Source organism: Sporosarcina newyorkensis (assembly GCF_900167515.1).
GTDB lineage: Bacteria > Bacillota > Bacilli > Bacillales_A > Planococcaceae > Sporosarcina > Sporosarcina newyorkensis.
On record NZ_FUYJ01000005.1, the window covers coordinates 56676 to 255521 of the forward strand.

Here is a 198846-nt window from a genome sequence, read left to right on the forward strand (position 1 = left end):
CCACTTGCGTCTACAATCGGTGTGGTGGCGATGCTTCATATCGCGAATGACTATGGAGCTCAATATTATAAATACGTGGAGCCTCTTACTGTGGTGGCGCTGTTCTTCTTATTATTGAGTTATCCTTCGGCGTTGTTGATAAATAAATTAGAGAAAAAATACAATCGCCGGTTCGACAAGAAGACGCTGGCATAATGCATCCTGAATAAAAACGCAACTGAATGAAGGAGAGGGGAAGAGAATGGAACCGATAGTGCAATATAAAGACGTTCATAAATCATTTGGACAAACCGAAGTATTAAAGGGGATTGACCTGGATATCAAACCATCTGAAAAAGTGGCGCTGATCGGTCCGAGTGGTTCTGGTAAAACGACGATCATCCGGATGTTGATGACACTGGAAGAACCGACAGCTGGCATCATTGAAGTGAACGGCGAGAACTTATGGCAGATGGAGAAGAAAGGCGAGTGGGTGACAGCAGATGAAAACCATCTGCGTTCCATTCGTGGAGATATCGGTATGGTATTCCAACATTTTAACCTTTTCCCGCATATGACGATTTTGGAGAACTGCATGTTGGCACCAGTTCTCGTGAAAAATGAAAGCAAGTCGGAAGTGAAAGCGACGGCCGTTGAGATGCTTGAAAAGGTGGGGCTGGGTGACAAAATCGAACTTTATCCTGCACAATTGTCAGGCGGACAAAAACAACGTGTCGCCATGGCTCGCGCCTTGATGATGCGTCCGAAAGTCATGCTGTTCGATGAAGTGACGTCCGCCCTTGACCCAGAGTTAGTCGGAGAAGTGCTGGAAGTCATCCGTGATTTGGCGAAAGAAGGGGAGATGGCAATGATCCTCGTTACACATGAAATGGATTTCGCCCTCGACATCGCTGATCGTGTCGTCTTCCTGAATGAAGGCGTCATCGAAGAACAGGGTGCGCCTTCAGAAATTCTGATGAATCCGGAAAGTGAGCGTCTGCAAGATTTCTTAGGACGTTTTACAAGCAGTAGATGAAAAAGGAGCTGACCGGGAAATTTCGGCCGGCTCCTTTTTAACGCGGGAAGAAGTTGTCGGGAAGGGTAGACGAAAATGTTCGTTTCGTTGGCTGTTTGGCTCGCTTGTTAAGTGATTTGGTTCGGGATGCCCCGACTTTGGTGCGGTCCGGAAAATTTTTCGCTTGGTTCGTTGGCATTTTGGCTCGGTGCAATGACACTTTCGTGCGTTTCGCCTCTACGCTTGCTGGAACACGGAAAAAAAGACTGTCACTGAAAACTTCCAGGACAGCCTTTTATCTTCATACGATGGTCAGCCACCACCATAATCCGGTTAACGTAATAAATAAAGTAGGAACAGTTAATACGATACCTACTTTGAAATAATACCCCCAAGAAATTCGGACGCCTTTTAATGAAAGAACATGCAACCAAAGCAAAGTAGCCAATGATCCGATCGGTGTCATTTTCGGTCCAAGATCAGACCCAATGACATTAGCGTATATAAGAGCTTCGCGAATTTCAGGTGATACAGCTGCATCTTGGATGGCCAATGCATCGATCATGACGGTAGGCAAATTATTCATGAAAGAGGAAAGAATAGCAGCAATGAAGCCCATACTGATCGTGGCGGCATACAATCCGTGGCTGGACGTCCATTCGATCAAACTAGTCAGCGTAGCGGTCATGCCTGCGTTTCGTAAGCCGTATACAACAACATACATGCCGATTGAAAAGAAGACGATTGCCCAAGGCGCACCTTTTATCACTTTATTTATTTCTACAGCGGGACTGCGTTTGGCTGTCAGCAAGAAGAGAAGTGCTACCGCCCCTGCAACAAATGAAACAGGCAGAGTGAGGGATTCGCTGGCAAAGTAGCCGATCAACAAAATGCCGAGTACAATCCATGAAATCCGAAACATTCTCTGATCCTGAATGGCAGCGGCAGGTTGACGCAGCCGCGATTCATCGAAATGCTTCGGAATGGATTTAGCAAAATAAAGATAGAGTACCAGGATGCTCGCGATCAAACTGAAGAAGTTCGGGATGATCATTCGGCTCGCATATTCCGCGAAACCTATGCCGAAGAAATCAGCGGATACAATATTCACCAGATTGCTTACGACGAAGGGAAGAGATGTCGTATCCGCGATGAAGCCGGATGCCATAACGAAAGGCAAAATCATCTTTTCTTTAAAATCGAGAGCTCTCACCATTGCCAAAACAATCGGAGTCAAAATCAGAGCAGCCCCATCATTCGCGAAAAGAGCCGACACGGCAGCACCGAGAAGAATGATGAGCAAAAACATCCGCAAGCCGCTGCCTCTGGCAAACCTCGCCATATGCAATGCCGCCCATTCGAAAAATCCGATTTCATCCAAAATCAATGAAATGATGATCAGTGCTACGAAGGTCAGCGTAGCATTCCAAACGATGGATGTTACATCCAGAACATCTGAGAAGCTGACAACTCCAACGAGCAATGCCAGAATTGCACCTGCCACCGCAGACCAACCAATGGATAACCCTTTCGGCTGCCAGATAACAAATACAAGTGTCAGTAAAAAGATTAGGAAAGCCAGAATTATTTGCATCGATTATTCTCCTCTCTGCAGGTGGTCGTCTGTCTTGGTAATAATTTGAGTAGATCAAGTAATAAAGAGTATTGAGGATGATGAGCGTTAATCGACCAATAAATCCATCTGCCGCGTCTTTCATCCAGCACGATTCCTTCTTTCTTCAATCTGTGCATATGTTGGCTGACGGCAGGCTGCGATACGTCCAGCAAAACAGTCAGGTCGCAAATACACAAAGGTCCTTCTTCTAACGCTTTCAGCAACCGTAATCTTGATTTATCGCCTAGCGTTTTCATATAGCGTTCCAATGTTTCAATATCCATAAAAGGCTCCTTTAATGTTTGTTAAAACTATTATATAAGTAGTTGCTTATATGTACAATGCTATTATCGAAAAAGATTATCAAAATAAAAAGAAGCCACTCAATAAAGTGACTTCTTTCCATTCTATAGTTGGTTGACCTACATTTAACGTTCTTTGCTTAACTCATCATGTATGAGATTCATATTGTATTCCAAGTATTTGATGTACGTATCCACTTCATCACCAGGGTTTCCGATTTCATCAGAGTAGATTGGCTTTTCCGCGATTGGAACGTCGGTTTCTTTAGATACGGTTTCCATTGGACGTGTATCGACATTAGATTCTACAAAAAGAACAGGTACTTTATGTTCTTCTATATAGTGGATCAAGTCTTTAATTTGCTTAGGGGAACCGTTTTCCTCTGTATCGATTTCCCATATGAAGGCTTCTTTCAAACCATAGTGATCATTCAAGTATTGGAAAGCACGTTCACTCGTTACCAGCACGCGATTTTCTTCAGGTATGGTTTCAATACGCTCTTGGAATTCTGCATCCAAGTCTTTCAGACGTTGTACATATTCGTCACCTTGCTCTTTAATCTTATCGCTGTCTGACGGATGCTGTTCAATCAATGCATCACGCAAATCTTCAGCCATCTTCACTCCTACAGCTGGATCGATGAACGCATGCGGGTTGATTTCTTCATCGCGGCCATCTTCTCCACCCAAATACTTAGGTTCCACACGCTCCGTTAAACTATAGATGTTCTCTTCTTTTTGATTCACAGAATCCATCATTTTAAAGAACCAGCCGTTTTTCCCGCCTTCAAGGTTTAAGCCATTATAAAATAGAACATCGGCGTCTGTTGCGGCTTTAATATCATCGGGTAACGGCTCGTATTCGTGAGGGTCCGTTCCAGTTGGCACTAAGTTATACACTTCTACCAAGTCCCCGCCGATTTCACGTGCCATATCCGCGATGATTGTAAAAGACGTCACAACTTTCAATTTTTCATTGGACTCAGTTGGTTTTTTACCTTCATCCGAGTTTCCTTCCTTAGGGCCGTTGTCGTCTTTACCGCATGCTGCTAACATGATCACAGCAAGTAAAGACAAACCTAACCATTTTACAAAACTTTTCATTTGATTCATTCTACTCCTTTGTGAATAATTATATTTATTTTTCCGCATCGGCGGTTGATCCTTTAATTTACCATCGGCTTGCGTTTAGACTTGGAGCGAAACTTACTGACTACAATCCCTTGCTTAGGTGAGAATAAAAGTGCCACTACGAATAGGGCAGTCGCTGCCAAAGCGATGACGGGACCGGACGGCATGTTGTATAAAAAGCTGAAATAGAGACCGATAATGGAAGACATCGCACCGAAGAATGAAGCGAGCACGACCATGATCGATAGGCGGTTCGTTAAGAGATAGGCTGTGGAAGCAGGTGTAATCAATAAAGATACTACCAAAATCACTCCAACCGTCTGTAACGAAGCAACTGTCACCAAAGTCAGTAAGAACATGATGCCGTAGTGAATCAGCCGAGTTTTTAAACCATAGGCTGCAGCCATCGTTTCATCAAAACTGGAAACGAGCAATTCTTTGAAGAACAGAATAACAACTAGAATCACGATGGCTCCGATTACCAATGTCAGCCACATATCAGAAGTTCGGACAGATAACACATTACCGAATAAAATTTGTGTCAGGTCCGTCGCACTTTTTGCTTGTGTGATCAAAATGATACCAAGGGCAAAAAACGCTGAAAATACGATCCCGATAGATGAATCATTTTTAATTCGGCTGTTTTGAGAGATTGCCCCGATTCCAAAAGCGGTTAATACTCCCGTTGCGACAGCTCCATAGAAATAGTTGATGCCAAGCATATACGAAATAGCAACGCCTGGCAGAATGGCGTGAGAGATCGCATCCCCCATTAATGCCATGCCGCGAAGTACGATAAAGCTTCCGATCACACCGCAGATAACCCCGACCATAATGGAAGTGATAAACGCTTTCTGCAAAAATCCATATGTCATTAAATCTTGAATAAACTCCATTACATCGAAACCTCCAAGCCATCGAACATGAATTGTCGGTTGTATGCTTTCGTCATATTTTCCGCCTGGAACACTTTGTTCACAGGCCCGGCATCGATTAATTCCTTATTGATTAATACCAGGTCATCAAAATAATTTTTTACTTTTGAAAGGTCGTGGTGAACAACGAAGACAATTTTGCCGGCTTCCTTCAATTTTCGTAATATATCAATGATGACTTCTTCGCTAGACACATCAATACCGACAAACGGCTCATCTAAGAAGAAATAATCCGCTTTTTGAGCCAATGCCCGTGCTAAAAACACGCGTTGTTGTTGCCCGCCAGAAAGTTCGCTGATCTGTCGGTTCGCAAATTCCTCCATGCCAACTTGCTTCAGACATTCCATCGCCCATTCTTTATCAGCTTTTTTCGGACGCCGCAATAAGCCGACTTTAGGGTAAGTTCCGAGAAGAACTGTATCTTTTACAACAATTGGAAAGCTCCAGTCGATATTCGAACGTTGTGGAACATACGCAATTTGTTTGCGCATTTCATCTATAGACTTGCTGCCAAGTTTGACGGAACCGCAATCTTTATGGATTAATCCCAGCATGGCTTTCATTAATGTTGATTTCCCGGCACCGTTTGGACCGAGGACCCCAATTAAACTTGAGGCTTTAAATGAAAAGGATATATCCTTTACAACTTCATTTCCGTCATACGATACACTGATGTGTTCGACTGTTATCGGATCAACCATCTTGTTTCCTCCTTCAATTATCTTTCCCTCGGGCAACTTTTAGTTAAATAAAAAACTAATGAAAATTTTATTCAGGCAATCGTTCAATTTTGAAAGTTATAAAATACTATAAAACATTAGTTTCCCTCATGCAACTCTAGTGCATGATTTGTACTAGATTCTTTCCCTCGTACAACTTTTTACAGTATAGCTTACTCAAAATAATCTGTAAAGGTATAAATGAAAAATGTTCTCAAAAAGGTTTAGTATTTTACACAATATCTCCGTCATATAGTAGTTAATATATTCACGGATTGAAATGGGATATTGGACGAATACCCAAGGAAAGTTGTGTAATTTCCAAAAGGTGAAATCAACTGGACGTTTGGCGGGATAAAGAATAAGGGTAAGTAAATACTAACCAGACAAGAAAGGAGCAATTGTGAATGAAGAAAATTACAGGACCACTTATAGTCGTCATCATTTTAGTTGTCATAGCAGCTGTTATGATTGTCCCGAGCTATAATAAATTAGTGAATTTAGAAGAAGATGTCGATCAGTCGTATGCACAAATTGAAACTCAATTACAGCGCAGAGTGGACTTAATTCCAAACTTAGTCAGTACAGTAAAAGGTTACGCGTCTCATGAGAAAGAGGTTTTGGAGAACATCGCGAACGCCCGCAGTAAAATGGCGGGAGCGCAAGGACCGGAAGAGCAGGCAGCAGCGGATTCAGAGCTCTCAAGTGCACTGAGCCGGCTACTGGTAGTCGTGGAAAATTATCCGGATTTAAAAGCCAATCAAAACTTTCAACAACTAATGGATGAATTGGCGGGTACAGAGAACCGAATTGCGGTCGCACGAAAAGATTACAATGATGTAGTGTCTGTCTTTAATCGAAAAGTAAAACGTTTCCCTGGTAAAGTCATTGCATCCACTTTTGGCTTTGACGAAAAAGAATATTTCAAAGCGGTTGAAGGGGCGCAACAACCGCCAGCAGTCGATTTTGGGGATGATACGAAGTGAGAAACCGTTTTTGCATGTTTGTTGCCGTGCTGCTACTCGCCCTGATTGGCACTGCAGCACCTGCTCATGCGATTACGGAAGTGATAGTGGATGACGCGGATGTTTTGTCACCTCAACAAGAAGCGGAATTACGGGAGTATGGCATTCGTTTACAGGGTGCTACGAAAGCAGAATTTGCGGTGCGTACAGTTTATTCGCTTGATGGGGTACCGGTGGAAGAGTATGCCGTAAAAAAGCTCAGAGAATTGCAACTTGGCGATAAAAGTATGGACAACGGAGCATTGCTGATCGTTTCCACCGAAAAGGATGAAGCGGCAGGTATTAAAAGAGAGTTTTATCTAACGACGGGCTATGGGTTGGAAGGTGCGCTACCGGACGGTAAAGTGGGACGCATCATCGATGAAGTGGCGATGCCTTATTTAAAAGCAAACCCACCACAACCTGATTTGGCAATAATGGAAGCGTATAAAGCATTCTACAATGAAATCGCTGCGGAATATGGATTGGATGGAGAAGAGCTTCCGGTTGATTACCCTGAATCTTCGGAGGAACCTGGTCTTCCACCTATCATTGTCATCTTCATTATTTTATATATTCTCTATCGTATGTTTAGAGGCGGTGGAGGAAAAGGCGGTGGCGGTCCGCGCGGCCGATCTCGCGGAGGTCCGATATTCTTCCCAGGCCCAATGGGAGGCGGGGGTTCCGGTGGTGGATTTGGAGGCGGCGGCTTTGGCGGCTTCGGCGGAGGTGGTTCCGGCGGAGGTGGCGGTGCAGGAAGAAGTTGGTGAGCGAAAAACAATAGGGCTGTCGGGAAAATGATTTTTCCGACAGCCCTCTTTCATTATATGTAGATGAAATATTTGCTGGTCGATCATAAACCATCCTCCAGCGCTCATAAACATCAGTTGCCGCTCATATTGCATCTCTAGCCGCTCATACGCAACCTTCAAGCGCTCATAACATCACTGAACACTATCATAAAGACACTCCCAGCGCTCATAAGACAATTTTATTTACGTAAACAATGCCCTTGCGTAGACACGATCCATTCTATACGATAAAAGGAGAAAAACTTACGGGGTGAAGCACATGAAATTCTCATTTTACACAAGACCGAACTGCGGGTTATGCGAAGATGCTGAACGGATGCTTCGGCTGGTAGCGGAAGATCATCCGATTGAATGGCAGACGATCAATATTGAAGAAGACGAACAAGCCCATGAAAAATACATGCTCATGATTCCGGTCCTCGAACAAAATGGAAGCGTCTTAAAATACGGAAATATCGGCTATATCGATATTTTAGAAATAATTGACTAATGAAAACGCTTTCTTTGTTGAATTGATTATTAAAAGATGTTATACTCTATGTATAATATTTTTTTAATCCAGGTGGGACAATATATTTTAGTTGGGATCAATAAAAACCCACCACTGAAAAGAGTGATGTGATTGAGCTTATCATTTATCGATGCGCAACTAGCACTTGTACCTGAACTTCCATCGTTAATTGAACAAAGGTATCACTTGCTGAAACTCATCAAGCTTGCAGGACCGATTGGCAGACGACCATTGAGTTCGATGTCCGGCTATTCCGAACGTGAAACTAGAACGATGCTTGAATTATTGAAAGAACAAGGTGTAGTGGATGTGGCTAAAGAAGGTGTAACCATTACCCCAAAAGGTGTAGAAGTACTTTTCCTCTTGCATGAAACGATAGAAGAACGATCGGGCAGGCGACAACTTGCAAATGAACTTTCGCAGCGACTTTCCATTAAAGAAGTCCATATAGTGGAAGGTGACTCGGATCGCTCCGAGTTGACAAAAAAACTACTCGGTATGCATGCAGCCAAGCAATTTCGTACTCAAATCAATGACTTTAAAGTAGTAGCCGTGACAGGTGGCAGTTCAGTGGCGGCGATACCTCCTTTCATGCAAAACGATGAGTTGTCTGATTTACAATTCATTGCGGCACGGGGCGGAGTCGGAGAAGAAATTGGTTTGCAAGCGAATATGATTGCAGCATCTTTTGCAGAAGCTTGCGATGCTTCATACAAAGCGTTTTATTATCCAGACACACTTAGCGAAGAGGCACATGCAGTATTCCAACATGAGCCTGCCGCAAAAGAAATGTTGGATTTATATAGCAAGACGGAGTGTGTTATACACGGCGTCGGTAATGCTTCCAAGATGGCGTTGCTGCGCAATTCCTCAGAGAATGAACAGCAAATACTTATGGATAAACAGGCTGTCGGAGAAGCTTTTGGCTTTTACTTCAATCGGGACGGTGAAATTGTTCATCGGATCCGTACGGTCGGTATTCAAGTGGAACATTTACAAAATGTACCACTAATATTTGCGGTAGCTGGGGGAGAGAGTAAGGCAGATGCGTTATTGTCTTACCTAGCAAGCGCTCCGCCGCAAACGATTTTAGTAACAGATGAAGGGGCAGCACAAAAAATGCTGTCGCTTATGTAAACTATGGCTATTTAATGCCTGTAAAAGGGCAACTATAAAACAACTACTTAAATGGAGGGATTTAGTATGACAGTGAAATTAGCGATTAATGGGTTTGGACGAATTGGACGAGTGGTATTGCGCGAGACGTTGAAAACAGAAGACGTAGAAGTAGTGGCAATCAACGACCTTACGGATGCAGCGATGCTTGCACATTTATTGAAATATGATTCCGTCCATGGCGTATTAGATTCAGACGTACAATCCGATGAATCATCATTAGTGATCGATGGCAAAAAGGTTAAAGTATTTGCAGAAAAAGATCCAGCTAATTTACCATGGGGAGACCTTGGCGTAGATATTGTCATAGACTCAACTGGGGTGTTCCGCGATAAAGAAAAATTGCAAAAACACATCGATGCTGGTGCTAAAAAAGTCATCCTCTCCGCACCGGCAAAAGGTGAAATGACAACACTTGTAATGGGTGTAAACGAAGAAACATACAATCCGGCAACGGACCATATCGTCTCGAATGCCTCTTGTACAACAAACTGTCTGGCTCCTGTCGTGAAAGTGTTGAATGATACATTTGGTATCAAACGCGGAATGATGACAACGGTCCACTCTTATACAAATGATCAGCGCATCTTGGACTTGCCGCATGAGGACTACCGTCGCGCACGTGCAGCAGCAGAATCCATGATTCCGACATCAACTGGCGCAGCTTCAGCTGTAACAAAAGTAATTCCAGAACTAAAGGGTAAACTAGATGGAATGGCAGTACGTGTACCAACACCGAACGTTTCCCTTGTGGACTTTGTTGCGGAAGTCGGTCAAGACGTCACGACTGAGCAAGTGAACGCTGCGTTGAAGCAAGCTTCAGAAAATGAATTAAAAGGGCTTCTATACTTCAATGAACTGCCACTTGTTTCTATTGATTACAATGGCAACACAGCTTCTTCTACAGTGGATGCATTGTCCACTATGGTGCTTGACCGAAATATGGTAAAAGTTATTTCTTGGTACGATAATGAATCCGGCTACTCTGCGCGCTGTATTGATTTGGCTCGCTATATGGAAAAACAAGGACTTTAAGCCAAGAAATCGAGTGATTCTTTTATAAATCATAGCCAATTTATTGTTGATTGATTATAATGAATGAATATGGGTGGGAGGAACGGATAAACCCGTTCTTCCCTTTTTTATTATGGCAAGGAGGACAAGATCTATGAAGTTAAAGAAAACGGTTAGAGATGTCGAGTTGAATGGAAAACGCGTCTTTTGCCGCGTAGATTTCAATGTACCGATGGAAGAAGGAAAAGTGACCGATGACACACGGATTCGGGCCGCACTACCAACAATTGAGTATATGACAGGCAAAGGTGCGAAAGTCATTTTAGCGAGTCACTTGGGACGTCCAAAAGGCGAAGTTAAGGAAGATATGCGCTTGACGGCTGCTGGAGAGCAATTGTCTGAACTTCTTGGCAAACCTGTACGGAAATTGGATGCTTCTGTAGGTGAAGAAGTTGAACAAGCGATCGCTTCAATGAAAGATGGCGATATCCTTCTGCTCGAAAACGTCCGTTTTAATCCGGGTGAAGAGAAGAATGATGCAGAACTAGCAAAACAGTTTGCTGAACTTGCAGATGTGTTTGTTAACGATGCATTTGGAACCGCGCACCGTGCACACGCTTCCACTGCCGGGATTGCTCAATACATACCCGGAGTTCTTGGCTTCTTGCTGGAAAAAGAACTAGATGTCCTCGGCAAAGCGTTGTCTGATCCTGAACGGCCTTTCACTGCTATAATTGGAGGGGCGAAGGTAAAAGATAAAATCGGTGTCATCGATAATTTATTGGACAAAGTGGATAATTTACTTATTGGCGGCGGTCTTTCGTATACGTTTACACGTGCGCAAGGTCACCAAACAGGAGATTCGTTAGTGGAAGAGGATAAAGTAGAGCTGGCGAAGTCGTTCATCCAAAAAGCAAAGGAGAAAGATGTCAACTTATATTTGCCTACGGATGCAGTTGTGGCGAATGCCTTTTCAGTGGTTGCAGAGACAAAAATCGTCTCAGTCGGAGAGATTTCAGAAGGCTGGATGGGACTGGATATCGGACCGGAAACTGCAGAGCGGTATAAGCAAGTAATTTTAGACTCCAAGTTCGTCATTTGGAACGGACCGATGGGCGTATTTGAAATGGAGCCGTTTGCGAACGGTACGAAAACCGTTGCAGATGCAATGGCAGAAACGGCTGCGTATACGGTGATCGGCGGTGGAGATTCGGCGGCTGCTGTTGAAAAGTTCGAAGTAGCGGATAAAATGGATCACGTCTCCACAGGCGGCGGTGCTTCATTGGAATTCATGGAAGGTAAGGAATTGCCGGGAGTGGCAGTTTTGGAAGATCGAGAATAGGAGGAATTCTTTTGAGAAAACGTATTATTGCAGGAAATTGGAAGATGTATAAATTATCCAATCAAGCTGCAGATTTTGCTGAACAAATCAAAGAACGAATCACTACATCTGATAAAGTGGAAGCGGTCATTTGCCCACCTGCACTTTATGTAACAGACTTGCTGCAGCGTTTTGAAACGAGCGCTGTCAAAGTAGGCGCGCAAACGATGCACGATACGGATGAAGGAGCATTTACCGGGGAAATCAGCCCGGCCATGCTTGCAGATCTCGGTGTGCAGTATGTCATACTTGGACACTCAGAACGTCGTCAGTATTTCAATGAAACAGATGAAACGGTCAACAAAAAAGTAGTGGCTGCACACAAACATCACCTTGTGCCGATCGTATGTGTCGGAGAAACGTTGGAACAACGAGAAGCGAAGGAAACGGTCTCGATTGTTTCCGCTCAAGTGGAAAAAGCATTTGCCGATGTCACGGCAGAACAAGCAAAAAAATCCGTCATAGCCTACGAACCGATCTGGGCTATCGGAACAGGAAAGACCGCTACTGCTGAAGATGCCAATGAAGTGTGCGGCGCGATCCGCCATAAAATAGAGACCATCTACTCAAAAGAGGTGGCGGACGCTATCCGCATCCAATACGGCGGCAGTGTCAAACCGGAAAACATTGCTGAGTTACTCAGCAAAGACCATATTGACGGCGCACTAGTTGGGGGAGCGAGCCTAGATCCGGAAGCATTTGTTCAATTAGTGGAGGCTGGAACTCATGTCGAATAATCCAGTCGCGCTCATTATTTTGGACGGCTTTGGATTGCGTGACGAGAAATACGGAAATGCTGTTGCGCATGCCAACATTCCAAACTTCGATTTGCTGTGGAAGAATTTCCCTCATGCTACGTTGACAGCGTGTGGGGAAGCGGTTGGTCTGCCGGAAGGACAAATGGGAAACTCTGAAGTGGGTCATTTGAATATCGGGGCAGGACGCATCGTTTACCAAAGTTTGACGCGTATCGATAAGTCCATTCGCGAAGGCGAGTTTTTCGAAAATGCGGCATTGCTTGAAACAATGGAACACGTCAAGACCAATAATTCCGCGCTTCACGTGATGGGATTGCTGTCCGACGGGGGCGTACACAGCCACTATGAGCATTTATTCGCGTTATTGAAACTAGCTAAACAACAAGGTGTCGAACGAGTTTACTTGCATGCGTTCCTCGATGGACGAGACGTTGGGCCGACGACAGCCATCCCTTATATCAAACGGACAGAAACAGAGATGAAAGAAATCGGTGTCGGACAAATCGCGACAGTTTCCGGCAGATACTATGCAATGGACCGTGATAAGAGATGGGATCGTGTTCAAAAAACGTATGATGCGATCGTTTACGGCATCGGAAAACATGTAGATTCTGCTGAAGAAGGAATTAGCGCGTCGTATACCGAAGAAATACATGATGAATTTATTGAGCCGTTTGTGGTACAACAAGATGGTAAGCCAATAGCTACTGTCGAGAATGGCGATGCAATGATTTTCTTCAATTTCCGTCCAGACCGTGCGATTCAACTGTCGCGTGCTTTCACACAGCCAGGTTTCGACGGTTTTGATACGGGTGTCAAGAAGTTCACCGACTTACATTTCACCGGCTTCACTCATTATAGTGAGGATGTGGTGGCGGATGTCGTTTTCCATAGCGTCAATCTAACGAAAACGGTCGGTGAAGTATTAGCGGAACGCGGTAAACGGCAATTGCGAATTGCGGAAACGGAAAAATATCCACATGTGACATTTTTCATGAGTGGCGGCCGTGAGGAAGAGTTTGAAGGGGAGACCCGGATCCTCATTAATTCACCTAAAGTAGCGACTTACGATTTGAAGCCGGAAATGAGCGCGTATGATGTAACATCCGCGTTGATTAAAGAAATCGAAGCAGAGCGGCAAGATGCGATCATTCTAAACTTTGCCAATCCGGATATGGTCGGGCATAGCGGAATGCTTGAGCCGACTGTCAAAGCGATTGAGACGGTGGATGAATGTCTAGGACGAATCATCGATGCACTATTTGCAAAAGGCGGGTCAGCAATCATCACAGCGGATCACGGAAATGCGGATGAAGTCACTACGATCGGCGGACAACCTATGACGGCACATACGAAAAATCCTGTGCCTGTCATCGTGACACAGCCGGACGTGACATTGCGGACAGACGGTATTCTCGCAGACTTAGCGCCTACCTTACTCAAAATGCTAGGAATTCCTCAACCGGTTGAAATGACCGGCAAACCATTATTCTAAGGAGAGATCATCATGCCAATCATTACACATATTCAAGCTAGAGAAGTATTAGACTCACGAGGTAATCCAACTGTAGAAGTAGAAGTGTTCACAGAAAGCGGTGCATTCGGACGTGCAATCGTTCCGTCCGGAGCTTCCACAGGTGAATACGAAGCAGTTGAATTACGCGATGGCGACGAGAATCGCTACAATGGAAAAGGTGTTTTGAAAGCTGTTGATCATGTGAATGAAGTGATCTCTTCAGAACTTGAAGATAACTATTCTGTTTTGGATCAAGTAGTGATCGATAAAGCATTGATCGAATTGGACGGTACATCAAATAAAGGCAAGCTCGGTGCAAATGCAATCCTGGGTGTATCCATGGCAGTCGCGCATGCAGCTGCAGACTATTTAGATCTTCCCCTTTATCAGTATTTAGGTGGTTTCAACTCGAAACAATTGCCGGTACCGATGATGAATATTTTGAACGGTGGAGAGCACGCAGACAATAACGTCGATATCCAAGAGTTCATGATCATGCCTGTCGGCGCGGAATCTTTCCGTCATGCATTGCGCATGGGAACTGAAATTTTCCACAGCCTGAAAAGTGTATTGCATGAAAAAGGCTTGAACACAGCGGTTGGTGACGAAGGCGGATTTGCCCCGAACCTAGCTTCAAATGAAGAAGCTTTGACGACGATCATCGAAGCGATTGAAAAAGCGGGCTACAAAGCAGGCGAGGAAATCTTGTTGGCAATGGACGTAGCGTCATCTGAATTCTACGATAAAGACCAAAACAACTACTACTTGGCAGGAGAAGATGTTCGTAAAACATCTGAAGAAATGGTTGCTTGGTATGAAGAACTTTGCGAAAAATATCCGATCGTTTCGATTGAAGACGGTTTGGATGAAAACGACTGGGCTGGCCATAAACTATTGACGGAGCGTATCGGTCAAAAAGTACAGTTGGTCGGGGATGATTTATTCGTAACAAATACGGATAAACTATCACGCGGAATCGAAGAAGGAATCGGTAACTCAATCCTCATCAAAGTGAACCAGATCGGTACATTGACTGAAACATTCGACGCGATTGAAATGGCGAAGCGCGCAGGCTATACAGCTGTAATTTCTCACCGCTCCGGTGAATCCGAAGATGTGACGATCGCAGACATCGCAGTCGCTACGAACGCGGGACAAATTAAAACAGGTGCTCCTTCACGTACAGACCGTGTAGCGAAGTACAATCAATTGCTGCGTATTGAAGATCAATTATTTGAAACAGCTCAATATTTAGGCAAAAAAACATTTTATAACCTCAACAAATAATCGAACTAGCAAGCGTCATCTGGCACAATTTGCATCTGGATTATGATAAAAGGTTGTGCCGATGACATAGCTTTGTTAAAATAGAAATGTTGTGACTTGCTATTTTGGGGGTGGAAAAACATGCATGCCGTTTTAACAGCATCGCTTGTAGTCGTAGCTATAGCATTAATTGTTGTCGTATTATTGCAATCCGGTAAAAGTGCGGGACTGTCAGGAGCCATCTCCGGAGGGGCAGAACAACTTTTCGGTAAACAAAAAGCACGCGGATTGGACTTAGTTCTTCAACGAACTACGATTGTCCTATCTGTATTATTTTTTGTCTTAACAATAGCGATAATGAAAATATAAAAAGCAAGCGCCTGACCAAGTTTGAACGGTCAGGCGCTTTTCGTAGAAAGGATCGAATGACATGCGAATCGCACAACCAAAACCGTTTTTCTTTGAACATGGGAAACGTGCTGTATTACTTTTGCACGGCTTTACGGGGACATCCGCAGATGTTCGGATGCTCGGCCGATTCCTTGAAAAGCATAATTATACTTCATTGGCACCACATTACCGAGGACATGGCGTACCGCCGGAAGAATTGATCAAGACCAATCCTGATCAATGGTGGGAAGACGTCCTTGCAGCTTACAATCAGCTAAAGGACGCAGGCTACAAAGAAATCGCAGTGGCCGGACTATCTCTTGGCGGTGTGTTTTCATTGAAGCTCGCGGCCGAATATCCGCTAAAAGGCATCGTCACGATGTGTGCGCCGATGACAATGAAAACGACAGATCTCCTGTATCAAGGCGTTCTGAAATATGCACGGGACTATAAAAAGTTCGCGGGCCAAAGCGATGAACAGATAGAGCAAGAGGTAGCGGATTTGAAAACAAAGTCGATGCCGGGACTGAACGATATGCGCCCGCTGGTGGAAGGTGTTCGTAAAGAAGTCAATCAAATTTACACACCGCTTCTTGTTGTTCAAGCAACTCAGGACGAAGTGATCGATCCGAATTCGGCTCAAATTATTTATGATGAAGCAGAATCCACCGACAAAGAACTACAATGGTATGAAGAATCGGGACATGTCATCACGCTCGGTCCAGAAAAAGAACAGCTTCACGAAAAAGTGCTGCAATTTCTGGAATCACTTGATTGGCAGGAGTAAAAACAGGGGAAGATACAAATAGTAGGTAAAGAAGGAGGAGATGTTTGTTTGGACGCATTTGAAAAAGAGTTACAAGACCGGATTTTGTCTTTAGTGAAAGCAGAATCCTACAAACCGCTCACAGTTCATGAAATTCAGGAAGTGCTCGGAATAGAGCAAGCAGCAGAATTTAAGGAACTTGTGAAAATGCTCGTACAGCTTGAACAAAACGGAATTATCGTTCGCTCACGCACGAATCGCTACGGCTTGCCGGAACAGATGAATTTACTTCGCGGTAAATTTATTGGTCATGCGAAAGGATTCGGATTCGTCGTACCGGAGGAAGTGGTAGGGGACGATGTCTTCATCCCGCCTCATGAAGTGAATGGTGCCATGAATGGCGATACGGTACTTGTCCGGGTTGCTGGAGATTCACATGGAGACCGCCGGGAAGGCGTCATTACGAGAATCGTTGAAAGAAAAACGACGACTGTGGTTGGTACGTATGTAGAAAGAGATGGATATGGCTTCGTATTGCTTGATGATAAAAAACTTCCAATGGACGTTTTTGTCGAAAAAGGAAATACGCTTGAAGCCGTCGATGGTCATAAAGTAATCGTCGAAATCACGCACTGGCCGGACAACACCCAGTCCGCAACGGGCATGATTGTGAAAATCCTCGGTCATAAGAATGATCCCGGAGTCGATATTTTATCCATCATTCATAAACATGGAATCGCCGTCGAATTTCCTCAAGAAGTAATAGACCATGCAATGAGTGTACCGACGACTGTACAAGAAGAGGATTTCTTCAAACGTAAAGATTTACGCAACGATATGACGATCACAATTGACGGAGCAGACGCAAAAGACTTGGATGATGCCATCGCTTTAGTGAGAGACGACGACGGTTCGTATCGTTTATTCGTCCACATATCAGACGTAAGTTACTATGTAACCGAAAATTCCCCGATGGACGCTGAAGCGGCAGACCGCGGAACGAGCGTCTATTTGACGGACCGTGTGATCCCGATGCTTCCACACCGTTTATCGAATGGAATTTGCTCATTGAATCCAGGTGAAGACCGTCTGACGTTGACGTGTGAAATGAAAGTGGACCAGAACGGTAAAGTGGTTGAACATGAAATTTATCCGAGTGTCATTAATTCGAATCATCGAATGACGTACACGGATGTATATGAAATTATCGATAACCAAGATGAAGAGTTGTCGAAGAAGTATGAAGAAATCGTGCCGATGCTCAATGATATGGCAAAGCTTGCAGCAATCCTCCGTCAGAAACGACAAGATCGCGGCGCTATTGACTTTGATTTCAAAGAATCTAAAATCCTCGTGGATGAAGAAGGTTGGCCGACAGATGTCGTCATCGTCGAGCGTACCGTTTCGGAACGATTGATCGAAGAATTCATGCTGATTGCCAATGAAACGGTAGCAGAGCATTTCCACTGGCTGCAAGTGCCATTCCTCTATCGGATACACGAAGATCCGAAAGAAGAGAAATTACAACGCTTCTTCGAGTTTTTGACCAACTTCGGAATCGTGGTCAAAGGGACAGGCAACCAAGTCCATCCGCGCGCATTGCAGGAAATCGTCGAATCGATTGAAGGCCTTCCGGAAGAATCGGTGATTTCGACGATGTTGTTGCGCTCCATGCAGCAAGCGAAATACTTTGAGGAAAGTCTCGGACATTTCGGTTTATCGACGGATTACTACACGCATTTCACCGCACCGATCCGAAGATATCCAGACTTAATCGTGCACCGCTTGATCCGGACATATTTATTCGAGAAGGACTTGTCACAAACGACGATCAGCCACTGGTCCGCACGCTTGCCTGAAATCGCACAGCACACGTCTGAACGTGAACGCCGTGCCGTTGACGCAGAACGTGATACGAATGCGTTGAAGAAAGCACAGTACATGATGGATAAGATCGGAGAAGAATTTGAAGGTGTCGTGTCATCTGTCACGAATTTTGGAATTTTCGTCGAGCTCGAGAATACGGTAGAAGGACTGGTCCATGTACAAAACATGAACGACGACTATTATCGTTTTGACGACCGCCAAATGATCATGATCGGCGAACGGTCAGGCAAACAGTTCCGCATCGGGGACGAAGTGGAAGTGCGTGTAATTTCGGTAAAGCCGGAAGAACAGGCGGTCGACTTTGAAATCGTCGGCATGAAGCAAAATTTCCGCGGTTCACGTAAAGAAACGCCAAAAGTGATTCATTCTGGCGGCAGCAAAGGTAAGGGCCAAGGGCAGAAACAAGCTGCTGGCGGCAGTCGCGGCAAGAAAGACGGCGACAAACGCAACAAGAAGTACGAGAAGCCGAAGAAGAAATTTTACGAAGGCATTCCGAAGAAATCTAAGAAGAAACCAAAGAGAAAATAAGGCTGGAGGAAGTTGCTCCGGCCTTCCGTCGGGGGAGGAGTAAAACATGGCTAAAGGATCCGGTAAAGTACTCGCTATCAACAAAAAAGCGAACCATGATTATGCAATTGAAGAGACGATTGAAGCAGGAATTGTGTTAAAAGGAACGGAAATCAAATCAATCCGCAAAGGGAAAGTGCAGTTGCGGGATGCATTTGTTTTAATCCGGAATAATGAAGCATGGATTTCCAATATGCACATCAGCCCGTACGAACAAGGGAATATTCACAATCACGATCCATTGCGTGCAAGGAAACTCTTGCTGCACAAAAAACAGATCAGTACATTGGTAGGGCAGATGAAACAAGATGGGTATTCAATCGTACCGCTGAAAATGTATGTGAAAGACGGTTTTGCCAAAGTATTGATCGGCGTCGGTAAAGGGAAGAAGCTCTACGACAAACGACAGGACTTGAAAGAGAAAGAACATAAGCGTGATATGGCGCGGGCATTCAAATCAAAGCAACAAGATTGATTGAGAGCGCGAATTATTGTATACTATAAATAGTTTCAAGTACGACCCGCCATTTGAAAGTGACAAATGGATGTGGGTTCCGGACTTTCCTTCGGGGACGTTACGGATTCGACAGGGGTGGTCTGGGCTTGAGCTGCGCGTCGGAGGGATCGTCTCCGTCAGAAACGACAGTTAATAATAACTGGCAAAACAAACAACAACTTAGCATTCGCAGCGTAAGCTGACTGAATCTACCTTTCGTTTCCATCGCTCATGTGGAGGCGTCAGGTTCACTTATTAGTGAGCTACGCTGACATCTGCCTCCTGAGGCTGTCAGAAGAGATTCCCAGGATAGCACACAAGACGCCTTGATTGACGGCATAATGCTGTGCGAACCGAAAGTAGTCAATCTACACGCGTAGACGCTGAAGTAGCAGAGCCTTTGGACGTGGGTTCGACTCCCACCGTCTCCATTTTGTAAACCACTGTGAATGCAGTGGTATCAACGGTTTTAGAGCTTAGGGGTATTGAACGGGAGTTGAACTCTTGTTGAATATCCCTATTTTCATCCCTACATATTTTAAATAGAATTTTTGTTCATAGACCTTCTAATTCAACTAATGAATTGGGAGGTTTTTTTATGTCTAGAAGTAGAAAGCATGGAGTGTTTGCAGTGAGTGGTGATGTGGTGGTATTACCGTCTAAAAACAATGAGAAGAAGCGAGAAAGCTTAACAATCAGTTCCGCATTAGAAACTGTATTTCAGCAAATGAGGATTTCGGGAAATCGTCAAAGAACGATTGAAAGCTATCAATACATATTTGAACAGTTCGTGACTGTGAACAATTTGCAGTACGTTGAGGATATTACAGTAGAGTCTATATATCACTATTTAGATATTCTAGAAGTAAAGCCGTCAACGAAGTTAATCCGTTTAAAGTCAACGAAAGCTGTTCTTAGCAAGTTTTTTAACAACGGTTGGATTAAAGAGAAGTTTTGGAATAACATTCATATCAAAATTGATAAAGAAGTTAAGAAAGGTGCAAATGAATCGGATATAGATAAGTTATTGGAATTGATTGACCAAAGCTCATTTATTGGTTTTAGGGATGCGGCGGCGATTAAGTTAATGTACAAGACAGGCATTCGTATTCGCACGTTAGGAGAGTTAAGGGAACGTCATATTGACTTTGAAAATATGTGCTTAAGTTTAGCCGGTTCTACTCTTAAAAATCACAAATTCTTAAAGTTACCAATTGATGATGAACTAGCAATTATATTGAAAATGTTAATCAAATTCAATGAGGGCATTAGCCGCCACTTTGAAACAGATAATAGAAATGTATTTATCACTCAAAATGGTTTAGCAATGAATACAAGCAAATCATCTAACTGTGCCATTTCTAAACAGTTAAATAAATACGCAAAACGATTCGGATTAGAAAATATCAATGCACATGCTATTAGAAGGGCTTATGCAAAGAACCTACTGAATAAGGGGGCGAGTATCGCACTTATCAGTAAAGCATTAGGTCACTCCGATTTAGCGGTTACAACACAGTATTTAGATATTGATATAGAAGAAGTAGCAACCAACTTGAGAGACTTTTTATAATTGTATGTCCTAAAATGTATGGGAATTGCAAGTGGTTATGTGGATAGGATATTTCCTATTCACTTTTTTCTTTGGAAAAAAACAAAAATGAATGTCCTAAAATCACTTTGAATTGCAAGTGACTTCTTGAGGTGGAAAGAGAGGTGAATAAAATGATTACACCAAAACAATCATTATCTACACAAGGTGTCACCAAACGGTTTGAAAAAGTCTCTACTAATATTTTCTATTATGTTCAGCTAGGTTTAATCAAGCCATTTGATATTGCTGTATATGTGAAATATCTGGAATTGTTTAATGAGGAATATGGCTATGCTTTCCCAACGATTTATCAATTAGAGGATTATATGAATTGTAGCCGTCAGAGTATTGTATCTGCAAATAAGCGATTAGTAGCGGCTGGACTACTAATAATAAGAAAGCATAAAAATAACAACAACATATATTTTCCGTTACAACCACATACCAACGAAGATTTAGCTAAACAAGTACCACATCTTTTAATTAAATTAGAAAAGCGGCGAGAAAAGATTTATTCATTAGCGACAAAGGACAAATTTAGATTAGAAGATTTATTTGAGAACCAAAGTCACTAACACTTGTGATTAACAAAAACTGTGACGAATAAATTTAGATTCTTAAGCATGTAAATTAGTCTGTTCAATAGTCCAAAATACAACCGTTATACAGACTTAATACACAGACTTAGATATACAGACTTAAATATATCTGATAAATAAAATACTAATATTAGCTATTCTATTAGCTATCAATAAAGGGAGATTAAATAATGATATACTCAAAAGAAGAACAAGAAACTACAATCAATATTATGGAATGTACTGGGGAGATTATGATGTATTCATGTACCCCGAGAATCATTAGCCAAATGATGAAAGTGGCAGCAAAGCATAGATTACCGATAAATGTAATTGATGTGGTGGATAGCAAACCACAAGCAGCAGAATTGATAGTAGATGAATTCAGTTTTGTAACGACTATAATGGGAAATGTATAAAAGTAGTTGTGTGAAATTGTGCAATTTAAAATACACGAATACCCCCTATACCATGGGGGACGGGGGGATGTGGGCGATGTCTGGTAAGTGCACAATATACGAGGTAAGTGGAAAACTTTTTATGCACAATAAAAAATCAATAACTGTTGTATAATAAAGTTAGAAATTTACAATAGTTATTGGGGGATTAAAATGAAAATTGCATTTGTATGGATAAACAACTACAAAAAATTAAAAAACTTTCAGACTAACTTTACATCTAAATATAATATTAAATTTAAAAGTAATAATTTGGATATTGATAAAAACAATCAATATATAGAAAATTTTTTCAAGGTAAATGGCAGTGAGATAAAATTAGAAATATCGGCTATTGTAGGTGAGAATGGAACAGGAAAGTCATCTATATTAGATTTTATTCAAAACTATATGGAAAAAGTTGAATTTAATACAGATTTTATTATAGTTTTTGAAGTGAATAATGAATTAGTGATTGACACAAATCTAGAGATAAAAGTTACTAATAAAGAAAACTACAATATAAGGATTTCCAACAATAATGCAAATTTTAATTTTTATGATAATTATTTATTAGACCATATAACATTGTTTTTTTCCAATGTGTTTGATGTCAGGTATCTTGAAAACGAAAAAAAATCATTTATTGCAGATGAGACAGTAACTCTAAATGCAAGAAATATTTCTACAAATGCGTTATTAAATAATTTTGATGGACCGGATGCATTTTTAAATAGCGAATTTAAAAAACAAATTTTCTTTATGAACGCATTTAAAGAAAAGTTACAAATTACAGACATAATTGATATTCCAGAAGATATTTATTTGGAGACAAATAATTTCTCTGATGAATTAGATACTTTGTCTTATGAACTATCTGATTTTATAGAGGAATTTAATTATGAGAAAGTTAGCAACTTGTATTTTGATATTGGTTTAAGAAATAATTTTGGAGAAAAGTTTACTGTTAGAATCTTACAAAGGTATTGTATTGATGTTGCATATCTATTAAAAGGGAATGGATTGAAAGATACCTTAATAATATCTGCCTTTAATAAAGGGAAAAAAAGTAATGATGTAATTACGATGATAACCTCTACATTGATAAAACACTTTGAGAAAAAGTCGAAGTTATCTGTAAAAGGTAAAATTATGAAAAAGTTGAATGACATTCAAGAAAATTATTTAAAGTTAATTGTCGCATTTAATGAACTTGAATTATTTGAAAATGAAAAGGGGATATATATTTTAACTACTCATAAAAAGACCGAAGCATTCTTGAATGTATATAAATCTGGTTTTTATAACAGTAATCTATTTTACTTCTATTGGTCTAAATTAAGTAGTGGTCAATATAGTTTGCTAAATTTATTCGGGAGATTTTATGACTCCCTTTTACAAATTGAACGTGATTTTGAAGATTCATTATATGATGAAGAGGCAGAAGAATTGAATTATGAAGTGAAGTCTTACTTACTTTTAATTGATGAAGGAGACTTATATTTTCATCCACAATGGCAAAAAGATTGGTTATTCTATTTTATTAAATTGCTAGAGTTGATATTTAAAGGAGAAGTTCAAGTCATATTAACAACACATTCACCACTAATACTAACTGATTTTCCAAATTGTAATGTAACATTCATTTCAGAGAGTAAAGCTATTACTATAAATAATGAATTAGAGGGAAGTGTTAGGACGTTTGGTGCAAATATAAACGAGTTATTTACAAATTCATTTTTTATTAGTGATGGACTAATAGGTAAATTTGCTAAATATAAAATAAATGATTTTGCCAAAAAGCTTTTAAATTCTGAACCTGATGAAGTTTATAGAGAGAGAGAATTTTATAAGAATTTTATTGATATAATTGGAGAACCTTTTGTAAAAAATAAACTTTTACACATATATAATGAAAAAATGAATTTGTCATCTACTTTTAATATAGAAGATAGAATTAGGTTTTTAGAGGTAGAAATACTAAAGCTAAAGAGTGAGAATAAATGATAAGCTTAAATATAGATGTAAGGGTATTAAGTTTACATAAAGATTTTGTTTTTGGCGATAATAAAAATAAGAAGTCTAGATTATATAAAAAACTTGAAGGCCTTTATCATGAGGAAAACAATAGATTTTGCAGAAATGTATTGAAACTCATTAGAGAGAGATTGGAAATTATTTTAATTGGAGATATTTATGAACTAGATAAAATTAAAGATGTTTATTTATATCTCCTTAACAGTATTCCTGATACACAGTTACGTGATGATTTATACGAAAAAATAAAAAATGTTTTCCATCTAGAATATAAACACTTTTATTATGCAAGAAAATGGAATGCGTATTTATATCAAAAACAATTAGAATTAACAATCTGTCCTTATTGTGGTACTCAATTTATTTTTTTATATGAGTCTGATAATGGACGAACTAGAGGTACTTTAGACCACTTTTTTGATAAGGCTACATATCCAATACTAGCAATTTCGATTTATAATCTAATACCAAGTTGTAAAGTATGTAATTCAGATTTTAAAGGGATAGAAAAAGTTGATTTGAAAACGCATTATACTCCTTATGAGAAAGATATTATTCAATTTATAAACTTTAAAAGAGAAATCATTAAAGAAAAAAGTGATGAAATTTCTTCTGCAATTGAAAAGAAAATAAAGGAATTGAGTTATTCTGATGATATTGATTACGTTGCAGTATTGTTAGGTGAGGATGAGGAATTTAATATAAGGATTGACTACTCTAATGCACCAGAGGATAAAGCAAAAAAGATTAAAGGAAATCTAAAACTATTTCAGATTGAAGAAGTTTATAATACGTTTCATAAACCATACGTTCAAAAAATCATTAGAGATGCAACTATTTATAATTATATTTATAAGCAACAATTATTAAATTCTTTTCCCGTAATATTTAATAGTTTGGATGAGTTGAAAGATTCTATTATTCCAAGTATAAATGAAGATAAAAATCAAATCTTGGGGAAGTTGACAAGGGATATTGTTGAAACAGAAATTAAACATCTAACTTTTTAAAAATAGCTTTAAAATATGTTATAATAATTTAAAGTAAGGTCTTTGAACCAAGTTCGTAAATATGTAATACTCCCTAGCGAGTAAAACCTTGATATATCAGTATTTTCAAGCATAGATACTAAAATATGCGAGCCTTTGGACGTGGGTTCGACTCCCACCGTCTCCATATATAGAAATCAACGGATTTCATATGGTATCAAAACCCTTGTATATCAAGGGTTTTTTATTTTGCCCTATGTCATCTGATTTCATTGAATATCAATCGAACGTAGTCAAAAACGTAGTCATCCATCTACATCTCAATATAGTTGGAAAACTTCAGTATTGCTTCTTCCTTCGCCTTCTTCGTAACGTGTGCGTAGATGTTCATAGTCGTTTGTACATCACTATGTTCTAAACGATCTTGCACTTCCTTCAAACTAGCACCCGCCTCAAATAACAATGAACAATGTGTGTGACGTAAACCATGTGTTGTGATTGTGCCTAGCTTGTATTTATCCTGTACATGCAAAATCCACTTACGAGTTTTTGTGGGCTGCATGTATTCGTTGTGCTCATTGCTAAATACAAGTCGCTTTGGTTGCAACGAATTAAAGCCCAGCACTAAACAATCTTGCTTCTGCTTTTTCTTCCACACTTTTAGAACAGCCATTGTTTTGTCGTCCATTTTGATTGTACGAGCAACACCTGTTTTTGTAGATTTCACATATAGCTTGTTATCTTTACCTCGTGAAAGGGCTTTGCTAATACGTAGTTCGTTTGTTGTGAAGTTAAGGTCATTCCACGTAAGAGCTAGTGCTTCACCCTTACGCATCCCGCTAAACGCTAGTAATCGGAATAGGGCATATGCTTTGTAGTTACTTTCTTGTTCTAAGCATGATAGGAACTCAATAAGCTGCTCACGTGTGTAGAAGTTCTCCGCCTCATCGTCATCATCATTTACAATAGCCTTCTTAGAGGCGGTGGCGGGCATATCTACGTGTGCAAATGGATTTGTTTGTATATAGCCACGTTTAATCGAAAAGTCTAGCACCTTCGCAGCATACGCTTTTGTCATGCGGAACTTCTTTAACTTCGCCGCCCACTCATCCACATGCTTCTGACATACATCAACATGTATCTTTTCTATTTTATAAGCACCCATTGAAGGTAGAATATGATTTTTGAAGATGCCTGTTGTTTTTACAAATGTGCTTTCCTCAACAGTCTTTTCATATTGCTTTACCCATAGGTCGTAAATTTCTTGATACGTTTCAGCACGTTCTTGTTGGTACGTACCGTTTGCAACATCTAGCTTAATACGAGCTAATGCTAATTCCGCTTCCTTACGTGTTTTAAAGCCACGTTTCATTGTGCGCTTCTGTTTACCAGTAAGCGGATCAACACCTAAATAAGCTGGGAACTCGTATCGTAAATCACCGTTTTTAAGCTTGTAACTTTTGATTGGTGATACTTTTTTCTTTACCATGATAATTCCTCCTGAATCAGTTGCGGGGGCAAATGATTAAAGAGAGGATGTACCTCTATCGATATTATAACCGAATCTAGTGGTAAATCCTCTTGTTTAACAACTAAAAGCTATGATCTTGTAGGAAACGATCAATCTCCTTATGTGAGACACGCTTTATCCCTTCTATTTCGCACACTTGCAATCCCATTTCACGAAATTTAATAAATGTGTTGTAAGAGACTCCAGCGTATTTAGCGCCGTCTTTTAATGACAGCCAGCCGCTCTCAATGAATTGATGCTGTGCGGCTAGTAATGCCTTATGAACGGCCTTAGTTACAATGTCCTCTATATCTGTGTTCATTAATTCTACATTCATTTGTAATTGCTCCTCTTCATTTAATCCCCGCAATGTTTTAATTGCTTCTGTTGATTTATACGAGGATCGAAATGGAGAGTTAAATAGAAAAAGAATAATAATATGTTCGATAGAAACGGTTCCAAATTAACAACATGTAATAGTGGTAAATTTAATATAGATAAATTGAGTGTCATTTCCAAAAAAATGATTTAATTATTGCAAAATAGCAAGACCCCAGTCTAAACGGAAATGCGCTTAAATTTATAACATCTATAAATAAAAATAGTAGTTTTATTAATGCCTTTATAATTACCCCCCTATACCTAGATAATAGGGTACTTTAGTTATGTTTCGTGGGGAGCATTTAATACCGTTAGGAAATTTATTGTGAAGTGTGGTGTGGAGTTATTATGTAATTTCAAGATGAACCAATTTTTAATTAATTAACGATTAAGTAATCCTCTCGTATAAGGATATCGTAGGCATCGAAAGTTGTAATGCCAAAAAGGGAAGCTTTTTATAAGCTATAAACCCAGAAAAAATTATTCGGAGGTCTTATTTATGAAATTAGTAGATTACTTGAAAAAGATAAATGTAGGTGGAGATATTAAAACTGCGGCTAATTTGGGGTATGTATATACTCCAAATAGTATTCGACGCTGCCTAAGACTTGGTCAGGAGGAAAAACTTCTATTCTTCGAAATATTTAGTCTATATAATGAGGAAAGGAAGTGTGCTTTTCCTACACAACAAACCTTAGCTATGTATTTGGGGGTTAGTTCTTCTTCAGTTAGTAAAACACTAAAAAGGCTTGAAGAAAAAGGGTTTATTCAATCTTTTGGGAGGAAGGGGAAAAAGAAAAGGTACGTTCCCCTAATTAGCCTTCATAGCAATCCCTATCTAATTTTAAGTGAAACTTTCCATTTTGCTACAAAAGTAATTAACAAGGTAATTCCTGAAGAAATTAGTGGTGATTGGGGTAATAAATTACTCCAGTTTGTGAATGTGAATAAAAAGGATGAGTTTACCGAAAGAGACCCATACGGCCTTTTAGTAATTAACTTCAATGAAAATACTTCCACGGAACAGTTTCTCAATTTAATAACTGAACATGTTAACCAATCGTTTTCAATTATACTTGAAGTTAATTGGAAGGAAGAAATAGCCGAAAATAAAAAACGTCATGCGGATAGAAAAGAAGGGAAAAAGAAATCATTATCTTCTTACCAAGGTATGAAGAATAGTAGTTCTTCATCATCAAGTCTAGATGAAAATGCTCAGCTCCAGCAATGGATGTTGGATATGGGAATTGAAGATTGAGTTATTGAGAAGTTGTTTATAATGACAACTTCTTTTTCTTTCTTTTATAACATACATAAGTTCATATTCGATATATGGTCGTGCATTTTTGAAAGTGGTATTGAATATTTGAAGACCTAACTTTCCAAAATTCAAACATACTAATATCACCTATAAATATCATTTATATAAATAAGATAACCAATTTTTAATACTACAACTTTTACACATAATAAAGGAATAGATAAGAAAAACTAAACAACGAAATATGCTCAACTTAAGATTTAACCTAATCTCTAGTGAAGGTACCTTACTGGGGGAGCCGAGGCAATAAGACTGGCAGTGGATTTCCGCTAGGTTTATCCGGAGAGGTATCCTTAAGCGCCAAACATTGCTAGGAATTTCTTAGTTCAATACATATAGTAATTAAATCTGTATTTAATTCACCTCGTATATATTCAAGAGCACGAAGTATAGTTAGTGAGTAATGAATTTACCCTGCACTTTTTCGATATCTATTCAAATTACTTAGCGTCGCTACCATTGCTGCTCAAAAATTATGGTGCATGGTGCAGATTTAGCATGGAGATGCAACATACCACAACAAGTACCCCCCCTGGTGCGTTATTGTCTAATACAAAAGAATAAAAGCTCTGTTTACTTTAAATGTGATTCACACAGCTTTTATAGAATAGATCAATGATGATTAATCAATCACTGCTCTTCCCTATTAATATCTTAGTGGGGGGGGATATAATATTTAGTAAGTATATTATTATTGGTTTATCTATATGATATTTTAATAGGGGGGTATTATATGCCTTGGTGTTTAGATACTTTAAAAGTAATAGGAAAAGAACAGCAGAAATGTCGAGCTTATGTAGTTTTGAATTTGACATGGCTTCCGAAGAAGATGTGTTTTTGGTTGTAAATAAGGAGCGAGATGAAGTGATAAATACTTTGACCTTTAAGCAATCGACTCTTGATAAAGAGTTATACGGTAAAGAAGATACCGTACAATTTATTAAAGTGAAAGATGATGGTGTTTTGGATCATCTAAGGCCTGAAGATATCAAACTTATTTTAGATAAATACTTTGAAAAAACAAAACAAAAGTTAGCAATTTTACAGAACTATAAATATTGATTATTAGCATGAAGAGTAACCATTAATGGAAGCTCTTTTTTTATTGGTTCAAATGAGTTTGGGAATATTTCAGTTACAAGTCATGGTTTGAATGGAGTGGGACCCCGCCTCTGTTCAAAAGAATGTATTGATGAATAACAATGAGATGAATTGCTAGCACAGCATAAACAGATTAAGGAGGTTAGGATCGTTTATGGCGAAGAAGATAACAAATGATAGGAAAAAGGGTATAATAGAAGAAATAAGCCATTACAGGAGGACTGTCCATGCCTAAGAAGGATGATGAAGATAATAAAGCAGCATTAGCATTTAAAAAAGCTGATAGAAAAGACAAAATTCAAGCAATCTACAAAAAGGCAGTAAAAGTTAACGGGAAGTCCTTAGAGAAGCTTAGCAAGAACTAATGAATCAAGAACCCATCGAAGAGGTGATATATCTGAAATGAGGGGGGAGTTTAGCATGAACATAGAAGATTTATACAGATTGGTTGATACTGTTCCTGCAAGCGAATGGGCTAATGTTGCAAGGTATCTTAAGGTGAAAGCAATAACTAGCGAAGTACCAACTGATGACGAAATTGAAGCTATTAGACAAAGGTATGCGAATGGTGAATTTTACAGATATGCAACCATTGATGAGCTGAGAGCAGGATTCCAAAAAGTGAACGAAATGATTATGAATAGAAATGAATTCAATGAAGTATTTGAAGTAACAGTATCGGAAAAAAGATGGGTAGCCTTAAAAACGTACTTGAGAGACTTGAATCAACCAGAAAATATGCCGACTGCAGATGAAATTGAGATTTTTAGGTTATACGATATAGAGAAGAACAGTCCGGATTATGTGACGTATTCACTTGAAGAGGTAATGAGATGTTATATTGACGGTTGTGAAGAAGCTAGTGTGGAAAAAGTGAACAGAGAAGACATGCTTCAATCCATAGACAGTATGTCTGATGAACATTTAAAACTTGTAAGCGACTATATTATGAAACTTAGTGAAGATGAAGGACTAGACATAGACGCAAAATGACCAAAAGATAAAGTGGCTATTCCTAAAGTTAAGGGGAGTACCTACTTTATTTTTATATATTTTACTTGCATGGCTAGAGGTAGTAACTTCAGTGATTCGGATTGAGCTAATACATCACCGCCCATAACACCGATTATGGGCGATGATGTACTTTCTGTAATAAAACTATTAATTGTTGAAAAAAGCAATGTAAATGTAGATCTCAAAGCTGGGACAGGCACAAATGGATTTAGAGCGTAAGATTAAAATGCCTATTGTAGATTATTGGAGGGGGATCACCAATCGGAATTAGATAGTACATTTTTATTACTGGATTTGATGAATATTCTTATAGAGTTGATAAAGATAAATTAGTTGGATGGTTATTAACAATAACTAGAATAATTTTTTCTTCTTCACCCATTATTTTGTTGTTTAGTATATGTTTAGTGATTCAAATTAAACCGATAACTATAAAAAATATTGAAATACCAAATGCGTATTGCGTATAGAAGAAGGGGAATTTGGGAGCAATGTAGAATATAAGGATTAATACAGTTGTTAAAATTTTAAATAATATAGATTTTTTAAAACTAATTTTAATAATACTTTGAGGTGCTAAACATGCATTTACGCTTTTTACATATATCTGATATTCATTTTCAAGTTGAAAATTATCAATCTAAAAGAATGAGGATGACTCTGTTAAAAAAACTAAGTGATTTAAATAAAGTAAATCCATTTAATTTTGTACTCTTAACAGGAGATTTATCTCATCAAGGGCAGGGTTTTAACAAAACTCAAATGGATTTTTTGGAAGGAATTTTACAAACACTTGATTTATCAAAAGAGCAAATATATATTATTCCTGGTAATCATGACATCAGCAGAAATGATGATAGAACTAGTATTTTAAAAGAAATCTCGGAATCAAAAAATCCTTCTAACACATTAGATGAATATCTTCAAGATGAGGATAAAAAGTCTGGAATTTTGAGTAGTTTTGATGCTTTTTCAGCCTTTCATTTTGATTTTTTTGAAAAAAAATATCCTTTAAATCAAATTCACTATTTACTTCAAACAGAAAATTATAATATCGTGCATATAAATACATGTCTTATTGCAAATAGAGCTGGAGAAGAAGGGACATTACTTATTGGGAAGAATAATTTATATGATTGTTTATCTAAGCTGGGTTTAGATAATAATAAATTATCTATTGCGATTGGTCACCATACATTGGAATGTATGATTGATAGTGATAGAAATGCAATTTTAAATTTATTTGATGATTTTAATATTGACATGTACCTTTCTGGTCATGTCCATAGAGCAGCATACAATATAGAAGCAAATCATTATAGTAATCTTTTAAATATTGTAAGTGCTGGAGTGCACTCCGATGAATATTCTTTAGGAGGTTTCGGCGATTTTTTAATCCAGAATGAGATTGCTATAATTACTCAATACATTTGGAATGAAGAACATGAATATTGGACTTTAAATAATACGTTAGGTAGAAAAATGGAAAGTGGTGTTTTGGAGTATCGTATCCCAAAATTCTCAGTTGATGTCAATGGACTAGAAGCTGAAATAGACAATAAAAAAGATGCAATAAAAAGAGAATTAAGTGAACTGTTTTTAGAAAATGAACGGATTTTTAAGCAATATGGACCATTTAGCATTACAGCTTTGAATATCTCAGGTTCAGAAATTGCATATATGTGGAAAGAAATGTGTATTACTGATATTATTCCTAATAATGATAAAACTCTTGAAATACTAGAAAATAATAAAGAATTAATATCAGATGACAAATTATTTATTCTTGATTTATATAAGAATCATATAGAAGGGTTTAAAATAAATCATTTATCTAAACATAAAAGTCCCGATGTTCCTACTTTTCCCAAAGAAATACTAACAATACTTGACTAAATTTGGAGGTGCTTTTTTATGGGTGAAGAAGGTAGATACGAAAAAAAACCCAGACCAGATAGTATTAAATATTTTTTAAATGCTATTGGTCGGCATGATAAAGTGCAGAAAATTGAACAAATCGAAGAACAGCTGTTTAAAATTTCTAAAACGAATGGAAGAAATATTTCGGTTCACTTAACAAATATTTATATTGTTAGTGAAGCGGAAGTTATAGATATAATGTCAGGTCATGATCATATTGACGCTATTGTTACAATCAGCAATTGGAATAGTTACTCAGAAAGTGGAAAAGAAATTGCGAAAGCTAACAAAATTGGTTTATTTCTTATGAATGAGTTTATGGGGGCTTTAAATTTTGAAGGAAACTTTTTCATTGATTACCTTACTCCGTGGCAGCGTGAACAACTTAAAAAAGGAAAACGTTCTTTATTCTAATTTAGATTTTTACCTTTTTGGTTCATTACTTTATACTAATTCACCCAATGATATTGATTTAATAATAGTTTATAATAAAGACAAAATATCTATTCAAGATATACTTCTTTTGAGAAAGCATTTGTATTGTTCTTTTTTTAATGAATTTAAAATAACTTTAGATATTACCTTATTGACTAAACAAGAAGAAAAAAGTTTAAACTTTATCCAAACAGAGAAAGCAATATCATTACTTTAAACTAGAAAAAAAGGGTTTTAATTAAAAGTTAACCAAAAGAATGAAAAAGGAGATGGAATGTTCTATTTTTTTATTTTTTTGAATACATCATACTATTGAAGGTGAAGAAAACAACCGCAGGCTATTTGCATTATTTTATAATTGAAATGAATGATAAGACAAAGAAAAACGAAAATAGAATGAATACATGAGCCTTCTGTTGTAAGATGTATGACTTGAACGAGATAAGACAAAAGTGAAAGCAGTGCAACTATTTGCGAAGCAGGAGCAAATTCTAAAAGAGTAAAAAATGGGTGAAAAAACTTTGTCTCCGTAAGATTTTTTTCATTCCACGGTCGAAACCACGGTCAAAGATTTTTGTTAATTGTAAGAACCCTTATAAACACTATTGTTTAAGCACCTTGTAGGGATAGATGATCGACTTCCGCAGTTTCCATATTGAAAACTGCTATAAACGCAGTCGTATCAACGGTTTTGAAGGTTGGCGATGTATTGGGAGTTGAACTCTTGTTGAATATCCCTTTTCTTCTCCCTACGGTAAGTTATCATATTTCATGGTTCATAGTCCTTCTAATCGCACATGGATTGGGAGGTTTTTTGTTGTCTAGAAATTTGTGGTCATGCGAACGAAGGCGAAGGTAATAGAACGAGGGGGGCTTTACAGTTAATGACGAGTTGTAATTCGATGTAAGTTGAAAAACAGTTCAGTGAACAAATGACCATCCAACACGTGGTTTCAGGATAATACTATATTGTATGTGCTGTCAAACGGTGGGAGAATGCAGGTGACGGTGTTTCCGAAGGTATCTTCAAGTGTAATATGGAACGATTTGCCCTAGAACATAACGGAACAATTGTTCCGGTTATGTTGCGAAACGATTCCACTCCCGAGACAATTTAACAGTATCAATAATCGGTTAAGCGTGTAATATATAGCCAAATGCCGCCCACTCATTTATATCATAGCAAAGCCAAAGAACTAATATAACAATTGGAATAATAAGTATATAATGGTGTGACTCGATGCAAGCCGAGACCAAAGTGTGATACAATTGTCTGTCTTATAAAAAGGAATAATGTTACAGTTGATAGGTAATATGACTAAGGAGGAATAATACGAAAAAAGGTCTAGCGTTATTATTGTCGCTAGTTCTAATGTTTCCGCATTGTTAGGTACACAAGCAAAAGATGCCGAAGTGGATTCTAAGGACATCTCAAAAAATGATGAGAATTATCAAGAAATCATGTCTTTATTAGAGGAAGAGAAGATTGAACTAAAAGTAAAGCAGGGTGTTAATTAAAGAGAAATTCAAGGAAATGGTTTACTAATATTAAAAGAGGTGTAATTATGATTAAACCTGATTGGAATATTTTTAAAGCAAAATTTAGTGAGAATCCCCAAAGCAATTTTGAATGGCTTTGCTACCTTTTATTTTGTTTAGAGTTTGGAAAAGATTTTGGTGTTTTTAGATATAAAAATCAATCTGGAATTGAAACTAACCCTATCTCTATTGATGAAGAAGTAATTGGCTGGCAAGCAAAGTTTTATGAAACAACATTATCGAATAATAAAAGTGAATTAATTTCAACTTTAACTAAAAGTAAAAGAGATTATCCAGATATAAACAAAATCATATTTTATACTAACCAAGAATGGGGGCAAAGCCATACTTCCGAAAAACCTGAACAAAATGATCCTCAAGCAAAAATCGATATTGAAACTAAAGCTATCCAACTTGAAATTCAAGTTGTATGGAGAACAGCGAGCTTTTTTGAATCACCATTTGTTACATTGGAAAATGAGCTTATTGCTAAACATTTCTTTAGTTTTGAAAAGAGCATCATCCAACTATTAAGGGAAAAGAAATTTCATACTGAGGCTATTTTAGAAAATATTCAAACGTTTATTAATTATAAAGATGAAACTTTGGAGATAAATAGAAGTAATCTACTCCAAGATATTCTAGGTCAAATTGAACAAGAACAAGTTCTAATTGTGACAGGTATGGGTGGTGTTGGGAAAACGGCTGTCATTAAAAAGCTGTATGAAAATGTGAAGGAAAATACTCCTTTCTATGTTTTTAAAGCAAGTGAGTTTGAAATTAGTAACATTAATAGTTTATTTGATGGATATAGTTTTAATGATTTTATTGATGTTCACAAAGAAGATGAAAGAAAATTAATAGTGGTTGATTCTGCTGAAAAGATATTAGATCTGGAAAAAACTGATCCATTTAACGAATTTATATCTACTTTAATTAAACATAAGTGGAAAATTATCTTTACTGCTAGAAGTAATTATTTGTCTGATTTAGACATGCAGTTTATAGATCACTATAAAGTGAAGCCTTTTAAATTTTATGTTGACGCTTTATCAATGAAAGAGTTAGTGGAATATGCTCAAGAATATGATTTTAATCTACCGAGTGATGAGAAACTACTAGAGGTACTTAGAAATCCGTTTTATTTAAATGAGTATTTAAGATTTTATGATAATGAAGAAGTAGTTGATTATCTAATTTTCAAAGAAAAATTATGGAGTAAGTTAATAAAAAAATCAAAACCAAATAGAGAACAATGTTTTATGAAAATTGCTTTTCAGAGAGCTAATGAAGGTCAATTCTTTATTTCACCTAACTATGATGAAACGACAGTATCTTTGTTAGTACACGATGGTATTTTAGGTTATGAAGTTGCAGGTTATTTTATAACGCATGACATATACGAAGAGTGGGCTTTGGAAAAAGTAATAGAATCTGAATACATTAAAAGAGTAAGTTTGCATGATTTTTTTAATAAAATTGGAGAATCTTTACCTATTCGTCGAAGTTTTAGGAAGTGGGTATCTGATAAACTTTTAATAGAGGACAGTTCGGTTGAAAGCCTTATAGAAGAAGTTTTTGAAATTGAAGATATCCCATATTTTTGGAAAGATGAAGTGTTAGTGTCAGTTTTACTTTCACCATACTCTGATTATTTTATTGATTTATTTGAAAAGGAACTATTAGAGAATGATCACAAATGGTTAAAAAGAGTGACTTTTTTATTAAGAGTAGCATGTAAGGAAGTTGATGAGGATTATCTTAAATTAATAGGGATAGATAAATATTCAATATCAGCTATGAAGTATATAATTACTAAACCAAAGGGACATGGTTGGGAAAGTGTAATTAAGCTAATATATAAATATAAAGATCCTTTTGAAATAGAAACAGTAAACTATATACTACCTGTAATATATGAATGGAATAATAAATTTAAAAATGGAGAAACAACGAGGCTAGCAGCTTTGATAGCTTTGAAATATTACGAAGTAATTATAGAAAAAGATAATCATGCTTATAGAGGGAATGATACTGAGGAGAAAATCATTCAAACCATTTTATATGGTGCAAGTGAAATTAATAATGAGCTTTCAGCTGTTTTTTCTGAAGTAATAAAAAATAATTGGAGAAAATATAGAGACCCATATTATACTTTGATAAATGCTATTTTATCTAGATTAGGTGATAATCAAGAAGTCTTAAAAATTTCCCCTAACTATGTATTACAGTTAGCTGAATTGTATTGGGTTAAACCAACTGAAGTGCCTCACCCTTTTTATAATAGTGGATTAGATATAGCAGATGATTTCTCTATAGATGAAAGTAAAAGTAATTATTATCCTTCTAGTGCATACCAAACGCCTATTTATTGGCTTCTAAAGTACTCCTTCAAAGAAACTGTAGATTTTGTTCTTAGATTTGTAAATGAAACTGTAGAAAGCTATGTGGATTCTGACTTAGCTAAAGGAGAAGTAGAAGAAATAGAAGTTAATATTAATGACAAGGTAATTAAACAATATATAAGCAACAGGCTGTGGAATGCCTTTAGAGGAACACAAGGTTCACCAGAAATATTTGAATCCATACATATGGCACTAGAGAAATTTCTTCTTGAAAGAGCGGTGCATACGGATTCAGAAATATTGGAGAATATTCTACTATATTTAATAGAAAACTCGAGATCTGCGTCTATAACGGCGATTGTTTCAAGCGTAGTTTTAGCTAATCCTGAAAAGACCTTCAATATAGCAAAGGTTTTATTTAAAACTAAAGAATTCTTTTTCTATGATAGTAGTAGAAAAGTATTAGACCAAACTGCGAAAAGTTTATTTTCCATAGGATATGGGTTGAACTATAAATATGAAATTCATAAAAAAGAAAGAATTGATAGTTGTGATGATAAGCATAGAGAAAAAACGCTTGAAATGATGGTACTGATGTACCAGTTTTTTAGAAATGAAGATACACCAGATGATGAAGCAACTAAAAGAATGGAAGAGTTATGGGCTATTTTTGATAAGTACTATGAGGATATTGAAAATCCTTACTTTTTAGAAGATAAAACTTGGAGACTTTTTTTAGCACGTATGGATAGAAGGAAGATGAACCCTACTGTTGAAAAAGTGGATCAAGGTGTACAGATTGATTTTAATCCTGAAATTGATCCTGACTTAATGGAATACAGTGAATCGGCCCTTCAAAAAAGTTCTGAGGCAACTAAGTACCTTCCGTTGAGAGTTTGGGCGGATTATAAATGGAACAACGATGTTAAGTCTAATGAATATACTAAGTATGAAGAAAACCCTCTACTTGCTCTAAAAGAAATTAGAGAGATGTTTGAAGAATTAGGTAATGGTTATAATGAAGATTATATATTTGCTAAAGGTATCCCGGCTTATGTATGTGCAGTTTTACTTCGTGATTATTTCAGCCTACTTTCACAAACTGATAAGGACTTCTGTAAAGAAGTTACTTTAACTTTTGCTTCATCCTCATTAATGCCTAATTATGCTTATCAAATTGGGGATGGCGTAGAAGCCGCTATTTCAAGTTTACCAGTTCTACTGAAGTATTTTCCAGAAGAAAAGGAAACTATTAAATGCATTTTATTATTTACCTTGTTCGATAACCATCCTATGGGAATATCTGTTGAGTTTGCGAATTATTCAACCAAAACAATCTTGAATGAATTATGGGCTTTAAATTTTGAAGATGCACAGTCCTTATTATTGGGATATTTATATTTAAAACCCAAGTATGAAGATATGAAAGAGCAATTACGCATAGAGGGGTTCAAAAATTACCAACGTGTAAATGTTGAAGAATATTTTCTGGAAAAATTTTCAGAAAAATATGAAGTATACGTAGAGAAAGTTATAGATAACACAATTACTTTAGAAGAAATTGGAGATATAAATAATATTCATCCGCGTATTTTAAAAACAGCATTTCAACTAATACCGTTAGAAACTAATGATGATGTTCATAAGTATTTAATCCAAAATATAATAACTATATTTGCTGAAAAGTTATTATTGAATGATAGAAGCAATAGGATGGATTATGAAGTTAGTCATGATTTCATGATAAAATTAGTAGAAATTATTTTATCTTCTTCAAGTGAAGACATACCAGAATATTTAAGACAATTTATTTTAAAGTTTAATAATAGTGAATCTATAGCTGACTTATTTAAAGAATTTATTTATGTACAAGATAAACTAAAAAAATATGATAATTTTTGGTTAGTCTGGGAGTTGTTTTATGAAAAGGTTGTTGAATTAAATAATAAAGGGAAAAATAGTTACTACAATTCTAGCATTATCAAAAGCTATCTTTTTGCTGATGTATTATGGAATGAAAATGCATCAGAGTGGCATACCTTAAACAATCAAAATAAAAGATTTTTAATGAAAGTTACAAGGGAAATAGGAGATTCACCAGCAGTTCTATATTCGATTATAAAATTATTAAATGGAATTGGGCAAAGATTTATTAATAGCGGAATTACTTGGATTTCACATATGTTATTAGAACATCAAAGCTTATGGAATATTGAACTAGAGGACCATACCGTATATTATTTAGAAAATGTTATTAAAAGTTATATTCATATTAATAAAGAAAAAATCCGAAGAGAAGTTGGATTAAAGCGAGAGGTTTTAATCATACTAGACTTTTTAGTTGAAAAAGGATCAGTTGCTGGATACATGCTAAGAGAAAGTATCTTATAAAAGCTATATAAATTAGAAAAAGAACTATTGATTGATATGATTTACAGTAAAGAAATGAGATATCGAGATAATGGTGCAACAGTCATTCATTCAATCAAGAAAGTTCAAACAAATGTGTTTGTTTTAGTGACTGTCATCTTTTCAAGCTTCTGAACAAGGGGCAATCAGTTTTTTAATGTATCCGTAATTTGGGGTGAATACAAGCACATCTCATTATTTGTCTACCATCAGCACTCCTCACATGTGGAGTGTTTGATTGGAGCTGGAAATGTAGACTTAGAATAAAGTCTTTTGAATAAATCGAGATGCTCAAACTCTAAGTTATTAAAGAAAACAACTTGCCCCCGCAACGTAATTTTTATCGAACGTAGTCAAAAACGTAGTCAAACAATTTTAATGCTAGCTTAAAACCCTAGTAAACACTGCTATTATATTGTTTTGAAGAGAGGGTGGTTCGACTCCCACCGTCTCCATATTGATTTATACGGGTAAACCCTCCAGTAATTTTTTATTTGCTGGAGGGTTTTTTAGTTTGTTTTCAGGAGATAATCAGCTACTTGGCAGGGAACCGCGCCAAAAACATCGCGAACCGAGCGAAAGTGACTTGTGACCGCGCCAGAGTTATTGAGGAATGAGCGAATGTTTGGTTGGACCGCGCCAAACGTTGCTGGATCCGTACGAAAGAATATTTGGACCGCACCAAACATAGTCAGGTGCCTTTAACACCAGTCTTGATTTGTTAGAATTATAGAAGAATATTTGACGTGACGGTATGATAAAAGGAAGAGACTGAAACGAGTATGGAAAGAGAAAAGGAGGGGGAAACACCGAGTGGAGATTCAAAATCCACATGATAAGTTTTTTAAGGAGAGTATGGGAAATGCAGAAGTCGCTAAAGACTTTCTTGCGAATTACTTGCCTAAGTCAGTATTGCAGATTATAGATCTTAATTTCTCACACAGGTACCCTATACCATGCAACTTTCATACAGACACATCGTCAACTACATACTGCAATTTTCCTGCTGTTAGTAAGTAGGTTACTTCTTTTCAAAATGCTAAACTTTGAAAAGTCGAAAGGCAATGATGAAGGTGGCATTTGTATGGGACGAACAGAACATAAGCTGCAACAGAAAAAGGCTAATGCCGATAAAAAATGGTCAAACTTCAAAAAGCCAATTCGCTTCGTATTCTTCGGAATGCTAATTGCGGCTATTTGTGGTTTGGTCATTATTAATTTATTCATTTCATTGAGTGATGTAAGTAAACTAGAAGAGCCTGTTCCGAGACCGACGTTTGTTTACGATCGAAACGGTGAAGTCGTTAGTGAAATATCAAATTCGAAAATTGAAGGTGTTTCCCTGGACCGTATCCCAAATGAGTTAATTGAAGCAGTCATCTCAATTGAGGACCAACAATTTTACAAACATCATGGGGTAAATTATTTCGGGGTTGCGCGCGCATTGATCCAAAACCTGTTCAAAGGTGAGGTTATTGCAGGTGGGAGTACAATTACTCAACAGATTACAAAGAATGTGTTTTTATCGCAAGAACGTACGTATTCCCGTAAATTTAAAGAATGGATTCTTGCGAAGAAGATGGAGAGGACGTATTCGAAAGATGATATTTTGGAGGCCTATCTCAACCAAATCTATTTGGGCGAAGGTGTATGGGGTGTTCAACGTGCTGCACAGATCTATTTTGGTAAAGATGTAAGCGAGTTATCGTTAAGCGAATGTGCGACAGTAGCAGGATTAATTAAAGCACCCTCCCACTTATCTCCTACTAAAAATATGAAAAAGTCGATGGGACGACGCAACCTTGTTTTATCATTAATGAAAAGTGAAAAGTATATTAGTCAAGCAGAGTTCGATGAAGCGATCGGACAAGAAGTTGTATTAGCTGATTCAACCATGCCAAATTATAAAGGGAAATATCCTTACTATATTGACCGTGTGATTGACGAGGCGGTCAACACGTACCATCTTACGAAAAATGAAGTGCTGTCTGGCGGATTACATATTTACACAGAAATAAATCCTGTCATCCAAGATGCTTTGGAAGAAGTGTATGAGGATGATCGTTATTTTCCTGAAAGTAAGCCCGATCAACTCATTCAAAGTGCTTCCGTTTTTTTGAATCCTAAAACAGGTGGAATTTCGGCATTGGTCGGGGGCAGGGGGGACTATACGTGTGGACGCTTTAATAATGCGACTGAACTCATCCGACAACCGGGTTCGACATTGAAACCGCTAGCCGTCTACACTCCGGCGCTCGAGCAAGGTTATCAAATGTCGGATTTGCTTCTCGACGAACCAATAAACATTGACGGCTATTCTCCGAAAAATTTTGATCAGAAAAATAGAGGGGAAGTGACAATGTACGATGCACTTGCGCACTCGTATAACGTCCCCCCCGTCTGGCTCTTGCATCAGATCGGAATAGAAAATGGGGTGCGTGCTGTTGAACGATTCGGAATACCATTGGAAGAAAACGATCATACGCTTGGCTTAGCCTTAGGAGGGCTGAACAAAGGTACTTCACCTTTGCGAATGGCCCAAGCTTTTTCTGCGTTTGCGAATAATGGAGTGATGGTGGAAGCACATGCGATTGTAGAAATAAAAGATTCAGAAGGCAAAGTCCTTGGAAAGTGGCGTGAACAGTCTGTAGATGTGACAGATGCGGAAGTTGCTCAGCAAGTGACCTATATGCTGCAAGGTGCTGTAGAAGAAGGTACGGCGAAGAAAGCCGAAATTTCAGGTATTGAAGTGGCTGGTAAAACGGGTACCACGCAACTGCCATTCACAGGCGTGGATGGCTCAAAGGATCATTGGTTCGTCGGCTATACTCCAGACATTGTAGGAGCGGTTTGGCTAGGTTATGATCAAACAGATTCAGAACATTATTTAACATCAACTAGTAGTTTCACGGCACCACCCATTTTTGCGCAAGTCGTTTCAAAATCAATCAGTGAATTGCCTGCAAAGAAATTTGATTTGCCATTAATCAGGAAAAATATAGAAGCGCTAGAGAAACAGGAGAAAAAGTTGAGTAAAAAAGAACGGGCAAAAGAAAAAAAGAAAAGAAAACAGGAGAAAAAAGAAGAGAAAGAACGGAAAAAGAGAGCAAAGAAAGAAAAGATGAAGAAAGAGATCAAGCATGAAATTGAAAACTGGAAACAGAAATGGAAAGAATATATAGGGAACTAGAGAAGTGAAAGTGTACAAAAAGAGTTGAGTGACATTAAGGAAGAGGGTTCCTGCACTTAGGATGCCCTCTTCCCTTTTTTATGTCAGACTTGATCAGTTGATTGATTTAGGAACGCAAAGGATTTGCATCCAGTGGAGAGAGCAGCAATTTTAAGAGGGTAACTTTGTGAAACATGCACATTTGTTTTAATAAACATGAATGTTTGAACTTTCACGATAGTTTCTTACACAGGTACCCTATATCAAATTTGAACACTTTGCGTTAAAAATTATCTGTTGGAAGTGTGACTCTATGACTGTCCCCATCCAAGTGAAGAACTTCTAAGCGATGGAGAAGGAAGGGATCTAAAATCACACTGTGGTGATTCCTTGGTTTTCCAGTAATCCTTCCCCCCCTCCTCAGGTTCTTTATTGGACGTTAGTATAATTGGACTTCGTTCATATAGATGAATGACTAGCTGAAGAAATGGATTGGCATCTTTTATCTTTTTTATCCTTAGTTTCGATTTATTAAGGTGTTTTTTCGATTTTCAGTAGGGAGATCATTTATCTCATTGAAATGAATAGGGAACAATAACCTTTCTTTCATTACAAGCAATCTATCCTTCAGCCACTTGGAAAAAGTGTTTTTTATCCCGCTCTGACATCCGCAATAGCGTTTGACGTATCGTTTAAACGTAATCAATATGGTTGGTGACTTCATTCGAATGTTAGAAACGCAAGAAACGATTTAAATAGGGCGATTACGAGTGGCACAATTTTTTGTGAAATGGATCAGTTTCCGCTTGTGAAATACAGCAAATCAGTTAGGTATCATAAACGATTGTTTTGCTGTCGAGAATATAAGTAGATAAATATTATCCTAAGCAATTCCGAATTGGAGAGAGGTTTTGGTATGCAATGGCACCCTTTAATTCGGCAATCATATTTATGTTTTTGTTCGTTATAAGTGCACTCTGTGCAAACAGACAAGAGTATAGTATTATTGATACATAGATATGTTCAAACAGACTTGTTCAATACATAGAGGTGAGACATTTGATTTTTGGGTATGCAAGGGTTAGCTCCAAAAACCAAAATTTATCTAGGCAGTTACAAGAGTTACAAGAGTATGGTTGTGATCGTATATATCAGGAGAAACAATCTGGAAAGGATTTTGAACGACCAGTATACAAAGAAATGCGTTCAAAAATGCGATTTGGTGATGTACTGGTCATACATGATTTGAGTAGATTTGGTCGAAATAAACAGGAAATAAAAGATGAATGGGAAGCACTTATTGAAGAGGAAATTGATATTGTTGTGCTAAATATGCCCATATTGGATACACGAAAGTATAAAGAGCTTGAAGGTGTGGGACAGTTAGTATCTGATCTGGTGCTTACCCTATTGTCATGGATGGTGGAAGAGGAAAGAACACGTATAAGAACTGCTCAAAAAGAGGGTATAGAAATTGCTAAAAAGTTAGGCAGATTTAAAGGCGGAAAAAAGAGGTATCATAAGGACGCTAAAGGTAAGGATAGAGTTATTTACGATGAAGTGGTTAGATGTTTAAATGGAAATATGAGTGTAATGGATATTCATCGTAAAACCGGTTTATCAAGAAATACTATTTACTCTATCAAACGGGAAATAGAGATTACTGAAACTACATAAACCAATCAAAAAGCGGAGGAATAACAATGATAAAAGAGACGCTTGATAATAATGAGCAAGGAAAACTTAACGATAAGAAAATTTCTATACTGAGGGAGAACTTTCCCAATTGTTTCTCGGGGGATACCCTTGATATTGAGAAGTTCCAAAGGGAGATAAATCAAGATATAGATTTATCTTCTGAAGGCTATGAAATGAACTTCCTAGGGAAAAATTATGCTAAATACATTGCTGATTCTATTGATACAGAAACAGTGTTGGTATCAAATGGAGAGCATAATACCAAGCCCCAAAATAGCAAATCGGAAAACGTCTATATAACGGGTGATAACTTGGAAGTGTTAAAGCATCTGAGGAGATCTTATACAAACCAAGTATCGTGTTGTTATATTGATCCACCTTATAATACGGGTGGTGACGATTTTGCCTATAATGATAACTTCAAGTTCACTAAGCAGGAACTTCAAGATGCTTTAGGTATTGAAGAACAAGAAGCTGATCGTATTTTAAACATGACTTCTTCAAAATCATCTTCTCACAGTGCTTGGCTTACTTTTATGTATCCACGATTATATTTGGCAAGGGAATTATTAAAAGAAAATGGAGTAATTTTCATATCCATTGATGAGAATGAACATTCACAATTGAAATTGCTTTGTGATGATATTTATGGGGAAGAAAACTTTGCAGGTGAAATAATTTGGAAAAATAGTAGTAAAAATGATCAAGACTACATTTCAATGCAACACGAATATATCATGTTTTACGTAAAGGATAAGAAAAAGAACCCAGGTAATTGGAAAGAGAAAAAAGAAGGAATTGAGGAAATCTATAAGGCATTTGAAGGGTTTAGGGAAATTCATGGTGATGATTGGCAGGTAATTCATAACGAAGCTTTAGAGTGGTATAAACAGTTCCCAGAATCAAACCCAATCCATTCAAGTAAACATTATTCTTGGATGGATGAAAGAGGGGTTTACTTCCCATCCGATATTTCTGGACCAAATTACGGGCAATATAGATATGATGTAGTACACCCTGTAACAGGAGAGATTTGTAAAGAACCAGCAAGTGGTTGGCGATTCCCAGAAACTACAATGAAGCAAAGAATAGAGGATAATCTAGTACACTTTGGTAAAACCCATGAAACTATTCCTAATAATAAAACTTATTTAAAGGATACAGAATATCAAAGTTTGACCAGTATCAAATATAGAGATGGAAGGGTTGCATCAAAACAATTAACTACACTTTTAGGGGCAAAGGACATTTTTACTAACCCAAAGGATGTTGATTTAACTGCATTACTTATTAAAGCAGTTACAGTCAACAACAGCGAGGGGAATATAGTTTTAGATTTCTTCTCGGGTTCAGGAACAACAGCACATTCAGTGATGCACTTAAATGCTAACAACGAAGGTAACTACAAATATATCTTGGTGCAAATTGATGAACCTGTAAAAGAAGGATCTGTAGCTGAAAAACATGGTTATAAAACAATAGATGAAATAGGTAGAGAAAGGATCCATCGTGCTGCACAAGCGTTAAAAGAGAATACAAATGCGGATATTGATTATGGTTTCAAACATTACTTTGCAAAAGCATTGACCGAAAGCATTATTGATCAAATTAGGGAATTCGATCCTAACCTATTAGCATCCCAATTGGAAGTTGAATTCGATAAAGAGACAATCTTGACGACCTGGATGAATCAAGATGGCCTTGGTCTAACACCTTCAGTCGAGGAAGTCAATCTAGGTGGGTATATTGGTTATTATGTGGACGATTATCTCTACTTATTGGATAAAGGAATATCACAACAGCATGTTGATATCCTTCTATCTAAAATAGTTGAAGATAAGAACTTCAATCCCACAAGTGTTATAGTTTATGGTTATAACTTCCCGAATTTTAACATCTTGACACAATTAGAAACAAATTTAAAACAGTTGAGAAATGAAGAGAAAAGTATTGAAGTATCATTAATTAAGCGATATTGAGGTGAACAAAGTTGGATTTGATTTTAAAACGAAATTTAGAACATCAAACGATTCCGATTGAGAGGCTTTGTTCAATTTTCTCAAACGTCGGTATACAAAAACCAATGAAAAGTATTGAAAATCCTATAATTGATATAAAGAGTCCTTATCTATATCAAAACATAAAGCGACTGCAAGAAGATCTCCCTTCTAATATGCAGGGAACCAGTCAAAATGAAGCAGATTATTTGAATATTGATATAAAAATGGAGACAGGTACAGGTAAAACTTATGTTTATACAAAGGCTATTTATGAACTAAATAAGTTGTATGGCTTCAAAAAGTTCATTGTTGCAGTTCCTTCATTGGCTATTAAGGCTGGAACTGCAAACTTTATGAAAATCCAAAGCAATATCAATCACTTCAAAAATGTGTGTGGTTACAAGACAGAAATAAAACTAAGAACAGTTGAGAGTATTAAAACAAAAAAGGGTTCAAAGAGATATGTGCCAAACAGCATACGTGATTTCGTAACCTCATCAAATCTTCAAAGGAACACGATAGAAGTATTGTTAGTAAATATGCAACATCTAAAGGAAAGCAAAAACGGTGTATTGGTACGTGATGATTACGATTCCCATATTGAAGGTTACTATAGACCTATTGACGCGATTTCTGCAACTAGACCAATTTTTTTAATAGATGAACCACACCGTTTTAGTCGTGAGAATGCCACATTCAAATTCATTGAGGAACAGGTAAAACCACAACTGATTATACGCTTTGGTGCTACTTTTCCTAGTAAATTCATTGGTAGGGGTAGAAATAGGGTTGAAGTAAAGGATTACCAAAACTTAATATACGACCTAAATATTCATAAAGCATTTGAACAAAATCTTATTAAAGGTATAGCAAAAGAGCATGTTGAAAGTCCCGATAATGAAGAAGAAGTATTTAAAATCTTAACAATGAAAAAGGGCGAATTTGTTCGGTTCCAAAAAACAGAACTAAATGAGCAAGGTCAAGCAATCAAAACAACAAAAGAATTGAAAACACATGATTCGTTGACTCTACTCTCTCCAAAACTTTCAGGTATTACGATAGATGGCATATTGGCTACCAAGGTCAATTTAAGTAATGGAGAGGAAAAGTTCACTGGGGATGTATTTTTTGCAGATGTGTTTGCAACTTCTTATGTCAGGGAATCTATACGGTTAGCAATAAAGAGGCATTTTGAAACGGAGCGGGAAAATTTCAAACGGAAGTTCAAGATCAAAACTTTAGCTCTTTTCTTTATTGATGATATTCATTCGTATCGAGATAATGACATGAAAGAGCCTTATTTAAAGAATATCTTTGAGGAAGAATTAAGGGGAAAACTGGATGAAGAAATTAATAAATGTAATATCTTTGAATTAGAATATAGAGAGTACCTTGAAGAATCCCTTGCGAATATTACAGAAACACATGCGGGATATTTCTCACAAGACAACGTATCAACTGAAGAAGAAATTGAAAAAGAAGTGAACACAATTCTTTTCGATAAGGAAAGGCTTCTGAGCTTAGTAGATAAGAACGGTAAAACAAATACAACACGTTTTATCTTCTCGAAATGGACGTTAAAAGAGGGATGGGACAACCCGAATATCTTTACAATTGCAAAGTTACGTTCAAGTGGAAGTGATAACAGTAAGTTGCAAGAAATAGGTCGTGGGCTACGTTTACCGGTAGATGAAACTGGAAATCGAATCGAAAATGAAACCTTTACGCTTAATTATATCGTAGACTTTACCGAAAAGGACTTTGTGAAAAAGCTAGAAGAAGAAATATATGGTGAAACATCCTTTGAGCAAAGGGTTCTTACATCCGAGCAAATTGAAAAGATTGCTACAAATAAAGGATTAAGTAAGGAAGAAGTGCTAATAGACCTTATGGGTAAAGGCTTTATCTCATTTGATAGAGAGATAAAAACGGACAAGCTACAAGAATTCATCAATGAGTACCCTGAAATATTTAATAAACTTGATAAAAATAGGGTCCGTGACCGAAATGTTGATAAAAATAAAAAGGTTGCCATTCGTAAGGAAAACTATTTGAAATTAAAGGACCTGTGGGAACAGTTAAATGAAAAATACTATTTACACTTTGACACTATTGCTGATGAAGTACTTATTAGTATTGTCTCCGATGTAATCACGGAGGACTTGATAACCACAACGGTTAGACGAACCAAAAGAGAAACATCAGAAATGGTGCAAGGAGAGCTTATATTTAATGTGACCTTAGATTCCATTGATATTTCAGATGATGATACTTTAAATTATGGAACATTTTTAAAAGTTGTAGCTGAGAACACAAATATTTCTATTCCTTTAATTCATACAGGGATTGTAAGAGCATCTAAATTGAAAAAGATAGAAAATGCCTTCTTTACAAAGGATACGGTAAGAAGTTTCTCCGTTTATTTCAAACAGCGGATTTATGATGAATTGCTGAAAATTTATTCATATAAGAAATTACCAAACACAACGGTGCATCCTACAGAATTAACTGAAGAAAATGGTAATCCAAGGGATTTTGTAAAGACTTCCGCTTATCTAGGTGTGAACGAGAGAAAAGGGACACCATTGGAAAATTACTTGTATGATACTATTTTATTTGATTCTGAAATCGAGGAGAATAACATAAACGAGAATATCAGTAGTGTCGAGGTATATGGAAAAATACCAAAACGCACCATGCAGATACCTTTCATTGATGGAAGCACGTATAGCCCGGACTTCATGTATGTAATAAAGGATAAAGAAGGAAAGCCTACAATTAACCTAGTTGTTGAGAGTAAAGGGGTAAATAAAAAGCAAGATCTAAGAGGTATAGAGGATCATAAAATAGAAGCTGCCAATAAACTCTTTGATATGGTTAAAGAAGTAGGAATCAATGATGAATATGGAGGACAAACAAAATTAGAAGATATAGGTGATGTATTGCGAAGAAAAGGAATCAGCGTTACCTATACAAGGCAAACAAACAATGAGAAGCTGCTTGAAATTATAAACGACCTTATTGAAAGTGAATGATAATATACTAAATATTGGATAAAAAGGTATTGTGCATTTTTAAGATAGTGTAGAAAGCTCGGGGTTTTTGGATAATTTATTATTATGCTTGAAACCAAATAGTAAAGAGGGTTCCTTTGAATAAAATAACCATTCTTTACTATTTTTTCTTAAATCCTGAATTGCAATAATTGTGAGGGGGGAGAAATATGAAAGATATTTTAAAATTAGCATATTTTGATGAGCAGGCAGCAGTCGATTTTCTTGAAATAAAGGAATCGGGAAGCTCCTCAGAGATAATGAAAGTAGTAACCGAGAAAAACAAGGATCTGGGTTTTAGTGCGGAAGCAGGAAAGGTTTTTTTTAGTTTTTTAAAATTTGGTCTATCAGGAAATATGAATAAAAAAAACAATAGCATAATTGAAACGCAAGTAACAAGAACTATTTATAATAAATTTATTGAACTTAGTAAAGAAGCAAAAGAGATAAAAAAGTATAAACATATAAACCTTAAAATCGTAAAGAATTCAGCAACCTATTTCAGAAATCTTATGCCGTTTATAAAGATGATTGACGACACAGGAGAATTTGAAAATGCAAAAGAATTAAAAGGACTCAATCACCAAGAGTTGGACACTATCTTTGACGATGCTAGAGGGTATTATGAATATTTAGGGGAAATTGTATCAGATGAAGAAGAATATGAAACGGTAATAATACGTTTCAATATCAATGGGATGAGGAATAATTATAGTTTGTATGATTTAACTAAAATGAATTTAAGTATATACGGCATAGAAGTAGGCAAGGCTGAAAATATAGATTTGAATTTTATGAATGAGATGAATGAGATGTTACAAGAGGAAAAAACAAAGCCAAAACAATTAAGCTATGAAGAGATGAAAAGCGTAACCCTTGATGATAATCAGCCAACAGAACAGAATCCTAAGAGTGAAAAGTATAAAATTATTGACGTCATAGTGGCGGGAATTTAAATGAAAATTACTGTGTTTTACGAACCTGAAAAGGTTTTTAATGAGAGACTTAATGACTCTACAAGGGTTCTTTATTTTGGGGATTACATTAGGGGAAGTGATAATGAGCGGAAAGATACTCAAGAGACGGTTTATTGGGAGAAAAGCTATGACGTACTTGTGATTAGTTCTAGTGAATTGTCAGGTGTTAATAACCATGTAATGGAAAACGTTGGTAGGTTTATTAATCGCATTACGGAAGTTTTTGGCTGTGGGCATGTTTATATTAATAATCCGACAAAAACAACAATGAAAGCGTTGGAAAACACCTTTGAATTAGAGTTAAAAGATCCTTACTTATTTCAAAACGTTTCGGAAGAAAAGGTAATTAGGATTAAAAAGGAATTCGATGATTTCATAATCGGCCAATTTTCTGCTAAAAAAGTAATTATAAGAAACCTTTTAAAATTATTAATAAGAACAAATGAGAAGCCACTTGTTCTTATGTTATATGGAAATCCTGGTATTGGAAAAACTGAGACAGCTAAATTTTTAGCCAAACAATTGGACGAAGGTGAAATAGTCAGGGAACAAATGTCTATGGTGCATGGGGAAGCAAGTTTGAGGTATTTTAAATCCACACACCATTCAGAGGATTCGTTCTCCAAGGTTTTAATAAATAGAACGTCGAATATAATTTTGTTAGATGAGTTTGCTCGTTCACCAGAATATATACAAGATAGTTTTTTTCAGATGTTCGATGAAGGCATTTATGAAGATAATAACTATATAGTAGATGTAAGAAAATCAATAATCATTTGCACTTCTAATTTTATTACCGAAGAAGAAATGAAAAAAAATATAGATAATGCCTTATTAAGCCGTTTCGATGCATTAATAAAGTATGAAGACTTTAATAATAAAGAGAAGGAGCTTATTATAAAAAGGTCCATTGACCAAATCAAAAGAACAATCTTAAAGAAATATGCTTCAATGGTTGATTGGAAACAATTACAAGGCTTTCTAACCAACCATGTAGATGGAATGACAAATATGAGACATATAAAAGGGATTATAGAAGAAGCCATTGCAGAAGAAGTGTTAGAAAAGCTCCAAGAATTAAGGTGAATTTCTTATAAATGATATAACTAAGAATGCTTGTCCCCGTAAGCTCTATTTTATTCAAACATAGTCAAAACCATAGTCAATGATTTATAAAAGGGAAAAAAAGCCCTGCAAAACCTTGATACGAATGCATTCTTATGAGACGCGGGTTCGACTCCCGCCGTCTCCATATAGAATTATATGGATATCTCCCAGTATTAATTGCCGGGGGATTTTTTGTGCGCGCGTTACCAGGTCCTAAAATAAACCCGCAATCATATGCTATTACATGAGAATAAATTGTGTGTATTACTTACACGGGGAGAGGAGCTATTGGATCATGGCTACAAAACCGCAGCAATTACAAAGGGGCGATACGGTAGGGATTGTGACGCTTGGAAGTCCGTTGGCGGCTAATCGCATTACGGAAGGGATTCGGATGTTGCAAAGTATGGGGTTTAAGGTGGTTGTGGGGGATTATGTGTATTCTGCGAATGGCTTTCTTGCGGCAACTCCCCGGCAAATGGCTTCGGATCTAATGAAGATGTTTAGAAATCCGGAAGTGAAGTGGATTTTACCTGCCCGGGGTGGAGTCGGGGTGGAAAGTATTTTACCATTCCTTGATTTTACCGTCATTAAACAAAATCCTAAAATTGTTTCGGGGTACAGCGACATCACTATTTTATTAAATGTGTTGTTTGAATATGCTGACCTCATCGGTTTTCAAAGTTTGTTATTGTTAGACTTTAATCCACAAACCCCTTCGTATAATTTCAATCAATTCTTTACGGCAACATCGACTGTCACTGCACCTTGGCAAATTACCAACCCGCCTGGAGTTCCACTTATCGGAGCAGTTCCGGGAAATGTCACCGGGCCGATTGTAGGTGGAAATCTTACGTCATTCGTGGGTACCTTAGGCACGTCCTATGAAATCAATACGGAAGGTAGGATTCTTCTTTTGGAAGAAACACATGAACCGATCAATACGGTGTATCGATATTTGAACCACTTAGCGATGGCACGGAAATTTGAAGATTGTGCAGGAATCATTATGGGACAATGTACGAACTGTGAACCAGCCTACGGGAAAAGCTATGCGGATGTGATCAATGAATTTCTGGTTCCACTTGGAAAACCTTTAATGACCAACTTGGCAACCGCACACGGCCATTATAAAGCCACCGTACCTATTGGAGCCAGTGTGAAAATGGATACGGTGAATCGAACGTTGACGGTGATGGAGCCGGTGGTTAAGCTGTAGTCGAAAATGAGGCCAGTGGAGATGGGAATCGGCATGGTATACAATTAATTATCCGGTTTTACTGATGTATGCAAGGATTGGGAATATACTAGTAAAGTAAGGATGTCTACTTCAATAAAATAGAATTCAGAAATTTGTAAATGGTCTATAAGGACCATAAGAATAGTAGGTGAAAAAATGGGGAAGTATCAATTGGATAGCAAAGGTTAGGCGGCTGTAGCAAAGTATCATGAAAAAAACAAGCTTGCCCAATTTGATAAAAAGCAGCAGGTTGAAAAAATACGTGCGGAGTATTTGAAAAAAAAGCAGAAACAAACAGGTAAATAATATGACGCTGAGGCAGCAATATCTTTTGACGCTGTTTCGGTTGCCACTGTCTCTATATGAGAATAAAGGTGTTATTACAAGAGAATCTGGGATATTGTATGAGAGGAATCTCTTGTGCAATATTCCTTTTTTATGGTCGAATTATTTTGAATGATGAAATAAATAGATTGACGTACTCAAAGAAAATGTGATCAGCATCGGCCACAGTCTAAAGAAGCCTTCAAAGAACACAAGATTTGTTTCCCGCACCGGAACGTTTTTCATGGGAATTATAAAAGTAAACGAAAGCAGCCCGATACTTTTTCGGGCTGTTTCATTTCAGCCGTCAAAGCGTCCAAATTTCTAACCGATCAAAGAATGCAAAACAAACAAATCTCTACTTATTTATCAACAAATATGTACAATAAAAAAGGCTCATTATCGCCAAATTGCTCGAGTATTTATCAGTGTTAAATAGGTGGAAATAAGACCGGTTAGGCATACCAGACAATAAACCGCGAAAATACGATAGCAAAAGCTCTCGCATCACTTTTATCTCCTGAAAATGAAGTATAATGTTGAATTTTATCGATATAGGACTTTGGATAGACTTTGTGGGGAAGTCTCCAACCTACCACCAGATTATGTTAATATAGAAATAAGAGTGAGGGAAAACGCTGCTGAAAGAGAGCGGAGAAATTCACTGCTTTTTTATTTTGTCTCTGGTCAACCAACTGCATGTAAAAGTCTACCTAGCCTGCAATCGCTTTTCCCCAACTTATTTTGCAGCCCCCTCCTAAATACTTAAGCACCGCGACAAAGAATAATTACAATCGAATATGGAAAGGATTTGGTACAATGCGATCTGATATTACTGCAGATCACAAGTTACAAGAAAGAGATCTTCGGAAGAAAGAACCACGTCAGGATAAATCTGTGCATGAAAAAGACCTACAACAGGATACAAATCCACGTCAAGAAGAAACTACAGGTGATTACTCATTTGAACGGGTTCCGCGCGAGGAACGGCAAATGGGCTGGTTAAGTATCACCAACATCACATTCGGCATCGCAACTGCGATCTTCTATTTCCAGATGGGAAGCGTTATGGCACTACAGTTTGGAGCGGTGAATGCCCTTATCTCAGCAGGGTACGCAATTGTAGTCGCAGGCATCCTAGGAAGCTTCATTGTTTATTTGTCTGCTAAATCCGGTATGAACGTTAACTTATTATCCCGCGGAGGATTTGGTTACGTTGGAGCCGGATTAACCTCACTTATTTACGCGTCTAATTTTATTATGTATTGTGCCTTTGAGGGCATGATTCTAGTTGCAGCTGTTCATGCTTATTTTCCTGCTATGCCTGTTTGGCTGTTAATCATAGTCTTCGGATCGGTGATTATCCCATTGAACTGGTTCGGCATTAAGCAACTGGACAAATTGCAAAAATGGTCCTTGCCGATCTTCTTTATCTTTTTAATTACAGCGATCGTTATGACATTCACCCATTCGTCCCCATTTGACGGGGCTTTATGGACATTCTTGCCTGAAGGCGTCAAAGTCGGCGGCACCGCACTATTGTTATGTATCGGAATGCAGCACGGAATTATGGGGCTAACGGCATTGATTGCATCAGACTATGCGCGCTTTTTAAAACCAAAAGATTTGAAAATTGGTTCCATTGCAATCGGTTTCATCCCGCAGATTTTCTGCTATGGTGTAATGGGCGGTCTTGGCATTTGGTTCGGAGTTACATTTGGCGAATCAAATCCGGGCGTATACATCGTTACTCTATTGGGGCTTGGCGGTGTGCTGTTTACACTGCTTACACAAGTTCGAATTAATGTTACCAATATTTACAGCAGTTCGTTATCCCTATCGAACTTCTTTGAAAACACATTTGGCTTTACGCCGGGACGTCGTTTCTGGGTCGTCGTTGGGGGTGTTACTGCGTTGATTCTCATGCTGGGCGGGATCATTGACCATCTTGACACGGCAATGACTTTCCAAGGCGTTGCGCTCATGAGCTGGGCTGCCGTACTGGTGACAGATGCACTTGTGCTAAGAAAATGGCTGAAAGTCGCTCCACGTTTTTATGAATCCAGACAAGAAAATCTTTTTAAGTGGAACCCAGTCGGTGTTGTATCGCTAGTTGTTCCGACGATTATTGGTACCATTGCAGCGCTCGGTTTTATGGGCACATTCCTTCAAAGTACTGCGGCATTTTTCGCAGCCCTTTTGGCAGCGGCTATGACGATTATTCTTGGAATGACGACAAAAGGACGCTATTATGCGAAGAGAGAAGTAAACGATGTTCCGAAAGAGGATTGGATTTAATCAGCTGTATGTCTAGATCTTTTACAAAGAATAGCATCTTATCTCCGATAGTTGTCAGTAAACATAGCCAAGATTAGTTAGGTATAAGAAAACTACTCTTAAACTTTGACATCAAAGCATTGTTAGGAGAAGGTGGTTGGACTCACGCTTAGTCCAAAAAATATTTTCATAGAACGTCATAAACTTTGTTATATCAAGGTATATGGCGTTTTTTAATGTCATGAAATTTTACTGGATTTTAACGGAATATCGTCAGCAAACAAATTTAGTTCAATAGGAAGACATTGAATTTTCAATTGATACTTTAACCAGTTCAACTAAACTTTTATTAATGACACCTTGCTTGATAACAGACATCCTAACATCACTGCACTGGATTTTATCGTGTTATAATTAATCATCACCTCATAACAAAAGTGAGTAAGCTAAGAAAGTAGGAGATTATTCTGTTTACAATCAGAAATTTTGAAGATAATGCGAATGTTAACGTCAGGGAAGAGTTAGGCCCTTTTAAAGTAGTAGAGTTTCAAAGAGAATTAAGTATCGATCATTTAACAGCGCAATCGGCATATTATGCGTCTGAAATGAATCTGAGAAGAAGACAGTTGGTTTGCGATGTCAACCAAGCAAATATTACGATTCAGGCAGGTTCTATGCAATGGATGGCTGGAGATGTGAAAGCGACAACAGGGATTAAAGGTGTTGGAGATTTTATTGGGAAAACATTCAGAGGAAAGGTCACAAAAGAATCTGCGATCAAACCTGAATATACGGGAACTGGCAAACTTGTATTAGAACCAACGTACAAGCATATTTTGCTCCTTGATGTTGGCGAGTGGGATCAGTCACTCATCATTGAAGACGGACTGTTTTTAGCTTGTGATTCGGGATTAAAACATAAAGCCGTGATGCGCGCGAGCCTGTCTTCTGCTGCATTAGGAGGGGAAGGTTTGTTCAATCTTGGACTTGCTGGTCAAGGAGTGGTCGCACTTGAATCTTCTAACCCGAGAGAAGAACTGATAGAAGTAGAGCTAGATAATGATGAGTTGAAAATTGATGGGAATATGGCGATTGCTTGGTCAGGCAGTTTAGAATTTACTGTTGAGAGGTCTGGAAAAACACTTATGGGTTCGGCGGCTTCAGGAGAAGGATTGGTAAATGTCTATCGCGGAACAGGCAAAGTGTTAATGGCTCCATTTCTTCAATAAGGTGTCGGAATATATGTAAACAGTCGGGAAAGTCTAACTGTAAGTGGCAGGCACTAAAACATTCCAAATTACATGTAGAGTGTTTAGTATTTCGTTTGAAACAGTTATTTTACCTACTTAATGGCACGTTGTCCTTCTAGAAATGGTTGTTTACGTTATCCGTTTAATATTCCTTACAAATTGGATATGTATTTATGCTCACAGAAAATAATAATAAAAACACGTGAATGGAATAGAGGAGAGACAAACCCATGGCTTATATTTTATTAATTGTAGGATTTGCACTGTTAATAAAAGGAGCTGACTTATTTGTTGACGGTTCCACCAATTAAATATGGAAAATGGGAGAGATAGGGATGCCTATCTCTTTTAATTATTGGTTCGATTAAACGAGCTTGTTGTATTAGGATTCAATCGCATTTTTAACGTCTTTTTTGTTAATTTAGAGCCTGGATGCTACAAGGGCAGCCTAAGTTGCGATCAGTTATTTCTGCTTATTCGAATGTCTGGGATGAGGGACATCCTTTTCCCCGCCTAAATTTTCGTCGTTAGAGATGTCTGTTTTACTTGTCAAAGCTCCCAATGTTTCGCTGAAATTACCAATCATATAATTGAATGCGTCCATTCTATCCCTTTCTGTTTCGGAACCGTTCCTACAAAAAAAGCAGGAGTCATATGATGACCCTGCTCATTTTAGTTTTTTATATAATCGCTCGCGGTTATAACTTCGACTGTTCCAATAGCGCTGTTAAAGGATAGAGATTCTGCGGATATTTCCTTAATAAGATCTGCGTAGTGAGTGGCTATCCAGTCGCTTACGAAAGAGTTAGGAGCTATAATCTTTATGTTTAAATCATCTTGTTTTTATAAAAACTGCACTCATTCTTAGCTGTTTTTTTTCGTATCCGTTATCATGAGTTCCTCATTTCATTTTAACATCATTTGTCGATGAGTTAGTATATATATTATGTAATTATTATCGAACATAAATGACAGGGAATAGTGCCACAGAGACGACAATTTTTAGTACCGTAAGAATGTAAATAAGTCCTTAAGAGAGAATAAATGGCTCTCACGCAAGCGAGGGAACTATTAAATGGATTGAGGTGCTTTGTTTTTGTGTTCCAAAAAAATATAGGCTCTATCGGTTAAGTAAAGAATTATTTATTAGAATGGGGGGTTACATTGATGAAATACGAAATTCCTAAACTTTTGAAAGAGCATGAAAACCTAATTAAAGGCACTCTTAGGTATAGTAACGAGATAATTTTTAAGCGTGAAGAAACAAAACCCTGGGATAGCAAATTAGGTGGGTGTCCCTATTTGAAAAACAGTAAAGATTATCCAATCGATCAATTTGGAAAACCTATGTTGTTTTTAGCACAAATCAATCTGGCGGATATTGGAGATCTGGATGAATTACCGAAAAAGGGATTACTGCAATTTTTCGTTGCAAACGATGATATGTTTGGTTTGGAAGACCCGATTCTACTAAAATACATTGAAGATTTTGAAGAAAACGAAGGAGATTTAGTAAAGGAACATCCTTATGAAAATGAAGAATATAACAGTAATCTCCCTTTTTCACACAGCGGCAAAATGTATTTTACATCAAGGGAGATGCCTATGTCTTCCTCATTGGATCTATTTCGGGAAATTTTTATGAAGAAGCTATCAGAAGAAGAATATGAGAAACTGAGTGATGATTGCTATAGTAGCGATAGCAGAATTGGTGGTTATCCATATTTTGTTCAGAATGACTATATCGGTTTTGATGATGACGATTTTCTTTTATTGCAACTGGATATCGATGAGGAATGCGGCATTATGTTTGGGGATTCTGGGAACTGTGTTTTCTCTATTACAAAGGACGCTTTGAAAAATAGGGATTTTTCAAAAGTAGTGTATGATTGGCAGTGTTGCTAGTGAGATTCCAGTACGATGATCCGTTCTTGAACTTATAGAAAAGTCCTAAGAAGTGTATGAGTATTTTGGTAAGCGAAATTTTCACAACCATGACGTCAACATATCACTTATCGAATTGAGGTTTCCCTATGATACCAAATCAAAATAAAATGAGAGTAATGGAGACCATTGCTGAAAGAAATTTAATTTCTCTCATGAATGATACAAAGTGGCGAAAACTCCAAGATGCAGTTATCAATACGTTGCGATTTCCGCCACCATACCAAGGCAAGTATTTGTTAGATGATCTAGTATATCCTGAAGAATTTGAAAAGGATGTTTGGTATTGGGGAGATTGGATAGAGGGTATTGTACCATTTTACAATGTGGAGTGGATTCGAGTCCGGCCAAGATATTTGAAACATCGTGGTCGTCTAGTTTCACCAGAAATCATTGATATTACAGATGACTTTGTAAATATTTTAAAAGAATTATCAATTCCCTATCGACTGGATCATGATACATATTATATTTACGGTTACATATCAGATACAAGCATACTAACATGATGGAGCCTCTCGGAATGGTTAAGGCAAAAAGTGAAACGGAATCAGTGCTGTAGTCCAATATGGAACCTGATTAATTTGGATGACTATCTATAATGGTTTATTCTGACGAGCGATAGAGGAGAGGTACATATGGATAAACAGTCTTATGCAAGGTATTTGCTTCAATTGATGGATGAAGAGGTGGATTCCGATGAATCAGATATTGAGGAAGCCCGTTTCTATGGGTATTTCCAAATGTATATGCCGGATGGAAAAGGCATAGAGGCTACTTTTGAACCTCTTGAAGATGGGCATGCGTATTTGCAGAAGGTATTACAGATCTATGAAATGCTAGATCCGAATGATTTTAGTGGGCCTGCAGTGCCAGGATATTTCACTAGTAAAGCTGGTAATGTACCCAATGAGGTGTTAGTAGATTATGGCAGGCAGTTTATTCAAGGTTTAAAGAATTTATTGTTGGAATGTTCCGGGAAAATGGATGTGGAAGGTTCAGTGGATTACCTGCTTGGAATCGAAGAGGTTAGAATTGTACCTCCTGGATCGATAGATGGAATTCGTCAGCAATACGATCCTGAAATATATGAGACGATTTTTGATATCATCAGCGAACAGACGGAGTATGATGAACCGATTGAAGTTTTGGACGAGGCGTATTACTCGATTGCCTGTGATTACTGGATTTCATATTATCTTCAGTGGCACCGTTATAGATTGAATGGTGATCCGTTCGCAGCATATTTTGAGCTGTACAGACGTGGGTATTCAGCGATCTTCTCAGAAAATAGACTGTATATTGGTTCATAATTACGGAGGTTAATTGATATGACGAAACGAATACCATGCAAGACGGAAGGCTGCAACGCAACAATTCTGCCGAGCACCGCGGCCAAAACAGGTGGTATCTGCATGCCTTGCCGTCAGGATCAGGAACGAAAAAAACAGCAAGCTTATATTGAACAGCATCGCAAAACGGTGAATCTTTATGATGGATTAACAGATCAAGTAGACATTCTCAAAGTGATGCATGCACCGAGAAAGTATGACCCGCTTATCCAATACAATCCTTTTCCGTTAAGCATGGAGCAACTATACATATCTTTGTCAAACCAAGAAGCCGAACTGATGCTAAAATACACAATGGAATTATTAGCTGTTAACAATGAAAGTGAAGCGGAAGAAATTCTATTATCTTTGGTGTGCTACCGGGATGATACTATATCAGATGCTTTGCCGGAGCTTATACAGCGCGGCTTGTTTCATAATCCGATTCTTTTTAAAGATGCACCGCAAGACATTCGAGATCAGCTTCTGGAGCGGGTGATATGGGATGAGGACAATCGGAATCATCTCCTTCTTGTACTCGGTTGGATCGGTGATGTTAAGGTAATAGACCAGTTTCGAGAATGGCAATTGCGGCAACCAACATGGACGGAGCAGTTGTATGTAACGCCTGAAACTTATGTTCTTGACGGGGGTTGGGAGCTTACTCCGAATGGGGAAAGGCGCGACTTAGTGAATCCATTATGTTATGCGATCAGGCAATCAGATCAACAGTATGCTGGTGTAACTGCAGAAATTCATGCCCGTTTTCTTGAAACGAGCCATTCAACATGCCCATGGTGCAATAGGAAGTTAAAGAGATTGATGGTCGCAGCTAACTCTCATCCGGCCTTGCAATATCTCGATCTACAGATGGAGAACTTACAGGTGATAACCTGTGACTTATGTGGGGGGGTTAGCACGATATACATGGAGCTGGATAATGATGGCGTGCCTATCTGGAGCCGCTATAATCAGGAACCTGATTACCTCCCGGATATAGATGACGTAAATAGCAGTAATGAACACCCGCCAAGTTTAGTCCTTTCACATGAGCCGCAATCACCGTATTATGCTGCAGTTTGGGCCATGTCACAATTGAATTCTCAGATTGGCGGTCATCCAAGCTGGGTTCAGGATCCCGAGTATCCGGTTTGTCCTTGTTGTGAACGAAGAATGCGGTTTATAGGGCAGATAGATTATGCTGATTTCGACGAATATGCTGAAGGCATATATTATATGTTTATTTGTCCAAAAGATAGGATTACAGCAACGGTATATCAGCAAAGCTGAATACCGTACTGGAGATGATTGGGGGATATAGGGAAAACGGGTGATCCACTGAATACAGAAGAAGGGCACGCTTTAAAAGCGTGCCCTTTCCATTAGTAGGTATGAACTTGATCAGCGATTAGGCTTCTTTTACCGTATTAATTACTTCCTCTGCATATGAATCGGTAAACCGAATCATCCCATGATCCTGTACAATCCGCCCTTCTTTGGTGCGGTAGTCAAGCCAATCTGTAATGAAGGAAGGGGCATATCCTCCTTGGCCGAATTCATCTCCAAATACGATGATGTTCGGATAAACATCTACATATTGATCGCGATTGGTTTCTGGGTACGACTTCGTATATAACCAAAACTGCACATCATACATGACATATGATAATTCATCTGCGTGAAAAGAAAAATGTCCTTTCTCTTCGACAATCCGTGTACATATGCTGCGGATTTTCTGTTCCACCTGTTCCACTTCGGTTACCCGAGAGCACAGTTCCTTAAGCAGAGGAGAAAATTTGCCGTGCGCTACTTTCTCCAAGGCTTCTTCTTTGTCTTCTTCAGACGTATCGTATAGTTCATCGTTCACCAAGCCTTTGATAAACTCTTCAAAATTATCGGCAAGGAAGGTAATCTTATAATCATCTTCTTGATCGACATGAACAACTTCAGGTTCACCATCTGTACCGCACGCTCGATAGTCTAACATGACGACATCATGGCCGGCTGAAGGACAATCACAGATCACCACGCCGATGTCAGGATACTCCCATTCCTCAATCATAAAGGGACTACCGAGACTCCCGCACAGTGAATAGCTTTTCTCGCGGCCAATTCCCATAATCCCTGTAATGGCTATATGATCCTCTGCCCAGGAGGTTGGTTCCTCTGTTGGAAAGTTGGTGTTCTTTGGCACTCCGCCATTCTGATACTTCATCAAATGAATATATGAGGATGGAAGTTTGTAACCAAGCTCTTTCTCGATTGAATCAATTAGTTCATCCGTAGGTGGCTCAGATTGATAAGATTCTTTTGCATACTCGCTGTCCTCCCAAAAATCGGCTAAAAACATATCTGAAAAAAGATGTTCGTCTGCTTCCTGCCCCTCATTCAATTGATCTATACGCTTTTTATCCATTTCTACCTCCCAATGAAATATATAATAACTTCATATGTATATGGTAACCCCTATATTTTTAATAGTAGCATTTTGATATGAAGGATACCAGAATTATCCGGCTAATGTTATATACAAAGCCGATGATTTAGGACCCATAGCCTTTTATATTTTCTTCATTTAATATAATAATTAATAGATTGCGAGAGTGAAAGATACTATACGAGTTGGAGGGAAACTAATGACTGAAGAAATAAACACAACAGGATGGGATGCAATTGAAGAAGCGGTAACGAAGCTATACGGGGAACAGGAACCGAAGCATTACGGTACCGCAATTTCTTATATGTTTGGTGGACAAGATCCATTAGATGGCCTTAGTGCTTATAAAGCGGAAACACCTTCCCCGCACTGGCATATTGTAACTTTTGGTTTTTCAGAACTTTATGAGAAGGAGTCGGAGAATACCGAATGTAGCGGCTACGGGTTTGAACTTTCTTTTCGGGTGGCCCGTAGTAAGGATGAGGAGGAGCCTCCAGCATGGGCATTGAACCTCCTTCAAAACATGGGAAGATATGTTTTTAACAGTAACAATATTTTCGTTGCAGGCGATTATTTAGATGCGAATGGTCCAATCTGCTTGGGAGCCGATACACAGCTAACCGCTCTTGCTTTTATACGAGATCCAGAACTTGATACACTGCATACGCCGAATGGACGTGTTGAGTTTCTTCAAATGGTTGGGATCACTGAGGATGAGTTGGAGGCTATGAAAATATGGAATACACGAGGTTTACTTGAAGCTGGAAAAGCAGAAATTCCAGGTTATATTACAGATTTATCCCGAAATTCTATGCTGCGAGTCCCTGCTGTTCAGGAAAGTGTTCAAATAGGAATAGATCGTGACGGTTCGAGCACCGGGTTTTTATATGTAGATCAACTAGCTTGGGTACCCGGTAAGAATGGTTTGTTCAAAAAGAAACCGGCTGTGCTCACACTAGGAGCGAAACAAGCTGATACGGTTGGAAAGCTGCTGCGCGGTCGGCTGCTTAAGGGGAAAGATTTGAGTTTAGTGAGCAAAGAAATAAGCGTAACATTGGAGCCTGCTTTAACGACTGAAATCAAAACAGGTGAGGGTACGGTTCATTTACAACTTGACGAAGCGGTTGTCAACGAGCTCATGAACAAGCTTCTCCCAAAAGAAGGAGAAATTCGTTTGTCTTCTTATAAAGACTTAATCATACAAGTCGTTAAAACGAACATTATGGATCAAGATGGAAATGTGGTTTCAACCATTGGCTAAACATCGCCATTATCTACATCTACCATTGAAATTGTGAAGTGGTAATTTTATTTTTGAAGACAAATAGAATGGAGGAGATTTTATGGGGTTATTTGATTCGCTAGTAGGAAATGCATCGACTTTGGATGTTGATAAAGTAGAGAAAGAGCTGGGATCCATTTTAATTGAGGAGGAGAAGGTGAAGGCAGCGTTTAAAGTGGTCCGGGACCTCATGGTGTTTACTGAGAAGCGGTTGATCCTTGTTGATAAACAGGGGTTGACGGGAAAAAAGATTGAATATCATTCAATTCCATATAAAAGCATTTCCCATTTTTCCGTTGAAACGGCTGGGAAGTTTGATTTGGATGCGGAGCTTAAAATTTGGATTTCCAGTGCGACGGAACCGCTGGTGAATAAGCAGTTCAAGAATGACTCCAGCATTTACGACATTCAAAAGATTTTAGCGGCTGTTTGTTTATAAGTATCGGTTTTTAAGTAGATATTCGGATATTATTGGCTAATAAACGCTTTAAAATTAGGCTATTCACGAAATAAATAGGGATACTTAAATAATCGTAATGTTAATTGTGCATGGAGCTGGTACTACATTTAAAAATGGATCAAGTCTCATGCCTGATCCATTCTCTGTATAAAAAACGTTTAAAAGCTATGTGAATTATTGTTGCATTTTACCTGCAGTATAACCGCCATCCACTGCAAGTGTTACACCGCTAATTGATTTTGCAAGGTCTGAGCATAGAAATACAACAGCATTTGCTTGATCTTCTGCGGTGGACATTCTTCCTGCTGGAAGTGATGCAAGTACGCCTTGGTATTGTTCTGGCGAAGTTTTAGACCAACTTTCAATTGCAGGTGTGATGGTGGCGCCAGGTGCGATAGAATTAATGGTAATCCCTTTTTGACCGTATTCCAAAGCAACTGATTTAGTTAAACCGGCAATAGCATGTTTAGATGCAGTGTAAGGAGCCATGTTTGGTGAACCTTCAATACCAGCACCTGATGCCGTATTGACAATCGCACCGCCACCCGTTTTCAGCATAGCATTTACTTCGTGCTTGATGCAGTAAAATGTTCCATACAGATTTACTTTTAGTGTAATATCCCAATATTTGGAATCCATTTCTCCAATTGGCTTTAATCCCTTGTTAATACCTGCATTGTTATGTGCAAAATCTAGCTTGCCAAATGTCTCAACCGTTTTATTCACGAGTGCGATTACCTGCTCCTCATCACTTACGTCACATTTGAGAAATGCTGCTTCACCGCCGTTATCTTTGATAATTTGTACGGTTTCTTGTCCTGCTTCTTCACTTACGTCAGATATCATGACCTTTGCGCCCGCTTTTGCTAAGGCAATTGCAGTTGCTCTGCCAATTCCTGAGCCTGATCCTGTGACTAATCCTGCTTTTCCCTTCATAATTCCTACCATGAAAGACACTCCTTTTTTATAAATACATCTATTTGTTTACTAATGAACAATATACGCCCAAATTCTAGCCAAATCAAAAATTTAGTTTAACATCTAATTATATTTGTAGCATGTACGTGCTAAATACATTCATGATTGCTTTAAGTACAGGGTGCCTGTGCATCAGACAACTTGGACACTATTCTGAAATGTGTACATTCCTGTTGGGAATTGAAGAACCGTTTTTCTCACAACCTTAAAAACCAGTGACGAAATCAGTTGATTTTCGTCACTTATTTTAATGTAATGACTTTTCGGACGGCACTTCTTCCACCATTATTGCACTTACTGGGAATTGATACGAAAAATAATATTCAAGTTGGTTCAAATGTATTATCAGATGAGCATGATGAAATTGTTCTCTTTAGGAATGGCGGTTTCGTCAGTCCAGCGATTTATTCAATCAATGACAAGTTATATGATAGTAAAACAGATTTACTGTTAGATGACAGTCAATTGGAGTCTGCAAAAGCTATTACAGGAGCTTTTTTCAAATAGACATAATTACAGTTTGATAGATAGACACAGGGGGTATTATTAAATAACAGGCAGCAAATAGCATCTGAATAACCACTTTTATTCCCCAGCCAGTTCTAGCAACAGTAACTGTCTCATAAACTTCCAAGTAGACAACCATCATGAAAGGGTGATTCCAATGAAAAAAACATTATTCGCAATCATTATCTTAGTTCTTGGCTTTTCCTACACTGCGCCTGCCGGTATGGCTTCAACGGCAGAGAACAGCGGCCTTTCTCCAATCGACGGCCTAATCCTGACCTATTCACCTTCATTCAATGAGCCTTCGAAAGAAACGTTTCACGTGAAGAAAGAAGAGACATTTACGTATTTATACAATAAAAAGAGTCAAAACTATCCGGAGTTGGCCAATTTAGTATATATTGAAGACGATTTCGGACTGTCGGCAAGTTTAGGATATTCGGATTTTGTTTTTGTAAGTGCACCTTACCCGCTAAAGCAAGGCTCCACTTTTCTACAAAGCGATCACTTTGATGACTATAAAGTTCTCGTTGAAAATACGGCAAAGACTGTAAAAGTAAAAGCCGGTACTTTTAAAAACACGGTGATTCTGAAATATCCGGACGGTTCCCGGGTGTATCTCGCAAAAGGAGTCGGCATTATTAAAATCACTGATGCAGCAGGAAAAGTGACGACTGAACTCGCTGCTGTAAAAGCAGGTAAGTGATTTTTCATTCGCAGGATTTTCTCTTGCTCATTACTGGAATAGTTAATTCTTATAAAAAATCCCGTCGGTCATACTGGACTGACGGGATTTTCTCTGGTTTAAGAGTACCTGTTCAAGTATTTAAAGTTTCCTGTACGAAAAACTATCTTGTTTGTATAGTAATTAACAGTATTTCACACACAGTTTCTTTTCACCGTCAAACTTCTATTCCTGCAATTCCAAATCCTCCAGGACCAGAATGTGTAGAGATCATAGCGCCTGCTTCAATCCAAATCCTATTTTCGAATCCTTTTTCAAGTGCAATTTCGTTGATCCGTTGTTTGATAGTTTCACTTAATCCGATGGAGTATATAAAATAAATTTTTTGTCTATCAATCTCGTATTGCTGTAAATAATCCAGAAATAACTTTTCAGCAACTTTACTCATCTTGCCATGATATTTTTTAGTTGAGACAAGCTTGCCATCTACTAATTCAATACATGGTTTTATTTTCAGCAAAGCACCTCCTAAATAAGCCATATTACTGACTCGACCGCCGGCTCTTAAAAAGTCTAAGCTGCCGGGTAGGAAGGCGAGTCTTGTTTTAGGCACCTTTACTTCGATTTTTTCCAGCAAGTGAACAGGATTCATCTCCGGATCTTTCTCCAGCAAAGTAACCGCATACATGACAACTGCAGTTAATCCGCCTGTTACGTTTAACGCATCAATTAAAAAAATATCATCTACATCTTCCGCAGCCAGTAGCGCGTTTTGAAAGGAAGCAGATGCCTTTGACGTATACCCGATATGAATGATGATACTATCAGGAAATTCCGTTTTGATTTTTTTGAAAAACTCTTGATACTCATGGACATTAGTGGCAGATGTAGAAGGTATCTTTTTTGTACGATCATAAAATTCATAAATCTCTTTAACGGGTAGATGACCATCTAAATAGTCCTGTCCATCCATAATTACGTGCATGGGTATTACTTGTATATTATGTCTCTTTGCTAACGATTCCGGTAAATCGGCCCCGCTCTCAGTCGATAAAATGAATTTTCTCACTAGATATCGCCTCCAACTTTTATTCTATTAATGCAGGTTATGAATTGAGATACCTTTGTAAGAAACAAACGTGAAAATTTAAACATTTGTGTTTGTTCGAATGGTCGTGATTGTTTAAAAAACACAATTGCTTGGTACATAGGCATCGATCACTAATTATTCATTGAAGAAATGTATGTATGAATGACCGAAGAGAAAAGATATTCAACAATCTGCAAGTATGATAGATTAAAAACATCAATTATACAACAAAAGCAGATGGAAGGCACTCTCTTAAAAAAGGGAGTGTTTATATATGGTGACATACGAATCAATGAATATGCTATTTCAATTCGGTATATTTTTAGCTACGGCACTAACAAAAAGAAGTAACCGCCCATTGCCTTTGACCGAGGTTCTCAATGGGGGGTTACTCTTTTTAGTAAAAACATCTTCAATTGTTAAGTAGGTCAACCGCTCTTCATGCGGGGACAACTGTGATTGGCTGGACTTTTCGTAGACGTTCAGTTTTTTTATTATATGCTGATTGTACCACAGCTATACAAAAATAAAACCCAAATGTATAGTGACCAATACAAGTATGAGGTGTCTGTGTAAAAAACAAACACGACAATTTAAATATTCAAGTTAGTTCGAACAACCATGAATGTTTAAACTAACACGATTGTTTGGTGCACAGGCATGCAAATTAATTTCACATTACACTTTGTTTCCTCATCCACTGCGTCGCGACCCACTTCTCACCTTCCACAACGGGTGCTCCGCCGTGTAAAGTTAAATCATTCAGCATCTGGTCGCTATAGAAATACTCGAAGTAGACAGCCATCCCTTTTCGAGGCGACACAGAAAATTTCAGTTGAGGAAAGAATGTTTCTCCACCTTGTTCTACGTCAGTTAAGTACATCACAAGCGTGCTAATTCGATTGTTTGTAACCTTACTTTCAGCTGAAAAGAAATCATGATGCGCTCTGTACTGTTGACCAGGCGTATACCGAAGGATCTGAAGTCCTTCTCCGTGTTCAATCGGGATATTCATAACTGCTGAAACTCGTTTTTTAACTCTTGCGACAATTAGGTTTTCACTGTCATCTATAAACATACTGCTGCTTGTTCGCAGCTCATTTTCTTCACGTGTTGTTCCGATTTTTGAACGTTTTACTTTGTCTGCAGCCAATCGGATCAGTTCATCGCACTCTTCATCACTTAACACATTCCCTAAAACCACGATCAATGGCTCTTCTATTCTAGCGACTATGTCAATCTCTCTATCCGTCATAATTTTTTTGCCAACATGATGAAATATCGTTTGTTCTTTATTCTCCGCTATCATCTTCGAACACCTCTTAAACTGTTTGATTTTCAAAACAAGTGCGTTTTTGGGCAATGGGTTTACAGCTCATAACGGATACTTTGTAAGACTCACACTTCCTTTTGGAATTAAATTCAATTTATTGTAGCACGCTAGATCAGATATCGTAAAATTTGAAAGTATCGAGAGTAGTAGATAGTACTCTCCATACTTTGTTCGGTAGTTTTGGTTCCGCTAAATCATGGCGTAAATCCGAACCTATCAAGTTAATTGAATTAAGCTAATTTATTTCACCTTTGATTTCATTGGTAAATACATATAAAATGAACTTCTGTACTTCTATACTTCTATGATTTACAGAAGAAGTACATACGAACGGACAAAAGAATAAATGTTTTAGTGGAGGGTCTTTATGAATTATAAAATTAGTAACAAGCAAGTATTCGAACAAGCACAGGTGCGTTCGGTTTCAGATGTGCTGTTTACGGAAGACGAACTTCAAAACGGTATGTTGTTAGCGATAGCTAAGGAAGACGCTACGCTGGCGCTGTATTTGATAGAGGTAGACGGTCAGAAGAAATTTGAGGTTCGGTGGGATGATTCGCACGAGACTTTCACCGGCTGGTATTCCGCCTGGGAAAACTTCACATGGTGTCTAAATATCGCAGGCAACTGATTTTACGGGTACTTGTGTCAAAACTACTCATCCATATTCTGCAAATAAAAGACTTCGCTAGTTTTTGCAAACTGGCGGAGTTTTTGTGTTTTTAATTGGAGAATTCTTCATATGTAGGTACTTTGTTCATGGACTTTTCGCACCGCGCCATTAGAATGATTTTGTAAATACGTTCTTTTCTCACCTGAAGTTTTCGCTATAATCAAATTAAAATGGGAATGACAAAGGAGATTAAGCAATGAAAAAGCTGTTATATGGGCTGTTTTGTTCACTGGTAATGCTAGCAGGCTGCTCGGCTAAAGAAGAGCCGAAAGTACAGGCGGATATACAGGAGCAAACACAGGAAGAGGAACAATCGCAAACGGTTGAGACAGAGGCAGACGCTTTTGAACCGACAGAGCCCGAGTACTATGAAGTGGACGGTGTAGATCGCGAGTTATTGGATGTAGAGAAGGATTTGCTTCGGAAACCGGGTATTTATGGTGGAGAGAACTATGACGAAGAAAAAGTGAATGAAGCGATTGATCAGTGGCCGGAAGGGTTGACAGTGGAGCAGTATTTAAATGAAATGCTGAACTTGGTGGGGGAAGACTATTATGACGGAATGAAGACCTTACTGACGTTTGATACATCAGTGGAAGTCGATCATACGAAACCTGATGAACAAGTGAACCAGCCGACATTGAAGACAGCTCACTATGCAATCTTGATTGACGCGAGCGGCAGCATGAGAGCGATGGCGGGCGGTAAGACCCGAATGGATTCTGCAAAGGATGCGGTCCTAGATTTTGCGAAACAGATCCCGGAAGATGCGACCATGTCGATGCGAGTGTACGGTCATAAAGGTTCGGGTAATCAGGCAGATAAGCAACTTTCATGCACAAGTACAGAGAATTTCTATAGCGGAAAGTTTGAAGAGCCGGCATTTCGAGAGGCTCTCGGAAAAGTACAACCTGCTGGCTGGACACCAATCGGGCTTGCACTAGAAACGGTGAAAGAAGATATTCCTGCAGATGCAGAAGAAGTAGTCGTTTACGTGGTAAGTGACGGTATCGAAACATGCGGAGGAGATCCTGTGAAGGCTGCTGGAGATCTTGTGGCTGGGAATATACAAACGGTCGTTAATATTATCGGCTATGATGTGGATAATGAAGGGCAGACATTACTGAAGAAGGTGGCAGATGCAGGGAACGGAGAATTTATTTATGTCAATTCAGAAAAAGAATTGAGGAAGTATATGAGAGCACAATACGAAGAGATTCAGAAGCAATGGTGGGAGTGGAAAGAGACCAGCCAGAAAGATGCATGGGATCAAAAAGAGAATCTCAAGGAACTTTCTTTTGATACAAAAGAAACACTTCAGAAACAATCAGTGCAGGAAAAGGAACGATTAAAGAAAGCGCGTGCTTATTTAAAAACGAAGTATAAAGACTCGGATGCTGTAATCAAGTTGTCGAATTATTTAATTGAAGATCAGCACAGAAAATATAATTATATTACGCAGAAGGGCCATGAACTTTATAATGAAAGTATTAAAAACGGCCATGAAACGTACAATCAAGTGATAAAAGAAGGTCATGAGAAACATAATGAGGCGGCTAGGAAGAAGCATCAGCAATAGGTAATTGTTGTACACTCCGGAAATCAGAGGACATTTGATTTCTGGAGTGTTTTTTCGCTTGAAGGCAGAAAAGGTATAGACGTAACGTCCTGAATTTGTTTATATGACGCTAATGATTAAATTTATCTGAGTTCAGCAAAAAACTTTATTTCAATAAATCAGTTTGAAGTGCCTATGCAAGAAACAAACATGATCGTTTAAACAAATGTGGATATTTAAACTAACACAATTGTTTAGTGCAGAGGGACCTATTTAAATATAAAAAATGAAATACATGTACAGTAAGGGTAATGAGGGTTAGTAGTCAGTTATGCACATAGGCGCTGAAGTAGAAAAGTTTTTGTACGTAGATTTGGGTTCTACTGGACCTTGTCATTCAGTCGGTCAAACAAAAATACCAGACATCAACACGATATAAAAGTGCTAATTGTTCTGGTTTTTTCTGTTTGATTAAATTTACTGTGCGAGGGCGCAGTTAAAGGCATCTGTGTTTGAAGTGTTTTTGATCGTTCAAAAGCAGCGGATTTTAAACAAAATGAAGTACCTTTCTTGCAGAAGTCTGTTTCATTAGCATTTTATCACCGAAGCCCTGCTATAATCTGCCCAATAAGCGGTCTCCCCAACTCCTCCAATTCAGTATTGTCCAACTGCAGCCCCCAAAAATAAATAGCTCCCATAAAGCTTTGTACAATAGATTGGAAAAAGTCGTGTGTGGAGCTGATGTTTTGAATTGATTCATCTTGTTTTCCATCCGTAATAATTTGTCGGAGGATAGTGTATAATTTCCGGTCTTCGTTTGTGAAAAAGGTGTGTTCGTTGCTGATAACTGCTGCGGAGTAGATCACGCGCATTAAGTCTTTTCCTAGTTCTTTTTCGATACAGCGCAGTACAGCAAGAAAAAAAGCTTCCAGACGTTCGATGGCGGAAGAATACTTTTGCTCAATATCTTCATAGATATGTATATAGTGTTCGTCCATCTCCATAAAGCGCATCATAAAAATGCTTGATTTGGAAGGGAAGTGCTGATAAAAGGAGCCTTTAGATGTGTTGCTTTCTTTTACGATTCGATCTACTGATATTTTGTCGTAGCCGTATTTTTTAAATAGATCGAGCGCAATATTCATAATATGAAGCTGTGTTTGAATACCTTTAGCTGTTTTGTTTTCGGTTACATCCACAATGCATCCCTCTTTTTGATTTTTTAAGAATAGTTTGACTTTTCCATTAATACTATTATATCATTAGACTACAGTCTAGTCTATGGGGGTGCGGAAATTGGAGAAATTAAAAACGGTTGATGAGCTCGAGCCATTGTTCAAGGATAGGATGCGCCTGCTTGTCGGGGGGTTTGGTATTTCGGGAACGCCGCTGACAGTCCTGCATGCGCTGCCGGGTTTTAAGGCCGGTGACTATGAAGTTGTCAGCAATAACCTTGGAGATTACGGTAAAGGACTGCACAAAGTGTTTGAAGCAGGAAAAATTGCGAAGGCAATCGGCTCGTTTTTTACGATCAATAAAGAAGCAGTAACGGCTTGGTCTAAAGGGGAGCTTGCGATTGATCTGCTGCCGCAAGGAACGCTGGCGGAGGCGATTCGCTGCGGGGGTGCCGGGATTGGCGGTTTTTACACACCTACTGCGGTCGGGACGAAACTCGCTGAAGGAAAAGAAGTCCGCGAAATTGACGGCGTCCGTTATTTATTTGAAAAGGCGATAAAAGGTGATCTTGCGCTTATTAAAGCAGCAAAGGCAGATAAGGCCGGCAATTTGATTTACCACACAACGGCGAGAAATTTTAATCCTGTCATGGCTACCGCTGCCGCAACAGTCATTGCTGAAGTCGATGAAATTGTCGAAATCGGCGAATTACGCCCAGAAGAAATAATCACTCCTCATATTTATGTAGATTACGTAGTGAAAAGCAAATATGTCAAAAAGGGAGATGATTACGTTGAAGTTAACTAAAAGGGATGTCATTGCGAAGCGTATTGCGCAAGAGCTGAAAGACGGGGATTCCGTGAATCTTGGTGTTGGCATTCCAACACTTGTTGCGAAATATATAGGAGACAAAAAAGTATATTTGCAGAGTGAGAACGGCTTACTTGGAATAGGACCTCCGCCGAATGAAGATGAATTGGATATCGATTTAATCGATGCGGGGAAAAATCCTGTATCGATTATGCCTGACGCGTCGTATTTTGATAGCGCTTTCTCATTTGGAATGATCAGAGGACATCATATTGACGTGGCGGTTTTAGGGACGTTAGAAGTGGATCGTTACGGTGAGATTGCCAACTGGTCTGTGCCGAATCAGCCGATTTTGGGAGTAGGCGGTGCAATGGATTTAGTTGCGGGTGCAAAGAAAGTAATTGTGGCCAGTACACTTTTCACGAAAGACGGATCGCCTAAATTAGTGGAATCGCTGACTCTTGATTCTAGCGGCGAGCGACTAGTCAATCAATTCGTAACGGAGTATGCAAGCTTCACTTTCGAAGATGGAAAGATCTTTGCGGATGATATATACGGTGATATGACATTTGAAGAGCTGCAAGACAAAATTGGTTTACCGTTAACACAAAAATAAACGAATAGTAGGGGGAAAGCGGATGTGGAGTTTACTTACGATTGCCATTTCGTTAATTCTTTTAATCGTTTTAGCATTAAGGGGATATAGTATCATTATCATCGCTCCCGTTGTCAGTTTATTTGTAATGGTAACAAACGGATTTTCTATTTTAGATGCCTTCCAAGATACATACATGACCGGGTTTATCGGCTATGTACAAAAGTATTTCTTGATATTCTTATTTGCATCCATGTTTGGAAAGCTTATGGATGACAGCGGCGCGGCTCGTCGAATCGCTCATCTACTATTGAAAGTGGTCGGAAAAGAAAGTAAGTTCAATGTGTTGGTCGCAATTATGGCCATATGTGCATTTTTAACATATGGCGGCGTCAGTTTATTCGTAGTCATTTTTGCAGTTCTGCCAATTGCCAAGCCATTATTCAAAGAACTGGATATTCCATGGCATCTATTTATGGCACCATTCTTTGCGGGGATTGCAACGTTTACGATGACGATGCTGCCGGGAACGCCTTCTGTACAAAACATCATTCCGACAAAGTATTTAGGAACAACTGTTACAGCAGCGCCTTTGCTCGGGATCATCGCAGCGGTGACCGTCATTGCAGTTAACTTATGGTATATAAAGTTTGCGTTAAAACGTTCAGAACAGCGCAACGAAACGTATGAGGGGATGACGAATCCAGATAAAGGCAGATCTAAAGGAATTGAAGATATTTACGAAGGTCGCGCATTGCCGAATATTGTAGTGAGTTTAATTCCTCCCATTGCTTTACTAGTTACATTGAATATATTTAAAGTGGACATTATTTACACGCTGATGGGCGCGGTAGTACTGGCGGCTTTATTATTCTGGAAGTATATTGACATTAAGAGAGACACCTTTAATGAAGGTGCGGTATCCGCCGTACTGCCGATTGTCAATACGAGTGCAGACGTCGGATACGGCTCTGTTATTGCGATTACGACAGGCTTTGGAATTTTTAATGAAGCGATGACAGAAATTCCGGGCAGTCCGTTACTATCACTTTTCATAGCAACGACAGCACTTGCGGGAATTACAGGATCTTCAAGTGGGGGGTTGGCGATTGCGATGGAAGCGCTGTCATCGTCGTATTTAAATTTAGGATTGAAACCGGAAGTAATGCACAGAATCATGGCAGTCGCCTCGGGCGGGCTGGATTCGTTGCCGCATAACGGGGCAGTTATTACCGTGTTAGTTGCTTCAAAATTAACACATAAAGACGCCTATAAACATATTTTCGCCGTTTCAGTTATAGCACCTTTACTTGCAAGTATCCCAATGTTGATCGCAGCTATTTTATTATATTGATGTCTGAGGAGGCAGTGAAATGATTCAAAAGGTCGGCATTATCGGATCAGGAACGATGGGGTTTGGCATAGCGTTTCAATTCATCATAAATGGTATGCCAGTTGTTTTACAAGATGTGAAAGAGGAATCTTTGGAACTGGCAAAAGAAAAACTACAGACATATTTAACTATTTTCCGAGAAGAAGGCATGCCTTTTAACGATTCAGATGAAATCATTAAAAACCGCTTAACATGCACTGTAGAAATAGAAGACATTGCGGATTGTGACTTAGTTATTGAATCAGCAACTGAAAATTTGAAGTTAAAACAAAAAATCTTCAAGCAACTGGATGAAATTTGCGCAGTGCATACGATTTTAACTTCCAATACTTCGAGCTTAAGCATGTCGGACATCATACGCGATGTAGAAAAACATAAAGAACGCGTGATGTTAACACATTTTTTCAATCCGGCGCATATTGTTCCGTTAGTCGAACTTCTAAAAGGTCCGGATACGAAGCAAAAGACGTACGATGAAGTAAATTCGTTTATGAAAAAAATGGGGAAAGTGACGATTGAAGTCCGCCGGGAAGTACCGGGCCTTGTTGCGAACCGCATTCAAACTGCGTTAGCGCGTGAAGCGTTGTCTTTGCTCGAAGACGGTGTAGTTTCGGAGGAGGATTTAGAAAGTGCGATTTTTGCAGGGCCGGGATTCCGTTTTGCATCAAGCGGTGTGTTGAAGATTATGGATTTTGGTGGATTGGATGTATGGGACATTGTAATGGGGCAATTACAACCGAAAATAGAATCGGATGTGCGGACGTTCCCTACTATTAAGGACAAAATCGATCAGGGAAATCTGGGCGTCAAATCATCGAAAGGATTCTTTGAATATCCAGGAATGGGGCTGGACGAATACGTCATAGAGCGTGATCGTTCGTTAATCCAGCAGCTCCAAACGTTTAATAAAAGAGAGAAGGCGATCGATCATGCGTAATATTTTAGTGACAGGTGCCGGTGGCGGTTTAGGAGCTGCGATGGTGAAGAAGTTTGTTGAAGAAGGGGATTATGTGTATGCGGCAGATTTGAAATTGGAAGCCGCGCAGGCAGTGGCTGATTTATATCCCGAAAAAACTGAAGCGGTTGAGCTCAATGTTGCGATCTCAACTTCAGTTCAGCGAGTCATCGATAAAATTTGTAAAGACAAAGAGCTGCATGTTCTCGTCAATAATGCGGGCTTGCAATACCGTGCGAAAATAGAGGATTTCCCAGAAGAACAATGGGACTTGCTGCAGAATGTGATGCTGAAAGGACCATTCTTGCTGACTAAATATGTGTTCCCATATATGAAAAAACAACAGCACGGACGCATTGTTAATATTTCATCGATCCACGGTGAAATGGCATCACCTGAAAAAGCGGCCTATGTCGCAGCGAAGCACGGCGTCATCGGTTTGACTCGCGTTGCGGCTTTGGAAGGGGCCATGCACGGAATTACTGTTAATGCAGTGTTGCCGGGTGCTGTGAAAACACCATTAATTGTAAAACAATTACAAGAGCTTGAAGAAAGTAAAGGCATGTCAGAATTGGACGCACTGAACGAAATCGTCTATCCGAAACAAGCGATGCAGCGTTTTATCACAGCCGAAGAAATTGCGGACAGTGTGTATTTTATATCATCTAAACACGCAACAGCGATAACAGGTGAAACATTAAGCGTTTCAGGCGGCATGTAAATAGAAGGAGGAATTGTTTATGTCAGTTTATATCGTCAACGGCAGCAGAACCGCATTCGGAAGTTTCGGCGGTGCGTTTGTCAATACAACAGATATTGATCTTGGCGTTGCAGTCGTGAAGGAAGCATTGAAGCGTTCAGGAGTAGAAGCAGAACAAATAGATGAAATCGTCCTCGGCAATATTATTCAAACGACGAAATCTTCGGCGTATTTAGCCCGCCATATCGGCTTGAAAAGCGGGATGTCCGAAGAAAGTACTGCACTTATGGTGAATCGGCTGTGCGGCTCAGGATTGCAGTCAATTATTACAGCAGCTCAAGAAATCGAACTTGGAAACGCGGAGGCGACAGTGGCCGGTGGCACAGAAAATATGAGCCAAGCCCCTCAAGTACTGCGTGGCACACGTTTCGGTTCTCCTGCTAAAGCGCCGGTTGTGGAAGATATGCTGTGGGCGACGTTGTACGATGAAGTGGCAGGCTGCGGAATGGGCATGACGGCGGAAAATATTGCAGAAAAATACAAGATTTCACGTGAAAGACAAGATGAATTTGCCCGCATTTCACATGAACGTGCAGCAGAAGCGCGCCGTTCAGGTCGTTTTGCAGAAGAAATTGTGCCAGTAGCGGTGAAAACACGCAAAGGTACGGTGGAAGTTTCGCAGGACGAACATATCCGCGAAGAGACTTCGCTGGAAACTTTGGCGAAGTTAGGACCGGCGTTTAAGGAAGATGGATCTGTCACAGCAGGAAATGCAAGTGGTATTAACGACGGTGCCGCGGCTGTTGTGCTCGTGTCAGAAGACTTTTTAAAAGAGCACCAGTTACGGCCGCTAGCCAAAATTGCTGCCTACGCAACAGCTGGCGTAGACCCGGCATTGATGGGAATGGGTCCGGCTCCGGCAATTCGCAAAGTATTAAAAAAAGCCAATTTGACATTAGATGATATCGATTTGTTTGAACTAAACGAAGCTTTCGCCGCACAGTCATTAGGTGTCATAGAAGAACTCGGACTTGTTCAGGAAAAAGTCAATGTGAACGGAGGCGCGATAGCACTTGGACATCCAGTTGGTGCGAGCGGTACGCGCGTTACGTATTCACTTGCGCTAGAAATGCAGAAACACGGTGTGAAATACGGGATTGCGAGCCTATGCATTGGCGGCGGACAAGGGATTGCTGTGTTATTGGAGAATGCAGCGATTCAATAAATGGATTGCAGGAAAAGACCTGCAGAGGAGGAGAATGAATGACCCCTACTATGAAAGAGATCGAGAAGAAGACAGTCAGGAAAACGATGATGCGCATTCTTCCTTTTATCTTGCTGTTGTATATAATTGCTTATTTAGACAGAGTGAATTTAGGTTATGCCGCCTTACAAATGAATGCTGAACTAGCATTGACTGCAGAAGTTTTCGGTCTGCTTTCAGGCATTTTCTTTATTGGATACTTCTTTTTTGAAGTGCCGAGCAATATGATTATGAATAAAGTAGGGGCGCAGATGTGGATTGCCCGGATTATGATCACATGGGGAATTGTTGTCATTCTGACGGGGTTTGTTCAAGGGACGACTCACTTGTATATGGCGCGTTTTCTATTGGGCGTCGCAGAAGCAGGATTTTTCCCCGGCATTATTTTATATTTGACGTATTGGTTCAGAGCGCGGGAACGGGGAAAAGCAACCGCTGTCCTTTTATTGGCATTGCCGATTGGTGGACTGATCGGCGCTCCAGTGTCGACATGGATTCTCGATAATATCAGTTGGTATGGTATGTTGGGTTGGAGATGGATGTTTATTTTAGAAGGTTTGCCTGCTATTATTCTAGGAATTGTTGTTGTGTTTTATCTAACAAATAAGCCCTCAAATGCCAAATGGCTGACAGATGAAGAAAAAGAGTGGCTGGAAGGAGAACTGAACGCAGAACGTTTGCAAAGCGCTCAAGTGAACAAAGTTTCTAAGATAGATATGCTGAAAGATTCAAAGGTCTGGAAACTGTCACTCCTCTATTTTACTGGTTATACCGCAGTTTACGGGCTATCATTCTGGCTGCCGACTATCATTAAATCTTTATCAGCCGCTGGCACGACCAATATGGAAATCGGCTGGCTAGCGATGATTCCGGCGTTCGTCGGAATACCTGTGATTCTATTTGTCGGCTGGAATGCGGATAGAACCAATTCGTATAAAACACACTTACTAGTATGTTTCATCATTGGGATTTTTGGGTTCATCGGCTGCGGTTTATCTGAAAGCGTTTCAACGGTCGTCCTCATGCTGGCGATTACTTCCGCTGGACTATATGGATTTACAGGGTGTTTCTTTGCATATATGACATTCTTTTTCAGCGAATCCACTGCACCGGTAGGCATTGCAATTGTAAATTCGTTCGCTGCATTAGGCGGATTTGTAGGACCTATGATTCTCGGCATGTTAGATCTTACGTCAGGAATGTTTGTGCTCTCTGCACTTTTGGCAATCGGTATTATTACGTTGATGACATTGAAATTAGTGTCAAAGAAAGAGGGAATAACGATTTCGGGAGTTCAGGCAACAAGAGGGGTTCCGGAAGCTTGAATAAGAATTTTGCTTTCTTTCTATTAAATGTGGGCAAGAAATGAGCACTGGAATATTAAGACATATAGGAAGAACAAAACTTTCAGATCATCAAGAGGAGACGAATAAAAGCAGGTGGCTGAATCCTTTCGACAAAGGTTTCAGCTTTTTTAGTGTGCCGAGCAGTTGTCAAAAGTACCTGGTCTTCTTTCAATTATTTTTACTCGTCTTTCTGATTTAAAGTAATAAAATAGTAGACACAACTACATATTACGGATGGACGGTTGGCACTCCCTGAAGAAAAGGGGCAGGCACATTGCTCTCGATAACTGAAAAAAGAAGACAGGGGCCTATCCCCCGTCTCCTCATGTTAAAGCAACAACCTTTTTTTCCTTCTTTGCCTCATCAATCTTTTCATCCGCTATATTAAGCTCATGTACGCGCCGAATTTTGAAGTTTTTAAACATCAGCGATCCTATATAACCCCAGAGGGCACCAACACCTGCGCATAGAAGCGCGATGAGAGTTACTTTTACCGGGTCGTTAAATCCATACATAACCGCAAATCCTGCAATTGGCGTTGCTGTGCCTGTTGCGTTATTAATCAGTCCTGATAATGCGATGATGATACCAGCTGACGCGCCGCCTAGGAAGTTTGTCACATAGACCGGAATCGGATTGGCAGAAATAATGTCTACTTGTGATAACGGTTCAATCGCAACAGAGATGGTCGTTTTTCGATCACCGAATTTCATGCGATGGAAAAAGACATAGTTCATAAAGGAAGAGCCGAACACCGCTAGTGCACCGATTGCCATTGGAACACCTGTCAATCCGAGCATCGCGGTTAAAGCCATAGAACTTAGCGGTGCTGTAGCGACAACCGTAATGACGCCACCTAAAATAATTCCCATTATAATCGGGTTTGCATCTGTCGATTGTGTAATAATGCCGCCAATATTAAGCAAGGTGGCATCGACTATCGGATCAGCCCATACCCCAAGTAGCCGAACGAGCGGCGCGGCAAGGATGATGGTCACAATCAAATCGAGGCCATCAGGTACTTTAGTTTCAATTTTTTTCACTACAAAAGACATGAGATATCCCGCGATAAATCCTGGCAAGAGCCCAAGACCTGCACTTGAAGCTCCCATCATTAAAGCATATACAGGAGAAACGCCCATGGCCAGTGCTACAAGGGAAGCAGCTGCGACACCGCCCATACTACCCGCCGCGTCACCAACTTCGCCTAGAAATGCAAAATTTAATAAGTCACCGCCGACATAGCGCTGAAATGCCTCAACCAAAAATGTAGCAATCGCCGCACTTGCCAATGCCCCCATCGCTTTCATCCCTCTAGGAGCTTTATAACTGAAAAGTGTAAAACAAGCTAAAACAATTAGTAAAAGCACGGTGCCTTTAATAATCTCCATGATGTAATCGCCTCTTTAACTAATTTGTATACATTCTTATTTTACAGAAAGATTAGATTATTTCTTTCTGGGATTTTATATTTATTTAAGTTACGAATAAATCATAACGCCAATTACGTATGTTTTCAATAGGTTTTTAGTGGACGTGAGGTCTTTCGTCTTAGTACTGAGTATCAGGTGCCTTCCACATTCAGTCCGAATAAGGCTATTACAAGAGGGCAGGCGACGAAAATGATCAAAGGTACTGAAGATGTAAAGCCGAATAATATCGTGATGAGAGGACGGGCAAATGTTGGACATGTATTTTGACAGGTATCGATATCGCTGTGAAGCAGATCGGTTTAATAATAAATGTATGGGTGAGGGTATCTGTGATGCCGGATCATTAAGAACTATTTGCTGACCATCCAAGATGGTTTTGCGATTGAGACCTATAATTAACACCTTGTGCTGAAAGTGTCCACTTCCTTGACAAGCTACGTCTATAAAAACGATTTGGGATCAGAAGTTTTTTTTATGTTTCATAGATAATAGAGAGGATTTGCTATGACGTAATAAAGAGACTCTTTTGCAACATTAAATTCTGAATGTTGTCTTGCACAGATGCCTAAAGTGCGACATCGTCCATAGTTTTCCGAGAAAATATTGAGTCATTTTTAAACGATTCGCTTACTTTGTCGATTCAAATTAGACTCAAGTATAATGTTGTTTTTTATACATAATGGTAAACAGGTTTATTTTATCAGTCTTTTCGTAATGGCACGAATATTGCATTAATAATTAATGGAGGAGCTTTCAAATTATTAGATATACCCGACAAAAAAACACATGATCAGGAGATGAGAATATGACATCAAAGTATGTCGACCGAGGAAATATTATAAAAGTCCGTAGTTCAAGAAAGCCTAAAGTCTTTACACCTATTTTTATCATCTCAGCATCGATTACTGCATTTTTTTCGATTTTTTCATTAGTAAACCCTGTTGCACTTGCAAAAGTTATGACGTTTATACAGACGATATTTGCTACGCAGTATGGATGGATGGCTATGTTAATACCCATTCTTTGTATGGGATTTTTAGTTGCAATAGGAGTTTCCAAATATGGGAAAATTGTAATTGGTGGTCAGGACGCAAAGCCGGATTATAATATTTTTTCGTGGCTTGCAATGTTATTCACTTCATCTATCGGAATAGGAATCATTTACTTTGGAGTGAATGAGCCACTCTATGCGTACTATTTATCACCCAGCAGTACAGAGGCTCCAAATCAAATGGTAGCAGCACGGGAAGCGATGGGTACCGCTCTCTATCATTGGGGTATTTCGGTTTGGGCAATATTTAGTGTGGCGGGGCTAATTATGGCTTACTTTGTATCAAAACATAAAATACGATATTTACCTGGAGATGTTATTGAGAAGAGTTTTGGAAATCGTAAGTGGGTGCCATTAACCAAAAACATTATGAATGTTTTGGCTGTTGTATGTTCAGCAATGACAATTGCTGCCACGATCGGACTGGGAAGTGTGCAAATATCTACGGGGATTAATCAAGTGGGCAATCTTAATGCATCACTGACTGGAATCCTGCCTTATATCGTATTATTTATTCTATTATCTGTATGTATTTTTGCTGCAACTACCAAGAAAGCCGGTAAGGGAATGCAGGTGTTGGGCGATTGGAATGTCTATTTAGCGATAGCTATTTTAATCTTTGGTATGTTATTTGGACCAACACGCTATATTATAAATCAGGCTGTCCAATTAACCGGAACATATATCGCACAGCTTATACCAAGAAACTTTGACATGTTTTTATTTAGTAACGACCTGACGTATTCGACGACATGGGATGTCGCAAATAATATGTGGTGGATTTCATGGACCCCATTTATGGGTGTCTTCATAGCATCCATTTCAAAAGGACGGACAGTTCGACAATTCGCTTTTGCCACAATGACCATCCCTGTACTATTTATGCTATTATGGCATTCTACTTTCGGCGGGATTGCTTTACTGGATGCAGTTTTAGGTACTGGTGATATCGCGAAAAATGCAATGGAGAGTCCAGAAGTTACGTTTTTCGCCATTTTAGCGACTATGCCTTGGAGTAAGTTAACGTTTATTGCCACAATTATCCTGCTGATCATGTTCATTTCAACAACTGTAACGAGTGCAGCCTTGTCATTAGCAAGAATGACTGATTATGAAGGGAAAGAAGCGTCTCGCGTTCGAAGCTCTGTATGGGTCATTCTTATGGGGATTATCGCCTTAACGGGTATATTCGCTACTACGCTTGGCGGCAATGATGCGTTAAATGCAGTAAAGTCTTTAGCTACAACCTTATCTTATCCGTATATATTTTTCTTTATATTAATGATGACTGGATTTATTAAACAACTAATGAAAGATAAGCCTCAAGTATAAATTTCAAGTAAGGGAGATGTACGTTAATGGAGATCTATTATTTACAGGGTTGGGCTCTTTTCGCAGAAAAAATATTGCAAGTCGGAATGTTGCTTTTTATTATCTGGAATGTAAAACTATTAATCCTCGAAAAGAATACTAGTACAAAGGGAGAAGGCGTAAATGGAAACGAATAAATTAAATGCTGTAGCTAGGATGTCTCCTCCAATGCTTGAGACATTCTACAAACAAAATGAACTCGCGAAAGAGGCATTTTCAACAGATGTCACCTATACTGAAATGCGTGAAAATTATATAAATGAAAGAAAATATTGGAATGAGGGTGGACCTGAGCCAGAAAGAGTTCTTAATAAAGAAATAGATGGACCACACGGTTTACTGGACATTCGCTTCCATTATCCGAGGAAAAGAACTGGAAAAGGGGCCATTGTGTATATTCATGGCGGTGGATTCGTAGTAGGTAATCTGGATACCCATAGCAAGATAATGCGCTTACTGATGGAAGAAACAGAATCAGTTGTAATAGGAATTGATTATCATCTGGCCCCAGAACATAAATATCCGGTACAAATCGAGGAATGTGCTTTTTTATTAGAATGGTTAAGAAAATATGCAGATGAATATGATATTGATCAAGATAATATTGCGATCGCCGGAGATTCCGGCGGTGCCAATTTAGCATTGGCAACATCTCTATATTTAAGAGATCAACAGAAAGATATTTCATTTTTACGGTGTTTACTTTTATATTACGGTAGTTATGGGCTGACTGATTCGAAATCCAGAAGGCTGTACGGAGGAAATTATGACGGATTAAGTCAAAAAGATTTAACAACGTATTCAAATCTGTATATTGGGAATCGCCATCCAGATCTTCGTTATTTTGATTGTTTCTCAAACGATTTGACGAAGGACGTCCCTCCTTGTTACATCGCTTGCGGGCAGTTAGATCCACTCCTGGATGATAGTTTATTATTATATGACCTATTGGTAAATAACAACATTAAGGCTGAGTATGATGAATTTAGTGGAGTGATACATGCGTTCCTACACTTTTCACGAAGCCTTCCGGTAGCTATAAAAGCTATACAAAATGGTGCGAATTTCTATAAGTCTTCAGTTAAAGTGACATAATATTGGCTAATTTAAGAACTCACTAAAAAGCATATTGGCTTCTTAGTGGGATGCTTTTTTAAAACAGGAGTCTGTCCAGAGTGAAAGATATCTGTGTGACAAACATTCAAGCGCTGAGTAGCTTTTTGGATATTATTGGTTAGTATATGTTGATTTCGGGAGCCAGGCATCCTAAAGTCTGTCTGAAGGTTGTGTGGAGATCGAAAGTTGCTTGTGAAGTTGCCTAAGTGTTGTAGATTTCTTTAAATAATATATTTTTTTGGAATATATAAGGGGGGCATTTTTGTGAAATAACAAAAATGCCCCCCTTTGTATGTTTTAGCTTTGTTAACGTTTTCCCACTGTGATATTTCCGTTTTTCGAAGAAAGTACAATGGGAATTTCGCCTGTTCCAAATATAGCATGTGATTTTTTTTCATCAAAAATCTTACTGTTTCCGTTAGTAGCTTCCGCGATGATTGTCGCGTTTGTCGGCGTATTAGCCATTTGAATATCGATGCGTCCATTGTCTGTAATCAGTTCGGTAGGGTCATCGAGTGAATCTGTCTTTACCTCAATTCGCCCGTTATTCGCTTGTACAGTAAGTTTCCCTTTTACGTCTTCCAGCTTCGTCTTTCCGTTATCCGAGCGAACTGAAATCGAATCGGCTGACGTGTCTTTAAGCGCAATCAGACCATTATTTGATTGTACCTTGAGTGTAGTATTTGTTAAACTTGTCGCTTTTACTTTTCCGTTATCTGATTCCAACGTCATATAATCTGCGTTTACGTCTCTCACGTCAACGGTTCCATTATCGCTTTGAATTCGTAGCGAGTCATAATCCTTGTGAGGTATGTGTACTTTCAGGATAGTTGGCTTTAACCCGAAATTGACTGAGATCAGCTTCTGTTTCTTCTTTTTAAGTACAATGACCAAACTAGAATCCTTTACCATAGCGGATACATCGTTCTTTATATCGTGTCCCGAAGCTTCGATAAAAGCCTTTGATCCGTCTGTTGGAACTAGTTCAACTTGACCGTCATCGGCGTTGATATCGATGCTTGTAAAGTTATCATCTTGAATAGTGAATTCCTGGGTAACCGCCTTTGGCTTTTGGATAAGCTGATAGGTGATGAGACTCCCTACGATACCAACTAGCAGAAGAAGAGAAGCAATTATCGATAGTCCTTTAATGTTCAACATGCGTTAAGCCCCCTTTGACGAGTTTCCCATTAAATTTCATATAGCGTATAAACCCATTCATAAAGTACTTCGTGGCGTATAACATTCCGATTGAGATAAAGAGACCGAGTCCGCACAAGGCGAGTGAGTTAAATAAGTCGAACAACTCAAATGTACCAGGAGCTAGAATGGGGTTTAGCAAAATAAGAAGAGGTGCCGCAGTGAATCCAATGCCTGTGACCCAACCAGACACAATCAAGGCGACCAATGCGATAAATGGTCCAAGTACAATAATCAGGTTAAAGAAACCTAAACCAATAACTGCCCATATAGCTCGCAATAGATTTCCCGTGCTGCCGGTTGTTTCTGCTTTTTCAAGGTGGTACGCAGCAGATAACTCTTTTCCTATTGTTTTTGGAGAACCAAGGGAGGTTGCAATTTGCTCTTCAGTTTTTCCGTCTAACTGCCCAATTGCAAAGTATTCTTCATAGTCCTGCAAAATTTCTTGTCGTTCTTCGTGTGGGAGTTTTGTTAAATTATTCTTTAGATGTGTTAAAAAAATTTCCTTATTCATTTTACTACTCCTTTCTTTTCGTTTGCTAACCGACTATATTCATGTGACTGAAATCCGTTCATTCTCCAGTTTTCAGTCATTCCTGTACACCCTCCTTGATTAATGCATTCACTCCATCCGTGAAAGTCCGCCACTCGGCCAATTGTTCATGAAGATACGCACGACCTGCATCTGTCAATTTGTAATATTTGCGAGGAGGGCCTTCTGACGATTCTTGCAAATACGTCGTAAAATAGCCTTCCTTCGTTAAACGACGGAGCAGGGGGTAAACCGATCCTTCCGAAATGGAAATTTGATCCGAAATCTTCTGCACAAGCTCATAACCATAGCGATCCTGCTTATCAAGTAAGACAAGCACACATAAATTTAGGACACCTTTTTTGAATTGTACATTCATTCCAATTAATCTCCTTCCGCTAGTGATCAATGAATAGTACTGTCTTTTGCTAAGTACTTGGTAACAGTAATATATCATGTGGTATTGTTCATAGCAAGGTACCGATTAAGAAAGTATATGAATGTCTGTTAACATAAATTCTGAACTAATCAAAAAGGGAGTTATCTTTCTCTGTAAGTATCATTTATCCATAAAAAAATGTTTGGTTTTCGCAGATCTTTTGTTGTGTCAAAAAAGTTTTCACAACATGAAACTATTACTGAAAAACTCCGTCTATACGATACTTACATAGTAAAAGTAGGAGGGATCCCAATGAATAAAAACAAGCTATTCCATCTTATATTAGCCGCAACAGTTGCTGTTCCTACCATCTTGGTACCGATACAGGCAGAAGCAGAAGTGGTTAGTCCGTTTAAGGATGTATCCAAAAACAGTCCGTATCTTGAGATCATTCATGAAATGCGCGATCAGCAAATTATCAGTGGTTATGCTAATGGGGAATTCAGGCCGAGTGAGGTTATCTCCCGAAAACATGCGGCTGCGCTCGTTAACCGTACAGTGAAATTGCCTGTAGTCGAAAAGTTTGTTCCATTTAAGGATGTATCTGCAAAGAATACTTTTTTTTATGATATAAAAAAATTGCAGCAAGCAGGGATTTTTGAACCGGACGCAAAAGGCAATTTTTATCCGAATCAACCAATCACCCGTGCAGAGATGGCGAAGGTGTTGACCGCTGCGTTTGATCTAAAAGTGAAAGTGGATTTGGATTTCGTGGATGTGCCGAGAACCCATCCTGCGAGCAAGTATATTAAGGCGCTTTATTCGAATGGCATCACAACAGGTGATTTCGGAACGTTCAGTCCTGACCGACCGGTTACCAGAGTACATTATGCCGTATTTCTGCATCGTCTGCTGCATATGAACGATCCTGTTGATCCGAATGAACCGGCGCAGAAAATCCGCGGACAGTTTGCGAGGATTACTGCAGAGGAGTTGGTTGAACCTGATTTAATGGCTATGGCAATGCTCGGCATGCTTGCGCAGAAAATGACGCACGATCCATCCGATTATCTGATTACAGAACCGGCGAAAGATGGGGGCATTATAGTGAAGGGGTATATGGCAGGCCATACACACGGGCAAATGGCGAAAGAAAATATTCTTTATCTCAAGCGTTTTGTAAAGAGTGGTTCTGAGCTGGAAGCGATTTTGGACGTATGGCTGGAAGGGGATTTTTCAAAAATCAAAGAGGAGTTTTTTACCTTGAAAGCGATAGGAGATCCGGATTTCTTTAATTGCGCTGTATGTGAGCAAAAATTTGCCATGAATATCCGGACAAAACGTGCAGAAGAAGACTTTGTGCGTGCCCTCTATGGTGAGGAAGGATTACAGAGGCACCGGACGCAATGGGAATAAAATAAGAATGAGCAGGGAACCGCATGCAGCCGGTTCTCTTTTTGGCTGGAGTTATCTGCGCATAAAACTCCCTGCAACGCTCCTTCAGGTAAGGATGAAGTGCAAAAACACTCATGTTCGTTTGAATAAACTTTACAACTGTTGGGGTGAAGCAAGGATTGCTCAAACGACAGATTGCTTTTTCTGCAAACCTGCTAAAAATAAAGTCTGTACGTCATGCACTTCAACTTCAACATCAACTCGGATCTGATATTGAATTATGTCTCACACATTAACATGGTTTATTCAGATTTCAAGCTGATTAGAATGAGAACAATTCCGGAAAACAGGCAAACCATCCGGGTCAATGAAATTTTCTCCGTCAGGCCGAATAAGGCGATTCCCGTTGTGATGATCAGTACGGTAGGACCGACGAGCGCCAGTAACGTGTTGATGTAAAAGGCTTTCTCTAAATCATTGAACTTGTACATAAAAAAGGCAGCCGTAATATCTATGCTTCCTGAGAAAATTCGCAGCAAAATAATCATAAGGAGAGATGTTTCGATCACATTCTAAACCCCTTCTGTATTAGATAAAACTTACCTAAGTGTATGTGGGCACATTGCTCTTTATCATCATAATCTCACAGTGACATTGGGTTTGAATTTAAAATTTGGACATCTTCATGAGCATGTTCAAAAGCTGGTACGGTCAATGATTTTGAAGCGGAAGTTCAGGCTGGAAATTTGTCTAATACAGTGGAAATGAAACAGGTTCGTTTACATCAAGGGATAGACTTTGAATTGGAGATGGGGGACGAGTTACTTTATCCAAGTTACAAGGAAGGTGTAATAGGTACATTAGAAAAAAAACATACTATTTGCTATTTTATCACACACATGTTATTCTTAAGAAGAATTATTTTTGTTCTTCTTTCAACCGAGAATATATTTTGTTTTTCGTCTAAGACATTTGAGCAAGGATAGTAACATATTGTGTGGATATCCGCACTAGGAGGCAACAACAATGGAACAAGGTAACGTTAAGTGGTTTAATGCAGAAAAAGGTTTTGGATTTATCGAGCGTGAAGCAGGAGAGGACGTATTCGTACATTTCTCAGCTATCCAAAGCGAAGGTTTCAAATCTTTAGACGAAGGTCAAAGTGTAACATTTGAAATTGAACAAGGACAACGTGGCCTACAAGCTACAAACGTTCAAAAAGCTTAATAATAGCTTGAAAAAGACCCTACACATGTAGGGTCTTTTTTTATGTCCTTAAATTTGTTTATATAAATAGTTAACTATGTCAACTTGGCCGTTAACCTGCGCGAAAAGCCTTCATGATTGTTTGGATAAAAATGAATTTATAAACAAACAGAATCGTTTCATGCCCAGGCACGCATTTCAAATGTTACCCGTCCTGTTGTCATACTAAAACCTTACTTAAAAATGCTTTCGTCCGTTCGTTTTGCGGATTGTTAAATAATTGTAAGGGTTCATTTTCTTCTACAATTAACCCCTCGTCAATATAGATTACACGATCTGCAACTTCCTTGGCGAACCCCATTTCGTGAGTAACGACGACCATCGTCATTCCTTCTTTCGCTAATTGCTTCATGACTTGCAATACTTCTCCAACCATTTCTGGGTCGAGTGCTGAAGTTGGTTCGTCAAATAGCATAATCTTTGGATTCATTGCTAGCGACCGGGCGATGGCGACTCGTTGTTTTTGTCCGCCCGAAAGGGAAGCGGGATAGGCCTTTTCTTTCTCACTCAATCCGACTTTTCCAAGTAGTTCACGTGCCTGTTGCTCTGCTTCAATTTTGGGAACTCCTCTTGCTTTCATTGGACCGAGAATGATGTTTTCAATTACTGACTTATGGGGAAATAGGTTGAAATGCTGGAACACCATTCCGACTTCTTGCCGCACTTTATTAATATTTGTTTTTTTACTAGTAATATCTACATTTTCAATGAGCACATGGCCAGATGTAATATCCTCTAAACGATTTAAACATCTTAGAAAGGTACTCTTTCCTGAACCCGAAGCCCCAATGATACACACTACCTCTTTTTCAGCGATGTCGATCGAAATATCTTTAAGCACATGATTCTCTCCAAAACTCTTCATTAAATTTCTAACTTGAATCATCGTCATGAAAGTTTAAATCTCCTTTCCAAAAAGCTCGAAAGTAAGGACAATAAATAAATAATGATAAAGTATAGAACGCCGACAACAATCCAGATTTCAAACGCCTTGAAGGTAGCCGCAATTTGCACTTGTCCGCGTTGAGTTAAATCGGCAATCCCTATAACGGACAATAAAGATGTATCTTTCAAACTAATGATGGCCTGATTGGTGAAAGTAGGTAACATTCTTCTGAAAGCTTGTGGTAAAATGACGAATTTCATGCTTTGTACGTTGGTTAATCCAAGGGATCGTGCCGCTTCGTCTTGCCCGCGATCAATGGACTGGATGCCGGCTCTCATGATTTCGGCATAATAAGCACCCGCATTGATGGCAATTGTTAATATACCTGCATTCATTCGATCTAAGGAAATGAATTCTAACGTGTTTAATCCAAAATAAATAAAAAATAGTTGCACTAAGATTGGCGTTCCTCTTATAGCATCTACAAAGAATTTAGCAATCCAACGTAGTATGAAAAACGGGGATAATCTCAGCAATGCAACAATTAAACCGAGAAAAAATCCAATTATAATCGCAATGACAAATACCTTGAGTGTCACTTGAAGCCCATCAAATAAATACGGAAGTGATTTCATTATAACTTCCACTCACATCTGCCTCCTTTGAAAAAAATTAAGTGCGAAACATATCGCACTTAATTTTCATGAGAATTAATCTAAATATTCATTTAAAATTTCATCATACTTACCGTTCTCTTTTAAGTTTGTTAATCCCTTATCAATCATTTCCAATAACTCATCGTTTTTGCCTTTTAAGACGGAGATGCCATAGTTGTCTCCAGTTAAGCGGTCACCTACAATTTTAAATTTCAGATCACTCACTGCAATCGCATAACTAATTACAGGATAATCCTCCATTAAAGCATCAACTGTTCCATTCGTCACTTCCTGGAACATTGACGTGCTATCATTCACTTGGACAATTTCATAGTTATATTTGTCTTTATTCTCTTCAGCAAACTTTGCGCTGACTGTGCCATTTTTTATAACTACTCTTTTTCCGGCTAAATCTTCGAGACTATTGATTTCTGTATTATTATCAGCGATTACAAGAGAAATTCCGGCCTCGAAATAAGGATCGGAAAAATCGACTGTTTCTTTACGTTCATCCGTGATACTCATCCCGCCCATACCAATGTCCAATTCACCGGCTTGCATCGATGGTATTATTCCTGAAAAGTCCATTTGCTCGATTTTGATTTTGAAACCCTGATCTTCTGCAATGGCATTAATCAAGTCAATGTCAATACCGACTAATTCTCCATCTGCTTCAAATTCAAAGGGAGGGTATGTGTTATCAACACCTACAACATACGTTTTGTCTTCTGCATTTTCTTTTTCCGAAGAAGTTTTATCGTCACTTCCTCCACATGCTACTAATAAAATTGAGATGATCGATAAAACCATTATTAAAATGAACTTCTTCATTCTCTCAGCTCCCCTAAACATATATTTTGCAAATTAAGTGAAAACGTATATCGATAGTAGTATATTTTTAGACTGCGCGTAATATTACAAATGTAGTGTGGTAAATTACTTTTGGCACCTTTTTGAGATGCGGGTCACAGAAATGAAATCAGTACAGTGAGGGTCTGGAACTCAATAGCGGTCCTGTCTGTTGTAACCATTCACCAGCTTATCCGTCTACTGGAATAGATTGGAGGGAGTGGTATGAAAAAGAGAATCTTTTCTGTCCTTATAGGTGCCGCTTTTTTGATAGGCGGATGCGGGACGGCAGGATTGGATAGTACTGAGCAAAACAGCTCTGCTAATCAAGAAGGATGGCAGACGGTGAAGAAAGTAGATGGGCGTGAAATCATCGCAGAATTAGAGCAGAGCGTAAAGGATTTTCCGCTCCGGGAGAAGGCGGTGGCCGAACAAATTGATAATCCGGACTATAAAGCTGGATTTTTTGGCGAACCATCGAAGGAATTGGAAGAAGATATGGCCGTGCAGGCGATTGAAGTGCCGATTGCAATCGAAGTTGTGGAAGAAGTGTATGGGGGCAATGAAGGTTTTGAAAAAGAGGGCGTTCTCTTTATTGAAAATCAAGCAGACGGTGCTGCTCAATCAGGCATTTGGATCGGCGTGAAGGATCCCGATGAGCGTGTACAGCAAGTCATTGATCTCTTGCAGCCGATAGTGGACGAGGGCAAAATTTTGGCTAAACCGATTTATATTTTCAGGAGCTCGCATACCCAGCATGAACTGTATACGATGCAGGATGAAGTGGCAGAAGTGCTGAAAGAGATGAAGCAAGAGCGCGGATCATTCGCATTATCGGTCAATACGATAACAGGAGTTGTTGAAATAGGACATGATTTCCTAAAGCCCGAGCAACAAAAAGAGCTAGAGGAGCAGTTTTTGGATTATACGTTCCACTTCAAGCAAGAGGGGAACATGGTCGCGGAACCCGGAGAATCAGCTATTATTAAGCCGAATCAGATAATGACTGAAACTCCTGTCAAAGATGGCGGATTCATCATGGGCGTGTCGGAAGGCAGTATTTTCGTCTCAGGCGGTACGGAAGGTGCCACCAACTATTCATTTCCTGAAGCTGATCTGCTGACGGTCGGCCAACGTGTGAAAGTGGAGGCAACAGGCGGAATTGCGGAGTCGTATCCGGCACAGGGAACAGCGAAGTTTGTAGAAATCCTGCCTGATTATAAACCTGCCGACGCAACACTTTCCGAATCGCAAGCCGTGGCGAAAGCAATTAAAGAGAAAAAGAAGGAATTTTTTAATTTTAATGTAATTACCGAAGTGCAGTATGATGGGAATCGCAAGGTATGGATACTGGAAATAAGCGATGACAGTAGGGTGGAGGTGGAAGGTTGATAATTGAAGATGTCTGTGTATGGATTGAAGTACCTGAGTAAAAAAACATGATTGCTTGATTGAACGTGAATGTACAAACAAGCGGAATAGTTGCCTGCACAGATAGTCCGAAACTCATCACAAATTAGTTAGTAAAAAGCCGATCCGCAGTAGATAGCCTTTTTACGTATGTCTTTTTGCCTTTTCCAATTGCGGTCAGATGAAGTAGGAGAGTGAAACGGTGACAATACGGAATATCGCGGAAGTGGCGGGGCTCTCGCTTGGAGCGCTCCGCCATTATTATTCGCCAAGACGACTTGCTTGTCTATGCAGTGACACCCGTGCAGGAAAGGGCTACAGGCCGGATTGAAGCAGTTACAAGAAAGATGTTGTCGCCATTTTATGAGATTGTCCCGTTGAATGAAAAAACCCGAGCCCAGATGGAAGTCTAGTTCGCGTTCATTGTACATGTGGACTACCGGAAAGATGAGCTGCCTATCCTCGACGTTGGAGTTCGGGAGGGGGTTCACACTCCACGCCTTGCTTGAGCCAGATCGATTGGATTCAGAAAGAGCACGGAACACAATTCGCTATCATATCGACTCGATATGTTGTTAAGCGCGGAAGTAGATGATAGCTCGTGCAGTAGGAATAAAGGTATTCCGAAAACGAGATGTGGATTCCTCGAAGCTTAAATCATAGGAGCAAGCATGATTTATAATAATGAATATTGTGTTTGAGCGCATAATTTAAAGGTTCACGATGAAGACACAATTATGTATAATCGTGATAGGAGATGATACGATGTCAATCAGCAGAAAAGATTATCTACAACAAATCATTAAATTACACGAACGGTTAATTATAGCGTCCGAGGAATATGAAGGGATATCTGAAGAATTCATTCTCAAGCAAAATCCAGACATTTCATCCATGAAAGAACAATGGCTGGTGAAAGTGAAAGACTTCAAGCGGATTTTGGCTGACATGGACAATCTGGAAATCCCAAATGCGTTTGAAAAAGAAGGTAACGAACTCAAATATGTCTATGAGAACTATGTCAGCTGTGTAGAGGAAAAGACCCGAAAGTTCAGTATAGAAACGATGGCAAATGGGGAACTGGAAGCCATTCAAGCGTCGGAGGTACAAGCTGCAGAGTATATTGAAGACCTGATTGAAGCGTTATTTGATAAGTAAATCCTTTTCATCCTAAGTACCTGATCTTCATACAAATTTAAAATAATTCAAAGTTACTTCTATAGATGCCGGATCCTGTCACAATCCGCAAGATGCATGCGGATGGGGGCGGGAGTCAGGCACCCTAGCGGGGAAAGCGCTCCAAAAACAGTGCGGACCGAGCGAAAGTCTGGTCGGTCCGCACTAAAATTGCAAAGGAGCGAACGAATGCCGTTTCGGAACGCACCAAACGGGCACCATTTGGTTGAGTCTAGGGTTGCTATGAAGTTGTGCGCGGGCACGGCAGCTTCCAAACTATCAATACCATCACTTCATATGATTCCCAATCAAATAAAAAGTCCGATCTTCCGTCAGATTGGCAAGATAATCCATTCCGGCAGCTCTGGTGGAAGCTGTTTCATCTGGCAATTCGGCAAAGCCTTTTTCTTTATTGTTCACCCACCATATTTGATCTGCCTTAATCTCTTTAAACTCCTCTTTTGATACAGTGTTTTTCAACACGCCCCACACTTCGTTCAGCAAATCATCCCATTCATTATAATATTGACCAAAGAAACCGGGCGGTGGATTATTTGCGTATAGGTGGCTCGCTTCTTTTGCTATTCTGTGCTCAAGCTCCTGCGCCTTTTGCATATATTTATTCTTTAAATTTTTCTTTTCCGCTGTTCGTTGCTTTGCTTTCTTTTCCAACCGTTCTTTCTCGGCGATACGTTTTTCCGCTGCGCCTAATTCAATATATAAATTATCTATTTCACTATTCAACGCATCGGACTTTATATCGCTTTTTAATTCACTCAACTTAGAGGCAGCTTCTTCAACCTCATCGCTACTGATCAGCTTTTCGATAACTTTCAGATCGTTTGCGTTCTGCTTTTCCTTTTCCTCTTCAATCGTTACAAGTAGTGTCTTCACTTCGTTTTGCAACGACGGTACAATGTCTTCATTTTTCAGCAAAGTGTTCGCTAAATCAGCCGCTTCTGTCCAATTAAAGAGCTCAATTTTTTCCTTCACTTCTTCATATTCATGTAATAAAACAACCCGGTCTTTTGCTTCGGAACTATCCGGCTTTTCTTCTAGAGCAGTGTTATATAATTTAAGTGCGTTTTCATATTCTCCGCTTTCCAATGCAGCCTCTGCTTCTTCAAAAGACTGTTTATATGCAGAACTGCAGCCGGTCAATACTGAAATAATTGCAAGTAATAAAAAGATTCGTTTCATCTGCTTGCTCCTCACTTTCACATATTGGTGCCCAAATCGTTAAATAGGCTAGGTGTTAAAGGCCTTTCATTAATCAAAGAAATACTTAGCCGGTTTAAGGTACATAACTAACGAATCACTCATTTTCCATTTCAAAACACTGGCCTCTGGACATAGTGCCTTTTTAATATACTTTTAATACATGTGTAGCATTTCCACCCACTCACCAATCTGGCACACCAACATGATCTTCCACCCACTCATCGGTATACCTAATCACATGGTTGGCATTTCGCAGCGGCACCACTTTAAAACGATTCTGTTCATCCTTGATGACTGCAGTGGGGAATAAACGGGGATCATCAATCGAAACTGTTGTTGTATCGCCTGTCTTCTCCTTTTTTACCGTAAGCCGGGCAATGCCTCCAAAGTTTGTGTATTCAAAAGGCTGTGCGGAATAGAAGTTGCCGAGCGAGAAAAAGACTTTCGCATTTCCGACTTCTCCGTATCGTTGTAAAACATGCGGGTGATGACCGAAAATAATATCAGCTCCGTTTTTCGCTACAAACTCCGCAAGTTCTTCTTGTGTGTCCGAGGTGTTCAACACATATTCCGGTCCCCAGTGCAGAGAGACTACAGTGACATCCACAGAAGGTTTAAGCCTTTGTATATCTTCTGCAATCTTCACACGCTCCACCATGTTGACCAAATACTCTTTTCCATAGGGAGCCAATCCGACGTTCGTTCCGTATGTATACGCCAACACGCCGATTCGGATCCCATTCACTTCAACAATCCTTTGATTCTCTTGGTCCTCGATAGACTGATAGGCACCGACATATGGCATCGCATACTCTTTCGCATGTTGAATGGATTTCAGGACGCCGATTTCTCCTTTGTCCAATGTATGATTATTGGCTAATGAAATCATATCAACGCCTGCGCTTTGAAGATTTTGAATGATATGTTTTGGGCTGTTGAACTTCGGATAGGTGGACAGACCCAGCTCAACACCCCCCGGCATGGATTCTTGATTGGCGATTAAGAAATCAATACCCATCATCTTCTCTTTCACTTCTTGAAATGCAAAATCGTAACTTGGATACGTGTTGATTGGGTAATGCAACAGCACATCTCCAATCATGCCGATCGTTGCAATGTTTACTGCTATTTGTTCTAGTTTTTCTTCAGTTTCTTCTTCATGCACTGTAACAGGGAGCGCCTGATCTCTTTCCTTCCAATCTTCCCATAAAATATAGCCGCATATTATCCAGACTGAAACCATGATAGCGAACATCCATTTTGTCTTCACGTTAACCTCTCCATATCAAAGTACCAGGTCTGCACACAAGTTGGAAATGAACACACCACAAAACAATCCTTCCGACGAGATACGTAATCGGAAGGATTAATTGTATATTTGGGGCCAAACCGCCACCTGTTTTGTGATTATTCACTCAATTGGGTAGAGACCTAGTACTCACTTCTTCATTTTCAGGAATTTTCATTCTGTAAAGCAGAAAACAAATCTACTACTAATAACTAACTTTACCTTGCTAAAATCATCTAATTATACCATATAAATTTTATAGAAAAGCAACTTTCTATTGTTTGTGACTGAAACTTATTAGGTTACATAAGAACTACATCTTCACGAGAAGAATTGAAGAAGTGAGGATAACCTGGAAATCGGTTGGAGGGCGTCATTGTTACTTCCGCTATCACTTAACAATCAACACATCCTTCTCCGGTGTCAGCAGCCCATTCTGTTCATAATAACTAACCCCTGTTCTTGAAAGCACTGCTGTTTTAACCGCATGATCCCCTTTAGCAAATACAAGCAGAAACATATCCTCCCTAATATCTAGACCATTGATGTTGCCCTTAAACTTAACATTCAAAGAATCCTCTATGACATCTACGGTCGTATAGGGCCCATAGACCAATGCCCGATCCCAGTCGAAATCAGTTAAAGTGGACAGGGGGATTTCTGTTGTACCACTTTTTGCTTGTTCTACAATCTTCATAGCAAGCACCGGATCTTCACTCGCTCTATTAACAAAGAACAAGCTTACCATTGCAATAATTAGCACACCCCCGCCAATCCAAAAACTCCATTTTTTTAACATAAATCACACCTCTAGTAATCTGTAGCTTTCACATTAATTGCTTGCAGGTCAAATAACGATTTAGCATTCATTTCGACCGGTATTTATAAGATTAAACCATCAAAAATCCACCACTGACGCTAATGCATTCACCGGTAACAAAACTCGAATCATCCGATGACAAGAAGGAGACAACCGATGCCACTTCAGATGGATCTCCCATCCGGCCCACCGGTGTTAATAACGTAGCCATCCTCTTAACATCTTCCGGTAGATTTTTTGTCATGTCGGTATTTATCTGTCCGGGTGCGACCGCATTTACAGTAATTCTCTTGCTGCCGTTTTCTTTAGCCAATGTCCGCGTCAAGCCAATCACTCCAGCTTTAGACGCGCTGTAATTCGCCTGTCCCAAATTGCCCCAGCTGGAGGTGGAAGAAACATTGACGATTTTTCCGTACTGCTGTGCCCGCATGCTTGGAATGACGGCTTGGCATGTATAAAACATGCTATTTAGGTTGATATCCATGACGGACTGCCATTGCTCTGGCGTCATTTTATGAAAGAATGCGTCTCTTGTGATACCTGCATTGTTGATCAGAATATCAATCTTGCCAAGCTTCTCGTAAATGGTTGTGAATGTATCTTTTACATCTGTTTGATCCGCTACATTGCATTTCAGCGTAAGAACACGTTCTCCTGAAGCATCCAGCTTGTTGGCTGTCTGTTCGAGAGTATTGAAGTTGGTATCCAACATCGCTACAGTAGCCCCCTCTTCCAATAGTCTTTCTGCGATTTTAGCACCAATCCCTTGAGCTCCTCCAGTTACGACCGCCACTTTATTTAATAATTTCCCCATCCTATTCACTCCTTAGTTTTTAATAGAATATTAGGATAACTTTAACATAACTGAGTAGTGAATCATACAAGCAAAGTGACAGGGGACTGCCCGTTACTGAGCCCCTTTCCTAAACAGCTCCGCCAATTGCCGCTAGAACAATTTGAAAAATAGTTTCATGTATGTGTATCTCTTTTGGCCTCTCCTTTCTATATAGAAAGAAAAAGGGGTTTTTCTCATGACACATTATCTTTCTCAGTACGCGAAATTCCAGAACAAAATCGAAATGGACGTTGCGGCACGCCAGCATATAGACCTTCATTGGAATGCGATAAACAAGACCGACCGCGCTGTCCTTGAAATGATTCGATGTTATTCAGTGATTTACTTGGCTGCCCACTTGAAACACCAGACGATTGAAACGAAACTCAGCTTGTCGAATTCCACGGTCAGACGGACTCTCCGCAAACTGGAGAAACTGCAGATTATCGAGCGGATTCATTATGTCAGGCCTGTTATGAGCGGCTTGGGAGCAAATATTTATGTTATTTTGCCCATCAATGACCAGGGGAATTTGGACAGGGGCGTTGAGGTGACCGAGCCTAATCAGGACGTGGTTTCTGAGGCGGTTTTGGAAAAAGAACCTTCTTTCTATAAATCTCAAAACACTAAAGACTTTATAAAGACGTCTCACCCTGCTGGTGAAAAGTTATCCACAACTCTTTTTACGAAGATGAAAGATATATTGTCGTTGACTGGAGATAGTGCCAAAACACGTGAGTTCTTTGGGATTTATAGGGCGCTCTCGGGACGCATGTTGAAGTTCGGAATTTATAAAGGCAAGGAGGAAGTATTCGAGGATTTGGCTTATCGTGCAATGCGGATCAGTGTAATGGCGACAAAAACAAAGCGTATCCGCAATTTACCGGGCTATTTCAGCGGTGTTTTGCGTGAGTTGATTGATGAGACGTTTTTTAGTGATATTTATCAGGAGTATACAGTTTCGGTTGAGGAGTTTGAATGGAACGGGAGAGCGCAATCAAACACCTTTTTATGAAATCCAACCATTCTCCAAAATATTTTTAAAAACATTTGAAACTTTTTCTGAAAATCTCCGTCTGTAGGTTGCTTAGATGACAGTGGAGGTATAGGTATGAAGAAAATGGTTTTTATTGGGCTGTTACTTATTGGCTTGATTTTATTTATAATGGGGGGTGGCGCAAAATGGAATATGGCTGTGGCTTCATTTGTTGATGAGCAGTCTGGAAGAGTGTTTGCGCAACTTATTCAAAAAGAAGAGACAGTTGAAGAGATAGAATTTGAGCGGGTACTGACACTTGTAGAGCGCCAGCCGATATATATGAAGGGAGCGACTTTCATTCGAATTGGCGAGTTGGAGGCGAATCAGCCGGTTGCCATTACAGGTGAAGATGAGGAGTATTATGAGCTTCGGTTAGGAAAAATGCCGGTATTTGTTCGTAAGGGTCAGGGGACGATTGAAAAAAAGAAGCTGCCGGTAATTGTACAAACGGAGCGGTTGGCTGCGGTAAAAACGCTTCGAAAGACGGCGGTTTATAATGATAAGGACTTACAGAGTACCGTCTTGGCCCAGTTGGAAGAAGGTTATCGCTATCCAATCGTACAGGAGGAAGAAGATTGGTATATCGTGAAAATCGGTGAACGGCCGGGATATATTGACAAGCGCTCCGTTGTGTTGGACGAAGGGTTGCCGGTTCTTGTCTACCATCATATCGTGCCCCGTGATTGGATGAAAACAATGGCAAGTACCGTTTCTTTAGAAAATTTTGAGCAGCAGATGGGGTATTTGGCGGAGCGTCAATTTGAGACGCTGACGGCACAGCAGCTTTATGATTATTTGGAAGGACGTCTCGTTGTCCCTGGCAAGGCGGTGCTCATTACTTTCGATGATGGCTTATTATCATCAAAAGAATATGCGTATCCGATTTTGAAGCAATATGGGTTTACCGCGCTTCAGCACATTATCTCTTCTCGTACATACAGAGCGCAAGGCATACAACGTTATGACGCGGAAGGTCCGATACAGTTTTTGACAGCTGAAGAAATGAAAGAGATAACAGATGTTTTCCAACTCGAAGCGCATACATATGGACTGCATAATCTTAATAAAGAATTGGGTACTGGAATTGCGCTAGAACATGTAAAAGAAGAGATTTTTGCGGACTTGCAGCGGAATATGGAACAAGTGCCGGCGGCCGTATCATTAGCCTATCCATATGGACATTATAATGAAGAATTTATCGCGGCGGCTAAAGAGGCAGGGCTATTAATTGGCTTTACAACCACCGAAGGCTATGCAACTATAGACGTTTCGAATTATGAAGTAAGTCGATTTGGAATGACAGAAAAAAGGTCATTTGAGCAGTTTGCTGCGTATGTGGATGGGGACATGACGTGGCAATAGAAAAGGGTGAGGTTTGGTAAATGAATGAAATTGATCAATTAATCAATGAGCACTCGCGTTATTTAATACGCATCGCTTATTTATACGTGAAAAATTGGTCGACAGCTGAGGATATTGTACAAGATGTATTTGTAACGTATTTCCAAAAGAGTGACCAGTTTCGCAATGAAGCTTCACTGAAAACATATTTGACTAAAATGACAGCCAATCGTGCGAAAGATTATTTGCGTTCTTGGAAGCATAAAAAAGATGTGCTGTTCGAAACGATTAGTACTTCGGTAAAAGGTACAGAAGAGATAGTGCTTGAGCAAGAGCGACTGGCCTCACTTGAAAAAAATCTTTTCCAACTTCCATTAAAATACCGCGAACCTTTAATATTATTTTATTATGATGAGCAATCCATAACGGAAATCGCAACTTATTTGCAACTGAATGAAAATACGGTGAAAACACGACTGCGAAGGGCAAAGCAGCAACTAAAGGAATTTTTTGATGAAGAGGACGGGGAGGTAGTGAAGAATTGAGCGATTTCAAAGAGAAGCTAGATCAAATGATGGGCGATACGTCGGAGCATGAAAGGCGGGTAAAACAGCGTGTACATGAGAAACTACGGCCGTCGGCTAAGAGGTTTTCATGGCAAGTGCTGTTTGTCACAGCAGCGCTTCCTATAGTTGCAATACTCCTTATGGTCACTTTGAACCCTTCTGATTTGCTTTCTTCTGATGAGGGGCCCGGTATTCCGTATGATCCGTTAAATGACTTGGCACAAATTTCTGCATTGCAGAAAAAACAGCAACTGTCAGTGATTGATTATGAAGAATTTGCCGAACTGCCGCATTTTGATCATGTCGACGATCTGCATTATATAAATAAAGAGCCATTTTTATTGGACGGGAGTACAGATACTTTTCATACAGTGATGGAGCGTAAAGCAAATCTGTTTGATGATATTGTGTATCAGGCCGGTGATATTGTGCGCACGATGACAAATACGACAAGCCATTTACCAACCTATGATGATGTCTATTACGAGGTCATTGCGGTCCCGGGCGATCGTGTCGTACTTGAAAAAGGACAGCTGAAAGTAAATGGGAAACCGCTGCGATCTGAAATTATGGAGCGTTATAAAGACCAAGAGATCACGATTGCAGGGGGTTACGATCAGCTGTTGAATGCGCGGGAGTATTTTTTATTGAACCATTTTCCGGCAAGGGAAACGGTTCAAGGTGGGACGATTACGCCGGTGCACAAAATTTACGGGCAAGTGGTAGGCATTGCGACAGAGGAGCGCACAAATTCGATGTATTTGGATTATTTGGCCGGAGAGCTTAGCGAGGAATATACACCGGAACAATATTTCGATTTGTATTTATACGACTCGCTTTTAGGCTTGGATAATTTGTCGAAAACACCGGCATTTACTCAAATCAACCGATTAGGTGAGCTATTTTTGGAAGCCTCCTATCGGAAAGTGTACCCTGTTTCCGAAAATGAAGTAGAAATTCGCTATCAATATGGACGCGAAGGCGTCGCAGAGCATGTGTTTACGATGAAGCGTGATGCGGATTCGGGACGCTGGCTGATAGCAGATTAACTAAAACGATGTTTGCTGAGGAAAATCAGGTTGGCAATTGTTCAAAAATAGAAGCCGTCAACCAACCGCTCGCCATTTTGGCACGCCAACTTGGTTTTCCACACATTCACCGTGATTAAATGGAGATATCCGTGCGAAATTCAATCTTGATACGTTCTAGTGCAAATAACTTTAAAAGGAGACTATCAAATGAAAAGTAAATTTATTGCTGCATTGATGACTTTGTTACTCGTTACCTCAGCTGCTCCAATCCAAGCGCGTGCAGCTGCTCAATTTTCAGATGTAGATACGCATTGGGCAAAGAAAGAAATCCTATATTTATCCGACCGCAATATTATTGGCGGCTATCCGGACGGCACGTTCAAACCAAATCAGCCGATCACGCGGGTACAGGCAGCCTCCATGCTTGCCAAAGCACTGAAGCTTTCGCTGTCGGAGGATACGTCTACTGAATTTAAGGATGTGGCGAAAACATCTCCTCACTATCAGGTCTTAGCGACAATGAATGAGCTAGGAATTTTACGCGGCGATAACGGCTATATACGTCCCGGAGAGAAAACTTCACGTGCACAGATGGCCGCGATTCTGCGCCGGTCATTTAATATGCCACTCGATAAACAGGCAACATTTATTGACGTAACTCCGGCTCACTGGGCTTATCAGGATATTAATGGAATCGCGAAACAGCGGGTTGCTGGTGGTTCGAAAGGTAAATATATGCCGGCAGATTACGTTACACGCGCCCAATTCTCAGCATTTCTCGTACGAGCGCTCGATGATTCGCAGAAACTCAGCGCCTATCATTCATATGTCGGCGTAAAAGGCAAGACGGTTGAACAGAATGGATTCTCGTACACTATTGCTAAAGAAGGGTATAATTCCAAGTTGTTTAAGGAGAATTTAAAGACAGGCAAACGCGAAGCCATTGTAATTCCAGAAAATATCCCAAGCGATGATACATTCCAAGTGCACTTGCTGAAAGGTTTCCAACTCATCGTATACAATGACGAAATCTTCATTCCTTATTGGTCAGCGGTCGGAGAGATGAGCGAACTACCTATCGCGTACGGGTTGATGAAAGTGAAAACAGACGGTCAGAATCTAGTGTTGATGAATCAGCCGAATGGTTACACATTCCGCAATATGTTCATTTGGAATGACCGAATTTATTATACAAATGAGAAGAATAAAGAGCGCTATTTCGATTATACATTTAACCCCGATAAACCTGTTATAGATGACCCGCTCGTCCTTTATTCGACAGCGATGGACGGCAGCGACAAGAAGAAAGAATATGGCTTTGATGCGCGTGTAATCTTTGATAATGTGGCATTTACACCCAATCATGTACAGGTAAACCAAAACAATAAATCTGTACTGTTTGATCATTCCACAATGTATTACTTCAATAAAAAAGGGGTCTATAAGTACAGTCTGCTTGATAAAAAGACTAGCAAACTTTCGAATGTCATTGGGGAAGACATGCGGGTTACGGAAACGCAGCTGATCGTGACAGACACGAAAGGAAAGACACATACGCTGAAGAAATAACTTCGAATGCCAGGTCTCGCTATAATTCGAGGAAAGCATGCGGACTGTAGCGGGAGCCAGGCACCAACGAAAGGAAGAGTTCGAATGAGAAAGAAACTACTTATGATAATCGGTGCGTTATTGCTCCTATGCAGCTTGCCTTTATCGGGCACATTCGCAACAAGTACAAAACATTTTTCAGATGTACCGCCGTCAAAACACTTTGCGGAAGCAGTTTATGACCTGGCAGAACGTAATATAATTGGAGGTTATCCGGATGGTACATTCAAACCCGGAAACTCTATCACGCGAGGACAGGCAGCTGCCATTATTGCAAAGCTTATTAAATTAGATACTTCGAAATTGAAGGATCCAGGATTTAAAGACGTTCCGAAAGCGAATGGCTACTACAAAGCAATTGCAGCCATGGCAGAAAAAAGCATCATCAGCGGCTATGGAGATGGACGTTTTGGTCCGAACGATCCCATCACACGGGCGCAGATGGCTTCGATTCTTGTCAAAGCGTTCGATTTGCCGCGCTATAACTTCAATTCATATAAAAGTCCATTCGAAGATGTACACCGAGGAGTAGGCCACGACCCGAACATTCTGACAATCTATAGACTTGGTATCACTACAGGAACATCTCCTGACAGATTCAGCCCGAACACATCTATCACAAGAGGACAAGCGGCCAAAATGATGAAAGCAACGGAAGAAGCGAAGTCACAGATTGTTACGGTGAAGGCTAGCGACTTCGGTTGGGATCAATTTAAAATGTATGATTCCAATCATAAGGATACCGGTATCTACCAAGCTGTGGAAGGAAAAAACAAACCAACCGGTGGTGTAACAGATAGAATCCATTTAGTCCCACTTAAAGAAGGGGACGGTACATTCAAGGCCGCATTGGTGTATTCAGGAAATCCGGATAAGAAATTTTATCGGAAATATTATGTACATGTCAAAGAAGTAAACGGAAAACTGAAGCTGAAGTTAGAGCGAACAGAAGATTTTCTTCCTTCGCCGGTTGCGATCGGTGTGGAGAATAAAGGACCTGTCCAAAACATTTCCCTTTCCACGATGGACGGAAAGAAGATTACCGATAATATGAAGTTCACGAAATGTCTTTCGTTCAGTCCCTCAGATTGCGTCGACAACGATGAGACCGATAGTGAAGGGAAGTATCGCAACGTCCATATTGTGATTGATCAGCCGGGTCGATACATCGCTACTATCCGTTTTGAAGACGGAAAGGAAGTACGGTACGGATTAGAAGCGGTAAGTTCAGCTCCAAGTTTTAAATTCAGTTTTAAAGTATTGGAGGAAAGACCGAACGCGTCATTGGATTTGGGAGCAAACTACGATATAGGAAAGCATATACTGCCGAAAGGCTCCGAGCAGATCGCTGAAATCACTAGAGACGAGGGCACTAATATGTTCCATGTTGTAGGGAAGAAAGCAGGAGCGGTTGAAATTAAGCTGCCCGATCATAAAAAACTTGATCTGATGGGACTCCATGTTCGCGTTCAAGAAATGGGTCCCATTATTCAAGTCGAGATCTATGAATTGATGGACACACATATGTAATAGAAGGGGAAACAAAATAGTATCTAGTCTGCACAATTGCGTAAAATCTATGTTGGTCTATGAAATGCCAAGCGTCACATTCTTTTTTCAAGCAAATGAAACAGGTTCATTTAAGAGTGTATGCATTTTAGAATAGTGTTTGACTAGCGCAGGGGCTAGGTATCAGAGTTAATAGGATGGAGAAAGCGTATGACAGATTTAAAATTGACCAAAAAAAGATTTCGACCAGAGATTGAAGGCGTACGGACCATCGCAACTCTGCTCATCGCTGTTTATCATATATGACTAGGCAGAGTATCCGGTGGAGTCGATATATTTATCATCATTTCGGGTTATCTCATCACTTTATCCCTTTTGACCAGGATCGAGAAAACCGGATCCGTAAAATTTTTCGATTTCATACTAGGCATTGCGAGAAGGTTGTTCCCTCAAGCATTGTTCGTCTCGATCGTCATCGGATTTATGTGTCTCGTATTTTTGCCGAAAATTGAATGGAGCGAAATCATCGCGCATATGGCGGCCTCAACATTTTATTATGAAAATTGGCGGCTGGCATTTGATTCGGTGGATTATCTGGCGCGAGAGAATTCCGCAAGTCCATTTCAACATTATTGGTCACTTGGTATTCAGGGGCAAATTTATATTATTTGGCCGCTCTTTATCTGTCTCGTCTTTTTTATCGCGAAAAAAGTCTTGAAAACACCTGTGCGTAAAACGTTTCTTACAGCGCAGCTTGTCGTTTTCGCTGGTTCACTGGCTTATTCTGTTTACCAAACACATATCAATCAACCATGGGCATACTTCGATACGTTCGCAAGGATGTGGGAATTTAGCATAGGTGGGATCTTCGCCTTAATTTCACCTTATCTGATTTTCAATAAAAGGTTCAACACCGTCCTCGGATGGGGCGGGCTGGCGGTTATTTGTCTAACAGGCATCTTATTACCTGTGTCGACTGTGTTTCCTGGCTATTTGGCTTTGGTTCCAATAAGCGGTGTATTGTTCATTTTGATTTCAACAGAGAACAATACCAAGCTGGGAGTAGATCGTCTACTAGGCTCAAAACCTCTTACCTATTTGGGTGGTCTTACATATGGTATTTACTTATGGCATTGGCCGTTGCTGATTTTCTACCATGCTTTTATGAAAACGACAACGGTTCCGATCCTAGATGGGATTATCATCCTGTTGTTCACGTTATTATTGTCCATCATTTCCACTAAGCAGCTAGAAACCCCCTTTTTGATGATGAAATGGGATAAGAAGAAAGGGAATTTCGTGACAGTGCTAGGCATCTTGCTAGTCTTCGCGGCTAGCTCGATATTTTCCATTTCCATGTATATACAGAAAACACAGGCGAGCATGCTCAATTTGACCCAGAACGATAAAGATTATCCAGGAGCCAAATCGATTCTGTATAATGTTAAACCACCGGAAGGACTTGATTTGATTCCTTCTCCGTTGGCAATTAAGACGGATCTTCCGAGTTTCTATGAGGATACGGAATGTCTCGGTCAAGATCGTACTGAGGTGAGAAAGTGTTCGTATGGTGTTTTAGACAAACCTGACTATGTTCTTGCCTTAGTAGGCGGCTCTCATTCAGGACACTGGTTTCCAGCGCTTGAAATAGTGGCGGAAGAGCTGAATTTTCGGATCGATCTGTACAATCATGACGGTTGCCGATTTACCGACGAAGATCCTGAAAATCATTTAACTAAAACGTGTCTAGAGTGGAATGAAAATTTGATCAAGGAATTAAAAGAGGAACCACCTGATTTGATATTCACTACAGCGACTTTAAATAAACGCGACAAGGTGCCGCTTGGTTATATCAATCAATGGAAAGAACTCGAAGGGATTACGAAGATTTTTGCGGTGCGCGACAATCCCCGCATGAAAAAGAAAATACCAGCCTGTTTAGAAAGTGCGAGAAGTCCATTGGATTGTGCAATCGACAGGTCAGACGGCGTATCACAGGTCGTGCCATGGGAAAACACAGAAGGTATACCTTCCAATGTCATTTTTGCCGACCTGACGGATTACTTCTGTGATGATAAGACATGCTATCCAGTCATTGGGAATATTATTGTATATCGAGATAATAACCATATTACAGCGGAGTATTCAAAGTCGTTGGCCCCCGCTTTGAGGGATCCTTTGGAGCAGGCATTTAAAAAGGTACATTTATCAATGTAGAGATAACTGATACTTTAGTTAACAGAATAAGGATAAATCAAAAAGCAGGCATGCCTGCTTTTTGATTTGCATGGAATTCGTCGCGGAGAAATTCAACAAAATTGTTTAAATGTATCTCATTCTACAGAAAAATCTTGTTTCCGGTTCCTTGCGATTAAAATACTACTTAACACAACAAAAAACAAAACCGATGCGGAAAGTACGCCATATTGAAATCGGATGCTTCCCTGGTTTGCCATTTTACCGATGCCGTCCAGGATAACCGGCGATAAAAACTGACCTAAAAATGTCATGCTGGACGTCCAGGCGATTACGCGGTCTGCCAGGTACGGCTTTACCTGGTTGAGTGCTTGTAAGATAATAGTTGGAAATATAGCACCCTGGCCGAATCCAATCAAACAAACGCTTACTACGATAAGCGGGATGCTGTGCGTGAAAGATAGAAATAAAAAAGCGGCAGCCATCCCAAAGAGCATAACAGGGATGACAAATTTATTGAAAATAACTTCAATTTGAACGAGAAGTAAACTCGTAATCATTCCGCCGACAGTTGTGAATGATACAATCGTTCCCGCTAAAGCGGCATCACCCAAATCACTCTGCTCTAAATAGAGCGCAATATTGGTGGCGATTGAATAGTAAGCAAGCATCACACCGCCCATTGCGAGCGCATAGCCGTATACCGCAAGAGGAAGTTTTGCCTTCTTTTCGAGTGATTGCGGTTTTTGAATTTCCCCTTTCGGTAAAAAGAAGAATATTAAAATGATAATGAAAAGCCCTAGCCAATAGACATTAAATGGAACACGCCAACTGAAAGTAGCGAGCCATCCTGCCAGCAACATCGTGATAATCCCACCGAAATTACTGAAGGCGGAATTAAACCCCATCATCTTCGTTCGTTCTCTGCCGATGAAATAATCATTAATCAATGTCATCGACAACGGCATGACGAGTCCGACACCTGCCCCTAAAATTAACCGCAGCATTAATATGGATTCGATAGTTGAGACAAATTGCGGGCCGATCCCGCCGATTAAATAAATCAACAGACCAATCAAAATAATCATCCGTTTTGTTATTTTGGATGTTAAATAACTCGATAGAAATGAAAAAGGGATGATCATGATTGACGGAGCCGTTAAGATGAGCTTAATCATCGTTGGACTTGCTTCAGGGAAGGCTTGAGCAATCAGGCCGAGCGCAGGGGAGATGGCTGCGCCCGCCATGACAGTAGCCATGGAGATCGATAAAATGGTCGGTTTCAACATTTTGGTTCTTGTCATATACATCACTTCCTTTGAAACTGGGGATCCTGCATAGAGTCTATGTTGGCGGAGGCTTGTTTGAAAGCGGCAAGCATATTTTTTAGCTCTTCATCTGACAGGTCTTTGAATACAAGTTTCATCATCTCTTTTCCTGTCTCCCGCAGTTCATTTAATTTCCTTCTCCCATTTTCCGTTAAATCTAAATGGACGACACGCCGATCCTCTTCATTTCGAATCCGCATAATATACTCATTTTTAATAAGGATATTGGAAGCGGTCGTGACAGCACCTGCAGTAATATGTAATTCGTTTGCCAGGTCGGACATTCGCAATGGCCCGTTTTGTTCAAGTAAGTACATTATGCGAGATTGTGAGCCAGGAAAGGTTTTTGTATAAATGTCTTTCCATACGTTCTCCATTTTCCTGGATAATTGCCAAAACCATTTTTCAAAGTCTTGAAAATGAATATGCCGTTCCATATATATGCTCCTTCTATTTACTTTAATTATTATATTGTTTAATCATTAAAGTAAATGTGTTGTAAACAGTTAATATACTACGGGGTTGTTTGAGGGAAGTCAATTAAAAAAGGTACTTGCCCCGTACAATTCAAGATTGTTTACGGGGCAAGTACCTTCGCTGCTTAATTCATTCTTCCTCTATTTCTAAAAACGGTCTCACTAAACGGCGTACCTCATCCGTCGTTCTGGTTTCCATCAATTGGTTTCTTAATTCGCCTGCTCCTTTGAATCCGCGTATATAGATTTTGAAGAAGCGTAGAAGCGGTTTAAATGGTCGCGGTCCGATTTCATTTGAATATTTGTCATGAAGCTCCAATTGCAGGAGCAATAAGTCCAGATGTTCTTTCACGCTGTGTTCTCTCGGTTCTTTTTCAAAAGCAAATGGATTTGTGAACACACCGCGGCCGATCATGACACCGTCGACTCCGTATTGTTCTACTAATTTTAATCCTGTTGCGCGGTCTGGAATATCTCCATTAATCGTCAACAATGTATTTGGTGCAATCTCATCTCGCATTTTTTTGATTTCAGGAATCAATTCCCAATGTGCATCGACCTTACTCATTTCTTTTCTCGTACGAAGGTGAATGGAAAGGTTCGCGATATCCTGTTTTAACACATGTCCCAACCAATCGCGCCACTCGTCCACTTCGATATAACCTAATCTTGTTTTTACACTGACCGGTAACCCGCCGGCTTTTGCAGCTTGAATGATTTCTGCCGCTAGTTCAGGACGCCGTATTAAACCGGCTCCTCTTCCGTTTGCCGCAACGTTCTGTACCGGGCATCCCATATTTAAATCAATGCCACGGAAACCGAGTTTTTTCATATCGATGCTCATTTGCTTAAAATACTCTGGCTTGTCTCCCCAGATATGCGCTACAATCGGCTGTTCGTCTTCCGTGAAGGTCAACCGGCCCCGCACACTGTCTCTTCCGTCAGGGTGGCAATAACTTTCCGTATTCGTAAATTCCGTGAAAAATACATCAGGTTTTCCTGCTTCACTGACGACGTGGCGGAACACCACGTCCGTGACGTCTTCCATTGGTGCCAATATAAAAAACGGCTTCGGCAAATCAAGCCAGAAATTATCCTCGTTACTCATTTGTTATCCTCCTAAATTCATTCATTTCATTGACCAATCCGGATTCCGGAAGGTTCTAATCGTGTAGGATCAGCGTGACTACTCGATTGGCGACCCTGAATGAACTATTATACTACGTTCAAGCATGTTTAAGCGATATAGCAACAGGCAGTATTTCATGTTTTTTATGTGACGACAGTAAGAAGTTGGGAAAACCATTGATGCGTATAGTCTTTGGACAGAAGATGATCAACCTTATATTATGTGAAGGCCATTAAAAAATCATCTACTAGGAGAAACGACTCGGCGCATGAATTAGGACATTTGCTATTGCACTATAAAGTGAAATTCAATATGCAAGATAGAAAATCGTATAGAGCTTTAGAGGACGATGCTTGTTAGATAATTTCTTCTGTGACAGGCAAGTTGTAGAAACCTGTAAAGACCGTCTGATGTGAAGACATCGACGGTCTTTTTATCTTGTTTAGATTAGTTTGCTCAAGAAAACAAACATTACAATTTAAACATTCGTGTTTGATGTTGCGCAGGCGTTTAAATCATATTTATCGGCTTGCTAACCTGTTTGACCATTGTGTAATTGAAATAAGTTTAAAGGGGTCGTCAGGGTTGTTGCATCATTTTTCGTGCGCCGATAAAAATCGATGTGCTTAGAGCGAATGGCATGGTCAAAGCCGGCAATCCGAACGGTAAAAGAGCGGTATCGATACTTGCAATGAATAGCACTGTCAAAATGGAACCAATGATAGCAGTGTAAGGCGCCAGCCGGTTTGTCCCTTCACGGAATACGACGCCGACCGCGAGTGCTGTCAAAATAGCATTGTAGCCGTACAGCCCGGCATCGATGAGCAAATGTTCTGCTCCAAGGAGGTATGCAGCGCATATGCCGATTATATTACCAGCGACTGCGTATAGCCCTAACTTCCATCCCGTAATAAAAATTCCAATAAAGATCAGTAATCCGGCAGCCATACCTTGCAAGAAGAAAATCTGACCGGCTCCATCAAGGAAAGCGCTCGGCCAATGGATTTTCCCGGCGATTTCCAGCTTCCAATGCGATAAATCCTGTGGCACTGTTTCATCGGTCAATTTGAACGTATCCAGCCTATACGAAGATAATAATAATAGCCAGGTCGTCACGATATAAGGAAAGGTTAATGTCGGCATGCCGGTGGGCTGCAAAAGTGTCATCATTGAAGCGGTAAACGCGGCTGCAATAACGGCCCCGAATAAAGCAATCCCCCAGCTTGCGGGACCTTCCAGGAATAGAAGGAGCGCCATTCCTGTCAACATGGGATTATATCCATACAGGCCTTTTTCTACGCTCTCCCGATTTCCTCCCCCGAGCCGTCCGGTAAGTGTGCCGATTGCTGCTGAAAGAAATGCAATCACGCCGAGCTCCAGTGAGGTGATCGTGATTGCAGTCAATATGAGCAAACCTGTCAACCAATTTTCGATGAGGATTACTTGTGAGATACCTTTCATCGTCGCCAAGAGAAAAGGAAATCTCTTTCCGCTTCCTATCGTTCCTTCATTTTTCATGTTGAATAATTCCCCTTTTCCCCACATTTACCCTACAACGAGCTATGATAATCATCTTATCAGTATTTCCAATGTCAGTTAACGTTTATGTTTTTCTGCAATGGGATTTGTAAGTGATATTATAAACAACTTTTAGTCATGTTATTTGCAGTTCGGGTTGTTTAAAATGGAGAGGAAGAGATTTAGTTGCCTATGCACTGACAATCGTGATCGTTCAAACAAACGTGAATGTTGGGGGATTCCTGTTTGTTTCATGAATCAGGCGTAGGAATTCATATTTCAGGAGCCAAATAAATCGAAACAGCGTGCGCTCGATTCTTCGCACCCAATTTAACGAAAGCTGATTTAATATATTGTTTAATCGTCGCTTCACTCAACGATAATAGATCTGTTAGTTCCTTTGTTGAGAAGCCATTGGCAAGGGCTCGTAAAATTTCGTTTTCACGCGGGCTTAGTTTGGGATGAGAAATCTTTTGAGGTTGGATCAATACTCTGCCAGCTAGACTGCCGAAATGTGTCAGTAACTCTAGGGTTTGTCCATCCGTTGGGGGAACGCGATTCATATATTCGCTGACGATATAAGCAATGGTCAGATTGTTTACGTGAATGGGGACGACAGTCAATGCGTGCAAGGGTACGTCACGATTATAGCGGCTTGAAATGAGTGTAATGATATCTTGTCCAGAATAGTAGTGAGCCTTTCGCTCTGTCACTGCTTTTTTCACGACGGGCAATGAACGAATATCATCTCGTATATAGGAGATCGATTGAAGATCTCCATTTTCGAGCTGTGCTACGCCTTCTCCCACATAACCAATCGGGCTAAATCGATAGAATGAGATTCTTTCAGCGACAAAGATCTCTCCAAAACTCATGAGAATATGGCATATTTGCTCTTCTTGCGATGGTAGTACCAAAGCTTTTTGTAATTTTTCTTCAACAGTCCAAGTAGTGAATTGCATCGTATCATCCCCCTTATCCAAAGATATGTTTCATCATAGAAAAGTAGTAGCGCAGCCCAAAAAGTAACCGATAGTATGAAGTAGTATAATTAAAAGGCAGAATATTCTCAATAGTGTAATTTGGTTATACTAGGATTGCATACAAACCGATGCAAATAAATATAGGGAAGGAAGTTGGCGAAATGGGATTATCAAACAATGCAAAACAATATTTGGAGGCATTTTATAGTGGTCCAACTCTTCAAAGCTTAACTGCTCAACAAGTTCGCGATGCAATGGGCGCAGTCCCTGCTCCGCAAGGAATCGAGGTACCCCCTGTAGCAAAGGTTGAAAATCGAAAAATACCAGTACACGATGGAGAAATCGGTGTACGTATTTATACACCGGTCGGACAAGGTCCTTTCCCGCTACTCATGTATTACCATGGTGGCGGCTGGGTGATTGGTGACTTGGAGACATCTGATGCAGGTTGTCGTTTGTTGGCGGAACAAACAGGTCGTGTTGTCGTTTCGGTTGATTATCGATTAGCGCCGGAATACCGCTTTCCTGTGCCGGTTGAAGATAGTTATGCAGCGCTATGCTGGGCAAATGATCATGCTTCTGAATTAAATGCAATCGCGGATGATATCGTTGTTAGTGGGGATTCTGCGGGCGGGAACCTTGCAGCGGTTATGGCGATCCTCAGTCAAGAAAATAATGGTCCTGCCATTACAGCGCAAGCTTTGATTTACCCTGTAACCAACTTAGATTTTACAACTCCATCATATGAAAAATTTGCAGAAGGGTTTGGTCTGGATAAAGACTTAATGATTTGGTTTGGTGAGTACTATATAAACAATGAAGAAGAGTTTAAACATCCGAAAATTTCCCCATTGCTACATGAAAATTTAAGCAATTTACCACCAACGATTATTATAGCGGCTGAGAATGATGTGTTAGTAGATGAAGGGGTTCAATATCGTGACAAATTACAAGAGGCGGGTGTCACAGTAGAATATCTTCAATTAGATGGCAGTATTCATGGCTACTTCAGTAACATGGCGGTTTTCGCAGAAGAAACAAAAACAACAGTAGATACAATTGCTAAATTTTTAAGCTTAGTACCTTCGAAATAAATTATTCGGGATGGAGGTTTAAGAATGGAAGCTAAACAATATGATGCAATAGTTGTAGGAGCCGGTTTTGCTGGGCTGTATATGCTGCACAAGCTGAGAGAACGTGGACTATCTGTCCGTGTAATAGAGGCTGCAGATGGAGTCGGCGGAGTGTGGTATTGGAGCCGTTACCCTGGAGCAAAATGCGATTCTGATTCTATTTTTTATAATTTTACATTTTCCGAAGAGTTGTATAAGAAATGGAGCTGGAAGGATCGGTATGCCTCTCAACCAGAAATCTTGGAGTATTTGAATTTTGTCACAGACGAGCTTGATTTACGACCTGATATTCAATTTAAAACGCGCGTGATGGAAGCATCCTTTAATGACGAGACGAAAAGTTGGGAAGTTAAGACTGACACAGATGAAAAATTTGAAGCTAAGTATTTCATCAGCGGGGTTGGATGTTTATCCACGACAAATATACCGCCGTTTAAAGGTGTCGATACATTTCGCGGTGAAAAGTATCATACAGGGCGTTGGCCGCATTCAAAAGTCGACTTCACCGGTAAACGAGTTGTAGTCATTGGTAATGGCTCAAGCGGAGTTCAGACCATGCAAGAAATAGCAAAGGAAGCAAAAGAGCTCACGCTATTGATGCGCACTCCTCATTATGTGGCTGAGGCGCGTAATCATCCATTAAGTAAAGAACAACAAGAAGATGCATTTAACAATTATCCTAAGATTCGAGATGCTTTCTTTACAACCCCTGGTGGCATACACTTGTCCACGACAGGAAAATCAGCAATAGAATTTTCAGCAGAAAAACAAAAAGAAACATTAGATCATGTGTGGAAAACAGGAGGACTTGCGTTAGGGGCTGTATATCCGGACGTTGGCGTCAATAAGGAAACAAATTTTGTAGTCTCGCAGTTTGTCCGAAATAAAATTGATGAAATTATAAAAGATGAACATACAGCAAAGCAGTTACATCCGGATTATTATATTACAACAAAGCGTTTAATTATTGGAACAAATTTTTATGAGATGTTTAACGAAGAGCATGTTCATCTAGTTCCTTTAAAAGACAATCCGATAGAATGTGTTGTAGAAAATGGCGTAAAACTTCGCAATGAAACGATTGAATGTGATGTCATAGTTTTTGCGACTGGATATGAAGCGATGACGGGCTCTCTTTTAAAATTAAATATACAGGGTCGTAATGGACAAACGATACAAGAAAAATGGGGAGAAGGACGAGAAGTTAAAACATATCTTGGATTGACGATGGAAAATTTCCCGAACTTCTTTATGATAACAGGGCCGCAAAGTCCATCGGTTCTTACGAACATGCCATCTGCAATTGAACAGCATGTAGATTGGATAGATCAGTGTATAGGCTATATTGAGTCCAATGGTTTACAAACGATTGAAGCGCAAAGACAAGCAGAAATAACATGGGGGAAGCAATGTGATGATATAGCAAACAGCACATTATTCCCACATACGAATTCATGGTATACAGGAGCCAATATCGATGGAACTCAAAGAGGATTTGTGATCTATGTTGGGGGGCTTGATAATTACCGTAAAATTTGTGATGAAGTGGCCGCCAATCAATATGATGGGTTTGAATTTGAAAAGGTCTATGACACAGTATAATATCGTGAAAATATTTAAATCCATCATAAAGATAAGAGTCCGCAATTAGTCCAGAATGACTTCTACAATCTCCATAAATCACACAAAGAAACCTTCCAGAATAATAGATGACTGGAGGGTTTTTGGTTTGTTGTCCGAAAATCAAAAACAGAGCATAAAAAAGGGAACTCCTGGAACCAGGAAATTCCCTTTTCATTTATGAGAATGTAGTATATAAAACAAAGGAATAGTAAAGGTTTGTTGTTTGTTTCAACTGATCCTCGTTTAAATCAATTAACCAATATAAACGCTCTCACATGTTCCCGGTGCTGGCTCATAAAAACAATGGCTTTTAAATTGGCCAGTAAACGGTTGACCATACCATGTTGGAGGACAGGGAGCGTATGGATTAAAGTACCAAAGGGCGAAGTGCGCTGGATGTTCTCTCCAATAGTCCAGATTCTGCTTCGCTAATTTTTTTTCAGAAGATCTTGCTCGTTGATAAAACAAGTTTCCTTTTTGAACTGCTTCAAATGAATAATTTCCTCCTTGTATTTGAAAAATGACATCGTTTATTGATCGGACGTCGTTAAAGTCTAAACAATCTGCTATAGCCCGATTCACAATTACATTTCCAACGTACAACATGCCTTGTTTACCTTCACCTTCAGCCTCTGCCCTCATCATCCTGGCCATTAAATCAATGTCTGAATCTCGGTATTTTACTCTTGGCATTTTTTCACCCCAAATATAGTGTATGAAAAAAAGCTTTCCGTTATGTCATATCACATCATTTTATTAAAATGAAATAGGGTAAGCTGCCGAATTAAAAACCTGATAATATATTTTATCTAATTATCGTTATTTGTATAGTTCAATCGAAAGGTGGAACTCTATTTCAATAGGAGAGTGAAACAAATGAATTCATTCTGTCCCGAAATATGGCCTGAAGAACCAACGCCAAAGAGTCAGATTGATTGCCAAGAATGCGGTCTTTATTGCCAAGGATCAAGAATGGTTTGGGGTGAAGGGAATTCGAATGCACCCATCATGATCGTTCTCGATAATCCGGGTGCTCGCGAAGGTCGGGAAGGGAGCCCGATGGTTTGCGGAACACGGCAAACTTTACAGAAAGCGGTTTATGAAGCTGGCCTACATCAAGATCAGCTGTATGTAACCTATATTCTAAAAAGAAGACCGCTACGAAAGTATGATAAAGAGCGAACTCGAACTATCTGTATGCAACATTTAGAAGAACAATTAATCAAACAAAAGCCAGCACTTATATTATGTTTGGGAAATGTTGCCGTACAATCTTTTTTCGGAAATCCAGAAGTTGAAGTAAAAGGATTACGTGGTACTTGGCATGAAGTAAGAGGATATCAAACAGCCGTGGCCTACCATCCGCTCGCTGTGAGACGCCGGCCGAATCTATATCCGTTGCTTGCGGAAGATGTAGCGTTGGTTGCGAACAAGCTTCATGAAATACAGTAGGAAGAACGATGCAGCAAATAATCGTATTTGCTGCATAGTCTACATAACAATTTGTCTTTTTTTGACGGATAATAATATTATATAAGTTGAATAAATGATTTTATACTTTGTAATTCTCAGTCGCTTGGAGTGTAAAGCGTCGGCCTGGAACGAAAAGCAACGCGCAGTTGATATTGACCCATTCTTTAGCTTATCTTGTATAGTTGGTACATATCGAAGAACGTTATCAAATTTTGGTACTTACAAATAATGAAATCAAAGTATAGGAGAGTTCCAATGCAAAATACGATCCGAAAACAAATACATGAGTGCATCGACACGGATTACCAAAAGTTTGCCTCAGCACTTATCCCGAATATCGACAATGTATTAGGTGTGCGAATGCCGGAACTTCGCAAACTCGCAAAACGGATAGTGAAAGATGACTGGCGTACATATCTTGAAACGGCAGAAGACGAATATTTCGAAGAAGTCATGCTGCAGGGACTGGTCATTGGTTATGTGAATGCTGATATTGAAGAAGTACTTTCATATGTAGCGGCTTTTATTCCTAAAATCGATAATTGGTCAGTATGCGATAGTTTTTGTACAACACTTAAAGTTACAAAGAACCATAAAGAACGTGTTTGGACATTTTTGCAATCTTATCTGACTTCGGATAAAGACTATGAGCTTCGGTTTGGAGTTGTTATGCTTCTAAACTATTATATTGAACCGCTTTATATAGGGAAGGTGCTCGCTTTACTGGATCATATAGAACATGACGGCTATTACGTCAAAATGGCAGTTGCTTGGGCGCTTTCTATGTGTTACGTGAAGCTTCCTGAACCGACAATGGAATATCTGGGGAGTAACAATTCATTAGATAAGTTCACTTATAACAAAGCCTTGCAAAAAATCATCGAATCGTATCGCGTAGACAAGGAATCAAAAAGTATAATCCGCAGCATGAAACGGCGGTAGAACGATTAAATGGATCAATGACAATTAAACATTTCATTTTTGTTTAGTCGCATGAAATTAAAGCATAATCTTGGCTGCCTTCCCATATAAACATAAAGACAAACGACAAAAGGATGGTTTATTGGTACCTATCTGGTTGATTGGTTTTCTATCAACAGTTGCTGGTGTTAATGTAGGCGGTGTTATTGTAGCGTTAATTAATAGATTTCAGAGAAGTGTGGGTGCAATTTATGCTGTGTGTGTGGGATTATTGCTATCCTTACTTAGTGTGGAAATCACGCCGGAAGCCATAGAGCTAGGAAATTTTCTCGTTTTTGTATTTGGTTTCTTAGTAGGTGTACTTCTGTTTGAGATCATTCATCTAGTGTTTTATCGGAATAGGGTACATTCAAAGGAGAATGATCACCGTCAAAGTCTTCGTATGGGTGTATTTTTGGTGTTGATCCTTTCAATGCATAATTTGCCGATGGGTATGGTTTTGGCAACTAGTGAGCATTTTCCCTTTGGTCTAGCGTTGTTGCAGGCATTAATTTTGCATAATATTCCTGAAGGTATGATATTATTTACACCTTTGTTTGTTGCAGGGGTGCGACTTTATAAGTTGTTTCTTCTATCTGTTTTCATTGCAGCCCCTGTTGCGTTAGGGGCATTCATCGGCAATTGGATGGGCATGCAAAGCAATTTACTGGCAGCTTTTTTATTAAGTGTAACGGTCGGCTCGATCTATATGGTGACGATGAAGGAAATTCTGCCTGCTTCTATTAAGCATTCCTCCAATATGTATAGTGCGGTCATTGTCTGTATTGCGTTTGGCTTACTCACTGCCTATCTTCTATTTTTACACTAGATGTGCTCACATCTAATCAAAAAAACCTGGCGAAGTTCCGCCAGGTTTTCTTCAAGTACAACGAAAAGTATCTACATGTTTCAAATCCATACCATAATATTCCCATCGATAATGACGCGGGTCCCAGCGATAACCGGCGATCGAGGTTCTGCCGACAAAGGTTGGATAATACCAGAATCCTTTGATTCTAGAAGTCCAAATGTACGTGTAGCGGTATAGACATCCTGCTATGCCGCCCGGGTCGACTGCACGTAATTGTGCGTCGGGATAGTTCGGTGTCTGGCTCGGCGGTGGTGATGTTGGTGGACCTTGTTGATTTTGACCACCGTGTTGCCCGTGCTGTCCAGGAAAACCTGGATAATTAGGTTGGGAAGGATATCCAGGAAAAGCGGGTTGATTTGGAAATCCATGTTGTTGACCGGGATAACCAGGTTGCCAAGGTGGATACGACTGTCCGGGAGGTGGATAACCTGGTACACCTCCACCGGGATAACCGCCACCTGGCCATCCTTGTTGATGAGGTGGAAATTGTGAGGGACGATTCGTATGATGATATGCTTCATATTGCTGACCTGGATACCCTTCAGGCAATTGCGGATACCACATATGTCCATCTGACTGATTCAAAACATCACTCCTTCTTTTTTAAAACACTGCCAAACATTTCGTTGTATCTTCTTCACGTACATCGGAATGAATCGATGCGTTGTAAATCGATCCCGAAGAATTCCCAGCGCCTTCTGCGTGAGTCCCAACGGAAGCCTGCGACAGATGTTCTGCCGACGAAGGTTGGATAGAACCAGAACCCTCTAAATCTCGAAGTCCAAACATAGGTGAATCGGAACAGACAGCCTGAGATGGCTCCTGGATCTACTGCAAATAATTGAACGTCTGGATAACTGGGTATTTGGTTTGGCGGTGGTGTGGTGGGTGCCGTTGCCTGGCCTCCTTGTCCGGGCGGTCCAGGTTGATTTGGAAAACTTGGCTGTCCCGGAAATCCCGGTTGAGATGGAAACCCTGGAAAGCTCGGGAAATTTGGCTGTCCTGGGAATCCAGGTTGCCAAGGCGGAAATGACGGACCAAAAGGCGGAGAATTCCATCCCGGGAACCCGGTAAAGCTATTGCCAGACCAATTTTGCTGCGGATACCACATATATTCATCTTGTGGATTCAAAACATCACTCCTTTTCTGCTCGCTCTATCATATGCAACAATCGGGGCTTTTGACTTTCTCTTTATTAACAAACGTGCTGTGATAGACTAGAGGAAAGGAAGTGGACAAGAATGAATGAAACAAAACCTCATATTTTACTGATCGACGGAATGGCTTTGTTGTTTCGTTCGTTTTTTGCGACGGCACATAGCGGCCAATTTTTTCGCAATGCGAATGATATTCCAACAAACGGAGTACAAGGATTTGCACGCCATACAATGAGCGCGATTTCGATATTTCAGCCGACACATATGGCGGTTTGCTGGGATATGGGAGCAAAAACTTTTCGTAATGAACTATTTGCGGATTATAAAGCGCATCGACCAGCACCGGCGCCTGAGTTGGTTCCCCAATTTGATATGGCAAGGGAAGTATCGGAAACGTTAGGATGGAAAAATTACGGCATTCCGAATATGGAAGCGGATGATTTAATCGGGTCGATGATTAAAACGTGGAAAAATGAGGCGAAACTGACAATCGTTTCGGGAGATAAGGATTTATTGCAGCTACTCGGACCTGATGTGTCCATCGCGTTCACGAAAAAGGGATATACGCAGTATGATGAATACAATGAAGCGCGTTTTATAGAAGAGTATGGGATTACTCCAGCTCAGTTTATTGATATGAAAGCATTTACTGGGGATTCGAGTGATGGTTATCCAGGAGTGAAGGGGATTGGCCCGAAGACTGCATTGAAGTTAATTCAGCAATATGGGTCTGTAGACGGGGTGCTCGCCGCGCGGGAAGAATTGACTGCAGGGGTGCGAAAGAAGATCGATGCGGATGGAGAGATGCTCATGCTTTCAAGAGAGCTGGCAACGATCCATTGTGAATTGACGCTGGACGATCCACTCGAGCAATTGATCATACCGGAATTTACGGAAGACCGAGCGAGACTGATGAATCAGCAAGGTTATTCATTGATTGCACGGCAAGGGCTTTCCGTTTCACCGTTTTGACGGTTCGATTTTGACAAAAGTCAGGATTTTTTTATTCGGCTCATAAGGGATGGTTTGAACGATGCTCGGTCGATTTCTGCCTCCGTTGTCATGGACGAGCAGATGCAAGATACCTTCTATATAGTCATAGCCGACTAGTACAACCCAATGATAGTCATATGAAAAACGACCTCGCCATTTTAATCGGAACCATTTATCGAACTTCAATGCGACAGGACGGCCTTCTTCAAGTTGATGCATCGCTTCTTTCACATCACACACTTTTACGTGCCAGTCTGGACCAAGCATTCGATCAAGGTTTCGGATGAAACGCCATGTGGGCAACCCGATTTTTGTTCCGCCGAGTTGACGATACAATTCGTTGATGTCAGGAAGTTGACGGGAAGGAAAAAGATGCCGCAATAACACGAAGGCTGTGACAGGACCGCAAGCGGAAGCGCGATAGGGCGGTTTAATATCTATGTCGTGTTGGGATTTACCTTGTACTTCAATAAATTTAGACAAAATGATCGCCTCCTATAGGCAGAAACAGCGCTGACAGAAGTCAGCGCTGTTTATCATTAAATTTTCACTTCATCAAGAAATTCAGTTACTTGTTGAGGTGATTTTGCATTTGCACTGTGTAAATGTGCGTGCTTTTCTCCGTCTTTGAAAATCAATAAACTGGGGATGCCCATCACTTCATATTTTTCTGCGATTTCTGGTAACACATCACGGTCTGCTTCATACCATGTGTATGTATCATATTTTTCTACGATTGGATCAATGAACATATCCATCCGTTTACAGTCCGGGCACCAATCTGCTTCAAATTTTACAAGGACCGGATTGTCACTAGCTATAATGTTATTGAATTCTTCTGTCGATTTTATTTCTTTCATGTATGCTCGCCTCCATTCATATGATAGTGTACAATGTTTTGAAGTAGTTGGGTATTTTATTGCTTCTTTCAATACATTTTAAAAAGTCTGATTAAATACGATTTAAATATTGCGAAATAGTTTCAAATGATTTACACTAGTATTTATAAGCAACGCGTATTTTTTTTACGCTATAAATGAATGAGTGTTCATTCAAAGATAAAGGGAGGATTGCACGTGACTTATCAAATTAGAAAAGCGGCAGTTTTGGGATCTGGTGTTATGGGTTCTGGTATTGCAGCACATTTAGCCAATATTGGGATTCCTGTTCTTTTGCTGGATATCGTACCACCGAAATTGGGTGCCGATGACGAAGCGAAAGGTTTAACGTACGAAGATCCGAAATTCCGTAATAAGTTTGCAGCTACGGCATTGGACAAATTGTTGAAACAAAAACCAGCTCCTCTGACAACAAAGAGAAATCTATCATTAATTACTCCAGGGAACTTTGAGGACGACTTGGAACGACTGCAAGAAGTAGATTGGGTTATTGAAGTAGTCGTTGAAAACTTGGATATTAAAAAGAGTTTATATGAAAAGATCGAAAAAGTAAGAAAGCCAGGCACGATCATTTCTTCTAATACATCGGGGATTAGCATTGAAGCAATGGCAGAAGGACGTTCGGAAGATTTCCAAAAGCACTTCCTTGGTACACATTTCTTTAATCCACCAAGATACTTAAAATTACTAGAGATTATTCCAACGCAAACTACAGCGCCTGAAGTTGTAGATTTCATGACGACATTCGGTGAAAATCGTCTCGGTAAAGGCGTAGTTATTGCAAAAGACACTCCGAACTTCATTGGGAACCGCATTGGGACCTACGGTTTGCAAGTGACATTGCATGAAATGCTGGAACGCGGTTATTCGATCGGTGAGATTGATTCTGTTACGGGGACATTGATTGGACGCCCGAAATCGGCAACATTCCGTACATTGGACGTAGTTGGACTAGACACATACGCGCATGTTGCGAAAAATGTCTATGATCAAACGACAGGTGAAGAACAACGAATTTTTGAACTGCCCGACGTTGTTACGAAAATGGTCGAAAATGGTTGGATCGGTGCAAAAGCGAAACAAGGTTTCTATGTAAAAGAGGGTCGCGAAATTTTAGAACTGGATCTCAAAACCTTCGAATATGTACCTACGCAGAAAATGAAAGCGTCTTCAATTGAAATGGCGAAACAGCAAAAAGGGCTTGCCAATAAAGTGAAGACATTGATCTACGCAAAAGACCGTGCAGGTGAAATTTTGTGGCACACATTGACACCTGCGATGCTGTATGCCGCTGAACTTCATGGTGAAATCGCAGACGACATTGTAGCGATTGATAATGCGATGAAGTGGGGCTTCGGCTGGTCACAAGGTCCATTTGAAATTTGGGATGCAATCGGTGTCCGTAAATCCGTAGAACTGTTGAAAGAACAGGGGAAAGAGATTCCTACTTTTGTTCAGTCATTACTAGACAAAGGCTATGAAACTTTCTATAAGGAAGAAGACGGAGATCTCTACTATTTCGATGGCGCAGAGTACACACCAGTTCAAATGAATGAAAAGGCGATTGACTTGAAGCGCTATAAAAAGAAACATGGTGTCATCAAGAAGAACTCAGGCGCTAGCTTGATAGACTTGGGGGACGGGGTGGCATTGTTAGAGTTTCACTCCCAATCCAATGCAATCGGACTGGATATCATTCAGATGATCAACTTCGCGGTGGATGAAGTGGAGAAGAGCTACAAGGGACTTGTTATCGGAAATCAGGGGAAAAACTTCTGTGTCGGTGCAAACCTCGGGATGATTTTGATGGAAGCACAAGATGACAATATCTTTGAACTCGATTTCGTTATTCGTTCATTCCAGAACGCAATGATGAAAATTAAATACAGCGGTAAGCCGGTCGTGGCAGCGCCTTTCCAAATGACGCTAGGCGGCGGTGCAGAAGTTTGTTTACCAGCAGCTCATATCCAAGCTTCTATGGAAACATATATGGGGCTTGTGGAAGTCGGAGTCGGTTTGATTCCTGGCGGCGGCGGAAACGTCAACCTATATCAGAAGCATCTGAAAGGGTTGCCGAATGGTGTGCCAATTGATTACCAAAATATTGCCAATAAAGTATTTGAATCCATTGCGATGGCGAAAGTTTCAACGTCTGCTGATGAAGCGCGTGAAAACAACTTCTTGGACTTTGCGGACGGAGTGAGCGTCAATGCGGATCATCAGATTTACGATGCCAAGCAAGCGGCACTTTCATTGTATGAGGCAGGCTATGTGCCACCGAAAAAGACGCAAGTTCCCGTCACGGGCGACTCAGGCTACGCGACATTGCTGTTAGCTGCGGAAGGAATGTATCTATCGGGTTTCATTAGCGACCATGACTTGAAGATTGCCAAGAAGCTGGCATATGTTATTTCGGGCGGCAAGGTTCCATTCGGTACGCGTGTGGATGAGCAGTATTTATTGGATCTCGAGCGCGAAGCATTTTTGAGTTTGGTGGCAGAGCCGAAATCACAGCAGCGTATGCAGCATATGCTTGTGAAGGGCAAACCGTTACGTAACTGATGAGGAAGAGGATAAAGGAGGAAACAGAATGCGCGAAGCAGTAATTGTAGCCGGTGCTCGAACACCGATTGGTAAAGCTGGAAGAGGTTCTTTGGCAACTGTCCGTCCGGATGATCTCGGGGCGTTGACGATAAAGGAAACATTGAAGCGTGCAGGAGGATACGACGGGCCGATTGATGACTTGATCATGGGCTGTGCGATGCCTGAAGCAGAACAAGGAATGAACATAGCGCGTAATATCGGCGCACTTGCAGGGTTGCCAGATACGACACCTGCTGTGACGGTTAACCGTTTCTGTTCATCAGGCCTGCAGTCGATCGCTTATGCAGCGGAACGAATTATGCTTGGTCATTCGGAAGCGATTCTCGCAGGCGGCGTAGAGTCGATGAGTATGGTACCGATGATGGGCAATACGATTCGCCCGAACTTCAAATTAGCAGAAGAAGTGCCGGAGTATTATATGGGAATGGGCCACACAGCGGAACAAGTGGCGCAGAAATACGGTATTTCACGTGAAGATCAAGATGCTTTCGCAGTGGAATCACATAAGCGTGCAGAAGCAGCGATTAAAGAGGGCAAGTTTGTCGATGAAATTGTACCAGTCGAAGTGGTCAAACGTTTTGTTGATGCTGAAGGGAATTATCAGGAAAAGCACGTATTGTTCGAAATGGACGAAGGGGTACGTCCAGGAACGACAACGGAAGTACTAGGCAAGTTGCGTCCAGCATTTAATGCGAAAGGTTCTGTTACAGCGGGGAATGCTTCTCAGACATCTGACGGAGCAGCGACTGTCCTGTTAATGGATTCCGAAGTTGCGGAGCAGCGCGGATTGAAACCGCTAGCAAAATTCCGTTCATTTGCGGTAGGCGGTGTCCCACCTGAAATCATGGGAATCGGGCCGATTGAAGCGGTTCCGAAAGCATTGAAGATTGCGGGTCTGTCTGTTGAAGATATCGATCTTTGGGAATTGAATGAAGCATTCGCATCCCAATCACTCGCGGTCATTCGCCATCTTGGGCTCGATACGAACAAAGTGAATGTCAATGGGGGAGCTATCGCTACGGGTCACCCGCTAGGTGCAACGGGCACGGTGTTGACTTTGAAATTAATCAATGAATTGAAGCGTCAAGGCAAACAGTACGGTGTCGTCACGATGTGTATCGGTGGCGGAATGGGTGCTGCAGGGGTATTTGAAGTTTTATAAACAAAAAAATGGGAGAAACAGGGGGAATATATATGACAAAAGCTATGGAGGGAATTAATATGACAGAATTCGTTAAAGGTGGAGCGTTTTTAACAGAGGACCTGAGTGCAGAACGCGTATTTACACCGGAAGATTTTACAGATGAGCAAAAGATGATTGCAAAGACAACGGAAGAGTACGTTAAAAATGATGTAGCTCCTTTAATTGATAATCTGGAAAATCACGAGTTCGAACATTCTGTGAAACTATTGAAAAAAGCCGGAGACCTTGGACTGCTTGCAGCGGACATCCCAGAAGAGTACGAAGGGTTAGGTTTGGATAAGATTTCATCTGCATTGATCGCTGAAAAAATGTCATTAGCAGGCGGTTTCTCTATCACACACGGCGCTCACGTAGGAATCGGTACATTGCCGATCGTTTTATTCGGTAATGAAGAGCAAAAAAAGAAGTACTTACCAAACTCTGCAACTGGTGCTAAGATTTCCGCATACGCCTTAACAGAGCCAAGCTCAGGATCGGATGCCCTTGGAGCGAAAACAACTGCAAAATTAAACGCAGCGGGTACGCACTACGTCTTAAACGGTGAGAAACAATGGATCACGAACTCTGCATTTGCTGACGTATTCGTTGTATACGCTAAAGTGGATGGCGACAAATTCACAGCATTCATCGTAGAGAAGGAATTCCCAGGCGTTTCAGTAGGTCCGGAAGAGAAAAAAATGGGTATCAAATCATCTTCAACTCGTACGCTAATTTTGGAAGATGCAGAAGTGCCTGTAGAGAACTTGCTGGGTGAAATTGGCAGAGGTCATATTATTGCATTCAACATCTTGAACATTGGTCGTTATAAATTGGGAGTAGGAACAATCGGAGGTTCGAAACGTTCCCTTCAGTTGGCTATTGAGTATGCGAACCAACGTAAACAGTTCAACACACCAATTTCTTCATTTAACTTGACGAAAGAGAAGTTTGGTACGATGGCTTCTATGCTTTATGCAACAGAAAGCTTGATCTACCGTACAGTAGGTTACTTTGAAGAGCGCAATGCTGCAATGAGCCTGGAAGAGCAAAAGGACGGTAAAGCAGTGGCGGCTTCGATTGCAGAGTATGCGATTGAATGTTCCATCAACAAAGTCGTTGGTTCTGAAGTACTTGATTATATCGTGGATGAGGCAGTTCAGCTGCACGGCGGCTACGGCTTCATGCAGGAATATGAAGTAGAACGTATTTACCGCGACTCCCGTATTAACCGTATTTTTGAAGGAACAAATGAAATCAACCGGATGATCGTACCGGGTACGTTCATTAAGAAAGCAATGAAAGGCGAATTGCCATTATTGCAACAAGCACAAGGACTGCAAGAAGAGCTGCTCATGATGATGCCTGAAGAAGTGGGCGACGAAGCGTTGGCTCAAGAGAAAATGCTTGTGAAAAATGCGAAGAAAATCGGTATTTTAGTGGCAGGACTTGCAGCGCAGCGCTTTGGCACAAAGCTTGAGCAAGAGCAGGAAATCCTTGTGAACATCGCGGACATTGCGAATGATCTCTTCGGGATGGAATCTGCCCTGTTACGGACGGAGAAAGCGATTAATAAAAACGGTGAAGAAAAAGAAAACCAAAAATTACTTTACACACAAATCTTCTGTCAGGAAGCGTTCGCACGCATCGAAGCAGCAGCGAAGGAGACACTACTTGCAGCTGTGGAAGGCGACAACCAACGTATGATGCTGTCTGCATTACGTAAGCTGACACGTAATAATCCGTATAACTTGATTGCGAAGAAACGTGAAGCTGCTGAGAGATTAATCGAGGCAGAGAAGTATATCGTTTGATAGTTGAACGATGAAAGAGCCCTGTCCGGAAATGATCTTCCGGGCAGCTTTTTCAATTTATCGCCGAAATAGTTTTCCGACGATCATAAACGAATCGCAGGCGCTCATAAATTCTGGCTGTCTATCATACAAAGTGTTCGGCCGCTCATACACAGCCTTCATGCGCTCATAACATCACTGAACTTGATCATAAAGCTAATCAAAGCGCTCATAGAGTGATTAAATCCAGGGTAGATCAAACTCTGTTCTCTGCTCAACGCCTCCTGTCAGTTCATGATTTATCGGAAAACCTTTTTGCAATGGGCGAGGACCAAGCAATTCAAACATCTTTTTGCTATACTGACCAAAAAGGGGGCACAAAAATGACAGTTACATATTATGGCTATCCGAAATGCGGAACGTGCCGCAAAGCAAAGAAATGGTTGGAGAATGAAGAGATTTCATTTGAAGAAGTAAATATTGCTGAACAACCGCCAAGTGAAGAGGAACTGCGAATGATGATCGCAAACTCCGGATTGGAATTGAAAAAGTTCTTCAATACGAGTGGCATGAAGTACCGAGAGCTTCAATTGAAGGATAAACTGCCTAACATGACAGACGATGAAAAGGTTGTTTTACTCGCTTCAGATGGCATGTTGCTCAAGCGTCCGATTGTTACAGATGGCCAGCGAGTGACGGTAGGTTTTAATGAAGCAATATTCGCAGAAACATGGCAAGGATGAACATAGAATCTTGTCTTTCATACGGATCTATGGCAAACTAAATAGAGATAAACTATTACAAATGTTGGGGGTTAAGACATGAGCACACCAAAAGATTTGCGTTATTCAGAAGAGCACGAATGGGTAAAAGAAGAAGACGGTAAATACCGTATCGGGATCACACATTTCGCACAGTCTGAACTAGGGGATATCGTATTCGTTGAGCTTCCGCAAGTTGGCGATGAAGTGAAATCAGACGAGCCTTTCGGTAGTGTTGAATCAGTGAAAACTGTTTCTGAATTGTATGCTCCATTGACTGGTAAAGTCGTAGCAGTAAACGAAGAGCTGGAAGATAGCCCCGAGCTTGTAAACGAGTCTCCGTATGAAGGCGCTTGGATGATCGTTGTTGAAGTTGCTGACAAAGCTGAGCTTGATGAATTAATGACAGCTGAACAGTATGAAAAAATGACAGCTGGGGAATAAAAAGTAAAAGCGCTGGGAACATTCCAGCGCTTTTTTACACTATGAGGAGGAACGTGGATGAATCCGAAAGTACTTATTGTGGAAGGCAGTACCGACCGCAACCGGCTAAGACCAATGCTTGCGGAGCCGGTAGATATCATTTGTACAAACGGCACGATCAGTTCCTATCATATTGAAGAACTTCTGGCGCCATACGAAGAGCAGGAACTTTTCATCTTTGTGGATGCGGATGTTTCAGGTGATACGATCCGCAAGTTGTTCAAGCAGCTCTATCCAGAAGCAAAACACTTATATACAGATCGACTGTACCGGGAAGTGGCGACAACGCCGATCAAAGTGTTAGCGGGCATTTTAGTCGCAGCTAATTTCAAGATACATTCCAACTATTTGGCAGGTGGGGCATATGGATAATTGGACGATTGAAGATTGGGAACGCGAACAGGCGGCGGAGCAATTGGCCGCTTTTTATTTATTTACTCCGATGTGCGGGACGTGTGCAGTTGCATCTAAAATGCTGACGGTGATTGAAACACTGCGTCCGGAGCTGACAATTGGTAAAGCAGATTTAAACTACGTCGTGCAATTAGCGGAAGACTATAAGATAGAAAGTGTACCTTGCTTGCTTATTCATCGCTCCGGGCAACCGATGGAAAAGATTTATGCATTTCATTCCGTTCCTTATTTACTGGAAAAGCTGAGTTGACAATGGAAACGGAAGTATGGTATAAGTAGTACAATCAATTGAATATCAAGACTCTTATAAAGAGTGGTGGAGGGAAGTGCCCTATGAAGCCCGGCAACCGTCACATATGTGAAATGGTGCCAAGTCACTCAAAGCGAATTGCTTTGACAGATGAGAGAATGGAAACGTACATAACGATTCATACGTTCTGCCTTTCTGCTTATCTGCAGAAGGGTTTTTTTATGATCAAAAGCGGAAAGCGCCGTTAAGCCTCGACAGGCACTGGAGGGCTTTACGACAAGGTGAGTTCTTTGCACCTTTTCGTAAAGACTGAAGTGACCCGAGAGGCTGGCGATTGCAGCTGGATGTGATCAAAAGCGGAAAGCGCCGTTAAGCCTCGGCAGGCGTTGACGGACGGAAACGAGTATAATGGATTTATTGAAGGTGGTGCAGGAAATGATTCAACTAACAAACGTTCAAAAGACATTCCAATTGAGCGGTTCAGAAATTGTAGCAGTGGATGATGTAACATTCACGATTAAAGAAGGAGAAATTTTCGGCATCATTGGTTATAGTGGTGCCGGGAAAAGTACATTGATCCGGTTGTTGAATGGTTTGGAACAACCTACTTCAGGAAGCATTGTGATCAATGGGCAAGAAATGACGACGCTGAAGGGCGCGAAAATGCGAAATGCGCGTCAGAAGATCAGTATGATATTCCAGCATTTCAACTTGCTGTGGTCAAGAACTGTTGAAGAAAATATTGCGTTCCCTTTGGAAATTGCAGGCGTGAAGAAACCAGAACGTCAGCGCAAAGTGAAGGAACTGATTGATCTGGTCGGTTTGACAGGACGGGAGAAGGCGTATCCCGCGCAATTATCCGGTGGACAGAAGCAGCGTGTCGGTATTGCACGAGCGCTTGCTAATGACCCTGAAGTGTTGCTTTGTGACGAAGCGACTTCTGCACTGGATCCTGAAACGACCAACGCGATTTTGGATCTGTTGACGAATATCAATGAACGTCTCGGTTTGACGATCGTCTTGATTACACATGAAATGCACGTTATTCGTAAGATTTGCCATCGTGTAGCGGTCATGGAAGCAGGGAAAGTCGTAGAAATCGGCAGTGTCCTGGATGTCTTCCAATCCCCGCAAGCGGATATTACGAAGCGTTTTATATCTCAGGTGACGGATACAGGAGACACGGACGCAGCGGTGGCACATCTTCAACAAGAGACACCTCTTGGAAAACTCGTGAAATTGGCGTTTATCGGGGAACGTACGGAACAGCCGGTGCTTGCAGAGTTGATTCGAAAGTTTCCGGTCGATGTCAATATTGTTCAAGGAAATATCTCGACAACGCGTGACGGCGCATACGGTACACTCGTCTTGCAGCTTGTAGGTGACGTGGCGGTCATTGATGAAGCCATCGCCTACTTACATGCCAATGAAGTAAAGACGGAGGTGCTGGCAAATGATTGAACAGTGGTTTCCAAATGTTAATTGGGAGAAAATGTGGACGGCTACTGGAGAAACGCTGTACATGTCAGCGTACTCTACCTTATTTACATTTGTGCTCGGCATCGGTCTTGGTCTGCTGTTGTTCCTGACAAGTCCGGGACAGTTGTGGGCGAATAAAATTACGAATGTCATCACAGGTGCTTTCGTTAATATCTTCCGTTCCGTGCCATTTATCATTTTAATTATTCTATTGCTTCCATTAACCAATTTATTGATCGGAACGATGCGCGGTCCTGATGCTGCGCTGCCGGCTTTGATTATTGGAGCTGCACCGTTTTACGGACGGATGGTACTTATCGCGTTACAGGAAATCGATAAGGGAGTCATTGAAGCCGCACGTTCGATGGGTGCGCGTACTTCTACGATCATCTTCAAAGTTCTGTTGCCTGAATCGATGCCCGCGCTCGTGTCAGGAATTACGGTTACTTCCATTGCACTTGTTGGCTATACTGCGATGGCAGGAGTAATCGGTGCGGGTGGACTCGGGACACTTGCCTATTTGGAAGGTTTCCAGCGTAACCGAGGAGACGTGACGTTGATGGCAACAATCTTAGTGCTCGTCATAGTATTTGTCATCCAATTTATCGGTGACTTCATCGTGAATCGTTTGGACAAGAGGTAAAGGGATTGCCGGAGGCTTCCTTTTTGGGAGCCCCTGTTAACCATATAAAATTTATAATGGAAAGGGAGAAATGTGAATATGAAGAAGTTTTTATTCGGTCTATTCGCGGCAGCTTTAGTTTTAGCACTTGCAGCATGCGGAACAAAAGACGATAACAAGACAGGCGGCAATGCAGCAGATGGGGATGCTGATAAAGAAAAAGAAGAGAAAACGACGTTAGTAGTCGGTGCATCCAATACGCCACATGCTGTTATTCTGGAAAAAGCACAGCCTCTATTAGAAGAAAAAGGCTATGAGTTAAAGATTGAAAGTTATACAGATTATGTACTTCCGAATAAAGATTTGGAGGAAGAAGTACTGGATGCAAACTACTTCCAGCACATTCCTTACTTAGAGGGCCAAATTGCTGATTTTAATTATGATTTCGTCAATGCAGGTGCAATTCATATTGAGCCGATTGGAGTCTACTCTAAAAAGTACAAGACTCTGGAAGAACTTCCTGACGGTGCAACCATTCTGATCAGTAACTCTGTAGCGGATCATGGTCGTGTACTTGCAATGCTTGAAGAAAAAGGTTTGATCAAGCTGGCTGAAGACGTAGAAAAAGTTAAGGCTGAAGTGGAAGATATCGTTGAAAATCCTAAAAATCTAAACTTCGATGCAAACTATGAAGCAGCTTTAATGCCTCAGCTTTATAATAATGATGAAGGCGATGCTTTGTTGATCAACTCAAACTTTGCGATCGACGCTGGCTTGAATCCTTTAGAAGATGCGATTGCTTTGGAAGATAAAGAATCTCCATACGTCAATATTGTTGCAACGAGAAATGGCGATGAAAACAGCGATGCGATTAAAGCGCTGATCGAAGTACTGACATCCCAAGAAATTCAAGACTTTATTTTGGAAGAATGGAAAGGCTCAGTTGTTCCTGTGAAGTAAGGTTGTGAAAGCCGATAGCGAGTGTAGCTATCGGCTTTTTTTGTACAAAAAAAACAAACAAACTCTTCTTTATTGATTCGAATTGTGGTAAAGTTATTTTGTTTCAGTAATACAGATGTGTATTTGAGGAGGACGTATTGTGAAGTTTAAATTAGGGCTCATATGGCGAATTTTGATTGCCATAGTGCTGGCGATCGGGCTCGGCTTGTTGCTGCCTGCGATTCATGAAGGGTTTGCGCATTGGTTCGTTCGTCTGGCGGCCACGTTTAATATGTTATTTGGTGGGTTTTTGAACTTTATCGTACCATTAATTATTATTGCGTTCATTGCACCAAGTATCGCGAAGCTCGGGAAAGGTTCTGGGAAATTATTGGGCTTATCCGCAGCGTTTGCATATGGATCTACGATTATCGCAGGTCTGCTAGCTTATTTTACAGCTACGGCACTCTTGCCGAATTTCATTCATCAGTCTACAGATACGTCCGTTGCAGAAGGCGCACGAGCTGCAGGAGTAGCTTTTTTTGAAATGGAAATGGACCCGATTATGGGAGTCATGTCTGCTCTTCTCATCGCGTTCGTATTGGGGATTGGTATGGCGTCCATCAATGGGAAGACGATGCTGTCTTTCTTCGATGAATTAAATCTCATTGTCGAAAAAGTCATTTCAGTCATTATCATTCCATTATTGCCGTTTCATATTTTCGGAATCTTTCTCAATATGACATATACCGGAGAAGTCGCCAATGTTTTGTCTGTGTTTGTCTTGGTCTTCGTGATGATTATTTTGCTTCACTTGGTCATGTTGACATTACAGTATACGACTGCCGGTACATTAACTGGGCGTAATCCGTTCGTCTTGATGAAAACGATGGCACCCGCTTATATGACAGCGATCGGCACACAGTCTTCTGCAGCAACCATTCCGGTTACACTGCGGCAGTCAAAAGAAACAGGTACATCTGAACGTGTGGCGAACTTCACTGTTCCGTTATTTGCGACAATCCATTTATCCGGCAGTACGATCACAATTGTTTCTTGCTCGATCGGCGTTATGCTGATGAACGGAATGGATATCAGTTTCGGTAGTTATTTACAATTCATTTTCATGTTAGGTGTTACGATGATCGCGGCTCCGGGTGTTCCAGGAGGCGCAGTAGTGGCGGCAACTGGACTGCTCAGTACGATGCTCGGTTTTTCCGATGCGATGGTGGCACTCATGATTGCTTTGTATATGGCGCAGGACAGTTTCGGAACGGCTACCAACGTAACAGGCGATGGTGCACTGGCTATGATTGTTGACCGTTTTACGAAAAAAGTATAAAAAACAAGAAAAGTCGGCGATATTTGCTGACTTTTTTCTGTCTAATTCTTAGAGACTATTCTCTCGTTGATTCTCATTCAATACTAGTCAATTGAAAAATAGGTGAATTCCAAATAGTCTTCATCCGCATTAAACCGCTGAATTGCTCTTTAAATTATAATGATTCTTAATGATTTGCAACCCACCCGAATATGGGGTAAGATTAGAATGATACTAAATAGAGAATGGCTAACCATTCAACGCGATCATACTGGAGGTATTGGAATGGCAACTTTGGAAATTAAAGATCTTCATGTCGAAATTGATGGCAAGGAAATCTTAAAAGGTGTTACCTTAACAATTAATACAAATGAGATCCATGCAATAATGGGACCGAATGGTACAGGGAAATCTACACTTGCTTCTGCGATCATGGGTCACCCAAAATATGAAGTTACATCAGGAAGCGTCACAATTGACGGTGAAGACGTTCTTGAAATGGAAGTGGACGAGCGTGCAAAAGCTGGTCTATTCCTAGCAATGCAATACCCAAGTGAAATCACAGGCGTAACAAATGCAGATTTCCTTCGTTCAGGAATCAACGCTCGCCGTGAAGAAGGCGATGAAATCTCCCTGATGAAATTCATCCGTGAACTTGACAGTAAAATGGAGTTCCTAGAAATGGATGAAGATATGGCAACTCGTTATTTGAACGAGGGCTTCTCAGGCGGAGAGAAAAAGCGTAATGAAATTCTTCAACTGATGATGTTAAAACCAAAATTCGCAATTCTTGATGAGATTGACTCTGGCCTGGATATCGACGCATTGAAAGTTGTTTCAAATGGAATCAACGAAATGCGCGGTGAAGGCTTCGGCTGCTTGATCATCACACACTACCAGCGTCTACTGAATTACATCGAGCCGGATCATGTACACGTCATGATGCAAGGTAAGGTTGTAAAATCGGGTGGTCCTGAATTGGCAGCTAAACTTGAAAGCCAAGGATATGACTGGATCAAAGAAGAACTAGGTATTGATGACGAGACGGTTGGACAAGAAGCATAAGAAAGGGGACGACTTTAAAATGACGGTTGAAACAACTTTGGCATTGACCGAACAGGACGTCCGCTCTTATTCCGCAAACGTGGAGGAAGCTGCTTGGATGGCAGATTTTCGTGCGAACGCTCTAGCGAAAGCGGAAGTGCTCGCAATGCCGAAACCAGATAAAACTAAAATCACTAATTGGAATTTCACACAATTCCCTTCACATACAGTTGAAAGCTCGATCTTTGCAACATTGGAAGAATTGCCTTCTGAAGCGAAAGCATTGATCGATGGAGAGCAGCAACAAAATATTTACGTGCAACACAATAACACTCCGGCATTCACTTCATTGTCAGAAGATCTGAAGTCACAAGGCGTGATCTTGACAGATATCTTCACAGCTACTCGCGAACACAGTGATTTGATGCAAAAGTATTTAATGACGGATGGTGTCAAAGTAGATGAGCACAAGCTTACAGCTCTTCACGCGGCACTGATCAACGGCGGCGCATTTGTCTATGTACCGAAAAACGTTGTCATCGAAGATCCGCTTCAAGTACTCTTCATTCATGACAATGAAAAGGCATCTTTGTTCAACCACGTATTGGTTGTGGCGGAAGCGAATAGTTCGGTCACATATGTGGAAAACTACCTCTCTACTATGGAGCATGCAGAAGGACAGGCAAACATCGTTTCTGAAGTATTTGCGATGGATAATGCCAAAGTCGTCTATGGTGCAGTAGATGTATTAGCGGAAGGATTGACGACGTATGTCAATCGCCGTGGAATTACAGGTCGGGATGCAAGAATTGAATGGGCACTTGGCTTAATGAACGACAGCAATACAATTTCCGAAAACATTACGCACCTAGTCGGAAACGGCTCATCAAGTGATATGAAATCCGTTGTCGTTGGACGCGGTAGCCAGAAGCAGAACTTCACTTCTGAAATTGTTCACTGGGGACTTGATACGGATGCTTTCATCTTGAAACACGGTGTCATGAAAGAATCCTCTACTGCGATTTTCAATGGAATCGGTCGGATCGCAAAAGGCGCAACACGTGCGAACGCTGTCCAAGAGTCACGTATGCTAATGTTGAGCGAAAGAGGGCGCGGTGACGCGAACCCAATTTTGCTGATCGATGAAGACGATGTAACAGCAGGCCACGCAGCTTCTGTAGGACGTGTAGATCCATTGCAAATGTTCTACTTAATGAGTCGTGGTATTTCTAAGGAAGAAGCAGAACGCCTCATCATTCATGGATTTTTAGCTCCAGTGGTCAGCAAATTGCCGATCGAAGGAGTTAGAAAGCAATTGACGGAGGTTATTGAAAGGAAAGTGCGCTAATGCTCAATAAAGAGATCCGCAATCATTTCCCTATATTAAATCAAGAAATCAACGGACATCCGCTCGTTTATTTGGACAGTGCTGCGACATCGCAAAAGCCTGTCCAAGTCATCGAAGCGCTGGAACACTATTACCGCTTTGACAATGCCAATGTTCACCGCGGAGTGCATACACTTGGTAATCGTGCAACAGATGGTTATGAAGGTGCGCGTGAGAAGGTCCGTAAGTTCATCAATGCAAAATCCACGGAAGAAATCATTTTCATGCGTGGTACTACGACTGCCTTAAATACAGTCGCTCAAAGCTACGGCCGTGCAAATGTCTCGGAAGGTGATGAAATTATCATCACGCATATGGAGCACCACTCCAATATCATTCCATGGCAGCAATTGGCTAAAGAAAAAGGCGCTGTATTGAAATATATTGATCTGGAAGAAGACGGCACGTTATCAATAGATAAAGTACGCGAAACTATAACAGATCGTACGAAAATTGTGTCGATCATGTATGTTTCCAACGTCCTCGGAACGATGAATCCTATAGAAGAAATTACGAAAATCGCCCACCAACATGGCGCGGTCATGTGTGTAGATGCTGCGCAGGCAGCTCCGCACTTGAAAATTGATATACAGAAACTAGATTGTGATTTCCTTGCATTTTCCGGACATAAAATGTGCGGACCTACTGGAATCGGAGTCCTCTACGGTAAGAAAGATCTGCTTAATGCTATGGAGCCTGTAGAATTCGGCGGCGAGATGATTGATTTTGTCGGCCTGTATGAATCTACTTGGAAAGAGCTGCCTTGGAAGTTTGAAGGCGGTACTCCGATTATCGCAGGTGCAATAGGGCTGGGAGCAGCTATCGATTTTCTTGAGGAAATCGGAATGGATGCAATTGAACAGCATGAGCATGAATTAGCTGGCTATGCGATGGAGAAGATGTCCGAGGTTGACGGATTGGCTATTTATGGGCCAACTGATCCTGGAAAGCGTGCAGGTTTGGTGACATTTAATTTGAATGATGTTCATCCACACGATCTTGCGACGGTGCTCGACATGAATGGAATTGCTGTCCGTGCAGGTCATCACTGTGCACAGCCTTTAATGAAATGGCTTGAATGCTCAGCGACCGCGCGTGCTAGTTTTTATTTATACAACACGACGGAAGATGTAGACCGCCTCGTGGAAGGACTTCGCACAGCAAAGGAGTATTTTACTGATGTCTACTAATAAACTTGATCAGCTTTACCGATCTGTCATCATGGATCATTATAAAAATCCTAAGAATAAAGGCGTTTTGGAAGATGGGAATGTCACGATTGACATGAACAATCCAACATGCGGCGATGTAATTCATTTAACGATGAATGTTGAAGGTGATGTCGTCAAAGACGTAAAATTCGAAGGAGAAGGCTGCTCTATCTCGATGGCGTCAGCCTCCATGATGACCCAGTTGATTAAAGGGAAATCTACAGAAGATGCAACGAAGTTGGCGCATACCTTTTCTGATATGATGTTAGGCAAAGATTTGGACGATTCCATTGAACTCGATGATTTAGAAGCACTGTCGGGTGTCGCACAATTCCCTGCCCGCATTAAATGTGCAACATTGAGCTGGAAAGCGATGGAAAAGGGAGTCTCCGGTGAGTCGCAGTGACCTTGGCCAAAGTACGAGCAATTATGGAACGGAGGAATAAATAATGGCGAAACAAATGCCAGAAATCGGCGATTATAAATATGGTTTCCATGACAAAGACGTTTCTGTATTCCGTTCAGAACGTGGATTGACACGTGAAATAGTGGAAGAGATCTCCAACATGAAGGAAGAACCTCAGTGGATGCTGGATTACCGCCTGAAGTCTTTGGAGATTTTCTACAGCAAACCGATGCCACAATGGGGCGGAGACTTGAATTCATTGAACTTTGATGAGATCACGTACTACGTTAAACCATCTGAAGCAACGGAACGTTCGTGGGATGAAGTACCTGAAGAAATCAAGCGTACGTTTGATAAATTAGGTATTCCTGAAGCGGAGCAAAAATACTTGGCAGGTGTATCTGCACAGTATGAATCCGAAGTGGTCTACCACAATATGAAAGAAGATCTTGAAGATCTGGGAATCGTCTTTAAAGACACAGATTCCGCACTTCGTGAAAACGAAGAACTATTTAAGCAGTATTGGGGAACAATCATTCCGAACACGGATAATAAATTCTCAGCGTTGAACTCTGCGGTATGGTCTGGTGGTTCGTTCATCTATGTACCACCTGGCGTAAAAGTGGATACACCGCTGCAAGCCTATTTCCGAATCAACTCGGAAAACATGGGACAGTTCGAGCGTACATTGATCATCGTAGATGAAGGCGCAAGCGTTCACTACGTAGAAGGTTGTACAGCACCTGTCTACACAACAAACTCACTTCACAGTGCAGTTGTTGAGATCATCATCAAAAAAGATGCGTATTGCCGTTATACGACAATCCAAAACTGGGCGAACAACGTCTACAACTTGGTAACGAAGCGTGCAGTATGTGAAGAAAATGCAACAATGGAATGGATTGATGGCAACATCGGCTCTAAATTGACGATGAAGTATCCAGCAGTCATCCTAAAAGGCGAAGGCGCACGCGGTATGACATTATCGATTGCACTTGCCGGTAAAGGACAGCACCAAGATGCAGGCGCAAAAATGATGCACTTGGCTCCAAACACATCGTCTACCATCGTATCCAAGTCAATTTCTCAACACGGCGGAAAAGTAACGTATCGCGGAATTGTCCACTTCGGACGCAAAGCGGACGGCGCTCGCGCGAACATTGAGTGTGATACATTGATCATGGATAAGAAATCCACTTCCGATACGATTCCATACAATGAAATCTTGAATGACAATATTTCATTGGAACACGAAGCAAAAGTATCGAAAGTATCTGAAGAGCAGCTCTTCTACTTGATGAGCCGCGGTATTCCTGAATTGGAAGCAACGGAAATGATCGTTATGGGCTTCATCGAGCCATTCACGAAAGAACTGCCGATGGAATATGCGGTAGAGATGAATCGCTTGATCAAATTCGAGATGGAAGGTTCTATCGGTTAATACATTTTAACCCCTATCACAACTAGGTTGTGATAGGGGTTTTTTCGTACGTTCAAACACATTCAGATAGATACGTTCTTTCACGACATTAATAATTCTTTACATGCCCTTTAAACGCCATTAACAATCAAGAGTTATACTCATAAGTGAATAGGAAATAAACAATCGTCGAAACTACTACTAGTTTGTGAGGTGAGTAGAAAAGTATATAAGATAGTTCTGTGATGATGAAAGTTCCGAATTTTAAGATCAGCTATGGATGTACATACGGTGAATAACCTTCCAAGATGAAACACACAAACTGTGAACAGTAAAGGAGAACAATCATGAAACGATGGTTACTAGCGGCATTATGTATCGGATTTACAATATTTCTTGCAGCATGTAATAACGAAGCTTCGAGTGAGAGTAGCGGAAATGATGGAAAGACAGTCATCGAGTACTGGCATGTGAATGCAGAAACTCAAGGGGGACAAACGGTTACTCAATTGGTAGACGATTTTAATAAACAAAGTGATACCGTTGAAGTGGTAGCCAAATACAATCCCGATATGTACAAAGGGCTGATGCAGAATATGCAAGCCGAGGCTGCGGCTGGTAATTCACCTGCAGTAGTTCAGATCGGTTGGGCATTTTTAAACTACTTTTCCGAGAACTTTGAGTACGTGTCACCACAAACGGTAATTGATAAACATTTCCCTGAAGATAAGACATTTCTTAAAGATCATTTTCTACCCAATGTAATGGATTTGGCAAAGAACGCGAAAGGCGATCAGGTGGGTATTCCGTATTCTTTAAGTTCGCCAGTTTTGTATATTAACAGAGACATGTTAAAAGAAGCGGGTCTTGATGAAAATGGACCGCAGACATGGGAAGACGTAAAAAGCTTTTCGAAAGAGATTAAAGAGCGTACAGGGAAATATGGGTTCTATTTCCAAGAGCCTGCAGATAACTGGGCTACGCAAGCTTTGCTTGAAAGTAATGGCGCATCGTTCCTGACGGATGGCAAAGCAACATTTGCATCGGATGAAGGAATTGAAGCCTATCAATTATTGACGGATATGATCGTACAAGATAAAACGGCATTGCATATAGGTTGGGATCAGGGCGTGCAAAGTTTTATTGATGGAAGTGTAGCGATGGCTTATACGACGATTGCACAGCGCTCCAATATTCAAGACAACGCGCAATTTGATGTAGCAGCGGTGAAGTCACCTGTATGGGAAGGGAAAGATGCGAAACTTCCGGCAGGGGGAGCAATGCTTGCAATCACCGCACAAGAGGAAGAAGAACAGAAGGCTGCATGGGAATTTATGAGCTATTTGTATAGCGTGGAAGCGTTGGCGGAATGGACAAAGGGGACGGGCTATGTACCGCCGCGTCATGATGTTGCAGATGCGGAAAATGGCTTGAAAGAGTATTTGAAGGAAAATGAGATGATGACGGCTGCAATTGAGCAGATGGATGGAGTTGTTCCATGGGCTTCTTTCCCAGGAGATGCAGGATTGCAGGCTGAACAGTTGTTACTTGATCTTCGTGATCAGCTGCTGAAGGGAAGTGTTTCTCCGAAAGAGGGTCTGAAAGCTACAGAAGAAGAGGTGAATGAGTTACTGCAATAAAGAGTCGCAAAATCTGTTCGGGAGGCCGTTCCGCCTCCCGTCCATCTTGAAAAATGAACTAAGTGGAGGTATCGAGACATGAGTTCGTTAACAGCCGCAAGAAGAAAATTGCATATTAACAAAGAGAATGCGATTGGTTATGCTTTGCTCATCCCTTCGATCATCATTTTTGCGGTATTTACGTTTTGGCCCATTCTCTATACAGTGTATTTAAGCTTTTTTGACTGGAATATGATCAGCCCGACAAAAGAGTTTGTTGGTTTGAACAATTACATAGAAGTACTTTCTGATCCGAAAACCTATAGAATACTCGGCAATACGTTTCTTTATATCGCGTTATTACTAGTTATTAATTGTGCAATCCCATATATTTTTGCTTTTGTTATTGATATTGTGTTAAAAAAGTACAAAAACTTTTATAAAAGTGCCCTGTTTTTACCAGCATTTATTTCTCTGGTTGTCGGTTCGATCTTATTTACTTGGATGTTAAATCCGGTTTCGGGTCCTTTGGCTATTGTGTTTGGATGGATAGGGTTGGAGATACCCAATTGGTCAAAAGCAGAAGGATGGATTATCGTCGTGTTAAGTTTGATTACATCCTGGAAGATTTTTGGCTATAATTTCATTCTTCTTTATGCTTCGATTAACGGAATCTCTAGGGAAATCATTGAAGCGGCGAAGTTAGACAATATTCCACTTTGGCGTATTTTCTTCCAAATCATTTTGCCGATGAGTAGTGCAACGGGGATTTATGTATTTATCATCACAATTGTTCAGAGTTTACAATATGTATTTACACCCGTAAAAGTAGTTTCGCAAGGCGGACCCGATTATGCCAGTTCCAATCTGATTTATCATGCGTATCATGAAGCATTTGTTGTATACCGTACAGGACACTCAGCAACCTTATCGATTATCACGATGGCGTTGTTTTTATTGCTGCTATTTCTTGAATTCAAGTTTGTAGAGCGTGGGGTTTATTATGAGAATTAGTAGACATGCGGAGACGATCTGGCATTTTATTTTCATGGTTACTGTCCTAGTCATGGTATTTCCCATTATCTATGCTTTCGGAATGTCTTTTAAGCCATTAGAGGATGCATATAATAATGTACTGAACATCCTTCCGATTAACGCTAGTTTGGAAAATTATCGAACATTATTTGCTTCATTGCCTGTTTTGAAAATTACTATGAACACATTTGTTGTAGCTTCTGTTGCCACAGTATTTAAGTTGGTGACCTCCTTTTTAGCGGCCTATGCGTTTGTCTATTTTAAATTTAAAGGGAAAGAAGTAATCTATTTTCTTTTAATCGGTACAATTTTCATTCCTTTTACCGTCACGATGATCCCCAACTATCTGATTATCTCGGAAATTGGAATGCTTGATAGTGTGTGGGGAGTGATTCTGCCGCAATTGGCGGACGCTGTAGGTATATTCCTGATTCATCAGGCAATGAAAAACATTCCGGGCTCTTTGATTGAAGTAGCTCGTTTGGATAATATGGGGCATGGCCGAATCATGAAGGATATTGTGCTTCCGCTTGTACGACCCGCGGTAACTTCTGTAGGAATATGGTTTTTTATTGGTACTTGGAATGAGTTTGTATGGCCGGTGCTTGTGTTGAAAACAACTGAAAATTATACATTGCCCTTGGCGCTTCAGATGTATATCAGCTCGGAAGGCGGCACGAATTTTACTGTTGCGATGGCTGTATCGGTCATTACGATGATCATCCCACTCATTTTATACCTATCATTCCAAAAGTATATTATAGGGACATTCACTTCATCAGGTATTAAATAATGGAGGGTGCATAATGAAAGAAATCAAATTTGAGCATGTCAAGAAATCTTATGGCGACACTGAAGTTGTAAAGGACCTTAACTTTACGATAAAAGAAGGAGAACGTTTGATATTGCTAGGTCCGTCCGGATGTGGTAAGTCGACGATCTTGCGGATGATTGCCGGGCTTGAAGATATTACGGCAGGAAACTTATTCATGAATGGTCAAAAGGTGAATGATATTCCGAGTGGAAAACGGAATGTTTCGATGGTTTTCCAAAATTATGCGTTATACCCGCATATGACAGTGAAACAAAATATCATATACGGTTTGAAGGTTAAAAAGGTAGACAAAGAAGAAATTGAAAAGCGGCTTGAGTTTGTTTTGGAGATGCTGCAGTTAAAAGGATACGAGGATCGTCTTCCAAAACAGCTATCTGGTGGGCAACGTCAGCGCGTGGCACTGGCTCGGGCAACGGTCAAACGAAGTGACTTCTTTCTGCTAGATGAACCTTTATCCAATCTGGATGCCCAGCTGCGGGTTTCTGCCCGAAAGGAATTGAAGAAAATTCACGAAATGTTAGGTCAGACGATCGTCTATGTAACCCATGATCAAATTGAAGCGATGACGTTTGCCGATCGAATTGTCTTGATGTATAACGGAGAGTTACAAATGATTGATACACCGGAGAATGTGTATCATCGACCTGCAAATGTATTTACGGCAAAGTTTATCGGTTCTCCTCCGACAAATATATTGGAGATGGAGTTGGGTGACGGCTCAGTGAAAATAGGGAAACAGAGCTTTTTATTGAATGATCTATGGAAACAGCAGATTTCACAGATAGGAGCGGAAGAGCTATTGTTCGGTATCCGACCGGAACATACAGAGTTGTCTGCCATTCCTTTGCCAAATGGATTACGTGGTCAAGTAAAATATGTTGAAAATCAAGGGGATAATTATGGAGTCTATTTAGACGTGGATGGACAAGAGCTGATTGCAATGAGTGAAAATGGAAACTGGCACGATGGGCAGGATGCTTATGTTCGACCATTCATGGAGAAATTTCATTTTTTCTTTAAAAATACAGAAAAGAATATAGGCTATCCACAACAGATGAAAGTGGTAGAAGAGCTGCATTATCTTGAAGAAGGAAAGGTGACTGTATAATGAATAAATCAGTAACTTATTCGGATTTGCTACTATTGAACAATGATGTCCTTACAAATATTCATCAGCTAATAGAGTACGGAGCGGATAAAATTGAAATTATGATGGATGGCGGACCATGGAATGAGATGGAGGAGTTGTTTGAGACACTCTCCATTGAGCTGAAGAAATTTCCAGTTTCTTTTAGTATTCATCCTCCCGCATGGGATATAAATTTGACAAGCGAAAATAAAGCAATTCGTGAAGTTTCATTTACTGAATACAAAAAAGCGATTGAATTTGCAGGGATGATTCATGCCGACCATGTGGTGATTCATCCAGGGTTCTGCTTTTCTCCAAGTTTTAATAAAAAGCAAGCACAACTTCGAGCCGCTGAATATATTAAGCGATTATGTGAAGTTGCGCGACCTTTAGGGGTCCGGCTCGCTATTGAAAATGTTGGATACAAGGGGAATGCTCTTTTTAATGAAAGAGAATTTGCAAGTTTTTTAGACGAGATCGATGAGACAGCCGGTTATTTACTTGATGTTGGACATGCCCAGCTGGATGGTTGGGACATACCTGAAGTAATACGAATGGTGAAAGACAGGTTAATCGCGCTTCATATCCATGATAATTTAGGAGAAGCGGATGAACATCTACCAATTGGAACAGGAAAAATGGATTGGAGTAAAATTATCAATACGCTAAATGAAAATGGGATTGATTGTGAATTGATTCTAGAATATGCGCCTGGTACTTCTTTGGATGAGCTGCGTATAGGAAAAGAATTTTTAAATCAAAGAGTCTTTGTGTGCTAGTTTGAGGGGGAGCAGAGTGATCTTACCTAATGATTTTGATGCGTATTGTTTCGATTTGGATGGCACGATTTATCTAGGTGATAAATTGCTTCCTGGAGTTAAGGAAACGATACATATCATTCGCAAGACAGGGAAAAAAGTGCTCTTTATTACAAACTCTCCTACATTAACACGTGAGGAAGGGAAAATCCGGCTAGAGAAAATGGGCATTGCTACGGAACTAGAAGAAATTCTTACTGCCCCGTATCTGGCAGGATCTTATTTTTCCATGTTTGAGCCTGATGCAACTGTTTTTATTATTGGAGAAGAGGCAATCAGAACGGAACTTAGAAACTTTTCCATTCAAACAACAGAGGACCCGATGAAAGCAACCCATGTCCTTACGGGGATGGACAGATCATTTACTTATGATGATTTACAGTTTGCGATGGACGCGGTCAGAAACTGCAGAAACTTCATTATCACCAATCCGGATCCCTCTTGTCCAGTACCGAGCGGTTTCATCCCAGATACGTTATCCCTTGCGAAAGCGATAGAGGTGGCTTCGGGACAGAAAATTAATAAAGTGCTTGGTAAACCTGATAAGTTTTATAGTGATCAGATGGTTGAGCTGCTAGGTGTTGAGCGACAAAAAATATTGGTGATTGGTGACCGTTTAGATACGGACATTCAGTTGGGAATAGCACAGGGATTTGCTACATGCTTAGTCCTGACAGGGATTTCAAGGGAGGCAGATATGGAAAACACCGGGATACGACCTGATTATGTAATAGAAAATATGAAACATCTTTTTCGGGGCATAGATGAAGAGGCTATGGTTAAAGTATAAGATGGCGGTTTGATTGAATATTTGATTACGACGGCTAGACCTTCTAGATGAAGCGTTACTAGGTTTGTATGAAAATAGATATGAAAGAAATTCGTTTGGTGTACCTCCTAGTAGGCATTTACAAGCTGCATAGAAACTAGAAAAAACTGAGTGTGCCGGTTTTGTGTCAACTCAGTTTTTTTATTTGAAAGTGAACTATCGACTCAATACTTCGGGTGATAGTGTATAACATCAACTCCTATCTGCTTTTGTAAATTCTCCTCATAAATGATTGATTCACATATTTGAAGGGAAAAGGATAGTAGAGCATTAGAGATAGGAGAGGATCGTATGGAATATATCAATTTGGGAAAATCGGGTCTGAGAGTGCCTAAATATATTTTAGGTACCATTCCTTTCAGTGGAACAAACGGATTTGAAGCTGCGGGAAACGTTCAGGGCGAGCAAGCCAGAAAAATGGTGGATATTTGCTTGGAAGCTGGAATCAATATGTTTGATACCGCAAACCTGTATTCAAAAGGAGATGCAGAAAAAGTTCTTGGCGAAGCTATAGCAGGCCGCAGGGATCAAGTGCTTTTAACATCAAAAACCGGTTTCCCATTAGGGGATAATCCGAATTCCGTTGGTGCGTCTCGCATTAATATCGAGCAATCCATTGACCAGACGCTCAAGCGCTTAGGAACCGATTATCTGGATCTATACTTTGTCCATCTGTGGGACGGGCGTACGCCGGTAGAGGAAACGGTTGCAGCGATGACGGATTTGGTTAAATCAGGAAAGATCCGTTATTGGGGCGTTTCCAATTACAGCGGATGGGCGCTTGCCAGAACCTTTACGATTGCAGAGCAACCCGGCTACATACCGCCGATTTGCCAACAGATCTATTATACACCGGAGGCCCGGGAAGCAGAATATGAACTGCTGCCTGCCGGGAGTGAATTAGGGATTGGTTCGATGATCTGGAGTCCGCTCGGTGAGGGCTTGTTTAACGGAAAAATCAGCCGCGATAAACGCGCGCCAAAAAATACTCGTCAGGGCGGAGGTTGGTCAGAGCCTTGGGTGAAGAATGAAGAAAGGCTTTATAGAGTCATTGATGCACTTCAGGAAGTAGCGGATAACCGTGGCTTGACGGTTCCGCAGATTGCGCTTGCCTGGGTGAAAGATCGTCCAAATGTCGGCCCGGTCGTTATTGCTGCCCGAAATGAGGAGCAGCTTCGCGAAAATATTGATTCGTACGAAATTGAACTATCAAAGGATGAGCATGATAAAATTGAATCGGTTGCACGTCCGGAACCGTACTATCCGTTATGGCACCGTGCAATGAATTCAATTGCTAACAGTTCACCGTCTGAAATAACGTACCTTCAGGGATATAGAAAATCCCTGGAGCTGGATTAAGGAAATGTTTCAAAAAAGAGACTGGGACAAAAGGATTCAAAACGATAAAAAGCCGAACGTTTACAAAACATTCAAACATAGTTTTGTAAAATAGTTCGGTTTTTTCTATGCAAAGAAACTGCAAACTTGGAGCTGCTTAAGGGATTTCCACTACGGGCAGGGACGCTTTCCGCGAGGCGCAGGTGAGCCTCCTCGTCCGCTTCGCTTCCTACGGGGTCTCACCATTTGCGCTACATCCCGCAGGAAAAGCCGTGACGAAGAAAGGCTTTTGCGAGCATAAGCGAAGCGTTGGGAGCATATCTTTGCCTTTCGCCCTGCCCTCCGCTCCAATCCCAATTTATTGTTTACAAGGCAGTTTGATGGCAATCTTACATAATTGAAAACCCCAAAATACGGAGTAAGCACCGAGTTTCTATGCTTCAAAATTGAACATAGGTAAACTTTCTGTATTCAGGGCCAAGACAACTGTCCTACCGAACAAAATGTAGGATTTGCCCGGAAGGCAGGGCGACTCCGGGAGGATTAGCGTGTGTCTTGAGACCCTGGACTGAGCGAAAGCCGTAGTGAAGGACGGCTTTTGCGAGTAAAAGCGAATCGTTAGGAGCACGTGCTGTATAATTTCTGCAAAGAAGCGCAGAAATTATACAAATCGAACCCTTCGCTGTTCGATTGGCTCAAGCCACGCCCTGTCCCGGCCTGGAGGGCAAATCCCTAACCGCACACTAAGTAACCCGAACCTTTTTGGGTTTTTTATGATCGTTCGTCTTTCATTATGAACAAATTAGATTTGTCCCAGCCTCTTTTGATATGTTTATAAAACGTCTAGCAAGGTGGTAGTGGATAGACAAATCAATATCAATAAAGCGTCGAAGTTTTTATCCGGCTGTTAAAGGAGCAAAGTAAACTAAAAATAAGCGCTGAATAGGAAGTATGTCGTAATAATAAGAGATAACAGTAATTGTAATCAAAAAGAAAAGTGGTAAGTAATATGTTTGATTTATAGAATGATGATACAATTAAGGCATCATAAGATCGGCGGTATCTGAGCTTCATTATAAGGAGGAAATATGTCTGAACTGTATGACACACGTGTAATGCTCTTAAACCGATTATATAGATAAATTGATTTGTAAGGAAGGAGTACACCTCATGAAACATAACCTCGATCAAACTAAAGCAGATCATATCATCCAAATTTGTGCCTGTGCGAACCTTCGAATGGTTTCGGGATCTCTTACGCAGCTGTACAATAAGCTTTTGAAGCCTACGGGATTAAAAATCACTCAATACTACATGCTTGGAAATATTTATCGTTATCCATACATTTCAATAAGTAAGTTGGGGGAAATCATGTTGCTGGATCAAACTACAGTGACTCGCAACTTGAATATTTTAAAGGAGTCTGCTTATGTGGACATCAAGAGGGCTGAGCATGATTCCAGAACAAAAGTTGTTGCGATAACAGAATTAGGTTATGAAAAATTAAATAATGCTACTCCCATATGGTCACAAGTACAAGGTGAAATTGAAGACTCTATCGGTAAAGATGAGTATAGGGATTTATTAAGCAAACTAGAGGAATTGCAGCAAGTAATAGATCAGTATGAAAGTTGAAACAGCGAGAATAGAAGGGAACATCGTAAGAGTTATTTTATAAATTGATTGACAATTCGTGATAAACAGTTACAATACATGTATATACATGCATTGTAAGATTGCTTATACAACGTAGTTGTTTTCAAGGAAATGTACATACGCTGATAAGAGTCAGAGTAAATTGTGAAGAACTCCTGTCATCTTGAAAACAGCTACTATAAAGTTGTTTGAAAGCGCTTACGTGAAAAGGAGAGTTAATATGATGAATTTACAAGAATTGAAGAAAAGTATGAGAATCCCCGTAATTGGATCGCCTATGTTTATTATTAGTAATCCGAAGCTTGTGATTGAGCAATGTAAAGCTGGAATTATCGGCTCTATGCCGGCTCTAAATGCAAGGCCATCCTCTCAATTTGATGAGTGGCTTGCAGAAATCACGGAAGAATTAGCAGAATATAATACGAAAAATCCTGATCGTCCGGCAGCACCTTTTGCAATCAACCAAATTGTTCATCGGTCCAATGAGAGACTGGAAGAGGATATGGAAACTTGTAAAAAGTATAAAGTGCCGATCATTATTACATCGCTCGGTGCAAGAGAAGATGTATACCAGGCAGCACATAGTTACGGTGGTGTCGTGTTACATGATGTGATCAATAATATGTTTGCGAAAAAAGCGATTGAAAAAGGGGCAGATGGTTTAATTGCAGTAGCGGCAGGCGCAGGAGGGCATGCGGGACCAAAAAGTCCATTTGCACTTATTCAAGAAATTCGTGATTGGTTCGATGGTCCGCTGGCACTTGCAGGTTCAATTGCAACCGGAGGCAGCATTTTAGCGGCAGAAGCGATAGGTGCTGATTTTGCATACATCGGCTCACCATTTATTGCTACTGAAGAAGCGAGAGCTGTTGAAGAATATAAGCAAGCGATTGTAAAGGCGAATTCCGATGACATTGTTTACAGCAACTATTTCACAGGAGTGCACGGGAATTATTTAGCACCGTCCATTCGAGCTTCAGGATTGGATCCAGATAACTTGCCTGAAAGTGACCCGACCAAGATGAATTTTGGAGGAGACGCTGGACAAAAAGCATGGAAAGATATTTGGGGCTGCGGACAAGGAATCGGTGTGATTGACCAAGTGCAGTCGACAAAGGATTATGTTGCACAATTAGAAGAACAATATAACGAAGCCAAAGAAAGGCTAGTAAGACAATAGATTAAAAAGAAAGTACTAAAATCATAGAGGAGTGAAACAATGCAACCTATGTTATTTAGTGATCCAATTAAATTAAATGCAGCGCGGTACCAAGACAGAGAAGCTATAACATTTAAAGGACTGCAATTTACTTACCGGGAATTCAACGAGAGAATTAATCAACTGGCTCATGCACTGCAAGATATCGGAGTTGATAAAGGAGATAAAGTGGCATTCATGCTGATGAATTGCCACCAATTATTTGAAGTGATATTTGCTTGCGGGAAAATAGGCGCCGTTTATGTACCAATCAACTCTCGATTTGTCGGTCCAGAAATTCAACATGTCCTGGATGACTCTGAATCTGTCATCCTAGTATTAGACTCACGCTTTATTAATGAAGTAGTTCCTTTCATTGAAAAGTATAGAACAGCAAAACAATTTATCACGGTAGGAATAGATGAACAAGCTGAGTTTTTCAACTATGAAAATTGGATCTCTGCATTCTCGAAGGAGGAACCTGTACCTTCGTCACCCCTTAATGAATTAGATACTCTCTCCATCATGTATACGGGCGGGACAACCGGTTATCCGAAGGGAGCAGTGCGTTCTCATCGCAGCATGTACTTAGTCAGTTTATTGTTCAGTATTGAATTTAACATAGGCAGACTTGGAAAAGGGTTAGCAACTGGCCCTTTATATGGCGCGGCCGCTTTAAGTATTTCGCTACCTAATCTATTCGTAGGAAACAGCGTTCACATTTTGGAGAAATTCCATCCGGTGGAAGTATTGAAGGCTATTGAGCAAGAGAAGACGACTACTACATTTTTAGCACCACCTATGTTAGAAGCAATCTTTTCATTGCCTGAAGAGATCTTGCATCAATTTGACGTCACTTCATTAAAATCATTAATTTCAGTTGGCGCACCTTTACATACGAGCACGAAGGAAAAGGTGTTTGAGTATTTTCGTACAGTTGAATTGAATGAATTTTATGGAGCCACCGAGTTAGGCGGTGCCGCTAATTTATTCCCGGAAATGCAGATGGAAAAGGATCGATCGGTTGGAGTGCCGATGTTAGGAATGGAAATTGAATTACTTAATGACGAGGGGGAACAGGTGCAAGTGAATGAAGCAGGGGAATTCTTTGTCAAAGGAATTACTTTATGCGATGAATACTATCAAAGACCAGAAGCGAACAAAGAGTCGTTTAAGGGTGAGTGGCTCAGTTTAGGCGATGTAGGGCTTCAAGACGAAGATGGATATTACTATATCGTGGACCGAAAACAAGATATGATCTTATCCGGTGCAATCAATGTCTATCCCGCGGAGATTGAAGGTGTACTGCATGAACATCCTAAAGTGGAAGACGCTGCAGTGATCGGGATTCCGGATGAAAAATGGGGAGAAGTACCATTGGCAGCAATTGTGCTGCGCAAGGGTGAACAAGCCGAGAAAGAAGAAATTATTGAATTTTGTAATGGCAGATTAGCGAAGTTTAAAATACCGTATCACATTGATTTTGTAGAGGAATTACCGCGGAGTTTGCAAGGGAAATTATTAAAGTTCCAAATACGGAAAAAGTATGAGTGAAACAGAGCCACTCATACAGAAATATGCAAACAAAAAGAAGTGCTATTTCGTACTCTGGTTTTCATACGTCTTAACTAGTTTTTTAAAGGTCTAAATAAAGTGAAAAAACTGAGTTTGCCGATAATGTGCAAACTCAGTTTTTTATTAGAGAAGCCATTCTTCGAGATATAATAGATGGTATTTATATGCCTGTGCTCATGAAGGGAGAATTTTGGGGATTTTTTATAAAGAAAAAGATAGAATCGTATTACTGAATAATGAAATAATGATATGATGTTAATAGAACAGGACGGTAAATGATAGTGGTCGGTGATTAGAATATTATCCTCGGCTCAATTCGTTAATTCAAAGTGTTTTCATCTTGTATTGAATTAAAGATGGGTCCATTTCGGGATTAATTGGCACTATCTTATCATAGAAGGAGAGGAATCAGATGTCTGTAGTTATCAATGAATGTACAATTGAGGATATACATACTCTTCAAGAAATCAGTTATAACACCTTTTATGAGACTTTTTCTCATATGAACTCGGAAAAAAACATGAAAACCTATTTGGAAAAAGCCTTTAATACAAAGAGGTTAGAAAAAGAAGTTTTAACTCCCTTTTCAAAATTTTATTTTCTATATTGGGATGAGAAGCTCGCAGGTTATTTGAAAATAAATGTCAATGAAGCTCAAACAGAAGAAATGGGTAAAGAAGCGTTGGAAATTGAACGGATTTATATTAATAAAGAATTTCAAAAAAAGGGACTTGGAAAATTTCTTTTAAATAAGGGAATTGAACTTGCGAAGGACCAAGGTAAAAAGAATGTATGGTTAGGTGTGTGGGAAAACAATCTAGGGGCAATTCAGTTTTATCAAAAGATGGGGTTTGTTAAAACAGGCGCTCACTCTTTCTATATGGGAGATGAACAACAAACAGACTTTATTATGATGAAAACAATTGAGTGACCAACGCGAATGATGCGGTCTGGCTAGTATGTTTTTCTTGAAAATTAATAAACGATTGCTGTGCGAAAATAATGCTTAGTGTAAAATTTGGTAAAAGAGTAAGTATGGAACAAAGCTTATTTTCTTACCGGAATTATTTCAATCTAAATACGAGCGACATACAAATGATTACAGTTGAAATGGTAAAGCGAATCAAACAAGTTACCATGGAACTGAATAACCTTCGCATGTATTCCTTCCAGTGACTCCACAAGAGAATACGATAAAAGAGCAAACCAATATGAATTGGTTTGCTCTTTTAAAGTTACATCTGAACTTAACAGCGTATTTGGAACAAGTCTTGTAAAACAAACGCCTTTTCTTTGGCTGAAAACGTCGAGGTTCTTCGGTTTCCATCTGCCATAACAATAGGTCGCGCCCACATCAGATTGCTATGTGTCCCGCATTAGTCCTTCACGTTTTTCACATAACTCCACTTTTCATTGTCGGTTAATATGTTCATTTTCACTTCAAGATTGCCACCTAAATAAACATTCTGCCCTTTTATGGAAACAACCATTGCTTGCATGACAGGATCACTATCATTTCTTTGATATACATCGCCGATTTTAGGTATATATGTTTCCGGTAAATCGGTTTCTGCCTGTTGTGATTCCTGGTTCTCAATCATTTCGCTATCTGGATTTTGAAAGTCGATAATCGTCGCGCCCTCCTCAAGTCCAGGCACCATTACCCAGTATTCATCATGTCTGATTCCATTTGACTGATTACTAATCACGCCATTTCTTTCAACTGACGATACGATTTCGATGGCGTTGAGATAGTGATGATCCATCGAATCAGGTTTTGGATTGATCACTAAAATGTAATCACCCACTTTCGCTTTGACATTTTTATCTAGTGTATAACGTTTATGAGTGTAAACGAAACTATCTAAGTGTTTAGGTTTATAAAAATCAATATCTTTCGCTGTAGAAAGTTGTTGTTCAAAATCTTGCAGGCGAATGAGGTGAATGGACCGTTTGAAAAATGTCTTTACAGAATACACTTTATGCAATTGATTTTGATAATAAACAAATTGGCCTTTACGAACGTTTACTAACTTCATTTATAATCCCGCCTTACTAAAAGTATTGTTAAGCCGTTCCCAATCACTCGGTACGTTTGATTGTTTTGTAAAACGATATGACCATTAGAATGAGAATAATGGAAAAAGGGAGTGCTGCAATAATGAGCATGTTTTGAAAACCGTCAAGTCCGCCAGAGTACATGACAATTGCAGCCATCGCTGAAAGTATCAGTCCCCAAATAATTTTCACAAAATTTGATGGGTTAAGTTGTCCACCTGTACTAAACATACCGAGTACAAATGTAGCTGAATCGGCAGATGTAATAAAAAATATCGCAATTACAATTATCGTCAAAAAAGATAGTATCATGCCTATTGGATAATATTCAAACATTCCGAATGTCACGGTTTCCGTAGCCAATTTGGAGAGTTTAGCAATGCCGTGTTGTTCTAAATTCAATGCGGACCCACCAAAAACAGCGAAAAAAATAAATGTCACGAGTGTAGGGGCGATTAATACACCAATAATAAATTGTTTGATTGTACGCCCTTTTGATACACGAGCAATAAACATCCCGACAAATGGTGCCCATGATATCCACCATGCCCAATAGAAGATAGTCCAGTCGTTAATCCATTCCCTCTGACCTTCGTTTATCGGTTTTAATTCGAAACTCATTTGAATAAAGTTATTTATATAATTTCCAATTGTCGTTACAAACATGTTTATAATATACATTGTTGGTCCTACGATAAATAATGCGCACAATAGTATGATCGCGAGCCACATATTAATCGAACTTAAGTATTTGATGCCGTTGCCAATACCTGACCATGCAGATATGATGAAAATGACAGTGGCTACAACTAATATAATGAGTTGAAACCAAAAAGCTTTTGGCGCGTTGAATAAAAATGTTAACCCACTGTTGATTTGAGCCGAGCCAAAACCAAGCGTGGATGCAACACCCACAACTGTTGCAAAAATAGCAAGTGTATCGACTAATTGTCCGGTTGAACCACGCATCACTTTCTTTCCGAATAACGGTTCTAGTGTTGCGCTAATTAACCCCGGAGCACCGACACGAAATTTAAAATAAGCGAAGACAAGTGCGACTACAGCATATAATCCCCAACCGTGGAATCCCCAATGTAGGGAAGTATATTGAAGAGATTCTAAAATTGCTTGCTCTGAACCTGGCACCACATTTGGTGATTTAATGAAAGCATGCGAGATAGTTTCTGCTGTCGAAAAGAACATAAGCCCAATTCCCATGCCAGCACTAAATAACATCGCAAACCAAGCAGGCAAACTGAAATCGGGTTCATCATCATCTTTCCCCAGCTTAATATTACCAAAACGTGAGAACATCATATAAATACAAAAACTAATCATTGCAATGATGACAACCATATAAAACCAACCAAATTGATTGTAAATAAAACCAGTAACAGACGCGGTTAATTCATTTAAATGGTCAGGGGCAAGAGATCCCCAAAGTACAATTGCAATACATATGACAACGGCATACCAGAATACGTTTGTAATATGCAATAAGATCCCCCCATTCTTTCCTATGAATAGGATGGGCATTTTTATCGGTGGCCATTCATTTAGATTTAAATGAACTTGTCCACGTATTCTTAAGTGTTGCGACTGCCACATTTATATAAATCGACAAACTCAAAAAAAATCGGCTTACCTGTCAAACTGTTTAAAGTGAATTTCTCGGTTACAATTGCAGAGTGATCCTCTGTATGAAGTATGTCCTAATCATATAAAAAGTCTGTGAAAATTGAGTTAATTAAATAGGTTAGGAAGACAAAATCGATCAAAAAGAAAATAAGGTCCACGAATTTAGTTAAGTAGTTTTTCAATCAATTTTACATCTCCATCTGAAGGAACATATTAAGAACACAAAAAATCCGAAGCGCTTGATAAAAGCACTTCGGATTTTCTTCCTTACATTATCTTTCAGTTTCATCAGTCGCCGCAATTTCACTCGTTTTCGATTCAATAGGGTCTGGCTTTGTACGAATCACTTCATTCGTCAGCTCCTCAATACTTGAACGAATATTTCCTTTGCCTGAATAATTTTCCAGCATCTCTTTCACGTCGATACCAGAAGAAGCTTTAAGTGTCTCTTGCAACGTAGACATTAGATCTGTCGCATAGGAAGTGACTTTATTGGCACCGCCGCCTTCACCGCCACCTGTATCCACAACAGTGATTTTGTCGATATTGCCTAGTGGACTTGCGACTTCTCTTGCGTATTCAGGCAGCATTCTGACAATCATATCAAGCACAGCAGCTTGCCCGTACTGTTCAAAGGCTTCTGCAATTTTGCGTTTTGCTTCGGCCTCTGCAAGACCTTTCAGTCGGATGATGTCGGCTTCTGATTCACCTTGCGCACGTTGGGAATCTGCTTTAGCCATACCATCGAGTCGAACTTTTTCGGCATCGGCTTTGGCACGTGCTTCAATACGGTACTTTTCTGCATCTGCCTCCGCTAATTGTCTTGATTTTTCAGCTTCGGCATTTTGCTCGATTGCGTAGCGGTCCGCGTCCGCTTTTTTCTTCACTTCGGAGTCATATTGCTTCTCACGACGTAAAATTTCTTTTTCTTCCAATTCGATTTGTTTCTGACGTTCAATAATTTGAATTTGCATTTCTTGCTCCGTTACTTCTTGTTTGGAGCGAGCGGTTTGCAATTCATACGCTTGGTCAGCACGTGCTTTTGCGACGTCTTGCTCACGGCGGTATTCTGCAACTTTTAATTGGTTTTCTTTTTCAGCTTCGGCAATTTCCGTCGCACGTTCAATTTCCGCTTTTTGTGCTTCTTTAGATGCTTCAGCGTTTTTAATGCGTGTTTCCTTTTCTGCTTCAACCGTTGCAATGTCTGCATCACGTCTGACTTGCGCAATACGCGGCTTACCGAGTGAATCAAGATAGCCGTTTTTATCACGCACGTCTTTAATGGTGAAGGAAACAATAACAAGGCCCATCTTGGCAAGGTCTTGAGAAGCGACACGTTGAACTTCTTGTGAGAACTTATCGCGATTCTTGTAAATTTCCTCTACTGTCATAGAACCTAAGATGGAACGAAGATGACCTTCCAATACTTCCTTTGCTTCATTCTCACGATCGGCTTTTGATTTTCCTAAAAATTGCTCTGCAGCCGTCGCAATTTCAGATATGGAACCACCGATTTTAATGATTGCCGTTCCGTCCGCCATAACCGGAACGCCTTGTTCGGTATAGACTTCAGGTGTGGTGACTTCCAGCTTGCTTGATAATAAACTAAGCGGTTCGGCTTGTTGGAAAACCGGGAAGACAAATGTACCTCCACCCCGAATAATCTTAATTCGATTTCCTGATTCATCTGTATGCACATTTTTCGAACCTAAATAACTTCCTGTCACAATCAATGCTTCGTCTGGTCCAACTGTACGGTATTTCAGAACATATACACCAATAACAGCTAGTAACACAAACGCTACGATTCCTATTGCAATTAATCCAAAACCCATTCTGATTTCCCCCTTTACTTATTTGAAGCGGAATGGCTCATACTCTTTTACGAAAAATGTTCCATTTTCCTCTTCGATTAATAATACTTCTTTTCCATACTCAATGGCTTCATTCTCATAACCGGCAGCACGTTTCGCTAAATTGCCATTCACCGTTTCGATAATGATCTCGCCATATCCGTCTACTGGGATCGGAACAATGACTTTGCCAACAAGACCTGTAAGTGATTGATCTGTGTAGGCAAGCGAAACTTCGGCAGATCTGAGCGGAACTAAAACGAAGAAATAGAGTAAGAAGTCTAAAACAATAGCAACGACTGCCGCAATGAGTAAGATGCTCCCACTATTTAATGATGTCATAAGTTCTAATAGATATGCGGTAGCCGAAGTAAATGTTATGAACGCAAGAATGACAGCTGGATCGAGAAATGGGCTTAGTTCACCAACTCCATCAGCTAAATCACTGATCAATACATACACAAGGCTTATGATACCTGCGATGATTAAGATATATAAATATAGCTGTTGAACTTCGATTCCGAACAGCTCCATATCCATCCCTCCATTTCTATATTCTTTCGTATCTTATTCTACGGATAGGTAAATGAAAGGTTTCAATTTTATCAAATTGGTGACTGATAAATTCTATGGCAGGACCTGAAGGGAAGTGGGAGAGGTGAAACGTGCATAAACAAAAACAGACTTTCTCTTACAGCGCAGTTTTTTGATACGTACATTCTACACCGGCAGTCCTAAAAATATGAAAACCGATTAGTTGACCGTATACGGATAGGGGTATATACTATAGATATTAACAAATGAAAAGGGGTTTTTAATTATGACTGTAAAAGCAACGGTTTATGTTTCGTCGACTTGTCCTTACTGTACGATGATGACAAATTATTTAGATGAAATTCATGTGCCTTATGAAACGATCAATGTGACGATAGATCCGGCAGCTGGTCAGCGCCTGGTGGAAATGACAGGGCAAATGGGTGTGCCGCAAACGCAGTTAAACGGTAAATGGATATTAGGGTATGATCCGGCAAGTGTTCATGCTGCATTAGACGCATGAAACGAATGAAGCAACTCTTCACATGCAAAACATGTACGGTTCAAACAGCGGAAGAAATGGAAAAGAAATTTTTTCCTCGATTTTGCATTGGTCATGTAGCGTTCGTCGTGATGGGTGTAATTCTAGTCATTGTGGAATTGACCAACTAAGCAGTGGGGGGAGGAAATTATATTGGGATGGATCATCGCCGTCGCAATTGTCGTATTTTTCATTTGGCGAATGAAGCCCGCTAAAGATATCAGCACCATTTCGACAGATGAATTGAAAGTAATCTTGGGAGATAAAAAAATTCAGTTCATTGACGTGCGCACACCGGCAGAATATAAAGGTAAACATATTAAGGAATTTCAAAATATTCCACTGCACGTATTAAATAGTAAGGTCGCCAGTTTGAAAAAAGAACAGGAAGTTGTAGTCATTTGTCAAAGCGGAATGCGCAGCTCAAAAGCAGCCAGTCAATTGAAAAAGGCAGGATTCACTGTCACCAACGTACGTGGCGGAATGAGCGCATGGCGTGGCTAACTATAACAAACGTTTCGGGCATAAAACCCGGAACGTTTTTTTATGGTTAGAAAATTGCATATGAGCGCTTGCTGCATGTGAAGACCGATAGATTCAAAGTAACGTTTTTTCCGAAAATACATAAGGTATGATACACTATTCTAAAGATTGAAGGAGGGGACTTTCCATGATACACATCGGCTTGACGGGATGGGGAGATCACCCGAGCCTATATAATGAAAAGACGGCAGCAAATAAAAAGCTCCTTGATTATAGTCAACATTTTCCGATTGTGGAGTTGGATTCGACGTTTTATGCAATCCAGTCTGAAAAGATGATGCGAAAGTGGACGGATGAAACGCCCGCTGATTTTCAGTTTATCGTCAAAGCCTATCAAGGGATCACAGGTCATCAGCGTGGTAAGATTCCTTATGATTCAGAAGAAGAGATGTTCTCGTTATTCAAACTATCGATGAGTGCGTTTGTGGAAGCAGGGAAGCTCGCAATGGTGCTCGTACAATTTCCACCTTGGTTTGATTGTCAAAAAGAAAATGTAGAGCGGATTCGCTTCGTGCATGAGCAGTTGCAACCTTTACCGATAGCGGTGGAGTTTCGCCATCAATCTTGGTATTCACCAGCCTATCGCGAGAAGACTCTAGAATTTCTGCGTGGTCTGAATATTATCCATGGCGTCTGCGATGAGCCGCAAGTAGGTGATGGCAGTGTGCCGCTCGTTCCGGTTGCGACGGACTCCAAGGTATTATTGCGTCTTCACGGACGTAACTACAATGGATGGGTCAATACAACGGGAGACAGCAAGGCGTGGAGGAAGGTTCGTTATTTATACGACTATAATGAAGCAGAGCTAGAGGGGTTGCGAAAAGTTGTCCAGACATTGGAGCAGCAAGCGCAAGATGTATATATCATTTTTAATAACAACTCGGGTCAGCATGCAGCAAAGAACGCGAAACAGTTCGCAAACCTTTTCAACATAGAGTATGGTCAGCCGCTCACCAAGCAGTTGGATTTGTTTGAGGAGGATCACTAATGGAATATGCAATCCTGGCATTAATCGGCTTGGCTTCAGGTGTCATCGGCTCCATAGCGGGTCTAGGCGGCGGTACGATTCTTGTGCCTATCACATTGTTCGTCGGTCTGAATCTCGGAATGATTCCAGACATCACTCCGCAAAGCGTAGTTGGTTTGTCCGTCATTATGATGATCGCGAACGGGCTTGGTTCGACGCTTTCTTATATGAAAGTGAAAACGATTGACTATCGCAGTGCCTTTTTATTTTTCATAGCGAGTATACCCGGCATCGTAGTAGGGGCTTGGATCAACAAGAGCTTAAGCATTCAATCATTTAATTTATATTTCGGTATTTTACTGATCGTATTGTCCACCCTGCTACTGACTAGGAAGTACTTGAAGCCAATTCGTTGGTTTGTCGATAACGGCAAAAAGATTTCATTTACCGATCCGCAAGGTGAGACACATCTGTATGGCTATCCAATTTGGTTTGCTGTCTTATTGTCGCTGTTCATCGGTCTGACATCTGGTTTATTCGGAATCGGCGGCGGTACGATGATCGTACCTGCAATGATATTATTGTTCTTATTCCCGCCGCATGTAGCGGTAGCAACGTCGATGCTGATGGTGTTCTTGTCGGCAGTCGTCAATTCGATTTCGCATATTTCACTTGGAAATGTGCCGTGGCTTTACACCATACCAGTTGTCCCGGGAGCATATCTCGGTGGAATGCTAGGCGCTTATTTAAATGGCAAAATGAAATCAGATACATTGGTTTTAGTCATACGTATCATTTTACTCGTCTTTGGATTGCATTCAATCTATGAGGGGATTTGGGGATGACCTATATGAAAGAAACGGTAGCTACGATTCACATTTATCATACCAACGACATACATAGCCATTTCGAAAATTGGCCGCAGATCAGACGTTTTCTGAAGCAACGTAAAGAGCAGGCGGAAGAGGCAGGCGAGGCTTGTTTCATTTTTGATATTGGTGATCATGTTGACCGATCCCATCCTTTTACAGAAGGAACGGACGGCAAGGGCAACGTGAAGTTATTGAATGAAGTAGGATATGATGCCGTGACAATCGGCAATAATGAAGGGATCACCATGTCTAAACAGACGCTTGAAACGTTATATGAAGATGCTCTGTTTGATGTATTGATCTGTAATTTGAAAGAGCTAAATGGAGAGCAGCCAGTTTGGGCAAAGTCTTCTGAAATATTTGAAACAACAGATGGCGTGAGGGTTGGAGTGATCGGAGCCACTGCACCGTACTATGCTTTTTATCGACAGCTTGGCTGGAAAGTGACAGAGCCGCGTAAAGAAATCCGGGAACAGTTAGTTCGTATTCGACAACAAGCAGATCTCGTGGTTTGCTTATCACATTTAGGCATCAATGAAGATCGCCTTCTGGCGGCGGAATATCCGGCATTAGATATTATTTTAGGAGGACATACCCACCATTTATTGAAGGACGGAGAATGGATTGAGGATACATTGCTTGGTGCGGCAGAGAAGTTTGGTCATTACATCGGCCATATCCGAGTCGAGATCGATCGTATGACGAATCAGGTTGTCCATATGGAGGCCGGTGTGTTTCCTACCAATACGATGGAGCAAACAGCAGAAGATGTTGAACAGGTGAATGCCTATCTTTCTGAAGGAGAGGAAGCTTTGCAAGTGCCTGTCTTTTATAACCCTTCCCCGCTGGCTCAGAAGCTGACAGCAGATAGCCCGCTTTCATCCTTTTTCGGACGTGCGCTTTTAGCTTATACACATGCGGAATGTGCACTTTTTAACGCCGGGATTTTCCTTGGAAGTCTAGACGAGGGTTGGGTGACAAGAGGTGATTTACATTCGTTGTTGCCGCATCCGATCAATCCTTGCATCGTACACTTGGACGGTTCGGAATTACTTCAGGTTTATGAACAATCACTTGATCCGAAGTGGACGGAATTGGAAATCAAAGGTTTGGGATTCCGGGGAACATTCATGGGAAGCATGGTTCATGAAAGATTATTCCGCAATCAGGACGGACAATTATTTGCAGGCAACCGGGCAGTGGAGCCTGGCGAAACGTATAGGCTCGCTACATTGGATATGTTTACATTCGGATTTTTCTTTCCTCTATTAAAGGACGTTCCTAAAGAATATATCATGCCTGAGATGATTCGCGATGTCCTAGGCTGGTATGGAAAAAAATATTTTAATGAGAGCTAGTATGTCCGCCTCCTGATTCGCATAATGTGAAGCAGGAGGCGTCGTTTTGCGGTTTTATACGAATCAAAAAAGACCGAGAAAAAGAAGTTATGCGAGAAATTGGCTGAGGTTGATCATTCCGACGATTTTCATAGCAGTCGCCTTATTTTTTTACTCAGTCAATAAACAGCTGACCCCAATCTATACGCAATATGCTGAAAAACAAACGCAGAAAATAGCCAGCCATGTAATCAGCCAAGCGATCAATGCACGATCTACGAGCGTGTATGATATCAATGAAATAATTGAAAATGTGCCGGATGAGACACGAGATACCGTCACGACGAAATTTAATACGGAAATCATCAGTCAGGTTATGGCGGAAGTTCATCAATTGGTTGAAGATCACCTTGAACGTGCAGAAGGTGGCGATCTAGACATGCTGCCGCCGTTAGGTGATTTGGAGTATAATCCTGAAATGATGGCGAAAGAGCAAGGCGTCGTTTTCTTTGTCCCGCTCGGGCAAGCGACCAATATTCCGTTGCTCGGCAACTTGGGTCCGAAAATTCCGATCCGTTTTCATGTCATGGGAAACGTCCACACCGATGTGGAAACGGATATACAGGAATTCGGGATAAATAATGCCTATGTAGAAGTGACCTTGCTGGTGAACGTGAATGTTCAGATTATCGTTCCGCTTGCAACGAGTAAGAGCGTAGTAACGCAGAGAATGCCTGTCGCGATGGGCTTGATCAGAGGAAAAGTTCCGCAAATTTATTCGAAAGGAGAGCAGACGCCGGCACAAATAGAGGTCCCGTTGCAAGAACCGGAATAAAAGGCTATTGTGAACAATGTCGATTATTGCTACACTGTTAAAAGAAGAATATCGAGACTTACGTAGAGGTTGCATTGTTTATAAGTATTTTGCGAGAGAGTGACGTCGATGACCGCAATTGAAAGGAGACAATGCCGAAGTTTGAGAAGGGTCAACTTCTCAGGTTGGGGTCATTTCGAAGAGGAATGATCTTGTCATACAGCGGTAATGTATGGAGCGCTACAACAGCCGGATGATCCGTATCCATTTATCTTGTACATGATGATTGATTCGCAGATGAACTGTTAAGCCGACTCCTACACGTTTGTAACATGTTGGAGTCGGCTTTTTCTCTGTAATAGGCTTTCCCTTCTTCGACTGACCATCTACTTTTCGATACAATCTACCGACTAGAAAGAGGAGGAATTAATATGATTGGAACATGGGTATCCATTTTGCCTCCTGTTATCGCTATCGTGATGGTATTGGTGACGAGGAGAGTATTACTATCGTTAGGAGCTGGGATTGTCACAGCCGCTTTACTCATCGCGGAATTTTCCCCAATGGAAACATTGAAAAATGTTTGGACAGCTATGACGATTTCATTTTGGGATGACGGATTGAATACGTATAATATATTTATTATGTTGTTTTTATTATTGCTTGGTGTCATTACGGCATTTGTCAGCCTGTCCGGCGGCAGTGCGGCCTTTGCGAGATGGGCGGTCACACGAATTCGTACGCAGCGTGGAGCGAAACTGTTGACGATGATTTTGGGAATCGCAATTTTTGTAGATGACTACTTTAACTCTTTAGCGGTTGGACAAATTGCAAGACCGATTACGGATCAGCATAAAATATCTCGTGCAAAACTAGCTTATTTCATTGATTCTACGTCTGCACCGATTTGCGTAGTATCTCCAATTTCAAGTTGGGGGGCATTCTTGATCGGGCAGCTTGCTCTTATACTTGGGACGACAGCCGCTGTTAGCTATTCGCCGTTAACTGCCTTTATTCTGATGGCGCCGATGAATTTCTATGTAATCGCCACATTGTCCATGGTCTTTTTCTTCGCTTGGACGAATAATGATTTCTTTGAAATGAAGAAACATGAAGATCGGGCAGTAAATGAAGGTTTGCTGTATGATCCGGAAAAAGAGATACCAGGTGAGCTGAAAGAAGAGTTTCCTGAACACTCTTATGGGAAAGTTCGCGATCTGGTTGCACCTATCGTGACGTTAATTGTCGTGACGCTTGGAATGATGGTCTATACTGGCTATCAAGAAGCGGGTGTCTTCGATATTTGGGCTATATTCGAAAATACAGATGTGCCGAAATCATTAGTAGTTGGTGGCGTTACAGCTACACTGTTGGCTATGTTCTTATATGTTCTGCAAATGAAAGTGAATAAAACAGCAAGTGTTTCTTGGATGGGCCGTGCATTCATCAGCGGTTTGAAAGCGATGATGCCAGCGATTCTGATTTTGATTTTCGCTTGGGGCTTAACTGAGTTAATTGCTACACTTGATACAGGTCTTTTCCTGTCAACAATGGTAGATCAATTGAATATTCCAGTAGCTTTCTTGCCGGTATTGATATTCATTCTGGCGGGACTGATGGCATTTTCAACGGGAACTTCATGGGGATCGTTTGGAATTCTATTGCCGATCGCCGGCACAATTATGGTCAACGCAGAACCCGAATTATTATTGCCAGCGTTATCTGCAGTTCTTGCTGGGGCGGTTTTCGGAGATCACTGTTCGCCGATTTCCGATACGACAATCCTTTCTTCAACGGGTGCAGGCTGTAATCATATGGATCACGTAGCAACACAATTGCCGTACGCATTGGTGGCTGCTGGCGTGTCAGCACTTGGTTATTTTGTTCTAGGCATGACTGGTTCCGTTTGGATTGGTTTAGTAGCTGTTATTATAGCATTGATAGTATTATTCACGTACTGGACGGCTAAGGGTAAAAAGCGTCAAGCGCAAGTGGCTTAAAAACTTTAGACTAAGAGTGTCAGCAAGATTCACACTCTTAGTCTAAAATTGTTTTGACATCTTTTACTGTCCTGTTTATACTAAATATACAAAACTTAAATTATCGGAAAATAGTGAATGGTGGTAAGTTTTGAACAACAATACACTAAAAGGAGGAAGTAGTATGGAAAATCGTTCGCAGTGGGGAACGAGAGCTGGTTTTATATTAGCGGCAGTGGGTTCGGCAGTCGGGCTTGGTAATATTTGGCGCTTTCCTTATGTCGCATATGAAAATGGCGGCGGGGCATTTTTTATCCCCTATTTGTTCGCGCTATTGACCGCTGGTATTCCGATTTTAATCTTGGAATTCACGATCGGTCATAAATATCGTGGATCGGCACCATTATCTTTTTTCCGTTTGAATGGAAAAAAGACAGAATTTCTAGGTTGGTGGGGGATATTTGTATCCTTTGTCATATCCACTTATTACGCCGTGATTATTGCATGGGCCATGAAGTACACGATTTATTCGTTTAGTTTATCTTGGGGAAAAGACCCTGAGGCTTTCTTCTTTGGGGACGTCTTAAAAATAGCGGATAACCCGGGAGAAGTTGGAGGTTTGGTTGGAGGAGTAGCATTGCCGCTGTTGCTCGTCTGGGCGATTTGTTTTATCATCTTGCTGGGCGGAGTCAAGAAAGGGATCGAGTTGGCGAATCGGATATTTATTCCTGTCCTATTTATACTCTTTTTATTCGTCGTCATTCGTGCGATTACTCTTGACGGAGCGATGGTAGGTTTGGATGCTTTCTTCAAACCGGATATTGATAAGTTATTAAGTCCGCGTGTGTGGGTCGCGGCATATGGACATATTTTCTTTAGTTTATCGATTGCGTTCGCCATCATGATAACGTACTCCAGTTATTTGCCGAAGAAATCGGATATTACAAATAACGCATTCATCACGGGGTTTGCAAACTCTTCAGTTGAATTGCTTGCAGGAATCGGGGTCTTCGCAGTGCTGGGATTCATGGCGACTTCACAGGGTGTGGATGTGGGAGACGTTGCTTCGGCTGGAGTAGGTCTCGCCTTCGTCGTGTTCCCGGAAATCATCAATCAAATGCCAGGAATGAACGGGATATTCGGTGCATTCTTCTTCCTGTCACTTGTGCTCGCCGGTCTGACCTCTCTCATTTCGATATGTGAAACATATATCGCAGGAATGGCGGATAAATTCAATATTTCGAGAAGACGTTCTGTGTTCATTGGTGTCGGACTTTCGGGATTAATCTCTATGCTATATGCGACGAAAGGCGGTTTATACTTCCTCGATGTAGCAGACTACTTTATCAACCAATTCGGAATTGCAGTCATCGGACTTGTAGAAGTCATCTTGCTGGCTTGGGTTTTCAGAAAACTCGGTGTTTTCGAACAACATGCCAATGCGGTGTCTGATATTCGTTTGGGCTGGTGGTGGAAAGTTTCATTGACATTCATTACACCGGTTGTACTTGGAACGATGCTGTTCTTCCTTATTAAAGACAATATCGCTGAAAACTATGAAGGCTATCCTACTTCATTCTTATGGACAATGGGTTGGCCGGTTGCTATCGGTGCATTCGTGATGTCGATTGTTTTCACTTCACTGAAATGGAAAAACAACACGCGTGTTGCTACTGATTACGAAGAAGACAAAGGAGGGCTTTAAATGGATACAGGAATGAGCGACTCTGCTATTCTTATGATGTTAGTCGGTGTGATCATCATCTGGGGTGGTCTGTTTTTAAGCATCTTCTATGCCTCTGTTCTGACTAAATTCAAGAAAAAGTTTAAGGTTGAATAAAAAATACGAAACGTCTGCAGCCAAAATTGCTGCAGACGTTTTTTGGTCTGGCGCGCTTCTTGCCAAACTGTCAGGAGGGCAATCCCAATTGAAGATTTTCAGAATTTATGTTACATTGGCATGAGTAGAATCTATGATCAGAATGGAGTCGGTAGCATTGTCCTGTAGACCTGAAACCGGAAGAAAATCAGAGCATATTAAGAAGCCCGATTGGCTGAAGATTAAGCTGAACACCAATGAGAACTATACAGGTTTAAAGAAGTTAATGCGCGAGAAAAATCTACATACAGTTTGCGAAGAAGCTCGTTGTCCGAATATTCATGAGTGTTGGGGCGAGCGTCGAACTGCTACATTTATGATTTTGGGCGCTGTATGTACAAGGGCTTGTCGTTTCTGTGCAGTTAAAACAGGCTTGCCAAATGAATTGGACACTGCCGAGCCAGAGCGCGTGGCAGATTCAGTTGAGTTGATGAATTTGAAACATGTTGTCGTGACTGCAGTTGCACGTGATGATTTGAAAGATGGCGGTTCTGCTATTTTTGCAGAGACGATCCGTGCCATTCGCCGTAAAAATCCATTCACAACAATCGAAGTCCTGCCATCTGATATGGGAGGAGATCGTGATAATTTACAGCGTCTGATGGATGCGAAGCCAGATATATTAAATCACAATATTGAAACCGTGCGCCGGTTAACGCCTAGAATCCGAGCGCGTGCCACGTATGATCGCTCATTGGAACTATTGGCTCGTGCTAAAGAGATGTACCCAGTAATTCCAACTAAGTCGTCATTAATGGTGGGACTTGGTGAGACTGTTGAAGAAATTATTGAAACAATGGATGATCTCCGCGCACATGATGTGGATATCATGACAATCGGTCAATATTTGCAGCCGACCAAAAAGCATGCGAAAGTGGTAAAATACTATTCACCAGACGAGTTTGGTGAATTACGCAAAATTGCAATGGAAAAAGGGTTTTCCCATTGTGAGGCAGGACCACTTGTACGCTCAAGCTATCATGCGGATGAGCAGGTCAATGCTGCTGCTAAAGAAAAGCAACGTCAAGGTGACAAGCAGCTTGAGTTAGAACAGCAAGCGAGCAGTTAATATGGAAGTGAAGAATCGAATGGTTATTTTAGAGAATGTACAATATGAGCTAGCAGAAGAGTTTCGGGACGGCTTTGATGAAGAGGCACTGAACGAACGATTCAGTGAAGTATTGTTGAAGTATGATTACATCCTTGGCGATTGGGGATACGGTCAATTGCGATTGAAAGGTTTTTTTGAAGACCGCAATGCAAAATCGACTTATGAAACAAAGATCAGCACCGTTCAGGATTATATTTATGAATACTGCAATTTTGGCTGTGCGTATTTCATTTTGAAGAAGATTGGTAAAGTAAAAACCGAACCACAAGAAACTGAGTAAAATAAAGTGAGAGCTGCGAGCAATTGCCCGCAGCTTTTATTTGTTTGGATGAAAATATGATAAGATAGAAAGAGAAAAATGATGAGGAGGAATACAGATCATGTATTTTGTCGATCAAAAACAAATCAGAAAGACACTTGCTTATATGGAACAATTAATTCAACTTTTCGAAAAGGAAAACAGCTGGCAACAAAGCGAAATAAATAAACTTGCACTTGAGCGTATTGCGCACGGTTTAATAGAAGGAATTATCGATGTAGGGAACTCGATGATTGATGGATTCATTATGAGAGATCCGGGAAGTTACGATGACATCATCGATATTTTAGAGGATGAAAAAGTGATTAAGCCGGAACAAGCGGATCCTTTGAAAGCATTAATTTCCTTACGACCTATGATTGTACGTCAATTTGTTGAAGTAGAAACAGCAGAAGTAGAAACGGCTATCCGAGAAACGTCAAACGAACTAAAACAATTTCCGAAGCAAGTACGGGATTATTTGACGAATGAACTAGGACCAGTTTCTGCGTTTCTGCCGACGGAGTAATGGGTATGGGAGAGTATAAGGCATATTGTCTCGATTTGGATGGCACAATGTATCGTGGTAAAGAACCTATTGTTGAGGCGGTCAATTTCGTAACTGACTGTCAGGCAGAAGGTGCAGAAACATATTTCATTACGAATAATGCGGCTTTGACACGGGCCGCACAGCAAAAGAAATTAGCTGAATTTGGTGTACTGACAGATATTGATCATATTATGAATTCAGCCATAGCACTTGCTAGATATTGTAAACAATATTATGCAGGGGCAAGTGTCATGATGATAGGCGAGGAAGGGCTGGAAGAGGCATTAGAGGCGGAACAAATTACGCTTACAACGAAAAACCCAGACGTTGTAATGATGGGTCTTGACCGTCAAATTACGTACAGCAAATTAGCGGAAGCTTGTCTTGCGATTCGAAATGGCGCTCGCTTTTTAGGGACCAATCAAGACGTGAAATTTCCGACTGAAAAAGGTCTCGTACCAGGAAATGGTTCGTTTCTTCATTTGATGGAGGTCGCTAGCGGCGAAAAACCTATCGTTGTAGGAAAACCAGAGCCGCATATGCTGCAGTTTATTCAGCAGCAAGGTGCATATGAAAAGGAAGAAATGGTAATGATCGGGGATAATTACGATACGGACATTTTAGCAGGGATACGGTATGGAATAGACACGGCGTATGTAGCGACAGGTGTGACTCCGCTGGATGAGGTGCTGATAAAAGAGTTGCTGCCGACCTATGTACTGTCTTCACTAGGGGATTGGCCAAAAAAATAAGCATAGTGCCCGTAGAGAACTATGCTATTTGCTATATGATTAAAAAAGCGGATTTTCTTCAATGAATTGATAAATGCGTGCTGTCAATTCGTCAGCAGTATCCGCTTCGACAAGTTCGCCGTTGACGATTGCGTATAAAGTATCTGTACATTTTGTACAGTAGCTCAAGCATCCGTATTCTAGTACATCAATGTTCGGGTCTCTTTCTAATGTCTCAAATACCGGATAAGAACCACTCGCCAAATTACTGATGCAAAACTCTACGATAGGGTTCATCATTCTCACCTCGCTACTAGAAATGGTACTCTTTTTTTAGAGAGGCGTCAATGAACATGGCATATTGTGAAAAGTATCACAAACTGCTATAATAACAAATGAGCTTTGAGCGGAAAATAGACATAGAAGGAGAACATTATGAGGAAATTATTGTTACTAGGTGCCGGTTATGGAAATATGCGAATTCTACTTCGTCTCCTAAATAAGGATTTGCCGAAAGATATAGAAATCACACTTGTCGACAGGACACCATTTCATAGTTTGAAAACGGAATTTTATGCGTTGGCTGCAGGAACAGTGCCTGATTCTGAAATTCGGGTAGCTATTCCTAACCATGAACAATTGAAAGTAGTAGAGGGCGAGATTAAAGAAATTAAGCCTGGTGAAAAAGAAGTGTTGCTAGTTGACGGCCAAACACTTACGTATGACGATTTAGTGATCGGCTTAGGTTGCGTAGATAACTTCCACAACGTCCCTGGCGCGGAAGAAAATACGCTGAGCATTCAGACAATCGGCAAGTCAAGAACAACGTATCAAACGCTTCTAGGTTTAAGTGGTGGAGCAACTGTAGGTATTGTAGGGGCAGGTTTAAGCGGAATCGAGCTGGCGAGCGAATTGCGTGAGAGTCGTCCTGATCTGAAGATTAAACTATTTGACCGCAGCCCTCGGATTCTGCGCGATTTTCCAGAACGTTTGAGTAAATATGTAAAGGATTGGTTTGACAAGCACGAAGTAGAAGTGGTCGCCAATTCGAATATCACGAAGGTAGATCAAACCGTCCTTTATAATCATGAAGAGACGATTGACGTGGATGCGGTCGTTTGGACTGCAGGTATTAAACCGAGTCAAATAATTGAAGCAATGGACGTTCAAAAGGATCGTTCAGGACGAGTTGTACTCAACCAATATCACCAGATACCAAACCACACGAACGTTTATGTCGTTGGTGATGTTGCTGCTCTTCCTCATGCACCAAGTGCACAGTTGGCCGAGGTTCAAGCAGAGCAGATAGTACAAGTGTTGCGTCTACTCTGGAAAAATGAGCCGCTCATGGAGGAAATGCCGGAGTTGAAATTAAAAGGGTTCATGGGTTCATTAGGAAAGAAACAAGGATTTGCATACTTGGCCGATCGTACAGTCACGGGTCGAATTGCTCGTCTTATGAAATCAGGTTTACTGTGGATGTATAAGTGGCACAATGGATAATACTAAAAAGGTCACTCATGGAGCGTAAAACTCTGTCGGTGGCTTTTTTATTATCTTGAATCGCGGAGGAAATAGCGTTGTTTTTTTGCTTGAAGAAAAAGAGTGGAGAAGTAATGACAGGGCCGCCTTTGGTAGATAATTATCTATATCGTTTGTGGGGAAGAACGTTTCATAACAGAGGAAGCTACAGGACAAGCTGCCGAAATGTTGCGAGAGAAATATGGCTGGACTATCTATGTCAGAGTGGCATGAAGTATGAAGGAGCTGCTCAGACAGCTCCCTTTTGCTATTTGATTTGGCGCGTTTTTAAAGTCAGTCTACATTGTATAGATCGTGTAGCAGATCGAAACATTCTCGTAATGGTTCTCAATTATTCAGTCCTATTATCAATTTATCCTGCATGATAACCGTGCGTTTCCATTGCTTTAAAAACTGGTTTTAACTGGATATATCCTTCGCCGATCACCTCGTCTTCAATTAGGACGAGTGGATAAAAATACTCGTCATCTCGGACTTTTTCTGCAATTTCTCTCTGCCGGTCATCAGATAGTTCATTGTCGATATCAATGTACGTGATGGTGAAAGGTTGGTCAGGATACTTCCTTGCAATTGCGGCTTCAAGCCATTCGTATGTGTCTTTTGAAGAAGGAGCGTTCACACAGCTGGCACAGATTATATCTGCACCAAACACTTCAATTGTAACGGGTGTTTGTGACATATTCATCAATCCTCCGAATCATTATTGGATTTTTTCTGCTCGGCAGTTTATAATAAGTATTATAAGGAAAGGAGAGAGTGATTACAATGACAACAGATACTCAACTATACGAACCGGTTAAAGAAGTTTTAGATAAATTACGCCCATTCCTCTTGAGAGATGGAGGAGACTGTGAACTTGTAGATATCGATGAAGGAATCGTCAAGCTGCGCTTACTAGGTGCATGTGGTACGTGCCCAAGTTCTACAATCACACTTAAAGCAGGCATCGAGCGCGCTTTGCTTGAAGAAGTGCCAGGCGTCGTGGAAGTCGAACAGGTCTTTTAAATTAATTATGAAAGCCGTGCAGGGAAGTCAATACTTCTCTGCACGGCTTTTTTTAGCTAATCAATCATTGCTTTCAGATTCTTCCCCGCGAATTTCCTGCCACCGATCCTTCGCGAGCTCGATAAGATGGGGCTCGGTCGATCTTTTCTGACTCTCGATTACACGTGAGAAATTGCGAATTGCTTCTTCCCGATCGCGTATACGCCAAGATAATTCGGCTATCATATACTGTACGCGTGTCTCCGACATTTGTGTGCCAACATGATCGCCTTCTGAAAATGCTTGTATATAGAGGTCACGTGAAATTCTTAAATAGCGTTTTTCGTTGGCATCATCTTCTGCTTCTCGATAGATCCAGGCAATTCTCAACATCATACCAGCCATTGTCAAATACTTTTCTTTCTTAAAGTTCGCACTTAAATACGCAAGTTTATACGACTCGATGGCTTCTTCTTTAGTACGGATACTGCCGAATGAACGACTATGCCATTTTGACGTAATGTTTTTTTCAATCATCTCTTTTGTGCCTGGAGCAAAATAAGGGGAAAAGTCTTCAGTAGATGCAAAGCCGCAGTGAGGACAAACGGCAACATTATATAAAAGAGGATTAATTTCCTCATTGACGTATATAGGTCTAAAATCACTATCATGCTCTGCTACCCTAACTTGACGCGAACGGATTCTAGTAGTTGGAAAATGCTCTTTGCACAATAAACACTGCATTTTCTTTTCGTAAAAAGGGCTAACCTCCAATATACTCATTCCTTTCATTCATAAGTCTTAGTATACAGCAAAATAGACCTATAGCGGGGACTATTTGTTTGCATTCTAATGAAAAAGATTGATATGATAGAACAAAACGTGGAAAGTGAGTGTGAATAATGAATAATCCAGTTGAAATTACAGAAGCAGCAGCATTTCACGTGAAGAAGATGATGACTCATAATGAAGAAGGCTCTTATCTGCGCGTTTCCGTCAATGGCGGAGGGTGCAGCGGATTAACATACGGTCTAGGCTTTGCGCAGGAAAAGGAAGAAGATGACGTGTCGTATACACAGCACGAAATCCCAGTTCTTGTAAAAGGTGAAGATGCAGCGATTTTAGAAGGAACTAAAGTGGACTACAAAGAATCCCTAATGGGCGGCGGTTTCACCATCGATAACCCGAACGCCATTGCAAACTGTGGATGTGGTACGTCTTTCCGAACAGCTAAGAAAGCAGGAACTCCTGCTGAATGTGATTGATGAACCGTTTTGTAAATGTTGGGTGCGGATTGTAATTGACGGTTAGAATTGATGTGTACACAATCCCGGAAAAGTGTAAACACAACTCTAAAGTAATGTGTTTAGGGTTGTGAATATCGAGCCTTTTTGATTTGTATGTTGCTAAAACAATACAAATTGAGGAGGCTTTTTTATGTCGTTGAATAAAGGTATCCAAGTATTAACTTTGAGCAAGCGATTAACCTTGTCATATCTGCTAAGAGTGCAGTGGGTCTTAGACCATGGACAGTGAAGGACTATAAAATGTATATAAATTCAATTTGGTCTTTTTGACTACAAAACCCTCTTTACTATATAAACTTATTTTTTTAAGCCTAAATACCGAAAGTACATTTTTTGATTTAAAATAAGGGGTGAAAAACTATATTCCAAGATGCAGAAAACGAGTTATGGAAAGTTATTCGAAATGTAAATGATGAGATGAAATATTAATGTTATAAAAATGTGGTAATTTTCCTTTATGAGAAATCTTAGAATGAATAGAGAAAAATTTATATAATTCTTGCTTTGAAACGAAAAAATAAAAAACGGGGTTGTGAAGTTTAATGGATGTGGATAATAGTCAATACATTGATCAATGTATTATAAAATATGAATCAATTATAAATAATGCAAAAGAAGGAACGGCACAAGATAATGAAGTATTAACAGCAATTACTAAATCGATGTCATTTGGTCTGTTAAAAACCAACTACGATATATGGTTAGATGAGTGCTTTTTACATCAAGACTGGCAAAAGTGGAATAATTTAATTTTCCAGCAAATGCGTTATCAATTACTTCCGGGATGTAGCGGAGGGTATGACCATTGTCAAAATACCTTACATATTTTAGAGGCATTCGCTTGCGGGGATAACAAAATAATGGAGCGCATTCTTCCATCCGAACTGGGGTTAACTAAAAATGGTTACCCGTTTTATGTTGTGATGAGCAATCTCTTGAGGGCAATTTGGTATAGGGATGAAATACTTTTGCTAAAAGCGCTCTATGCTGCCGAAAAATTTGTTGGCACAAAGAAACCACAATGGGAGCGTTCAGTAGTTGCATTTCTGCTTTCATTACATAAAGAAAATGTTGAGGCAATGGGGAATCATTTACAAAATTTGTGTTCAGGATACATGCGTGCAGATTTCAGTAAAGCTATGAAACAACTATGTGTGCCTGCACATGGTCTTTATTGTTTGGCACAAAACTTATTGCCCGCAGAAATATTTCAACAGATAAAAATGCCTGAACACAAGAACTTTTCTCAAGGATTTGCAAAATGGAGAAATGAAAATCCGTACCCTGTATTAAATTTATACTTTGAATATCCAGCGCCTCTGGAAATCCTCAATCAAATTTATGTGGCCCCAGTTGCTAAAAGCATTATTTCACAACCATATCTTCATAGCGATAATCCTTATCATTCTCTACAATTAAAGAAAAAATGGTTTCTTGATGAGGAGGCAATGCTAATAGCCTTTGTTGAAAATGTGTAAACTTTCTTTTTTAACTCATGTTGTAGAATTATGTGAAATTGTCTGTTTTAGGTATATTAAATAAAATAACTGCAGAAAAATGGAAATGACCTGTTGTACTCACATGAATTGAAAATTTCAACGAAGCGTCTAAACATCCTCAAGAATGGCTTTTCCACATTAGTTAGGCTACAATAGAATCAAATCATACAGGCAAGGAATACACAATCCGGACTGTGATTGAAACCTATAAATTGTTTATAATAGCCTGAAAATGCATGTGGCTCACTAGTCGAAATTGATTATTTGCACAATAAGAATCCTATTGAAAAGCATGCGCAAAAAGGCTACTATAAATAGGGAAAGCAAAATCATATCAAATCTAAATGCCAGCACTTCGTAAAACTATGTATTGCCTATTTTACACGTACTCGGCATTTAATAAATTTAAAGGTGGTTTCGATTTACGTGAAAAGACCGACAATCTTAGTTTTGGGTGCAGGATACGGTGGTTTGATGACCGTTGTCAATTTACAAAAATCATTAGGTGCAGATGAAGCTGATGTCATCCTCATCAATAAAAACGACTATCACTACGAGTCTACTTGGTTGCATGAAGCGGCTGCAGGAACGTTGGCTCCTGAGCAAGTGCGTTACGATATTGCAAGCGTCATTAATAGCAACAAAGTGCAATTCGTCAAAGCTGAAGTGACGGGAATTGACGTAAAGAACAAGAATGTGACGACAAACATCGGTTCACATACATATGATTATCTTGTGATTGCACTTGGTTTCGAGGGTGAAACGTTTGGTATTCCAGGGCTTGATAAATATGCTCTATCGATTGCAAACGTAAAAGCAGCTCGCCAAATCCGTGATCATATGGAATACCAATTTGCGACTTGGTCTCTTGAAGAAGAGAAAGACGACAGCCGTCTAACGATTGTTGTGGGCGGGGCTGGCTTCACAGGTATTGAATATCTTGGTGAATTAGGTAACCGTGTCCCTGAATTATGTAAAGAATACGATGTGCCTGCTGAGAAGGTACGCATTCTATGTGTAGAGGCTGCGCCAATGGTCTTACCGGGCTTTGATCCGGAACTTGTTGAATATGCAGTACGTCAATTAGAATCTAAAGGGATAGAATTCTCTATCGGAACTCCGGTTGTGGAAGCGACTCCTGAAGGCGTTAAGATAAAAAAAGGCGAAGATGAATTTGAGTTCATCAAAGCTGGTACAGTTGTATGGGCTGCAGGTGTTCGCGGAAACCGTATGATTGAAGAATCGGGTATTGAAAACATGCGTGCTCGAGTAAAAGTAGACAAAGATTTGCGGGCACCTGGCTTCGAAGACGTCTTCGTAATCGGCGACTGTTCTCTAATGATCAATGAAGCGATCAATCGTCCATATCCACCGACTGCTCAAATTGCGATGCAGCAAGGTGATATGTGTGCGAATAATATCATTGCTCTGATTCAAGGCAAGCAAACCGCTGAATTTGTACCGGATCTAAAGGGAAGTGTATGTTCACTTGGCGATTCCGATGCAATCGGTGTTGTGTTCGATAAGAAAATCACAGGCACAAAAGCATCATTCATGAAGAAAATGATTGATAACCGAGCGCTCTTTATGGTCGGCGGAGTCGGCTTGACGATAAAAAAAGGGAAGTTCAACTTCCTGAAATAAAAAAATGGAAAAGCACTCGCAGCTGCGGGTGCTTTTGACTTGTAGATGAAAATACTATCAAGCGGTAAAGATACCGTTGACCTACCTTCCAGGCGGACGCGTTGCGATGAGCCTCCTCGTCGCTATCGCTCCTCTCACCTGTCGAGCTAATCCCGCTGGAAAAGCGAAGCGTTACGAGTATTTCTAAGCTCTAAATTCCGGAACCCTAAACCCTGTATATCATTCCTGCATTATAAAACACACGCTTTTAAAAGTGCTTTTTATAATTACGATATAAAGTCAACTCTGATGAGTGATTTGGCAATCAAAACATTTTGTTGTTTTTTAAGATTTAATGACAACTGAAAAAATTGTCTCCATACTCTGTCTCATTCTATTGAAAGCATTCATCCTATCCTGTAAAATGTGGAGTGATGAACTGGAGGTAAACGACAATGCAAACGATATCTATAGCACAAGTGATGCTATCGATCTTGATATTTATTGTTATGTTTTTCGGCATCGGCTTTTTGTTGAATATGCTGTTGCGCATGACATGGCTTATGGCAATCATTTATCCGATCGTGGTCATTTTCATTATTGATGATGTACCGATGTATCAATACATCACGAAACCTGGCTTTGCGTTTGGTGAGCTGGGAAGTAATATTATGTCCCTTCATGTGGTAGATATCGTGATTCTATCAAGCGGACTGGTAGGGGCGATCATTGCGGGATTCGTCATTAAAATATTACGCAAGCAAGGGTATCAGATGTTTTGATGGATGAATCGTTACATATCTAAAACCCCCAAACCTATAATGGTTTGGGGGTTTTTATGATGATTGACACTCATAAAATCACGGTATACGTGAAAATTGAAATCGCGATACCTGTTAAGGCGCCAAAGAACACTTCGCTCGGTTTATGGCCGAGTAAGGTCTTCAACTCTTTCATTTTTGTCTCATTGTCCTTCTTAGGCCAGTCTTTTATATCCTCTACAAATATTTGAAAATCAGCCCGCATTTGATTGATAATAATGGCCTGCTGCCCCGCTTGATAGCGGATTCCCGTCGCATCAAACATGACAATGACTGCGAAAATTGCGGACACAGCAAACAATGGAGATTCGAGACCAGCTTCAAACGCAATGGCAGTGGTCAAGGCAGTGACCGCGGCGGAGTGAGAGCTGGGCATCCCTCCTGTAGACGTCATTAAGCCGATATCGAGTTTACGTGTTAATAAAAAATGAATGGGGATTTTTACAAATTGAGCAAAAAGAATGGCGAATAACGCTGCGAGGAGCGGTATGTTTTCAAAAATGGCCAAATGATTCCACTCCCTTTCGGTCGGTATATTGAGAACAAGTATACCATAATCTTTCTGAATCGATACAAAAAACAATAAACCTTGTCATTGGTACAGTGAATCTGACTAGTCTATACTAATAAAGTGTAGCTGTATAAAGAGAGGGGATATCATCATATGATTACAGTTGAAACCGCATTAACAATTGACCAGCAAGGGGTTGATGTACTGATTATTGGAGTGCCCGACCACCCGGAAAATATAGAAGGCTGGGATGCATTCGTGAAAGCGTTTCATCCATCTGTACCGGATTGGATAAAATCACATGATATTCAACAAGATTTTAAGCAACTAACGAAAATGCCTGCACTTTCTGAGAAGAAATACAAGCGTGTATATTTTATGGGAGTCGGCAAGCAGAAAGAATTGGCGGAACAACCGCTTCGTGAATTATTCGCTGCCGTAGGAAAGCAGTTGCGCAAGGACCGAGTAAAAACAGCAGCAGTGTGGACGGCTCCTTTTTGTAATGACGACATCACCTGTGAAGATGTTGCCTACTTGGCATCTGAAGGTATTAGCCTAGGTGCATATGAATATGAAGGTTTTCAAACGACATCCAACGAAATCGATGTGGTACTCTCTGCCTTAACATTCATCACGACAGCGGATGAACAAAGTGTTAAAGCAGCGGGCGAAGTGGGCATGATTTATGCGCATGCTGTGAATGAAGCGCGAACACTTGTCAATGTCCCGCCTAATTTATTGACACCGACTAAAATGGCCGACTATGCCCGCGAATTGGCAGATAGCTATGACCTGGAGATTGATGTCCTTGGCAAAGCGGAGATGGAGGAGCTTGGTATGGGTGCAATTCTGGCCGTTAACCAGGGATCCGTAGAAGAACCCCAGCTTATCGTCTTAAAATATCAGGCGACCGAACAATGGGAGGATGTCATTGGATTGGTCGGTAAAGGCATCACATACGACACGGGCGGATATTCGTTGAAGCCCCGTGAAGGCATGGTAGGTATGAAAGGGGATATGGGCGGCGCTGCAGCTGTTCTTGGTGCAATGTGCATCATTGGGGAGTCGCGACCGAAGAAAAACGTCATCGCGGTCATCGCATCGACTGATAATATGATTTCTGGTGCTGCATTTAAACCGGATGACGTTATTACTTCATTGAGCGGTAAAACGATTGAAGTATTGAATACAGATGCAGAAGGCCGTCTCGTGCTTGCGGATGCAGTGACCTATGCCAAGCAAGCCGGTGCTAAATACTTGATTGATGTAGCGACGCTGACAGGCGGTGTTATTGTGGCGCTAGGTAACGACAAGACAGGCACATTGACGAATAACGAAGCCTTTTATACTCAATTTGCCGAAGCGGCAGAAGAGACAGACGAATTCATTTGGCGTCTTCCACTTACGGAAAATGATAAGAAACGTATTCGCAAAAGTGATGTTGCAGATTTGAATAACTCACCTGGTCGCGACGGCCATATGATTTTCGGAGGCGGGTTCGTAGGCGAATTTGCAGAAGAAACGCCGTGGATTCACTTGGATATCGCTGGTACGTCTGACGCAGCAAGTCCTCATGCGTTAGGACCTAAAGGAGCAACAGGTGTCATGGTGCGCACGCTTGCGACCTTTATAGAACGTCTTGCGGCAGAACAAGAGGAATAACTTTAATTAGGCGTTTGACCCAAACCCTTTTTTATCTTGGGCATAGGATACAGGGAAAGGGGGAGCATGTTATGTCAAGAGGTCATTACAGAGGCGGTTATGGATCAGGTGGAGGTGGATTTGGCGGAGGCTATGGATTCGGTGGTCCATTTCTCGGCGGCTTGGTCGGCGGATTTTTAGGAAATGTCATTTCTCCAGGCTATGGATATGGGGGCTATGGCGGTGGCTACGGCGGTTATGGTGGCGGCTATTATCCACAGCCTTATCCTTTTTATCCTCCTTATTATCAGCCATTCTATCCATACTTTTAAAGAAAAAACACGCATGGAGGATCAATCCTCCTGCGTGTTTTTTGCTATTTCCGCTCTTTTCTTTTCAACCTCGTCCTTCAAATCATCTCCAACTGTCAACTCGGTAGGTTTCACGCCTGACATATAGGCAGCGCGTGCCATCAAATGACCGCCGATCGGAGAGGTGATGAACAAAAACGCAATTCCTAATAATAACGAGATACTGAAATGTCCTTCATTCCACCAAAAATGAAAGAAGACACCGAGCAACAGACTCATGACACCGAGCGTGGCGCTTTTCGAAGCAGCATGCGCACGAGTATAAGCATCAGGAAGCCGCAAGACGCCAATGACCGTGACAATCGTAAAGATGATTCCCACAACGACGAGTGACACAATAATAATATCAGCTATCAGATCCACGTTCGATAATCTCTCCTCTCTCAATAAATTTAGAGAAGGACACAGTACCAATAAACGACATGATGGCAATTAATAATATCACGTCGATAAAGAATGGCGTGTCGAATAGGATAGACAATAGCGCGATTGAAGAGATCAGCATGACACCAATCGCATCGAGCGCGATGAGCCGGTCAGGAACAGAAGGGCCCCGCCATACACGGTATAACAACCCGACCATCGATAAGATGACCAATACTAAACAGACTGTATAAAAAATAATCATCCCCGACTCACCTCCATAATCGCTTTCTCAAATGTGTTTTTAATGGAATCAATCGCTTCATCGACATCGTCCACATCAATTGCATGAATATATAGCGTCCGCTGATCATCCGAAACATGAATGACAATCGTTCCAGGTGTTAACGTAATCAGACTGGACAAAAGTGTGATTTCCCAATCTTGCTCCAGTTCAGTAGGCAAGGCAAAAATCATAGGCTGAATCGATGACAAGTCCGGTTTAATGACCAACAGTAAAACCGAGATATTAGACAACACCAATTCCCTTAGGAAGATAGCAGTCAATTTAAGCGCTGACCACAGACGCCAAATATACAGGCGACCTGGGAAAAAGCGTCGAGTCATAATGATGAGAAGCAGACCAATGATATATCCAATAACGAATGTAGAAGGTGTCAATGAACTTGTCATGAACATCCAAACGACTGCAATGAAGAAATTTAAAAGTATCTGAAAAGCCATTGACCTCTACTCCTTTAACACCGCATTTATATAAATGGAAGGATCACGTAATACATCAGACGCATCCGATATATAGGGCATGAGCCATTCCGTACCGACACCATACGCTACCGTAACCAGCACGAGCAATACTGCTGGCGCCATCAATTGGCGGTATGTTCGCTTACTCGTAACAGGCAGCGGATAATCGGGATTTTGAGGACCCCAGAAAGCATATATGAAAATCCGGATGACAGACAGCAAGACAACTAAACTGGAAACCAAGAGAACGATGCTACCAAATGCATTGTCTGCTTCAAAGCCCCCCTTGACGATCAATAACTTCCCAATGAACCCGCTCAGAGGGGGAATACCCGCTAACCCAAACGCTGCAATCAAATAAAACCATCCTAATGCAGCGTGCGACTTAATCAGCCCGCCCATTTCTCGCAAATTCGAAGTACCGGTCACGTAAATGATGATCCCGATTAAGACAAACAAAGCGGCTTTAATCAACATATCGTGAATCAAATAATAGACAGCGCCTTCTAAACCGGATGTATTCATTTGTGCTACACCGAATAAAATGACACCGACTGCTATAATGATGTTGTAAATAATAATTTGTTTTAAATCAAAATAGGCAAGAGCCCCGATACAACCCGCCACAATCGTCAGCAATGACAGGACGAGCAAAAATTGATGCGTAAATCCGATATCATGGACGAAAAACAACGTATATGTACGCGTGATGGCATACACACCGACTTTTGTCAGAAGTGCGCCGAACAATGTCAAAACAGGAATCGGCGGAGCGGCATACGATCCAGGTAACCAGAAATAAAGGGGAAAGATCGCACCTTTGATTCCGAATACAATTAAAAACAAAATTGCGAGGACGGAGATGATCCCCGGCTGGTTTATCTCTGCTATTTTCACCGAAATATCCGCCATGTTCAACGTACCGACAATAGAATATAAATAAGCAACGGCGATGACAAATAGCGCTGAAGATATGACATTAACCAAAATGTATTTAATGGACTCCCGAAGCTGTCTCTTTTCGCCGCCTAATACGATGAGTAAGTAAGAAGCGATGAGCAAGACTTCAAAGAATACAAACATATTGAAAATATCACCTGTCGTAAAAGCACCGTTAATCCCTGTGATCATGAACAATATCGCAGGGTAATAGAAAAAACGTTCTCTCTCGATTCCGATGGATTGGAAACTATACAACACTACAAAGAATGTTATCAAAATCGTAGTGGTAACGAGCAACGCGGAAAACATATCCGAGACCATCGTAATTCCGAACGGTGCAGGCCAGCTTCCAAGTGTCACAGTTTGGATTCCTTCTGCTTTTACTGTTACAAGCAGCCAAATCGAAGCAACGAGACTAAGAGCCAATCCGATCACTGTCAAAACTCTCTGGATGACTACCTGCTCTTTGAAAAACAATAAAATCATCGCGAAAAAGAAAGGAATAATGATCGGAAATAAAAGAAGATTAATCATGTTCATCATTCCCTCTCAATTCATTCATATTATCTGTTTTATGGACCGAATACATCCGGTACGCCATGACGAGGATGACGGCGGTCACACCGAAGCTGATAACAATCGCTGTTAAGATCAGCGCTTGCGGCAAGGGATCTGCAAAATCAGTCACCCCATCAATCAATACAGGAGGCGCTGAGCCGCCGAGTCCTCCCATCGTCAAGATGAGCAAGTGCGCACCATGACTGAGAAGGCTGGTACCTAAAATAACTTTCAATAAACTTCTTGAAAGTATTAAATAGACGGCTGCCGTAAACAAGATACCAATGAGGATTGCAAGCAATAGTTCCATCAGTCGTCGCCTCCAATCGATTGGATAATCGTAATGGCAGACCCGACTACTACTAAATAGACACCGCTATCAAACAACATCGCTGTATGAAGTGACGTTTCACCAAAAAGCGGTAAGGTGAAGTCGTCGAATGCATGTGTGAAAAACGGAACATTGAAGAAAATTGATCCGGCAGCAGTACCTAATGCCAGCAATAAACCGATCCCCGTAACTATAGTGAAGTTGAAAGGCAAAATTTGCTGAATTGTCTTCAAGTCAAATGCCAGAAGCAACAGCACGATAGCACCCGTTGTCAATAGGCCGCCTACGAATCCTCCGCCGGGCGTATAATGTCCCGCGAAGAAAATATGAATAGAGAACAGGAAGATGATGAAAAACACTACTTTGGTTGTGGTCTGCAAAATGACGTCATTTGTTTTCATCTGTTGTCTCCTTTCTCGATACACGCAGGCGAATCATGCCAAGAACCGCAATCCCTGCAATCGCAAGTACTGCGATTTCAAACAATGTATCAAAACCACGGTAATCCACGAGAATGACGTTGACGATATTACCGCCGCCCGCCTCAGTCGCTACTGTATCCTTATAATACTGAGAAATTGAAGGTATCAATTTTTGAGAGTGGCTGGAAAGGGCAACCAACGTCACCATTACACCGACACTTAAAGAAATAATCAAATTGACAACTTTGGTTTTCTTCGTTTCACCATGCTCATTTAAAGCAGGCAAATGTTTGAATGCCAACAAGAATAACGCGACCGAAACGGTTTCGATCACCAGTTGCGTCAACGCCAAGTCTGGTGCTTTGAAAATGACGAAGAATAGCGCAACAGAATAGCCGACACCGCCAAGTGCGATGATCGCAGCCAAGCGTGACTTCGCGAACACAACAAACCCGATAGATAACAAGAGAATGACCGCATTCAACGCACCATATAGCGTGATCGCCGCAAAGCTATTCATATCGACGACAAATGCATCTTTAATGAACAGTACAGCAATGACCGTGACAGATAAAAACGCAAACATATAGAGTAAATACGTGCGTATAAGACCTGTCATAAAGGCACGGGACAAGCGGTTCATCCCTTTTTCGCTGCCGCGCATCAAGGCGTCATAGCCTTCATTCAGAGACAGCTTGGCAGGCTGAATCTTATAGAGCGGCTGCCATTTTGGAATGGTCAAATAAAGTAATGAGCCGACAATGACAATGGCAACTGTCAACCATAGCCCAACCGATCCGAAACCATGCCATGCCAAAACGTGGATATCAATATCAGCAGGACTGCCGTACAAAGTAGGCTGTACTGCCATTACAGCAGGTTTAATGACCCATTTTCCAAGTACATTTGGAATGAAGAAAATAATGATCACCAAGCTTGCTAAAATCATCGGTGCAACGAGCATGCCAATCGGCGCTTCGTGCGGACGTTTCGGCAGCTGATCCACTTTACCTTGACCCAAGAACGTCTTCAAGACGAAGTATAGGCTATATGTAAAGGTGAATACGCTTGCAACCCAAGCGACAATCGGGAACAAAATACCCCACGTATCAAACTGGAACAATTCAAAATGTCGAAGAGCTACCATTGATTCTAAAAACATTTCTTTACTTAGAAACCCATTAAACGGTGGCAATCCAGCCATCGATAATGAACCGATCAAGGCAACGGTAAAACTTAACGGCATAATACTCATCAATCCACCGAGCTTCCGAATATCCCGCGTGCCGGTTTCATGATCGATAATCCCTGCAATCATGAAGAGACCGCCTTTAAACGTCGCATGGTTAATCAAATGGAAAATTGCTGCGTATGTAGCAAAAGCGAACATGGCTTCCGTCGTATGATAGGAGATGGCTCCTGCACCGAGCAACGACATGATCAAACCGAGCTGACTGACCGTCGAAAAGGCTAGAATCGCTTTCAAATCGGTCTGCTTTACAGCGAAAAACGAGCCCCAGAACAACGTCAGTAAACCAATTCCGGTTACGAGCCAAATCCAAGTGGAGGAAGTCCCGAAAATCGGTGTGAAACGCGCCACCAAGTAAATTCCTGCTTTAACCATTGTGGCGGAGTGTAAGTACGCACTGACAGGGGTAGGTGCTTCCATTGCATCGGGTAACCAAATGTAAAAAGGAAATTGTGCTGACTTCGTAAAAGCGCCAAGTAAAATCAGTATCAGAGCCAACGTGAAATACGGATGACTCACTAAGTCAGGTGCTTGTGCTATTAACTCTCGAATAGAGAATGTTTCCCCCATTATACTAAGTAGGATAAAGCCCCCAAGCATCATCAATCCACCAAAAACTGTAATCATCATGGATTTCAATGCACCAAACCGAGATTTATCACGCGTATACCAATAACCGATTAATAAAAATGAGGAAATGGACGTTAATTCCCAAAATAAATAAAGCGTCATCGTGTTGTCTGACTGTACAACCCCCAGCATGGCTGTCATGAAAAGGAGCAAGTAAACATAAAAGCTGCCCAGGTTTTCTTTTTTCTTATCCATATAAAAAATGGAGTACAATACAACTAACGAACCGATGCCAGTAATTAATAATGTGAATAATAAGCTGAGACCATCTATGTATGAAGTAAACGCGATTCCAAGCGTGGGAATCCATTTTATTTCAGAAATAGCATGACCGCCATCCATCGTCAAAGGGATGAAGCTCAGGTAGTATCCGAACAACACTAGAGGAACGAGTAAAACGAACCAACCGGTATGTATACCTTTAATGTATTTGTAAGCAAAAGGAACAAGTATTGCGAATACAAAAGGTAAAAAAATCAATAACACGAATTCCAAGAGAATCCTCCTTCCATCCATATTTTTTAAAGTATAAAAGTCCAGTAACCTATACGTGGACGTAATTGTAAGTATAGCGCAAAACATTTCAAATTGCATAGACAACATCTGACCAATTATTGCTTTATTCGACTTCCTTCTTATATTATTAAGAGGGCAAAAAAATTTTTGAGGTGTCTAATGAAAAATCCGTATTTGTTTGGTTACTTACCATTTGTAACCGTTGTTCTGTTCAGTTTAACTTTCGGTGTATACAGTGTGGGCGAATCAATTATCTTTTTTAAGGAAATCGGTCTCTACCAAGGAATGCGAGAGTTCTTGTCTGATTTTCAACTCCGTATTTTCTTATTGACGATGTATACATTAGTATTCTTTATGGTATTTGCAGCGCTGAAGTTGATCGCGACGACGATTCACGAGACAGCGTTACTGTTTTTCTTAAAAGAAGAGTCGGAAGGTTCTTACAGTGCGTCGAAATCCGGAGCTGTTATTTATTTTGTTGGGGCTCTTGTTTCCGCGTTTGGCATTCAGTCTTGGAAAGCCTTAGTGTTGATTTTTATCGTGACATCCTTCGTTTATTTCATATATGTCGTCTATAAATTAAGTCCATTCATGTCGCTGACTCATACTGTCGGCTTAATTTTCTTCCAGATTGTGATTTGGAGTGTCTTATTGGCAGTCCTCATCTACATCGTCATCCGTCTGTACAATGGGTTGCTGGCAAGTATTCCATTATCAAATCCGGTTAAATGAAAAAACAAGGCTGTTAGAAAATCAATGTACTATGATTTTCTAACAGCCTATATTTCATTGTCAGCTACTAATACATCATCTCTAAATGATCATATCCTGCCCTCTAATCTTGCATAGTAGAGGAGAACGCACGCAGATGAAGTTTTTGATCGCGCAGGCGAGGAATAGGGGTTGGTGTGTCATAACCAATCCAAACTGCGGATGTATACCGATCATTCATGCCGATTACCCATAAGTCTTTAAATGAATCGGTCGTTCCTGTTTTTGCCCCCGTGTAACCGGTCGTGTAGGAAATACCTCTCGCTGTACCGTTCAACACTGCTTCCTGCATAAGAGAACGGATGCTCTTGACAGTAGAAGGGGACCATACGACTTTCGAAGATTCCTTCCACTTGTACAGTACATTGCCTTTAATATCCTTTACAGCCCGTATAGCATGGGGGGGTTCGTAAGTGCCGTCCAAAAAGCTGGTCGTCGCCCCGGCCATTTCAAGAGGTGTTACGCCTTTGGAGAATCCGCCAAGAGCAGCAGGGTAGGTATGATCTGCTTCCGTGACATGCTGGAAATGAAAAGGTTCCAGATGGGCGAAAGCATTATCAATCCCGACTCGTTGCAGCAGGCGGACGGCCGTCGTATTATAACTGTTACGGAAAGCTTCCCGAACAGAAGTCGTCCCAAATTGATAGCCTCCGTAATTTCGTGGGCAATAGCCATAAATGCAAATACTGCTACTGTTGACAGGTGTGTCGGCATGATACGGACCGCTCTCGAAAAACGGAGCATAGACGAGCAGCGGCTTGATGGCAGAGCCGGGCTGACGGACCGCTTGGTATGCCCGGTTGAAATCCGTTTTTTTATAGCCTGCTCCTGCATAGAGACTGACGATTTCACGCTGCTCATTGTCTATCACTGCAGCCCCCGCTTGCACGCCTCGGTTCCCAATGAGGGCAGATAATCTATTTTCATCATGCTGTTGTTTCGTTGGATTCAATGCTGTTTCGATCATTAAACCTTGTCGGATGACCTCTCCGGCACGTCGATTGATTTCATTTTGCCAGTGCTGTCGTTCTTCAGGCGTCTTGGCTTTGAGCAATGATGCATCCAGCCCTTCGGAACGAGCAATCAGCTGTTTTAATTCTTCTAGAACATAGGAGCTGTACATTGGAAAGTCCTGTTCTTTTTTCTTTATATTCAGTTGAATAGGGAATTGGCGATAGTCTTCAAATTGTTCTGCTGTGATCACTTGCTGTTTAACGAGAACATCGAGCAATCGTTCTTGCCGCTCTTTTGTCCGATCGAAATGACGCAATGGATCATAGAGTGAAGGATTATTCGGAATCGCCGCTAAAAATGCAATTTCTGCTTCATTTAATTTATCCAGCGGTCTGTTGAAATAGAATGTAGCGGCACCACCGATCCCGTAGACCCGGTTACCGAAATACATTTCATTTAAGTACATTTCTAAAATTTCATCTTTGGATGATTGTTTCTCCAATTCAGCAGCAAGGAACAGTTCCTTGAATTTCCTCTCGTACGTCTTCTCGGTCGTTAAATAGCGCATACGTACGACTTGCTGTGTGATGGTAGAAGCCCCTTGACGCACATCATCAGTAGCGGCATTAATCGTGAACGCACGAATGATTGCTGCAATGTCATAACCGCGGTGTTCATAAAACGTGCGGTCTTCACTTTTCAAAAAAACTTGCCGTGTAAAATACGTCATATCTTTTAAATCCACTGGTCGTCGCCACTCCACATACTCCTCCGCAAACATTTGTCCATTCCGATCCTTCATCTGAACCGGGGTTTCAATTACTGGCGCTTCCAATTGCACAGCTTCTTGAATAGACTCTTGCAAAGCTTCAGTCTGTACTGCTTCAGCCTGAATCTGATCTTGTATGAACAGCAACAACGGAATACAAGCCAACGTAATGACCAAACCAACCAACTGCTTCAAACCTTTCAGCCCCTCTACACGTTCGCAAATCGAAACTCACTCTTTAGAAAAATATAACATAAATTAATTGGAAGAGATGGAGTACAGAATAATGCGAACTTAAGTGAAAACACAAAAAGTCTCGTACATCACAAAGGATATACGAGACTGGTACTATATTTTGTCGTTCGCTTCAACTTGTCGATCTTCCAAAAAGTGTTCGAAGTCTTGAGTTGGCCGCCGAATCGCAAATGTCAAAAAGGCATAGCCGATCACAAATAGCACTCCTGTGACAATAAATACAGCTGGAATTCCGATGTAGCCACTGACGATACCGCCAAACATCGGACCGATAATATTACCGAGGAAACGGAAGCTCGTGTTATAGCCCATCACCTCGCCCTGCACTTCAAGAGGGGCTTCCCTTCGGACAAGTGCTGTTGTAATCGGAATCATACCGCCTGTAGAAATCCCGAATAAAAATCGCAGCAAGACCAGTTGCCAAAGGGACGTGACGAACGCTTGCGGGATAATAAACAAAAAGGAAAGGAGCAGTAAGATACCAAGCACTTTTTCGTATCCGATATCATCTCCGATTTTGCCCCACATTCTAGCGAAAAGTAAATTTCCGAGCCCGGTCGCACTGAATGTCAAACCTGCCAAGAATGCCACATTGGTCGCAGCGTGTGTTAAATCCGCCACGTACAGTGAAAGCAACGGTTGGATACTGAAGTTGCCCACTTGAATCAATGTCGTCACAATCATCACATTAAACATCAAACGGTGCTTAAACAGTCCGCCAATAATGACTTTTCGAGAATACGCAACTACTTTTCGGGCCTTCACACGGTGTTCTTCTTTAATTCCGAATAAAACGAGCAACGCGGCAATGACGACGGACACTGACGTAATGATGAATGTATAGCTGAAACCGAAACTATCGGCCATCATCCCGCCTAATACCGGGCCGAACAGCATCCCTGCGACACCGCCCATCTGCAGCGTCCCGAGCATCTTACCTGCTTGTTCACGAGGTGTCTGTGACGAGATGAATGCCAAGGAAGTCGGCAGAAAGCCTGTCACTAAACCATTTAGTAACCGCAATAGGAAAAAGACTTCCACGGAATTAACGAATCCCATCAAAAAGACGGAAATCGCAATCCCGAATCCATTGATCAGCAATATAGGCTTAAATCCAAAACGATCGGCAAAACGACCCCAAATAGGAGACATGATCAGCGCAGTAATGAATGTTGCCCCAAAAATCAAGCCTGCCCATTTCTGCACATACTCCTCCGAGTAATCTCCAAATGTTTCAATGTATAACGAAAGAAAAGGCATGATCATCGTCATCGTGCCGGCAACTAGAAAGTTGGTCACCCAGATGATTATAAAATTTTTCTTATGTCTGCTCAAAATTGGACCACCTTTTATGGAAAACTTTATAATATACAGTATAAAACAATTCGGTAGGCGAAGGAAATATCTAGCTTGAAACTACTCAAGAGGCTGGATGGCATCAAATAACAGGTACTGTCAACTAACTGTCACAAGTTCAATTATCGAAATTTCCACCTAACTATGGTAGACTGTTTTCATATACTAAGCAGTACCAGGCAAGCAAATTAGAGGAGGAATTCCATGTACGCACAATTAAACCATGAAGTAGCAGAAAACGAAGCACTTGTTGTCATGAATACAACGATGGGTCCAATAAAAATTAAGCTTTTCAAAGAGCAAGTACCTAAAACAGTAGAGAACTTTCTGACACATGCTGAAAATGGCTACTATGATGGAATTATTTTCCACCGTGTAATCCCTGATTTCATGATTCAAGGCGGAGACCCGACCGGCACTGGTATGGGTGGAGAGAGCATCTATGGCGATTCATTTGAAGATGAATTCACAATGGACCTATTTAACTTGCGTGGAGCGCTATCCATGGCAAATGCAGGTCCAAATACGAATGGCAGTCAATTCTTCATTGTCCAAGCTTCAGAACTAGCTGGCGCATCTGCAGATCAGTTGAAAAAAGGTGGGTGGCCTGATGAAATCGCGGAAGCTTACGCAGAAAACGGAGGCACGCCGCATCTTGATCAACGCCACACAGTATTTGGCCAAGTGATTGAAGGAATGGACGTTGTCGACAAAATTGCAGGCGTGAAACGTGATCGCCAGGACAAGCCAAAAGAGGAAATCAAAATCGAATCGATTGAAATCGTTCAAAAATAATCTTGATTTACCTATAGGGGGAAACTAGCATGAATTTTGTTTTATTGATGCCGTTCCTTTACTTTCCAGAAGATAAGGCAGAATATATCCCTGCAGCCATTTCATTCTTCATTTTCATGGTCTTGATGCTGTTGACATTCCGCTGGATTTTACGGAAGTCCAAAAGGCAGGAAGAAGAAACGAAAGAACTCGAGCAGCGTATTTTGAAAGAACGCCAACTCAATCAAAACAAAGAACACCCCGTCGATTGATGGGGTGTTTTTAATAGATAAAGAATAGATGGGCTAGTGGGAGCTGCATCGTTGGTCTGCGTTCCAGGCGGACGCTTGCGGGGCACGGATGAACCGCTTCCTCCGATTCGCTCCGTCCAGGGTCTCACCATTCGCGTTAAACGCCGTAACGTAGAACGACTTTTGCGAGCATAAGCGAAGCGTTGGGAACACATTTTTGCCTTTCGCCGCCTTCCACTACGAGCAACTGGCATAATGTCCTAACTTTAGTGAGTTGAAGGTCGATGCAGGCGGGAGGGCAAGAACACGGGCTAGCGTCTCAGAAGGAATAGAGACTTCTTTGTTTAAGGAGGCAAACACACTTACTTTATACAGTGAACTCACTATTTACTACAGCGAACTATCCCCGGGCCACAAGCCCATGTTTCTGTTCAGCGCTTTTTTGGTTCTACTCTTAAACTCAAAATGTTAAAGTTTGTCGAAATTGTGGCGTCTCTCTTTTTTCTTTTAAGGCGCTATGCTATGATAGAAAGAAAACATAAATAAGGTGACGAATCGTGCAAACCATGGAAATGAAGAAACGTGCTGTCGCACTCCTGAAAGAATGGGATCCTTTCTCAGCAGGCGAGGATGCGTATGATTTAGAAATTGCGGATGTCGTGGCGGGACTCCATCATATCGACCATCCGACAGACTTGGCCAAGTGTATTCGTAATGTATATGAGCAATCCTATCAAATTTGGATACCTTTAGAAAAATGCATGGAAATTTCATATAAACTGTTAGCTGTCAAATACGAAGCCAAGTGCATTGTTTGATGCTTTACAGAGCTTTATCACCGCCTTGCTGAAAGGCGGTTTTTTGTTCAACTCTTCAGAATATGGTATACTATGAGCGGCCGCAATGGCAGACTAGATACTACTATAGATTGGGAGCTGTTTTGCATGTCTCACAAATTTGCAGTAGGAGATGAGCTAACCGGTAAAGTTACCGGAATACAGCCGTACGGTGCGTTTGTCGCGCTAAATGCTTCAACGCAAGGGTTAGTGCATATCTCTGAAATCACCTATGGATTTGTCAAGGATATCCATGAACATTTGGAAGTGGGTCAAGAAGTTCGTGTGAAGGTGTTGGAAGTGGATGACGAGGCTAGCAAAATTAGCTTATCGATTCGCGCACTGCAAGAACCGCCCAGCTCCTATCAGAACCATCCCCGTACTCGTCAATCCTTACAAGAACGTGTGGATCAGCAAGACGCAGATGGATTCAACTCACTTAAAGACAAGTTAAAGGACTGGATCGAACAATCTGGTCATTAAAAAATCACGAAAGCAGCGATCTGCTTTCGTGATTTTTTAAATTATCAAAATTGAGTGATTGCTCTTTGACATCCTCTGAAACTTCTTGCATGATTATATATGTAAGCGTTATCAAGCGCAGATAGTTGCGTCTTATCTATAAAGGAGGAGTAGACTGATGATTCCATACAAACATGAACCTTTTACAGATTTTACGGTCGAAGAAAATCGCAAAGCGTATGAAGAAGGCCTGAAGACAGTAGAAAGCTATGTAGGTAAGGAATATCCCTTGATTATTGGCGGCGAACGGATCATAACGGATAAAAAATTAGCATCGAACAACCCTTCGAATAAAGACGAAGTCATCGGCAATGTATCGCAAGCTGGCCGTGAACTTGCAGAGAAAGCGATGATAACAGCCAAAGAAACATTTGAGAATTGGAGAAAAGTGAAGCCAGAGTTCCGTGCGGATGTCTTATTCAAGGCAGCAGCAATCATTCGCCGCCGCAAATTTGAGTTTTCTGCGTTGCTGACAAAAGAAACGGGGAAGCCTTGGAATGAAGCGGATGCTGACGTGGCGGAAGGTATCGATTTTATGGAATACTATGGACGCCAGATGCTGAAGCTAAAGGACGGAATGCCGGTTGAGAGCAGACCTGGCGAATATAATCGTTTTGATTATGTTCCGCTCGGCGTGGGTGTTGTCATATCCCCATGGAACTTCGCTTTTGCGATCATGGCAGGAACAACTGTGGCGGCGCTCGTTACCGGCAATACGGTATTATTGAAGCCGGCATCAACTGCCACAGTAGTCGCCTATAAATTCATTGAAGTATTAGAGAAAGCGGGTATGCCAAAAGGCGTCGTCAACTATATTCCAGGGTCTGGTTCAGACATTGGAGACTTTTTAGTAGATCATCCTGCTACTCGCTTTATCTCATTCACAGGCTCGCGCAAAGTGGGAACGCGTATATTTGAACGCGCGGCGAAAGTTCAGGATGGTCAGATTTGGCTGAAACGCGTCATTGCAGAAATGGGCGGGAAGGATACGATTGTAGTGGACAATGAAGCAGATTTGGAGCTGGCTGCGCAGTCGATCGTCAAATCTGCATTTGGCTTTAGTGGACAAAAATGCTCGGCTTGTTCACGCGCGATCATCCATGAAGAGGTTTACGATGAAGTGGTCACCCGAGTAGAAGCGTTAGCGAAAACGTTCAACTGGGGCGATCCAGTCGATGGGAAAAACTTAGCCGGTCCGGTCATCGATCAAGCCGCATACGATAAAATAATGGAGTATATTGAAATTGGTAAACAAGAAGGACGTCTTGTGGCGGGTGGAACAGGTGACGATTCCAAAGGGTATTTTGTGGCGCCGACGGTCTTTGCAGACGTTACTCCAAACGCACGTATTTCACAGGAAGAAATCTTCGGACCGGTCGTCGCATTATCGAAGGCTTCATCTTTTACGGAAGCGATTCAATTTGCCAATGATACAGACTACGGATTAACAGGCGCCGTTATCACGACGAACCGTCATCATATCGAACAGGCGCGGGAGGATTTCCATGTCGGCAATTTGTATTTTAACCGAGGCTGTACGGGTGCCATCGTAGGATACCAGCCATTTGGCGGATTTAATATGTCAGGCACAGATTCAAAAGCAGGCGGTCCGGATTACCTGCAGCTTCATATGCAAGGAAAGACCACATCGGAAATGCTATGAGTGGGTTATGAGGAGGGTATGGGTATGTCTAAAACAGATCGCATTATAGAACAAACGAAAAAATATGGAGCGAATAATTACCACCCGCTTCCGATTGTCATTGCAGAAGCGGAAGGTGTCTGGGTGAAAGATCCGGAGGGCAATAAATATATGGATATGCTAGCCGCATATTCTGCAGTCAATCAAGGCCATCGCCACCCTAAAATCATTCAGGCACTGAAGGATCAAGCGGACCGTGTCACCCTTACTTCACGTGCGTTCCATAACGATCAATTGGGCCCGTGGTACGAAAAAATGTCTGCTCTTACCGGAAAAAATATGATTCTTCCAATGAACACGGGAGCAGAAGCTGTGGAAACCGCTTTGAAAGCTGCGAGGCGCTGGGCATATGACGTGAAAGGTATAGAAGATAACCAAGCGGAAATTATTGCGTGTGTCGGAAACTTCCATGGCCGAACGTTGGGCGCGATTTCATTGTCGTCTGATGAAGAATACAAAAAGGGATTCGGCCCTTTACTGCCGGGCATTAAGTTGGTGGAATACGGCAATTTGGAAGCGTTGAAAGAAGCGATCACACCGAATACCGCTGCTTTCCTAATCGAACCGATACAGGGAGAAGCCGGAATCATCATTCCTCCTGAAGGCTTCTTAAAAGAGGCGGCGACTCTCTGCAAGAAAGAAAACATCCTCTTCATTGCGGATGAAATTCAAGCAGGACTTTGCCGAACAGGTAAAATGTTCGCATGCGAATGGGAAGGTGTCACGCCCGATATGTATATTTTAGGGAAAGCGTTAGGAGGTGGCGTATTTCCAATTTCCTGCGTGGTAGCGAACGATGATGTGCTCGGTGTCTTTAATCCAGGCTCGCATGGATCGACGTTTGGTGGGAATCCTATGGCATGTGCTGTATCGATTGCGGCGTTAGAAGTGCTGGAAGAGCAAGAGTTGGCAAAACAAGCGAGAGAGCTTGGCGATTATTTTATGGAGGAACTGAAGAAGATTTCGCATCCGTCCATTCAAGAAATACGCGGACGCGGCCTATTCATCGGGATGGAATTGACGGAAGCTGCCCGCCCGTTTTGTGAGAAATTCAAAGAACTGGGTCTATTGTGTAAAGAAACCCATGACACGGTAATCCGCTTTGCGCCGCCTCTCACCATTTCAAAGGATGAACTGGACTGGGCGCTTGGGAAAATTCGTGCAGTATTTGAGAGCTGATGAGAAGCTCACTTTGGATCGCCATTTATGACGAATGAAATAATTCGAAAAAGGTTTGGATTCCATGGGTGGAAGTTTCATTATCCTCATGTTATAATGTGTCCGTGAAAGACAATACCAAACAAAGAGGCGAACCATACAATGACAGAAAACCTGAATCTATTTACGTCTACGCAAGTCGTGATCAAAGAAGCACTTGAAAAGTTAGGCTATGATGAAGGAATGTATGAACTACTGAAAGAACCACTCCGTATGGTGGAAGTACGAATTCCAGTCCGCATGGATGATGGGAAAGTAAAAGTATTTACGGGTTTCCGCGGTCAGCATAATGACGCGGTCGGACCTACGAAAGGCGGCGTGCGTTACCACCCGGGTGTTACAGCTGATGAAGTGAAAGCACTTTCTATGTGGATGACGTTGAAAGCCGGCATCGTTGACTTGCCGTATGGCGGCGGTAAGGGAGGAATTATCTGTGATCCGCGTGAAATGTCGATGGGCGAACTAGAACGCTTGTCTCGCGGATATGTGCGGGCTCTCAGTCAAGTAATGGGACCGGCAAAAGATATTCCAGCGCCAGACGTCTTTACAAACTCCCAAATTATGGCTTGGATGATGGATGAGTACAGCAAAATTGACGAATTCAACTCACCAGGCTTCATTACGGGTAAGCCAATTGCTCTTGGTGGATCTCACGGACGTGACCGTGCGACTGCTGAAGGTGTAACAATCATTATTAACGAAGCGGCAAAACGTCGCAATATCGATATGAAGGGCGCACGTGTCATCGTGCAAGGTTTCGGTAACGCAGGAAGTTTCCTATCCAAGTTCCTTCATGATGCAGGAGCGAAAGTAATCGGTATCTCTGATGCGTATGGCGCATTGCATGATCCAGATGGTTTAGATATCGACTATCTGCTTGATCGTCGTGATAGCTTCGGAACAGTCACTACGTTATTTGATAACACGCTGACTAATGCTGAATTGCTAGAATTGGATTGCGATATCTTAGTTCCAGCAGCAATCGAGAACCAAATTACTGAAAAGAACGCTCATAACATTAAAGCAAGTATCGTTGTGGAAGCAGCGAATGGTCCAACTACGTCTGAAGCGACTAAAATCCTGACAGACCGTGGAATTCTATTGGTTCCTGACGTATTAGCGAGTGCGGGCGGTGTAACCGTTTCCTACTTCGAGTGGGTTCAGAACAATATGGGTTACTACTGGACAGAAGAAGAAGTACGTGAAAAGATGACTGAAAAAATGGTTACAGCATTCGAAAACGTTTATAATGTTGCGACTACACGTAACATGGATATGCGTCTTGCTGCTTACATGATCGGTGTGCGTAGAACAGCAGAAGCCAGCCGCTTCCGTGGTTGGGTATAAGTTGTAAATCAGTAAAGGCATCTCCTCTTGTTGAGGAGATGCCTTTTATGCATTTTCTGTGGATGGCGCAGGTGTCGGCTCTTCATCTGTCTGTTGCCAATAATTAAATAACACACCAAGCGTCATCAATCCGGATAATCCGATGACCACGTATAAAAATCTTGCTAACGGCTGATAAGCACCTTCCGTCAATTGTGCAATGACATCAAATCGGAAAATGCCAACGACTCCCCAATTCAAAGCCCCGATAATCGTAATGGCCAGTGCTAATTTTTTTAGTGTTTCCATACGATCGCCTCCTTTAGTAAAGTATATCCCGTTTCGAGAACACTATACTTGCATCCCAAATACATCTTTTTCATAATAGAGAGAGGAAAAAGGAGGCAGAAGAATGAATAAATTTGTTTTTCGAAACCCGACAAAACTGATTTTTGGTAAAGACCAACTTCAAAGATTGCCTAAAGAACTTGCTGGTTACGGAAAAAAAGTACTATTAGTGTATGGTGGCGGTAGTATTAAACGTAACGGCTTATATGATTCATTAATTAAACTTTTAAATGAAAATGATTTTGAAGTAGTGGAAATGGGGGGAGTCGAACCCAATCCACGTTTATCTACTGCTAAAAGAGGAGCTGATCTCTGCAAACAGCACGATGTCGATGTTATTCTGGCGGCTGGCGGCGGTTCTGTAATCGATTGCACAAAATTGATCGCTTCTGCTGCAAAGTATGATGGAGATCCATGGGACCTCGTAACAGGAAAAGCCAGACCGAAAGAAGCATTGCCTTTTGGCACAATATTGACGCTTACGGCAACCAGCTCTGAGATGAATGCGGGTTCCGTTATCACGAATGAAGAAACTCAAGAGAAGTATGGTTGGGGTGGACCTTTCAATTACCCTAAATTTTCTATACTTGATCCAACTTATACATTAACGGTCCCGATGGATCAAACAGTCAACGGTATCGTGGATACGATGTCACATATTTTCGAGCAATATTTTCATGTAACAGACAATACGCCTTTTCAAGATGAAATGTGTGAAGCGGCCTTACGTTCCGTAATGGATATTGGAGGTAGACTAGTAGAGGATCCTAATAATCTAGAACTTCGAGAATCGATGATGCTGGCAGGAGTATGGGGATTGAATGGTTTCTTGTCGATGGGGACAAGGGGAGATTGGGGAACTCATGATATCGAGCATGCGGTCTCGGCGGTTTACGATATTCCACATGCAGGCGGCTTGGCGATATTATTCCCGCACTGGATGAAGCAGACATTCCCGCGCAACCCAAAACGCTATGTACGTTTGGCGACCAACGTCTTTGGCGTGGATCCAACCGATAAGTCGGACGAGGAGATTGCAATGGAAGGTATTGATCGATTGAGTGCTTTTTGGAAACAAATCGGTGCGCCGGTTTCGCTTGCCGACTATGAAATTGATGATTCGAAATTAGAGTTAATTGCCCAGAAAGCCGCTGTTAAAGGGCCGCTTGGCGGATATGCGAAGCTCTCAGAAGATGAAGTTTTGACATTATTGAAAGCAAGCTTATAAGAAAAAGCGTCAAGTCCCATCGACTTGACGCTTTTTACGGATAAATAACGAGCTCCACTGATTCTACATAAGGAAGGGTGGTTAACTCTACATAGAGAGAAGACGTAGATTTTTTTGGAAGTGCAGTGAGTTTGAATTGCAACTCATGCTGGTACTGATGCTGAGTGGTTTCGAACTGTCTAATGCGCATATGGTCAATTTCCATGCTTTCTTTTCGCAAGTATTGGACAAGATCTTCGATTTTGTCCTTGTCAGTGATGATGACGATGCAAGTTGCTTCTTTCATCCGAAGGCGTCTTGGACCAAATCTGCTTAAGAATGGAGCGACCACCTCGATGACAAGCATTACACTAATGACCGCAAAGAAAGATTCAATGTAAAATCCGGCTCCAACGGCAATCCCAATTCCTGCAGACCCCCAAATCATGGCAGCCGTAGTGAGCCCGGTTATGTTATCATTGTCTCTTCGAAGAATTGCTCCTGCGCCTAAAAATCCGATGCCGCTGACGATCTGTGCAGATAAACGTAAAGGGTCCATCGTGATGTTGATATCGTCTCGTGCGGGGACTAAGTAGGCAGCCTCAATTGAAATGATGGTTAACAAGCAACTGAAGGTGGCAATAACTGCACTCGTTTTTAATCCAATCGGTTTCTTTTTAATTTCTCGCTCGACACCGATTACCAAACTAAGGAAAAGTGCAATGCCGATTTTCATAACTGCTTCCATATTTAATGATTCAGTAAGTAAGGGTAGCAAGGTAAATCCTCCTTTGCTGCTAAAGTGGGGAGATAGCCGGGAAGGCTTTAAAATCCAAAATAGTTTTTTAGATCTCTTATCACCTATTGTAAAGGGTAAAGAGATAGAAAGAGAAGTGATTCATTTTGAATAAACCGATAATTCATCCATACATACCTATTGCAATTGGCGTTTTGACTGTTGGTTTATCCGCAATTTTTGTGAAACTGACGACAGCGGATGCAGGAGTGATTGCCTTCTATCGTATGTTTTTTTCTGTAGTCATTATGCTTCCATTTTTTTTGCACTCCTATAGAAAGGAGTTATATCGTTTATCAAAGAGGGATTGGCTGCTATCCTCGATAGCAGGTATATTTCTCGCTATCCATTTTATACTTTGGTTTGAATCTCTTAATTACACGTCAGTTGCAAGTTCCACGGTCCTTGTAACCCTGCAACCCATTTTCGCATTAACAGGAACTGCCCTCTTCTTTAAAGAAATCATCAGTGGGAAAATGCTGACCGCTGTCATAGTTGCACTTACCGGGAGTATTATTATAAGCTGGGGAGATTTTCGAGTAAGTGGAGCTGCGTTATTCGGTGATGTGCTGGCATTATTGGCTTGTGGTTTTATCACAGCTTACTTATTGGTAGGACAAGACGTAAGAAAGAGAGTATCACTTGTAACCTATACTTTTCTTGTCTACTTAGTTAGTTCGATCGCTTTGTTCCTATATGTTATTACGATACAGCAACCTTTATTTAGTTACCCGGCTTCTGACTGGGGTTGGTTTCTTGCTTTGGCTTTACTTCCGAATCTATTAGGTCACACATTATTTAACTGGGCAATAAAATGGGTTAGCACGAATGTGATCTCGATTACAATCTTATTTGAACCTGTGGTTGCTTCCATTGCAGCATATTATATTTTGCAAGAAAGTATTTCTGTTTCGCAAATGATAGGCGGAATCGTTATTCTGACAGGGATCTTGCTGTTTGTGCTCGACTTCAAAGCAATAAAGAAAAAACTTTTTTTAAAAAAGGCTTGATTTCTTTATCGAATCTATTGTATATTAGTTCTTGTCGCTTGAGGCAGTCACAAAAACAATAAAACTTCTTTTAAAAAAGTTGTTGACTTGAAGTGGTGCCTAGTGTAATATAGAGAAGTCGCTTTTACAACAAGCACACAACATGAACCTTGAAAACTGAACAGCAAAACGTTAACGAATTATACGTTTGTGCATCGGCTTTGCCGGTGACATAAACAAAATGAGTATCTTAAATGATGCCAGCAAGAAATCGAGCTAACTCGAATTTCTCTTTTATGGAGAGTTTGATCCTGGCTCAGGACGAACGCTGGCGGCGTGCCTAATACATGCAAGTCGAGCGAATCTTTGGGAGCTTGCTCCTAAAGATTAGCGGCGGACGGGTGAGTAACACGTGGGCAACCTACCTTACAGATGGGGATAACTCCGGGAAACCGGGGCTAATACC

At 40.6% G+C, this 198846-nt stretch carries 186 protein-coding genes, 1 rRNA gene, 1 other RNA gene, 1 pseudogene and 2 riboswitches (1 of these 191 cut by a window edge); of the genes and pseudogenes, 135 read left to right on the plus strand and 54 right to left on the minus strand.

All coding sequences use genetic code 11. The features are described from left to right. Positions 1 to 195 carry the 3' portion of an ectoine/hydroxyectoine ABC transporter permease subunit EhuD gene (ehuD, locus tag B5D59_RS10780; protein ID WP_078817906.1) on the plus strand. The gene continues 489 nt to the left of window position 1, outside the view, so the window shows 195 of its 684 coding nt (coding positions 490-684); the start codon falls outside the window, past its left edge; it ends in the stop codon at positions 193 to 195. Between the two features lie 46 nt (positions 196 to 241). After that, positions 242 to 1015: an ectoine/hydroxyectoine ABC transporter ATP-binding protein EhuA gene (gene ehuA, locus B5D59_RS10785; RefSeq protein WP_078817907.1), complete on the plus strand. Its 774-nt coding sequence runs from the start codon at positions 242 to 244 to the stop codon at positions 1013 to 1015. 280 nt (positions 1016 to 1295) lie between these two features. Here ehuA and B5D59_RS10790 read toward each other — a convergent pair whose 3' ends face one another. The 5 genes from B5D59_RS10790 to B5D59_RS10810 all read right to left on the minus strand — a co-directional run bounded on the left by B5D59_RS10790 (position 1296) and on the right by B5D59_RS10810 (position 5678). After that, positions 1296 to 2588, minus strand: a complete 1293-nt coding sequence (locus tag B5D59_RS10790; RefSeq protein ID WP_078817908.1) for an arsenic transporter — start codon at positions 2586 to 2588, stop codon at positions 1296 to 1298. Continuing rightward, positions 2579 to 2893, minus strand: coding sequence for an ArsR/SmtB family transcription factor (locus tag B5D59_RS10795; protein ID WP_078817910.1), 315 nt, complete (start codon positions 2891 to 2893; stop codon positions 2579 to 2581). Before B5D59_RS10795 ends, B5D59_RS10790 begins: the two co-directional genes overlap by 10 nt. Positions 2894 to 3037: 144 nt before the next feature. Then, a complete protein-coding gene (locus tag B5D59_RS10800) occupies positions 3038 to 4015 on the minus strand; it encodes a metal ABC transporter solute-binding protein, Zn/Mn family (protein ID WP_176132557.1) in 978 nt (325 codons plus the stop codon). A gap of 62 nt (positions 4016 to 4077) precedes the next feature. Then, the gene (locus B5D59_RS10805) at positions 4078 to 4938 is read right to left on the minus strand and encodes a metal ABC transporter permease (RefSeq protein WP_078817912.1); all 861 of its coding nucleotides are present in this window, start codon (positions 4936 to 4938) and stop codon (positions 4078 to 4080) included. After that, positions 4938 to 5678 (minus strand): metal ABC transporter ATP-binding protein, encoded by a 741-nt coding sequence (locus B5D59_RS10810; protein WP_078817914.1) that lies wholly within the window; start codon positions 5676 to 5678, stop codon positions 4938 to 4940. The genes B5D59_RS10805 and B5D59_RS10810 overlap by 1 nt, the downstream gene beginning before the upstream one ends. Before the next feature lie 425 nt (positions 5679 to 6103). Here B5D59_RS10810 and B5D59_RS10815 point away from each other — a divergent pair, with 425 nt between their 5' ends. From B5D59_RS10815 to B5D59_RS10905, 19 genes are all read left to right on the plus strand, one after another. Next, positions 6104 to 6682: a LemA family protein gene (locus tag B5D59_RS10815; RefSeq protein WP_078817916.1), complete on the plus strand. Its 579-nt coding sequence runs from the start codon at positions 6104 to 6106 to the stop codon at positions 6680 to 6682. Next, entirely contained in the window at positions 6679 to 7470 is a 792-nt protein-coding gene (locus B5D59_RS10820) for a TPM domain-containing protein (RefSeq protein WP_078817918.1), read from the plus strand. Before B5D59_RS10815 ends, B5D59_RS10820 begins: the two co-directional genes overlap by 4 nt. Positions 7471 to 7771: 301 nt before the next feature. Further along, positions 7772 to 8002 (plus strand): glutaredoxin family protein, encoded by a 231-nt coding sequence (locus tag B5D59_RS10825; RefSeq protein WP_078818073.1) that lies wholly within the window; start codon positions 7772 to 7774, stop codon positions 8000 to 8002. Positions 8003 to 8134: 132 nt separating this feature from the next. Next, positions 8135 to 9160: a sugar-binding transcriptional regulator gene (locus B5D59_RS10830; RefSeq protein WP_078817919.1), complete on the plus strand. Its 1026-nt coding sequence runs from the start codon at positions 8135 to 8137 to the stop codon at positions 9158 to 9160. Positions 9161 to 9226: 66 nt separating this feature from the next. After that, positions 9227 to 10234 (plus strand): type I glyceraldehyde-3-phosphate dehydrogenase, encoded by a 1008-nt coding sequence (gap, locus tag B5D59_RS10835; protein ID WP_078817920.1) that lies wholly within the window; start codon positions 9227 to 9229, stop codon positions 10232 to 10234. A 133-nt stretch (positions 10235 to 10367) separates the two neighbouring features. Continuing rightward, a complete protein-coding gene (locus B5D59_RS10840; RefSeq protein WP_078817921.1) occupies positions 10368 to 11555 on the plus strand; it encodes a phosphoglycerate kinase in 1188 nt (395 codons plus the stop codon). An 11-nt stretch (positions 11556 to 11566) separates the two neighbouring features. Further along, positions 11567 to 12331 carry a triose-phosphate isomerase gene (gene tpiA / locus B5D59_RS10845; RefSeq protein ID WP_078817923.1) on the plus strand — a complete coding sequence of 255 codons (765 nt, stop codon included), beginning with the start codon at positions 11567 to 11569 and terminating at the stop codon, positions 12329 to 12331. Then, a complete protein-coding gene (gene gpmI / locus B5D59_RS10850; RefSeq protein ID WP_078817925.1) occupies positions 12321 to 13847 on the plus strand; it encodes a 2,3-bisphosphoglycerate-independent phosphoglycerate mutase in 1527 nt (508 codons plus the stop codon). Before tpiA ends, gpmI begins: the two co-directional genes overlap by 11 nt. 12 nt (positions 13848 to 13859) lie before the next feature. Continuing rightward, positions 13860 to 15155: a phosphopyruvate hydratase gene (eno, locus tag B5D59_RS10855; protein WP_078817927.1), complete on the plus strand. Its 1296-nt coding sequence runs from the start codon at positions 13860 to 13862 to the stop codon at positions 15153 to 15155. Between the two features lie 120 nt (positions 15156 to 15275). Next, positions 15276 to 15503: a preprotein translocase subunit SecG gene (secG, locus tag B5D59_RS10860; RefSeq protein WP_009498255.1), complete on the plus strand. Its 228-nt coding sequence runs from the start codon at positions 15276 to 15278 to the stop codon at positions 15501 to 15503. 61 nt (positions 15504 to 15564) lie between these two features. After that, entirely contained in the window at positions 15565 to 16311 is a 747-nt protein-coding gene (locus B5D59_RS10865; protein ID WP_078817928.1) for an alpha/beta hydrolase, read from the plus strand. 48 nt (positions 16312 to 16359) lie between these two features. Continuing rightward, positions 16360 to 18705: a ribonuclease R gene (gene rnr / locus B5D59_RS10870; RefSeq protein WP_078817929.1), complete on the plus strand. Its 2346-nt coding sequence runs from the start codon at positions 16360 to 16362 to the stop codon at positions 18703 to 18705. A gap of 46 nt (positions 18706 to 18751) precedes the next feature. Continuing rightward, on the plus strand, positions 18752 to 19219 hold the full coding sequence (smpB, locus tag B5D59_RS10875) for an SsrA-binding protein SmpB (protein WP_078817931.1): 468 nt from the start codon (positions 18752 to 18754) through the stop codon (positions 19217 to 19219). Positions 19220 to 19312: 93 nt separating this feature from the next. Next, positions 19313 to 19674: a transfer-messenger RNA gene (gene ssrA, locus B5D59_RS10880) on the plus strand. A gap of 164 nt (positions 19675 to 19838) precedes the next feature. Next, positions 19839 to 20813: a tyrosine-type recombinase/integrase gene (locus B5D59_RS10885; RefSeq protein WP_078817932.1), complete on the plus strand. Its 975-nt coding sequence runs from the start codon at positions 19839 to 19841 to the stop codon at positions 20811 to 20813. Positions 20814 to 20965: 152 nt separating this feature from the next. Then, the gene (locus tag B5D59_RS10890) at positions 20966 to 21409 is read left to right on the plus strand and encodes a helix-turn-helix domain-containing protein (protein ID WP_425441351.1); all 444 of its coding nucleotides are present in this window, start codon (positions 20966 to 20968) and stop codon (positions 21407 to 21409) included. A gap of 194 nt (positions 21410 to 21603) precedes the next feature. Further along, positions 21604 to 21831, plus strand: a complete 228-nt coding sequence (locus B5D59_RS10895; RefSeq protein ID WP_078817934.1) for a hypothetical protein — start codon at positions 21604 to 21606, stop codon at positions 21829 to 21831. A 192-nt stretch (positions 21832 to 22023) separates the two neighbouring features. Next, positions 22024 to 23856 carry an AAA family ATPase gene (locus tag B5D59_RS10900; RefSeq protein WP_078817935.1) on the plus strand — a complete coding sequence of 611 codons (1833 nt, stop codon included), beginning with the start codon at positions 22024 to 22026 and terminating at the stop codon, positions 23854 to 23856. Then, the gene (locus tag B5D59_RS10905; RefSeq protein ID WP_078817936.1) at positions 23853 to 24896 is read left to right on the plus strand and encodes a hypothetical protein; all 1044 of its coding nucleotides are present in this window, start codon (positions 23853 to 23855) and stop codon (positions 24894 to 24896) included. The genes B5D59_RS10900 and B5D59_RS10905 overlap by 4 nt, the downstream gene beginning before the upstream one ends. A 292-nt stretch (positions 24897 to 25188) precedes the next feature. On the opposite strand, the gene B5D59_RS10910 is transcribed toward B5D59_RS10905, so the two are convergent. Together B5D59_RS10910 and B5D59_RS10915 are read right to left on the minus strand one after the other, a co-directional pair. Beyond that, positions 25189 to 26364: a site-specific integrase gene (locus tag B5D59_RS10910; protein ID WP_078817937.1), complete on the minus strand. Its 1176-nt coding sequence runs from the start codon at positions 26362 to 26364 to the stop codon at positions 25189 to 25191. A 103-nt stretch (positions 26365 to 26467) separates the two neighbouring features. Further along, on the minus strand, positions 26468 to 26722 hold the full coding sequence (locus B5D59_RS10915; RefSeq protein ID WP_078817939.1) for a MerR family transcriptional regulator: 255 nt from the start codon (positions 26720 to 26722) through the stop codon (positions 26468 to 26470). Between the two features lie 543 nt (positions 26723 to 27265). Here B5D59_RS10915 and B5D59_RS10920 point away from each other — a divergent pair. The 17 genes from B5D59_RS10920 to B5D59_RS10995 all read left to right on the plus strand — a co-directional run bounded on the left by B5D59_RS10920 (position 27266) and on the right by B5D59_RS10995 (position 55924). Then, positions 27266 to 28024: a helix-turn-helix domain-containing protein gene (locus tag B5D59_RS10920; RefSeq protein ID WP_078817940.1), complete on the plus strand. Its 759-nt coding sequence runs from the start codon at positions 27266 to 27268 to the stop codon at positions 28022 to 28024. Positions 28025 to 28825: 801 nt separating this feature from the next. Beyond that, complete coding sequence (locus B5D59_RS10925; protein ID WP_078817941.1) at positions 28826 to 29149, plus strand: hypothetical protein; 324 nt, start codon at positions 28826 to 28828, stop codon at positions 29147 to 29149. A gap of 266 nt (positions 29150 to 29415) precedes the next feature. Continuing rightward, positions 29416 to 29553, plus strand: a complete 138-nt coding sequence (locus B5D59_RS18220) for a hypothetical protein (protein WP_176132558.1) — start codon at positions 29416 to 29418, stop codon at positions 29551 to 29553. Positions 29554 to 29608: 55 nt separating this feature from the next. Next, entirely contained in the window at positions 29609 to 30181 is a 573-nt protein-coding gene (locus tag B5D59_RS10930; RefSeq protein ID WP_078817943.1) for a hypothetical protein, read from the plus strand. A 603-nt stretch (positions 30182 to 30784) separates the two neighbouring features. Further along, positions 30785 to 32098, plus strand: coding sequence for a metallophosphoesterase family protein (locus B5D59_RS10935; RefSeq protein WP_078817945.1), 1314 nt, complete (start codon positions 30785 to 30787; stop codon positions 32096 to 32098). 18 nt (positions 32099 to 32116) lie between these two features. Continuing rightward, positions 32117 to 32536, plus strand: a complete 420-nt coding sequence (locus B5D59_RS10940) for a hypothetical protein (protein WP_078817946.1) — start codon at positions 32117 to 32119, stop codon at positions 32534 to 32536. A 1586-nt stretch (positions 32537 to 34122) separates the two neighbouring features. Next, on the plus strand, positions 34123 to 38832 hold the full coding sequence (avs4, locus tag B5D59_RS10945; protein WP_078817948.1) for an AVAST type 4 anti-phage nuclease Avs4: 4710 nt from the start codon (positions 34123 to 34125) through the stop codon (positions 38830 to 38832). Positions 38833 to 39663: 831 nt separating this feature from the next. Next, positions 39664 to 39870, plus strand: coding sequence for an Rpn family recombination-promoting nuclease/putative transposase (locus B5D59_RS18385; RefSeq protein WP_217698590.1), 207 nt, complete (start codon positions 39664 to 39666; stop codon positions 39868 to 39870). Positions 39871 to 39934: 64 nt separating this feature from the next. Beyond that, a complete protein-coding gene (locus B5D59_RS10955) occupies positions 39935 to 42040 on the plus strand; it encodes a transglycosylase domain-containing protein (protein WP_078817949.1) in 2106 nt (701 codons plus the stop codon). Positions 42041 to 43078: 1038 nt separating this feature from the next. Then, positions 43079 to 43696, plus strand: coding sequence for a recombinase family protein (locus B5D59_RS10960; RefSeq protein ID WP_078817951.1), 618 nt, complete (start codon positions 43079 to 43081; stop codon positions 43694 to 43696). 26 nt (positions 43697 to 43722) lie between these two features. Next, entirely contained in the window at positions 43723 to 45696 is a 1974-nt protein-coding gene (locus tag B5D59_RS10965; protein ID WP_078817952.1) for a site-specific DNA-methyltransferase, read from the plus strand. A gap of 11 nt (positions 45697 to 45707) precedes the next feature. After that, positions 45708 to 48752: a type III restriction-modification system endonuclease gene (locus B5D59_RS10970; RefSeq protein WP_078817953.1), complete on the plus strand. Its 3045-nt coding sequence runs from the start codon at positions 45708 to 45710 to the stop codon at positions 48750 to 48752. 188 nt (positions 48753 to 48940) lie between these two features. Continuing rightward, positions 48941 to 49726, plus strand: coding sequence for a DUF6414 family protein (locus B5D59_RS10975; RefSeq protein WP_078817955.1), 786 nt, complete (start codon positions 48941 to 48943; stop codon positions 49724 to 49726). Further along, positions 49727 to 50833, plus strand: coding sequence for an AAA family ATPase (locus tag B5D59_RS10980; protein WP_078817957.1), 1107 nt, complete (start codon positions 49727 to 49729; stop codon positions 50831 to 50833). It begins immediately after the preceding gene. A gap of 316 nt (positions 50834 to 51149) precedes the next feature. Continuing rightward, positions 51150 to 52073 carry a S66 peptidase family protein gene (locus B5D59_RS10985; RefSeq protein ID WP_078817958.1) on the plus strand — a complete coding sequence of 308 codons (924 nt, stop codon included), beginning with the start codon at positions 51150 to 51152 and terminating at the stop codon, positions 52071 to 52073. A gap of 1164 nt (positions 52074 to 53237) precedes the next feature. Then, positions 53238 to 54716 carry a purine-cytosine permease family protein gene (locus B5D59_RS10990; protein ID WP_078817960.1) on the plus strand — a complete coding sequence of 493 codons (1479 nt, stop codon included), beginning with the start codon at positions 53238 to 53240 and terminating at the stop codon, positions 54714 to 54716. 584 nt (positions 54717 to 55300) lie between these two features. Then, positions 55301 to 55924, plus strand: a complete 624-nt coding sequence (locus B5D59_RS10995) for an AIM24 family protein (RefSeq protein ID WP_245799501.1) — start codon at positions 55301 to 55303, stop codon at positions 55922 to 55924. A gap of 693 nt (positions 55925 to 56617) precedes the next feature. Here B5D59_RS10995 and B5D59_RS18700 read toward each other — a convergent pair. Continuing rightward, on the minus strand, positions 56618 to 56770 hold the full coding sequence (locus B5D59_RS18700) for a DnaA N-terminal domain-containing protein (RefSeq protein ID WP_078818074.1): 153 nt from the start codon (positions 56768 to 56770) through the stop codon (positions 56618 to 56620). A gap of 342 nt (positions 56771 to 57112) precedes the next feature. Here B5D59_RS18700 and B5D59_RS11005 point away from each other — a divergent pair, with 342 nt between their 5' ends. From B5D59_RS11005 to B5D59_RS11020, 4 genes are all read left to right on the plus strand, one after another. Then, complete coding sequence (locus B5D59_RS11005) at positions 57113 to 57850, plus strand: YwqG family protein (RefSeq protein ID WP_176132559.1); 738 nt, start codon at positions 57113 to 57115, stop codon at positions 57848 to 57850. 128 nt (positions 57851 to 57978) lie between these two features. Continuing rightward, positions 57979 to 58398, plus strand: coding sequence for a DUF6678 family protein (locus tag B5D59_RS11010; RefSeq protein WP_078817965.1), 420 nt, complete (start codon positions 57979 to 57981; stop codon positions 58396 to 58398). Between the two features lie 129 nt (positions 58399 to 58527). After that, positions 58528 to 59202: a hypothetical protein gene (locus B5D59_RS11015; RefSeq protein WP_078817966.1), complete on the plus strand. Its 675-nt coding sequence runs from the start codon at positions 58528 to 58530 to the stop codon at positions 59200 to 59202. 102 nt (positions 59203 to 59304) lie between these two features. Beyond that, positions 59305 to 60510, plus strand: coding sequence for a DUF1963 domain-containing protein (locus B5D59_RS11020; RefSeq protein WP_245799502.1), 1206 nt, complete (start codon positions 59305 to 59307; stop codon positions 60508 to 60510). Between the two features lie 118 nt (positions 60511 to 60628). On the opposite strand, the pseudogene B5D59_RS11025 reads toward B5D59_RS11020, so the two are convergent. Continuing rightward, a pseudogene (locus B5D59_RS11025) lies at positions 60629 to 61645 on the minus strand (SMI1/KNR4 family protein); the annotation flags it as partial. A gap of 211 nt (positions 61646 to 61856) precedes the next feature. On the opposite strand from B5D59_RS11025, the gene B5D59_RS11030 reads away from it, so the two are divergent. Both B5D59_RS11030 and B5D59_RS11035 read left to right on the plus strand, forming a co-directional pair. Further along, positions 61857 to 62918 (plus strand): suppressor of fused domain protein, encoded by a 1062-nt coding sequence (locus tag B5D59_RS11030; RefSeq protein ID WP_078817969.1) that lies wholly within the window; start codon positions 61857 to 61859, stop codon positions 62916 to 62918. An 82-nt stretch (positions 62919 to 63000) separates the two neighbouring features. Further along, positions 63001 to 63378, plus strand: coding sequence for a PH domain-containing protein (locus B5D59_RS11035; RefSeq protein ID WP_078817970.1), 378 nt, complete (start codon positions 63001 to 63003; stop codon positions 63376 to 63378). Between the two features lie 195 nt (positions 63379 to 63573). On the opposite strand, the gene B5D59_RS11040 is transcribed toward B5D59_RS11035, so the two are convergent. Continuing rightward, complete coding sequence (locus B5D59_RS11040) at positions 63574 to 64347, minus strand: SDR family NAD(P)-dependent oxidoreductase (RefSeq protein ID WP_078817971.1); 774 nt, start codon at positions 64345 to 64347, stop codon at positions 63574 to 63576. A gap of 258 nt (positions 64348 to 64605) precedes the next feature. Here B5D59_RS11040 and B5D59_RS11045 point away from each other — a divergent pair, with 258 nt between their 5' ends. Both B5D59_RS11045 and B5D59_RS11050 read left to right on the plus strand, forming a co-directional pair. Beyond that, positions 64606 to 64884, plus strand: coding sequence for a hypothetical protein (locus tag B5D59_RS11045; protein ID WP_245799503.1), 279 nt, complete (start codon positions 64606 to 64608; stop codon positions 64882 to 64884). 157 nt (positions 64885 to 65041) lie between these two features. Continuing rightward, positions 65042 to 65590 carry a hypothetical protein gene (locus B5D59_RS11050; RefSeq protein ID WP_078817972.1) on the plus strand — a complete coding sequence of 183 codons (549 nt, stop codon included), beginning with the start codon at positions 65042 to 65044 and terminating at the stop codon, positions 65588 to 65590. A gap of 196 nt (positions 65591 to 65786) precedes the next feature. Here B5D59_RS11050 and B5D59_RS11055 read toward each other — a convergent pair whose 3' ends face one another. Together B5D59_RS11055 and B5D59_RS11060 are read right to left on the minus strand one after the other, a co-directional pair. After that, the gene (locus B5D59_RS11055; protein ID WP_078817973.1) at positions 65787 to 66638 is read right to left on the minus strand and encodes a DegV family protein; all 852 of its coding nucleotides are present in this window, start codon (positions 66636 to 66638) and stop codon (positions 65787 to 65789) included. Positions 66639 to 67332: 694 nt separating this feature from the next. After that, positions 67333 to 67968: a 2OG-Fe(II) oxygenase gene (locus B5D59_RS11060; protein ID WP_078817974.1), complete on the minus strand. Its 636-nt coding sequence runs from the start codon at positions 67966 to 67968 to the stop codon at positions 67333 to 67335. Positions 67969 to 68359: 391 nt separating this feature from the next. Here B5D59_RS11060 and B5D59_RS11065 point away from each other — a divergent pair, with 391 nt between their 5' ends. Further along, on the plus strand, positions 68360 to 68623 hold the full coding sequence (locus B5D59_RS11065; RefSeq protein ID WP_078817975.1) for a hypothetical protein: 264 nt from the start codon (positions 68360 to 68362) through the stop codon (positions 68621 to 68623). 238 nt (positions 68624 to 68861) lie between these two features. After that, positions 68862 to 70244, plus strand: a complete 1383-nt coding sequence (locus tag B5D59_RS11070) for a vWA domain-containing protein (RefSeq protein ID WP_078817976.1) — start codon at positions 68862 to 68864, stop codon at positions 70242 to 70244. 578 nt (positions 70245 to 70822) lie between these two features. Here B5D59_RS11070 and B5D59_RS11075 read toward each other — a convergent pair. After that, positions 70823 to 71422 (minus strand): TetR/AcrR family transcriptional regulator, encoded by a 600-nt coding sequence (locus B5D59_RS11075; protein WP_078817977.1) that lies wholly within the window; start codon positions 71420 to 71422, stop codon positions 70823 to 70825. A gap of 82 nt (positions 71423 to 71504) precedes the next feature. Here B5D59_RS11075 and B5D59_RS11080 point away from each other — a divergent pair, with 82 nt between their 5' ends. Genes B5D59_RS11080 through B5D59_RS11110 form a run of 7 tightly spaced genes read left to right on the plus strand, consistent with a single transcriptional unit; the run spans position 71505 to position 78441 of the window. Then, positions 71505 to 72206 carry a CoA transferase subunit A gene (locus tag B5D59_RS11080; protein ID WP_078817978.1) on the plus strand — a complete coding sequence of 234 codons (702 nt, stop codon included), beginning with the start codon at positions 71505 to 71507 and terminating at the stop codon, positions 72204 to 72206. Then, positions 72193 to 72825 carry a 3-oxoacid CoA-transferase subunit B gene (locus B5D59_RS11085; RefSeq protein WP_425441348.1) on the plus strand — a complete coding sequence of 211 codons (633 nt, stop codon included), beginning with the start codon at positions 72193 to 72195 and terminating at the stop codon, positions 72823 to 72825. Before B5D59_RS11080 ends, B5D59_RS11085 begins: the two co-directional genes overlap by 14 nt. A 22-nt stretch (positions 72826 to 72847) precedes the next feature. Next, positions 72848 to 74158, plus strand: coding sequence for a GntP family permease (locus B5D59_RS11090; protein ID WP_078817980.1), 1311 nt, complete (start codon positions 72848 to 72850; stop codon positions 74156 to 74158). Positions 74159 to 74177: 19 nt separating this feature from the next. After that, positions 74178 to 75134 (plus strand): 3-hydroxyacyl-CoA dehydrogenase family protein, encoded by a 957-nt coding sequence (locus tag B5D59_RS11095; RefSeq protein WP_078817981.1) that lies wholly within the window; start codon positions 74178 to 74180, stop codon positions 75132 to 75134. Beyond that, on the plus strand, positions 75127 to 75873 hold the full coding sequence (locus tag B5D59_RS11100; protein WP_078817982.1) for a 3-hydroxybutyrate dehydrogenase: 747 nt from the start codon (positions 75127 to 75129) through the stop codon (positions 75871 to 75873). Before B5D59_RS11095 ends, B5D59_RS11100 begins: the two co-directional genes overlap by 8 nt. A gap of 19 nt (positions 75874 to 75892) precedes the next feature. Then, positions 75893 to 77077 carry a thiolase family protein gene (locus tag B5D59_RS11105; RefSeq protein ID WP_078817983.1) on the plus strand — a complete coding sequence of 395 codons (1185 nt, stop codon included), beginning with the start codon at positions 75893 to 75895 and terminating at the stop codon, positions 77075 to 77077. Between the two features lie 38 nt (positions 77078 to 77115). Next, positions 77116 to 78441, plus strand: coding sequence for an MFS transporter (locus B5D59_RS11110; RefSeq protein WP_078817984.1), 1326 nt, complete (start codon positions 77116 to 77118; stop codon positions 78439 to 78441). A 344-nt stretch (positions 78442 to 78785) separates the two neighbouring features. Here B5D59_RS11110 and B5D59_RS11115 read toward each other — a convergent pair whose 3' ends face one another. Beyond that, positions 78786 to 79853, minus strand: coding sequence for a PTS sugar transporter subunit IIC (locus tag B5D59_RS11115; protein WP_078817985.1), 1068 nt, complete (start codon positions 79851 to 79853; stop codon positions 78786 to 78788). Between the two features lie 847 nt (positions 79854 to 80700). Here B5D59_RS11115 and B5D59_RS11120 point away from each other — a divergent pair. The 3 genes from B5D59_RS11120 to B5D59_RS11125 are packed head-to-tail and all read left to right on the plus strand — an operon-like array spanning position 80701 to position 83412. Further along, entirely contained in the window at positions 80701 to 82278 is a 1578-nt protein-coding gene (locus tag B5D59_RS11120) for a BCCT family transporter (protein WP_078817986.1), read from the plus strand. 26 nt (positions 82279 to 82304) lie between these two features. Next, positions 82305 to 82454: a hypothetical protein gene (locus B5D59_RS18225; RefSeq protein ID WP_176132560.1), complete on the plus strand. Its 150-nt coding sequence runs from the start codon at positions 82305 to 82307 to the stop codon at positions 82452 to 82454. Next, on the plus strand, positions 82441 to 83412 hold the full coding sequence (locus B5D59_RS11125) for an alpha/beta hydrolase fold domain-containing protein (RefSeq protein WP_078817987.1): 972 nt from the start codon (positions 82441 to 82443) through the stop codon (positions 83410 to 83412). Before B5D59_RS18225 ends, B5D59_RS11125 begins: the two co-directional genes overlap by 14 nt. 327 nt (positions 83413 to 83739) lie before the next feature. On the opposite strand, the gene B5D59_RS11130 is transcribed toward B5D59_RS11125, so the two are convergent. The 3 genes from B5D59_RS11130 to B5D59_RS11140 form a co-directional block, all read right to left on the minus strand. Beyond that, positions 83740 to 84594: a DUF4097 family beta strand repeat-containing protein gene (locus tag B5D59_RS11130; protein ID WP_078817988.1), complete on the minus strand. Its 855-nt coding sequence runs from the start codon at positions 84592 to 84594 to the stop codon at positions 83740 to 83742. Further along, entirely contained in the window at positions 84581 to 85147 is a 567-nt protein-coding gene (locus B5D59_RS11135; RefSeq protein WP_078817989.1) for an HAAS signaling domain-containing protein, read from the minus strand. Before B5D59_RS11135 ends, B5D59_RS11130 begins: the two co-directional genes overlap by 14 nt. 76 nt (positions 85148 to 85223) lie before the next feature. Next, positions 85224 to 85544: a PadR family transcriptional regulator gene (locus B5D59_RS11140; protein WP_078817990.1), complete on the minus strand. Its 321-nt coding sequence runs from the start codon at positions 85542 to 85544 to the stop codon at positions 85224 to 85226. Between the two features lie 312 nt (positions 85545 to 85856). On the opposite strand from B5D59_RS11140, the gene B5D59_RS11145 reads away from it, so the two are divergent. Beyond that, positions 85857 to 86960 carry an S-layer homology domain-containing protein gene (locus tag B5D59_RS11145; protein WP_176132561.1) on the plus strand — a complete coding sequence of 368 codons (1104 nt, stop codon included), beginning with the start codon at positions 85857 to 85859 and terminating at the stop codon, positions 86958 to 86960. A 281-nt stretch (positions 86961 to 87241) separates the two neighbouring features. Here B5D59_RS11145 and B5D59_RS11150 read toward each other — a convergent pair whose 3' ends face one another. After that, positions 87242 to 87508 (minus strand): YqhV family protein, encoded by a 267-nt coding sequence (locus tag B5D59_RS11150; protein WP_342746529.1) that lies wholly within the window; start codon positions 87506 to 87508, stop codon positions 87242 to 87244. Between the two features lie 457 nt (positions 87509 to 87965). Between B5D59_RS11150 and B5D59_RS11155 the strand changes: the two genes are divergently transcribed. Continuing rightward, the gene (locus B5D59_RS11155) at positions 87966 to 88166 is read left to right on the plus strand and encodes a cold-shock protein (protein ID WP_078817992.1); all 201 of its coding nucleotides are present in this window, start codon (positions 87966 to 87968) and stop codon (positions 88164 to 88166) included. 199 nt (positions 88167 to 88365) lie between these two features. On the opposite strand, the gene B5D59_RS11160 is transcribed toward B5D59_RS11155, so the two are convergent. From B5D59_RS11160 to B5D59_RS11170, 3 genes are all read right to left on the minus strand, one after another. Continuing rightward, complete coding sequence (locus B5D59_RS11160) at positions 88366 to 89097, minus strand: amino acid ABC transporter ATP-binding protein (RefSeq protein ID WP_078817993.1); 732 nt, start codon at positions 89095 to 89097, stop codon at positions 88366 to 88368. Beyond that, positions 89094 to 89726 (minus strand): amino acid ABC transporter permease, encoded by a 633-nt coding sequence (locus B5D59_RS11165; protein WP_425441352.1) that lies wholly within the window; start codon positions 89724 to 89726, stop codon positions 89094 to 89096. Before B5D59_RS11165 ends, B5D59_RS11160 begins: the two co-directional genes overlap by 4 nt. A 75-nt stretch (positions 89727 to 89801) precedes the next feature. Then, the gene (locus tag B5D59_RS11170) at positions 89802 to 90578 is read right to left on the minus strand and encodes a transporter substrate-binding domain-containing protein (protein ID WP_078817995.1); all 777 of its coding nucleotides are present in this window, start codon (positions 90576 to 90578) and stop codon (positions 89802 to 89804) included. A gap of 243 nt (positions 90579 to 90821) precedes the next feature. Between B5D59_RS11170 and B5D59_RS11175 the strand changes: the two genes are divergently transcribed. The 3 genes from B5D59_RS11175 to B5D59_RS11180 all read left to right on the plus strand — a co-directional run bounded on the left by B5D59_RS11175 (position 90822) and on the right by B5D59_RS11180 (position 93164). Beyond that, a complete protein-coding gene (locus B5D59_RS11175; RefSeq protein ID WP_078817996.1) occupies positions 90822 to 91988 on the plus strand; it encodes a DUF3221 domain-containing protein in 1167 nt (388 codons plus the stop codon). Between the two features lie 260 nt (positions 91989 to 92248). Further along, positions 92249 to 92419, plus strand: a complete 171-nt coding sequence (locus tag B5D59_RS18230; RefSeq protein ID WP_176132562.1) for a hypothetical protein — start codon at positions 92249 to 92251, stop codon at positions 92417 to 92419. A gap of 352 nt (positions 92420 to 92771) precedes the next feature. Next, positions 92772 to 93164, plus strand: coding sequence for a hypothetical protein (locus tag B5D59_RS11180; RefSeq protein ID WP_078817997.1), 393 nt, complete (start codon positions 92772 to 92774; stop codon positions 93162 to 93164). 306 nt (positions 93165 to 93470) lie between these two features. Here the strand turns inward: B5D59_RS11180 and B5D59_RS11185 are convergent, their stop codons facing one another. The 4 genes from B5D59_RS11185 to fabG form a co-directional block, all read right to left on the minus strand. After that, positions 93471 to 94382 (minus strand): hypothetical protein, encoded by a 912-nt coding sequence (locus B5D59_RS11185; protein WP_078817998.1) that lies wholly within the window; start codon positions 94380 to 94382, stop codon positions 93471 to 93473. A gap of 202 nt (positions 94383 to 94584) precedes the next feature. After that, positions 94585 to 95673: a CapA family protein gene (locus B5D59_RS11190; protein ID WP_078817999.1), complete on the minus strand. Its 1089-nt coding sequence runs from the start codon at positions 95671 to 95673 to the stop codon at positions 94585 to 94587. Positions 95674 to 96082: 409 nt separating this feature from the next. Next, positions 96083 to 96490, minus strand: a complete 408-nt coding sequence (locus tag B5D59_RS11195; protein WP_078818000.1) for a hypothetical protein — start codon at positions 96488 to 96490, stop codon at positions 96083 to 96085. Between the two features lie 91 nt (positions 96491 to 96581). Further along, positions 96582 to 97325: a 3-oxoacyl-ACP reductase FabG gene (gene fabG, locus B5D59_RS11200; protein WP_078818001.1), complete on the minus strand. Its 744-nt coding sequence runs from the start codon at positions 97323 to 97325 to the stop codon at positions 96582 to 96584. Positions 97326 to 97542: 217 nt separating this feature from the next. On the opposite strand from fabG, the gene B5D59_RS11205 reads away from it, so the two are divergent. The 7 genes from B5D59_RS11205 to B5D59_RS11235 all read left to right on the plus strand — a co-directional run bounded on the left by B5D59_RS11205 (position 97543) and on the right by B5D59_RS11235 (position 106657). Then, positions 97543 to 98361: a hypothetical protein gene (locus B5D59_RS11205; protein WP_078818002.1), complete on the plus strand. Its 819-nt coding sequence runs from the start codon at positions 97543 to 97545 to the stop codon at positions 98359 to 98361. A gap of 96 nt (positions 98362 to 98457) precedes the next feature. Next, entirely contained in the window at positions 98458 to 99747 is a 1290-nt protein-coding gene (locus B5D59_RS11210; protein WP_078818003.1) for a polysaccharide deacetylase family protein, read from the plus strand. 20 nt (positions 99748 to 99767) lie between these two features. After that, positions 99768 to 100271, plus strand: coding sequence for a sigma-70 family RNA polymerase sigma factor (locus B5D59_RS11215; RefSeq protein ID WP_078818004.1), 504 nt, complete (start codon positions 99768 to 99770; stop codon positions 100269 to 100271). Beyond that, positions 100268 to 101341: a S26 family signal peptidase gene (locus B5D59_RS11220; protein WP_139366003.1), complete on the plus strand. Its 1074-nt coding sequence runs from the start codon at positions 100268 to 100270 to the stop codon at positions 101339 to 101341. Before B5D59_RS11215 ends, B5D59_RS11220 begins: the two co-directional genes overlap by 4 nt. Before the next feature lie 189 nt (positions 101342 to 101530). Next, positions 101531 to 102892 (plus strand): S-layer homology domain-containing protein, encoded by a 1362-nt coding sequence (locus B5D59_RS11225; protein WP_078818005.1) that lies wholly within the window; start codon positions 101531 to 101533, stop codon positions 102890 to 102892. A gap of 84 nt (positions 102893 to 102976) precedes the next feature. Continuing rightward, positions 102977 to 104461 carry an S-layer homology domain-containing protein gene (locus tag B5D59_RS11230; RefSeq protein WP_078818006.1) on the plus strand — a complete coding sequence of 495 codons (1485 nt, stop codon included), beginning with the start codon at positions 102977 to 102979 and terminating at the stop codon, positions 104459 to 104461. Between the two features lie 312 nt (positions 104462 to 104773). Continuing rightward, entirely contained in the window at positions 104774 to 106657 is a 1884-nt protein-coding gene (locus tag B5D59_RS11235) for an acyltransferase family protein (RefSeq protein WP_281250669.1), read from the plus strand. Positions 106658 to 106773: 116 nt separating this feature from the next. Here the strand turns inward: B5D59_RS11235 and B5D59_RS11240 are convergent, their stop codons facing one another. From B5D59_RS11240 to B5D59_RS11260, 5 genes are all read right to left on the minus strand, one after another. Continuing rightward, the gene (locus tag B5D59_RS11240; RefSeq protein WP_245799505.1) at positions 106774 to 107940 is read right to left on the minus strand and encodes an MFS transporter; all 1167 of its coding nucleotides are present in this window, start codon (positions 107938 to 107940) and stop codon (positions 106774 to 106776) included. Between the two features lie 5 nt (positions 107941 to 107945). Continuing rightward, entirely contained in the window at positions 107946 to 108401 is a 456-nt protein-coding gene (locus B5D59_RS11245; protein WP_078818008.1) for a MarR family winged helix-turn-helix transcriptional regulator, read from the minus strand. A 169-nt stretch (positions 108402 to 108570) separates the two neighbouring features. Further along, positions 108571 to 109548 (minus strand): tRNA dihydrouridine synthase, encoded by a 978-nt coding sequence (locus B5D59_RS11250; RefSeq protein ID WP_078818009.1) that lies wholly within the window; start codon positions 109546 to 109548, stop codon positions 108571 to 108573. A gap of 600 nt (positions 109549 to 110148) precedes the next feature. Beyond that, a complete protein-coding gene (locus tag B5D59_RS11255; protein ID WP_245799506.1) occupies positions 110149 to 111087 on the minus strand; it encodes an urea transporter in 939 nt (312 codons plus the stop codon). A 272-nt stretch (positions 111088 to 111359) separates the two neighbouring features. Further along, positions 111360 to 112049 carry a helix-turn-helix domain-containing protein gene (locus B5D59_RS11260; RefSeq protein ID WP_078818011.1) on the minus strand — a complete coding sequence of 230 codons (690 nt, stop codon included), beginning with the start codon at positions 112047 to 112049 and terminating at the stop codon, positions 111360 to 111362. Positions 112050 to 112231: 182 nt separating this feature from the next. Here B5D59_RS11260 and B5D59_RS11265 point away from each other — a divergent pair, with 182 nt between their 5' ends. Together B5D59_RS11265 and B5D59_RS11270 are read left to right on the plus strand one after the other, a co-directional pair. Next, positions 112232 to 113164 (plus strand): alpha/beta hydrolase, encoded by a 933-nt coding sequence (locus B5D59_RS11265; RefSeq protein ID WP_078818012.1) that lies wholly within the window; start codon positions 112232 to 112234, stop codon positions 113162 to 113164. 24 nt (positions 113165 to 113188) lie between these two features. Beyond that, a complete protein-coding gene (locus B5D59_RS11270; protein WP_078818013.1) occupies positions 113189 to 114805 on the plus strand; it encodes a flavin-containing monooxygenase in 1617 nt (538 codons plus the stop codon). A 273-nt stretch (positions 114806 to 115078) separates the two neighbouring features. On the opposite strand, the gene B5D59_RS11275 is transcribed toward B5D59_RS11270, so the two are convergent. Continuing rightward, positions 115079 to 115519, minus strand: a complete 441-nt coding sequence (locus tag B5D59_RS11275) for a cell wall hydrolase (RefSeq protein WP_078818014.1) — start codon at positions 115517 to 115519, stop codon at positions 115079 to 115081. Positions 115520 to 115702: 183 nt separating this feature from the next. Here B5D59_RS11275 and B5D59_RS11280 point away from each other — a divergent pair, with 183 nt between their 5' ends. The 3 genes from B5D59_RS11280 to B5D59_RS11290 all read left to right on the plus strand — a co-directional run bounded on the left by B5D59_RS11280 (position 115703) and on the right by B5D59_RS11290 (position 118088). Then, positions 115703 to 116278, plus strand: a complete 576-nt coding sequence (locus B5D59_RS11280; RefSeq protein WP_078818015.1) for a uracil-DNA glycosylase — start codon at positions 115703 to 115705, stop codon at positions 116276 to 116278. A 276-nt stretch (positions 116279 to 116554) separates the two neighbouring features. Beyond that, positions 116555 to 117241, plus strand: coding sequence for a DNA alkylation repair protein (locus B5D59_RS11285; protein ID WP_078818016.1), 687 nt, complete (start codon positions 116555 to 116557; stop codon positions 117239 to 117241). 121 nt (positions 117242 to 117362) lie between these two features. Next, positions 117363 to 118088 (plus strand): ZIP family metal transporter, encoded by a 726-nt coding sequence (locus tag B5D59_RS11290; protein ID WP_245799507.1) that lies wholly within the window; start codon positions 117363 to 117365, stop codon positions 118086 to 118088. Between the two features lie 51 nt (positions 118089 to 118139). Here B5D59_RS11290 and B5D59_RS11295 read toward each other — a convergent pair whose 3' ends face one another. Together B5D59_RS11295 and B5D59_RS11300 are read right to left on the minus strand one after the other, a co-directional pair. Then, positions 118140 to 118715: a hypothetical protein gene (locus B5D59_RS11295; protein ID WP_078818017.1), complete on the minus strand. Its 576-nt coding sequence runs from the start codon at positions 118713 to 118715 to the stop codon at positions 118140 to 118142. Positions 118716 to 118767: 52 nt separating this feature from the next. Then, positions 118768 to 119262, minus strand: a complete 495-nt coding sequence (locus tag B5D59_RS11300) for a hypothetical protein (protein WP_009498156.1) — start codon at positions 119260 to 119262, stop codon at positions 118768 to 118770. A gap of 110 nt (positions 119263 to 119372) precedes the next feature. Between B5D59_RS11300 and B5D59_RS11305 the strand changes: the two genes are divergently transcribed. Then, a complete protein-coding gene (locus tag B5D59_RS11305; protein ID WP_009498155.1) occupies positions 119373 to 120260 on the plus strand; it encodes a 5'-3' exonuclease in 888 nt (295 codons plus the stop codon). Here B5D59_RS11305 and B5D59_RS11310 read toward each other — a convergent pair. Further along, entirely contained in the window at positions 120249 to 120764 is a 516-nt protein-coding gene (locus B5D59_RS11310; protein ID WP_009498154.1) for a C39 family peptidase, read from the minus strand. The two genes, B5D59_RS11305 and B5D59_RS11310, sit on opposite strands and share 12 nt — an antisense overlap. A gap of 56 nt (positions 120765 to 120820) precedes the next feature. Beyond that, a complete protein-coding gene (locus B5D59_RS11315; RefSeq protein ID WP_009498153.1) occupies positions 120821 to 121141 on the minus strand; it encodes a thioredoxin family protein in 321 nt (106 codons plus the stop codon). 216 nt (positions 121142 to 121357) lie between these two features. Between B5D59_RS11315 and B5D59_RS11320 the strand changes: the two genes are divergently transcribed. The 27 genes from B5D59_RS11320 (at position 121358) to paiA (ending at position 151457) form a co-directional block, all read left to right on the plus strand. Then, positions 121358 to 123742: a 3-hydroxyacyl-CoA dehydrogenase/enoyl-CoA hydratase family protein gene (locus B5D59_RS11320; protein ID WP_078818018.1), complete on the plus strand. Its 2385-nt coding sequence runs from the start codon at positions 121358 to 121360 to the stop codon at positions 123740 to 123742. Positions 123743 to 123770: 28 nt separating this feature from the next. Beyond that, complete coding sequence (locus B5D59_RS11325; protein WP_078818019.1) at positions 123771 to 124946, plus strand: acetyl-CoA C-acetyltransferase; 1176 nt, start codon at positions 123771 to 123773, stop codon at positions 124944 to 124946. A gap of 32 nt (positions 124947 to 124978) precedes the next feature. Continuing rightward, positions 124979 to 126778, plus strand: a complete 1800-nt coding sequence (locus B5D59_RS11330) for an acyl-CoA dehydrogenase family protein (RefSeq protein ID WP_281250668.1) — start codon at positions 124979 to 124981, stop codon at positions 126776 to 126778. A 362-nt stretch (positions 126779 to 127140) separates the two neighbouring features. Beyond that, entirely contained in the window at positions 127141 to 127500 is a 360-nt protein-coding gene (locus B5D59_RS11335; RefSeq protein WP_040759452.1) for an arsenate reductase family protein, read from the plus strand. Positions 127501 to 127578: 78 nt separating this feature from the next. Next, on the plus strand, positions 127579 to 127962 hold the full coding sequence (gene gcvH / locus B5D59_RS11340; protein ID WP_009498148.1) for a glycine cleavage system protein GcvH: 384 nt from the start codon (positions 127579 to 127581) through the stop codon (positions 127960 to 127962). 57 nt (positions 127963 to 128019) lie between these two features. After that, positions 128020 to 128373 (plus strand): hypothetical protein, encoded by a 354-nt coding sequence (locus tag B5D59_RS11345; protein WP_009498147.1) that lies wholly within the window; start codon positions 128020 to 128022, stop codon positions 128371 to 128373. After that, positions 128366 to 128665 carry a thioredoxin family protein gene (locus B5D59_RS11350; RefSeq protein ID WP_078818020.1) on the plus strand — a complete coding sequence of 100 codons (300 nt, stop codon included), beginning with the start codon at positions 128366 to 128368 and terminating at the stop codon, positions 128663 to 128665. Before B5D59_RS11345 ends, B5D59_RS11350 begins: the two co-directional genes overlap by 8 nt. A gap of 51 nt (positions 128666 to 128716) precedes the next feature. Then, positions 128717 to 128822, plus strand: a riboswitch (SAM riboswitch). Positions 128823 to 129100: 278 nt separating this feature from the next. After that, positions 129101 to 130126 carry a methionine ABC transporter ATP-binding protein gene (locus B5D59_RS11355; RefSeq protein WP_078818021.1) on the plus strand — a complete coding sequence of 342 codons (1026 nt, stop codon included), beginning with the start codon at positions 129101 to 129103 and terminating at the stop codon, positions 130124 to 130126. After that, positions 130119 to 130787 (plus strand): methionine ABC transporter permease, encoded by a 669-nt coding sequence (locus tag B5D59_RS11360; protein WP_078818022.1) that lies wholly within the window; start codon positions 130119 to 130121, stop codon positions 130785 to 130787. The genes B5D59_RS11355 and B5D59_RS11360 overlap by 8 nt, the downstream gene beginning before the upstream one ends. A gap of 78 nt (positions 130788 to 130865) precedes the next feature. Next, the gene (locus B5D59_RS11365) at positions 130866 to 131726 is read left to right on the plus strand and encodes a MetQ/NlpA family ABC transporter substrate-binding protein (RefSeq protein WP_078818023.1); all 861 of its coding nucleotides are present in this window, start codon (positions 130866 to 130868) and stop codon (positions 131724 to 131726) included. Between the two features lie 139 nt (positions 131727 to 131865). Beyond that, a complete protein-coding gene (locus B5D59_RS11370) occupies positions 131866 to 133047 on the plus strand; it encodes a dicarboxylate/amino acid:cation symporter (protein ID WP_078818024.1) in 1182 nt (393 codons plus the stop codon). 264 nt (positions 133048 to 133311) lie between these two features. After that, entirely contained in the window at positions 133312 to 134091 is a 780-nt protein-coding gene (gene sufC, locus B5D59_RS11375) for a Fe-S cluster assembly ATPase SufC (protein WP_078818025.1), read from the plus strand. A gap of 19 nt (positions 134092 to 134110) precedes the next feature. Next, positions 134111 to 135418 carry a Fe-S cluster assembly protein SufD gene (gene sufD, locus B5D59_RS11380; protein WP_078818026.1) on the plus strand — a complete coding sequence of 436 codons (1308 nt, stop codon included), beginning with the start codon at positions 134111 to 134113 and terminating at the stop codon, positions 135416 to 135418. Beyond that, positions 135418 to 136647 carry a cysteine desulfurase gene (locus B5D59_RS11385; protein WP_078818027.1) on the plus strand — a complete coding sequence of 410 codons (1230 nt, stop codon included), beginning with the start codon at positions 135418 to 135420 and terminating at the stop codon, positions 136645 to 136647. The genes sufD and B5D59_RS11385 overlap by 1 nt, the downstream gene beginning before the upstream one ends. Further along, positions 136637 to 137074: a Fe-S cluster assembly sulfur transfer protein SufU gene (gene sufU, locus B5D59_RS11390; RefSeq protein ID WP_078818028.1), complete on the plus strand. Its 438-nt coding sequence runs from the start codon at positions 136637 to 136639 to the stop codon at positions 137072 to 137074. The genes B5D59_RS11385 and sufU overlap by 11 nt, the downstream gene beginning before the upstream one ends. 43 nt (positions 137075 to 137117) lie before the next feature. Next, positions 137118 to 138515, plus strand: a complete 1398-nt coding sequence (sufB, locus tag B5D59_RS11395; protein WP_078818029.1) for a Fe-S cluster assembly protein SufB — start codon at positions 137118 to 137120, stop codon at positions 138513 to 138515. A gap of 326 nt (positions 138516 to 138841) precedes the next feature. Beyond that, positions 138842 to 140134, plus strand: a complete 1293-nt coding sequence (locus B5D59_RS11400) for an ABC transporter substrate-binding protein (protein ID WP_078818030.1) — start codon at positions 138842 to 138844, stop codon at positions 140132 to 140134. A gap of 78 nt (positions 140135 to 140212) precedes the next feature. After that, on the plus strand, positions 140213 to 141127 hold the full coding sequence (locus tag B5D59_RS11405; protein WP_078818031.1) for a carbohydrate ABC transporter permease: 915 nt from the start codon (positions 140213 to 140215) through the stop codon (positions 141125 to 141127). Beyond that, positions 141117 to 141941, plus strand: coding sequence for a carbohydrate ABC transporter permease (locus B5D59_RS11410; protein ID WP_078818032.1), 825 nt, complete (start codon positions 141117 to 141119; stop codon positions 141939 to 141941). The genes B5D59_RS11405 and B5D59_RS11410 overlap by 11 nt, the downstream gene beginning before the upstream one ends. Positions 141942 to 141954: 13 nt before the next feature. Further along, positions 141955 to 143091: an ABC transporter ATP-binding protein gene (locus B5D59_RS11415; protein WP_078818033.1), complete on the plus strand. Its 1137-nt coding sequence runs from the start codon at positions 141955 to 141957 to the stop codon at positions 143089 to 143091. Beyond that, a complete protein-coding gene (locus B5D59_RS11420) occupies positions 143091 to 143891 on the plus strand; it encodes a sugar phosphate isomerase/epimerase family protein (RefSeq protein WP_078818034.1) in 801 nt (266 codons plus the stop codon). Before B5D59_RS11415 ends, B5D59_RS11420 begins: the two co-directional genes overlap by 1 nt. Before the next feature lie 16 nt (positions 143892 to 143907). Further along, a complete protein-coding gene (locus tag B5D59_RS11425; RefSeq protein ID WP_078818035.1) occupies positions 143908 to 144720 on the plus strand; it encodes an HAD-IIA family hydrolase in 813 nt (270 codons plus the stop codon). A gap of 330 nt (positions 144721 to 145050) precedes the next feature. Continuing rightward, a complete protein-coding gene (locus B5D59_RS11430; protein ID WP_078818036.1) occupies positions 145051 to 146118 on the plus strand; it encodes an aldo/keto reductase in 1068 nt (355 codons plus the stop codon). 1149 nt (positions 146119 to 147267) lie between these two features. Further along, on the plus strand, positions 147268 to 147732 hold the full coding sequence (locus B5D59_RS11435) for a MarR family winged helix-turn-helix transcriptional regulator (protein ID WP_078818037.1): 465 nt from the start codon (positions 147268 to 147270) through the stop codon (positions 147730 to 147732). 241 nt (positions 147733 to 147973) lie between these two features. Beyond that, a complete protein-coding gene (locus B5D59_RS11440; protein WP_078818038.1) occupies positions 147974 to 148933 on the plus strand; it encodes an NAD(P)H-dependent flavin oxidoreductase in 960 nt (319 codons plus the stop codon). Between the two features lie 39 nt (positions 148934 to 148972). After that, positions 148973 to 150505: an AMP-binding protein gene (locus B5D59_RS11445; protein WP_078818039.1), complete on the plus strand. Its 1533-nt coding sequence runs from the start codon at positions 148973 to 148975 to the stop codon at positions 150503 to 150505. Positions 150506 to 150938: 433 nt separating this feature from the next. Continuing rightward, entirely contained in the window at positions 150939 to 151457 is a 519-nt protein-coding gene (gene paiA, locus B5D59_RS11450) for a spermidine/spermine N(1)-acetyltransferase (protein WP_078818040.1), read from the plus strand. A gap of 445 nt (positions 151458 to 151902) precedes the next feature. Here paiA and B5D59_RS11455 read toward each other — a convergent pair whose 3' ends face one another. From B5D59_RS11455 to B5D59_RS11470, 4 genes are all read right to left on the minus strand, one after another. Beyond that, positions 151903 to 152565, minus strand: coding sequence for a hypothetical protein (locus B5D59_RS11455; RefSeq protein ID WP_078818041.1), 663 nt, complete (start codon positions 152563 to 152565; stop codon positions 151903 to 151905). 43 nt (positions 152566 to 152608) lie between these two features. Beyond that, positions 152609 to 154120 (minus strand): BCCT family transporter, encoded by a 1512-nt coding sequence (locus B5D59_RS11460; protein WP_078818042.1) that lies wholly within the window; start codon positions 154118 to 154120, stop codon positions 152609 to 152611. A 374-nt stretch (positions 154121 to 154494) separates the two neighbouring features. After that, positions 154495 to 156057, minus strand: a complete 1563-nt coding sequence (locus tag B5D59_RS11465; RefSeq protein ID WP_078818043.1) for a flotillin lipid rafts scaffold protein FloT — start codon at positions 156055 to 156057, stop codon at positions 154495 to 154497. 18 nt (positions 156058 to 156075) lie between these two features. Then, a complete protein-coding gene (locus tag B5D59_RS11470; protein ID WP_176132563.1) occupies positions 156076 to 156609 on the minus strand; it encodes an NfeD family membrane protein in 534 nt (177 codons plus the stop codon). A gap of 286 nt (positions 156610 to 156895) precedes the next feature. Between B5D59_RS11470 and B5D59_RS11475 the strand changes: the two genes are divergently transcribed. The 13 genes from B5D59_RS11475 to B5D59_RS11530 all read left to right on the plus strand — a co-directional run bounded on the left by B5D59_RS11475 (position 156896) and on the right by B5D59_RS11530 (position 168252). Continuing rightward, the gene (locus tag B5D59_RS11475) at positions 156896 to 157132 is read left to right on the plus strand and encodes a glutaredoxin family protein (protein ID WP_078818044.1); all 237 of its coding nucleotides are present in this window, start codon (positions 156896 to 156898) and stop codon (positions 157130 to 157132) included. Between the two features lie 219 nt (positions 157133 to 157351). Then, on the plus strand, positions 157352 to 157654 hold the full coding sequence (locus B5D59_RS11480; protein ID WP_078818079.1) for a rhodanese-like domain-containing protein: 303 nt from the start codon (positions 157352 to 157354) through the stop codon (positions 157652 to 157654). A 166-nt stretch (positions 157655 to 157820) separates the two neighbouring features. Then, positions 157821 to 158681 carry a DUF72 domain-containing protein gene (locus B5D59_RS11485; RefSeq protein ID WP_078818045.1) on the plus strand — a complete coding sequence of 287 codons (861 nt, stop codon included), beginning with the start codon at positions 157821 to 157823 and terminating at the stop codon, positions 158679 to 158681. Further along, entirely contained in the window at positions 158681 to 159505 is an 825-nt protein-coding gene (locus B5D59_RS11490) for a sulfite exporter TauE/SafE family protein (protein ID WP_009498117.1), read from the plus strand. The genes B5D59_RS11485 and B5D59_RS11490 overlap by 1 nt, the downstream gene beginning before the upstream one ends. Continuing rightward, positions 159502 to 160890: a bifunctional metallophosphatase/5'-nucleotidase gene (locus tag B5D59_RS11495; protein WP_078818046.1), complete on the plus strand. Its 1389-nt coding sequence runs from the start codon at positions 159502 to 159504 to the stop codon at positions 160888 to 160890. The genes B5D59_RS11490 and B5D59_RS11495 overlap by 4 nt, the downstream gene beginning before the upstream one ends. A gap of 46 nt (positions 160891 to 160936) precedes the next feature. Continuing rightward, the gene (gene yunB, locus B5D59_RS11500; RefSeq protein ID WP_009498115.1) at positions 160937 to 161704 is read left to right on the plus strand and encodes a sporulation protein YunB; all 768 of its coding nucleotides are present in this window, start codon (positions 160937 to 160939) and stop codon (positions 161702 to 161704) included. A 55-nt stretch (positions 161705 to 161759) separates the two neighbouring features. Beyond that, positions 161760 to 161934, plus strand: a riboswitch (Lysine riboswitch). Between the two features lie 180 nt (positions 161935 to 162114). After that, the gene (locus B5D59_RS11505) at positions 162115 to 163683 is read left to right on the plus strand and encodes a Na+/H+ antiporter NhaC family protein (RefSeq protein WP_078818047.1); all 1569 of its coding nucleotides are present in this window, start codon (positions 162115 to 162117) and stop codon (positions 163681 to 163683) included. Positions 163684 to 163846: 163 nt separating this feature from the next. Beyond that, positions 163847 to 165367, plus strand: a complete 1521-nt coding sequence (locus B5D59_RS11510) for a sodium-dependent transporter (RefSeq protein WP_078818048.1) — start codon at positions 163847 to 163849, stop codon at positions 165365 to 165367. Beyond that, positions 165368 to 165502, plus strand: a complete 135-nt coding sequence (locus B5D59_RS18045) for a methionine/alanine import family NSS transporter small subunit (protein ID WP_245799508.1) — start codon at positions 165368 to 165370, stop codon at positions 165500 to 165502. It begins immediately after the preceding gene. 142 nt (positions 165503 to 165644) lie between these two features. Continuing rightward, complete coding sequence (gene lipA / locus B5D59_RS11515) at positions 165645 to 166610, plus strand: lipoyl synthase (protein ID WP_050804709.1); 966 nt, start codon at positions 165645 to 165647, stop codon at positions 166608 to 166610. A 19-nt stretch (positions 166611 to 166629) separates the two neighbouring features. Further along, a complete protein-coding gene (locus tag B5D59_RS11520; protein ID WP_040759712.1) occupies positions 166630 to 166932 on the plus strand; it encodes a YutD family protein in 303 nt (100 codons plus the stop codon). 100 nt (positions 166933 to 167032) lie between these two features. Continuing rightward, a complete protein-coding gene (locus B5D59_RS11525; RefSeq protein WP_009498106.1) occupies positions 167033 to 167479 on the plus strand; it encodes a DUF86 domain-containing protein in 447 nt (148 codons plus the stop codon). A 5-nt stretch (positions 167480 to 167484) separates the two neighbouring features. Then, entirely contained in the window at positions 167485 to 168252 is a 768-nt protein-coding gene (locus B5D59_RS11530; RefSeq protein ID WP_342746530.1) for a TIGR01457 family HAD-type hydrolase, read from the plus strand. A 39-nt stretch (positions 168253 to 168291) separates the two neighbouring features. On the opposite strand, the gene B5D59_RS11535 is transcribed toward B5D59_RS11530, so the two are convergent. Continuing rightward, on the minus strand, positions 168292 to 168528 hold the full coding sequence (locus B5D59_RS11535; protein ID WP_040759434.1) for a YuzB family protein: 237 nt from the start codon (positions 168526 to 168528) through the stop codon (positions 168292 to 168294). A 138-nt stretch (positions 168529 to 168666) separates the two neighbouring features. Here B5D59_RS11535 and B5D59_RS11540 point away from each other — a divergent pair, with 138 nt between their 5' ends. Continuing rightward, a complete protein-coding gene (locus B5D59_RS11540; RefSeq protein ID WP_009498103.1) occupies positions 168667 to 169734 on the plus strand; it encodes an NAD(P)/FAD-dependent oxidoreductase in 1068 nt (355 codons plus the stop codon). A 391-nt stretch (positions 169735 to 170125) separates the two neighbouring features. Here the strand turns inward: B5D59_RS11540 and B5D59_RS11550 are convergent, their stop codons facing one another. Further along, positions 170126 to 170452 carry a YuzD family protein gene (locus tag B5D59_RS11550; RefSeq protein ID WP_040759404.1) on the minus strand — a complete coding sequence of 109 codons (327 nt, stop codon included), beginning with the start codon at positions 170450 to 170452 and terminating at the stop codon, positions 170126 to 170128. 86 nt (positions 170453 to 170538) lie between these two features. Between B5D59_RS11550 and B5D59_RS11555 the strand changes: the two genes are divergently transcribed. Further along, the gene (locus B5D59_RS11555) at positions 170539 to 170778 is read left to right on the plus strand and encodes a NifU family protein (protein ID WP_009498020.1); all 240 of its coding nucleotides are present in this window, start codon (positions 170539 to 170541) and stop codon (positions 170776 to 170778) included. Positions 170779 to 170838: 60 nt separating this feature from the next. Here the strand turns inward: B5D59_RS11555 and B5D59_RS11560 are convergent, their stop codons facing one another. Continuing rightward, complete coding sequence (locus tag B5D59_RS11560; RefSeq protein ID WP_245799509.1) at positions 170839 to 171540, minus strand: DUF2225 domain-containing protein; 702 nt, start codon at positions 171538 to 171540, stop codon at positions 170839 to 170841. Positions 171541 to 171659: 119 nt separating this feature from the next. On the opposite strand from B5D59_RS11560, the gene B5D59_RS11565 reads away from it, so the two are divergent. The 4 genes from B5D59_RS11565 to B5D59_RS11580 all read left to right on the plus strand — a co-directional run bounded on the left by B5D59_RS11565 (position 171660) and on the right by B5D59_RS11580 (position 175968). Beyond that, positions 171660 to 172022 carry a HesB/IscA family protein gene (locus B5D59_RS11565; protein ID WP_078818051.1) on the plus strand — a complete coding sequence of 121 codons (363 nt, stop codon included), beginning with the start codon at positions 171660 to 171662 and terminating at the stop codon, positions 172020 to 172022. A gap of 584 nt (positions 172023 to 172606) precedes the next feature. Beyond that, positions 172607 to 173542, plus strand: coding sequence for a hypothetical protein (locus B5D59_RS11570; protein WP_078818052.1), 936 nt, complete (start codon positions 172607 to 172609; stop codon positions 173540 to 173542). A gap of 447 nt (positions 173543 to 173989) precedes the next feature. Beyond that, on the plus strand, positions 173990 to 175207 hold the full coding sequence (locus tag B5D59_RS11575; protein WP_078818053.1) for an NAD(P)/FAD-dependent oxidoreductase: 1218 nt from the start codon (positions 173990 to 173992) through the stop codon (positions 175205 to 175207). Between the two features lie 434 nt (positions 175208 to 175641). Next, a complete protein-coding gene (locus tag B5D59_RS11580) occupies positions 175642 to 175968 on the plus strand; it encodes a YuiB family protein (RefSeq protein ID WP_078818054.1) in 327 nt (108 codons plus the stop codon). A 70-nt stretch (positions 175969 to 176038) separates the two neighbouring features. On the opposite strand, the gene B5D59_RS11585 is transcribed toward B5D59_RS11580, so the two are convergent. Next, complete coding sequence (locus B5D59_RS11585; protein ID WP_078818055.1) at positions 176039 to 176515, minus strand: divergent PAP2 family protein; 477 nt, start codon at positions 176513 to 176515, stop codon at positions 176039 to 176041. A gap of 156 nt (positions 176516 to 176671) precedes the next feature. Here B5D59_RS11585 and B5D59_RS11590 point away from each other — a divergent pair, with 156 nt between their 5' ends. Beyond that, positions 176672 to 178180 carry a leucyl aminopeptidase gene (locus tag B5D59_RS11590; protein ID WP_078818056.1) on the plus strand — a complete coding sequence of 503 codons (1509 nt, stop codon included), beginning with the start codon at positions 176672 to 176674 and terminating at the stop codon, positions 178178 to 178180. A gap of 71 nt (positions 178181 to 178251) precedes the next feature. After that, positions 178252 to 178491 (plus strand): hypothetical protein, encoded by a 240-nt coding sequence (locus B5D59_RS11595; RefSeq protein WP_078818057.1) that lies wholly within the window; start codon positions 178252 to 178254, stop codon positions 178489 to 178491. 21 nt (positions 178492 to 178512) lie between these two features. Here B5D59_RS11595 and mnhG read toward each other — a convergent pair whose 3' ends face one another. The 7 genes from mnhG to B5D59_RS11630 are packed head-to-tail and all read right to left on the minus strand — an operon-like array spanning position 178513 to position 184285. Continuing rightward, positions 178513 to 178893, minus strand: coding sequence for a monovalent cation/H(+) antiporter subunit G (gene mnhG, locus B5D59_RS11600; RefSeq protein ID WP_078818058.1), 381 nt, complete (start codon positions 178891 to 178893; stop codon positions 178513 to 178515). Beyond that, complete coding sequence (locus B5D59_RS11605; RefSeq protein WP_009498012.1) at positions 178877 to 179158, minus strand: Na(+)/H(+) antiporter subunit F1; 282 nt, start codon at positions 179156 to 179158, stop codon at positions 178877 to 178879. Before B5D59_RS11605 ends, mnhG begins: the two co-directional genes overlap by 17 nt. Continuing rightward, positions 179155 to 179637, minus strand: a complete 483-nt coding sequence (locus B5D59_RS11610) for a Na+/H+ antiporter subunit E (protein ID WP_078818059.1) — start codon at positions 179635 to 179637, stop codon at positions 179155 to 179157. The genes B5D59_RS11605 and B5D59_RS11610 overlap by 4 nt, the downstream gene beginning before the upstream one ends. A 6-nt stretch (positions 179638 to 179643) precedes the next feature. Further along, the gene (locus B5D59_RS11615) at positions 179644 to 181134 is read right to left on the minus strand and encodes a Na+/H+ antiporter subunit D (protein WP_078818060.1); all 1491 of its coding nucleotides are present in this window, start codon (positions 181132 to 181134) and stop codon (positions 179644 to 179646) included. Beyond that, the gene (locus B5D59_RS11620; protein ID WP_009498009.1) at positions 181127 to 181468 is read right to left on the minus strand and encodes a Na(+)/H(+) antiporter subunit C; all 342 of its coding nucleotides are present in this window, start codon (positions 181466 to 181468) and stop codon (positions 181127 to 181129) included. The genes B5D59_RS11615 and B5D59_RS11620 overlap by 8 nt, the downstream gene beginning before the upstream one ends. Further along, positions 181468 to 181890 carry a Na(+)/H(+) antiporter subunit B gene (locus tag B5D59_RS11625; protein ID WP_078818061.1) on the minus strand — a complete coding sequence of 141 codons (423 nt, stop codon included), beginning with the start codon at positions 181888 to 181890 and terminating at the stop codon, positions 181468 to 181470. Before B5D59_RS11625 ends, B5D59_RS11620 begins: the two co-directional genes overlap by 1 nt. Beyond that, positions 181877 to 184285 (minus strand): Na+/H+ antiporter subunit A, encoded by a 2409-nt coding sequence (locus tag B5D59_RS11630; protein ID WP_078818062.1) that lies wholly within the window; start codon positions 184283 to 184285, stop codon positions 181877 to 181879. Before B5D59_RS11630 ends, B5D59_RS11625 begins: the two co-directional genes overlap by 14 nt. A 180-nt stretch (positions 184286 to 184465) precedes the next feature. On the opposite strand from B5D59_RS11630, the gene B5D59_RS11635 reads away from it, so the two are divergent. After that, positions 184466 to 185038, plus strand: coding sequence for a YufK family protein (locus tag B5D59_RS11635; RefSeq protein ID WP_078818063.1), 573 nt, complete (start codon positions 184466 to 184468; stop codon positions 185036 to 185038). Positions 185039 to 185141: 103 nt separating this feature from the next. On the opposite strand, the gene B5D59_RS11640 is transcribed toward B5D59_RS11635, so the two are convergent. Together B5D59_RS11640 and B5D59_RS11645 are read right to left on the minus strand one after the other, a co-directional pair. Continuing rightward, positions 185142 to 186995, minus strand: coding sequence for a transglycosylase domain-containing protein (locus B5D59_RS11640; protein ID WP_078818064.1), 1854 nt, complete (start codon positions 186993 to 186995; stop codon positions 185142 to 185144). A 153-nt stretch (positions 186996 to 187148) separates the two neighbouring features. Beyond that, positions 187149 to 188390: an MFS transporter gene (locus tag B5D59_RS11645; RefSeq protein WP_078818065.1), complete on the minus strand. Its 1242-nt coding sequence runs from the start codon at positions 188388 to 188390 to the stop codon at positions 187149 to 187151. Positions 188391 to 188615: 225 nt separating this feature from the next. On the opposite strand from B5D59_RS11645, the gene B5D59_RS11650 reads away from it, so the two are divergent. The 7 genes from B5D59_RS11650 to B5D59_RS11680 all read left to right on the plus strand — a co-directional run bounded on the left by B5D59_RS11650 (position 188616) and on the right by B5D59_RS11680 (position 195061). Further along, positions 188616 to 189206, plus strand: coding sequence for a peptidylprolyl isomerase (locus B5D59_RS11650; protein ID WP_078818066.1), 591 nt, complete (start codon positions 188616 to 188618; stop codon positions 189204 to 189206). A gap of 29 nt (positions 189207 to 189235) precedes the next feature. After that, the gene (locus B5D59_RS11655; RefSeq protein WP_009498002.1) at positions 189236 to 189457 is read left to right on the plus strand and encodes a hypothetical protein; all 222 of its coding nucleotides are present in this window, start codon (positions 189236 to 189238) and stop codon (positions 189455 to 189457) included. Between the two features lie 545 nt (positions 189458 to 190002). After that, on the plus strand, positions 190003 to 190254 hold the full coding sequence (locus B5D59_RS11660; protein ID WP_040759692.1) for a DUF1871 family protein: 252 nt from the start codon (positions 190003 to 190005) through the stop codon (positions 190252 to 190254). A 126-nt stretch (positions 190255 to 190380) separates the two neighbouring features. Next, positions 190381 to 190755: a S1 domain-containing post-transcriptional regulator GSP13 gene (gene yugI, locus B5D59_RS11665; protein ID WP_040759395.1), complete on the plus strand. Its 375-nt coding sequence runs from the start codon at positions 190381 to 190383 to the stop codon at positions 190753 to 190755. A 154-nt stretch (positions 190756 to 190909) separates the two neighbouring features. Then, positions 190910 to 192457 carry an L-glutamate gamma-semialdehyde dehydrogenase gene (gene pruA, locus B5D59_RS11670; RefSeq protein WP_176132571.1) on the plus strand — a complete coding sequence of 516 codons (1548 nt, stop codon included), beginning with the start codon at positions 190910 to 190912 and terminating at the stop codon, positions 192455 to 192457. A gap of 24 nt (positions 192458 to 192481) precedes the next feature. Continuing rightward, positions 192482 to 193675, plus strand: coding sequence for an ornithine--oxo-acid transaminase (locus B5D59_RS11675; RefSeq protein ID WP_040759394.1), 1194 nt, complete (start codon positions 192482 to 192484; stop codon positions 193673 to 193675). A 141-nt stretch (positions 193676 to 193816) separates the two neighbouring features. Then, positions 193817 to 195061 (plus strand): Glu/Leu/Phe/Val family dehydrogenase, encoded by a 1245-nt coding sequence (locus B5D59_RS11680; protein WP_009497997.1) that lies wholly within the window; start codon positions 193817 to 193819, stop codon positions 195059 to 195061. A gap of 45 nt (positions 195062 to 195106) precedes the next feature. Here the strand turns inward: B5D59_RS11680 and B5D59_RS11685 are convergent, their stop codons facing one another. Next, positions 195107 to 195349 (minus strand): DUF378 domain-containing protein, encoded by a 243-nt coding sequence (locus B5D59_RS11685; RefSeq protein ID WP_009497996.1) that lies wholly within the window; start codon positions 195347 to 195349, stop codon positions 195107 to 195109. A 103-nt stretch (positions 195350 to 195452) separates the two neighbouring features. Here B5D59_RS11685 and B5D59_RS11690 point away from each other — a divergent pair, with 103 nt between their 5' ends. Next, positions 195453 to 196616: an iron-containing alcohol dehydrogenase gene (locus B5D59_RS11690; RefSeq protein ID WP_078818068.1), complete on the plus strand. Its 1164-nt coding sequence runs from the start codon at positions 195453 to 195455 to the stop codon at positions 196614 to 196616. Positions 196617 to 196650: 34 nt separating this feature from the next. Here the strand turns inward: B5D59_RS11690 and B5D59_RS11695 are convergent, their stop codons facing one another. Further along, positions 196651 to 197373, minus strand: a complete 723-nt coding sequence (locus B5D59_RS11695) for an MgtC/SapB family protein (RefSeq protein ID WP_425441349.1) — start codon at positions 197371 to 197373, stop codon at positions 196651 to 196653. A 125-nt stretch (positions 197374 to 197498) separates the two neighbouring features. Here B5D59_RS11695 and B5D59_RS11700 point away from each other — a divergent pair, with 125 nt between their 5' ends. Both B5D59_RS11700 and B5D59_RS11705 read left to right on the plus strand, forming a co-directional pair. Continuing rightward, a complete protein-coding gene (locus B5D59_RS11700) occupies positions 197499 to 198401 on the plus strand; it encodes a DMT family transporter (RefSeq protein ID WP_078818069.1) in 903 nt (300 codons plus the stop codon). A gap of 272 nt (positions 198402 to 198673) precedes the next feature. Beyond that, positions 198674 to 198846: ribosomal RNA gene (locus B5D59_RS11705) — 16S ribosomal RNA — on the plus strand; the annotation flags it as partial.

Bases quoted from the DNA above. Each gene is read 5' to 3' on its own strand.
- ehuA (WP_078817907.1), top strand. From the start codon at position 242: ATGGAACCGATAGTGCAATATAAAGACGTTCATAAATCATTTGGACAA.
- B5D59_RS10790 (WP_078817908.1), bottom strand. From the start codon at position 2,588: ATGCAAATAATTCTGGCTTTCCTAATCTTTTTACTGACACTTGTATTT.
- B5D59_RS10795 (WP_078817910.1), bottom strand. From the start codon at position 2,893: ATGGATATTGAAACATTGGAACGCTATATGAAAACGCTAGGCGATAAA.
- B5D59_RS10800 (WP_176132557.1), bottom strand. From the start codon at position 4,015: ATGAAAAGTTTTGTAAAATGGTTAGGTTTGTCTTTACTTGCTGTGATC.
- B5D59_RS10805 (WP_078817912.1), bottom strand. From the start codon at position 4,938: ATGGAGTTTATTCAAGATTTAATGACATATGGATTTTTGCAGAAAGCG.
- B5D59_RS10810 (WP_078817914.1), bottom strand. From the start codon at position 5,678: ATGGTTGATCCGATAACAGTCGAACACATCAGTGTATCGTATGACGGA.
- B5D59_RS10815 (WP_078817916.1), top strand. From the start codon at position 6,104: ATGAAGAAAATTACAGGACCACTTATAGTCGTCATCATTTTAGTTGTC.
- B5D59_RS10825 (WP_078818073.1), top strand. From the start codon at position 7,772: ATGAAATTCTCATTTTACACAAGACCGAACTGCGGGTTATGCGAAGAT.
- gap (WP_078817920.1), top strand. From the start codon at position 9,227: ATGACAGTGAAATTAGCGATTAATGGGTTTGGACGAATTGGACGAGTG.
- B5D59_RS10840 (WP_078817921.1), top strand. From the start codon at position 10,368: ATGAAGTTAAAGAAAACGGTTAGAGATGTCGAGTTGAATGGAAAACGC.
- gpmI (WP_078817925.1), top strand. From the start codon at position 12,321: ATGTCGAATAATCCAGTCGCGCTCATTATTTTGGACGGCTTTGGATTG.
- eno (WP_078817927.1), top strand. From the start codon at position 13,860: ATGCCAATCATTACACATATTCAAGCTAGAGAAGTATTAGACTCACGA.
- secG (WP_009498255.1), top strand. From the start codon at position 15,276: ATGCATGCCGTTTTAACAGCATCGCTTGTAGTCGTAGCTATAGCATTA.
- B5D59_RS10865 (WP_078817928.1), top strand. From the start codon at position 15,565: ATGCGAATCGCACAACCAAAACCGTTTTTCTTTGAACATGGGAAACGT.
- smpB (WP_078817931.1), top strand. From the start codon at position 18,752: ATGGCTAAAGGATCCGGTAAAGTACTCGCTATCAACAAAAAAGCGAAC.
- B5D59_RS10885 (WP_078817932.1), top strand. From the start codon at position 19,839: ATGTCTAGAAGTAGAAAGCATGGAGTGTTTGCAGTGAGTGGTGATGTG.
- B5D59_RS10890 (WP_425441351.1), top strand. From the start codon at position 20,966: ATGATTACACCAAAACAATCATTATCTACACAAGGTGTCACCAAACGG.
- B5D59_RS10895 (WP_078817934.1), top strand. From the start codon at position 21,604: ATGATATACTCAAAAGAAGAACAAGAAACTACAATCAATATTATGGAA.
- B5D59_RS10900 (WP_078817935.1), top strand. From the start codon at position 22,024: ATGAAAATTGCATTTGTATGGATAAACAACTACAAAAAATTAAAAAAC.
- B5D59_RS10905 (WP_078817936.1), top strand. From the start codon at position 23,853: ATGATAAGCTTAAATATAGATGTAAGGGTATTAAGTTTACATAAAGAT.
- B5D59_RS10910 (WP_078817937.1), bottom strand. From the start codon at position 26,364: ATGGTAAAGAAAAAAGTATCACCAATCAAAAGTTACAAGCTTAAAAAC.
- B5D59_RS10915 (WP_078817939.1), bottom strand. From the start codon at position 26,722: ATGAATGTAGAATTAATGAACACAGATATAGAGGACATTGTAACTAAG.
- B5D59_RS10920 (WP_078817940.1), top strand. From the start codon at position 27,266: ATGAAATTAGTAGATTACTTGAAAAAGATAAATGTAGGTGGAGATATT.
- B5D59_RS18220 (WP_176132558.1), top strand. From the start codon at position 29,416: ATGCCTAAGAAGGATGATGAAGATAATAAAGCAGCATTAGCATTTAAA.
- B5D59_RS10930 (WP_078817943.1), top strand. From the start codon at position 29,609: ATGAACATAGAAGATTTATACAGATTGGTTGATACTGTTCCTGCAAGC.
- B5D59_RS10935 (WP_078817945.1), top strand. From the start codon at position 30,785: ATGCATTTACGCTTTTTACATATATCTGATATTCATTTTCAAGTTGAA.
- B5D59_RS10940 (WP_078817946.1), top strand. From the start codon at position 32,117: ATGGGTGAAGAAGGTAGATACGAAAAAAAACCCAGACCAGATAGTATT.
- avs4 (WP_078817948.1), top strand. From the start codon at position 34,123: ATGATTAAACCTGATTGGAATATTTTTAAAGCAAAATTTAGTGAGAAT.
- B5D59_RS10955 (WP_078817949.1), top strand. From the start codon at position 39,935: ATGGGACGAACAGAACATAAGCTGCAACAGAAAAAGGCTAATGCCGAT.
- B5D59_RS10965 (WP_078817952.1), top strand. From the start codon at position 43,723: ATGATAAAAGAGACGCTTGATAATAATGAGCAAGGAAAACTTAACGAT.
- B5D59_RS10975 (WP_078817955.1), top strand. From the start codon at position 48,941: ATGAAAGATATTTTAAAATTAGCATATTTTGATGAGCAGGCAGCAGTC.
- B5D59_RS10980 (WP_078817957.1), top strand. From the start codon at position 49,727: ATGAAAATTACTGTGTTTTACGAACCTGAAAAGGTTTTTAATGAGAGA.
- B5D59_RS10985 (WP_078817958.1), top strand. From the start codon at position 51,150: ATGGCTACAAAACCGCAGCAATTACAAAGGGGCGATACGGTAGGGATT.
- B5D59_RS10990 (WP_078817960.1), top strand. From the start codon at position 53,238: ATGCGATCTGATATTACTGCAGATCACAAGTTACAAGAAAGAGATCTT.
- B5D59_RS10995 (WP_245799501.1), top strand. From the start codon at position 55,301: ATGAATCTGAGAAGAAGACAGTTGGTTTGCGATGTCAACCAAGCAAAT.
- B5D59_RS11005 (WP_176132559.1), top strand. From the start codon at position 57,113: ATGAAATACGAAATTCCTAAACTTTTGAAAGAGCATGAAAACCTAATT.
- B5D59_RS11010 (WP_078817965.1), top strand. From the start codon at position 57,979: ATGATACCAAATCAAAATAAAATGAGAGTAATGGAGACCATTGCTGAA.
- B5D59_RS11015 (WP_078817966.1), top strand. From the start codon at position 58,528: ATGGATAAACAGTCTTATGCAAGGTATTTGCTTCAATTGATGGATGAA.
- B5D59_RS11020 (WP_245799502.1), top strand. From the start codon at position 59,305: ATGCCTTGCCGTCAGGATCAGGAACGAAAAAAACAGCAAGCTTATATT.
- B5D59_RS11030 (WP_078817969.1), top strand. From the start codon at position 61,857: ATGACTGAAGAAATAAACACAACAGGATGGGATGCAATTGAAGAAGCG.
- B5D59_RS11035 (WP_078817970.1), top strand. From the start codon at position 63,001: ATGGGGTTATTTGATTCGCTAGTAGGAAATGCATCGACTTTGGATGTT.
- B5D59_RS11040 (WP_078817971.1), bottom strand. From the start codon at position 64,347: ATGGTAGGAATTATGAAGGGAAAAGCAGGATTAGTCACAGGATCAGGC.
- B5D59_RS11050 (WP_078817972.1), top strand. From the start codon at position 65,042: ATGAAAAAAACATTATTCGCAATCATTATCTTAGTTCTTGGCTTTTCC.
- B5D59_RS11060 (WP_078817974.1), bottom strand. From the start codon at position 67,968: ATGATAGCGGAGAATAAAGAACAAACGATATTTCATCATGTTGGCAAA.
- B5D59_RS11065 (WP_078817975.1), top strand. From the start codon at position 68,360: ATGAATTATAAAATTAGTAACAAGCAAGTATTCGAACAAGCACAGGTG.
- B5D59_RS11070 (WP_078817976.1), top strand. From the start codon at position 68,862: ATGAAAAAGCTGTTATATGGGCTGTTTTGTTCACTGGTAATGCTAGCA.
- B5D59_RS11080 (WP_078817978.1), top strand. From the start codon at position 71,505: ATGGGGGTGCGGAAATTGGAGAAATTAAAAACGGTTGATGAGCTCGAG.
- B5D59_RS11090 (WP_078817980.1), top strand. From the start codon at position 72,848: ATGTGGAGTTTACTTACGATTGCCATTTCGTTAATTCTTTTAATCGTT.
- B5D59_RS11095 (WP_078817981.1), top strand. From the start codon at position 74,178: ATGATTCAAAAGGTCGGCATTATCGGATCAGGAACGATGGGGTTTGGC.
- B5D59_RS11100 (WP_078817982.1), top strand. From the start codon at position 75,127: ATGCGTAATATTTTAGTGACAGGTGCCGGTGGCGGTTTAGGAGCTGCG.
- B5D59_RS11105 (WP_078817983.1), top strand. From the start codon at position 75,893: ATGTCAGTTTATATCGTCAACGGCAGCAGAACCGCATTCGGAAGTTTC.
- B5D59_RS11110 (WP_078817984.1), top strand. From the start codon at position 77,116: ATGACCCCTACTATGAAAGAGATCGAGAAGAAGACAGTCAGGAAAACG.
- B5D59_RS11115 (WP_078817985.1), bottom strand. From the start codon at position 79,853: ATGGAGATTATTAAAGGCACCGTGCTTTTACTAATTGTTTTAGCTTGT.
- B5D59_RS11120 (WP_078817986.1), top strand. From the start codon at position 80,701: ATGACATCAAAGTATGTCGACCGAGGAAATATTATAAAAGTCCGTAGT.
- B5D59_RS18225 (WP_176132560.1), top strand. From the start codon at position 82,305: ATGGAGATCTATTATTTACAGGGTTGGGCTCTTTTCGCAGAAAAAATA.
- B5D59_RS11125 (WP_078817987.1), top strand. From the start codon at position 82,441: ATGGAAACGAATAAATTAAATGCTGTAGCTAGGATGTCTCCTCCAATG.
- B5D59_RS11130 (WP_078817988.1), bottom strand. From the start codon at position 84,594: ATGTTGAACATTAAAGGACTATCGATAATTGCTTCTCTTCTTCTGCTA.
- B5D59_RS11135 (WP_078817989.1), bottom strand. From the start codon at position 85,147: ATGAATAAGGAAATTTTTTTAACACATCTAAAGAATAATTTAACAAAA.
- B5D59_RS11140 (WP_078817990.1), bottom strand. From the start codon at position 85,544: ATGAATGTACAATTCAAAAAAGGTGTCCTAAATTTATGTGTGCTTGTC.
- B5D59_RS11145 (WP_176132561.1), top strand. From the start codon at position 85,857: ATGAATAAAAACAAGCTATTCCATCTTATATTAGCCGCAACAGTTGCT.
- B5D59_RS11155 (WP_078817992.1), top strand. From the start codon at position 87,966: ATGGAACAAGGTAACGTTAAGTGGTTTAATGCAGAAAAAGGTTTTGGA.
- B5D59_RS11160 (WP_078817993.1), bottom strand. From the start codon at position 89,097: ATGACGATGATTCAAGTTAGAAATTTAATGAAGAGTTTTGGAGAGAAT.
- B5D59_RS11165 (WP_425441352.1), bottom strand. From the start codon at position 89,726: ATGAAATCACTTCCGTATTTATTTGATGGGCTTCAAGTGACACTCAAG.
- B5D59_RS11170 (WP_078817995.1), bottom strand. From the start codon at position 90,578: ATGAAGAAGTTCATTTTAATAATGGTTTTATCGATCATCTCAATTTTA.
- B5D59_RS11175 (WP_078817996.1), top strand. From the start codon at position 90,822: ATGAAAAAGAGAATCTTTTCTGTCCTTATAGGTGCCGCTTTTTTGATA.
- B5D59_RS11180 (WP_078817997.1), top strand. From the start codon at position 92,772: ATGTCAATCAGCAGAAAAGATTATCTACAACAAATCATTAAATTACAC.
- B5D59_RS11185 (WP_078817998.1), bottom strand. From the start codon at position 94,382: ATGAAACGAATCTTTTTATTACTTGCAATTATTTCAGTATTGACCGGC.
- B5D59_RS11195 (WP_078818000.1), bottom strand. From the start codon at position 96,490: ATGTTAAAAAAATGGAGTTTTTGGATTGGCGGGGGTGTGCTAATTATT.
- fabG (WP_078818001.1), bottom strand. From the start codon at position 97,325: ATGGGGAAATTATTAAATAAAGTGGCGGTCGTAACTGGAGGAGCTCAA.
- B5D59_RS11205 (WP_078818002.1), top strand. From the start codon at position 97,543: ATGACACATTATCTTTCTCAGTACGCGAAATTCCAGAACAAAATCGAA.
- B5D59_RS11210 (WP_078818003.1), top strand. From the start codon at position 98,458: ATGAAGAAAATGGTTTTTATTGGGCTGTTACTTATTGGCTTGATTTTA.
- B5D59_RS11215 (WP_078818004.1), top strand. From the start codon at position 99,768: ATGAATGAAATTGATCAATTAATCAATGAGCACTCGCGTTATTTAATA.
- B5D59_RS11225 (WP_078818005.1), top strand. From the start codon at position 101,531: ATGAAAAGTAAATTTATTGCTGCATTGATGACTTTGTTACTCGTTACC.
- B5D59_RS11230 (WP_078818006.1), top strand. From the start codon at position 102,977: ATGAGAAAGAAACTACTTATGATAATCGGTGCGTTATTGCTCCTATGC.
- B5D59_RS11240 (WP_245799505.1), bottom strand. From the start codon at position 107,940: ATGACAAGAACCAAAATGTTGAAACCGACCATTTTATCGATCTCCATG.
- B5D59_RS11245 (WP_078818008.1), bottom strand. From the start codon at position 108,401: ATGGAACGGCATATTCATTTTCAAGACTTTGAAAAATGGTTTTGGCAA.
- B5D59_RS11250 (WP_078818009.1), bottom strand. From the start codon at position 109,548: ATGAGTAACGAGGATAATTTCTGGCTTGATTTGCCGAAGCCGTTTTTT.
- B5D59_RS11255 (WP_245799506.1), bottom strand. From the start codon at position 111,087: ATGAAAAATGAAGGAACGATAGGAAGCGGAAAGAGATTTCCTTTTCTC.
- B5D59_RS11260 (WP_078818011.1), bottom strand. From the start codon at position 112,049: ATGCAATTCACTACTTGGACTGTTGAAGAAAAATTACAAAAAGCTTTG.
- B5D59_RS11265 (WP_078818012.1), top strand. From the start codon at position 112,232: ATGGGATTATCAAACAATGCAAAACAATATTTGGAGGCATTTTATAGT.
- B5D59_RS11270 (WP_078818013.1), top strand. From the start codon at position 113,189: ATGGAAGCTAAACAATATGATGCAATAGTTGTAGGAGCCGGTTTTGCT.
- B5D59_RS11275 (WP_078818014.1), bottom strand. From the start codon at position 115,519: ATGCCAAGAGTAAAATACCGAGATTCAGACATTGATTTAATGGCCAGG.
- B5D59_RS11280 (WP_078818015.1), top strand. From the start codon at position 115,703: ATGAATTCATTCTGTCCCGAAATATGGCCTGAAGAACCAACGCCAAAG.
- B5D59_RS11285 (WP_078818016.1), top strand. From the start codon at position 116,555: ATGCAAAATACGATCCGAAAACAAATACATGAGTGCATCGACACGGAT.
- B5D59_RS11305 (WP_009498155.1), top strand. From the start codon at position 119,373: ATGAATGAAACAAAACCTCATATTTTACTGATCGACGGAATGGCTTTG.
- B5D59_RS11315 (WP_009498153.1), bottom strand. From the start codon at position 121,141: ATGAAAGAAATAAAATCGACAGAAGAATTCAATAACATTATAGCTAGT.
- B5D59_RS11325 (WP_078818019.1), top strand. From the start codon at position 123,771: ATGCGCGAAGCAGTAATTGTAGCCGGTGCTCGAACACCGATTGGTAAA.
- B5D59_RS11330 (WP_281250668.1), top strand. From the start codon at position 124,979: ATGACAAAAGCTATGGAGGGAATTAATATGACAGAATTCGTTAAAGGT.
- B5D59_RS11335 (WP_040759452.1), top strand. From the start codon at position 127,141: ATGACAGTTACATATTATGGCTATCCGAAATGCGGAACGTGCCGCAAA.
- gcvH (WP_009498148.1), top strand. From the start codon at position 127,579: ATGAGCACACCAAAAGATTTGCGTTATTCAGAAGAGCACGAATGGGTA.
- B5D59_RS11345 (WP_009498147.1), top strand. From the start codon at position 128,020: ATGAATCCGAAAGTACTTATTGTGGAAGGCAGTACCGACCGCAACCGG.
- B5D59_RS11350 (WP_078818020.1), top strand. From the start codon at position 128,366: ATGGATAATTGGACGATTGAAGATTGGGAACGCGAACAGGCGGCGGAG.
- B5D59_RS11355 (WP_078818021.1), top strand. From the start codon at position 129,101: ATGATTCAACTAACAAACGTTCAAAAGACATTCCAATTGAGCGGTTCA.
- B5D59_RS11360 (WP_078818022.1), top strand. From the start codon at position 130,119: ATGATTGAACAGTGGTTTCCAAATGTTAATTGGGAGAAAATGTGGACG.
- B5D59_RS11365 (WP_078818023.1), top strand. From the start codon at position 130,866: ATGAAGAAGTTTTTATTCGGTCTATTCGCGGCAGCTTTAGTTTTAGCA.
- sufC (WP_078818025.1), top strand. From the start codon at position 133,312: ATGGCAACTTTGGAAATTAAAGATCTTCATGTCGAAATTGATGGCAAG.
- sufD (WP_078818026.1), top strand. From the start codon at position 134,111: ATGACGGTTGAAACAACTTTGGCATTGACCGAACAGGACGTCCGCTCT.
- B5D59_RS11385 (WP_078818027.1), top strand. From the start codon at position 135,418: ATGCTCAATAAAGAGATCCGCAATCATTTCCCTATATTAAATCAAGAA.
- sufU (WP_078818028.1), top strand. From the start codon at position 136,637: ATGTCTACTAATAAACTTGATCAGCTTTACCGATCTGTCATCATGGAT.
- sufB (WP_078818029.1), top strand. From the start codon at position 137,118: ATGGCGAAACAAATGCCAGAAATCGGCGATTATAAATATGGTTTCCAT.
- B5D59_RS11400 (WP_078818030.1), top strand. From the start codon at position 138,842: ATGAAACGATGGTTACTAGCGGCATTATGTATCGGATTTACAATATTT.
- B5D59_RS11405 (WP_078818031.1), top strand. From the start codon at position 140,213: ATGAGTTCGTTAACAGCCGCAAGAAGAAAATTGCATATTAACAAAGAG.
- B5D59_RS11410 (WP_078818032.1), top strand. From the start codon at position 141,117: ATGAGAATTAGTAGACATGCGGAGACGATCTGGCATTTTATTTTCATG.
- B5D59_RS11415 (WP_078818033.1), top strand. From the start codon at position 141,955: ATGAAAGAAATCAAATTTGAGCATGTCAAGAAATCTTATGGCGACACT.
- B5D59_RS11420 (WP_078818034.1), top strand. From the start codon at position 143,091: ATGAATAAATCAGTAACTTATTCGGATTTGCTACTATTGAACAATGAT.
- B5D59_RS11430 (WP_078818036.1), top strand. From the start codon at position 145,051: ATGGAATATATCAATTTGGGAAAATCGGGTCTGAGAGTGCCTAAATAT.
- B5D59_RS11435 (WP_078818037.1), top strand. From the start codon at position 147,268: ATGAAACATAACCTCGATCAAACTAAAGCAGATCATATCATCCAAATT.
- B5D59_RS11440 (WP_078818038.1), top strand. From the start codon at position 147,974: ATGATGAATTTACAAGAATTGAAGAAAAGTATGAGAATCCCCGTAATT.
- B5D59_RS11445 (WP_078818039.1), top strand. From the start codon at position 148,973: ATGCAACCTATGTTATTTAGTGATCCAATTAAATTAAATGCAGCGCGG.
- paiA (WP_078818040.1), top strand. From the start codon at position 150,939: ATGTCTGTAGTTATCAATGAATGTACAATTGAGGATATACATACTCTT.
- B5D59_RS11455 (WP_078818041.1), bottom strand. From the start codon at position 152,565: ATGAAGTTAGTAAACGTTCGTAAAGGCCAATTTGTTTATTATCAAAAT.
- B5D59_RS11460 (WP_078818042.1), bottom strand. From the start codon at position 154,120: ATGCCCATCCTATTCATAGGAAAGAATGGGGGGATCTTATTGCATATT.
- B5D59_RS11465 (WP_078818043.1), bottom strand. From the start codon at position 156,057: ATGGGTTTTGGATTAATTGCAATAGGAATCGTAGCGTTTGTGTTACTA.
- B5D59_RS11470 (WP_176132563.1), bottom strand. From the start codon at position 156,609: ATGGAGCTGTTCGGAATCGAAGTTCAACAGCTATATTTATATATCTTA.
- B5D59_RS11475 (WP_078818044.1), top strand. From the start codon at position 156,896: ATGACTGTAAAAGCAACGGTTTATGTTTCGTCGACTTGTCCTTACTGT.
- B5D59_RS11480 (WP_078818079.1), top strand. From the start codon at position 157,352: ATGAAGCCCGCTAAAGATATCAGCACCATTTCGACAGATGAATTGAAA.
- B5D59_RS11485 (WP_078818045.1), top strand. From the start codon at position 157,821: ATGATACACATCGGCTTGACGGGATGGGGAGATCACCCGAGCCTATAT.
- B5D59_RS11490 (WP_009498117.1), top strand. From the start codon at position 158,681: ATGGAATATGCAATCCTGGCATTAATCGGCTTGGCTTCAGGTGTCATC.
- B5D59_RS11495 (WP_078818046.1), top strand. From the start codon at position 159,502: ATGACCTATATGAAAGAAACGGTAGCTACGATTCACATTTATCATACC.
- B5D59_RS11505 (WP_078818047.1), top strand. From the start codon at position 162,115: ATGATTGGAACATGGGTATCCATTTTGCCTCCTGTTATCGCTATCGTG.
- B5D59_RS11510 (WP_078818048.1), top strand. From the start codon at position 163,847: ATGGAAAATCGTTCGCAGTGGGGAACGAGAGCTGGTTTTATATTAGCG.
- B5D59_RS18045 (WP_245799508.1), top strand. From the start codon at position 165,368: ATGGATACAGGAATGAGCGACTCTGCTATTCTTATGATGTTAGTCGGT.
- lipA (WP_050804709.1), top strand. From the start codon at position 165,645: ATGGAGTCGGTAGCATTGTCCTGTAGACCTGAAACCGGAAGAAAATCA.
- B5D59_RS11520 (WP_040759712.1), top strand. From the start codon at position 166,630: ATGGTTATTTTAGAGAATGTACAATATGAGCTAGCAGAAGAGTTTCGG.
- B5D59_RS11525 (WP_009498106.1), top strand. From the start codon at position 167,033: ATGTATTTTGTCGATCAAAAACAAATCAGAAAGACACTTGCTTATATG.
- B5D59_RS11530 (WP_342746530.1), top strand. From the start codon at position 167,485: ATGGGAGAGTATAAGGCATATTGTCTCGATTTGGATGGCACAATGTAT.
- B5D59_RS11535 (WP_040759434.1), bottom strand. From the start codon at position 168,528: ATGAACCCTATCGTAGAGTTTTGCATCAGTAATTTGGCGAGTGGTTCT.
- B5D59_RS11540 (WP_009498103.1), top strand. From the start codon at position 168,667: ATGAGGAAATTATTGTTACTAGGTGCCGGTTATGGAAATATGCGAATT.
- B5D59_RS11550 (WP_040759404.1), bottom strand. From the start codon at position 170,452: ATGTCACAAACACCCGTTACAATTGAAGTGTTTGGTGCAGATATAATC.
- B5D59_RS11555 (WP_009498020.1), top strand. From the start codon at position 170,539: ATGACAACAGATACTCAACTATACGAACCGGTTAAAGAAGTTTTAGAT.
- B5D59_RS11560 (WP_245799509.1), bottom strand. From the start codon at position 171,540: ATGAGTATATTGGAGGTTAGCCCTTTTTACGAAAAGAAAATGCAGTGT.
- B5D59_RS11565 (WP_078818051.1), top strand. From the start codon at position 171,660: ATGAATAATCCAGTTGAAATTACAGAAGCAGCAGCATTTCACGTGAAG.
- B5D59_RS11570 (WP_078818052.1), top strand. From the start codon at position 172,607: ATGGATGTGGATAATAGTCAATACATTGATCAATGTATTATAAAATAT.
- B5D59_RS11580 (WP_078818054.1), top strand. From the start codon at position 175,642: ATGCAAACGATATCTATAGCACAAGTGATGCTATCGATCTTGATATTT.
- B5D59_RS11590 (WP_078818056.1), top strand. From the start codon at position 176,672: ATGATTACAGTTGAAACCGCATTAACAATTGACCAGCAAGGGGTTGAT.
- B5D59_RS11595 (WP_078818057.1), top strand. From the start codon at position 178,252: ATGTCAAGAGGTCATTACAGAGGCGGTTATGGATCAGGTGGAGGTGGA.
- B5D59_RS11605 (WP_009498012.1), bottom strand. From the start codon at position 179,158: ATGATTATTTTTTATACAGTCTGTTTAGTATTGGTCATCTTATCGATG.
- B5D59_RS11610 (WP_078818059.1), bottom strand. From the start codon at position 179,637: ATGGCTTTTCAGATACTTTTAAATTTCTTCATTGCAGTCGTTTGGATG.
- B5D59_RS11615 (WP_078818060.1), bottom strand. From the start codon at position 181,134: ATGATTAATCTTCTTTTATTTCCGATCATTATTCCTTTCTTTTTCGCG.
- B5D59_RS11620 (WP_009498009.1), bottom strand. From the start codon at position 181,468: ATGGAACTATTGCTTGCAATCCTCATTGGTATCTTGTTTACGGCAGCC.
- B5D59_RS11625 (WP_078818061.1), bottom strand. From the start codon at position 181,890: ATGAAAACAAATGACGTCATTTTGCAGACCACAACCAAAGTAGTGTTT.
- B5D59_RS11635 (WP_078818063.1), top strand. From the start codon at position 184,466: ATGAAAAATCCGTATTTGTTTGGTTACTTACCATTTGTAACCGTTGTT.
- B5D59_RS11650 (WP_078818066.1), top strand. From the start codon at position 188,616: ATGTACGCACAATTAAACCATGAAGTAGCAGAAAACGAAGCACTTGTT.
- B5D59_RS11655 (WP_009498002.1), top strand. From the start codon at position 189,236: ATGAATTTTGTTTTATTGATGCCGTTCCTTTACTTTCCAGAAGATAAG.
- B5D59_RS11660 (WP_040759692.1), top strand. From the start codon at position 190,003: ATGGAAATGAAGAAACGTGCTGTCGCACTCCTGAAAGAATGGGATCCT.
- yugI (WP_040759395.1), top strand. From the start codon at position 190,381: ATGTCTCACAAATTTGCAGTAGGAGATGAGCTAACCGGTAAAGTTACC.
- B5D59_RS11675 (WP_040759394.1), top strand. From the start codon at position 192,482: ATGTCTAAAACAGATCGCATTATAGAACAAACGAAAAAATATGGAGCG.
- B5D59_RS11680 (WP_009497997.1), top strand. From the start codon at position 193,817: ATGACAGAAAACCTGAATCTATTTACGTCTACGCAAGTCGTGATCAAA.
- B5D59_RS11685 (WP_009497996.1), bottom strand. From the start codon at position 195,349: ATGGAAACACTAAAAAAATTAGCACTGGCCATTACGATTATCGGGGCT.
- B5D59_RS11690 (WP_078818068.1), top strand. From the start codon at position 195,453: ATGAATAAATTTGTTTTTCGAAACCCGACAAAACTGATTTTTGGTAAA.